Annotated in this window: 181 protein-coding genes, 1 pseudogene and 3 riboswitches (1 of these 185 running past the window's edge); of the genes and pseudogenes, 9 read left to right on the top strand and 173 right to left on the bottom strand. The window is 37.9% G+C overall.

The annotated features are described in order from the left end of the window. Positions 1-151: 151 nt before the first annotated feature. On the bottom strand, positions 152-658 hold the full coding sequence (locus AC1FXP_RS08325; protein WP_480060225.1) for a CcdC family protein: 507 nt from the start codon (positions 656-658) through the stop codon (positions 152-154). Positions 659-872: 214 nt separating this feature from the next. On the opposite strand from AC1FXP_RS08325, the gene AC1FXP_RS08320 reads away from it, so the two are divergent. Next, the gene (locus AC1FXP_RS08320; protein WP_480060223.1) at positions 873-1,043 is read left to right on the top strand and encodes an aspartyl-phosphate phosphatase Spo0E family protein; all 171 of its coding nucleotides are present in this window, start codon (positions 873-875) and stop codon (positions 1,041-1,043) included. A gap of 31 nt (positions 1,044-1,074) precedes the next feature. On the opposite strand, the gene AC1FXP_RS08315 is transcribed toward AC1FXP_RS08320, so the two are convergent. The 8 genes from AC1FXP_RS08315 to AC1FXP_RS08280 form a co-directional block, all read right to left on the bottom strand. After that, positions 1,075-2,886, bottom strand: coding sequence for an ABC transporter ATP-binding protein (locus AC1FXP_RS08315; protein WP_480060221.1), 1,812 nt, complete (start codon positions 2,884-2,886; stop codon positions 1,075-1,077). Further along, positions 2,876-4,639 carry an ABC transporter transmembrane domain-containing protein gene (locus AC1FXP_RS08310; protein WP_480060219.1) on the bottom strand — a complete coding sequence of 588 codons (1,764 nt, stop codon included), beginning with the start codon at positions 4,637-4,639 and terminating at the stop codon, positions 2,876-2,878. Before AC1FXP_RS08310 ends, AC1FXP_RS08315 begins: the two co-directional genes overlap by 11 nt. 200 nt (positions 4,640-4,839) lie before the next feature. Next, positions 4,840-5,055: a YneF family protein gene (locus AC1FXP_RS08305; protein ID WP_250095513.1), complete on the bottom strand. Its 216-nt coding sequence runs from the start codon at positions 5,053-5,055 to the stop codon at positions 4,840-4,842. Positions 5,056-5,178: 123 nt separating this feature from the next. Beyond that, positions 5,179-5,637, bottom strand: a complete 459-nt coding sequence (sirA, locus tag AC1FXP_RS08300; protein ID WP_480060217.1) for a sporulation inhibitor of replication protein SirA — start codon at positions 5,635-5,637, stop codon at positions 5,179-5,181. Positions 5,638-5,810: 173 nt separating this feature from the next. Next, positions 5,811-7,808: a transketolase gene (tkt, locus tag AC1FXP_RS08295; RefSeq protein ID WP_480060215.1), complete on the bottom strand. Its 1,998-nt coding sequence runs from the start codon at positions 7,806-7,808 to the stop codon at positions 5,811-5,813. Between the two features lie 143 nt (positions 7,809-7,951). Further along, positions 7,952-8,191 carry a DUF896 domain-containing protein gene (locus AC1FXP_RS08290; RefSeq protein ID WP_480060213.1) on the bottom strand — a complete coding sequence of 80 codons (240 nt, stop codon included), beginning with the start codon at positions 8,189-8,191 and terminating at the stop codon, positions 7,952-7,954. A gap of 77 nt (positions 8,192-8,268) precedes the next feature. Then, positions 8,269-8,928, bottom strand: coding sequence for a YneB family resolvase-like protein (locus AC1FXP_RS08285; protein ID WP_480060211.1), 660 nt, complete (start codon positions 8,926-8,928; stop codon positions 8,269-8,271). Further along, positions 8,921-9,136, bottom strand: a complete 216-nt coding sequence (locus tag AC1FXP_RS08280; protein WP_480060209.1) for a hypothetical protein — start codon at positions 9,134-9,136, stop codon at positions 8,921-8,923. Before AC1FXP_RS08280 ends, AC1FXP_RS08285 begins: the two co-directional genes overlap by 8 nt. Positions 9,137-9,283: 147 nt before the next feature. On the opposite strand from AC1FXP_RS08280, the gene lexA reads away from it, so the two are divergent. Then, entirely contained in the window at positions 9,284-9,907 is a 624-nt protein-coding gene (gene lexA / locus AC1FXP_RS08275) for a transcriptional repressor LexA (protein ID WP_480060207.1), read from the top strand. Positions 9,908-9,970: 63 nt separating this feature from the next. On the opposite strand, the gene AC1FXP_RS08270 is transcribed toward lexA, so the two are convergent. Together AC1FXP_RS08270 and AC1FXP_RS08265 are read right to left on the bottom strand one after the other, a co-directional pair. Continuing rightward, complete coding sequence (locus tag AC1FXP_RS08270; RefSeq protein ID WP_480060205.1) at positions 9,971-10,180, bottom strand: hypothetical protein; 210 nt, start codon at positions 10,178-10,180, stop codon at positions 9,971-9,973. Between the two features lie 223 nt (positions 10,181-10,403). Beyond that, the gene (locus AC1FXP_RS08265; protein WP_480060203.1) at positions 10,404-10,625 is read right to left on the bottom strand and encodes a phage holin; all 222 of its coding nucleotides are present in this window, start codon (positions 10,623-10,625) and stop codon (positions 10,404-10,406) included. Between the two features lie 233 nt (positions 10,626-10,858). On the opposite strand from AC1FXP_RS08265, the gene AC1FXP_RS08260 reads away from it, so the two are divergent. Further along, positions 10,859-11,008, top strand: coding sequence for a YjcZ family sporulation protein (locus AC1FXP_RS08260; RefSeq protein ID WP_480060201.1), 150 nt, complete (start codon positions 10,859-10,861; stop codon positions 11,006-11,008). An 80-nt stretch (positions 11,009-11,088) separates the two neighbouring features. On the opposite strand, the gene AC1FXP_RS08255 is transcribed toward AC1FXP_RS08260, so the two are convergent. The 5 genes from AC1FXP_RS08255 to spoVK all read right to left on the bottom strand — a co-directional run bounded on the left by AC1FXP_RS08255 (position 11,089) and on the right by spoVK (position 16,759). After that, a complete protein-coding gene (locus AC1FXP_RS08255; RefSeq protein WP_480060199.1) occupies positions 11,089-11,394 on the bottom strand; it encodes a DUF2680 domain-containing protein in 306 nt (101 codons plus the stop codon). Positions 11,395-11,541: 147 nt separating this feature from the next. Next, positions 11,542-12,891 (bottom strand): type I glutamate--ammonia ligase, encoded by a 1,350-nt coding sequence (gene glnA, locus AC1FXP_RS08250; protein WP_250095502.1) that lies wholly within the window; start codon positions 12,889-12,891, stop codon positions 11,542-11,544. Positions 12,892-13,099: 208 nt separating this feature from the next. Then, positions 13,100-14,347, bottom strand: coding sequence for a methionine gamma-lyase family protein (locus tag AC1FXP_RS08245; protein ID WP_480060197.1), 1,248 nt, complete (start codon positions 14,345-14,347; stop codon positions 13,100-13,102). Between the two features lie 2 nt (positions 14,348-14,349). Beyond that, complete coding sequence (gene hflX / locus AC1FXP_RS08240; protein WP_480060196.1) at positions 14,350-15,642, bottom strand: GTPase HflX; 1,293 nt, start codon at positions 15,640-15,642, stop codon at positions 14,350-14,352. 163 nt (positions 15,643-15,805) lie between these two features. Beyond that, positions 15,806-16,759 carry a stage V sporulation protein K gene (spoVK, locus tag AC1FXP_RS08235; RefSeq protein ID WP_480060194.1) on the bottom strand — a complete coding sequence of 318 codons (954 nt, stop codon included), beginning with the start codon at positions 16,757-16,759 and terminating at the stop codon, positions 15,806-15,808. A gap of 415 nt (positions 16,760-17,174) precedes the next feature. Here spoVK and rpsN point away from each other — a divergent pair, with 415 nt between their 5' ends. Together rpsN and AC1FXP_RS08225 are read left to right on the top strand one after the other, a co-directional pair. Further along, positions 17,175-17,444, top strand: coding sequence for a 30S ribosomal protein S14 (gene rpsN / locus AC1FXP_RS08230; protein ID WP_250095498.1), 270 nt, complete (start codon positions 17,175-17,177; stop codon positions 17,442-17,444). A gap of 28 nt (positions 17,445-17,472) precedes the next feature. Further along, positions 17,473-18,507 carry a GTP-binding protein gene (locus AC1FXP_RS08225; RefSeq protein WP_480060192.1) on the top strand — a complete coding sequence of 345 codons (1,035 nt, stop codon included), beginning with the start codon at positions 17,473-17,475 and terminating at the stop codon, positions 18,505-18,507. Here AC1FXP_RS08225 and AC1FXP_RS08220 read toward each other — a convergent pair. The 4 genes from AC1FXP_RS08220 to AC1FXP_RS08205 form a co-directional block, all read right to left on the bottom strand. Further along, positions 18,504-19,283 carry a TIGR03943 family putative permease subunit gene (locus AC1FXP_RS08220; protein WP_480060190.1) on the bottom strand — a complete coding sequence of 260 codons (780 nt, stop codon included), beginning with the start codon at positions 19,281-19,283 and terminating at the stop codon, positions 18,504-18,506. The genes AC1FXP_RS08225 and AC1FXP_RS08220 overlap by 4 nt on opposite strands. A gap of 54 nt (positions 19,284-19,337) precedes the next feature. Then, positions 19,338-20,336 carry a permease gene (locus tag AC1FXP_RS08215; RefSeq protein ID WP_480060188.1) on the bottom strand — a complete coding sequence of 333 codons (999 nt, stop codon included), beginning with the start codon at positions 20,334-20,336 and terminating at the stop codon, positions 19,338-19,340. A gap of 176 nt (positions 20,337-20,512) precedes the next feature. After that, positions 20,513-21,484, bottom strand: coding sequence for a CobW family GTP-binding protein (locus tag AC1FXP_RS08210; protein WP_480060186.1), 972 nt, complete (start codon positions 21,482-21,484; stop codon positions 20,513-20,515). 84 nt (positions 21,485-21,568) lie between these two features. Beyond that, positions 21,569-22,768 (bottom strand): GTP-binding protein, encoded by a 1,200-nt coding sequence (locus AC1FXP_RS08205; protein WP_480060184.1) that lies wholly within the window; start codon positions 22,766-22,768, stop codon positions 21,569-21,571. 162 nt (positions 22,769-22,930) lie between these two features. Here AC1FXP_RS08205 and AC1FXP_RS08200 point away from each other — a divergent pair, with 162 nt between their 5' ends. Continuing rightward, positions 22,931-23,272 carry a hypothetical protein gene (locus AC1FXP_RS08200; protein ID WP_480060182.1) on the top strand — a complete coding sequence of 114 codons (342 nt, stop codon included), beginning with the start codon at positions 22,931-22,933 and terminating at the stop codon, positions 23,270-23,272. Between the two features lie 77 nt (positions 23,273-23,349). Here AC1FXP_RS08200 and AC1FXP_RS08195 read toward each other — a convergent pair whose 3' ends face one another. The 30 genes from AC1FXP_RS08195 to AC1FXP_RS08050 form a co-directional block, all read right to left on the bottom strand. Further along, the gene (locus AC1FXP_RS08195; RefSeq protein WP_480060180.1) at positions 23,350-23,778 is read right to left on the bottom strand and encodes a bifunctional adenosylcobinamide kinase/adenosylcobinamide-phosphate guanylyltransferase; all 429 of its coding nucleotides are present in this window, start codon (positions 23,776-23,778) and stop codon (positions 23,350-23,352) included. Next, positions 23,730-24,368: a histidine phosphatase family protein gene (locus AC1FXP_RS08190; RefSeq protein ID WP_480060178.1), complete on the bottom strand. Its 639-nt coding sequence runs from the start codon at positions 24,366-24,368 to the stop codon at positions 23,730-23,732. Before AC1FXP_RS08190 ends, AC1FXP_RS08195 begins: the two co-directional genes overlap by 49 nt. After that, entirely contained in the window at positions 24,320-25,078 is a 759-nt protein-coding gene (gene cobS, locus AC1FXP_RS08185; protein ID WP_480060176.1) for an adenosylcobinamide-GDP ribazoletransferase, read from the bottom strand. Before cobS ends, AC1FXP_RS08190 begins: the two co-directional genes overlap by 49 nt. After that, positions 25,075-25,626, bottom strand: coding sequence for a bifunctional adenosylcobinamide kinase/adenosylcobinamide-phosphate guanylyltransferase (locus tag AC1FXP_RS08180; RefSeq protein ID WP_480060174.1), 552 nt, complete (start codon positions 25,624-25,626; stop codon positions 25,075-25,077). The genes cobS and AC1FXP_RS08180 overlap by 4 nt, the downstream gene beginning before the upstream one ends. After that, positions 25,623-26,702, bottom strand: a complete 1,080-nt coding sequence (cobD, locus tag AC1FXP_RS08175) for a threonine-phosphate decarboxylase CobD (protein WP_480060172.1) — start codon at positions 26,700-26,702, stop codon at positions 25,623-25,625. Before cobD ends, AC1FXP_RS08180 begins: the two co-directional genes overlap by 4 nt. Before the next feature lie 18 nt (positions 26,703-26,720). Then, complete coding sequence (gene cbiB, locus AC1FXP_RS08170; RefSeq protein WP_480060167.1) at positions 26,721-27,701, bottom strand: adenosylcobinamide-phosphate synthase CbiB; 981 nt, start codon at positions 27,699-27,701, stop codon at positions 26,721-26,723. A gap of 66 nt (positions 27,702-27,767) precedes the next feature. Beyond that, positions 27,768-29,282 (bottom strand): cobyric acid synthase, encoded by a 1,515-nt coding sequence (locus AC1FXP_RS08165; protein WP_480060165.1) that lies wholly within the window; start codon positions 29,280-29,282, stop codon positions 27,768-27,770. 247 nt (positions 29,283-29,529) lie between these two features. Next, positions 29,530-30,081 (bottom strand): cob(I)yrinic acid a,c-diamide adenosyltransferase, encoded by a 552-nt coding sequence (cobO, locus tag AC1FXP_RS08160; protein WP_480060163.1) that lies wholly within the window; start codon positions 30,079-30,081, stop codon positions 29,530-29,532. 33 nt (positions 30,082-30,114) lie between these two features. Continuing rightward, positions 30,115-31,152 (bottom strand): nicotinate-nucleotide--dimethylbenzimidazole phosphoribosyltransferase, encoded by a 1,038-nt coding sequence (cobT, locus tag AC1FXP_RS08155; protein WP_480060161.1) that lies wholly within the window; start codon positions 31,150-31,152, stop codon positions 30,115-30,117. A 12-nt stretch (positions 31,153-31,164) separates the two neighbouring features. Continuing rightward, entirely contained in the window at positions 31,165-32,541 is a 1,377-nt protein-coding gene (locus tag AC1FXP_RS08150; protein ID WP_480060159.1) for a cobyrinic acid a,c-diamide synthase CobB, read from the bottom strand. Positions 32,542-32,589: 48 nt separating this feature from the next. After that, positions 32,590-34,059, bottom strand: coding sequence for an adenosylcobinamide amidohydrolase (locus AC1FXP_RS08145; RefSeq protein ID WP_480060157.1), 1,470 nt, complete (start codon positions 34,057-34,059; stop codon positions 32,590-32,592). Continuing rightward, positions 34,052-35,125 carry a FecCD family ABC transporter permease gene (locus AC1FXP_RS08140; RefSeq protein WP_480060155.1) on the bottom strand — a complete coding sequence of 358 codons (1,074 nt, stop codon included), beginning with the start codon at positions 35,123-35,125 and terminating at the stop codon, positions 34,052-34,054. Before AC1FXP_RS08140 ends, AC1FXP_RS08145 begins: the two co-directional genes overlap by 8 nt. Beyond that, the gene (locus AC1FXP_RS08135; RefSeq protein ID WP_480060153.1) at positions 35,088-36,104 is read right to left on the bottom strand and encodes an ABC transporter substrate-binding protein; all 1,017 of its coding nucleotides are present in this window, start codon (positions 36,102-36,104) and stop codon (positions 35,088-35,090) included. Before AC1FXP_RS08135 ends, AC1FXP_RS08140 begins: the two co-directional genes overlap by 38 nt. Before the next feature lie 163 nt (positions 36,105-36,267). Next, positions 36,268-36,465: riboswitch (cobalamin riboswitch) on the bottom strand. A 78-nt stretch (positions 36,466-36,543) separates the two neighbouring features. After that, a complete protein-coding gene (gene bluB / locus AC1FXP_RS08130; protein WP_480060151.1) occupies positions 36,544-37,200 on the bottom strand; it encodes a 5,6-dimethylbenzimidazole synthase in 657 nt (218 codons plus the stop codon). Between the two features lie 46 nt (positions 37,201-37,246). Further along, positions 37,247-38,029 (bottom strand): ABC transporter ATP-binding protein, encoded by a 783-nt coding sequence (locus tag AC1FXP_RS08125; RefSeq protein WP_480060149.1) that lies wholly within the window; start codon positions 38,027-38,029, stop codon positions 37,247-37,249. 14 nt (positions 38,030-38,043) lie between these two features. Then, positions 38,044-38,745 carry an ATP-binding cassette domain-containing protein gene (locus tag AC1FXP_RS08120; protein WP_480060147.1) on the bottom strand — a complete coding sequence of 234 codons (702 nt, stop codon included), beginning with the start codon at positions 38,743-38,745 and terminating at the stop codon, positions 38,044-38,046. Between the two features lie 13 nt (positions 38,746-38,758). Beyond that, positions 38,759-39,571, bottom strand: coding sequence for a nickel transporter permease (gene nikC, locus AC1FXP_RS08115; RefSeq protein WP_480060145.1), 813 nt, complete (start codon positions 39,569-39,571; stop codon positions 38,759-38,761). An 11-nt stretch (positions 39,572-39,582) separates the two neighbouring features. Then, entirely contained in the window at positions 39,583-40,512 is a 930-nt protein-coding gene (nikB, locus tag AC1FXP_RS08110) for a nickel ABC transporter permease (protein ID WP_480060143.1), read from the bottom strand. A gap of 15 nt (positions 40,513-40,527) precedes the next feature. Next, positions 40,528-42,066 carry an ABC transporter substrate-binding protein gene (locus AC1FXP_RS08105; protein ID WP_480060141.1) on the bottom strand — a complete coding sequence of 513 codons (1,539 nt, stop codon included), beginning with the start codon at positions 42,064-42,066 and terminating at the stop codon, positions 40,528-40,530. A 48-nt stretch (positions 42,067-42,114) separates the two neighbouring features. Continuing rightward, on the bottom strand, positions 42,115-42,681 hold the full coding sequence (locus tag AC1FXP_RS08100; RefSeq protein WP_480060139.1) for a nitroreductase family protein: 567 nt from the start codon (positions 42,679-42,681) through the stop codon (positions 42,115-42,117). Positions 42,682-42,758: 77 nt separating this feature from the next. Then, the gene (locus AC1FXP_RS08095; protein WP_480060137.1) at positions 42,759-43,883 is read right to left on the bottom strand and encodes a cobalt-precorrin 5A hydrolase; all 1,125 of its coding nucleotides are present in this window, start codon (positions 43,881-43,883) and stop codon (positions 42,759-42,761) included. Next, positions 43,883-44,653, bottom strand: coding sequence for a precorrin-4 C(11)-methyltransferase (gene cobM, locus AC1FXP_RS08090; RefSeq protein ID WP_480060135.1), 771 nt, complete (start codon positions 44,651-44,653; stop codon positions 43,883-43,885). The genes AC1FXP_RS08095 and cobM overlap by 1 nt, the downstream gene beginning before the upstream one ends. Next, complete coding sequence (cobI, locus tag AC1FXP_RS08085; protein WP_480060258.1) at positions 44,653-45,354, bottom strand: precorrin-2 C(20)-methyltransferase; 702 nt, start codon at positions 45,352-45,354, stop codon at positions 44,653-44,655. Before cobI ends, cobM begins: the two co-directional genes overlap by 1 nt. After that, positions 45,354-46,565: a precorrin-6y C5,15-methyltransferase (decarboxylating) subunit CbiE gene (gene cbiE, locus AC1FXP_RS08080; protein ID WP_480060256.1), complete on the bottom strand. Its 1,212-nt coding sequence runs from the start codon at positions 46,563-46,565 to the stop codon at positions 45,354-45,356. The genes cobI and cbiE overlap by 1 nt, the downstream gene beginning before the upstream one ends. Next, the gene (locus tag AC1FXP_RS08075) at positions 46,549-47,667 is read right to left on the bottom strand and encodes a cobalt-precorrin-5B (C(1))-methyltransferase (RefSeq protein WP_480060133.1); all 1,119 of its coding nucleotides are present in this window, start codon (positions 47,665-47,667) and stop codon (positions 46,549-46,551) included. Before AC1FXP_RS08075 ends, cbiE begins: the two co-directional genes overlap by 17 nt. Positions 47,668-47,670: 3 nt before the next feature. Then, on the bottom strand, positions 47,671-48,318 hold the full coding sequence (locus AC1FXP_RS08070; protein WP_480060131.1) for a precorrin-8X methylmutase: 648 nt from the start codon (positions 48,316-48,318) through the stop codon (positions 47,671-47,673). Positions 48,319-48,332: 14 nt separating this feature from the next. Further along, complete coding sequence (cobK, locus tag AC1FXP_RS08065; protein ID WP_480060129.1) at positions 48,333-49,118, bottom strand: precorrin-6A reductase; 786 nt, start codon at positions 49,116-49,118, stop codon at positions 48,333-48,335. Beyond that, complete coding sequence (locus tag AC1FXP_RS08060; RefSeq protein WP_480060127.1) at positions 49,115-49,984, bottom strand: sirohydrochlorin chelatase; 870 nt, start codon at positions 49,982-49,984, stop codon at positions 49,115-49,117. The genes cobK and AC1FXP_RS08060 overlap by 4 nt, the downstream gene beginning before the upstream one ends. A 21-nt stretch (positions 49,985-50,005) precedes the next feature. Beyond that, a complete protein-coding gene (cobJ, locus tag AC1FXP_RS08055) occupies positions 50,006-51,643 on the bottom strand; it encodes a precorrin-3B C(17)-methyltransferase (RefSeq protein ID WP_480060125.1) in 1,638 nt (545 codons plus the stop codon). A gap of 53 nt (positions 51,644-51,696) precedes the next feature. Continuing rightward, on the bottom strand, positions 51,697-52,080 hold the full coding sequence (locus tag AC1FXP_RS08050) for a (2Fe-2S) ferredoxin domain-containing protein (RefSeq protein ID WP_480060123.1): 384 nt from the start codon (positions 52,078-52,080) through the stop codon (positions 51,697-51,699). 136 nt (positions 52,081-52,216) lie between these two features. Then, positions 52,217-52,400, bottom strand: a riboswitch (cobalamin riboswitch). Between the two features lie 142 nt (positions 52,401-52,542). Beyond that, positions 52,543-52,726: riboswitch (cobalamin riboswitch) on the bottom strand. A gap of 347 nt (positions 52,727-53,073) precedes the next feature. Between AC1FXP_RS08050 and AC1FXP_RS08045 the strand changes: the two genes are divergently transcribed. Continuing rightward, positions 53,074-54,255, top strand: coding sequence for a GTP-binding protein (locus AC1FXP_RS08045; RefSeq protein WP_480060121.1), 1,182 nt, complete (start codon positions 53,074-53,076; stop codon positions 54,253-54,255). A 193-nt stretch (positions 54,256-54,448) separates the two neighbouring features. On the opposite strand, the gene AC1FXP_RS08040 is transcribed toward AC1FXP_RS08045, so the two are convergent. The 9 genes from AC1FXP_RS08040 to AC1FXP_RS08000 all read right to left on the bottom strand — a co-directional run bounded on the left by AC1FXP_RS08040 (position 54,449) and on the right by AC1FXP_RS08000 (position 62,904). After that, positions 54,449-54,841, bottom strand: a complete 393-nt coding sequence (locus AC1FXP_RS08040; RefSeq protein ID WP_480060119.1) for a (2Fe-2S) ferredoxin domain-containing protein — start codon at positions 54,839-54,841, stop codon at positions 54,449-54,451. 270 nt (positions 54,842-55,111) lie between these two features. Then, entirely contained in the window at positions 55,112-56,284 is a 1,173-nt protein-coding gene (locus AC1FXP_RS08035; protein ID WP_480060117.1) for a nucleoside recognition domain-containing protein, read from the bottom strand. Beyond that, a complete protein-coding gene (locus tag AC1FXP_RS08030; protein WP_480060115.1) occupies positions 56,247-57,365 on the bottom strand; it encodes an NAD(P)/FAD-dependent oxidoreductase in 1,119 nt (372 codons plus the stop codon). The genes AC1FXP_RS08035 and AC1FXP_RS08030 overlap by 38 nt, the downstream gene beginning before the upstream one ends. A 245-nt stretch (positions 57,366-57,610) precedes the next feature. Continuing rightward, the gene (locus AC1FXP_RS08025) at positions 57,611-58,546 is read right to left on the bottom strand and encodes a CobW family GTP-binding protein (protein ID WP_480060113.1); all 936 of its coding nucleotides are present in this window, start codon (positions 58,544-58,546) and stop codon (positions 57,611-57,613) included. Positions 58,547-58,555: 9 nt separating this feature from the next. Continuing rightward, positions 58,556-59,071, bottom strand: a complete 516-nt coding sequence (locus tag AC1FXP_RS08020) for a MogA/MoaB family molybdenum cofactor biosynthesis protein (RefSeq protein WP_480060111.1) — start codon at positions 59,069-59,071, stop codon at positions 58,556-58,558. A gap of 20 nt (positions 59,072-59,091) precedes the next feature. Beyond that, on the bottom strand, positions 59,092-59,541 hold the full coding sequence (sufU, locus tag AC1FXP_RS08015) for a Fe-S cluster assembly sulfur transfer protein SufU (RefSeq protein ID WP_480060109.1): 450 nt from the start codon (positions 59,539-59,541) through the stop codon (positions 59,092-59,094). A gap of 142 nt (positions 59,542-59,683) precedes the next feature. Continuing rightward, positions 59,684-60,856, bottom strand: coding sequence for an FAD/NAD(P)-binding protein (locus AC1FXP_RS08010; protein ID WP_480060107.1), 1,173 nt, complete (start codon positions 60,854-60,856; stop codon positions 59,684-59,686). A 148-nt stretch (positions 60,857-61,004) separates the two neighbouring features. Beyond that, positions 61,005-61,979, bottom strand: coding sequence for a metal ABC transporter substrate-binding protein (locus tag AC1FXP_RS08005; protein ID WP_480060105.1), 975 nt, complete (start codon positions 61,977-61,979; stop codon positions 61,005-61,007). Between the two features lie 211 nt (positions 61,980-62,190). Next, entirely contained in the window at positions 62,191-62,904 is a 714-nt protein-coding gene (locus AC1FXP_RS08000) for an MgtC/SapB family protein (protein WP_480060103.1), read from the bottom strand. 219 nt (positions 62,905-63,123) lie between these two features. Between AC1FXP_RS08000 and AC1FXP_RS07995 the strand changes: the two genes are divergently transcribed. Then, entirely contained in the window at positions 63,124-63,306 is a 183-nt protein-coding gene (locus AC1FXP_RS07995; RefSeq protein WP_480060101.1) for a hypothetical protein, read from the top strand. Between the two features lie 81 nt (positions 63,307-63,387). Further along, on the top strand, positions 63,388-64,380 hold the full coding sequence (locus AC1FXP_RS07990) for a tyrosine-type recombinase/integrase (protein WP_480060099.1): 993 nt from the start codon (positions 63,388-63,390) through the stop codon (positions 64,378-64,380). 150 nt (positions 64,381-64,530) lie between these two features. Here AC1FXP_RS07990 and hfq read toward each other — a convergent pair whose 3' ends face one another. The 114 genes and pseudogenes from hfq to smc form a co-directional block, all read right to left on the bottom strand. Further along, entirely contained in the window at positions 64,531-64,764 is a 234-nt protein-coding gene (gene hfq / locus AC1FXP_RS07985; protein WP_480060097.1) for an RNA chaperone Hfq, read from the bottom strand. A gap of 30 nt (positions 64,765-64,794) precedes the next feature. After that, positions 64,795-65,739, bottom strand: a complete 945-nt coding sequence (gene miaA, locus AC1FXP_RS07980; protein WP_480060254.1) for a tRNA (adenosine(37)-N6)-dimethylallyltransferase MiaA — start codon at positions 65,737-65,739, stop codon at positions 64,795-64,797. Positions 65,740-65,782: 43 nt separating this feature from the next. Beyond that, positions 65,783-66,559 carry a class I SAM-dependent methyltransferase gene (locus AC1FXP_RS07975; protein ID WP_480060095.1) on the bottom strand — a complete coding sequence of 259 codons (777 nt, stop codon included), beginning with the start codon at positions 66,557-66,559 and terminating at the stop codon, positions 65,783-65,785. A gap of 386 nt (positions 66,560-66,945) precedes the next feature. Next, positions 66,946-68,862, bottom strand: coding sequence for a DNA mismatch repair endonuclease MutL (mutL, locus tag AC1FXP_RS07970; RefSeq protein ID WP_480060093.1), 1,917 nt, complete (start codon positions 68,860-68,862; stop codon positions 66,946-66,948). 16 nt (positions 68,863-68,878) lie between these two features. Continuing rightward, on the bottom strand, positions 68,879-71,482 hold the full coding sequence (gene mutS / locus AC1FXP_RS07965; RefSeq protein ID WP_480060091.1) for a DNA mismatch repair protein MutS: 2,604 nt from the start codon (positions 71,480-71,482) through the stop codon (positions 68,879-68,881). A 138-nt stretch (positions 71,483-71,620) separates the two neighbouring features. Beyond that, a complete protein-coding gene (locus tag AC1FXP_RS07960) occupies positions 71,621-72,184 on the bottom strand; it encodes an outer spore coat protein CotE (protein WP_480060089.1) in 564 nt (187 codons plus the stop codon). Positions 72,185-72,594: 410 nt separating this feature from the next. Next, the gene (locus tag AC1FXP_RS07955) at positions 72,595-73,020 is read right to left on the bottom strand and encodes a YlbF/YmcA family competence regulator (RefSeq protein WP_480060087.1); all 426 of its coding nucleotides are present in this window, start codon (positions 73,018-73,020) and stop codon (positions 72,595-72,597) included. Then, positions 73,020-74,630, bottom strand: coding sequence for a tRNA (N6-isopentenyl adenosine(37)-C2)-methylthiotransferase MiaB (gene miaB, locus AC1FXP_RS07950; RefSeq protein WP_480060085.1), 1,611 nt, complete (start codon positions 74,628-74,630; stop codon positions 73,020-73,022). Before miaB ends, AC1FXP_RS07955 begins: the two co-directional genes overlap by 1 nt. Positions 74,631-75,174: 544 nt before the next feature. Next, entirely contained in the window at positions 75,175-76,041 is an 867-nt protein-coding gene (locus tag AC1FXP_RS07945; protein WP_480060083.1) for a 2-oxoacid:ferredoxin oxidoreductase subunit beta, read from the bottom strand. Next, entirely contained in the window at positions 76,042-77,805 is a 1,764-nt protein-coding gene (locus AC1FXP_RS07940) for a 2-oxoacid:acceptor oxidoreductase subunit alpha (protein WP_480060081.1), read from the bottom strand. It abuts the gene before it with no gap. Positions 77,806-78,141: 336 nt separating this feature from the next. Beyond that, on the bottom strand, positions 78,142-78,402 hold the full coding sequence (locus AC1FXP_RS07935) for a stage V sporulation protein S (RefSeq protein ID WP_034632153.1): 261 nt from the start codon (positions 78,400-78,402) through the stop codon (positions 78,142-78,144). Between the two features lie 175 nt (positions 78,403-78,577). Then, on the bottom strand, positions 78,578-79,372 hold the full coding sequence (locus AC1FXP_RS07930; RefSeq protein ID WP_480060079.1) for a TIGR00282 family metallophosphoesterase: 795 nt from the start codon (positions 79,370-79,372) through the stop codon (positions 78,578-78,580). An 86-nt stretch (positions 79,373-79,458) separates the two neighbouring features. After that, a complete protein-coding gene (rny, locus tag AC1FXP_RS07925; protein WP_480060077.1) occupies positions 79,459-81,021 on the bottom strand; it encodes a ribonuclease Y in 1,563 nt (520 codons plus the stop codon). Positions 81,022-81,186: 165 nt separating this feature from the next. Next, a complete protein-coding gene (locus AC1FXP_RS07920; protein WP_480060075.1) occupies positions 81,187-81,852 on the bottom strand; it encodes an OLD family protein in 666 nt (221 codons plus the stop codon). Then, entirely contained in the window at positions 81,845-82,093 is a 249-nt protein-coding gene (locus tag AC1FXP_RS07915; RefSeq protein WP_332630598.1) for a hypothetical protein, read from the bottom strand. The genes AC1FXP_RS07920 and AC1FXP_RS07915 overlap by 8 nt, the downstream gene beginning before the upstream one ends. 23 nt (positions 82,094-82,116) lie before the next feature. After that, positions 82,117-83,538: an AAA family ATPase gene (locus tag AC1FXP_RS07910; RefSeq protein ID WP_480060073.1), complete on the bottom strand. Its 1,422-nt coding sequence runs from the start codon at positions 83,536-83,538 to the stop codon at positions 82,117-82,119. Then, positions 83,531-84,520 carry a metallophosphoesterase gene (locus tag AC1FXP_RS07905; protein WP_480060071.1) on the bottom strand — a complete coding sequence of 330 codons (990 nt, stop codon included), beginning with the start codon at positions 84,518-84,520 and terminating at the stop codon, positions 83,531-83,533. The genes AC1FXP_RS07910 and AC1FXP_RS07905 overlap by 8 nt, the downstream gene beginning before the upstream one ends. 86 nt (positions 84,521-84,606) lie before the next feature. Continuing rightward, entirely contained in the window at positions 84,607-85,656 is a 1,050-nt protein-coding gene (recA, locus tag AC1FXP_RS07900) for a recombinase RecA (protein ID WP_480060069.1), read from the bottom strand. A gap of 273 nt (positions 85,657-85,929) precedes the next feature. After that, entirely contained in the window at positions 85,930-87,540 is a 1,611-nt protein-coding gene (locus tag AC1FXP_RS07895; RefSeq protein ID WP_480060067.1) for a DEAD/DEAH box helicase, read from the bottom strand. Then, complete coding sequence (locus AC1FXP_RS07890) at positions 87,537-88,790, bottom strand: competence/damage-inducible protein A (RefSeq protein ID WP_480060065.1); 1,254 nt, start codon at positions 88,788-88,790, stop codon at positions 87,537-87,539. The genes AC1FXP_RS07895 and AC1FXP_RS07890 overlap by 4 nt, the downstream gene beginning before the upstream one ends. A 16-nt stretch (positions 88,791-88,806) precedes the next feature. Then, the gene (pgsA, locus tag AC1FXP_RS07885; protein WP_250095449.1) at positions 88,807-89,385 is read right to left on the bottom strand and encodes a CDP-diacylglycerol--glycerol-3-phosphate 3-phosphatidyltransferase; all 579 of its coding nucleotides are present in this window, start codon (positions 89,383-89,385) and stop codon (positions 88,807-88,809) included. 209 nt (positions 89,386-89,594) lie between these two features. Further along, on the bottom strand, positions 89,595-90,488 hold the full coding sequence (locus AC1FXP_RS07880) for a helix-turn-helix domain-containing protein (protein ID WP_480060063.1): 894 nt from the start codon (positions 90,486-90,488) through the stop codon (positions 89,595-89,597). Positions 90,489-90,498: 10 nt separating this feature from the next. Next, positions 90,499-91,272: a DUF3388 domain-containing protein gene (locus AC1FXP_RS07875; protein ID WP_480060061.1), complete on the bottom strand. Its 774-nt coding sequence runs from the start codon at positions 91,270-91,272 to the stop codon at positions 90,499-90,501. Positions 91,273-91,530: 258 nt separating this feature from the next. After that, positions 91,531-91,782, bottom strand: coding sequence for a DUF3243 family protein (locus AC1FXP_RS07870; RefSeq protein ID WP_480060059.1), 252 nt, complete (start codon positions 91,780-91,782; stop codon positions 91,531-91,533). A gap of 105 nt (positions 91,783-91,887) precedes the next feature. Next, positions 91,888-92,616, bottom strand: coding sequence for an elongation factor P 5-aminopentanone reductase (ymfI, locus tag AC1FXP_RS07865; RefSeq protein WP_480060057.1), 729 nt, complete (start codon positions 92,614-92,616; stop codon positions 91,888-91,890). Position 92,617: 1 nt separating this feature from the next. After that, positions 92,618-93,913 (bottom strand): EF-P 5-aminopentanol modification-associated protein YfmH, encoded by a 1,296-nt coding sequence (gene yfmH / locus AC1FXP_RS07860; RefSeq protein WP_480060055.1) that lies wholly within the window; start codon positions 93,911-93,913, stop codon positions 92,618-92,620. Then, complete coding sequence (yfmF, locus tag AC1FXP_RS07855; protein ID WP_480060252.1) at positions 93,913-95,163, bottom strand: EF-P 5-aminopentanol modification-associated protein YfmF; 1,251 nt, start codon at positions 95,161-95,163, stop codon at positions 93,913-93,915. Before yfmF ends, yfmH begins: the two co-directional genes overlap by 1 nt. A gap of 533 nt (positions 95,164-95,696) precedes the next feature. Further along, positions 95,697-96,416 (bottom strand): GntR family transcriptional regulator, encoded by a 720-nt coding sequence (locus AC1FXP_RS07850; RefSeq protein WP_480060053.1) that lies wholly within the window; start codon positions 96,414-96,416, stop codon positions 95,697-95,699. A gap of 34 nt (positions 96,417-96,450) precedes the next feature. Continuing rightward, positions 96,451-98,799 (bottom strand): DNA translocase FtsK, encoded by a 2,349-nt coding sequence (locus AC1FXP_RS07845; RefSeq protein WP_480060051.1) that lies wholly within the window; start codon positions 98,797-98,799, stop codon positions 96,451-96,453. A gap of 118 nt (positions 98,800-98,917) precedes the next feature. After that, positions 98,918-99,139, bottom strand: a complete 222-nt coding sequence (locus AC1FXP_RS07840; protein WP_480060049.1) for a YlzJ-like family protein — start codon at positions 99,137-99,139, stop codon at positions 98,918-98,920. Next, on the bottom strand, positions 99,136-99,879 hold the full coding sequence (locus AC1FXP_RS07835) for a ClpP family protease (RefSeq protein WP_480060250.1): 744 nt from the start codon (positions 99,877-99,879) through the stop codon (positions 99,136-99,138). The genes AC1FXP_RS07840 and AC1FXP_RS07835 overlap by 4 nt, the downstream gene beginning before the upstream one ends. A 176-nt stretch (positions 99,880-100,055) precedes the next feature. Continuing rightward, positions 100,056-101,723 (bottom strand): ribonuclease J, encoded by a 1,668-nt coding sequence (locus AC1FXP_RS07830; protein ID WP_480060047.1) that lies wholly within the window; start codon positions 101,721-101,723, stop codon positions 100,056-100,058. A gap of 304 nt (positions 101,724-102,027) precedes the next feature. Next, a complete protein-coding gene (gene dapA, locus AC1FXP_RS07825) occupies positions 102,028-102,900 on the bottom strand; it encodes a 4-hydroxy-tetrahydrodipicolinate synthase (protein ID WP_480060045.1) in 873 nt (290 codons plus the stop codon). A 26-nt stretch (positions 102,901-102,926) separates the two neighbouring features. Beyond that, on the bottom strand, positions 102,927-104,156 hold the full coding sequence (gene dapG / locus AC1FXP_RS07820; RefSeq protein ID WP_480060043.1) for an aspartate kinase: 1,230 nt from the start codon (positions 104,154-104,156) through the stop codon (positions 102,927-102,929). A 16-nt stretch (positions 104,157-104,172) separates the two neighbouring features. Then, on the bottom strand, positions 104,173-105,213 hold the full coding sequence (asd, locus tag AC1FXP_RS07815; protein WP_480060041.1) for an aspartate-semialdehyde dehydrogenase: 1,041 nt from the start codon (positions 105,211-105,213) through the stop codon (positions 104,173-104,175). Positions 105,214-105,365: 152 nt separating this feature from the next. After that, on the bottom strand, positions 105,366-105,959 hold the full coding sequence (locus AC1FXP_RS07810) for a dipicolinate synthase subunit B (RefSeq protein WP_480060039.1): 594 nt from the start codon (positions 105,957-105,959) through the stop codon (positions 105,366-105,368). Positions 105,960-105,973: 14 nt separating this feature from the next. After that, on the bottom strand, positions 105,974-106,858 hold the full coding sequence (dpaA, locus tag AC1FXP_RS07805; RefSeq protein ID WP_480060037.1) for a dipicolinic acid synthetase subunit A: 885 nt from the start codon (positions 106,856-106,858) through the stop codon (positions 105,974-105,976). Between the two features lie 430 nt (positions 106,859-107,288). Further along, positions 107,289-107,534, bottom strand: coding sequence for a YlmC/YmxH family sporulation protein (locus AC1FXP_RS07800; protein ID WP_480060035.1), 246 nt, complete (start codon positions 107,532-107,534; stop codon positions 107,289-107,291). Between the two features lie 92 nt (positions 107,535-107,626). Beyond that, entirely contained in the window at positions 107,627-108,868 is a 1,242-nt protein-coding gene (locus AC1FXP_RS07795) for a M16 family metallopeptidase (RefSeq protein ID WP_480060033.1), read from the bottom strand. 2 nt (positions 108,869-108,870) lie between these two features. Further along, positions 108,871-109,860, bottom strand: coding sequence for a polysaccharide deacetylase family protein (locus tag AC1FXP_RS07790; protein ID WP_480060031.1), 990 nt, complete (start codon positions 109,858-109,860; stop codon positions 108,871-108,873). A 105-nt stretch (positions 109,861-109,965) separates the two neighbouring features. Next, on the bottom strand, positions 109,966-112,080 hold the full coding sequence (gene pnp, locus AC1FXP_RS07785) for a polyribonucleotide nucleotidyltransferase (RefSeq protein WP_480060029.1): 2,115 nt from the start codon (positions 112,078-112,080) through the stop codon (positions 109,966-109,968). A gap of 161 nt (positions 112,081-112,241) precedes the next feature. Continuing rightward, entirely contained in the window at positions 112,242-112,511 is a 270-nt protein-coding gene (gene rpsO / locus AC1FXP_RS07780) for a 30S ribosomal protein S15 (RefSeq protein ID WP_034629550.1), read from the bottom strand. A 134-nt stretch (positions 112,512-112,645) separates the two neighbouring features. Then, a complete protein-coding gene (gene ribF, locus AC1FXP_RS07775; protein ID WP_480060027.1) occupies positions 112,646-113,593 on the bottom strand; it encodes a bifunctional riboflavin kinase/FAD synthetase in 948 nt (315 codons plus the stop codon). Positions 113,594-113,621: 28 nt separating this feature from the next. Continuing rightward, positions 113,622-114,542 carry a tRNA pseudouridine(55) synthase TruB gene (truB, locus tag AC1FXP_RS07770; RefSeq protein WP_480060025.1) on the bottom strand — a complete coding sequence of 307 codons (921 nt, stop codon included), beginning with the start codon at positions 114,540-114,542 and terminating at the stop codon, positions 113,622-113,624. Between the two features lie 106 nt (positions 114,543-114,648). Then, positions 114,649-114,999 (bottom strand): 30S ribosome-binding factor RbfA, encoded by a 351-nt coding sequence (rbfA, locus tag AC1FXP_RS07765; protein WP_480060023.1) that lies wholly within the window; start codon positions 114,997-114,999, stop codon positions 114,649-114,651. A 23-nt stretch (positions 115,000-115,022) separates the two neighbouring features. After that, the gene (locus AC1FXP_RS07760) at positions 115,023-115,304 is read right to left on the bottom strand and encodes a DUF503 domain-containing protein (RefSeq protein WP_250095428.1); all 282 of its coding nucleotides are present in this window, start codon (positions 115,302-115,304) and stop codon (positions 115,023-115,025) included. After that, positions 115,301-117,397 carry a translation initiation factor IF-2 gene (infB, locus tag AC1FXP_RS07755; protein ID WP_480060020.1) on the bottom strand — a complete coding sequence of 699 codons (2,097 nt, stop codon included), beginning with the start codon at positions 117,395-117,397 and terminating at the stop codon, positions 115,301-115,303. Before infB ends, AC1FXP_RS07760 begins: the two co-directional genes overlap by 4 nt. 16 nt (positions 117,398-117,413) lie before the next feature. Next, complete coding sequence (locus AC1FXP_RS07750; RefSeq protein ID WP_480060018.1) at positions 117,414-117,716, bottom strand: YlxQ family RNA-binding protein; 303 nt, start codon at positions 117,714-117,716, stop codon at positions 117,414-117,416. Next, complete coding sequence (gene rnpM / locus AC1FXP_RS07745) at positions 117,713-117,985, bottom strand: RNase P modulator RnpM (protein WP_480060016.1); 273 nt, start codon at positions 117,983-117,985, stop codon at positions 117,713-117,715. Before rnpM ends, AC1FXP_RS07750 begins: the two co-directional genes overlap by 4 nt. 17 nt (positions 117,986-118,002) lie before the next feature. Further along, positions 118,003-119,124 (bottom strand): transcription termination factor NusA, encoded by a 1,122-nt coding sequence (nusA, locus tag AC1FXP_RS07740; protein ID WP_480060014.1) that lies wholly within the window; start codon positions 119,122-119,124, stop codon positions 118,003-118,005. 38 nt (positions 119,125-119,162) lie between these two features. Next, positions 119,163-119,633, bottom strand: coding sequence for a ribosome maturation factor RimP (gene rimP, locus AC1FXP_RS07735; RefSeq protein ID WP_480060012.1), 471 nt, complete (start codon positions 119,631-119,633; stop codon positions 119,163-119,165). Between the two features lie 217 nt (positions 119,634-119,850). Further along, positions 119,851-124,152, bottom strand: coding sequence for a PolC-type DNA polymerase III (locus tag AC1FXP_RS07730; RefSeq protein WP_480060010.1), 4,302 nt, complete (start codon positions 124,150-124,152; stop codon positions 119,851-119,853). Positions 124,153-124,272: 120 nt separating this feature from the next. Then, positions 124,273-125,976 carry a proline--tRNA ligase gene (locus AC1FXP_RS07725; RefSeq protein ID WP_480060008.1) on the bottom strand — a complete coding sequence of 568 codons (1,704 nt, stop codon included), beginning with the start codon at positions 125,974-125,976 and terminating at the stop codon, positions 124,273-124,275. Positions 125,977-126,007: 31 nt separating this feature from the next. Further along, complete coding sequence (rseP, locus tag AC1FXP_RS07720; RefSeq protein WP_480060006.1) at positions 126,008-127,264, bottom strand: RIP metalloprotease RseP; 1,257 nt, start codon at positions 127,262-127,264, stop codon at positions 126,008-126,010. Between the two features lie 20 nt (positions 127,265-127,284). Next, complete coding sequence (locus AC1FXP_RS07715; RefSeq protein WP_480060004.1) at positions 127,285-128,433, bottom strand: 1-deoxy-D-xylulose-5-phosphate reductoisomerase; 1,149 nt, start codon at positions 128,431-128,433, stop codon at positions 127,285-127,287. A 43-nt stretch (positions 128,434-128,476) separates the two neighbouring features. After that, the gene (locus AC1FXP_RS07710; RefSeq protein ID WP_480060002.1) at positions 128,477-129,274 is read right to left on the bottom strand and encodes a phosphatidate cytidylyltransferase; all 798 of its coding nucleotides are present in this window, start codon (positions 129,272-129,274) and stop codon (positions 128,477-128,479) included. 14 nt (positions 129,275-129,288) lie between these two features. Then, positions 129,289-130,056, bottom strand: a complete 768-nt coding sequence (locus tag AC1FXP_RS07705) for an isoprenyl transferase (RefSeq protein ID WP_480060000.1) — start codon at positions 130,054-130,056, stop codon at positions 129,289-129,291. Between the two features lie 147 nt (positions 130,057-130,203). Beyond that, on the bottom strand, positions 130,204-130,761 hold the full coding sequence (gene frr / locus AC1FXP_RS07700) for a ribosome recycling factor (protein ID WP_480059998.1): 558 nt from the start codon (positions 130,759-130,761) through the stop codon (positions 130,204-130,206). Beyond that, positions 130,761-131,480: a UMP kinase gene (pyrH, locus tag AC1FXP_RS07695; RefSeq protein ID WP_034629591.1), complete on the bottom strand. Its 720-nt coding sequence runs from the start codon at positions 131,478-131,480 to the stop codon at positions 130,761-130,763. The genes frr and pyrH overlap by 1 nt, the downstream gene beginning before the upstream one ends. A gap of 78 nt (positions 131,481-131,558) precedes the next feature. Beyond that, positions 131,559-132,440, bottom strand: a complete 882-nt coding sequence (gene tsf, locus AC1FXP_RS07690) for a translation elongation factor Ts (protein ID WP_480059996.1) — start codon at positions 132,438-132,440, stop codon at positions 131,559-131,561. Positions 132,441-132,581: 141 nt separating this feature from the next. Further along, positions 132,582-133,304, bottom strand: a complete 723-nt coding sequence (rpsB, locus tag AC1FXP_RS07685; protein ID WP_480059994.1) for a 30S ribosomal protein S2 — start codon at positions 133,302-133,304, stop codon at positions 132,582-132,584. Between the two features lie 162 nt (positions 133,305-133,466). Next, positions 133,467-133,946, bottom strand: a complete 480-nt coding sequence (locus AC1FXP_RS07680) for a DUF6115 domain-containing protein (protein ID WP_480059992.1) — start codon at positions 133,944-133,946, stop codon at positions 133,467-133,469. Positions 133,947-134,390: 444 nt separating this feature from the next. Further along, positions 134,391-135,155 (bottom strand): FliA/WhiG family RNA polymerase sigma factor, encoded by a 765-nt coding sequence (locus AC1FXP_RS07675; protein ID WP_480059990.1) that lies wholly within the window; start codon positions 135,153-135,155, stop codon positions 134,391-134,393. Between the two features lie 56 nt (positions 135,156-135,211). Then, positions 135,212-135,625 (bottom strand): chemotaxis protein CheD, encoded by a 414-nt coding sequence (locus tag AC1FXP_RS07670; RefSeq protein ID WP_480059988.1) that lies wholly within the window; start codon positions 135,623-135,625, stop codon positions 135,212-135,214. A gap of 31 nt (positions 135,626-135,656) precedes the next feature. Next, positions 135,657-136,523, bottom strand: a complete 867-nt coding sequence (locus tag AC1FXP_RS07665) for a MinD/ParA family protein (protein WP_480059986.1) — start codon at positions 136,521-136,523, stop codon at positions 135,657-135,659. Beyond that, a complete protein-coding gene (gene flhF / locus AC1FXP_RS07660; RefSeq protein WP_480059984.1) occupies positions 136,520-137,671 on the bottom strand; it encodes a flagellar biosynthesis GTPase FlhF in 1,152 nt (383 codons plus the stop codon). Before flhF ends, AC1FXP_RS07665 begins: the two co-directional genes overlap by 4 nt. After that, positions 137,668-139,704 carry a flagellar biosynthesis protein FlhA gene (gene flhA / locus AC1FXP_RS07655; RefSeq protein ID WP_480059982.1) on the bottom strand — a complete coding sequence of 679 codons (2,037 nt, stop codon included), beginning with the start codon at positions 139,702-139,704 and terminating at the stop codon, positions 137,668-137,670. The genes flhF and flhA overlap by 4 nt, the downstream gene beginning before the upstream one ends. 28 nt (positions 139,705-139,732) lie before the next feature. Then, on the bottom strand, positions 139,733-140,827 hold the full coding sequence (gene flhB, locus AC1FXP_RS07650; protein WP_480059980.1) for a flagellar biosynthesis protein FlhB: 1,095 nt from the start codon (positions 140,825-140,827) through the stop codon (positions 139,733-139,735). Between the two features lies 1 nt (position 140,828). Beyond that, on the bottom strand, positions 140,829-141,605 hold the full coding sequence (gene fliR / locus AC1FXP_RS07645; protein ID WP_480059978.1) for a flagellar biosynthetic protein FliR: 777 nt from the start codon (positions 141,603-141,605) through the stop codon (positions 140,829-140,831). Continuing rightward, a complete protein-coding gene (gene fliQ, locus AC1FXP_RS07640) occupies positions 141,605-141,874 on the bottom strand; it encodes a flagellar biosynthesis protein FliQ (RefSeq protein ID WP_480059976.1) in 270 nt (89 codons plus the stop codon). The genes fliR and fliQ overlap by 1 nt, the downstream gene beginning before the upstream one ends. Before the next feature lie 11 nt (positions 141,875-141,885). Next, positions 141,886-142,590 (bottom strand): flagellar type III secretion system pore protein FliP, encoded by a 705-nt coding sequence (gene fliP / locus AC1FXP_RS07635; protein ID WP_480059974.1) that lies wholly within the window; start codon positions 142,588-142,590, stop codon positions 141,886-141,888. Beyond that, positions 142,590-143,300, bottom strand: a complete 711-nt coding sequence (fliO, locus tag AC1FXP_RS07630; protein WP_480059972.1) for a flagellar biosynthetic protein FliO — start codon at positions 143,298-143,300, stop codon at positions 142,590-142,592. Before fliO ends, fliP begins: the two co-directional genes overlap by 1 nt. A 36-nt stretch (positions 143,301-143,336) precedes the next feature. Next, the gene (locus tag AC1FXP_RS07625; RefSeq protein ID WP_480059970.1) at positions 143,337-143,699 is read right to left on the bottom strand and encodes a response regulator; all 363 of its coding nucleotides are present in this window, start codon (positions 143,697-143,699) and stop codon (positions 143,337-143,339) included. Positions 143,700-143,710: 11 nt separating this feature from the next. Next, positions 143,711-144,931 (bottom strand): flagellar motor switch phosphatase FliY, encoded by a 1,221-nt coding sequence (gene fliY, locus AC1FXP_RS07620; protein WP_480059968.1) that lies wholly within the window; start codon positions 144,929-144,931, stop codon positions 143,711-143,713. Then, positions 144,924-145,916 (bottom strand): flagellar motor switch protein FliM, encoded by a 993-nt coding sequence (gene fliM / locus AC1FXP_RS07615; protein ID WP_480059966.1) that lies wholly within the window; start codon positions 145,914-145,916, stop codon positions 144,924-144,926. Before fliM ends, fliY begins: the two co-directional genes overlap by 8 nt. 26 nt (positions 145,917-145,942) lie before the next feature. Further along, positions 145,943-146,374: a flagellar basal body-associated protein FliL gene (fliL, locus tag AC1FXP_RS07610; protein WP_480059964.1), complete on the bottom strand. Its 432-nt coding sequence runs from the start codon at positions 146,372-146,374 to the stop codon at positions 145,943-145,945. Next, positions 146,375-146,587: a flagellar FlbD family protein gene (locus AC1FXP_RS07605; RefSeq protein WP_480060248.1), complete on the bottom strand. Its 213-nt coding sequence runs from the start codon at positions 146,585-146,587 to the stop codon at positions 146,375-146,377. Positions 146,588-146,651: 64 nt separating this feature from the next. Next, on the bottom strand, positions 146,652-147,443 hold the full coding sequence (gene flgG, locus AC1FXP_RS07600) for a flagellar basal body rod protein FlgG (protein WP_480059962.1): 792 nt from the start codon (positions 147,441-147,443) through the stop codon (positions 146,652-146,654). A 90-nt stretch (positions 147,444-147,533) separates the two neighbouring features. After that, on the bottom strand, positions 147,534-147,911 hold the full coding sequence (locus tag AC1FXP_RS07595) for a TIGR02530 family flagellar biosynthesis protein (protein ID WP_480059960.1): 378 nt from the start codon (positions 147,909-147,911) through the stop codon (positions 147,534-147,536). 34 nt (positions 147,912-147,945) lie between these two features. Then, the gene (gene flgD / locus AC1FXP_RS07590; RefSeq protein WP_480059958.1) at positions 147,946-148,407 is read right to left on the bottom strand and encodes a flagellar hook assembly protein FlgD; all 462 of its coding nucleotides are present in this window, start codon (positions 148,405-148,407) and stop codon (positions 147,946-147,948) included. An 8-nt stretch (positions 148,408-148,415) separates the two neighbouring features. Beyond that, positions 148,416-150,572: a flagellar hook-length control protein FliK gene (locus tag AC1FXP_RS07585; protein WP_480059956.1), complete on the bottom strand. Its 2,157-nt coding sequence runs from the start codon at positions 150,570-150,572 to the stop codon at positions 148,416-148,418. Between the two features lie 33 nt (positions 150,573-150,605). Continuing rightward, positions 150,606-151,163 carry a MotE family protein gene (locus AC1FXP_RS07580; protein ID WP_480059955.1) on the bottom strand — a complete coding sequence of 186 codons (558 nt, stop codon included), beginning with the start codon at positions 151,161-151,163 and terminating at the stop codon, positions 150,606-150,608. 10 nt (positions 151,164-151,173) lie between these two features. Further along, a complete protein-coding gene (gene fliJ / locus AC1FXP_RS07575) occupies positions 151,174-151,611 on the bottom strand; it encodes a flagellar export protein FliJ (RefSeq protein ID WP_480059953.1) in 438 nt (145 codons plus the stop codon). Further along, the gene (fliI, locus tag AC1FXP_RS07570) at positions 151,611-152,930 is read right to left on the bottom strand and encodes a flagellar protein export ATPase FliI (protein ID WP_480059951.1); all 1,320 of its coding nucleotides are present in this window, start codon (positions 152,928-152,930) and stop codon (positions 151,611-151,613) included. The genes fliJ and fliI overlap by 1 nt, the downstream gene beginning before the upstream one ends. Beyond that, on the bottom strand, positions 152,908-153,726 hold the full coding sequence (gene fliH / locus AC1FXP_RS07565; protein WP_480059949.1) for a flagellar assembly protein FliH: 819 nt from the start codon (positions 153,724-153,726) through the stop codon (positions 152,908-152,910). Before fliH ends, fliI begins: the two co-directional genes overlap by 23 nt. Next, entirely contained in the window at positions 153,719-154,735 is a 1,017-nt protein-coding gene (gene fliG / locus AC1FXP_RS07560) for a flagellar motor switch protein FliG (protein WP_480059947.1), read from the bottom strand. Before fliG ends, fliH begins: the two co-directional genes overlap by 8 nt. A gap of 12 nt (positions 154,736-154,747) precedes the next feature. Next, positions 154,748-156,322 carry a flagellar basal-body MS-ring/collar protein FliF gene (fliF, locus tag AC1FXP_RS07555; protein ID WP_480059945.1) on the bottom strand — a complete coding sequence of 525 codons (1,575 nt, stop codon included), beginning with the start codon at positions 156,320-156,322 and terminating at the stop codon, positions 154,748-154,750. A 31-nt stretch (positions 156,323-156,353) separates the two neighbouring features. Then, positions 156,354-156,647 (bottom strand): flagellar hook-basal body complex protein FliE, encoded by a 294-nt coding sequence (gene fliE, locus AC1FXP_RS07550; RefSeq protein ID WP_480060246.1) that lies wholly within the window; start codon positions 156,645-156,647, stop codon positions 156,354-156,356. A gap of 17 nt (positions 156,648-156,664) precedes the next feature. Further along, entirely contained in the window at positions 156,665-157,123 is a 459-nt protein-coding gene (gene flgC, locus AC1FXP_RS07545; RefSeq protein ID WP_480059943.1) for a flagellar basal body rod protein FlgC, read from the bottom strand. A 2-nt stretch (positions 157,124-157,125) separates the two neighbouring features. Beyond that, on the bottom strand, positions 157,126-157,524 hold the full coding sequence (gene flgB, locus AC1FXP_RS07540) for a flagellar basal body rod protein FlgB (protein ID WP_480059941.1): 399 nt from the start codon (positions 157,522-157,524) through the stop codon (positions 157,126-157,128). 337 nt (positions 157,525-157,861) lie between these two features. Then, positions 157,862-158,641, bottom strand: a complete 780-nt coding sequence (gene codY, locus AC1FXP_RS07535) for a GTP-sensing pleiotropic transcriptional regulator CodY (RefSeq protein ID WP_480059939.1) — start codon at positions 158,639-158,641, stop codon at positions 157,862-157,864. Positions 158,642-158,659: 18 nt separating this feature from the next. Then, positions 158,660-160,057: an ATP-dependent protease ATPase subunit HslU gene (hslU, locus tag AC1FXP_RS07530; protein ID WP_480060244.1), complete on the bottom strand. Its 1,398-nt coding sequence runs from the start codon at positions 160,055-160,057 to the stop codon at positions 158,660-158,662. A gap of 27 nt (positions 160,058-160,084) precedes the next feature. After that, positions 160,085-160,630, bottom strand: coding sequence for an ATP-dependent protease subunit HslV (gene hslV, locus AC1FXP_RS07525; protein WP_480059937.1), 546 nt, complete (start codon positions 160,628-160,630; stop codon positions 160,085-160,087). A gap of 24 nt (positions 160,631-160,654) precedes the next feature. After that, entirely contained in the window at positions 160,655-161,554 is a 900-nt protein-coding gene (locus tag AC1FXP_RS07520) for a tyrosine recombinase (RefSeq protein ID WP_480059935.1), read from the bottom strand. 71 nt (positions 161,555-161,625) lie between these two features. Continuing rightward, positions 161,626-162,933: an FADH(2)-oxidizing methylenetetrahydrofolate--tRNA-(uracil(54)-C(5))-methyltransferase TrmFO gene (trmFO, locus tag AC1FXP_RS07515; protein ID WP_480059933.1), complete on the bottom strand. Its 1,308-nt coding sequence runs from the start codon at positions 162,931-162,933 to the stop codon at positions 161,626-161,628. 179 nt (positions 162,934-163,112) lie between these two features. Then, on the bottom strand, positions 163,113-165,188 hold the full coding sequence (gene topA / locus AC1FXP_RS07510) for a type I DNA topoisomerase (RefSeq protein WP_480059931.1): 2,076 nt from the start codon (positions 165,186-165,188) through the stop codon (positions 163,113-163,115). A 144-nt stretch (positions 165,189-165,332) separates the two neighbouring features. Then, the gene (gene dprA / locus AC1FXP_RS07505; RefSeq protein WP_480059929.1) at positions 165,333-166,205 is read right to left on the bottom strand and encodes a DNA-processing protein DprA; all 873 of its coding nucleotides are present in this window, start codon (positions 166,203-166,205) and stop codon (positions 165,333-165,335) included. A gap of 72 nt (positions 166,206-166,277) precedes the next feature. Beyond that, the gene (sucD, locus tag AC1FXP_RS07500; protein WP_480059927.1) at positions 166,278-167,192 is read right to left on the bottom strand and encodes a succinate--CoA ligase subunit alpha; all 915 of its coding nucleotides are present in this window, start codon (positions 167,190-167,192) and stop codon (positions 166,278-166,280) included. A 15-nt stretch (positions 167,193-167,207) separates the two neighbouring features. Further along, complete coding sequence (gene sucC, locus AC1FXP_RS07495; protein WP_480059925.1) at positions 167,208-168,368, bottom strand: ADP-forming succinate--CoA ligase subunit beta; 1,161 nt, start codon at positions 168,366-168,368, stop codon at positions 167,208-167,210. 209 nt (positions 168,369-168,577) lie between these two features. Next, the gene (locus AC1FXP_RS07490) at positions 168,578-168,799 is read right to left on the bottom strand and encodes a hypothetical protein (RefSeq protein ID WP_480059923.1); all 222 of its coding nucleotides are present in this window, start codon (positions 168,797-168,799) and stop codon (positions 168,578-168,580) included. An 84-nt stretch (positions 168,800-168,883) separates the two neighbouring features. Then, a pseudogene (locus AC1FXP_RS07485) lies at positions 168,884-169,012 on the bottom strand (EscU/YscU/HrcU family type III secretion system export apparatus switch protein); the annotation flags it as partial. 27 nt (positions 169,013-169,039) lie between these two features. Next, complete coding sequence (locus tag AC1FXP_RS07480; protein ID WP_480059921.1) at positions 169,040-169,804, bottom strand: ribonuclease HII; 765 nt, start codon at positions 169,802-169,804, stop codon at positions 169,040-169,042. Positions 169,805-169,931: 127 nt separating this feature from the next. Next, entirely contained in the window at positions 169,932-170,792 is an 861-nt protein-coding gene (gene ylqF / locus AC1FXP_RS07475) for a ribosome biogenesis GTPase YlqF (protein ID WP_480059919.1), read from the bottom strand. 13 nt (positions 170,793-170,805) lie between these two features. After that, a complete protein-coding gene (gene lepB / locus AC1FXP_RS07470; protein ID WP_480059918.1) occupies positions 170,806-171,339 on the bottom strand; it encodes a signal peptidase I in 534 nt (177 codons plus the stop codon). A 167-nt stretch (positions 171,340-171,506) separates the two neighbouring features. After that, on the bottom strand, positions 171,507-171,851 hold the full coding sequence (gene rplS, locus AC1FXP_RS07465) for a 50S ribosomal protein L19 (RefSeq protein WP_034629686.1): 345 nt from the start codon (positions 171,849-171,851) through the stop codon (positions 171,507-171,509). Positions 171,852-171,974: 123 nt separating this feature from the next. After that, complete coding sequence (gene trmD / locus AC1FXP_RS07460; RefSeq protein WP_480059916.1) at positions 171,975-172,709, bottom strand: tRNA (guanosine(37)-N1)-methyltransferase TrmD; 735 nt, start codon at positions 172,707-172,709, stop codon at positions 171,975-171,977. Continuing rightward, positions 172,706-173,224 (bottom strand): ribosome maturation factor RimM, encoded by a 519-nt coding sequence (gene rimM, locus AC1FXP_RS07455; protein WP_480060242.1) that lies wholly within the window; start codon positions 173,222-173,224, stop codon positions 172,706-172,708. Before rimM ends, trmD begins: the two co-directional genes overlap by 4 nt. Beyond that, complete coding sequence (locus AC1FXP_RS07450; protein WP_480059914.1) at positions 173,217-173,630, bottom strand: YlqD family protein; 414 nt, start codon at positions 173,628-173,630, stop codon at positions 173,217-173,219. The genes rimM and AC1FXP_RS07450 overlap by 8 nt, the downstream gene beginning before the upstream one ends. 148 nt (positions 173,631-173,778) lie before the next feature. Next, positions 173,779-174,003: a KH domain-containing protein gene (locus AC1FXP_RS07445; protein ID WP_480059912.1), complete on the bottom strand. Its 225-nt coding sequence runs from the start codon at positions 174,001-174,003 to the stop codon at positions 173,779-173,781. A 149-nt stretch (positions 174,004-174,152) separates the two neighbouring features. Then, positions 174,153-174,425: a 30S ribosomal protein S16 gene (gene rpsP, locus AC1FXP_RS07440; RefSeq protein ID WP_034629696.1), complete on the bottom strand. Its 273-nt coding sequence runs from the start codon at positions 174,423-174,425 to the stop codon at positions 174,153-174,155. 88 nt (positions 174,426-174,513) lie between these two features. Next, on the bottom strand, positions 174,514-175,869 hold the full coding sequence (gene ffh / locus AC1FXP_RS07435) for a signal recognition particle protein (RefSeq protein ID WP_480059910.1): 1,356 nt from the start codon (positions 175,867-175,869) through the stop codon (positions 174,514-174,516). 11 nt (positions 175,870-175,880) lie between these two features. Continuing rightward, positions 175,881-176,189, bottom strand: a complete 309-nt coding sequence (locus tag AC1FXP_RS07430) for a putative DNA-binding protein (protein ID WP_480060240.1) — start codon at positions 176,187-176,189, stop codon at positions 175,881-175,883. 219 nt (positions 176,190-176,408) lie between these two features. Continuing rightward, on the bottom strand, positions 176,409-177,401 hold the full coding sequence (gene ftsY / locus AC1FXP_RS07425) for a signal recognition particle-docking protein FtsY (RefSeq protein WP_480059908.1): 993 nt from the start codon (positions 177,399-177,401) through the stop codon (positions 176,409-176,411). A gap of 57 nt (positions 177,402-177,458) precedes the next feature. Then, positions 177,459-179,137: the final stretch of a chromosome segregation protein SMC gene (smc, locus tag AC1FXP_RS07420; protein ID WP_480059906.1), read on the bottom strand. 1,891 nt of this gene lie beyond the right edge of the window; the window shows 1,679 of its 3,570 coding nt (coding positions 1,892-3,570); its start codon lies beyond the right edge, outside the window; its stop codon occupies positions 177,459-177,461.

Genomic DNA, 179,137 nt, shown 5'->3' with positions numbered 1-179,137 from the left:
TTGTTTAAATTCCTCAGTAAATGTTCTGCGTTCTCTTTTAGTCATCGTAGATTCTCCTCGATTATATTATCTGTAGTCTACTTGACCTTAATTTTTCTGTCTAGTTCAGTGTAGCCGATTCACATGTCTACTTTTGTTGTTTTATTTATTTTTAAGTTTCCACTGGCATATCGTTGTTTTGAAGTGAATCTTCTAACCCTTTCTCTAATTGACGAAAATTCATGTACATAGATATACGCCAAGGAATAATCATTCCATATGCAAGCAAAAAAAACATGCCTGCTAATTCTTCTACATTTATTGTATCTCCCATTAGCAGCTTAAAAATAATTCGAGCAAACAGCAACCCTATTAATATGAACGCAAATGCTTTTGATCTTTTCATGTAAATTTGTTTATCTCTTATTTCAAACTTTGAAGTTTTAATAAGTAGGATTGAAAAAATCATACCAACTAAAACAGCTTCTATTACTTGCAAAAAGGCTGGTCGAGCTGGTTCATATAAAAACATAAAAAACCCCGTTGACATGAAGATCGGTGGTATAATAATTTTTTTCGCAGATACTGGTCGTTTCGTCGCTTTTAAACGTATAAAGATTGCTAATGATGCCATAATTACAGCTCCAACTGATGTTATCCATATATATATTTCGTCCAAGCTGCTCACCCCTTTCTTATCGGTGAAAGTTGTTCATTACTTAAAGATACAGGAAAGCGCGGCTTGTTTCAATTCAATTCATATAGTTTTTTCTTGAACCATACATAACCTATGAAATAATACCTATTTTCCCCTTCTTTTATTGAGTTAAGGTTGTAAATTTACTAGTTAATTTGTATAATTATTACAAGATTTAGAGAAGAAGGGAATCTCTATGAGCGAAGGATTACTTAGAACGATAGAAAAAAAGCGAAATGAATTAATAGAACTTGCCCTCATGAAGGGACTTTCGTCACATGCTGTATTAACCGTCAGTCAAGAGTTGGATACTTTATTGAACCACTATGAAAATGCTAATAATAAAGAGAACCACCTTCAAAAATGAATGTGGCTCTCTTTTTTTTAAAAATTATAACTCATTTCGTTACTTTAATCTGAGAATTAGCATTTTCTATTTCGGTTGAACCTTTTTGCAGTAAATACATCTTATGATATAGACCTTTTTGTTCTAACAACTCTATATGGTTACCACGTTCAACAATCTCACCTTTATGAAGAACAAGAATTTGATCTGCACCCTTAATCGTCGATAACCGATGGGCAATCGCTATTGTAGTTCTTCCTTTTTGCATCCGTTTCAAGGCATCTTGAATTGCCTCCTCAGTTTCTGTATCAACATTCGCTGTCGCTTCATCTAAAATAAGGATCTTTGGATTTGTGACAATTGTTCGAGCAAAGGATAAAAGCTGCCTCTGACCACTTGATAAGGTCGAACCTCTCTCAGTTACTTTGGCATCGTAAGAAAGTGGAAGTCTCTCAATAAATTCATTTGCCCGTACAAATCTAGCAGCTTCTTTTATATCATGGTCAGTTAAATCGTTACGATATAAGCGAATATTACTCGATATAGTACCTGTATAGAGAAATGGGTCTTGAAGAACGAGTCCGATATTATTTCTTAATTCCTTGTTATCAAAATGTTGGATTGATTGTCCATCAATGACAATATCCCCTCTATCCAGATGGTAAAATCTCATTAATACATTGATGATCGAACTTTTCCCACTTCCTGTATGACCAACGAGAGCTACGGTTTCTCCTTTTTTTACTGAAAACGAAATATTTTTCAGAACATCCGTTTCTCCATCATAAGAAAAAGAAACATTCTTAAATTCAATTCTACCTTCTTCAATTTTAGGTAATCCTCGACCTTGCTTTGATGGTGCATATTCCTCATAGTCCATCAGCTTAAAGACACGCCCTGCTGATACAATAGCTTGTTGAAAAAGGGATAAGCGCATCATCATTTGATTGACTGGCTCGAAGAAACGATCCAAATAGTTAACAAATGCATATAAGACCCCTATTTCAACCGGACTTGTAAAAGACGTAATCCCAAAATAACTTAAAACCAACATAAGGGCCAATATTGAAATTAAGTCAACCATTGGTCTTAGCAAAAGGCCATCCAACCTCATGCTCTTCATACCAGCTTGGAGATGCTCTTCATTCACCTCACCAAACTCTTTTCGAAGACGCCTCTCCTGACGAAACATTTGTACGATGGCCATTCCTTGGATCGTTTCATTCATTTTGGCATTTAGTTGACTTAACTTTTCACTCATATCCGCATAAAATTTAGAGCTAATTTTTCGATATAACTGCATTAATCCAAAAATGATCGGTAATAAGACAAGACAGAAAAGGCCAAGAGTCGGATTTAAATAAAACATTGCTATAAATATTCCAATTAGGAACATGATGTTTTGAACAAAGTTTGCAAGAACTGTCAAATAAAACTCTTTTATGGACTCTGTATCGTTCGTAATTCGAGAGATCAATCCACCAGCAGAGGTACGATCAAAGAATGCAAGGCCTTGTCGTTCGACATTTGAAAAAACATCAACTCGAAGTTGCTGAACAATTTTCAAAGATATTTTTTGAAACATAAATGCTTGAAAGTAATTAATAAAAACAGAAGACAGATGTAGTACAACGTAAATAATTCCTAACCATACTAATGGTTCAAACGGAAAGTTCCGCGGTGTTAAATAATCATCTATAAAAATCTTTATTAAGATGGGTCCGAGAAGCTCAGCACCTGTTGCAAGGAGGAGCAAAGTAAAAGCAATCATAAGTGATTTCATATGTTTCTTCGCATAACGAAGTAAACGCCAAAGAATAGCTCTTTGCTCGTGATTCGTTAAGACTTGATCCTTATGTTTCATCCTGCTGACCTCCTTGTTCCACTAACTCTTCTAATCGTTGATGCTCATACATTCTCCGGTACCAACCATTTTCTTTCATTAACGTAGAATGATCCCCACGTTGGATAATTCGACCTTCGTCTAAAACAATGATCAAATTGGCATGCTTAATGGCACTAAGTCGATGTGCAGTAATAATGGTCGTTTTCCCAGCACGATTTAGCCTTAATGATTCTAGGACCTGTTCCTCTGTCTTCGCATCAACTGCTGATAAAGAATCATCTAAAATCAACACATTCGGATCTGGCAAAATAGCCCTTGAAATCGCAATCCGTTGTTTCTGACCTCCTGATAACGTCACTCCACGTTCACCTACGACCGTTTCATAGCCATCTTTAAAACCAATAATATCTTCATGAATACTTGCGAGTTTACAGCTGTTCATAATTTCTGTTATAGATGCACTAGGTTTTGCAAACGCGACATTGTCAGCAATTGTTGCCGAAAAGAGAAAGTGATCTTGTGGTACATTCCCGAAACTAGCTTTTAAGTCATCTAACCTATACTCTTCAAGCCTATTCCCACCAATGGTAATGACCCCATTTTCTATATCATATTCTCTCTGGAGAAGACGAATTATCGTTGATTTCCCACTCCCCGTTTTCCCAACAATGCCCAACGTTTGTCCTTGTTTTAGTGTAAAATCAATATCCTGCAAAGCGTAATCGTTACTTTCAGGATATGAAAATTCTTCTATGGAGACGTCAATATCTCCAGTTGCTTTGTTATCGCTCTTTGCAATATCATCTGTAATATCTTGTTTTTCTGCTAATAATGAAGAAATTCGATCAAAAGAAGCACGTCCACGTTCAACGATATTAAATAGCCACCCAAACGCTAACATTGGCCAGATCAATAGGCCAAGGTATAAAGTAAAACTCGTTAATTGACCAATTGTCATTTCGTCAGCAATGACAAAACGTGCTCCAAAAACAACTGCTAAAAAATATGATATTCCGACGATCAAAGAAATGGTCGGATCAAATAATGCATCGATTTTAGCAACAGCTACGTTTTTCTCAACAACTTCATTTGATTTACCTTTAAATCGATTGATTTCATCCTTTTCTTGACCAAATGATTTTGCCACACGTACTCCCGTCACACTTTCTTGAACAGTATCATTTAATTCTGAAAAAGCGGACTGTGCTAAGTGAAATCGCTTATGTAAAAGCGTTCCATAGTAACTCGTTAAATAAGCCATAAAAGGCATCGGTATTAAACAGATCAGCGTCAATTTCCAGTTAATGGTCGCTGCCATCGTAATAATAACAAATCCACCCATCGTTAATGAATCAACTAACGTTAACACTCCTTGGCCAGCTGTCATTTGCACAGCTCGAATATCATTAGTTGCATGCGCCATTAAATCGCCTGTTCTGTGACGTTGATAAAAACGATGAGACATATTTGTAAAATGTTCATATAATCTATTTCGAAGCAACCTTGCTAATCGAATCGAAGCTCCAAAGATTAGAATTCTCCAAACAAACCGTAGTCCGTACGTAAGAATGCCAATTAACAACAAAACACCAACCCACATTAGTAAAATATTTGTTGTTAATGTTACATCTACTATGTGGTCCACTATGATCCCAACTATTAATGGAGGTGTTAATGTAAGAAGAGAAACAAGAGCTAACACAATAATGCCTAGCCCATACGATACTTTTTCTTTCTTAAAAAACCACCACAAATCTTTAAACACTTTCACTTTTTACACGACACCTCTCCTACCCAACGTTAGCCTTTCCTGCATTCCACCTTTAGAACAAACTCATTCGATTATACGACATACCTTGTTGTGATTCCTTTTCCCTTCGAAAAATAGTTTGTTGTGATACTATAGGCGACTAAAAGTAAATCGTATAAAAGTAGAAAAACACCCCAAACTTGAGGTGCTTGTCCATACAATTATTTAGATTGTTGTTTCTGCATCGCTTTCATCATTTGATTAATTTTCTTTTGCGATGGATTTTGTCCCATTTGCATCATCATGACACGGAGCATTTGCTCGTTAAATGGTGGGTTCTTTTTCAAATAAGACATCATCGTCTTACGTGCTATAAAGAAGCCAATTGCAATACCTGCTGCAACAGCTAGGGTGTACCCTAAAATATGAATCCACATAAGTCCAACGTCCTCCTTCGTGCTATCTAAACCTGTCGGGAAAATCCCGAATCAACCTTATCTATTATATCTTAATGACAAGAGATTTAAAAGCACTTCAGAAAAATATCGCTTGGCTTCTCATTAAACTTGTGTTGTTCTAAGCAAATCCTCTTGCTTTATAGGCTTTAACCAGCCATAGCGATGCTCTTCAATTGTAAATGCAAAAAAGGTTGGTTCACATTTCCTAAGGATTTCAAAGAACATGGTTTCTACATCAAACGACCCATCGGCTGTTAAGTAGAGTGCATCAGCACCAATTACAAGCTCTGCTTTAGAATCACGGTCAGGAATATCAATCACATGTGTATTTTTCTTTTTTTTATACCCCTCAATTTTCACAAGATCCTGTTTTAGTTTTTGTTGTAATAATAGGGCCGGTATTGGTTTGGTAATAAATTCAATTTGCTTTCTTAAAATTTCCTTTTGGCTCCCTCTCACTTTTTCATGCTCAAGAAAAAGATAAAATAACTTTGCTTCTTGTCCGTAATATTGACGAGCAACATCTTCTTCAAAAATATACAATTCATAATGTCTCATCATGGACACCCTCTCGCATTTTATTTTCTCTAGTATACGAGAACTCTAGTGAAATGATTGTCTGAAAGCGGAGCAGATAACCACTAATTTTGTCGAACAAAAAAACTGACTCAAAATGAGTGGGTTTTAGTACTAGATTTCAACTAAAACCCGACTAATGAGTCAGTTTTCATAAATTATTTTTGTAGTAATGCTTTAACTTTTGCTACAACATTCTCAACAGTGAAGCCATATTCAGCTAAAATCTTCTCAGCTGGAGCTGATGCACCGAATTGGTCGATTGCTAATACATCACCATGGTCCCCAACATATTTATGCCATCCTAATGGTGAACCCATTTCAATACCAAGACGTACTTTTACATCTGGTGAGATCACTTCATTTTTGTAAGACTGCGTTTGTTTCTCAAAACGATCCCAGCTAGGCATACTTACAACATCAGCATGGATGCCATCTTTCTCAAGAACAGCTTGAGCTTCTACTGCCAATGGAACCTCTGATCCAGATGCTAGTAAAAGAACATCGGTTGTACCACTAGATTTCGAAACAATATACGCACCTTTTTTAACACCTTCATACGCAAGCTCTGCTGTATGATCTAGTGTTTTTAAGTTTTGGCGTGTTAACACAAGAGCTGTTGGTGTATCCTTGCTTTCTAAAGCCGCCTTCCATGCTGCCACTGTTTCGTTGCTGTCTCCAGGGCGTATGACAGATAGACCTGGCATTGCACGCAATGCCGCTAGTTGCTCAACAGGTTCGTGTGTTGGTCCGTCTTCACCAACAGCAATACTATCATGAGTAAATACATAAATAACCGGTAACTTCATAAGAGCTGCTAGACGGATAGCTGGACGTAAATAATCAGAGAATACAAAGAATGTTGCTCCAAAGACTTTTACTCCACCATGAAGAGCCATACCATTTACAGCAGCTCCCATTGCAAATTCACGTACACCAAACCAAATGTTACGTCCTTCGTAATGATCACGTGAATAATCACCTAAATCTTTCATGTATGTTTTGTTAGAACCTGCAAGGTCAGCAGATCCACCAAACAATTCAGGAACTTTCTTAGCAAAAGCATTTAATGCTTCACCTGATGATGAACGAGTGGCAATACTTGATCCCGCTTCGTATACTGGTGCTTCTGAATCCCAACCTTCTGGAAGCTCCCCACTATTTGCACGCTCAAATTCAGCTGCTAACTCTGGGTAAGATTCTTTGTACTTGGCAAATAGTTCATTCCACTCTTCTTCTTTCTTCGCACCTTCTGCTTTTACTTCAGCAAACATTTCACTTACTTCAGATGGAATATGAAATTCTTCTTCATGTAGCCATTCATATGTTGACTTCGTTAAAGCTACTTCTTCTTTCCCTAATGGAGCACCGTGTGAAGCAGACTTTCCTGATTTATTAGGTGAACCGTAACCAATTACCGTTTTTACTTCAATTAAAGTTGGACGGTCATCTTGTTTAGCTGCTTCAATCGCTCGATTGATTTCATCTAGATCATTGCCATCCTCCACACGAATTACTTGCCACCCATATGCTTTATAGCGATCCTCTACACTCTCTGAGAAAGAGATATGCAAATCACCATCTAACGAAATATCGTTTGAATCATAAAGGACAATAAGACGGCCCAGCTTAAGATGAGCTGCTAAAGACGCAGCCTCTGCAGAAACACCTTCCATTAAGTCCCCATCTCCACAAATTGAATATGTATAATGGTCAACGATATTGAAATCATCTTTATTATATGTGCTAGCTAAATGACGCTCAGCCATTGCCATCCCCACTGCCATTGCAACTCCTTGTCCAAGTGGGCCTGTCGTTGCTTCTACACCTGGTGTATGACCGAATTCAGGGTGGCCTGGTGTTTTACTTCCCCATTGACGGAATTGTTGTAAATCCTCTAATGATAAATCATATCCTGTTAAATGTAACAAACTATAAAGAAGCATTGAGCCATGCCCTGCAGATAAAACAAAGCGGTCTCTATTAACCCACTCTGGATTTTCTGGGTTATGATTCATAAATTTTGTCCAAATACTATACGCCATAGGCGCTGCTCCCATTGGCATACCAGGGTGTCCCGAGTTTGCTTTTTCGATACTATCAATTGATAGTGTACGAATCGTATTAACTGCAAGTTGATCTACTATTTTCGTCATACTTTCTTTTCCCTACCCTTCCACAATATCTGATTTCTTTCTCTATTCTTTTACATCTTATACTGTATCCTTAAATTTCACAAGCATTCAGACAAATCTTTCATCATGCAAAAAAGTCTCTAAAGACTGAATTTAGAGACTTTTTAATGCATTGGATTATTTTTATTTTTTTTACTTTCTTTTAACGCATCTGGTGTTACATCATTGCCATTATCATCAACAACTGTAACCGAATGTAGGTGATTTTTAAACGATGCACGAAATGTTTGCAGATATTCTTTACGTAAAGACTGTTGCTCCTTTTCTTCTTGTTTCGTTAATCCACTTGTTTTAGCTCGTCTAGATAATTCATTAATTCTAGCTAGTTTTTCTTTTGAAAGCATAATGAGCACCTCTTTCTACCGATTCATCCACTTACTTTACCGTAACCGAATTCGGTTTTCAACTTAAAACAACCGGATTATTGCTCACTGCTTTTAGTTTCCGCTTTCTGATATTCTTGATAACGCCTATGAACTGTTGCTTTTGATATATCGTAGCCGAACCCTCTTAACGTTGCTGCAATATCATGAAAGGTTAGATCCATGTTTCGAAGCCTAACTACTTCTTCGATGGGAACCTCTTTTTTCGAACGACCCGCTCCAACACTATTTTTTATATTTCTCTCTGGCCTGTAACCGTTTTTTATTGCTTCTTTCATTCCACGTTTTATTTTGCTATTATGTAATTTTCTTTGAAACTCTTCTACAATAGACACAATCTCTAGCACCATTTCATCCGCTTCAGAAAGTCTTAATTCGCCATCAGCTTGGATTGTTAATACACGAACACTGAGTTTTCGTATTTGATGAAGAAGAGCTACCTTCGCATGTCCTCTTCCTAATCTTGTATCGTCTTGTATTAAAAGGATGTTTGCTTCACCTGTTTGAAAATAATCTAGTACTTGTAATATTCCCTCTCTATCAACATCATATCCACTAGCCTGTTCTTCAATAATATCAATAACTTGTATACCTTTGCTAACCGCTATCTCTTCTAACTCTCTTGCTTGCCTTTTCAGAGAAGATATTTGTTCCTTATTGTTCGTACTAACACGACAATAAATAACAGCTCTACTCATGGACTGTTCTCTCAAATACTGTAGCAACCATCAAGCTATATTCTTCATTCATTAAATTATTACTTACTTGTTGCTCACTATATACTTCTTTATCTTCTATTGATTCATGTGTAGGCGCAGATAAAATAATGGCCGCATACATAAATAATAATACAGCTACTGCTGCTAATATTATGAAAATTTCTTGTCCCGAAAAACGTCTAATCATTTCCTTCACCTCAATAAGAATGTTTGTTCGCTTATTATGATAATACGAACAATTGTTTGTGTCAATGGATTTTTAGAACAATTGTTTGCATTACATATGTTCGCATGGTACAATTTATCCAATTAGGAAACTTTGTGGGGTGTACATATGTCAAAACTATCAAAGCGCCAACTCGAAATACTAGATTTTATAAAAGTAGAAGTAAAAAAGAAAGGATATCCCCCTTCAGTCAGAGAAATTGGAGAAGCTGTAGGGCTTGCTTCTAGTTCCACTGTTCACGGACATCTGTCACGATTAGAGAAGAAGGGTTTTATAAGAAGAGACCCTACTAAACCAAGAGCGATTGAAGTATTAGACTTAGAAAATGAAACAGTACCAGTCCCAGATAAGAAAACAACATATGTACCAGTGCTTGGAAAGGTAACGGCTGGTCTACCTATTACGGCAATTGAAAATATTGAAGATTATTTGCCTCTTCCTGAACACCTTGTATCAGGTGACAATACGTATGTCCTTGTTATTCAAGGTGACAGCATGATTGAAGCTGGTATTTTTGATGGAGATATGGTCATTGTTCGCCAACAACAGACGGCAAATAACGGGGATATTATTGTAGCGATGACAGAGGAAGATGAAGCAACGGTAAAGCGTTTCTTCCGAGAAAAAGATTATATTCGACTGCAGCCGGAGAATTCTACAATGGCTCCTATCCTTCTTAAAGAGTGTACAGTGTTAGGTAAAGTCATTGGTGTATTCCGTACCATTCACTAAAAAAACCAAGCATGCCCCATAAGGGACATGCTTGGTTTTTACTTCAATTAGAAAAACAGAATCCTATTTGGACAGTTCCTCTGCTTCTTGTTGTTCCTTTTCTTTTCTTCTCTCTTTTAAATAAGTAAGAAGTACAAATGTCATGACTAACGCACTGACAATGACCATTCCATAACCACCTGTACCTTCGTTAAAGAGTATGCGAAACACGCTTCTTAGGAAAAACATTACTGATAATACATACATGATTAACAACACAGTCTTTTTACTCATTATAAACACCCCTATACTTAATTATTAGTGATAACCCAGAAGAAAACAATATAGAATTCCTGTTTTTACAAGCCTTCAATAACCATTTTTTGGTTAAATTTTAAATGATTGTCATATTACAGCTAAATTGGGTCATTATATAATTAACATGGTTCTGTATATCACTCCACGAAAAACATCTAAACCATGTAAGCCCCTGCAAATGCAGGGGCTGTTTAAAATTTTAATGAAGTTTATGTTTTTCTAATACCTCTTTTTGCTGAATACCTTTTTTACTAATATAATTATTTTTCCATCCTGCCCAAATAAAATAAGCCCCTGAAATAACAGCAACAACATCATTTATAAATTGTTCTGAAATAGTTTGATACCCAAGTAAATTTAAAACAGTATTAATAACTGCAAATATTAAAATTGTAAAGCGACTTATTGATGCTTTATCCATTTGAACTCCTCCCTTACATGACTGGTACATGTTCATTTAGAGCTAGTCTATGTCTGGAAAAAGATGAAAATGACCTTTTGTTGTAGTTGAAGTTTAGGGTCAAGCTATTTTTTTTGGATTTCTTTGTCACTTTTTATAGTCTTGCATAGGCTAACGTATACATTTTTTTTAGAGGTATATTTCCTCACTACTCTATGATTTTGTGAATATTCCTAGAGAAAGGTGGCTATTACATGTATTATTATGGTTATGATTCAGGATATGGATATGGGAGTCCCGTTATTACTACGAATGAGGTGGCTGGCGGCAGTACATTTGATTTAATATTAATTCTTGTTTTGTTTATTTTATTAATTATTGTGGGAGCTTATTTTGTTCTGTGATGATTAAGCAACAAAATTATTAAAGGGTTATCCAATAAGGTCAAAAAAACGACCTTTTGTGATAACCCTTTTAATAAGATTTATTCTTGATGATTATGATGTTTTTTATCCCATTTAGGAACGAAGCCATTTTCCTTTAACTTGTCATAATGCTTGTCTATATGAGAAATGATTTTCTGACCTTTTTCTTCTGTAAATACACCATATTCAACATATTTAGTAACGATCTCTTTCTTCTGATCAAACAAGTCCTTATGTAATCCAGCCATTTCAGTCTTTTGCTCTTCTGTTAATTTTACATCAGCAGGCCCTTCCGCACCAACTGCCGGCATCACCCCTGCAGACAATACGACCGAAACAAACAAACCTAACATAACTTTTCTCAACAAAACCATCTCCTTTTTACTATTTAAATTTAGCGTTTGTAAGAGAACCATATTTATCCTTTTAAGGTTCGATTTACATACTTTTTCACAAATTTCTTTTCCCCAAAAAAAACCCTCAACACCAATAGTGTCAAGGGTTTGATCATCTTAATAGTTTTGCATATATTGGTCACGTTCCCATGGATGTACTTGAGTTCTAAACATATCCCACTCAATTTCTTTTGCTTCTACAAAGTTTTCAACTGCATGCTCTCCAAGAGCTTTTACAAGAACATCGTCCTTCACAAGAGCATCAATTGCTTGTTTTAATGTAGCTGGAAGATCATCAATGCCTTCTTCCTCACGCTCTTCTTTGCTCATGATGTAGATGTTCCGGTCTGTTGCTGGTGGCGGAGTTAATTTCTTCTTAATTCCGTCTAAACCTGAAGCTAACATAACTGCCATAGCTAAATATGGGTTTGCAGCTGGATCTGGACTACGAACTTCAACACGAGTACTTACGCCTCTTGAAGAAGGAATACGAATTAATGGGCTACGATTACGCATTGACCATGCAACATAAACTGGAGCTTCGTATCCAGGTACAAGACGCTTGTATGAGTTAACAATCGGGTTAGTAATTGCCGTAAATGCTTCGGCATGTTCAAGGATTCCTGCTAAGAACTGCATAGCTGTATCACTTAATTGTGATTCTGTTCCTTCGTCATAGAATACATTTCCTTCTTTTGTGAACAATGACATGTTCAAGTGCATACCTGAACCATTCACTCCGAATAATGGCTTTGGCATAAATGTCGCATGAAGGCCATGTTTACGTGCAATCGTTTTTACAACTAACTTAAATGTTTGAATATTGTCGCATGCTGTAACAGCATCTGCATATTTAAAGTCAATTTCATGTTGACCAGGAGCCACTTCATGGTGTGATGCTTCGATCTCAAAGCCCATATCTTCAAGCTCTAATACGATATCACGACGGCAGTTTTCCCCTAAGTCTGTTGGAGCTAAGTCAAAATAGCCACCTTTATCATTTAACTCTAATGTCGGCTCGCCATTTTCATCATTCTTAAATAAGAAAAACTCTGGCTCAGGTCCGATATTAAATGCTGTATAACCCATTTTTTCAGCTTCTTTTAACACTCTTTTTAAGATTCCACGTGGGTCTCCAGCAAATGGTGTTGGTTCTTCTCCTGGTTTTCCTGGAAGATATACATCACAAATTAGACGTGCAACCTTCCCTTTTTCAGGTGTCCAAGGGAAAATAACCCATGTATCTAAATCAGGGTATAAATACATGTCCGACTCTTCAATACGAACGAAGCCTTCAATTGAAGAACCGTCAAACATCATCTTATTATCTAGTGCCTTTGTTAATTGAGTTACCGGGATTTCTACATTCTTAATTGTGCCAAGTAAATCCGAAAATTGAAGACGAATATAGCGAACATTCGATTCTTCAGCAATCCTTAAAATATCTTCTTTTGTGAACTTTGCCATTTTATGTACTCCCCTTTCAAAACTTAAATATATTAGAAAAACAAGTCGCAAAGGCCTTGTTTCTTCTTCCAATAAAAAGCTAGTCAACTATTATGCACAGTGAATCTATTTCAAGTTTAATGTTACTAGATGCACTGTATACTGTCAACTTTATGTAACGGTGCCAAACTTTGTGTTCTAAGTACTACGAACACTTTTGTCACTCGCTTTAAACCATAATTGAATCAATCGCTTGTAATACAGCAATTTTGACATGTTCATAGGTTAGACCACCTTGAACATAGGCAACATATGGTGGCCTAATCGGTCCATCTGCCGTTAATTCAATACTGGCTCCTTGAATAAACGTACCAGCAGCCATAATGACGGGATCATTGTAGCCCGGCATAGCACTTGGTTGTGGGGAAACATGTGCATTTACTGGTGATGCAGCTTGAATTGCTTGACAAAAAGCAATCATTTTCTCAGCTGAGGGAAATTTAACGGATTGTATTAAGTCCGTTCTTTTTTCATGCCATTTAGGCGACGTGTTCATACCTATCTTCTCCAAAATTGCAGCTGAAAATACAGCACCCTTTAAAGCTTGCGAAACAATATGAGGGGCTAAGAAAAAACCTTGATACATTTCCAGTAAACTGTATAGACTTGCCCCTCCTTCAGCACCAATTCCTGGAGCTGCTAATCGATATGAAGCAAGTTCAACAAGATCACTTCTCCCAACTAAGTATCCACCTGTTTTTACAATACCACCACCTGGGTTTTTAATTAAAGAACCGGCCATGATATCTGCACCTACTTCACAGGGCTCAATTGTTTCTACGAACTCCCCATAACAATTATCTACAAACACAATGACATTTTCTTTAATCGATCGAACAAACTGAATCATTTCTTGGATTTGTCCAATTGTAAAGGAAGGCCGTTCCCCATACCCTTTCGAACGTTGAATTCCAATCACTTTCGTTTTGTCGGTTATTAAATTACGGATTTTCTCTTCATCAATCCAGCCTGATTCCATTAATGGAACTGCATCATAACCAATTTGGAATTCCTTTAACGATCCATTTCCATTACCACGAATTCCTACAATTTCTTCTAACGTATCATACGGCTTCCCTGTTATGTATAGGAGATCATCTCCAGGTCTAAGTACACCAAATAAGGCAGTTGCAATCGCATGTGTCCCCGAAATAATTTGAGGGCGGACCAAAGCCGCCTCTCCACCAAAAACTTCTGCATAAATCGATTCTAACGTATCTCGCCCTACATCATCATACCCGTATCCAGTAGATGGTGTGAAATGAAAATCAGCTACTTGATGGTTACGGAAAGCTTTCATGACCTTTGCCTGATTATGAAGAGTAACCTCTTCTATTTCTTGGTGATGCTCCCTTATTTGCTGCTCTACTTCTTGTGTGATTTGATCAAGCTTTTTCTGGTGCTTTAACTTCAACATACTTAGTCCTCAACTTTCACTTTCTTTGGTTCAATAATTGAACGAATGGCCAGTTCATGTCCTAATGCAGTAGTTGGAATAACATAGCCTTGAATATCATAATGCTCTGTTTCTTCATTCCACTCTTGCTTCTTAATAATCGTTGATTCACGACATCTAGAAAGTAAACTTCCCTCCTCTGCCTTTAATAAAACATGGTATTCTGTCATTTGCTCCATTAATTTTTCTTCAATGGCTTGTTTTAAGCTGTCGAGATCATCTTTATCGAATGCACTAATCTCAATGGAATCTTCATCATGTGTTGGAAAGAAGTTCGCATCTTTTTGTTCACTTTTATTATAAACAATTAATTGTGGAATGTTTTCTGAATCTAATTCCTGAATTAATTCTTTCACCGTTCGCTCATGTTGCTCGTAATCAGGGTTTGAGCTGTCCACTACATGTAAAAGTAAATTAGCTTCCTGCAGCTCTTCCAACGTAGAACGAAACGCTGCAACAAGAGTCGTAGGTAAATCTTGAATAAATCCAACGGTATCTGACAAAAGAATTTTCATACCACTTGGTAAATTAAATTGTCTTGTTGTTGGATCAAGTGTAGCAAACAATTGATTTTCTTCTAATGTATCCACTTCTGCTAAGCGATTTAAGATCGTTGATTTACCAGCATTTGTGTAACCGACGATCGCAACTTGAAATGCTTCATTTTGTTTTCTACGCTCCCTGTAACGCTGACGATGTCCAACAACCGCTTCTAGTTGATGTTTAATTTCATCCATTCTTCGGCGAATGTGACGGCGGTCGCTTTCGAGCTGTGTCTCCCCAGGCCCTTTTGAACCAATTCCTCCCCCTTGTCTTGACAAGGCTAAACCTTGTCCTGCAAGTCGTGGAAGTAAATAGGAAAGCTGCGCTAGTTCTACTTGAAGCTTCCCTTCTCTCGATCGCGCGCGTGAGGCAAATATATCTAAGATTAATTGAGTTCGATCAATAACCGTTTTCTTCGTTCTGGTATGAACATTTCGTATTTGACTCGGAGAAAGTTCATCATTAAAAACAATCGTATCTACGTCCTTCTCATCTAAGAGGACTTGTAATTCATCAACTTTTCCTCTTCCAATATAAGTAGAAGGTTCAGGCTTTTGACGCTTTTGTGTAATCGTTCCAACAACGGTCCCTTTTGCTGTTTCGACTAAACTTTTCAATTCTTCCATTGAATTATCAAAAGCGATGTCATCTGTTTCAAATTGACACCCGACTAGGACAACGTTCTCCGTTTCTTTATGATTAATCTCCTGCAAGAATATCCACTTCCTTTGTTTTTCGATCTTACCTTTATTTTGTCCATCGAAGACGTTCATACGCATCATACCATGAACTAGAAGAAAATAGAAAAGACAAATCAAAGTCTGGCATTTGACAAGAAAAAGCCAATCAACCAAGTTTCGGTCGATTGGCTTTTCGTTAGTTCAATTTCACATGGGAAGAATGAAATTTAAAATCCTCGCGTTTCATCGTAAGGAGAGATTCTCGATCATACGCATTCTCCTTTAGCAATCTTACTGCCTGCATTCTGATCGCTTCCTCAATAATATTTCTAATGTATCTCCCATTGCTAAATGTCCGCTCTTGTTCATACCTAATTCTCCTTATATGTTCACGTATATGAATTTCTCCATCTGTCGTTAACTCATACTCGCGTTCAGCTAACATTCTCCTTACCATTTCCATTAATTGATCCGTCGTATAGTTAGGAAAATCAATCGCAATCGGAAATCGTGACGGCAAACCAGGATTGAGCGATAAGAAATACTCCATTTCTTTAGAGTAACCTGCCAAAATTAAGACAAAGTCATGTTGATGATCTTCCATCGCTTTAACTAACGTATCTATAGCCTCTTTCCCAAAATCTTTTTCGCCCCCTCTAGCTAATGAGTAGGCCTCATCAACAAAAAGCACACCACCGCTAGCCTTTTTTAGGACCTCTCTCGTTTTTTGGGCTGTATGACCAATATATTCTCCAACTAAATCTGCTCTTTCCACTTCCAAAAAATGTCCTTTTGCAAGCACTCCCATTTGGTGAAGAAAATCTGCAATAATTCTTGCAACTGTTGTTTTTCCTGTTCCAGGATTCCCCTTAAAAATCATATGAAGCACTTGTTTACTTGCTTTTAAACCGAGCTCTTCACGTCGTTGGTTAATATAAATCCAAGCATAAATTTCATTCACAAGACGCTTCACTTCTTCTAATCCAACATATTCTTCAAGTTTTTCTTCAAAGCGGGTTAAAATATCATGTTCTTCTTTTTCTAAATCTGTTTGAAAAAGAGATTCATTTTTGCCCATCTTTTCAATTGGTTTATGATTTAATACGACATTAATACGTCCTCTTTTTTTGGAGTTAACCGGGTTACTCATGATGCACACCCCTTTGTTGTTCCGTTTAAGCACCAATTTGTCTTTTTTTATACTATACGCAAAAATAGGCGAACATGTGACAATCGCCTAGTGAAGTTGTTCAATAAATAGCTAAATTACATGCCCCTCCTTTTTGTCTATCTTTACCATCTTACGCATGACGAAAAGGAAGGATTCCAAATTATTAATTGTACCGCCATTTCAATCAATACTTATAAACACTATATGTCATATGTATTGCAAAGGTATTTTCGCTTTCATCCGCACATAAAATGAACTAAATTCGTCTGTACCCTTTCCTAGCTTCTTCTAACAAAAGGCTACAGATTTATTTCCAGGTAGACTTTACTTCACCAACCTTTTTCTATATTATATAAAACGTAATGATTACTATTATCAAAGGAGGTTAATTGTAATGGCTAAGAAATCAAAAGTGGCAAAAGAACTTAAGAGACAAGAACTTGTTGCTCGCTATGCTGAAAGAAGAAGAGAGTTAAAAGAAAAAGGTGACTATATTGGTCTCAGTAAACTCCCAAGGGACTCTGCACCTAGTCGCTTAACAAGACGATGCGAGATGACAGGTAGGCCACGTGGTGTTCTTCGTAAATTTAAACTCTCTAGGATTGCATTTAGAGAGCTTGCTCATAAAGGGCAAGTTCCTGGTGTGAAAAAATCTAGCTGGTAAGGCAAATGAGCAAAAGGATGTGGAAGGTGTGGAAAGGAAAAGATCTCTTACAATTATTACAGGCTTCTCCTTAAAAGAAAAAGCTGAGCTTATAAAGAAGATAAAAGGTGACACTCAAAACAATGTGAGGGTCATTCTCTTTCGTCCAACAGACATTGAGTTTGTCAGAAATCTAGATGATACCTTTTTACTTACACAGTTCATTAGCGAAGTTGTTCATGATGTTGAGATCAATACATTTTTCAATCTACTAGAAACACTAAAAAAGGAAGCTCAAAATAAGAATACAACTAATATTATTGTGGATGTTTATCCCGTCTCTGATATTCACTCTTTTTTTGAGGGCTTAACTATGGGAATTAAAAAATGGTTCCTTACGTCTCACATTCACGTTATTGATACAAGGGAGTTTTGGTTTTCATATTTCTCAGAACACGAAATCATTATTAATACCGATTCCGCCCTGGCCACTTCTTATACGATAGGAGAAACTCTCATTAATCAGTTGGAATTAGCTGACTCAATTGTTTTGATGAATGGAGAACAGCTTTCACATGAACGAATGGGTGAATTATTGATGTTCATACGAAGCTTACAACCTAAAGCGTTAATAAATTTAGTTGAAGAGTTTGACTGGCATATGAATAATAGGAAGACTGCTTTTGATACAAAAGCAGCCTCTTCCCTATATACACATCAAATTGAATTATTTTCATCAAGAAATCAACTGAAAGTCATCGGACAACATGGGATTGATACATTTATTTATCAGAGCTTTTCGCCAATCGATTTTACTCGCTTAGAGTCGAGTTTTTCTAAGTTCCCAAATGAGGTCTTTCGAATGAAAGGAAGGTGCTATAACCCCATTGCACAAGAATTTTATTCTATTTCACAAGTAGGTTCTTCGATCCAAGTTGACACAACTGAAATAGATTCTTCAACATCATTAGGGATATTAACAGAGTTTCTATTCATTGGAACCGATATCGATCAGTCTGCCATTCGAACTTTATTAGATCGTTGTCTTTACAATTCAAATAATTATTGTAGCTTATTAGTTTAAGGGTACACATATGGATCTATTGGGGGTTGAATTTCTTGCCAATTGCTAACATTAATAATAGCAATTAGGTTCCGATCATCTTTTCTTACATTCAATTCCCCTTTTACACGGATCCATGTATTTTCTTGGATTCCTAATGAATCTCCGCTTTCGATAACAAGTCCGGTTGCATGAGCGTCCGCAACACAATGGGTTACTAGAAACCTTGTAATGACTGTGTGATTTTTTGAATGAAAATCATCCTCTAATATAAAACCTTCCAATTCAATTGGCTTTCCTACAAAATTTTCGGGATAAGTTGTGACAACACTTATATAGCTTGCAAAATTATGATTATCAAAATAGAGTACAGGCTGATTTAACATTTCTTGTACTCTATGATCCACTTTTGCTTCTATTAGCTTATGGTCTACCAAATGACCATGATCATGGGTTGAATAGCTAACCCCACGCTTGAGTGCTTCCTCTGCACCAAAATCTTTGTAAGGAAGAAGAAACCCATTTAGAAGAGGAATGGTGATTAGACCGTAAGCAAATAAAGCTCTAAGCGAAAACCCTCCTTCACCCGAGTCATGATTACATCCCCAAGGTCCACACTCGCTATGGTCATGTTCATTTTGTGATGTAGTAAAAATACGAGGTACTTGTACAAAAAATAAAAACAAAAAAATTACGGAAGCTATTTGACTGAAATAGAGATAATCAGGATTAATAAAGCGAGTAATCTCCCCACTCTCATGTAATATGAAAATAAACACAGCAAAGAGCAATAACACGAAAGCCTTTATCACTTGCCTTACTTGTATATGTATAATCGTCTCTCCCTCCTTCTAAATCCATGGATGAACGAAAAGTAAAACCCCTAATACTGCACCTGTTATAACCACCATAAGAACAAGAACAAAACGAATATTAAATACTGCCATCATCATGATTGTATTTTTCAAATCAAGCATCGGTCCATAAATTAAGAAGCCGAGCAATGAGGTTTGTGGAAAGAGATGTCGGAATGAGGCGGCAATAAAAGCATCAGCTTCTGAACATAAAGAAAGTAAATAAGCCAGACCCATCATAATAATTGTTGAAGCAAGAATCCCCTCCCCTAAACCAAGAATGGATTTAGTCGATACATAGGTCTGAACAAATGCAGCTAAAATAGCGCCCATTATTAAGAACTTGCTCATATCAAAAAATTCATCAATCGCATGTTCGAACATCGCCTTTATTCTCTTCCCAATTGGTTGCTTGGAAACCGTCTGTGCTTGCATAGCAACAGATACCTTGTTTCGTTTTAATTGATTTGACCTGAAAAGAATACAAATAACTCCAGCAATAAGGATCGCAATGACCAACCCTAATCCCATTCTTAGAAGAGCCATCTTGAGATCCTCACCAAAAGCCATATAGGTGGAGAAGACCACAATTGGATTAATCAATGGACCCGTTAAAAGAAACCCTACTCCAGCGAAAAGAGGAACGCCTTTAGCAATTAAACGGCGCACGATAGGGACAATCCCACATTCACAAGCTGGGAACAAAGCACCAATGAAACAACTTGCAATGACAGCTAATAATTTATTTTTGGGAATGAGCCTTTGAAGGTGCTCTTCTGTCACAAAAACTTGAATGATTCCGGCAATAAAAACACCTATTAAAACAAATGGGATGGCTTCTATTAATATAGATAGAAAAATCATATTAAAGGTTAGCAATGACTCTGGAAGAAACAAATTACTTATTGTTAATCGGTCATTAAAAACTATTATCAAAACCGCGATTCCAAGAAGAATAAAACCAATTACTTCTGTAAGATTATGTTGAGTCCGCATTTATATAAAAGTCCTCCATCTTTTGTTTATTCAAATATATGCGGACAAGATGTAAACATGTACACAAATCATAATAGTTACGTTTTAATAGCAGTGTAAAAAATACATCTATTTTCTTTTTTGTTTGATGAATAAAAAAACGTCAGGATGAATAAAAAATCCTAACGTCTTAGCTATTATGATGACGCACCTGCTTTTTGAACGATCCGTCCCCATTCCTTCTTAATTTCTTCCTCATTCAACTCGATGCCAATAAGAACTAAGTAGGGATCTCCAGTGTAAGACGAGCGCTCCCAATTTACTCGTTTCATAACATGCTGCATAAGGTATGTACCATCCCAAAGAGATAAATATCCTTTTGCACGTAGAAGGTTCGACTTCCACTTTTTGAGAAATGTTTCAATTTCAGCTGTATTGGTTGGGGAGGCTAGTTTCAGTGTAATGCTATTGATACGAGAAAAAGAGTGATGGTGAGAATGATTGTGATGATCGTGAGGTTCCCCCTTAATTCGCACTTTTATGGTATGCTTTGGAGACTTTAGTTGATTCAATAATGGATTTAAATCGATATTACTATAAGTTGAGAAGAAAACTCTCGACGTTGAATTTTGTTTTATTAAGACCTTGTATATTTTTTGCTTTTTTGATTCTGACACTAAATCGGTCTTATTTACAATGAGTAAGTCAGCCACTTCTATTTGTCTCCTAGTTGTCTTCACTAATTCACGATCCGACTCAAACAAACTATTGTAAGATAGAATATGTTCAGCATCAATTAACGTAATTACTTTTTCTAAATACACAGTATTAATTAATGCTGGTTCTGTTAAAGAATCAGCAACTTCTTCTGGATTTGCAACACCCGTTAATTCAATAAAAATAACATCAGGCTTCAATGCGATGAGCTTTTCCATACTATGAGCGACTTCACTTTTTTTACTACAGCAAATGCATCCATCTAACAACTTTTCTATTATTTTACTTTTACCAGAAAGACTCACACCATCTGTATCTGTTTTGCCGATTTCATTCATCAAAACAGCAGCCGATAGATTTCTCACATCACACTCTTGAAGTAATCGCTCTAACAGTGATGTCTTTCCACTTCCTAAAAACCCACTCAATACAAATACTGGTATCTTAGACATCTTTTCAACCTCCTATTTGCTTACGATCTACTTATACTTACAATCAACAAATCGTAATTATTACCATTTATGTTCCCTACCACCTTACGACTTCTGTAAGATCCATTTGAATGGATCTTCTAACCCTTTCCAATCTGTTGTAAATTCAGTATCTGTTAATAGGCAATCATCTAGTTCTTTCGTTATTTCACCGATGTCAAGGTCTGTTCCTATAAACACAAGTTTTGTATGTCTGTCACCATATTCAACATCCCAATCGTTTAATACATGAGGATTTTCCTTTAGTATTTGTTTTTGCTCTGCTTCAGGAAGGCTGGCCACCCAGTAGGAAACTGGCTCAATGGTTACAGACGTTCCGGCTTGAGACATTAATAAGGCTAGATTATTTCTAGTTGCACACCAAGCTATTCCTTTGGCTCTTACAATGTTAGTTGGCATATTGTTGATCCAGTTATGAAAGCGTACCGAGTGAAATGGTTCCCTCCTCATATAAACAAAAGAGGAAATCCCATACTCTTCTGTTTCTGGAGTATGTTGCTCGTGCCCCGCTGTCAATTCACGAATCCATCCAGCTGAATTGCTAGCTTCTTCAAAATCAAACAAATGTGTATTTAGGATCTCGCTAGGCTCAACCTCAGCTTTAACAGAGCGAATGATCTTTGCTTTTGGTTGCAATGTTCTTAGTACGGTTTCAAGTTTTTCTAACTCTTGCTCTGATATGAGGTCACACTTATTCAAAATAAGAACATCACAAAACTCTATTTGATCGATTAGTAAATCAGCAATCTCTCTTGTATCATCCTCACCTATTGATTCTTTCCGGTCGAGTAAGCTATCTCCTGAACGAAAATCATGCCAGAAACGATTCGCATCAACGACAGTCACCATCGTATCTAAACGGCAGAATTTTGTTAAATCAATATTTAATTCTTCATCTATATATGAAAACGTTTGTGCAACCGGAGTTGGTTCACTAATTCCAGTTGATTCAATGACGATATAGTCAATATTTCCTGCCAGAGCCAATTTCTTTACTTCAATTAACAAATCTTCTCTCAATGTACAGCAAATGCACCCATTAGACATCTCAACCAACTTTTCTTCTGTTCTAGATAATTCGCCACCTTGCTTCACTAGTTCCGCATCAATGTTAATCTCACTCATGTCGTTTACGATGACCGCAACTTTTAATTCTTCACGATTTTTCAAGATATGATTTAATAAAGTTGTTTTCCCAGACCCAAGGTAGCCACTTAATACTGTGACTGGAATGATTTTATTCATAAATACCTCCTACACACGAACAAATCGTAATGATTACTATTATCACATTCTAAACCGTGTCTCACATATTGTCAAAAGATTTTCTTAAATATGTTTGAACTTCCTTTTCTACGGACAAGATAAAAAAATCAATTTTATATTAACAAGAAAGGATGATCGAAAATGGAACAAGAGCATCATATTCATGAAAAACATCCCCACAAGCACAGCGTGGCATGTGGTCATACAAAGATTAAGCATGATGATCATATTGATTACGTACACAATGGTCACCTTCATCATGAACACAATGGTCATTGGGATGAGTGCAAAATCCCTGTATCAGAAACAAACCCTAATGAGTGTATGCCTATGAATTGTGGTTGTACTCATGATGAAGATTGCGGTCATGAGCTAGTCCCTCATGGAGATCATATGGATTATTTAGTTAATGGACGCTTGCATCATGTACATGGTGATCACTGTGACGATCATGGACCTGTAGAATTGGTAAGCGTTCAATAAAATACAAATTAATTATGAAGCTAATTATTACCCCTAACGAACAACAAACAAGGGGATCACCCCTTGTTTGTTGTTCGTTATTTAATTTTTTTTGATAATCCGTTCCATACATAATGGACCTCTTCTGCAACCTCAGCAGCATCTTGCGCAACCCATCCAGTAAGATCCCTTACCATTCTCTCATCTTTTTGCAAAGGGACAATTCCTCTGCCAATTTCTAACATAATAAGAACGATTTCACTCGCTCTTTTCCGTTCTTCTTCTTTTAATAACCTAAGAAAAGATTGCATGTTCCTACGGATATCATTACTATTTTTTTTATTGTTCAACTCTTCAGCTAACCAGTTTTCCCACCCTTCCATTACTAACGTTGAATCTTTTTCCCACTTTAAGTCCCATTTCGATACTGAATCACCATCGTATGCAGACAACCAACTGCATTTTGTCATCATTCCTCTTACAATTTTTCTTTTCCCTGAAAAGGCACCTCCGATAATGAGTTGCATACCCATTCTCCTTTCACCCAAACTAACGACAACTTAATCCCTTGCCCATGTTTTACTGTAATATTCCAAAAGGGATGAGCCGGTACCATTTTAGACACAAAATAACGAATGACCCCTCCATGAGTCATAATGAGAATTTGCTTTTTAAAATTTGTCTTATTTTCTAGTAATCTCTGAAATAATTCATCAAAGAAAGAGTTGATTCTAGCTTTAAAACTTTCACCTGACTCTCCTCTTGGTGTACTATACTGTTCCCAATTATCGAGCCAATTTTGATAGCTAGATTTATGTTTTAACTCTTCGTAGGTTTTCCCTTCCCAATCGCCAAAGTTCATTTCCCTTAACCTTGTATCAACATAAGCGTGCGAAGACAGGTTTAAACACGTCAATGTTTCTTGGCAACGACGTAGATCACTTGTAAATACATGGTCAAATTTTATATTCTTTAACTCATCTTTTAGCTCTGTTAACTGATCTAGTTCGCTCTTGATTACTTCTCGGTCAGTATGCCCTAAATACCTTTTCTGTTGATTCCAATCCGTTACGCCATGGCGAACGAAAAATAAATCCAGGTGATGACAAGTCCCCATAGTTCTCCTCCTTCAATAGCTGTGCCTAGTAAGTCCCCATTTGTTCCTTTAAATCGATGCTTGATCCACAGGCCAAACACAACGATAAATAAAAAATATGCGGGAATGAAAAAGAGAAAATCTTGGAAGAAAAATAAGATCAGTGCAATAGGAACAGCAGCATACAAACTATCTAGCCAATTTAAGCTTTTCTTCCACTCCCATGCTAACCCCTGTTGTTTTGCCGTTGGGAGAAAAATCATTAATATTACAGCACCTAAACGAGAAAAAGCTAAAATAAAAAGGAAAGCATAAATAGCCACCTTCGATTCGAGCAAAACGTAAATGATCAGCATTTTCCATGCCAGTAAAAATATAAGCGCAATAATACCAAAGCTTCCTACATGGGGGTCTTTCATAATCTCCCACTTCTTCTCAAGCGGAGCATTTGAACCTACTGCATCAGCGACATCCATCCAACCATCTAAGTGCAATCCACCTGTGAGCCAGACCCATACAGTAAGAACAAGTAAAGTCATCATACTTATAGGAAGATATGATTCAAATGACCATATCAAGACGAGTATCAGCTGGCCTAATACAATACCAACAAGAGGATAACATCGAATTGCCCATTTACTTGTTTGTTTGTTCCAAGGACACTGAAAAGGCACGGGTAATCGTGTAAGAAATTGAATCGCAAGCATAAACCCATACATCATGTGTTTCATCGTTCTTCTCCCTTCCAGTAAGTTGGAAGTCCTGCAATGACTTGAATAGCCTGGTCTGCTTGTTCAACAATGATCTTATGTATTTGTTGCAAAGCATATATATATGTCAGTACTTCTTTGGAAGAATGAGGGAGCCCTTCATTTACTTCATTGGAAACAAAAACAAGATGAAGTTGCTTTTCTTTTGCAATGGCTAACCAGACGTTAACCATATCATTCGTTTTTTTCATACTATATTCTAAGTCGAACATAACATTACTTAACCATATCGTTAAACAATCAATTAGTATAACATCTTCTTTATTACAATGTATAAGAAACGATGTGAAGTCATAAGGCTCTTCAATCGTCTCCCACTCTTTTACTCTTTCTTTTTGATGAATTTGGATACGTTCTTCCATTTCAGCATCACTTTTCTTAGAAGTTGCTATGTAATATAAGCGTCCTTTTTTGTTTTCTTTTTGTCCCTTTATAAAAGTTGAAACAGCTAAATGCTCAGCCAATTGACTTTTACCAGAACGAGCACCGCCAGAAATAAAAATAATCACGATTCATTTCTCCACTTCTTAAGAACATAGACTAGCTTTTCATTTTCTTCCTTTGACCTAATCGCAATTCGTATGTACTCTCCATTAAGTCCTTTAAAATTATGAGTGTGCCTCGTTAATATTCCATAGCGTAATAAAAATTGAAAGAGCTCATTTGTATTTTTCTTCTTATCCTGCAAGATATAAAAGTTTACTCTTGATGGATAAATATGAAAATCCAAATCCGTTAAACTCTTAAACACATATTGAGATTGTTCCTTTAGCCATCCTTTTGTCTTCTCAACAAACGAAGTATCTTCTAGTAGTTTTGGAACAATAGCATCCGCTAACGAGTTAATACTCCATGGAATTTGCTCTTCCTTTAATGCGTTAACTAATTTAGAATTCGCCATAATATATCCAATTCTAAGTCCAGGAATCGTATACATTTTCGTTAAGGAACGTAATAAAATTAAATTGGAGTACTTAGACAACCAACTAGAAAGAGAAGGAATAGAGGATGGCAGGAAATCTACAAATGCCTCGTCGACTACTATGGTCGTCCCCGTTTTTTTCCCTTCTTCTAAAAGAAGGTGTAAATCTTCCTCTTTCACAACCGTCCCTGTTGGATTATTAGGGCGACATAAAAAGATAACATCTGTTTTTGTAAGCTTTTCAAGAATAGATTTTAACGGTAACTGAAATTGATTTTCCGACTCATAAAAGACATCATTCACATCAATATGATAATGGTGACACGCTCGCTCGTACTCCATAAAGGTTGGATGAACAATTAAGGCTTTCCCTTTTTCAAAATATTTAGCTACTAAAAAAATCGCTTCCGCTCCACCGTTCGTTAATAGAAGCTGACTTTCTTCCACTCCTTCATGATAAGCTAAAGAACTGCTGCTACTAAAGTACGTGGGTTCTGGGTAGCGAGTAATTGTATCGTAATGTTTATTTAATACTTCTTTTAACCAAGGTGGAGGTCCAAGGGGATTTAAATTGGCACTGAAATCTAGTAACTTCATATCCTTCTTCATGTTAAAGAGTTGTTTGATCGTTTCTGGCTGTCCGCCATGATTGGGCCACTTCATTCTTTCACCTCATTTAATTTATCTAATCAAATATAGAATGCACACGCCGATCAAGAAAAATATGATCCACCCTCCATGCATATATAAAATCGATTTTCCTATATCGTTCCGGACTAACTCTCTTAACGATTCTCCCATTGGCGCTCTTACAGATTTGACTCCGCTATAATAATTGATTCCACCTAATTGAACTCCTAGTAACCCAGCAACCATTGCTTCAGACCAGCCACTGTTTGGACTCGGGTGTTTTCTTGCATCTCTCCATGTTATTTTCCAACCATGAATTTTTTTTGATCCTTTGACAAAAAAGGAAGAAAGCCACATAGTAAGGGCTGTTACTCTCGCAGGTATCCAGTTTACCACGTCATCTAGCTTGGCTGATGCCCATCCAAATTGCTGATACCTATCATTTTTGTATCCAACCATTGAATCTAACGTATTAATCGCTCGATACACCATTGCCAAAGGTGCACCTCCAATAATAGCCCAGAATAATGGAGCAGTGATGCCATCGACTGTATTTTCTGCCACAGTCTCAACCGTTCCTCTGACTACTTCACTCTCGGACAAATTTTTCGTATCACGTCCAACAATCATACCAAGGTTTCTTCTTGCTTCCTCTAAATTCCCATCAACTAAAGGTGTTAAAACATTTAACGCAGCTGAACGAAGACCTTTTATAGCAATTGTTGTTGAAATGAAGTATACTTCGACTATAACACCAACAAACGGATGTATTTTATATGCAAAGAAGACGATTAAAAAGGTAATAACAAATACAATAGAAATAACTATTGCTGTAAAGAGGCTCCCCCTCCTTACTCGATTTTCTCCTTTATTTAACCTCGTCTCTAATCCAGAAATTATTTTCCCCATTTGTACAACAGGGTGTGGCATCCAACGAGGATCACCAATTAGCAAATCTAATAAAACAGCGCCCATTAAAATTAAACATAATATAATAATGGGATCGTTAAATGTAGTGAGATTACTTAACATTTGGTTCGATTCCTTTTTTGTTAGTTTCTTTTTTCATCCTGTTTATCCTAAATTAATCAATAGGGATTACATGTCCTTCTTCTCCTGAAAATCGGTCATCATTTTATAAATTCGATTTAACTGGATATTTTCCCTTACAACCTTGGCTAATAAATCAAAACCTTCTTCTTTTTTCTTAGCGAAAGAAGCTCTATTATGAATTGGCTCTAAGCCTTTTGTATGCCTTACCTCATTAAGTAAGACTTCCCGGAATAAATCATTATGAAAAATCCCATGAAAATAAGTTCCGATTATTTTATTATCACAACCAATTACTCCTTCTCTTCTTTCTGATAATTGAACAAAATGGCGACAATCCTTGTCATATTGAGATACACCCATATGGATCTCATACCCAGAGACTGGTATTTCTCTCTGTGCAAAACTAACAACTCCTTTAGACTGAACCGTTGTTTTTTTGGGTGTCATAGAAGTTTTCATAGGGATGAGTCCTAATCCTGTAGCCTCAACATGTGAAGATTCCACTTCATGCTTATCCTCAATCACATTCCCAAGCATTTGATAACCCCCACAAATGCCGATTATCATCGTATCTTTATGTGCTAACTCTAAAATCCGATTAGATAAGCCTGAATCATGTAAATACAACATGTCTTCAATTGTATTTTTGCTGCCTGGTAATATAAGTAAGTCAGGTTCCCCTAATTCTTCAGCTTTTTTTACAAAACGAACATGACAATCAGACTCTTCAAAAAAAGGATCGACGTCCGTAAAATTTGAAATCATTGGGTAACGGATGACAGCAACATCAAGCTCTTTGGAAGAATCTACTTTAGTCGAATATTGACTTAAAACAACTGAATCTTCAGCCTCAATCATCAAGTCATCTATGTATGGAATAACACCTAGAACGGGAAGTCCCGTATACTCTTCAAACCAAGATAGTCCCGGCTGTAATAACGATATGTCCCCTCTGAATTTATTAATCATCACACCTATGACTCTTTTTCGATCTTCAGGTTCAAGAAGTTGTAATGTTCCGACTAAACTTGCAAAAACTCCCCCCTTCTCAATATCCCCTACTAAAATCACTGGTGCATTAGCAATCTTGGCAACACGCATATTCACAAGTTCCCGATCATTTAAATTAACTTCGGCGGGACTCCCTGCTCCTTCAATCACAATTCGTTCATACTGATTAGACAAACTACGGTAAGATTCTTTGATCAACTTTAAACCTTGTTGAAAAAAATCTTGCCGATATGCACCAGCTTTCATATTTTTATAAGGCTTCCCGTGAACAACAATTTGTGATTGGTATACTCCACTTGGCTTAATCAAAATTGGATTCATATCCGTTGTCGCATTAACACCTGCTGCTTCGGCCTGTACACCTTGTGCGCGGCCAATTTCTTTTCCGCAGACAGTAATGTAAGAATTTAAAGCCATGTTTTGTGATTTAAAAGGGGCTGTTTTAAAGCCATCCTGAGCAAATATTCGGCATAAAGCGGTAACAAGAGCACTTTTTCCAGCATCTGAATGAGTACCTTGAATCATTAACGGGATAGCTTTTTTATTCATGAGATTTCACTCCTGACTTGTTCCTTATCTAGAGGGAAGGTCCCTCTTAGCTTAAATGTGCGCTCGGTTTATCAACAAGCAAAGCTACCTGTTTTTTTCATAATCGTGCGAACATGGTTGCGATGGCTACACTCGCCGTGCGCCTTTTATGAGAAGAGCGCTCCTAAATGGCTTAAAACATTACGGCGGCTTCGCTCATCGCTTCGAGTTTAAACAAAAAGGGAAGATCGCCCTTTTTGTTTAAACTCTAAAATTCTATTCCTTTTACTGCTGGGATGCCTTCGTTGTAGTAGTGTTTTTCGGGTTCAATAACGGAGACGAGGTCCGCCAGCTCTTTAATTTCTTGCTTGGCACTTCTTCCTGTTATAACAAGATGAACATGTGAAGGTTTGTTTTCGATCAATTCAATCACTTCTCTAAAGGGTAAAACATCATCGATTGGAAATTTGTCAATGGCTAAAGCATTGTTTAATTCATCTAAAATAACTAAGTCATACTCTCCACTCATAACAGCTTCTTTTGCTTGGGGCCATGCTTTTCTTAAGGCTTCTCTATGTTCCTCTGGAGTTTTTGTCCATGTAAATCCTATCCCAAGTTGAACCATCTCAACACCCAACCTTTTAAGGGCAATTTGTTCCCCATATGTCCTCTCTGGTGACTTAATAAATTGAAAGATCTTCACCTTAAACCCTCTACCAATTCCTCTTAAAGCTAATCCTAAAGCCGAAGTTGTTTTCCCTTTCCCATTCCCAGTATATACAAGAGTTAAGCCTTGTCGTTTTTGTGATTCTTTACTCATGTTAACCTCCTATTATTATAAAAGTTAGAAAGATTACTCTTTTTCTGAAATACCAGCAGAACTAAAAGTAGCCATTTCTTTTAGCATTAATGTGGCTGATTGAACAATGGGAAAGGCAATGGCTGCCCCAGTGCCTTCTCCTAATCTCAGTCCTAAATTTAAAATTGGTTTCTTCCCTAATAATGAAATGGCTACCTCATGCCCTGGCTCTACTGATTGATGGGTAATGATCATATAATCAACCACTTGTTTTGAGATTGCTTTAGCAATTAATGCGGCAGTTGTACAAATAAACCCATCTACAAGAACCGGTATTCGATTTTCAGCTGCAGCAAGCATGGCCCCTGTCATTCCAGCAATTTCAAGCCCTCCTACTTTGGCTAAAACATCTATAGGATCATCTGGATTTGGATCGCGCTGTTGTAATGCTTGTTTAATAACTTGAACTTTATGTATGTATTGTTCCGATGAGATACCCGTCCCATTACCAACTATTGAATCTACATCTTTGTTACTAAGTACAGCTAACACCGCGCTACTTGCCGTGGTGTTTCCTATACCCATCTCACCAAGAATAAGACACTGTACACCTCTTTTGACCATCTCTAACGCTTGAAAATAGCCTGCTTCGATTGCCGCTTCCGCTTCTTCTCGACTCATGGCATCTTCCTTTGAAAAATTAGCGGTTCCGTAACGAATTTTTTTGTTTACAAGATTATTATGTTCAATGTCTGTAGTAACCCCTATGTCAATAATTTCAAGCATTGCGTCTATTTGTCTACTAAAGACATTGATAGCCGCACCACCACTTAGAAAGTTTCGAACCATCTGCTCTGTAACAGACTGCGGGTAAGCGGACACACCTTCAGCTGTAATCCCATGATCTCCAGCAAAAACGAGAACTCCTGGCTTAGTCACACTTGGAAAATCCTCATTCTTCATTTCTGCAAGTTGTATAACTAATTCTTCCAACCTACCAAGACTTCCAACCGGTTTCGTTAAAGTGTTGATATATTCATAAACCCGTTTTCCCATATCTTTGTTTAGCTCTGGAATCCGATATTGCTTCATACTCTTTTACTCCTAATTAGCTTTATTTTCTAAACATTTTTCAATCCACTTCTCAACCATATCTAGACACGATGCGAAATGAAAATGGGTGTAACCCGCCACTAGATTATGTGTTACATAGCCTTCTTTTTTTGAACCACGCATGCCTTTTGTTTCATAAGCATATGGGATATCTTCTATAGCACTCTGAAAGGACGAATAATGGAATTCATGTCCTTTGGCTATCTGCTTTCCGAGTAAGTAATTATTGTTTTGTCCAGTGATCTCCCTGTACCCGAGTGCAGCTAATTTAGATTGCATCTGTACATGTCCTGGGATGACGCCTACCATTTCATGCTTCGTCTTTTCAGTCGTTTCAATGGCTTCTGTTAAAAACATGAACCCCCCGCATTCAGCGAGTGTAGGCAAGCCATTTTCAATGGCAACTTTTATTGAACTTTTTGATTTAGTGCTTTTTGCTAGGTCACGTGCAAATTCTTCAGGAAACCCTCCGCCAATATATAGCCCATCTACTTGTTCCGGTAGCGGTTCGTCGGCTAATGGAGAAAAATAAACAATTTCCACCCCATGTGCTTCCAAGATTTCTAGATTCTCAGGGTAATAAAAATTGAACGCTGCATCTTTTGCTACCGCAATCGTAACGAATGGATCTTTCCTTCGTTCGAAAAGAGAAGAACTTTCTTTTCGTATTATTGGCTCCGCTTTAGATAATTCAAGAAGTTTGTCCATATCAATCGTTTCAAGAACCAGCTCTCCTAATTTATCAAAAAAAGGATCAAGTTCTCCTCTTTCAATAGAAGGAATGAGTCCTAGGTGACGCTCTGGGATTTCAATATCAAGTTCTCGTTTCAAGTAACCGATGACAGGAACGTGACATTCTTGCTCTATTGCTGTCTTTACTAACTGAAAGTGACCTTCGCTACCTACTTTATTGGCGATAACCCCGACAATATTAGGCCCTTCTGCTAATAATTGAAACCCTTTTACAATAGCCGCTGCACTTCTGGCCATACTTGCACAATTTACTACTAGCAAGACAGGACTTTTTGTTATCATACTAATCTCAGCCGTACTACCTTCGTTTGTTTTTGGATTTTTCCCATCAAAAAAGCCCATAACGCCTTCCATGATGGAAATGTCAGCCCCTTGACTGCCATGAGTAAAAATGTCCAACACACTATCTTGCGTGAGCATCCAACTATCTAAGTTACGGGACGGGCGGTTCGTCACAGCTGTGTGGTAGGAAGGATCAATGTAATCTGGACCACACTTAAATCCCTGAACCGTTAACCCGCGCTTTTTTAAAGCTGACATTAAGCCAATTGTCAATGTTGTTTTACCAACCCCACTTCCGGTCCCCGCAATCACAATTCTTCTGTTTAATGACAAAGTCAACTCCTCCTTCTAAATTTCTTCAATTTGCAAAAATCGTCTAAATTAATTTTGAACTCTTTCTAAATACTTTCGTATTGCTTTATGTGTTGCATCATATACCATTTGCCCAATACCTTTTCCAACATCCGTACCAGACCCAGCATATGGCGTCTGTTCTCCATTCTGTGTTAGTGCTAACAGTAGAGCATCGGTTGATGTTCCTGTAGCAATAGTATGAGAGTCAGGGTCTTTTATTTGAAGTTCCTGCAAGGCTTTTACTTTTGCTTCTGTTGCAGACATATACCCATTCACAAGAGCACCGTCTGAGAAATTTGCATCGACAAAAACCATTGTATTAATTGTTCCGACTTGTGTCTTTCGTCTTTTCTTTGCTTCTGTCGTAATATCAACGGCATTACCTACTCCAGCTGTAACGATCACTAGCATAGAGATTCCTTCTATTACTTTTTCTATCACAACCATATCCTCTAGGTTTACAGCTGTCATCATCCCAACAGCTTGTTCGTAAGGAATATCATGAATCTCCATCCACATCCGTATATCCTGTTTAGGATTAGAGCAATCATAATTTTTCTTAACATGGAAATTACAAAAGTGATTTACCCATTGTATTCCTTCTCCTATCACCCCATTTGATATCGTCCGTAGCGGCTTATCAAATTGAACATGAATGTACTGATCATTTTGCTCTATTATATATATATCTTTAAATAAGAAAGGTTCTTCTTGTAATGAGTGATTGGGTGTCATTAGCAGTTGGGGTTTTGGGACTGCTGGGTGGGACTGCGTGTTCACCTCGACTTCATAAACTTTTTTTAATTGACCTTCTTTACGCAATGTGTCGACACCACCAACATCTAGAAAAGCTCCATTGTGAAGCAAAGCAATTCGGTCGGCGTAAAGAGAAGCTACATTTAAATCATGTAAAATAGCAAAGATTGTTAATCCCATTGATTGTTGACGCTCTTTTAATAAGTCGAGCATTTGAAATGTGTGTTTAATATCTAAATGATTTGTAGGCTCATCTAAAAGTAACAGTTCTGGTTCTTGTGCTAACGCTTTTGCTAACAAAACCCTTTGTTTTTCACCACCACTTATCATTCGAAATTGAGTTTTTCGATAATGGCTGACTTTTGTTATCTCCATTACTTCCTCAATGACTTGCCAATCCTTTTTTGATAATTGCTTTAATACCCCCTTCTGGTGGGGATAACGTCCAAGACTGATAATCTCTTCAACTGTGAAATCAAAAGAGACTTGTACTTCTTGGGATAAAACAGCTACTTTTTTCGCTTTTTCAAGCTTAGAGAGTGAGGAAATAGGTTTCCCGGATAATAGAACATCTCCTTTTTTAATTGGTAGTTGTCCAGTTATTAATTTAAATAAGGTTGTTTTCCCACTACCATTTGGGCCCAGTAAAGCGAAAAATTCTCCCTTTTCAATCTCTAAATGTAATCCATTAATAATAGCGGTATTTGTGTAGCCTCCTACTAAACTTTCAACCTTAATCACTTCTATCTCCCCTCCCAATTCTCTCCCTAATCAACAATGTTGCAAATACTGGTGCCCCTATTAGAGCTGTAATTACCCCAATTGGTAATTCTTTTGGGGCAATTATCGTTCTAGCCACTAAGTCTGCGAGTATAAGAAATGATCCTCCTGCTAGAATCGACAATGGAAGTACATGCCTGTGATTAGGACCCGTTAAAAGACGAACTAAATGAGGGATGACAAGACCAACAAATCCTATGGACCCAGAAACGGCAACAGCTGCTCCTGTTAATAATGAAGCTCCAATTAAGATATAGGTCTTTCCTTTTTTCACATCCACTCCAATGTGATCTGCGGCGTTTTCTCCTAAAGCCAGCGCATTCAACTCTCGGTAATGAATAAGCAGGATAATTGAGCCAATAAACATAAAAGGAACAATCAGTTGTACGTGGCTCCAGCCCCTCATTCCAACACTTCCATACAACCAATAAATGATCTGTGTCATAGCATCTCTGTCACCTAATGAAATAATTAAAGAAGTAACAGCCCCAATAAAGGCACTAATAATAATTCCAGCAAGGATGATGGTTTCAATCGCCAAGCTTCGACTACTTAACCGAACAAGGCCAAATACAACAAGCAATGTAACAAACCCACTAATTATCGCAACAACCGGCAATGTGAAATTCCCTAACCCTACGATCGTCACTTGAAAGAACAAAACTGATACAGCTCCTAAAGCTGCTCCGGATGAGACACCAATCGTGTAAGGATCAGCAAGTGGATTACGCAAGAGCCCTTGAAAAGCCGCACCAGCTAGTCCGAGTGAAGCTCCAACGAAAAACGCAAGAAGAACCCGTGGAAGGCGAATATTCCAAATAATCATTTCTTCATTTCTTGGAACGTCTGTAAGCCATCCAAGATTCAAACTATAATCTAACACAATATGTAAAATTGTAGGAATAGGAATGGTCACACTGCTTACCAATAAGCCAAGGAGGGTTGTACCTAGTACAAACCCTCCGCTTACTATATATAACCAAACAATTTTATTTTTTAAATACTTCTGGGTAGATGAGTTCTGCAAGTGTCTCCACTCCTTCGATTAAACGAGGACCAGGTCTGGTTACTGTATCATTATCTACATCAAATACTTGTTCATTTTGAATAGCAGGTACCTCAGCCCATCCATCACGTGCAAGAACGTCACCACTAGGATTATCAACATAATAACCGTACGTAGTAATAATGACATCCGGATTTAACAGAACAATTTCTTCTTCCGTTAAACTTACCCAGCCTTCATGATCCCCCGCTGCATTCACTGCTTGGATGGATTCAAGCATCTCGTGCATAAATGTATTTTGTCCTGTTGTAAAAATATCAGGAGCTGGTGAAACTTCAACCCAAACTTTTTTCTTATCAGTAATAGATTCTTCTGCTTGTTCTTTAATTGCTTCAAGACGCTCTTTCATATCAGAAATGATTTCTTCTGCTACAGTCTGACTTCCAGTTGCTGTAGCGATCATATCAATCTTGTTATAAACATCCTCAAAAGATGAAGCACTTCCAACGACTACGACATTAATACCAGCTTCTTCAAATTGCTCAAGAGTTTCTAGATGCGTGTTGTAATGATAATCAGTTACGAGAGCAATATCTGGCAAAAGAGTCAGAATAAGTTCTGCATTCATATCTTGAGCGCCAACTTTTTCAATTTCTAGAGCTTCCGCTGGATAGTTACAATAATCAGATACTCCAATTACTTTATCTCCTAATCCTAGTGCAAATGATACCTCTGTATTGCTAGCTTGAATCGAAACGATCGTTTCAGGCTCTGATTCAATTGTTACTTCGCGATCTGCATCATCAACAATCGTTACAGGAAAGAGTTCTTCTCTCTCTGCTTCTGATTCAACTTGATTTTCAGCAGCAATTTCTTCCTCATCTGCGTTCACGTCATCTTGAGTATTTTGCTCTGTTGTTCCACAGCCTGTAATAATAGCCATCGTAAACAATAGTACAAGACCTACAAGCCCCCATTTTTTCAAAAATTCACTATTCATTTCTCTTTCCCCCTTTAATTTGAGCACAAAAAAACGCTATTCCAAAGGAAAGCGTGAATGTAAAAGGCACGTATGTAGTAGTCTTACAAAAACATAATACTATCTACTCAATACTCAAGTATGTAAAATACGTGTGCTCTTAAACATTCCTTTCCTCGAGGAAGCTTAATATTACAGATAGGCAGGTCTCCTGACTTACGAATCTTCGTAGGTTATCCTTCCCATGTGATTACACACAGTGGATTTTAGCTAACCATCCTCATCGCTTACAGTGGCGGGACCGTGTTGGATTTACACCAACTTCCCTCTTAGTCTTGAATGTCAGAAAACCTGAACATTCAAGAAACCTATTTGTCTAATATTCATTTTTTGCTCTAGAAGCTATTATAATAAAGTTCTCATGCCTTGTAAATTAATTATTTATTTTGTCGAAATTACTTCAAAGATTTTCATTCTCTCCCCATTTATTTTTAAAAATGAGAGGATCCAAATTTTTTCTTTCTTCCCATTTTGACGTTTCAAGAATTGGTTTATCTGGATATTCATTGGTATAACCAATTGTTAAAAGTGCTACAGGATCAATATGTGGCGGAATTTCTAGTATATCACGCACATCTTGTTTTTTATAAAAACTAACCCAACCTAGTGCCAACCCTTCTACACACGCTGCTAACCACATATTTTGAATGGCACAAGCAGTAGACAGTTGATCTGTTTCAGGAATAGAGTTGCGTCCTAAGACATGAGACCCTCCTCTAGTCGGGTCACACGTTACACAAATTGTTAAGGGGGATTCTTTTATCCCTTCAATTTTCAAATTTAAAAAATGAGATTGTTTCGCTTCTTGTTCTTCATAATGAATTGCAAGAGCTCTTCTTTCTTTATCTGCTGCCCAGGCAAGACGCTCTTTCACTGTTTGAGACGTAATCATAATAAAATTCCATGGTTGCATAAATCCAACTGATGGGGCATGATGAGCCGCATTAAGGAGGTTATATATTGATTCTTCAGGAATAGGCGTTGGTAGAAAAGTTCGAATATCTCGTCTTTTATATATGACTTTATACAATGCTTTCTTTTCTTCTTCAGTAAACATTTAGTTCCTCCAGGTCGTCTATTTCGTTAAAGCGCTCCTGCCTTTCTCAAACTTCAACAAAATTATGTACCAATAAACGTGTATAAGGGTGTTTTAACTGTCGCAGGTTCCAATTTCTAAAAATTTCTATAATTTCACCTTGATACATAACAGCCACTCGATCACATAATTTTTTTGTCGATTCAAGATCATGAGTAATGAATAAATACGATATCTGTTCTTTTTTTTGGATGTTCTTTAACATATTTATTATAGATGCTTGAGACTCTCTATCTAAACTAGCAATCGACTCATCAAATATAATAAGGTCAGGTTGTACTGCTAAAGCCTTTGCAATACACACGCGCTGTTTTTGTCCTCCACTTAATTGAGCGGGGTACCGTGATAAGTAAGAATCGTCAAGACCTACTAGGTTCAACAATTTTAAAACTAATCTTTTCCACTCTGCTTTTTGTTCTTGGAAATAATTATGAATAGGTTCTTTCAGAATTTCTTCTACACGCATTTTTGGATGTAAGGAAGTAGATGAGTCTTGTAATACTAGTTGGATACGTTTATAAATCGCTAAATCTGTCATCTGTTTCCCATATATACATTGACCGTCTAGTAGAATTTGTCCTGATGATACTGTTTCCAACTTCATAATTAATTTAGCTAATGTACTTTTTCCACTACCGCTTTCTCCAACAAGTGCCAGACTTTCTCCTTTATTTAAACTCAGATTAACTTCTTTAACAGCTTTATAGTTGGGATTAACTCTAAGCCACGTTTTTTTATTTATTCTAGATGGATATTCCTTTGTTACATAGCATAACTCAAGTAGACTCATGTCACAACTACTCCTTAACACATTTGTACGACTCGATCTGCGAATCTATTTACACTTTTGTTATCATGTGAAATAAGTAAAATTGTTAGCCCAAACTCATGCTGAATCTTCTTAAGTAAGGATAAAACTTTGTCTCTATTTATTACATCAAGAGCTGTTGTTGGCTCATCAGCAATTAAGATTTTTGGACGTAAGCTTAACATCATGGCTAATAAAATCCTTTGACGCATCCCCCCGCTTAATTCAAATGGATAAGAGGTTAGAATATATTTGGGATCTGTAAATCCAACTTGACTTAAAAGACTATGTAAATATGATTCTATATCTTTTTTTAGCCATTCCTTCTTTTGCTTTATTGTTTCTATCATCTGTCTTTTTACAGTACGGATTGGATCTAAACCATTTAATGAATGTTGAATTAATAAAGCTATTTCGTCACGACGAAGCTTTTGCCAGGCTTTATTATCATAATGGAGGATATCTTCACCTTTGTAGATAATATGACCATTAGTTACTTTGAAATTTGTTTCCAACAAACCAACAATTGCTTGAGAAGTCAGACTTTTGCCACACCCACTTGGCCCCGTTAACGCAACCATTTCAGCTGGATACAATTGAAACGATACATCATAAATTACCGGACTACACTCACTAGCTTCATAATAGGATATTTCTAATTTTTCAACGTTTAATAAAGGGGCTTTGTATGTAATCATCTTACACCTCTTTTCAGATTGAGTCTTCCAATTTTTTATACCGATCACTGATTAGTTGACACGATAATACGAAGAACATAATGGCGAGACCTGGAAAGATCATAACATGTGGGGCAATTTGAAAATAAGAGGTTGCATCATGCAGCATCACACCCCATTCCGGTATTGGTGGCTGAGTTCCCAAACCTAAAAAAGAAAGTCCCGCAATTAGCAGAACAATCCTCCCCATATCCAAAGCTCCAAAAACAAAGACTGGTGAAAGAATTTGAGGAAGGATGTAGCGCTTCATAATTTGCAGATGAGAATTCCCAGACATTCGGGCTGATACTATATAATCTTCCTTACTTATTTTTAAAACAAGACTACGAATGAGACGAACATAGTTAGCCCATCGCACCATAATGATCGCCACAACCATATTAAAAAACCCCGGTCCTAATATACCAACAATAGCGATAATTAGTACAATTTCTGGGAACGCAAGAGTCCCATCAATCATCCTCATGAAAATATGGTCCGTACGACCGCGCACATAACCAGTTAAAAGTCCTATAGGCAGACTAATCACCCCAGTGAAAATCATTATGAAAAACGATGCTGATACGGTTATTCTAATTCCATAAATAATCCGTGTTAATATACAACGTCCTAAATGATCTGTTCCAAACGGGTAATTCCAACTCGGAGGTGATAGTCTACTAGAAAGATTAATAGCCAGTGGATCGTGAGGAGCAATCCACGGTGCAAAAAGACCGATTAAGATAATACTTGAAAGGAATCCAATTCCAATAAATAAGTGTAAATTTGTTTGCACGGCCTCTTTCATTGGTTTTCCTCCTAACCGGCTCTTAAACGTGGGTCTAAGATTACATAAATGATATCGACAAGAATATGGATGGAAACAAATAAGAATGAAGCAAAAATCACATACCCTTGAATGACTGGATAATCACGAAGGGAAATAGCATCAATAATATATTTACCTAAACCGGGCCAGGAGAAGATGGATTCTATAATAATGCTACCACCTAACATAAATGCCAAGCTCGTGCCTAGCATCGTTACAATAGGCAAGAAAGCATGTTTTAAAACTTGAAATACGAGAATGCGAGCCTGGGATAACCCCCTGGCCTTTGCTGCTTTTACAAAGTTTTGATTCATTAACTCCAACATATTTGCACGTAATACACGGGCATAGATGGTACCCATACCAAGGCCAAGTGTAACAGCTGGTAAGACAAGATTCTGCCAATTTCCCCTCCCCATAGAAGGGAACCAGCCAAATTGTACAGAAAAAATATAAATGAATATAAAGGCTAACCAAAAGGAGGGAATGGCTGATCCTAATAAGGCCATAAATTGACCAATTCGATCCAAATATCCATTAGAAAAAATCGCAGTACCAATACCCATAATAAATGTGATAGATACCATAACAAGCAAACCAGCAATCGCTAATTCTAAGGTAGCAGGCAACCTTCTTAACAATTCATCAACCACAGGTTCTTTAGAAACATATGAGGTCCCCCACTGTCCAGTAAAAACATCCATTAACCATTGTATATATTGAGTCCATAATGACTCCGTTAACCCTAGTTCTATTCGTAAGTCTGTCAATGCTTCTTCAGACACGGGTACATCATTCATTGAAAGTAAAATAGAAGCTGGATCCCCTGGCGACAACCTTAATAGAATAAAAGTAAAAGTAGATACACAAAACATGACTAATAATAATTGAAAGATCCGTTCAAAACAAAAGCGAATCATCTCAGCTTTCACCCATTATTCATTCACATCAATTTGTGAATGTATATAGTAATACTCAATAGGGTGAGGGATAAACCCTTGTACTTCATTCTTCACACCAAAAATCGTCTTTGGGTGAACGATAAATGATTGCGGAAGATCTGCATTAATCGTTTCTTGTGCTTGTACAGCCAATTGGTTTCGGCTTTCTGTCTCCGTTGTCTCGTTTAATTGATCGAGCATACTATCCAAAGAATTTGAAACATATTGACTAACATTTGATTGACTATCAGAACGATAGAAAACATTTAAAAAATATTGTGGGTCACCAGTATGTGCTGTTAACATACTATACATTGATAAATCCCAATCTTCCTTCCCTAAAGCATCATCAATATTTTCAACTTGACGAATGTTAACCTTAATTCCTTCATTTGCTAATCTACTTTGGATAATTTCAGCCATTACAGAAAGTTCTGGTCGTTGCGGAAAAGATAACATCGTAACTTCAAACGGTTTTTTTTCTTTTTCCCACGTACTATTGCTATTTTTCTTCCAACCGTCTTGCGTCATTAATTGTTCAATCGATTTCTTGTCTTCATTTCGTTCCACTTTACCAAAAGGAAGAATATCTGAAAATGGGCTGTTTGCTACTGTACCATGTCCTATCATGACTGAATTAACAATCTCTTCACGTGGAATAGCTTTATCAATCACTTTTCGATAAGTTTCTTCCTTAAACAAAGGAGAATTCATATTATAAAGAAGCATATGCGTTCGTAGCGATGGAGCTGTTAACACTTCAATATTGTCATCGTTATCTAATAAGGAAATACTATCAATTGGAATATCTGTTGCAGCGTCTATCTCCCCAGATTGCAACGCCATTAATCGCGTATTTCCATCAGATATATATTTGATTTTCACTTCTGATAATAGCGCTTGCTCTCCCCAGTAGTTGTCATAGCTCTCTACAAGAAGTGATTCACCTTTGTTAAATTGTTTTATTTTAAAGGCCCCTGTGAGAGCAGGAAAGACATTCTCATCTTCCACCGATGTTACATCAACAATCATAGTAGAAGGATCAGCTAAATGAGCAATCAACGCTGAATTAGGATTGCTAGTTACAACTTTTAATTCATCTGCTGCCAATACTTCTATTTCTTCTATTTGCAATAAATCATTCGCTCTTTGATTTTTCTCTAAAGACCTTAACAATGACTCTTTAACACTATTTGCGTCCATCATATTGCCATTATGAAATTTCACTTGTTCCTCAAGCATAAATATCCATGTTGTTTCATTTTCTTGTTTCCATTCTTTTGCCAACCAAGATGTTGGCTCCAATTGGTCGTTAAGTTGGATCAATGTTTCCCCCGTGCCTGAGCGCATTACTTCCCAACTATTGCTCCCATGTGGATCAAGACTTGCCGGGCTCCATGGGAAAGCAACTGTCAGCGTTTTACTAGCAGTTGTATCTGTAGATACATTTGATGCAGCACATCCAGACAATCCGAAAATAAATAAAAAAAGAGCTGCTATAGATAATGCAATATGATTTTTACTACCTTTCATCCTAAATCCTCCATGAAGTTAAAAATACCTTACCTGATCACTATTTCGTTACAGCCATACTGTTTTTTCTTTAAAAGGTGTACGTTTTTTATCCTTTTCTTCTTCTAACCCTTTCTGATCCGGGTAACCTATAAAGACCATTCCAATCAATTTCTTATTTTCAGGTGCACCAATAAACTCATGCAAACGGCTATCATGAACGAGACCAACTCCTCTCGTTCTCCAGACAAAACCAAGATTTAATTCTTGTGAAGCTAGCCACATTGAATGAATGGCACAACATACCGCATATTCATTATCTTTTGAATCTGCTTCTTTCGGAAGGATGTCAGAGGTTACAGCTATTATAACGGGTGTTTGTTTCACAACTTTAATTGAACTTTCTACTAAATGAGGTTTCGTTGGAAAGCGCTCCTGTAAATATTCATATGCTAGTTGTTCATATCTATTTTTCGCCTCACCTTGGATAACAAAGAAGCTCCATGGTTCGCGCATTCGGTCATTTGGTGCTAATGTAGCCACTTCAAGTAATTTCTCTATTTTCTCTCGCTCTACTTCTTTATTTTCATAGTTACGAATAGCTCGCCTTGATCGTAGTAAATCAAATGCGTTCATTTCTTACACCTCTTTCAGTATTGAACCATTTTTATTTAAAAAAACTATTTCAATTTTCTCTAACTAACTCCAACTTTCTAATAAGGAATAACAGCAATTGATATCGTTACATTCCCTGATTTCTTCTTAGTGAGAGCCAGTGACTGTGTACCACTATATAAACGAGCAGCGGGTTCACTCACACCATAAGCTCCAGTAAATTTATACACCGTCTCTGATGGATCTTCGATTTGCACACGATTTAGTTCTTCCGCTGAATAACATGTAAAGTCCCAATTGTATTTTTGTGAAACTGCAAGTAACCCTTCTTCATCCTTTTTTAAGTCAATCGAACAAATGGCTTTTACGCTTTTCAATGAAAAATTCATTTCATCTAGCGTTTCTTGAATAACCTGATCAATCTCCTCCATTGACGTTCCTCTGTTACACCCCATCCCGATAACGATGACCTTTGGACGATAAAGTACCCCATTAGCTAATATTTTTTTTTCATTATTATCCAAGATTCTATGGGTCACAACTAGAGCTGCGTTTGGTTTCGCACGTAATGCTTCTTCAATTGTTTCATAAACTTTGATCGTTTCCGGGAGAGGTCGATCGTAATTCCACCAATCTTTTTCCCCAGACTCCTGAACAACAGCCACTTGTTCTTCATTAACGACTGATGCACTGACCGGAGTCAACTTTTCTCCCGATTCCCAAACCCAACCAAATCGACTTCCAAATAAATCAACAGCGATCGTTTTTTGAACATCCGAAGCGGTTGTTATTACTGGTGTGGCACCAAGTAACTCAGCTACTTCCTTTGTTAATTCATTCGCTCCACCTAAATGTCCAGATAACACGCTAATTACGTGCTCTCCTTTATCATCAATAACAACAACAGCAGGATCGGTTTTTTTGTCTTTTAAAAGAGGGGCAATCATTCGAACCACCGCACCTAATGAAACGATCATAATAATGCCTTTGTATGCCTGAAAAAGGGATGGCAAAAGAAGTCGCACATTCCCTTCAAAAAGGGAAATACTGCGGTGCTTCTCATCTCCTCTTTCGAATTTATTCATATAAAATAAATCCGCTTGCTGAAAATTAGCATGTAAAGTTCGAGCAAGCTCCACACCATGCTTCGTAATTGCTACGATCGCATATGTTCCATTTTGCTTAAGGGTAACTTGTTTTCCTTCAGATAAAACGAGTGTCATTATTTCACTCCTTTTCTATATCCGTGTGTAAATTCTTTGTCATACAGCTTGGACTTAAATTCTTTATGATGAATATCTTTATCTAGTGCCCAACCTGCTAGAATCATCGCTTGCTTTCGAATTCCATTTGCTCGCATATCTTCATCCAAGTTCTCAAGTGTCGAACGTACGACTTTTTGATCTGGCCACGTGGCCTTATACACAACCCCGACTGGAGTGTCCTTGCTCCAGCCTGCAGCCAAAAATTCTTTCACAATTTTCTTCGTTAAAGTTGCACTTAAAAATAAAGCGACGGTACAATGATGTTTTGCTAAATCTCTTAATTTCTCTCTTTCAGGTACAGGTGTACGCCCTTCAGCACGAGTTAAGATCACCGTTTGAGTTAAATCAGGGATGGTCAACTCAGCACCTAATGCAGCGGCAGAAGCAAACACCGAACTAACACCTGGGATAATATCTACACACACATCTTTTTTATTTAATAGGGCAATTTGTTCCATAATCGCTCCGTAAACAGCGGGATCACCCGTATGAACTCGAACAACCTTCTTGCCAGCACTTGCACGCTCCACCATTACTTGAACCATTTCTTCAAGGTGCATTCCAGCCGTTTTAATAATCTCAGCATCAGACTTTGCTCGTTCCATTAATTCCTCACTAACTAGTGAATCGGCATATAGGACAACATCTGCTTCTTGTAATAATTTCAAGCCTTTTACTGTTATAAGGTCTGGATCTCCAGGCCCCGCGCCAATAATTGTAATATTCATTATTTTCTCACCACCATTAACGTTAAGTATTCAAGCTCTGCTCTTTCTAATTCATCCATATCCCAAACAACTTCTTCATCAGACGTCACTTTTGTTACGACCGAAGCTTTATCGAGTAGATCCAGTTCACGTAACACCTCAAGCATCAAATCCATCACTTTTGCTACTTTAATAAAGACGACACATTCATTATCAACAATTGCTTTTTTCATAGCTTCATAATCATCTCTCGCTGGGATGATTGCAATATGCTCATCCCCTTCTGCAAGTGGAATGCCAAGTCGTGAAGCAGCACCATTTATCGACGAGATACCAGGGACTGTGCTGATTTGCACACCTGGATGTCGTTCTTTCATGAGATTCATCAAATGAATAAAAGTACTATAGATAAGCGGATCACCTTCAGTCACAAATGCAACATCTTTCCCCAATTTCAAATACTCCCAAAGTTGCTCAACGGTATTAGACCATTCACGCTCTAAAATAACTGGATCTTTTGTCATCGGGAACACAAGTCCTAACATCTTTTTTTCCCCTGGTGTTATGTATACATCAATAATACGATGAGCATAGCTTTTGCTGCCTTTTCGTTTTTTCGGGTAGGCGATCACATCCGCTTCTTTCAGCTTTCGAAAAGCTTTTATTGTCAAAAGCTCTGGATCTCCAGGTCCTACTCCTAAACCAAATAATGTACCGACCATCATGATTCCCCTTCCTTATGCTTTGCTGTAATGATATAGATAGGATTTAAGGCATCAAACCGCGTAAGATTTAAAATTGGTTTGCTTCTTGAAATTTGAGCAAGGGTAATCGTTGTATCAAACCCATTGTATTTAAACCCTTCAACTGCTTGCATTAAATTTTCAATGGTCACAGCATTTAAAACGATTCTTCCACCCTTTTTCAAACGCGAACAACACGTTGCTAAAATATCGTCCATACTCCCAGCCGTTCCTCCAATAAAGATTGCATCAGGGTCTGGGAACGTCTCTAATTTCTCAGGAGCTTTTCCTTGGACCACTTCAAAATCCGTTCGGAATTTCACCTGATTTCGTTGACAATTTTCTAAATCTTGCTCATTTTTTTCAATCGCAAACACTTGACCTTCTTTTGCAATTAAACAGGCTTCAATCGCTACAGAGCCTGTGCACGTACCAATGTCCCAAACCGTATCAGTTTCGCTGATGTTTAAAGCCATTAAGCTTAACGTCCTGATTTCTTTTTTTGTCAGTAGTCCTTTTTCTGGTTTTCTTTGATAAAATTCGTTATCATCAATTCCCATGTTCCACGTTTTTACTTCTGCTTTCTTTTGAAGAATGACAACGTTCAGTGATGAAAACTCCTTTGTCTCCATTTCCTCCAGCTCATAAAAACCGCAACGTTCTGTTTCACTCCCAAGATTTTCAGCAACAAATGCTCGGTATTCAGTCATACCAAATGAACGTAAATAACGAGCAATTGTAGCAGGATGATTCTTTTCATCCGTTAAAAGCGCTACTTTTTCACGACCATTAATTCGTTGAGCAAGTCCGTTCATGCTTCTTCCATGAACGCTTGTCACATAAGCATCCTGCCAGCGTTCATTCATTCTACTAAAAGCGAGTTGAATCGAACTAAGATAAGGATAAATTTCAACATTTAACTTCTTAGCCATATAGCTTCCAATTCCATAGAACAAAGGGTCACCCGAGGCTAAGACCACGACTTTTTTTGTTTCTTCCTTTAAGAAGGTAACAAGGTCAGATAAACGACCTTTAATGACTTTTTTCTCACCTAAATAATCCGGGAAGAAAGATAATTGCCTTTCTCCCCCTACTAATACTTCACTTTCATAAATCCATTGTTCATAAATAGGAAGAAGGCTTTTCTTCCCCTCATCACCTATACCAATTACCTTAATCTTTTCTGTCATCTCTACCTGCCTTTCCAAGAAACACACCCTTCATTGAGTACAGACTTGTTTCAATCAAGATTCCTCCGCCAACTTCTTTTAATCCAGCTGTACAGCAATAATCACATAGAATCGCAAAAAACTCTTTATAACCATGCTCAAGTATTAGATCGCCTACTTGCGAAGCTGTGTTGGCATTAATGACCTTTTCTAGCAATTGTGGATCCGTTACACCTGCATCACGTGCCACATCGGCTAAGAAATTGAAATCAACTGGAGCACTTTTCGAATGAACCATCATCACACCTTGTGCTACTTTCGAAAACTTCCCCATCATACCAACTAAAGATACTTTTTCCACACCTTGTTTCTTGCATTGCTTTAACGTAAACCCAACAAAATCGCCCATCTCAATAAATGCCTCTTCAGGAAGTTCAGGGTATTGCTGAATTCCGTATTTTTCACTTCGTCCACCTGTTGAGATGACGACGTGATCACAACCGCTGGACCTTGCAACACTAATCGCTTGAACAATACTCGCCATGTAAGCAGAACTAGAAAAAGGGATTACAGTTCCCCTTGTCCCAAGAATGGAGATTCCACCAATAATTCCAAGCCGCTTATTAAGTGTTTTTTCTGCTAGCTTTTCTCCCTCAGGAACAGAAATCATAATGGTAATGCCTTGTTGAACCCCATATGCAAGAAGTACTTCTTTAGCCGTCTCATGAATCATTTTTCTGGGTACTGGATTGATGGCCGCTTCCCCAACTGGTACCGGAAGCCCCTCCTTTGTTACACGACCAACGCCAACTCCGCCATCCAGTGTGATTCCAGGTTTTTCAGACCAGCTTACCCTGGCTTTAATTAATGCACCGTGAGTGGCATCCGGATCGTCTCCACCATCTTTTATTGTTCCAGCTTCTGCAAAACCAGACCCTACAATACAACTATCCATTTCAAACGTGGCAAATTTCCCAACCGGTAAGAAAATCGTTGCACCTACTTGCTCTTCACCAGTAATCAGCGCGACAAGTGCTGCTTTCGTTGTTGCCGTTGCACATGCGCCCGTTGTATAGCCTGAGCGCATCTCTTTTTTGTCTTTCTTTTTTGCTTTCGTGTTCATCTTTTATGCCTTTTCAGCCAAGAGTGAAATTGCATTTAGTGCTGCAACTGTAATCGTACTACCGCCTTTTCTTCCGACATTTGTGATGAATGGCACATCTAACTTGGCTAATTCTTCCTTTGATTCAGGAGCGGATACAAATCCAACCGGAAGCCCAATAACTAAACTTGGCTTCGCTAACCCTTCTTTAATTAAACGAATCAATTCTAGTAAAGCTGTAGGTGCATTCCCAATTGCAAATATCCCACCTTCAAATTGTTGAATGGCTTTCCTTACTGAAATAATTGCTCGAGTCGTGTTTAAACGTTTCGCCTCTTCCATCACATCGGGATCAGAGATATAGACATTGACACTTCCACCATGATTCTCAATTCTTCCTTTGCTAACTCCACTTAAGATCATTTGTACGTCAGCATAAACTTGTTCGCCGTTACGAATCGCTTCAATCCCTGCTTGTATTGCTTTATCATGAAACAACATACTATGACCTAATTCAAAATCAGCCGATGCATGAACCACTCGTTGCACTACTTTGTATTGTTCTTGTGTAAAGTCATGGTCACCAAACTCTTCATCAATCATGTTAAAACTTTTCCCCTCAATTTCCTGAGGTTGTACCGTTAAAGGTTTAAAATCTGTGCGAAAATCCATCCTAACGCCTCCATCTATCTATTATTAGTTTGACTTGTAATAACAACTTCATTTATATGTGCCAATATATCCGAAAAGCTTGAATACTGATTTTCATAGTTTATTTTCGGCCTCTTAATCATAATCGTCTCAATGCCAAGCTCTATTGCCGCTTCTACCTTTTCATCAACAGACCCTACTTTTCCACTTTCCTTCGTAATCATCGTTGTCACACCGTATTGATTGTAAAGGGCCTTGTTAAACTCCTTTGTAAAAGGACCTTGTATGGCTACGATGTCTCTTTGCGGAAAGCCTAACTGCTCGCATTTTTCCATGTTGTCTTTCCTCGGAAGCATCCGCGCAATGACCCTGATATCTGGCTGATCGAGTAGTTTCTCAGTAAAGACCTGAAGTGTTTTGCTTCCGGTCGTAAGCATGATCACGCCTTTTTTTTCAAATGCCTTATCTGCTGCGAGAGCGTAACTATCAACGAACGTGATTCCTTTTCCTACATGAGTCTGTGATTCACGTTCGTATCGAATATATGAGATACCAACTTCCTTTGCTGCTGTTAATGCATTTTTACTAGCCTCTTCTGCAAATGGATGACTCGCGTCAACAATCGACTGAAAACGCTGTTCTTTAATGACTCGGACAAAGTCTTCACTTGTTAACCGTCCTACATATACATCAAGTCCCGCCTTACGCAATTCATTCGCAGCATTTTCCGTGACAACAGTTGTCAGCAGTCTGTATCCCTCTATCTTCAATGTAATAGCTAAATCTCTAGCATCACTTGTTCCTGCTAAAAATAGAATCATAGCTTTTGAACCTCATGGTGGTGATGTTCGTGATCGTGGTCATGGTGATGATGATGGTCAATATGTTCCATTGCCGCAATACGGTATTGACATACATCACAATTCATCTTTACGTCACCTTGTAAAGCTTCCTCAATTCGATCCTTAATAATCGTTTGTAACCTGGTATGGAATCCAAAGTAACCTGCTAGCTTGAATTCAATTCCGGGATTCTCTAGTTCAAAATCACCAATCATTGTTTCAAGGCGCTTAATTAAGATACCCGTAAATAAAAAGTACGGTAAAATGACAATCTTCTTTGCACCAAGTTTAATACAGCGTTCTACCCCTTTTTTAATTAATGGATCCGTTACCCCCATAAAAGCTGGTTCCACTAGCTGATAATTTAGCTTTTCCCACAATAAACGCGTAATTTTATAAAGATCACTATTTGCATCAGGGTCACTACCGCCACGACCTAACAAAAGAACAGCTGTATCATAGCCTGGCTCAATTAAATTTTCTCCCACATCTTCTAAACGACTTTTGCAAATTTCCATCGTTTCCTCATGGATTCCAAATGGCCTCCCATATGTAAATTGAACATGAGGGTATTTCTTTTTCGCTTCGTCAATCGCTGCTGGGATATGAATTTTTGAATGGCCAGCAGCTAGCAGCATAAGAGGAATAACATAAACGCTTGCCGCCCCCTTTTCTACACATGTTTGAATCCCCTGTTCAATCGTTGGCTTCTCAAATTCCAAAAAACAAGTTTCAACCAACAGGGAAGAATCTAACTGGGAAGATAATTCTTTAATCATATGTCTTACTTGCTCATTTCCTTCATGGTCTCTACTTCCGTGCCCTACTAATAAAACAGCTTTCATATAACTCTCCCTTATCGTCGTTTAGTCTCCACAAGGAGCGGGTTCGATTTCAATCTTTGGTGTCATATCTTTGTATGTATAACCTTGAATATTTCCTACTCGTTTAAAGTACTTAAAAAATCGTTCATTTGGATGGCCTTTCTCTTTATATTCATGGACAATTTTTTCAACGAGCTCAACAATTTGATCTGGCTCAATGCCCTCTGCGACTGGCTGACCAGCATGGGCTGTTCTTCCAACTGTTTTAGCTCCTAAAAACAAATCAAATTTCCCTTTCCGAAACACAATACCAATATCTTCCTTTACCGCACCATAACAAGCCATTCCGCAACCATTAAATCCAACTTTTAACTCTTTCGGTAGTTCAAGACCACTTAACTTTTGATGCAACTCTTCTGCATAAGGAATGGAATCTTTTTTCTCGCCTTCACAAAAATCACATGCTTTTACCTGTGAGACATCACCAAGAGGTTCAAGAATAAATCCAGAGCTTTTTAACTTTTCAGTAATGTTTTCTGGACTAGTTGTTGGAATTCGAAGGTGAATTTGATGGTGCGTCGTATACTCCATCGTTCCATCTCCAACCACTTCCGCAAGAGTCAACATTTGTTTTGCGGTAAATTGCTTATTCACAACACCCGGACTCACTGCTAATTCAAAAATAGAAACAACAGGATTATCTACAGTCTTCGTTCCTTTTATTTCAGTAGGCCCATCTTTCACAATACTAAGAGCCTCTAAAGCAAGTTCTAATGAGGAAGCCTTAGGAATAACTTCTTCCTCTGCAGTAGCACTTGCTTCCACCTTCGCAATTTCCATATCGTTTTTGCCTTGGTGCAGTGCCCAAGGTTCATTTTCATGTCGTAAACGCTCATGTGGCCTCAGCCGTTGTTCCGTTGTATTCAACGTATACTTTCGTTGATATCCCCTTGGTGTAATCATTTTGTTGTCATAAAGAAAAGTGGAGGAATTTCCAATAACAACTGTTGTAAGCATTCCGATATCGTAGTTCAACATATTTTCAAGGTTCGTAATAACAATATCTTCTCTATCACGATAAGCACTTTTCACAAGACCAACTGGAGTTTTCGGTGATCGATATTCAAGCATTATTCTTTGAGCCTCCACAATCTGCCTCGTCCTTCGACCACTTTTTGGATTATATAAACTAATTACAAAATCAGCCTGCGCAGCTGCTTCAATTCGCTTCTCAATCAGCTCCCATGGGGTTAAGTGATCACTTAAACTTATCGTACAGGCATCATGCATAACAGGTGCCCCAAGTAGTGAAGCACATGAATTAATTGCTGATATACCTGGAATAACCTCCACACCGACTCCCGAATCTTCCGTCCAACCTTTTTCTATTAATACTTCATAAACAAGTCCAGCCATACCATATACTCCTGCATCCCCACTTGAAATGACTGCAACCTTTTTTCCTTCTTCAGCAAGTCGAACCGCTGCTTGAGCTCGACTTACTTCTTCTGACATTCCTGTACTAATGATCTCTTGATCTGTTAATAGTTGCTGAATTAATTCAACATACGTTTTATAACCAATAATACAATCGCTCTCTTGGATCGCCTCTTGTGCTCTTTTCGTCATATGTTCAAAACTTCCAGGTCCAAAACCAATGACAAGTAATTTTCCAAGCATTTTTACATACCTCCTTGATAAAGTCCCCTTAGAAACTCGTTGACAAGAATAACCTATACGTTTGTTTTTTCCACTTTAGAAACGCCCTTAATTCTTGCTGATGTATTCGCTCGTATCATTTCATCATTTTCAAAGCCATAGATTAACGAGTCTTCTAGATCAACTGCTGGGTCAAGATGATTTCTTATAATCGAACGCCCGATATCCGTTGACTTAGCGGAGTACCAGTTTCCATCAGGGTAAACAATGACCACACACGCATCCTTACAGCGACCATTGCACCGAGTCCGCGATGTATGAATTTGTTGATCTAATTCCAGATTCTTTATCTCATCACGAATGGCTAAAGTAATTTCTTCCCCTTCCTTTCTCATGCAGCTAGATCCATTGCAAATCAAAACATGCTTTTTTGTACCCGTTAAATTCCAAGTAGTCATTAATCGATTCCTCCTACAGTCATTTTAAGAAAATTAAAAATGCACCCCTACCAATAGATAGAGGTGCAGAGATAAATGACATACATAATAAGTAGCCTTTATTCTACACTTCTCTACCTATAACCCGTAGGTATTGAAGCCATTCGAAACAAAGGCAGGTCTCCTGACTTAGGTTCATTATTTCATTGCGTCTTCCCGATTCACTCAGTGACTTTATACAATGAAACTCCCCATTACAGTGGCGGGACCGTGACGGATTTACACCGTTCTTCCCTTTTAAGCATAACTAGTAGTTATACACCTTTGTTTACAGTTGAATTTTAATATGAATCTAGTTAAGTCCTCCTTTTAAACAAATAAAAATGCACCTCTATCAATAATCAATAGAGGTGCAGAAAAAAATAGCATACAAAATAAGTAGCATCTATTCCACACTTCTCTACCCATGACCCGTAGGTATTGAAGCCACTTCAAACAAAGGCAGGTATCCTGACTTAGGTTCTTCATTTCATTGCGCCTTCCCGATTGATTCAGTGACTCTATACAATGAAATTCCCCATTACAGTGGCGGGACCGTGACGGATTTACACCGTTCTTCCCTTTTAAGCATAACTAGTAGTTATACACCTTTGTTTTTTTAAAGTAAATTGTAAACTTTTCGTATTTATTGTCTATTAAACTACTTCTTATAATTTTTAGCAAGTATATTCTTTTACGATTTTTAAAATTCTGTCTTTCAAACTAGTTTAATCCTAATAAACTTTGTTATTTTATTTTACACACAAACGCATAGATGTCTCTTAATAACAAACAAATGCAAATACTTTAATCCTAAAAAACTAACACAAAAATTATTCGACAAAAATTAAGTCTTCTATTTACAAAGCAACAAAAGAACGATAAAATACAAATCGTAATAATTACTATTTAATCCAAATAATTAATCTGTTTAACCATAACTAACAATAAATGTTTAAAAGGAGAATTTATATAATGAAAAAGGTTCCAGTTACTGTATTAAGTGGATATTTAGGTTCGGGAAAAACCACACTATTAAACCACATCCTAACCAATCGCGAAGGGCTAAAAGTTGCTGTTATTGTCAATGACATGAGCGAAGTGAATATTGATGCTAAGCTTGTGAAAAATAATGGGTTTTCCAGAACAGAAGAAAAACTAGTAGAACTTCAAAACGGCTGTATTTGCTGTACTCTACGCGAAGACCTTATGCAAGAGGTAGAACGAATTGTTGACGCGGGCGATATAGATTATATCGTTATCGAATCTTCTGGAATTAGTGAGCCTGTCCCTGTTGCTCAAACATTTACGTACATTGATGAAGAACTAGGGATTGATTTAACGAAAAAATGCGAGCTTGATACAATGGTGACGGTTGTAGATGCGAACCGCTTTTGGGATGATTATGCATCAGGTGAATCGCTGCTTGACCGTAAAGAAGGGACAGATGAAAATGACACTCGCGAAATTTCAGACCTTCTAGTTGATCAGATTGAGTTTGCCGATGTAATCATTCTTAATAAAGTTGAAATGTTAAAAGAAGTAGATAAAAATGAGTTACTAGGGCTCTTGCGGAAATTAAATGCAGATGCTGATATTATTCCAACTTCATACTCTAAGGTAGAATTATCTTCTATTTTAAATACAGGTAAATTTGACTTTGATACAGTGAGTCAATCTGCTGGATGGATTAAGGAATTAAATGAAGAACATACACCAGAAACAGAGGAGTATGGTGTCTCCTCATTCGTTTATCGAAGTAGAAAACCATTCCATCCAGAGCGCTTAATGAACTGGCTGGAAAATTGGCCTGTTGATATTGTTCGTGCAAAAGGGTTCATTTGGGTTGCTTCACGTAACTCCATGGCTGGATTGATATCACAGTCAGGATCTTTAGTTACCATTCAAGGTGCTGGAGAGTGGGTGGCAGCTTATCCTGAAGAAGAGAGAGAGCAAGCCCTCCTTGAAGAACCTGAGCTGCAAGAAAAATGGGATCCAAAATTCGGGGATAGAATGACCGAACTAGTCCTAATTGGTATTGATATGAACCATGAAGAAATTCGCGATTCCCTTGATCATTGTTTATTAACAGATGTTGAGATGGCTTCCGATTGGACTAAGCTTCACGATCCGCTTCCTCAATATGTAGAAGCATAAAATATCGTATTACTTGATGGGGGGTGTCTCAAAAGGTCTGTTTTTGACCTTTTGAGACACCCCCTCTTTTTTAAATTAGCGAAATAACTAGCAATGAAAAAAATTTTAAGTTCTCAATAATTTCAAGCATAATCATCATCTTGTCAAATCCTTTGACAGTAAATAACTGCAACAAATGATGATTTGTTTTCTTCTATAATTTTTTCGAAACCTTTTTAACTAGGTCCCCATTTTTTTCCACACCTAGCACTGTTCCTTTAGTTCGTTCAAACCCTCTCCCATCAAATACATGACTAACCTTGTCTTCTAGCAAACTCCCTGTCAATAATGATTCAATAAATCGCGGAGCATCCTTACTAGACATTTCCTTATACCACTTCCCATCAGGATAAGTAATCAGAACACACTTATCTTGACATCGTCCATTACAAAGCGTTCTTGATGTATGAATCATAGAATCTAAGCCTTTAGAACTTATCTCGTTTCTAATAGACTGCGTTAATTGTTCTGCTCCTTCTTTATTGCAGCTACTTCCATTGCAAATAAGAATGTGATGTTGTGTCTCCATCAAATTCCATGTAGCCATTTCTTCAGCTCCTTTTTTATTAGAGGATATCATTAATAATAGTTATCATTACGATTTATTTTATATAACCTAGTACTCTTCTATCTGTGTAACCTCTGTGCAACTATACCACTCTTCTATCTTATGATCTTCCCATAATATTATTAAAACACCATTGCATTCATCAATAATTACACCATCTTTCCCCTCAGGATTTATTACTTTCATGCTTGAATAGTTTTCCATATCAAACCTCTGTTAACTTTCTCCGATTTTAAATTTCTCTCATTCTCAAAAAAACACTTTCCAAATCACCACTAGAAGTAACGATGAGACTAGGGATGTTATGGCCTGCTTTATAGCAATTTGAATAGCAATAGACTTTCCTGCATCCCTACCAATAGCAAGGAGCGTCACAAGACAACAAGACAATGTCGATGCCAAATATACAAGAATAAACAATTCCATTCCAGTTAAATTTAAAAGCAATTGTCCATTCCCTTCATTAAAAAGTAATATACCATCCTTTCTAATAATAGAAAAAAGAATACCTAGACTTGCTTCTTGAGGTAAAGAGAACAAAGCGAATATAGGACCGATCTTTTGAGAGAGAAAATCAAGTATTTTATAACTATGAAGAATAGTAGCTACCACACAAATTACTAAAAAAATAGGCATAGCTTGAAAAAAGAATTGTTTGATCGTTTCATGTACAGTTATTAAAACAGCAACAGGACTAACCTTGTGAAACGATTTGTTTTTTATTGAGTAGTCACTTTGAAGCTTATGCTTGTTGGGGTACCAAACCCTCGTATGAATCATTCCTATAACAGCTAAAGCAATAACATATGGAAAAAACATCCACGGCTTTCCTGCCACACTGAATAAAGATAAAGCAGCGCCGACTTGATAACTGCATGCGGAACTAAAGGAGATCATTGACAGGCACTGTTTCCTTGAACAAACTGAACATCCTTTACTTTGATAAACAGCTACAACATTGCATCCATATCCAGTTAGAACTGGAATGATATCTTTACCGGCAAGACCAATCTTTCTAAGCCAAGGATCTACTGCAACTGTGACTTGGTTTTTCAGACCGATATCATTTGTTATCCCGATAGAAATACTAATAAGGACAACAACAGGGAAAGCCCAAACAAATGAATACGTTCCTAACGTTAATAAACCAAATGGGCCAACTACGATTTCTGCAAGTAAAGATGGAGCTTGACTAAACCATCCTTCTACTCGTTGAATAAAGTATGTCTCAATAATTGGTTCAACAAAAGTGGCAATGGCATAGGCTCCATACACAGGCAAGCCATAAATCGCAAGAATAATTAATAGGCAACCGAACATACTCCAAACACCTAAAATAGATAGTTCTTGATTTAACTCTTCTTTGTTTGACTGTATCATCGTTTTAACAAATGCACTCATTTCCGCAGCACGATAAGTCATCTAAGTACATATTTGAACTCCTGTAGAACTCAATCAACTCTTCACTTACCTTAATTCCAAGCCGGTCACATAGCTCTTTTGCTACAACTGCAAATCGCTGTCTAAACTTATAAATAAAACAAAAGATAATTGGTTCATGACGAACCTGTGGCCCAACTAAAAACAAACCTTCTGAGACCGTTGACTCGTCTATTTCATTCAACTCAATTTCGTTTTCCTCATTCCAATAAAAGTGTTCTAGAATTAATGAGAGACTATTTTTAAAACCTGTTGCCAAAATAGGCTGAGTAGAGCTTTCAATGATTTCTCCATTAGAAAGATAAATTTGATAGTCCCCTTCTTCTTCTTCAACCTTGATCACTTCTGCATTTCCTCTTAAGACAAGTTGATCGGAATCATAAATATCTTTTAAACGATCAAACGTAAAAGGAGATAATGAAATGCTTGGGTCGGGACTATAATTTCCCCATGTTTCTTCTCTAGCCAATACTGTTACATCTTTGCCTAAATGGGTAAGGTGTATAGCAGAATCGATTCCACTTTCATAACCACCAATAATGAAAAACTCATCTCCTTTTAAATCCTCCCAAGAGTGAACTTTACTATTATGAAGACATAGTTCACCGCCTTCAAATGGTTGTAAATTAGGATACTGGAATTCTCCACCTGCCCAAACAATATATGTACAATTGATGCCCCCTTTGTTTGTGTATAAACGATAACCGTTTGAAGTTTTCTTCACTTCTTTTACATCAATACCTAATTCGATAGGTAATTCAAAGTGATTAGCAACCGCTTTAAGATACTCTGCATATTCTGCTCCGCTTAAATGCTCTGATTGAAACGTAAATCCCGGAGAAGTCTCTGGGACAATGGCATTTAAATCAAGTAGGCCAAACCCATGACCAGGGAAAGAAGGAGTAAGTAGTCGCATTTCTTTTGGCCATTTAGTAAAAGTACTACCGACAGAATTCTTTTCAACTATGACATAATTAGATAACCCCATCTGTTTTAAAACCGTTGCAACACCTATTCCTGCCGGTCCTGCACCAACGATGACAACATCATATTCTTTTTTCATTGCTTTATTGCACCTCTTTCAAGATAAACGATATAATAGTAATGATTACGATTATCACCAATTTTATCCGCTTCCTTCCAGTTTGTCAAAGGTTTATATTCATAACAAGTTCCTTTTACGGTCTACCTTTATGTCTTTATATACTCCGAAAAAAAGAACCCTATAAAGTAGTCCTTTTTTCAAAGTGTCTACTCTACAGGGTACATTTTATAAAGAGTCGTCTTTTTTAGATCAATCTATTTTTCTTATAACTTTCTTAACGCCTGTTCAATTTCGGCTTGATCTAAGTCTTCTCCAATAAAAACAAGTACAGGATGATAAGTCTTATCCATTTTATATCGCTCAAAAACAGGATCACCGTAAGCATAGTTAAATAAAAATAGACCAGGACTTTCCTTTAAATAAATAAATCCTTTTGCTCTAATCAGTTGTCCCTTCATTCTTTCTAACCAATGCAAAAATTGAATTCGATCAATGGTTTGATTAACAGGAAATGATATCGTTCTTAAATGTAAATGATTATGAACATGTGAGTTATGAGTGCCGTCAAGCGTTTGACTGAATACTCCTAGATGTGAATCCTTTTTATACAAAAATAGAGGATCCCATTTTCCAAACGTAACAGTCGATATAATAGCTTGATTATTGATTTCCTCAATATTCTTTCTTATTAAAGAAAGCATACGCTCATCTACTTGGTTCTTTTTATTTATAAGGACGGCATCCGCATACTTAACTTGTTCTACCAAAAGCTTTTTGAGCTTAATACTCATTTTCTTTTCATACCATTGTTTTGCATTCACAACGGTTATTACTGCTTTCACATTTACTTTGCTAGCTAAAATAGGATGTGTGCATGCATCGATTATCTCTAAGGGGTGGGCAGCTCCTGTTGCTTCAATGTAAATAGCATCTAACTCATGGTCTTGAATAAGAACATTCAATTGTAAACTCAACTCTCCCTGAATCGTACAACAAATGCATCCATTAAGCATTTCCTTTAGAGGAGTATCACTTGGAATGATAGCCGAATCAATACTAATGTCACCTAACTCATTCATTATTACTCCAATGCGTCTTCCTTTCTTTTTTTCTAATTGAATCAGTTCTTTCAACAACGTGCTTTTTCCACTACCTAAGAAGCCACTTAAAATAAAAATATCTACTGTTTTTTTGTCCATTATTCGTTACTACTTCAAATCCTTTCTAATTTCTCTAATTACATGTGGTAGTTCTGAACTGATTAATTTATTCATGGCTAGCTTTACAGCACCGCTTGATCCTGGCATGGCAAATACTGCCGTATGATTACTCACACCAGCAATTGCCCGGCTCAACATTGCTGCTGCTCCAATATCTTCTGTATAACTTAACATTCTAAATAACTCTCCAAAACCAACAATCTCTTTATCAAGCAATTCTTTTACCGTCTCAATTGTCACGTCACGATCCGCTATACCCGTTCCACCATTCAATAGAATGGCATCAACCTCTGAGGCTTGAATTCCTTTTTGAAGAGCGTCATTAATCTCTTGTTTTTCATCTCTTACAATCTCATAATCTTCTATTACATGTCCTTGTTTTAGTAAAAATTCCTGAATCAAAATTCCACTTTTATCTGTGTCTTTCGTACGAGTATCGCTTACAGTTATAATCTTACACCTGACTTGTTTAGGTGCTTCTTTTTTATGTTCCATTACACTCATTACTACATTCTCCTTTTAACTTACTTCTTTATTCCTCTATAAGAATCAACATCATGCAAGATTTTATCTAGCGCCTGCCAAGCCATCAAAGCACAATTATGACGGGCCTTTAGCTTATGTACCCCCTGCAATGATAAGGCATCACCTAAGTCAATTTGATCATCAGATTGTTCACCTTGACGGATTAACTGTTCAAACTCACTCCTTATTGAGGAGACGGTTTTAATATCCTTATTTTGAATTAACTCTGTCATCATCGATGAAGACGCCATACTAATGCTGCAGCCCTCCCCTTCAAATGAAACATTTGTTAGTAACTCGTCTTGAATATGTAAATAAAGAGTTATAACATCTCCGCAGGTTGGGTTCTTATAATGAACTTTACGCACTCCTTCCCCTTCTAGTTTTCCGAAATTTCGTTTATACTTTGCATGATCGATAACGAGTTTACGATATAATTGACCTAGCATTCGTCCCCTCCTTTGGTTTTATAAAAATATCAACATAGATGGAGGTATAATAATACTTTCTAAGAACCTCCTTTATACTAACTGTTGTTTGTACTATATTTAATTGGCATTTCACATACAAAAATTTGATTTCATTTCTTAACTATGATTGAAACTGTACAATTCTCTCTGCCCCTCTTCTCGCTCCTGAAATATTTCGCGAAACGGGTCCAATTACGAGTTCTGCAAGTGCTCCTATGACGTATAGGTTATCTCCCCACTGCAATGAGTCTTCAGAAACGATTGGATACCCACAATTTGCACAAAGCAGGTTTTCCTTTTCTATCGTATGGTTTAACCACTCTATACCTGGAGGAGTGGCATGAAAGCCTGTTGCTAATAATACTTGATTCGTATTGATGGATGTCTGCTTTAAATCTAATATCATTTCATCATTTTCAAATGATGCTGTAGACACTTCATCAATAATCAATTCAAGACGTTCTTCTCTTTCCTCCCGTAATATCTTCATTTTTAATTCTTTGGGAATGGATCCTCTAAATCTTGCACTTGTAATGATTTTTCTTCTCTTTTCAAGACATGTAACCTTTTCGAACGATTTCATCTTTTTTGGGCCAAGCCACCCTGGATCGGAATCAAATTGATGTGTTCGAAGGGGATGTCTTGTAAGCAGCTTTACCTTCCCAGGTCGTCTTTTACTCCATTTTAATGCGGTATGGATTGCACTAATTCCTCCACCTACAATTACCATTTCTCCTGTCGACTTCATATCATTACTTCCACTACTATTATAAATATGGTCAATATTTGCCCCCTGTTCTTGCAACTTTTTTGCCCAATTAGGTATGAACGGATGTTCACTTAATCCCATTGCTAAGACAACATTTTTACTTTCTAATTGTCTTCCGTCCTTTAATGTAATTTTCCAATATTGTTTCCCTCTTTCTAGCTTCGTTACCCTTCCTTGTATCCAACTTTTTTGTAACTGGATATCATTAAAAAGTGAATCACAATGCTTGTTAAACAGCTCGAGTGATGGCCGATCATATGGCCCATAAAAGTGAGAAGACCAATTCCGCCCTTCAGATTTTGCAAATTTCTCAAGGGAAAATGGGTTAACATCTAGGTGATGGATAGACGGTGATCTTAAAAAAGGCATTTCAACTGTTTTCGTACACCTTTTCCAAGTAAAAAGTGGTTCAGCATGTGGATCAACGATTGCAAGATTAGAAATCGTTGTACATTTTCTTTTAATTAAATAAGTGGCAAGTGTACATCCTTGAATACCTCCACCAATTATCGTCCACTCAAACATACTATTCTCCTCATTTCTAACTAGAAAATCAAATTTCAAATCGTAATTATTACGGTTTAATTCATTTTAATCGATTTTTAAATGAGAATCAAACATAAAAAAAGAAAGTAACCCAGATCAATCTGAGCTACTTTCTTCAAGAAACCAATTACTTCAAACCATTTACAAACGTTTCAACATTATGTTTCATCATTAAAATGTAAGTCTCCGCACCACTGCCGTCTTGACCAACAGCATCCGTATACACTTCACCTGCTATTTCTACTCCAGTATCACCTGATACCGACTCCATGTAACGGCGATCTACTGTTGTTTCAACGAAAATAGCTGGAATCCCTTGATCATTTACGACATCGATCACACGTGAAATTTGTCCAGGGGTACCTTCTTCATGAGAGTTAATTTCCCATACTCCTTCTGTCTGGAAACCATATGCTTCACCAAAATATTTAAAAGCATCTTCACTAACAACGATCACTCGGTTTTCTTCAGGAATCGCTTCTACTTCCGTTTTAATAAAAGTATCTAATTCCTCTAACTCTGCTAAATATGCATCTGCATTTTCACGATACGTACTTTCGCCTTCAGAATCACGTTCAATTAAATCGGCTACTACGTTTTCAACGTAAAGTTTTACATTTTCTACACTCATCCATGCATGAGGATCTTCTTCCTCACCACCTTCAAGCATAATTGGTGTGACTCCTTCGCTCACTGATACAATTGAAATATCGCCACCAACACTTTCAACCAACTTCTCAATCCACTCTTCTAAACCAAGTCCATTGACATAAAAGACATCTGAATCACTTACTTTTTGAAAATCACTTGGTACTGGCTCATATTCGTGTGGCTCTTCACCAATTGGAACAATGTAGTCAACCGTTCCTCTATCTCCAACAATCGTACCGATAATGTCTCCTAGGATTGAAAAACTCGTAGTAATAACAAGGCCATCTTCTTCTTCATTCGTTGCCTCTTCAGTTGAATCCTCAGACTCTGTTGTTTCCTTCTGCTGCTCATTAACCAATTCTTCTTGTTGTGTCTCTTCTGCACTACAGCCTATTAATACGAAAAACGATAGGCTCAGCGCAAACAATAAAAACCCCAATTTCTTTAGCATGATTCCCTCTCCTTTTTAAAAATATCAGTTGTCCACTTCTAATTATTTTGTACAAGGTAAACTTTTTAAACAAAAAAATAATTGTTTCCCCAATGCAACAATTATATTTTTTCATACTTTTCATTTTTTGTCTAGTTATTTTCAATAAATAAATTAAGTTTTATAGCAAAAAAAATAAATACCTAAGGCAGGTAGCTTCCTCAGGCTAATTCTATACATGGTCAAGGTCTACTGTTAAGACATGATCAATCTTTTTGAACATGTAATATAGGTCTGTTGTATATATATATTCTGGAGCTGAGATTGTAATCTTGATTTGTTGATTGCCATTGTCCAAATCGCGTATTTTTATATTGCGTATTTTAATATTCCCTTTTTGTCTTCCATAAAAATCATGTTCTTTCATTTCGATTGCTTGGAGTAAATCTGTCATTTTATAGTTTGGTTCCATTACTATTTTTGCAAAAACATCCCTTTCCCTTAATGCGCTCGGTCCAATTAATTTGATAATGGCAGGAAGTACATTAACAGCAACAATAAAGAGTATAACTGCAACTAAAGACGCAAAATAAAGCCCTACCCCTACGGCTATACCGAGTCCAGATGCTGACCAAATCATGGCAGCACTTGTTAAACCTGAGATGACATCATTGCTTCTCCTAAGAATAACACCCGCTCCCAAAAAGCCAACACCACTAACAATCTGGGCTGTTAAACGCATCGGATCCATTGCACTAAATGTGGGAGTTGCAAATATATGAAATGCTTCAATCGATACAATTGTAACAAGACAGCTTGCTACGCTAATCACCATACAAGTTTTTAGTCCTAGAGGCTTATGTTTTAATTGCCGGTCAATTCCAATTAACATTCCTAAAAACAATGCTAAGCTTAATTTTCCAACAATAACGAAATCAAAAAACATTCCTCTTCCCCTTTCTTACATGTTCTGACCACTTTGTAAATACCACTAGCAAAGTTTTAGGTATTTCATGCAATTGTCCTTCCTTGTTTCTTTATAATTCCAATAATCATCACGATTTATTTGTTGTAGATAATTTATATAAAAAGGTGATTTTTCACTTGTTCTGAAACGCGTTTCACGCTTTACGATAATTTTAGATCGTAAAGGAGGGACAATTTTATGGAACTGTTAACTGGAATCGTTAGTTTATTGGGGTTATGTTTTATCGTTATATTATTTGCTACGGTTACCTCTTCTCCGAACCACGAAAAGAAAAGATCAATAAAAACAGAACCTTACAGTTACATTTTTCACGACCATGTATTCGAAAATAGAGAGAAGTCCAAACACCCTTCAAAATAATGCCGTTGCTCAAACTAGTAAGTTCATGCAGGAAATGTTGTAAATACATCAAATAGTATTAATAAGGAAGGGGTGTATACAATGGAATATTTGTTTCCTTCATTTATTGATAACTACATTAACGAATTAGCGGCGAAAGGGCGAAAAGACTCGACTATAAAACGCTATATTTACGATTTGAATGATTTTTCATATTGGCTGCATAAGGCACGTTCGACAACAGAAGAAATTAACTGGAAGTCCATCACAAAGGAAGAGCTCGAACTTTTCTTTCAGGATTTGATGGAAGTGAGAAAGTATAATGTACGAACGATTAGACGCATTCACAGTGTTTTACGACAAGTGCATCAGTACCGTAAATCGTTGGGACAAAGTGAACTAAGTCCTATGGCAGAAATTGAGCCTCCTGAACTTTCTTCAGAACCACTAGTAGAATCAGATTGGTTACAGCGGAAAGAACAAGCTCAATTTCTCACTTCGTTATCATCAACAAATGGCCTATCCAACCAACAGCTTGAAGTATTTCATTTCTATAAAGAACGGAATGAATTTATTGTTCGATTATTTTTAAATTATGGTCTAACACTACATGAGGTCCAGCAGCTTTCGATGAGAGATATAAAATTTGAACGCAACGAATTACGCATTCAAGAGGACAACAGAGTAATTGTTATGGCGGAAGATCACAAACAATTGGCCTACACATACTTTAAGAGCATCCCAGAGCCCGTAAGACCTCGGTTTTATAGTGAAGATCCCTTGATTGTTTCTTTTGACTTTAAGCGTAAAACGTTTCACTGGTCATATGACGATGACCAACCAAAACGGATGTCTATGATCGCCATTCAGAAAATGGTTCGTATGGAAGTAAAGCGCGCACAATTGCGTAAAGGAATTAGTGCTCAAACACTTCGAAACACTTTTATATTATCTACACTTTTAAACGGAAAGACTCCCGAAGAGTTAGTTCAGTGGATTGGCTATACGACACCATTGTCAATGAACCGTTATCTAAATACGATTCAATCAATCACAAAGGAACAGAAACAACGTTTACTAGCGGGGACAGCCTAACTCCGCATTTTTTCATGCTTCAATAAGACAACTTTTTCATAAAACTGTTGACACTAGAAAGACGATCCATTTCTAAATCAAAAAAAAAGATACTACCGCTCCAAAAAACACTTAAAAAATGTAAAAAAGCGCCCTTCTAGGCGCTTTTTCTTATTCTTGCTCTTCTGACTTCAGTTGGATGTTACGCTGCGGAGCAAATGTAGAAATAGCATGCTTATAAACAAGCTGCTGCTTCCCTTCTGTTTCTAAAATGACCGTAAAGTTGTCAAAGCCTTTGATTAAGCCACGAATTTGAAATCCGTTTGTTAAAAAGACAGTAACAGAAATATTGTCTTTACGTAATTGGTTTAAAAATTGATCTTGAATATTAATCGGTTGCTTCATCGGGGTGTCCTCCTCTAATTGACTCTCTCTTTATTTCGATATAAATGACAATTTTCCTTCAATAAAAGAACAAATTTCCTGGAATGTTTGGTCTGTTAATCCATCGGACATGTCAAACCATGTCGCGTCCGTTTTATTTCGAAACCATGTTAACTGTCTTTTGGCGTATCGCCTTGAGTTTTGCTTTAACATTTTAACAGCATCTTCTAATGACAAGTGACCGTTAAAATAATCATAGAGCTCTTTATAACCAATCGCTTGCACCGATTGACAATCTCTTATACCAAGGTCATATAAAGACTTTGCTTCTTCTAATAATCCTTGTTCCATCATAATGTCAACACGTTTATTAATTCGTTCGTAAAGCATTTCACGTTCCATCGTTAAACCGATAAAAGCTAATGAATATGGAGATTCCTCTTTTTGCTCTTCCGTTTGTTGGTCGGAGAAAGGAAGCCCAGTAGCTCGTGTTACTTCAAGTGCTCGAATGACACGTCGTACATTATTAGGGTGAATGAGTTGTGCAGCTTTTCGATCTACCTGTTTGAGACGATTATGTAATTGTTCATTTCCTATTTTACTTACTAGTTGTTCTAGTTCTTCACGATAACGTTCATCCGTCGGCAGTGATTCAAAGTGATATTGCTTTGTGATCGCATTTACATATAGCCCTGTACCACCTACTAAAAGCGGGACATGATTTTCGTTATTAATCTGAGAAATTAGAGGTATGCATCTTTCTTGAAATTCAGCAACTGAAAATGACTCTTTCGGATGTAATATATCAATTAAATGATGGCGAATCCCTCCCTGTTCTTCAGCGGTCACCTTCGCCGTACCAATATCCATCCCTTTATATACTTGCATCGAATCTCCACTAATAACTTCACCTTCGTATTTCTTTGCTAATTTAATACTCAATGCTGTTTTTCCAACTGCAGTTGGACCGACAATTACAATTAACTGTTCTTTCATCATCTTCTCCCTATTCCTTTAAATTCAAACGTCCGTGCATGGATTATTTTGAAATAATAAACCCATAATGAAACGCAGCGTGTTGCCTTTTCATTACATGAAATCCATAACGATTAAAACGTTCACTCTCATAATGATCTTTTAAAACAACACGGGATCTACTTACTCGTATTGCCTCGTCTATTACTTGTTTTGATAAGTCATCATGACACGCAAACTGTTTTAATGCCTTAATACCCGTTGAATTAGATAAATGCTGTTCGAACATAGGATCAAAATAAACAACATCAAACGAATTATCAGCTAGATTTCGAAGGTAGTCTTTATGATGTGCATGAACCACTTCGATCCTTCTCATTGCATCAATCATTAAAGCACCACCATCCTGCCAAGATCCAAGACCATGGCGGACAATACTAGCAAGCGTTTGATTGGCCTCTAAGCCTGTTACACGACCACTTTCTCCTACAGCAATTTTTGCAACTAGACTATCTGAGGCTAAACCTAACGTGCAATCAAGAAACGACATTCCTATTGAAAGATCAGCTGCAGCTACTAACGGATCATAATTTGTTTTTTGAAATTGCTTTACCCGAAACATAGCAGAGTTCGGATGATAAAAAAAGGGCTCTCCACCATCCTTTGAATAAAGAGTTACTTTGCCCTTTCCTATTACGAGAACATCCGCTTCATACAGTTGTATTAGGTCTTGAACAGAAGCCTCACTTCGGCGAATAAATGGAGCAGCTAATTCTAAGCTAAAGCGCAGTGCTTTCTCCTCCAATACGTCTGCTCCTTTCCTTGCTGTTGTAATGATCATGGTTTTATCCCCTATGTATTGTAAATGAATTGTTAGTATAGGTTGTTTTCGTTCTCACTTAATTATTAAAAGGCGGTATTTGTTTTTTGCCTCAATAGTGCGAACATGGTTGCGTTGGCTACGCACGCTGCGCGCCTTTTAGGAGAAACCCACTCCTAAAAGGCTTAAAAGATAGCAGCGGCTTCGCTCAACGCTTCGAGTTCATAGAAAAAGGTAAAGAGCGACCTTTTTCTTATATGTGCCGTAAATCGTGTGCGTTGGCTTCACTCGCCGTGCGCCTTTTAGGAGAAGGTCACTCCTAAAAGGCTTAAAACATTACGGCGGCTCCGCTCAACGCTCCGAGTTCATAGAAAAAGGTAAAAAGCGACCTTTTTCTATGAACTCTCTTACATCACTCGTTTAAACATTTTTTCTAATGCGTAGGTTGAGAAGTGCACGAGGATTGGGCGGCCGTGTGGGCAGGTGAATGGGTCGCTGCTTTTTCTGAGGGACTCGAGCAGTGCAAACATCTCGTCTTGACGGAGATGACGATTTGCTTTAATCGCTGCCTTGCAGGACATTAAGATCGCAGCCTCTTCCCTCAGTTTGGCAAGATTCACTTTACGATGCTCTAGTAAATAATCGATAATTTCACGGATCGTTTCTTCCTCATTTCCCTTAGGTAGCCATGTTGGGTGTGAACGAATGACAAACGCTTGCGTCCCAAACCGCTCTGGAAAAACTCCAACAGCGTGAAGATCATCGATATGTTCGTTTATCGTTGCAAACTCCTGAGCCGTACATTCTAGTGTAATCGGAACAAGCAATTCTTGAACGTGTGGACTCACTTCCACGACTTTATCCCTAAAAAACTCATACTTCACGCGTTCTTGGGCTGCATGTTGATCAATTAGATACATTCCTGTCTCATTTTGTGCAATTATATACGTCCCATGCATTTGACCGACAGGATAAAGGGCCGGTACCCGCTCACTCACCTTCTCTTGTTCGACTTCCGTTCCTTCCATTACCTCAACTGACTCTTCTTCTTGCTCAATAGCTGTTGCAATGCTCTCGTACGCACTTGCGACAGGCTGCTCATGGTCTTGAGGTCTTTGTTCATCCATTTTTCTAACATACTCTCTATCTTGTTTCACATCATCATCTACTTCAATATAGGTCGATGTTTTATCTTGCCACGTTTCATTTTCTTTTACTTGTAGTCCTACATTTACGGATGATTCAATTTCTGCTGGCTTTTCAAAATCAAAAGAAACTTGTTCACTTTTTAAGCTTGAGAAATTCGTTCGCTTTCTCGTATCTGCTTCTGGAATTAATGTTTCGGATTCAAATATTTGTTTGATTGATTGAGTAATTAATTGACCTAATTCCTCTTCTTTACTTAAACGTACTTCCAGTTTCGATGGATGAACATTGACATCGATTAATTTTGGATCCATTTTTATAGAAAGTACGACAAGAGGATAGCGTCCAATAGGTAGTAATGTATGATAACCGTTTTGTATCGCTCTAGCAAGTGCATAATTACGAATATACCTGCCATTAACAAAAATAGACATATACTGTCTTGACGCTCTTGTTAATTCAGGCAAAGCTACAAAACCACTTATTTCATAATCTAGCGACTCACCTTCAATAGGTTTTACCTTTTTTGCTACGTTTCTTCCATAAATTGAAGCAATTACTTGCCGAATGTCACCATTACCTGATGTTTTTAATACTTCTTTATCATGATGAGAATACTCAAATGCTACATGAGGATGCGCTAGTGCAAGTCGATTAATAATATCACTTACATTCCCTGCTTCTGTATGAACCGTTTTTAAATATTTTAATCTTGCTGGCGTATTATAAAAGAGATTCGTCACCGTAATCTCGGTCCCTTTTCGCGCCTTTGCAACCTTCTTATGCTTGATCACGCCGCCTTCTAACACAATTTCAGTACCTGGCCCTACTCCAATGCTTGTAGTTAGAGACACACGGGCTACAGAAGCTATACTCGGCAAAGCCTCTCCTCGAAACCCTAACGTTCCTATTTGAAACAAATCACGATCAGTCCGAATCTTGCTAGTCGCATGACGATAGAAGGCAGTTTCAACATCATCTTCGGCGATCCCATCCCCATTATCAACGATACGGATTGACGATAGTCCACCTTCTTCAATCTCAACAACAATGTGAGTACTATTTGCATCAAGAGCATTTTCCACTAACTCTTTTACAATTGACGCAGGACGTTCGACAACTTCACCTGCAGCAATTTTATTAGATAACGCATCATCAAGCTTTATAATTTTTGTCATCGAACCCCTCCTACTTTTATTTTAATAATCGTTGCAGTTCATTTATGAATTGAATCGCTTCAATTGGTGTCATATGAAGCACGTCTTTTTTAACAAGCTTCTTCAATACTTTTTCTTCTTGGCCAGAAAGTGCGACGGAAGCATTCTTTTCTTGCTGAGCCCCATCTTCATCACCAAATAAAGATAATTGTTGCTCTGGAGAGGAAGAAGGAAGTGTTGATTGATTGTTTGTTTTAGGTGCCGCTTTACCATCTTCAAACTGCTTTAACAAAGTTTCAGCACGCTCTGTTACCTCAGATGGTAACTCTGCTAACTCTGCTACATAAATACCATAACTACGATCCGCTTGCCCATCGACAACTTTATGCAAGAATACAACCGTTCCGTTTTCTTCCACTGCTGATACATGAACATTTTGCAAATCTACTAGTTCCTTATCTAATTGTGTTAATTCATGATAATGAGTCGAGAAAAGAGTTTTTGCGCGAACGATATCATGAATATATTCAATAATGGCTTGTGCCAATGCCATTCCATCATAAGTAGACGTACCTCTTCCTATTTCATCAAGCAAAATCAAACTATTTTGCGTTGCCTTTGTAAGAGCATAACGTGTTTCGAGCATTTCAACCATAAATGTGCTCTGCCCACTTGCAAGATCATCCGCAGCACCAATTCTTGTAAATACTTGATCAAATATTGGTAGTTCACACGAAGTCGCCGGAACATAACAACCAATTTGTGCCATGACGGCAAGCAAGGCTAACTGACGCATATAAGTACTTTTTCCTGCCATGTTCGGTCCAGTAATTAATAACATCTCACGCCCTTTTGTCATGTGTACATCATTCGCAACATACTGACCTCTTTCAATCACTGTTTCAACAACAGGATGGCGACCATCGACAATTACAATGTCTCTCTTTTTCGAGAAGCTTGGTTTTACATAATGGCGCTGCTCACTTACTGTCGCAAATCCTGCTAATACATCAATTTCACTAATAGAATGAGCCAATGTTTGAATAAATTGTAAATATTGTTTTGCCTCTTCTCTTACAGTTACAAACAAATCATATTCAAGTTGTTCCATTTTTTCTTCTGCTTCTAAAATTAACGCTTCTTTTTCTTTAAGTTCAGGTGTAATATAGCGTTCTGCATTCGTTAATGTTTGTTTGCGCTCATAACGACCTTCAGGTAATAAATGAGTATTCGCTCTTGTCACTTCAATATAATAACCAAACACTTTATTAAAGCCGATCTTCAACGAACGAATCCCTGTTTCTTGACGCTCTTTTTGTTCAAGTTCAGCAATCCACTGCTTTCCATTTTTACTCGCATCACGATACGTATCTAATTCTTCATGAAAACCAGGTCGAATCATTCCACCTTCTGTAACAGAGATAGGGGGATCCTCTACTAAGCTGCGATCAAGAAGTTCTATTAATTCAACAACTTGATCTTCATCGTGAAACCAGCGGCTAAGAGAAGATGGTGCCATTTTTCCAACTAGTTCTTTTATTATTGGTACCTTTTCTAAGGAACGCTTTAATTGAACGAGTTCACGAGCATTAACGCTACCATAGGCAATTCTTCCTGCTAGTCTTTCAAGATCATACACATGCCTTAACTCATCACGCAATTCTTCTCGTTCGAAATAGGAGTCTAAAAAAGATGTAACTAACCCAAGTCGTTCCTCGATGCCAGATTGATCTATTAAAGGTCGCTCCAACCAATTCTTTACACGCCTACCACCCATTGCTGTCACAGTCTGATCGACAATCGAAAGTAAAGATCCAGCCTTCTTCTTCTCTCTAAGTGATTCCGTCAACTCAAGATTTCTTTTCGTATGAGTATCCATTTTCATAAAAGAATCAAAATGATAATAAGTAACTTTTTGTAAATGATTTAATGAACGTTTTTGTGTTCTAATTAAATATTGTAAAAGTCTTGCGAAAGTAATTATCAGTTTTTCAGACTGTAAATCAGCACAAAGCTTAATATAGTTTTGATCAAGCTCTACCTTATCTTCATAGGAAACCGTAACCGAACACTTCTCTATAATTCGTTTTAAGATTCTCTCATCAAGATCTGAAGCAACTACTAACTCCTTTGTGCCTGAACTTGCAATATCATGAATAACATCTTCAAGTGCATCACCAATTAGCGTTACAGCACATTCACCAGTTGTTAGATCCGTTCTAGCAAGTCCAAAAGTTTGATCTTCAAATGCCGTCATTGCCACTAAGTAATTGTTTTCTTTTTCCTTTATGACATTTCCGTTCATCATCGTCCCTGGTGTAAGCATCTTAACTACTTCACGTTTCACTACGCCTTTTGCAACTTTCGGATCCTCTACTTGCTCACACAAGGCAACTTTGTAGCCTTTCTCAATTAATCGTGACATGTATTGATCAGCTGAATGATAAGGTACACCACACATTGGTATGCGATCTTCACCTTGTCCTCTACCCGTTAACGTAATTTCTAATTCTTGGGCTGCAAGTTTTGCATCCTCGTAGAATAATTCATAAAAGTCTCCGAGACGAAAAAATAAAAAGGCATCTTGATGCTGTGCCTTTATTTCTAAGTATTGTTTCATCATAGGGGTAATTTGTGCCATAATATCCTCCACCGTACATAATTAATACGATTTATTATATCATAGCCACTATGAATCTCGCATTAGGGAGTCTTTTACTGTATGGGATTTACTTTATGAAAAAAATGAGAGCAAACCTTGGCGGCTTGCTCTCTCGTCTTATTTATCAAATTCACTGTGTAAGAAATTTGGATCAAGACGCTCATACTCCTCATCGCTCACATCATCTGCCGCTTGTGCACTAGGAAAATCCTCTAAAAGACCATCAGAATTTACGGCTACAGCAACCTTTGTCTCACCGATACACTCTACTAGAAACTCCCGCTCTACCTGTACATCAACATTCGCTCCGTTTTCAGAGATTGTTGCTTCCAATGTATTTGGCTGCTGAACTGCTCTTGCAATAACGTCCATTTCATCAGATAGGATATTTTCATCCTGCATGGAAAGTGGAATTACATCAGAGTAAGTAACGGTTTGCGTTGCAACATCTGTCTTCGTATTTTTATTATACGAAAACCAAACGTTGATATCATAGCTCCCTTGCACCACTACAGAGTCGCCCTTCTTATCTGCTGAATACTTATGATTAATAATCCAGCAGCCTAGAATGCTTGACGGTCTGTGTGAAGGGCTAATCGTATGTGTTGCTTCTGAAAACTTACGACCTTTTCCACATACCGCTTTTGTAATAATTTCACGATAGTTAAATTTTTGAGACATGAAACAAAACCCTCCTCTTTCTCATATCATATCGAGTTGTCGGTCGCTCGTGTCGGCTCAACGTGCCAAATTCGCTCCGCCAAATGCTTCACTGTCATCCTATGCAGGGCGAATAACCAATGTGCGAAAAAAGAATGTAAGATGATAGCAAAGCGTTATCTATATCACGATATGTTGAGTTTTCAAAGTTTAGTACATCAATCGAGAAAAGTTCTTAAAAATATCCAGTTTCTTTGCATTGACAGGTTACAACCAAATTTTTTTCAACACCAATTAGTCAAAAAGTAGAAAAAAGGGCTATTAATTATTTATAGAGAAAGTAACTTATTTATGACCACTTTTTCTTTTAATAGTAAAAAAAAACAGATCTATTCATCTTATCGAATAGATCTGTTTACCAAACCTCTTAATTATTGACAACCACCATCAAAATAAGGGTTTTTCGTCGTTGTTCCTTTTACTAAATCTCCACCCATTGAAGTAATAATCTCTTCAGTCACTGCTTTAGAAATTGTATTTGAAACCATCTGCAATAATTCATTTACTTCAATTTGGCTCGATTTGAATTCTTGTACTAATGGAATCGAATCAATTTCTTCGTGCAATGCATCAATTTTAGCTTCCACTTCTTTTAGCGCTTCAGCCTTTCCATAATGCTGGAGATTTACCGCTTCTTTTTGAAGCTTTTTAATTTGCGCGATCAGCTCTTGTACTTTTAGATGCTCATTTATTTGTTTTTCAGCTCGTTTAAAGAAGTCCACTTCTTCTGTTTCTGCCATCATCTTTGCTAATTCTCTAGCTTTATTACGAATATCTTCTCTTGTATATGTTGTCATTATTGTTTTACCTCCGCCATCTCAACCATTTCACCATTTAACGACCATGTCTTTGCTTCTGTCACTTTAACATAAACAATCTTACCAATTACCGATTTAGGAGCTACAAAGTTCACTAAACGATTCGTTCTTGTTCGGCCTGCTAACACGTCAGGATTTTTCTTACTTTCTCCCTCAACAAGAACTTCAACAATCTGATCTTGGTAATCAAGGTTTTTCTTTGCTGAAATTTCATTTACAAGTGCATTTAAACGCCCTAGACGCTCACGTTTAACTTCCATTGGTACATTATCTTTCATTTTTGCAGCTGGAGTTCCTTCACGAGGTGAGTATATATATGTGTAGGCACTATCAAACTCAATCTCGCGTACAAGAGAAAGGGTCTCTTCAAATTGCTCCTCTGTCTCATTCGGGAATCCAACAATTAAGTCTGTTGTAAACGATGCGTTTGGAATCGCCATTTTTATTTTATAAGCAAGCTCTACATATTGCTCACGTGTATATTTTCTAGCCATTAATTTCAAAATCTCAGAGTTACCATGCTGAACTGGCAAATGAATATGCTCAACTAGGTTTCCACCTTTAGAGAGTACAGATATTAGGTGATCATCAAAGTCTCTCGGATGACTTGTTGTAAAACGAACACGCGGAATATCAATTTTATGAATTTCATCCATCAAATACCCTAGGCCGTAATTTTTTCCTTCTAAATCTTTCCCATAAGCATTTACATTTTGGCCAAGTAAAGTAATTTCCTTGTAGCCTTGTCTAGCTAAATCGCGGACTTCGGCAATGATATCTTCAGGAAGACGACTTCGCTCTTTTCCACGTGTGTAAGGAACGATACAATACGTACAAAACTTATCACAGCCATACATGATATTTACCCATGCTTGTGTTTTTCCTTGACGAGCACGAGGCATGTTTTCAACAATATCGCCCTCTTTAGACCAAACTTCAACAACCATTTCTTTCCCATAGATAGCATTTCTTAAAAGCTCTGGCAAACGATGAATGTTATGGGTACCGAAAATTAAATCAATGTGCTGATGTTTTTGCATGATACGGTTTACAACTGATTCTTCCTGTGACATACAGCCACAAACACCAACTATCAATTCTGGTCGTTCAACTTTTAATGCTTTTAAATGACCAATTTCACCAAACACTTTGTTTTCAGCATTTTCACGAATCGCACAAGTATTTAATAAAATGACATCCGCTTCCATTGTTTCCTCTGTTGATTCAAAGCCCATTTCCAGTAGGAGACCTGCCATATTTTCTGAATCATGTGTATTCATCTGACAGCCATAAGTACGAATAAGGAACTTCTTACCATTCCCTATTCCCTTCATCTCTTCAGGAATTAGACTGTCTGGACGTATGACTTGTACATCCTCTTTTCCTCGGCGCTTTCCCTGCTTATAATCTGGTTGATCATAAATAGAAATGTCTCGCCCTTCGATCCGGATTACCTTTTTATTATCTTCCTCTGATATCACTTTAGCATTTGAGAAATCAAAATATTTACTATAGTCTTTTTTCTTGTTTTCTTTATCTATAGGTTCATTTGTATTTCCTAAACGTCCTAAACGTTGATCTTCATTCATTGATAAAAACTCCTTTCATCAAGCTTCTAAAAGCAAACAAATAGAAAGCTCACTGTACGTGAGCGAAATTTTGCATAGTTTCCTTCATACATTATACGTGGAACTTTCAAGAAACTCAATGAATCTTGTTTGTCTATCTTTTAACAAGTCGGTAGGTAATTGAAAAAAAAAAGACGCAGAACTCTTTTATTTGAGTAGTGACTTTTAATAGCTTTAATTAGTTTTTTTTAAACAGAAACATTTGTTTCATACATAATAGTGCGAACATGTTTGCGATGGCTTCACTCGCCGTGCGCCTTTTAGGAGAAGACCGCTCCTAAAAGGCTTAAAACCTAGCAGCGGCTTCGCTCATCTTCCTCTGTTTTTTCAAGAAGAAAGGTACCTGTTTGTACGTAATAGTGCGAACATGTTTGCGATGGCTTCACTCGCCGTGCGCCTTTTAGGAAAAACCCACTCCTAAAAGGCTTAAAACATTTACGGCGGCTTCGCTCATCGCTTCGCAAAAAGACCAAAAGGGAAGATCGTCCTTTTGGTCTTTTTGCTCTTACATAAATTCTGCCATTAGTTTGTTGAACTTTTCTTCTGTTAGCTCTAAATTTTGGTGTGCTAATGGTTTTTCGTCGTATGAGTCGATTAACTCTTGGTATGACTTTTGTTCTGTGTTTTGGTAAATGAGACCTGTTACAAGACCGTTATGTTCCATTAATGTTTGCATAGCAGTCATGCGGTTGGACGGATCGTAATTTTCAACATCTGCAAGCTTCGTAATATTTTCCTTAAACCAATCATACGTGTTCACTTTATTAAATGTAACACAAGGACTAAATACGTTAATGAGAGAGAAGCCTTTATGGTTAATCCCTTGTTCAATTAATGAAGTTAATTCCTTCAAGTCACTTGAGAAACTTTGTGCGACAAACGTTGCCCCAGCAGTTAATGACATTTCCATTACATTTAGAGCTGATTCAATGGAGCCGCCCGGTGTACTCTTTGTTTTAAAGCCCATGTCGCTACGTGGTGATGTTTGCCCTTTCGTCAAGCCATAAATTTGGTTATCCATGACGATATACGTTACATCTATGTTACGGCGAATAGCGTGAATCGTATGTCCCATTCCAATAGCAAAGCCATCCCCATCTCCACCAGACGCAATAACTGTTAAATCACGGTTAGCCATTTTGACCCCTTGTGCGATTGGTAGAGCGCGCCCGTGTACGCCGTGAAAACCATATGAATTAATATAACCTGAAATACGACCTGAACAACCAATACCAGAGATTACAGCAAGGTCATCTGGCTCTAAACCAACATTTCCTGCAGCACGCTGAATTGCTGCTTGAACAGAGAAGTCCCCACAGCCAGGGCACCAGTTTGGCTTTACTTTGTTTCTAAAATCTTTAAATGTTGCCATCTAAACCAACTCCTTGCTTACATCATGTAGTTCCTTACAAGTTTCATGTAATTCACCAGGTAAAAATGGGTTTCCGTCATATTTCAATACATTTTCAATTTTCACATTGCCAACATTCATTTTAATAATGTTGGCTAATTGAGCTGTCGCATTGTTTTCTACTACGACTACTTTTTTAGCACGATCAATTAATGGCTTTAATTCATCCGTTGGGAAAGGGTGTAACAAACGAATCTGCGCATGGTTCACTTTAATGCCATCTACTTCGAGTCTTGGCATTGCCTCTGCAATTGTTCCACGTGTAGAGTTGACCCCAATGACCAATAAATCCGCTTCAGCATGCTTTGCATCTACAAAAATAGGGTCTTTAAACTGTTTTGGTAAATTCGCTACTTTTCGCATCCGCTTATCCATTTGATTCTTACGATTTTCAGGACTTTCAGACGGTTTTCCTGTTTCATCGTGCTCAACACCTGTCACGTGATGAATTCCGTTCTTCATGCCTGGAATCACTCGATTCGAAACACCTGATTCTGTTAATTCATAGCGTTTATAATACGCTTTGTCTTCTCGTTCTGGAATCTCTTCCCCTAACTGCAGCGCACCACGACGAATTTCTACTCTACTATAATCAAGCGGTTCTACAGTTTGTTTCCCTAACGACAAGGCAAGGTCTGTCACTAAAATAACTGGGCACTGGTATTCTTCTGCTAGATTAAAAGCTTCAACAGTATCGTAGAAAGCTTCCTCTACAGTACTCGGTGTGATAACAATTTTTGGAATGTCTCCATGTGTACTAAAAATCATGGCCATTAAATCTGATTGTTCTTGTTTCGTAGGTAATCCCGTACTTGGCCCCCCGCGTTGCGTATCCATAATAACAAGCGGTTGTTCCGTCATACCCGATAAGCCAATCGCCTCAGCCATTAAAGATAAGCCAGGACCAGCTGAAGCCGTAAACGAACGTACTCCGGCATAATTCGCACCAATGGCCATTGTACATGCAGCGATTTCGTCTTCTGTTTGAATAACTGTACCACCAAATTCAGGCAATTTTTCAATCATATATTCCATAATTTCAGATGCAGGTGTAATTGGATACGCTGCCATGAAACGACTTCCCGCTGCAACAGCTCCCATTCCAATTGCATCATTTCCGATCATAAACATTCGCTTTTTGCCATCAGCCGGAGCCAGTTGCAATTCAGGCATGTCTGTCCCTGCTTCTTTGCGGAAGTAAGCAGCTCCTGCGCGGATCGCCTCCATGTTCTTCTCAACAACACTTGTTCCTTTTTTCAAGAAAAGATCTTCAACAACATCTTTATACGTATCAGGCGCTAAACCTAGAATCGCACTTGAAGCCCCGACAGCAACCATATTCTTCATTAAAGATGTACCTAGCTCTGTCGCTATCTCCGTAAAAGGTACAACAAAAAGGCGTACATCATAACCTTCCGTTACGACAGGATTAAATTTAGCATCAGCAATAATAATGCCATCTTCACGTAATTCATGAATATTAACATCAATTGTTTCTTGATCAAACGCCACTAAAATATTTAAATCATCTGAAATTGAATTTAAAGGGGTCGTACTTACACGAATCTTATTGTTCGTATGTCCACCTTTGATACGTGAAGAAAAATGACGATACCCAAATAAATAATAACCATGACGATTCAATGCAGAAGCAAAAATTTCACCTGTACTTTCAATTCCTTCCCCTTGCTGACCGCCAACTTTCCATGATAACTGCTCTCTCACACTCTCCACCCCTTGCTTGTCTATTAGACTAAAAACACGAAATATCAAATTATTGTCATAATATCACATTTCCGAGTAAATTAATAGACTTACTCGCCTATTACAATAAATATATATCTTAAACGTTCTTATATTAGTCCCAAACTTGCTAAAAAGCAAGACTTTTCAAAGATAAGTAAATTTAATTTAAAGTTTTCATATGTAAACTAGAGTGTATTTCTATATATACAGAAATCAATCTATTCTAAAGATTATTTATTATTATTGATAAAACTAAAACACGGAAAAATGCCTACTTACAAATATGTAAGTAGGCATTTGGCAGAGCACCATTTTTTATCTGGGCTCAACGATAATTTTCATAGCTGTTCGCTCTTCTCCCTCAATTTGAATATCAGTAAAGGCCGGGATACAAACAAGGTCAATACCACTTGGGGCAACAAATCCCCTCGCAATCGCAATCGCTTTTATTGATTGATTAAGCGCTCCTGCTCCTATTGCTTGGATTTCTGCCGCTCCCCGTTCACGTATGACCCCAGCTAACGCGCCAGCAACAGAGTTGGGAGTAGATTTTGCTGAAACTTTTAAGACTTCCATTTCTTGTACCTCCTCTTTATGTGAAAAGTGGGCTGTCCATGATTACGATCGTTTTCATGCGTTCAACAGTGCAATTAGCAAGCAAACATTTGCTAATCGTACAAGATGTGAATCTAATTCATCTTATTTCAGAAAACCTATCCTTATTCCTAAATCTAAAAAATTTCTTACTCGATTACGTATAAAAAGGGTGATCATCATTAATGAGGATTCGTTTCACTGACTTAGAAAGCCCTGTTTTGGGGTCAAGGTCAATTAAGACTCCACTTAACTGTGTACGCCCCTCTGCTACTTCAAAACGTACCGGTAAATTCGTTAAAAATTTATGAAGCACTGGTTCTTTTTCAACACCAAGAATGCCGTCATAAGGGCCAGTCATACCAACATCCGTTAAATAAGCCGTTCCTTTCGGTAATACACGTTCGTCTGCTGTTTGGACGTGAGTGTGAGTACCAACGACTGCAGAGACTCGACCGTCTAAATACCATCCCATTGCTTGTTTCTCACTAGTCGCTTCAGCATGAAAATCAACGAAAATATATGGAGTTCGACCTTTTATTTCTTCTAATATTTCATCCATTTTTGTAAATGGACAATCAATCGGTGGTAAAAATGCTCGACCCATAATATTAATTACAGCAATTTCAATATTGTTGATTTTGACAAGTGTATAACCTTTTCCCGGTACACCCACCGGATAATTAGCTGGTCGTACTAATGCTTTTGCACGATCAATAAATTCGAAAATTTCTCGATTATCCCATGAGTGATTTCCAAGTGTCACCACCTGTGCTCCTGCATCTAAAAACCCTTTGTAGATTTTTTCTGTAATGCCCTTTCCAGAAGCCGCATTTTCACCATTAATGACTGTAATTGTTGGCTTGTACGTTTGTTTTAATTTCATTGTATATTCCTTTATCATCTTTCGGCCGGGTGCCCCAACTACATCCCCAATAAATAAAATTCTCATAATTGCTCCTTCACTTATGTACTTTATCTATATTATTAGCTACATTTCCTTTATTAAAAACAAATAAAGTGGCGAAAATCGCCACTTTATTTTGCATACTCAACGGCACGTGTTTCACGGATAACCGTTACACGAATATGCCCTGGATAATCTAGTTCTTCTTCAATTCTCTTCGTAATATCACGAGCTAGTTTATGTGCAAGTGCATCATCAACAACATCTGGTCTAACCATAATTCGTACTTCACGTCCAGCTTGGATCGCATACGTCTTTTCAACGCCTTCAAACGATTCAGAGATTTCCTCTAACTTTTCAAGACGACGAATGTAGGTTTCCAGTGTTTCTCTTCGCGCACCTGGTCTTGCAGCCGAAAGGGCATCAGCTGCTGCAACAAGTGTTGCGATAATGGAAGTTGATTCCGTGTCCCCATGATGAGATGCAATAGCATTAATGACAACTGGGTGTTCTTTATACTTCGTCGCCAGTTCTACCCCAATCTCCACATGGCTACCTTCTACTTCATGATCAATTGCCTTACCGATATCGTGAAGCAACCCTGCTCGTTTTGCTAGCTTAACATCTTCGCCTAATTCAGACGCCATTAATCCAGCTAAATGAGCCACTTCCATAGAGTGTTTCAATACATTTTGGCCATAACTTGTTCTAAATTTCAAACGACCGAGAATTTTAATTAAATCCGGGTGTAACCCATGAATTCCCATCTCAAACGTTGTTTGTTCCCCGTACTCTCTTATCGCTTCATCAACCTCGCGACGAGACTTATCGACCATTTCTTCGATACGAGCAGGATGGATACGACCATCTTGAACAAGCTTCTCAAGTGCAGTACGAGCAATTTCACGACGAATTGGATCGAAACCAGATAGAATAACTGCTTCAGGCGTATCGTCAATAATTAGATCGATTCCTGTCAACGTTTCTAACGCTCGGATATTACGCCCTTCACGACCAATGATTCTTCCTTTCATCTCATCGTTTGGCAGCGCGACTACCGAAACCGTCGTTTCTGCTACGTGGTCTGCAGAACAACGTTGGATCGCAAGTGACAATACTTCTTTCGCCTTTTTATCAGCCTCTTCTTTCGCTTGTGCCATTCGCTCTTTAACAATAAGAGCTGTTTCATGAGCAATTTCTTGTTCAACCTCACTACGAATGGTTTCACGAGCTTCTTCGCGGGAAAATCCAGAAATACGTTCAAGCTCAGCTTGCTGCTTGCTCAAGATTTCCTCCACTTTGCTATCCATCTCTTCAATTTGTCGTTGTTTTTTGGTGAGAGATTCCTCCCTTTTATCCAAAGACTCTTCCTTCTTATCTAAGGTTTCACTCTTTCGGTCAAGAATCTCTTCTTTCTGTACCAAACGATTCTCTTGTTTTTGAATCTCATTTCTTCGTTCACGAACCTCACGCTCTGCTTCTGTGCGAATTTTATGTGCCTCATCCTTCATCTCAAGGATAGCTTCTTTCTTACCCGCTTCTGCTTCACGCTTCGCATCTTCAACAATTTGTTTCGCTGCATGTTCCGCACTGGAAATTTTCGCTTCTGCAATGGATTTTCGAACAAGATATCCAACAACTGCACCAATACCTGCAGAGACAACAAGCAAAATGGAGATGATCAATATTTCCATACTCTTTCACCTCCTCTTGCTATCTAATTGTTGGTTTCAAAAATTTGTCATACGTTTCATCATTATAAAAAACAAACGCATATTACATTTGATCGCGGAAAAAATAAATAACACATAAAAACTTAACCGCATTCTACTTAATTTTATAGCTCGTTTTAGTCAATGTCAAGTGTTGTCAATTTTCGCAACTTCACTTATTCCATCTTTTATGGAAACCTCATAAGATAGATCTCCAGATTGGGCTAAATGATAATTATGAGTAATCATAATAATTTGTCGATTAAACATTGTACTAAGTGATTTTAAGAACTCATATAAATAAAGAACATAATCACCCGAGACGTGTTTTCCAGGCTCATCTAGCAACAGAGGTCCTTCTCTTCTTGGCTGAACCGTTTCAATTAATGCAACTCGAAGGGCTAAAGTAACAATATCAACAACTCCTCCCCCACGTGAGTCTTGGGGTCTCGTTTTTACTTTGACCCCTTCATATTCTGAAACCACATAGAATTCTGCGACCGCTTTGTTTCCATGCTCTTCTAGTTCAATTTGAAACGAAAAAAGTGGGCCAAACACATACTGCAATGCATTTGTTACTAACGTCTCGATCTGTTGCTTTGCTTGTTCTCTTGCATACTCTGCCGATTGTTGAAGTAAAACTCGAGCTTTCTCATACGTATCAATTGTTTCAAAATACGAATCAAGCTCTTTAATTTTTTCAGCTAACTGCTCTTCTAATAAGGTTTTTTTTGCATCCAGTCTCGTCCATTTATCTTGAGCTCTTTTAAAGCGATCCTCTAATTGTTTTAATTGATTTGATGAATTATTCATCCTCAATCAGTTCCTTTGGAATCAACTCCCACGTTTCTCTCAAAGATACCTCAATTTCTTTCTCAAGCTTTTCAATTTCTTGATCAAGCTCTTCGGGTTTCACCCCAAGCTCTTCTAGCTCAACTAAGAGTCTATTTTTCTGGTTTTCTAGTTCTTCAAGCTTTGCTTCAGCTCGATAACGCATATCCCTTGCTTTATCAATTGCTTGTTTAATTTGTCCTAATTGCTTTTCTACTGACATACTACCATTCACCCTCTTATTAGTTATTCATCATGTTTGCAAATAGCTTGACCACAAGTTGGGCATGTTCCTTCAGCTAAAAGACGTTCTTGTAGAGCTGCTTCAGCTATTTCTTGCTCAACCTTCTGTGCTTGAATATATCGTCTGCCTTCTTCTGATCTCCGTTGATAACCTTTTAATTCTGTTTGTATCGCTTTTAACTTATTACAAGTATCTGTCTTCTCGGCAATCATTTCTTGCTTGTTTTTCAGTTCAGTAACATTAGGTAATCTGTCATATATAAGTTGAATCTTTTTAGATTGATTGATGTTTCCTTGTAATAGTTCTTGGATTTGGTGTAGCTTTTTCTGCTTCAATTGGCTTGCAGAAATACGCTCCAATGTTTCTACACTAACGGAATCGATAAACCTTGTTTTCTTTGTTCTTTGCTTTTCTTCCCTCTCAGATCTCTCAACCATGTTAAAGTGCTGTAACTTGTTATTTAATTGTTTTAGAAGCTTCAATTGATGATTTAACTTTTCATATCGGCGATTTGCTAGTTCTGTCTGCTCCGTCTTTTCCAACCATTTTTGACATATAGCAATTGTTTTGTTAACTTCTTGCCGTTGTTTTCTCTTTTGCTCATATACTGTAAATCTATGGATCATCTCCTGCAATTGTTCTTTTTTGCCTTCCCAACGATTTACATTTTTAACAATATTTAATCTCCGTATTGTTATACTTTCTTCAGTTCTTACTTGATGTAGCATTTCTCTTAGCTTCTGAAGCTTGTCTTTTTTCTCAAGCAACTTTTTAACATGCTGAATATTGGAATCTGCTTGAATCAATTGTGATTTTAATTCATCTAAATGAGAAAAAGGTTCAATATCTTCTCTCAGTCTATCAATCACTTGCTGTTCTTGTTTCATTCTTACATTTAACTGTGAAACATCTTTCGTCGTATCACGAATAGCCATATCTAGAAAATGAGCACCGCTAATTCTCCCAAGTGCTTTTGCACGTATGGAGCTTGTGTTCTCTAATAAAAATGGTCCATCTAATTGCTGCGATAAATGAATCATTAACTCATTGTCATGATCAATTCGCAAGTGATCCATCCCATGTGCTTTCATTACTTCCTCGGGCACATGAATGCCAAATCCCTCTAACACAAGCTCTTGTTCACCTTCTTTTTTAATGATATAGCGATTTTTTGATCCTGTACGCTCACGAGTAATAACCGTTTCATTTTCAAACGTTACGGTAACTCTAACAAAGTCACCAGAAACACGAATGAAATCCGTTCCTCTTGGCTGATTATACAAGGCCCAGCGAATTCCCCTTAAGATTGCTGTCTTTCCACTATCTGATTGGCCAACAATTACATTTAAGCCATTACTAAACTCGACGAAAGTATCTAAGTGAGATTGGAAATTTTCTAACCGAACCGCTCGAATATTATTCATACTCTCCGTCCTTCCATACCTCTTCAATGACTGTCATCCTACGCAGTGCCTCTTGTTTAACTTTTTCTTCGACATTTTTCAAAGAAGCGATTTCAAGGATAATATCACTCATATTCAAAGTTTGAAATTGCGATGTTTCTTTTACTTGTTGAACAAAACTATGTAATTTTTCTTCTTGATGGACAGCTTTTTCTAAAAACGAACGATCTAAAACATCGTCCCCTTTTTGCGCTCTCTTTATAGCAATTTCCCGCAACGAAATTTCCCTATCAATGATTGAACCAATAATAACTTTAGGCATTCTGCTTATTTCTGACCAATGGTTATTAACACGAGCTAGGGCTCCTGGGTTACAAATAAATTTGCCATTTCGTTCCTTGATTCCAAAACCGCCGTGAAAATGGCCCGTTAAAATAATATCTGCCGTTGTTCCCCATATATGATCAATGATCGTATGGGGCACTCCTTCAGGTAAGGCTTTCTCGACAAGCATACTATGAACAATGTGGATAAGAACATCCGAGTTTGTTTCATTGGTTGGATAATAGTCTAATTTCGGATCACGTTGGTCTAAATCATAGTGATAAGGTTGCCCACTAATTTGTACTCGTTGCCCATTTTTTTCTATTACTATAGGGTTACTAGGATCAATGACTGTCATCACACCAAATGAATCCATTAACCCTAGCATCGTTCGTGAAATCGTTTCTGGATTGTGCCCAAATGTATCGTGATTACCAGCAACCACATAAATGGGCATGTTAGCCTTCATGAAAATTTTCGCGAATTGTCCGACAACATTTGGAGATAGATCTGGACGATCAAACACATCCCCTCCGTGCAAAAGTGCATCGACCTCTTCTTTATTTGCTAGTTCAATAACTTCCTCTAACTTTTCTTTTAGTGTATCAACGTAAACGTCCAATCGATTTTTTGGAGTCGTTCCACGTATATGTGTGTCTGTTACATACAAAAATTTCATCACTTGACACCTCCTTTTAAAAATCTTAAAAGAAGGAGGTGTCCCAAAGGTACATTTCACCTTTAGAACACCCCTTCATCCAAATATTATTTTAAATCAAAAGGAACTTCATCAAACTCTTCTTCTGTCGCTGCCGCTACTTCTATTTCACCATTTAAACCATGATGCTCACGAATCAGAGTTTCAATTTTTTCTGCAATGTGTGAATTTTCTTTTAAGAACTGTTTAGAATTTTCACGTCCTTGACCGAGACGCTCCTCGTTAAATGAGTACCATGCTCCACTTTTTTGAACGATATCTAGATCTGATCCAATATCTAAAATCGATCCTTCACGAGAAATACCTTCTCCGTACATGATATCAACTTCTGCTACTTTAAATGGAGGGGCTACTTTATTTTTCACAACTTTAATCTTAGTTTTGTTCCCTACCATATCATTGCCTTGCTTTAATGTTTCCGCACGCCGAACTTCTAAACGAACCGAAGAATAGAACTTCAAAGCTCGACCACCAGGAGTCGTCTCTGGGTTCCCGAACATTACGCCCACTTTTTCCCGAATTTGGTTAATAAAAATCGCTATCGTCTTCGATTTGTTTATTGCTCCAGATAGCTTACGTAATGCCTGTGACATTAGACGAGCTTGCAAGCCAACATGACTATCTCCCATGTCTCCTTCAATCTCAGCTTTTGGTACAAGGGCAGCAACACTATCAATAACAATCATATCAACCGCGCCACTACGCACTAAAGCTTCAGCAATTTCTAAGGCTTGTTCTCCTGTATCCGGCTGTGAAAGCAATAACTCATCAATGTTAACTCCTAATTTTTGAGCATAAACTGGATCTAGCGCATGCTCTGCATCGATGAAGGCTGCTTGACCACCTTGTCTCTGAACTTCTGCAATCGCATGTAACGATACAGTTGTCTTACCTGAAGATTCTGGACCGTAAACTTCAATGACACGCCCCTTAGGATAGCCACCTACTCCAAGTGCAATATCAAGCGCAAGTGCGCCACTTGAGACGGTTGATACACGTTGCTCTGCTTGTTCACCAAGCTTCATAATTGACCCTTTACCAAATTGTTTTTCGATTTGACGTAGTGCCATATCAAGGGCAGCCTTACGATCACTCATTATGAATCTCTCCTCTATTATCAATAATAATGTATTTAAAATCGGAAAAGCGAATCTATGTTTCATTCTTTACTATCATACATTTTTTTTTCGCTTTTGCCAATAGTTTTACGAACATTTATTCGCGTCAGTGGTAGTAGGAAAAACATGTCAGAGGAAAACAAGCAGTAAGAAGAAAAAAGTGAAAGAGTCCATTAAAGAAGGTTACAAAAAGGACATCTTTCGCCTTTTTCAATTCCCTTCTTTAACAGAGCTCTCTTTCATTTTCTGTGGTTAACTACGGGTTGGAGTGCGGCGTGGTTCGCGCTTAGGACGTGGTTTAGCTGGTTCTAAATTCACTCGTGCACCACTAATTCGCGAATAACGAAGAGCTTCATATACAAATGGAGCCGCTTCTTCAGGAACTTCAACAAAAGTGAAGTTTTCAAATATATCAATCTTCCCAACGGATTTTCCAGGGATACCAACAAGCTCTGAAATCGCTTCAATTAACACCTTAGGCGTCATATTTACATTTCTACCTACATTAATGAAGAAGCGAACCATGCCTTTGGCAGCACCAGTATCTCCAAAACTATAACCTGTTTCATCGGTGGATGAAGCAGGAGAAAAATTCATTTTTAATAGTGCCGACACGACGTCACGTGCTGAAAATTCTGCTAAGATTTCATCTACGAGTGGATCAAACAATTCAGCTTCTTTTCCACTAGTGTTGATCGTATCGGAAATTAACTTTTTCCAAGAACCTTGTTGCTTTACAACTACTTCTTCAATAGTTGGGACATCTTGCGAAGGAATACTCATTTTAATCTCTTGTTCAATCGAACGCAAGTGTTTCATCTCACGCGGTGTAACAAGAGTCAGTGCTAATCCCTTTCGACCAGCACGGCCCGTTCGACCAATGCGATGCACATAGCTCTCAGGGTCTTGAGGAATATCGTAGTTAATAACATGGGTAACATTATCAACGTCAATTCCACGAGCCGCTACATCTGTTGCAATAAGAAATTCAATCGCAGAGTCACGAAACTTCTTCATAACTGCATCGCGTTGTGATTGAGTTAAATCACCATGTAAACCATCGGCTAAATACCCACGAGCTTGAAGGGCTTCAGCTAATTCAGCAACACCTTTTTTTGTTCGGCAAAACAATATTCCTAATTCAATCTCTTCACTGTCAATAATGCGGCAAAGAGATTCAATTTTACTTCGTTCTAACACTTTATAATACATTTGGTCAATTAATGGTGCCGTCACTTCACCTTTGTTAATCGTAACGGTTTTTGGTGCCGTCATATACTTACGAGATAGTTTTTTAATAGCCGGCGGCATCGTCGCAGAGAAAAGAAGTGTTTGTCGATCTGTATTCACTTGGCGGAGAATCGATTCAATATCATCAACAAATCCCATATCTAGCATTTCATCTGCTTCATCAAGAACAATTGTATGAACTTGATCTAGCTTTAATGTTTGTCTACGCAAGTGATCGAGTATTCGACCTGGAGTTCCAATGACTACTTGAACACCTTGCTTTAAAGCTCGAATTTGATGACCGATTGACTGACCTCCATAAATTGGCAAAGTACGAATAGATTTATGGACAGATAGCTTTTGAAGTTCGCCTGAAACTTGAATAGCTAATTCTCGCGTCGGTGTCAAAATTAATGCTTGAACATAACGGTCAGATGTTACCTTGTCAACAACAGGGATCCCAAACGCCGCCGTCTTACCCGTTCCTGTTTGCGCCTGACCAACTACGTCTCCACCTTCCAAAATGACAGGAATAGCTTTTTCTTGAATAGGAGAAGGTTCTTCAAAGCCCATGTCTTTAATTGCTCGTTTTATCGGTTCTGAAATCTGAAAATCATTAAAGTACGTTGTCATTCTTTCATATTCCACCTTTTCATTTCTTTCAATAAATAAAAACAGCCATATTTAATAGCTCGATCTGTAACAGCCTTACGATTTCCGGCTAAATTCAACTCATAGTACAATGGCTCTGGGGTAAGTCCAGCCACGCCAATAAAAATCGTACCAGGTTCCTTCCCTTCTTGCTTAGACGGACCTGCTACACCAGTGAAACTAATTGCTATATCAGATACGCACCGTTCCTTCGCGCGCTTAGCCATTTCAATAGCACATTGAGGACTGATCACACCATATTTTCTTATGACTTCATTCGACACCCCTAAAACCTTTTCCTTCACTTCTGTCGCATAGGAAACGATTCCACCTCGGTAAATAGCCGAAGACCCCGAAAACGAAGTCAACATGCCGGAAAATTTACCGCCTGTAAAACTTTCTGCTGTAGCTATCGTACAGTGTTTCTCTCGTAATTGCAAAAAGAGCTGCTCCATAAGCGACGTATCACCATAGCCGTATAAAAATTGACCGACACGCTTTGTAATCTGATCTTCAGTTTCATCTAGAAGCCTTTTTTGCTCAGTAGGGTCAGCATACTTAACAGTCAGTCGTAACGTCACTTCTCCTTCATTAGCTAATGGAGCAATAGTCGGATTTGTTTGAGCTTCTATTAAATCTAATAAATCTGTTTCTAATTGAGATTCACCAATACCGAAGAACCGAAGTACTCGTGATGTAATAGAAGTTTGTTCGCCCATCATTTTTGCCAATTGCGGTACAAATTCATTAGTAAACATTGGCTTCATTTCTTGCGGAGGACCCGGGAGCAGGACAATTTTCGTGTCATTAAAAGTAACAATCATCCCTGGAGCCATTCCATGGTAGTTATGCAGTACGTGACTTCCTTCAATTACAAGAGCTTGCTTACGATTATTTTCTGACATAGGGCGATTTCTCTTCAGAAAATAAGACTCAATATTATGTAATGATTCCTCATGATGCACGAGCTTTCTACTCACGAATGATGCGACCGTTTCTTTTGTTAAATCGTCCTTGGTTGGACCGAGGCCACCTGTAATAATAACCAAATCTGAACGGGAATTGGCTAACTCTAAAGCGGATGTAAGTCTTTTCCCATTATCGCCTACTGTTGATTGATAAAAAACATTTACCCCAAGAAGAGCTAATTCTTGAGATAGAAAGGCCGCATTAGTATTAACAATTTGTCCAAGTAATAACTCTGATCCTACAGAAATTAATTCAGCATTCATTGCATCTACCCGCCTACTATTTTGATTTTAGGAGAATGTGTTGATTCTTTTGAAAATATTCAATTCCTGACACAATCGTTAAGAAAGTAGCTATATAAATCGCGATCATATCAAAAGGTAATGAAATTGCTTGGAATGGCCAGTTGTGCAACATAAGTGCAGAGATTGCAACAATTTGGGACACGGTTTTCAACTTTCCAAGTTGGCTCGCTGCAATGACATCCCCATCAGCAGCAGCAACTAACCGAATACCTGTCACTGCAAATTCTCGGCTAATAATGACTATAGCGATCCAAGCTGGCAAAAGCTGAAGTTCAACCAACGCAATTAAAGCCGCTGTGATTAATAGCTTATCAGCAAGCGGATCTAGAAATTTCCCTAAGTTTGTCACAAGTTGATACTTTCTAGCATAGTACCCGTCCAGCCAATCCGTTGCAGCAGCAATAATAAAAATGATCGCTCCGATAAAATGGGCAAGAGGTATGGTCGTGCCAAGAAGATGAATGTCACCAATTGAAAAAGGGACTAAGAAAAAAATCATAAATAATGGAATAAGAAATATCCGAGAGATCGTTATTTTATTTGGTAAATTCACAAAATTCCCTTCCTTCATAAAAGGTGATTGCTAATGTAGTAAAGTCCATTAATCATTGTACCATAATTTCTATAAATTAATAAATGTAACCAACTTATTCCTCAATATAAAAAAGACCTTCTCTACACGAGGGCACTGAAAGTGATTCCTTTTCAGTGCCCTCTACACCTACTCCTTTTGAAAAGGGATGAGTGTAGAGAAAGATCCTCTTATTCTGATTCTTCAGCTATAACAGTTATATCAATCTTTTGATGAGTTATATCTAAAGGAAACTCCAATTGTTGATCATTAATAAACAATTCAACAAACTGAGACGCACCGAAATTAAAGATAACCCGTTCTTCCCCATCTAACTCAGGAGTAATAACTTCTCCTTCTGTTGGTATCCCAGTGTAAACAGTCTTCCCTAAAGCATTCTTCACATCAATATATGATCGCTCTCCAGTAATTTCAATACGAACATCGGATAGCTGACCATTTTCCAACTCAAAAAACGAAGTATTTCCAGAGCTTTCAATAAAATTAATAGACAATTCTGGTTCAGGCTCTATCTCTTCTTCTTCAGGTTCTTCCTCTGGAATTTCTTCAACTTCAGGTTCCTCCTCTTCTTCTTCAGGAGCAGTACCTACCTCTTCGGAAAAATCAGCTTCAAGATTTTCACTGTCATCTGGGGCAATCGCACCACCATTGCCAGTACCTCCACCTTGAGCCATTAACCAAATTCCAACTACAATAATTCCAATGAACACCATCGCAATCAAAGCGGATAAAAACGACCCTTTTTTAGCTCGTTTCTTAGGACCGGCCGATGGCTTACTCCGTTCTGTACGTGACGGAAGCGTAACAGCTTCACGTTGCGGATTAGGAAGCTCATGACGATACTGATCAAACAATGGATCAGGATCTAGTCCGATTGCCTCGGCGTATGTCTTAACAAATGCTCTAGCATAAAAAATCCCAGGTAATGTATCAAACCGACCTTCTTCAATGGCAATCAAATACCGTTTTTGAATTTTTGTCGTACGTTGAAGGTCATCTAATGAAATTTGTTTCTCTTCACGCGCTTCCTTTAAATACTGACCTAATTCTGACAATCCTAACACCTACCTACCTCTAACTTATATCAAAAGAGGAAAAGCCTGATTCTACTACTTCGTATGTAATCTCTTCTCCCTCATCATTCCTAAGCTCAATTATACAATCAAAGTCTTCCAATTCATATTCAGTTTCGCGAACAAAAATATCCGGATGTTCCACCACTTTAACTGCAGGCAATCTCATGATATCACTAACAAGCGTACGATGCTTCTCCGTCGATCTCATTGTTGTCACAATTCCATCAATAATAAAAATATGGTCTTCACTCATTTCATCATCTGCCAATTGACTACGAACGGTTTGTCTTAATAGTGTAGATGAAATAAAAGACCATCTTTTATTAGCACACACACTTGCTGCAACAATGGATTCTGTTTTGCCAACACGCGGCATTCCACGAATTCCAACTAAAAAATGCCCTTCACGCTTAAATTGTTCAGCCATAAAATCAACAAGGAGACCAAGCTCATTGCGAATAAAACGAAATGTTTTCTTATCATCAGCATCACGCTCAATGTAACGGCCATGACGAATCGCAAGCCGATCACGCAGCCTAGGTTCTCTTACTTTGATAACTGAGATGTCTTCGATCGTTTCTAATATAGCTTTAAACCTGGCTACTTGATCGTCTGATGAGCTACGAATTAACATACCGCGTCTCATGTTGTCTACTCCATTTATCGTTACGATATTAATTTCTAACATCCCAAGCAGAGAAGAAATATCACCAAGAAGTCCCGGTCTGTTTTTATGTATTTGATATTCTAAGTACCATTCTTTTATAACCATTTGCTTCACCCTTTTGTACTAATTGAGACATATGTGAGGCTGTTTTGAGATCTCATCTATCATGATAATTGATTTTAATAATAATTGAAAGAACTTTGTCGGAAATAATTGTCGGTTGACAAATGGTCTATGGATAAAGTTTCTATTCTCAGTTTGCATCAAATGCTTATTCATTATGTACCAACAGTTCGAAATCAGCAATCAGATGGATGAAAAAACGCCGCAAAATGCGGCGTCTGTAAAGTGTCCTATTATTAACTAGCCTTCATTTTGAACAAGTTTTACCATCATATTTGCAATGGCATGCTGCTCTTGCTCATCTGCTACTTTCCAAAGTTCAGCTAGAACACGCTCTTGTTCGTTTTTAGGCTCAACTTGCTGCGCCAAATACTCACCAACTTGATAAGCAACATCAGACACAACATTTTGACTCATTCCTTCAGTTTCTGCTTGGTTTAAACGGTTACCTAAAAAATCTTTCCATTGTTCCCAATTGTCAAGTACAGACATATTAAGACCCTCCTTGAAAAATGTACTTCGTTAGTATTTTTTCTCATTCTTATTAGAATATTCATCGCTTCGAATTGTTTTTATAGGGGTTCATTTTTAAAGTTTTTAACAATACCACGCACCATTAATGGAAATAATTTGTCCGTTTATATAATTTGACTTGTTGGAACTTAAAAAAGAAACTGCATATGCAATATCAGCTGCATTTCCAAAAGCATGAGCAGGGATATCTTCTTTTAGCTCATCCAAATGTTCGGCCCCATTCTTTTTAAGCATCTCTGTTTCTATTGCCCCAGGCGCAATCGCATTCACTTGAATTTTACTAGGCGCCACTTCTTTTGCCAATCCTTTTACAAAGCTATTTATACCTCCTTTTGCTGCGGAATATACCACTTCACAAGATGCACCTGTTAGCCCCCAAATTGAGGAGATCACAATAATTTTCCCTTGTCGAGCTTGAATCATTTTTGGTAGCAAACTTCTTGTAATTTTCATCGGATTGACTAAATGAACATTCATCAGTTCACTTATATCAGCATTCGTTACATCAGTAAACAACCCAAAATGACTCATACCTGCATTATGAACAATAGTATGGAACGTAATGTCTTTAGGTACATTTGCAAGTAATTGCTCGTCTCCGTCATCTTTCGATAAATCAGACTGAATAAGTTGTACCGTTGCACCTAGATCCACGCATTCAGAAGCTGTTTTTTGAACCGATTTTTCGTTTTCATTGTAGTGCAAAAAAAGAGAGCAATCAGGAGATGCCAGCTCTTTTGCAATTTGAGCGCCAATTCCTCCTGATGCTCCGGTAATTAAAATAGCTTTCATGTTATTCGTTAAACCCCTCTGCTTTTACCTGACAAACCGTAAAACGGTCAAATTGAAAATGATCTTGTAAAACTTGAGTTAGTTCGTTAGGTGTAATACTTTCAAGCATTGGGACAACTTCAAATAAATTCATATCATTAAATTGATAACGTGTAAATTGGTTGGCAATATACTCAGGGGAATTGAGCGACCGTAAAAATGATCCAATTTTCTTTTTAATTGCTCGATTAACTTGAACTTCAGTTAAGCTGGATTGTTTAAATGTTTCAACCATATGTTTAATACGGTCAGCCAATTTATCTGGATATTTTGTATCTCCGCCAATAATTGTGAATCCAAAGCCCTCTTCAGCTGAATGATCAAATGAAAAAGAATCATCAATCAACCCTTCATCAAAGAGCGTTTGGTAATTATCGGAGCTTTGACCAAACATCAAATCAAGTAATATATTTATCGACAGTTCACGCTTTAATAAGTCGTCTCCCTGCCGTGTGGCACCAGTTTCCTTAAAGCCCACTAAGCATTTCGGAGTTTGTACTGGCATCGTAATAATGTTTTTCTCTTTTACTACAGATTCTGGTTCTTCTTCAAAGAAACGCTTGATCCCTTCAGGTGCAGCAAAATCCTTTTGTGATTGATTCTCTCTCACTTGCTCCATGATCTTCTCAGGGTCAACGGGTCCAATGACAAATAAGAGCATATTAGCCGGATGATAAAAGGTTTCATAGCAATTGTATAATAAATCTTTTGTAATATTAGAAATTGATTCGATCGTCCCAGCAATATCAATTTTTACAGGGTGATGGTGAAACATATTTTCAATAACACCAAAATAAGCTCTCCAATCAGGATTATCATCATACATGGTAATTTCTTGGTTTATGATCCCTTTTTCCTTTTCAACACTTTCTTCTGTAAAATAAGGATGTTGAACAAAATTTAGTAACGTATCAAGATTCTTTTCTACATTATTTGTACTTGAAAAAAGGTAAGCTGTACGTGTAAAACTCGTGAAAGCATTAGCAGACGCACCTTGCTTACTAAAGTCTTGAAAAACATCTCCTTCTTCATCCTCAAACATTTTATGTTCAAGAAAATGCGCGATTCCATCTGGAACTGTAATGGCATCCTCTTTCCTTAGCGGGGTGAATTTTTGGTCGATAGATCCATATTTTGTTGTGAATGTCGCAAACGTTTTATTAAAACCTTTTTTCGGCAAGACATAGACGTCTAATCCGTTATCTAGTTTTTCATGATAAAGAGTTTCGTCTACTTGTTGGAATTGAACTGGCTTCATTAATTTTCCTCCTTGCCTTTTAAGAAATAGATCGTATCAAGCTTTACTTTTTGTGCAACACGAACAATATCTTCTTTCGTCACTTCATCTATCTGCTGCATCCATTCATCAATAGAACGTTTTTTGCCACTCACAACTTGGTGATAAGACAATTCTACAAGCCCTCTAGCCACATCCGCCGTTTCAAGAAGTTGATTTTTCAACATCGCTTTCGTTTGTTCTACTTCAGCCTCTGTAAACTCACCTTGTTTCATCGCTTCAAATTGTTCTTTAATAATTTCAACTGCTCGTTCATATTTAGCGAACTCAATCCCCGACATAACCATCATAATCCCTTTGTGACTCTCAAATCTCGATGCTGCGTAATAAGCCAAACTTTCTTTTTCACGTACATTAATAAAAAGTTTCGAATGAGAAAAGGCACCATAGAGACCATTACATACTTGCATAGCCACATAGTCATCATCAGCATACGTTGTATATGTTCGAAAGCCCATATGCAACTTCCCTTGTTTAACATCTTGTTCATCATTAACGACATTAATCTCTTTTACTTCAGGACTAGCTATTGTCTCAAATGTCCTTTTGTCACGTTCTACCAAAGCACTAAACTTTTCAGCGACACTGCTCATAGCTTGTTCTTCTTCAATAGCTCCAACCATATAAAGATCAAACTGATTGTTTTTTAGAACATCTTGATAATACTTATAAATAGATTCAGCTGTAATCGCATCTACGTCTTCCTCTGTTCCAAAAGCTGTAAGAGCAAATGGTTCACCTTTACACATTTCTTCCGTTACTCGAACATTTGCATAACGCATTTTATCATCGTAAACCGATTGTATTCTTTGTTTAAGCGAACGTTTTTCGCTTTCGACAACCGAAGAAACAAACTTCCCATCTTCTAATTGTGGTTGAAAGATTACCTCTGCTAGTAATGAAATCGCGTTGTCAAATAATGGGGTTGTATCAGATAGATAGCGTTCGTTCGCAACGTCTAGACGAATAGAAATGACATGCTCTTCACCTTTCTTTTGAACATCCGTTGCAAGCATTGCCCCGTACATATCGTCTAACCGTTCACGCAATTGTTTCCTTGATGGACTATTTGCCGTACCATTTTGCAAAATATGCGGCAATAATGCCCGCATTGCTACTGTTTCCTTCATTAATGGTGCTTTCATCATGAGAATAAGTGAATTGGTCTTATATTTATTCGTGTTCATAGAATGAACGGTCAAGCCTTTCATTTCTTGAATACGCTCCTCTATTTGAGTCAAATCGATCATCTCCTTTTTGCCAATCACGCTTAGGTTATGCTTAGAGTCTTCTTCTTACTACACAGATTATTTATAAAAGCTAAGTACCTATCATCACTTTTTCCAATTCATTCATTAGATATAACTGCACTTTCATTATACTTAACTCTTTACCAAATTAAACATTTCGACTAACGATTCAAACGAACGGATCCGGTGACTAAAATTATGTGTAATCATAATTATCATAACCTCATCCGTTCGTTAGCGACTCCATCAGCTATAGGTGATTGGTCCAAAATACTTAGTCTTAACAAAATGCATCCCTCCCCGAAAAAAATCTTCTTTATGTAAATGTTGTCATTTAAAATTATCTTCTTCTTTTCTTCTTCTGTCTACTAACTCAACCTTTTTTTGAAAAAGCTATCATTTTATTTATTTCTTTAAGTAATTTAACTATTGTAATCGTCTATTTAAAAAATCGGAGCTGCCTTTTTCTACTGGCAGCTCCGACTATGTTTTTTTTAACTTCTTTTTCTCACTACATGAAACTTAAACTTATCTGCTCTAAAATAATTTAGTGAATATAACAAAGGTTGTTCTGATTGATCATAATGCATTTGCTTTAATAACAATAGCGAAGAACCTGGTTCACACTCTAATATTTCAGACACATGCTCGTGATATCCAATTGGCTCAATATACGTTATCGCATATGAAATCGTTTTTCCTAGGTCTTCCAAATAACGAAAAATTGATTTCGTTTCATGAATTGAATGGTTTTTCAAAAGTTCATTTGGGATTCTGTCTAAACAATAAACAACTGGTGAATCATCAGCTGTCCGCACTCGCTCTATTTCCATCATTTCAGTTAAATCATCATTTAAGAATTTTCTCCGATCATCATCGGTTGCTTCTTGAACAGCTGAAGACAAAAAGATCGTCCCAGGTTTCATCTTCGCTTTTATAATCATATCTGTAACGCTAGCTAATTCCTCGATTCCTGCTGAAAACAGAGGTTTTGAATGAACGAACGTACCCACACCATGTCTGCGAATAACTACCCCTTCTTCTTCTAATAATCGTAACGCTTCACGTAGCGTAGCACGACTTACTCCCAACAATTTAGAGAGTTCAAACTCTGAGGGTAACTTCTCGCCTTCATCGTATACATTCTTCTCTATATCTTCTTTTAAGCGATCAATCACTTGTAAATATAATGGTCTGTGGTCTGCTCTAATCACATTCTCAACCCCTTCTTCGGATCCCCTTTTCATTTTATGACGATGCCTCGTCTTCTCTAGGTTTCTCTATTAACACTTCTCGTGGTTTGCTTCCTTCATATGGACCAACAATCCCTCGAACTTCCATCTCATCTATTAGTCTTGCCGCCCTTGTATAACCAATGCGGAACCTTCTTTGGAGCATGGACACCGATGCTGTATTCATTTCAGTTACGAGATCAACTGCTGCAGCATAAAGCTCATCAGCTACTTCACCTGTTACTACTTGTTCTTCAGTTGGTGTCATTTCTTCTTGATATTGGGCTTTCTGTTGGGAGATGACGAAATCAACAATTTCCTCTACCTCACCATCTGATAGAAAGGCACCTTGTATTCTTTTTGGCTTCGTTGCTCCTACTGGCATATATAGCATATCACCACGACCGAGAAGCTTCTCTGCTCCTCCTGAATCCAAGATTGTTCTTGAATCGGTTTGAGACGATACACCAAATGCGATTCGTGACGGTATATTTGCTTTGATTACCCCTGTTATGACATCAACGGAAGGACGTTGAGTTGCAATGATCATATGAATTCCTGCGGCACGAGCCATTTGAGCAAGTCTGGCAATAGAATCCTCGACATCTCCAGAAGCGACCATCATTAAATCAGCAAGCTCGTCCACAATGACAACAATGTACGGCAAAGTTGGCTGCTTCGCCTCTCCTTCATCATTTTGACGATTTACGAGATCATTATACCCCTCAATATTTCTTGTGCCACTATGTGAGAATAAATCATAGCGTCTTTCCATTTCAGCAACAACCTTCTTCAAGGCTTGAGATGCTTTTTTCGGTTCAGTTACAACCGGAGTTAACAAATGAGGAATCCCATTATAAACAGTCAACTCCACCATTTTTGGATCGATCATCATTAGCTTTACTTCATGTGGCTTCGCTTTAATTAAAACACTTGTAATAATACCATTAATACAAACACTCTTTCCACTCCCCGTTGCCCCTGCAACAAGGAGGTGAGGCATCTTATTTAAATGAGCCAGAACAGGTTCCCCAGAGATATCTCTTCCCAGTCCCACAGCTAGAACATTCTTCTCAGTACTTGACTCTGGTGAATCAAGTACTTCTCTTAATGTAACAATAGCTACTTCATGATTTGGGACTTCAATCCCAATTGCCGACTTACCTGGAATGGGCGCTTCTATTCTAATATCTTTGGCAGCAAGTGCTAATGCTAAATCATCTGCCAAATTAACGATTTTGCTAACTTTAACCCCTACATTAGGATTCACTTCATATTTCGTCACAGCAGGACCTAAATGTACCTTTGATACGCGTGCTTTCACTCCGAAACTTTCAAGTGTCTGTTCCAATTTCCTAGCATTGGCTGTTAATTGTTTCTTTTCATTTGTTTGACTTGGGTTTTTCGGGAGTTTCAACATGTCTACATCAGGCAATTTATATGCTTCATTTGTTTCTTCCGCTGTCACAAGTGAAACTTGAACTTCTTCTTCTGCAACTCCATCTGGCTGCTTTGATTTAGCTGGTACAGCATTCCCTTTCTGTTTCTCTTGAGTCGGTGCACGGTAAGCTTTTTGCGTAAAGTCGACAATCTCAGGCTCTAGTTCTTCCTCTTCTTGAACTGCGGCCTGATTTGACTCTTTAGTAGCTACTTTCTCGTTTTTCTCATCCTCAAGTGCCTTCTTCTTTCTTTCTCGCTTAGCTTCTCTTTCTTCTTGAATTCGTTCCGTTGCTTTTTCACGTAACTGCCTTAACTCAGTAAAGAGGCTGCTAAATGTGTCAGCAACAAATAAGTAGAAACTTCTAAAAACTTTACCTAGTAACTCGGAAAGGGATTTTCCTGTCATTAAAATAAATCCGATAATAAAGAGAACGAAACAAAGAAAATATGTACCCATCTCTGCGAATAAAAAGTGACTTACAGCAAATGCTAGTGATCCAATCATTCCACCACCTAAATCAGACGGAGGAGTTTCTCCTTGCATTTCCATCCAGAATAACTTCCATGTATTACGAATAACCGATTGATCTTCGAATCCTTCTCTCCCACTTAACTGGTGAAAAAGACCTACATGACTAAACAAGACAAATGAAAGAATAATGACATAAATACCTGATAATCTTCTCGACCATATTTTAGGTTTTTGACGCTTGATCATAATATAGAGGGAAACGACTAAAAGTCCAATTGCTAACACGACAAACCATTCACCTAGGAAAAAACGAAAAAGTCTTACAAACGTTTCTCCAACGGTTCCTAATCGTGCAAATGTAACGACGGCAATGACTAATAGTCCGAGACCGATTAATTCAAACGAAAGCTGTGATTTCCACTCGGTTTTTCTTTTTTTCTTACGCCTTGCCATACATTTCACCCTTTACTGCTATAAATAGCCAACAATATTAAGAAGCAGCCAATATTGGCTGCTTCGACCATGCTTGGATGAAATTAATTATAGCATAATACAAACACTCTCTACAGAGCTAAAGTTGAGGTTTTGCTTGAATGATCGAACCAGGTGCATATTTATCATCCAAATAGTTCATAACATCTCCACTTATTAGGCGAACTACCCTGTATTGACCGTGATTGACTTGTTCAACAACTAAATGACCAGCTTCACACGAGATCACTTGCTGCGACATATAACTCTGATCGTCTTCAGGAAATATCATCTCTTGAGGCATCATTGTATAGAGAATCATTGAACGACATCTCCTTCTGGGCTTGGTTTATTTTGCTCTATTAGTTCATTTAACTTTTTCAATGCTTGCCCAATTCCTCCAACTTCATTAATTAACCCGTATTGAACTGCATCTGTTCCGACAACATTGGTACCAATATCACGGGTTAGGTTGCCTTTTGAAAGCATTAATTCTTTAAATTTCTCTTCGCTGATTGAAGAATTTTTTGTAACAAAACTAATCACGCGCTCTTGCATCTTATCAAGGTATTCAAACGTTTGAGGAACGCCGATGACAAGACCTGTTAGGCGAACAGGGTGAATGGTCATCGTAGCAGTCTCCGCAATGAAAGAGTAATTAGCTGCAACAGCAATTGGGACCCCTATCGAGTGTCCTCCACCTAACACAAGAGTCACGGACGGCTTTGACATTGATGCTACCATTTCTGAAATGGCTAAACCAGCTTCAACATCTCCACCTACTGTATTCAGGATTAAAAGCAATCCTTCAATCTTTGGGTTTTGTTCAATTGCTACAAGCTGTGGAATAATGTGTTCATATTTGGTCGTTTTGTTTTGAGGAGGTAATTGCATATGCCCCTCTATCTGCCCAACTACTGTCATACAATGAATATTTGATAGTCCCATGTCAGGTACATTCGTCTGTCCTAACTCTTGAATCTTTTCAATAATTCCTGAGCTTTTTGGATCTTTCTTGGGTGTATCAGGTGCTGGCTGCTGTTCAAGATTTGGATTTTCCATCGTCATCAACAAAGCCCTCCTTTTATCATTACTAGGAGTAGTATGATCCTGTTCTGGCTTTATCATCCAAAATTATTGGGCTTTTTACAACGCGTACGATTTCAAACGAAAACAGAGAGCAAATGTAACTAAAAAAAGATGAAACATCACGCTTCATCTTTTTTACATATATTCGATTAAACTTCCATTATAATCGGCAAAATCATTGGACGTCTTTTTGTTTTTTCGAATAAGAAACGACTTAAACCTTCTCTCACATTGCTCTTAAGGGAAGACCACTCATTAACATTCTCACTAACACATTTCTTCAGAATAACGCCTACTAATTCATTAGCATCCTCAAGTAACTTTTCGGACTCGCGCACATACACAAACCCTCGAGAAATGATGTTTGGTCCTGAAACAAACTCACCTGTTTTTTTGTTAAGAGTAACTACCACAACTAAAATTCCATCTTTTGAAAGGAGGCGACGATCTCGAAGTACAATATTCCCTACGTCTCCTACACCTAGACCATCGATTAAAACATTTCCAGAAGGAACTTTCCCTGTCTTTCTCGCTTGGCCATTCGTAAATTCGACTACCTCTCCTTTATCAACTAAGAAAATATTTTCTGCTCTCATTCCGGTTTTCAACGCTAAATCTCGATGTGCATGCTGCATCCGAAATTCACCATGAATGGGTACAAAATACTTCGGCTTCATTAAATTGAGCATAAGCATTAATTCTTCTTGACTACCATGGCCTGAAGCATGAACCTTAGCTTGTCCATATACCACCTCAGCACCAATACGATAAAGCTTATCAATAATCGCTGAGACGGACTTTTCATTACCTGGAATAGCAGATGCGGCAATTATCACTGTGTCTTCTTCTGTAATCGTAATTTGTCTGTGTGCACCTTTTGCCATTCTTGTTAACGCTGACATCGGTTCACCTTGACTACCTGTGGTTAAAATTACAAGCTGCTCATCACGGTATTTGCCAATTTCGTCTATATCGATAAAGATATCTTTAGGTGCATCAATATACCCTAATTTTGTTGCTATGGTAATAACTCGAACCATACTTTTTCCAACAACAACAAGCTTTCTATTTGCCCTAATTGAAGCTTGAATAACTTGTTGAATTCGATGAACGTTTGAAGCAAAAGTCGTAACAATAATGCGCCCTTCCGTTTTTTCAAAAACTTCAGCGATTCCTTGTCCAACTTCTATTTCTGATTTCGTTGTTCCTGGTCGCTCTGCATTCGTACTGTCAGACAAAAGACAAAGCACGCCTCGTTCACCAATTGCTGCCATCTTACCAATTTCAGCCTGCTTGCCGTCAACAGGAGTTTGATCAAATTTAAAATCTCCTGTATGAACAACTGCACCTTGAGATGTTTCAAAACAAATACCAACTGAATCAGGAATACTATGATTTGTACGGAAAAACGACACTGATGTAGATCCAATTGTTAAACGAGAATTTGCATCAATTAAATGTAATGTACTATGACGGAAGATTCCTGCTTCTTTTAACTTTTCTTCAACTAGGCCAAGGGTTAACTTTGTTCCATATACAGGAACATTAATTTTCTTTAAAACGTAAGATAAACCACCAATATGATCTTCATGACCATGTGTTAAAAAGATCCCTTGCACTCGCTCGGCATTTTCAACAAGGTATGACACATCTGGAATAACAATATCAACACCTAACATATCGTCATCCGGAAACATTAATCCCGCATCAACGACCAAGATGTCTTCATCTACTTCAACAACGTACATATTTTTGCCTATTTCACCGACTCCACCTAAGGCAAAAACACGTACTTTTTCTCTATACTCTTTTGACAATGGACTTCCTCCTACTATATATGCTCTAAAAACCGAAATGTTTTTCGTTTTATACCGTTCTCTCATCCTTGGCGTAGATGATGTGACTCGCTAAAATAACAGATGATCGTAACAACGATCTAATCCAACCCGAACAAATCAATTACATTTAGTATACCTTAATAAGGAAATGAAAAACAAGACTGAACTTCCTATGTTGGAATGACATAACACTTTCTTGAAAAATTAGAAAACAATAAATTTTCATACAAATATTAATTATCTTTCATCATTTTCAACTAACAAAAAAAGCTAACCCGGTGGATTAGCTTTTTTTCTTTAATAATTTATTAACTTCTCTCATTTGTCCATGATTTAAAGGAATCAACGGAAGTCTTACGTCTCCAACCTCTAACCCTTGCAACGACAAAGCGTATTTTACACATGTTGGATTAGGCGCTAGAAACATCGCTTTCATTACCGGCAACAATAAGCGATGACTTTTCGCTGCTTTTTTAATGTTTCCTGCTTTAAAGTTGGTAATCATCTCTTTCATCTCACTGCCGATTACATGTGCTGCTACAGAAACGACACCATGAGCTCCGATAGCAAGAGCCGGAAGCGTATTCGCATCATCACCTGTATAAAGAGTAAAATTCTCATCAATAGCTGAGAGAATTGCTGCCATTTGTTCCAGATCCCCACTTGCTTCCTTTACAGAAACAATATTAGGAATCTTAGATAGGGCAATGGTCGTCTCTGCTTCAATCTGTACACCTGTTCTCCCAGGAACATTATAGAGCATGATAGGGAGATCGGTTGATTCAGCTATTTTTTTAAAATGTACATACATGCCTTCTTGTGACGGTTTATTATAATATGGAGCAACAAGCATAATAGCATCGACACCTAAGTCTTGTGCCTTTTTTGTTAAATCAATCGATGCTTGCGTGTTATTACTTCCTGTTCCTGCGATAATAGGAATTCTTTTATTTACATGTTTAACGCATACGTTAAAAAGCTCTAACTTTTCATCCGTTGAAAGTGTTGGAGACTCACCTGTTGTGCCAGCTATAACAAGAGCATCGCTACCATTAGCAATCAGATAATCAATTAACTCCTTTGTTCTTTCAACATCTATCAAACCTTTTTGGGTAAAAGGGGTTACCATAGCAGTAACAATATGGCCAAAGTGCATAACCTTCAGCTCCTTGTTTCATATTTCTAAGAGTGTTCTTCTAGTTGTCCTGTCTGTTCAAGTTGAAACATGTGATGGAGTGCGTTAACTGCTTTAACCATATCTTTTTCTTTAACTAGTACCCAAATTGTTGTATGAGAATCAGCTGATTGTAGTATTTGAATGTTTTGTTTTGACAATGCACTTACAATCTTGGCAGTAACACCTGGGACACCGGTCATTCCGGCTCCTACAGCTGACACTTTTGCACAATTTCTTGTCACCTCAGGTTCATAACCCATTTGATGCAATACTTCAATTGCTTTGTCAGCTACATTCTCCATAACCGTATAGCAGACACCGCGAAGGTTGATATTGATAAAATCAACACTGATTTCTGCGGTCGCCATTGCTTTAAATACTTTCTCTTGTAAATCATACTCTCCTTGTTTTGCGAATACCTTAATTTGAGCTACATTGGCTAAATTCGCAATTCCGGTAATCACCCGGTCTTTCACTTCTGTTGTAGGTTTGGCAATTTTGGCTGTGACAAGTGTTCCTATGCCATTTGAATAGGTTGAGCGAATTCGAATAGGAATCCTTGCTTGCATTGCTACCTCTACAGCTCTTGGATGTATAACTTTCGCACCTTGGTATGCCATGTTACAAATTTCTTCATAAGACATAGCATCAAGCGCCCTAGCATCTTCTACTATTCTAGGATCTGCTGTCATGACTCCTTCAACATCTGTAAAAATATCAACCCATTCAGCTTGAACTGCTGCACCTAACGCTGTTGCTGAAGTATCACTACCCCCTCTTCCAAGCGTCGTCGTCTGACCATCGAACGTCTGACCTTGGAAGCCGGCAACAACAACAACATCACTTGATTCCAATTGTTTTTTCAAACCGTCACAATTCATATCCACAATCTTTGCATTTGAAAATTCATTATTTGTTCTGAAGCCAGCTTGAGCACCAGTAAGTGCAGTAGCTGTAACCCCCATACTCTGCAAAAGATCCGTGAAAACAACGGAAGAAATTACCTCTCCGCAAGAAACAAGTAGATCTTGCTCACGTTTCGGTAATTGTCTTTGATTGACAAGACCGAGTAATGTGTCCGTGGCGTAAGGTTCTCCCTCACGCCCCATTGCTGATACCACGACAATGACTTTATATCCATCTTCAACAGCTTTTTTCACATGGTTCGCTGCCATAGACCGACTTTTGTCATCTCGTACAGACGTACCACCAAATTTCTGAACAATTATTTTCATACGACACCTACTTTTATTACGATAAAAGATCTAATTTTACGAGACTTTCAGCAATTTGGACTGAATTCCACGCTGCACCTTTCAGTAGGTTATCTGAAACAATCCACATATGATACCCATTATCACGATCAAGATCATGACGAATCCGTCCTACAAACACATCATTCTTACCTACACATTCCGAAGCAAGAGGGTATACTTGATTTGTAGGATCATCTTGCAGTGTTACTCCAGGAGCTGAAGCAAGAAGATCTTTTAATTCAGTAGCCGTTGCTCCTCCTTTTTCTGTCTCAATATAAACAGATTCAGAGTGACCAGTTTCTACTGGAAGACGTACACAAGTAGCTGCTACTTCAAGTTCTGCCATTTCCATGATTTTCTTTGTTTCATTAATCATTTTCATTTCTTCAAACGTATACCCGTTTTCTTGGAAAAGATCAATCTGTGGAATGGCATTGAATGCGATCTGATAATGCTTTTTGTCTCCACCTACTGGCAGGATTTCAGGTGTGAATTCTTTTCCTTCTAGAATATCTTTTGTTTGTTGTTTCATTTCTTCGATCGCTTCAAGACCTGCACCAGATACAGCTTGGTATGTTGAAACAACAACTTTTTTCAGGCCATACTTTTCACGAATTGGTTCAAGAGCAACAACCATTTGAATCGTTGAACAATTTGGATTAGCAATGATTCCATTATGGCTCTTTAAAGCTTCCTCATTTACTTCTGGAACAACCAGAGGAACGGTTGGATCCATTCTAAATGCACTTGTATTATCAACGACAATGGCTCCACGTTTGACTGCTTCTGGTGCTAGTGCTTTTGAAACTGATCCTCCTGCTGAAAATAAGGCAATTTGAACCCCTTCAAAGGCTTCAGGTGTTGCTTCTTCTACTGTATATTCTTTCCCCTTAAAAGAGATAACTTTCCCTGCTGAACGTTTTGAAGATAATAGTTTCAAGCTAGCAATCGGAAAATCTCTTTCCTCCAACGTTTTTAACATTTGTTGACCAACTGCGCCTGTTGCGCCCACTACAGCTACATGATAATTTGACATTTGTGTTCGTCTCCCCTCATCTGCTTACAACGTTTAATAGATTTCTTCACTAAGATGGAATGATTATAGCATATCCAGCTTAGTTTGTATCTGTTGCTTTTCTCTATTAAACTTTAAGGGAAATATTTCATTTGTGCAACCACGCGATTCGCTTAATCTCTGAATTTTTCTACTAGTACAGGCTGATATTGCTTACCAGCTAGGGCAGACTCAACCGTATCCACTAATGCTTCCATTCTAGCCACTAACGAGTTTGGCTTCTTAACAGGATCATCCTGACCAAACGGAATAAAATAAATGTTTTTTGTAGCCATTAGTTTCATAATATTTACACCATTAAGTCCTAACGCGTCATTTGTTGAGATCCCAAGAACAACTGGATTTCCGCTACGTAAGGTTGCTTTTGCTCCCATTAAGACAGGACCATCTGTCATAGCATTAGCAAGTTTACTCGTTGAGTTCCCAGTAATAGGGGCAAGCACCATACAATCTAACGGTGTTTTCGGCCCAAAGGGTTCAGCTTTTACAATCGTATCGACAATTTCTTCCTCTGTAATCTCTTCAATGCGTTTTAACCAGTATGCACTAGTCCCGAACTTTGTATCTGTGCTTTTTACATTACCAGAGACAAAAGGAGTCACCTTCGCACCATGTTTAATTAATTTTTCAATTTGAGGCATAACCTCTTCATACGTACAATGAGATGCAGATATACCAAATCCAATGTGCTTCCCTTTTAATGACATGATTCATCCCCCTCTTACTTTTTCGTCTCGCTAGTTAACAACACCGCTAGGACATCAGCTAAGATTTGACCAGCTGTTTTAGGTGCTACAATACCTGGTAAACCAGGAGCTAGTAGCGCCTTCATCCCCCGCTTCTCTGCATAACGAAAATCAGTACCACCTGGCTTCGAGGCTAAATCAATAATAAGCGTGTGGAGAGGCATTTCGGCTAAAACATTTGCTGTAATGACACGGGTTGGTATTGTATTAATACACAAGTCAATATCTCTCAATTCTTCCTTCATGTGGTCTGTATGAAATGGTGTTAACCCCATTTCTGTAATTCGAGCTAACTGTTGTGATTCGTTTGCACCAACTTTGACATTTGCTCCTAAGGCGCTAAATGTCCTGGCCACAGACATCCCGACTCTGCCTAGACCTAACACAGCCACTTTCGCACGATGGATGGTAATGTCAGTATGCTGAATCGCCATCATCACAGTTCCTTCTGCCGTAGGAATTGAATTGTAGATTGCAACATCATCACGTTCCATTAGCTTTACTAATGAACGTTTTGAGTTCTCAACACAGTTGTCAAGATACTCATTACTAATGCCGGAATAAATGACGCAATGTTCTGGTGTTTGTTGTAGGTGATCGACTTTCAATACAAGAGATTCATTTGAAAAGACCGTTTCAATTTTTCCATCTGAACTCGTGCCGCTTACCGGTAGTAAAATGGCATCTGCAGTCGACCATTCAATATCTTTCAACGTGTGTTTCGATGCACCAATAAAACCATCATTCAACTGATCAAACCCTACCATCGAAATTTTAGCATCAAGGGTGGATAGTTTCCTGATGATTTCCAATTGTCGTGCATCCCCTCCAATAACGACAACATGTTTATCTGTTAACATCTGCTCTTGTTCTCCTTTCATTCATGCGAATCTCATCATCGCAGGTCGCTTAAGAAAGAGAGCTTTACTTACAAAGTGCGAATACCTCCATGCAGAAGCGACACCAAATGCACCTGTTCCTGTTGGCAAAGGATGAACAGCAACGATTCACCATAGCATATGTACTGTATATTCAATAGGTGAATACCATTTTTATATAGACAATCCATCCTAATGAAAGACACCAAACCACTGATTTTATAGGACAATTTCCAAAAAAGAGCAGCCTTTCATAATTAATGAAAAGGCTGCTTTCCTTTGGGGAAATGAAAAAGTTTCTTTTAGCAAATTCGATGAAGCAGCAATGGCTCTACACGTTGCGCTCATTGTTTAAAGACCACTGAAAGAAGGTGAAAACCGTACCTTTTTCAGAGTCCTCCTTTCCTAAATTTTAGGTCTCGTATTGATCTAGATTAATAATGATCATATCTTCACCAATTTTTTTTACTTGATTCCAATACACTGTTACTTCTCGGTCCTTCTTTCCAAATCCAAACCATTTCATTGTAGGGATGATAAATGCTTCAATCTCACCAGTTTCTTCATTTACTAACAAATCTGTTTGCCCTAAAATGCCTAGACGTTCCCCTTTTTGATAATCGATAATCTCTTTGCTGCTAATTTCACTTAGTCTCATCAGATTACCTCCTCGTCCCTCATTAGTAGTAAGCTATGAACAAAAAACAAAAAAAAGACCAGACTATCGAAAAATCTGATCTAAGAAAAAAATTATTGAATTAGTGATTGTGGCAATTTACCCATTGAATTAATCAAGGATACAGAAGGCTTCTCTTTTAAAATGGTTGCTGCTAATTGATTCACCTGAGTGAGAGTTACGCTATCGATCTCATCTACAATATCATCAAGCGACCGATGTTTTTTGAGGAGCAATTCATTTTTTCCATTACGACTCATTCGACTATTTGTACTTTCTAAACTTAACATTAAACTCCCTTTTAACTGTTCTTTGCCATTTTTAAGTTCTTTTTCTGTCATCCCTACATCAGCAAGTGTAAAGGCTGTTTCTTGTAAAGCCTTCGTTAAATCATCTAATTGGCTATGTGCCGTAGCAGCATAAATAGTTAGCATTCCGCTGTCTTGGTAGGAAGAGTGATATGAAAATACAGAGTAGCATAACCCTCTTTTTTCACGAATCTCTTGAAACAATCTACTGCTCATGCTTCCGCCAAGTAAATTATTCAGCAAAACAAGAGCATATACATTTTTTTCCCCGATCGCTAAACCTGGATACCCGAGACAAAGATGTGCTTGTTCGGTTTCTTTTTTGCGAACAATGGAGTTAGGAAAAAATACAGGTTTCTCATCTTGATGTTGATACGTTGTAGGGTTTACATTTGAAAACGTTTCTTTCAATTGATCAATTACTTCATCGGTAATATTCCCTGCAACAGAAATAACGACATGGTCACCGGTATAAAATCTGGACATATACTCTCTTAATGAGTCGCCATTAAACGCCTCTAATGTATCCACTGTTCCTAAAATGGGATAGCCAAGAGAATGACTTTTATAACTTGCCTCGCTTAGTAAATCATGAACAATATCATCTGGTGTGTCATCTACCATTTTAATTTCTTCGAATACAACATTCTTTTCTTTTTGAAGCTCCGTCTCGTCGAAAACAGAATTGAAAAACATGTCTGCCAAAACCTCAACAGCATATGCAGCATGATCATCTAACACTTTTGCGTAGTAACATGTATATTCTTTTGAAGTAAAAGCATTCACTTGCCCGCCAATGCTATCAAATGATTCAGCAATCTCAGCAGCTGTACGTGTTTTGGTCCCTTTAAAAAACATATGCTCTAAAAAATGTGAGATGCCGTTTTCTTCTTTTTTTTCAAATCGCGACCCTGTACCGATCCACACTCCAATTGAAACCGAACGTACAGATGAAATATGTTCAGCTAAAATTCGAACACCGTTGTCTAGTTCTATTCTATTAACCACTCTTAATCCCCCTTATTGTCATCAAGGGTTACACCTAACATAACTCGTTGTTCAGAGAGAACCTCAGAAACTGTACCAATCTTATACCCTTTTTCTTGTATTCCGATAATTAAATCTTCTAACCCCTTAGCTGTCGGTTCAGTTGGATGCATTAAGATCATAGCTCCATTGTGTACCTTTGATAGCACGCGATTCACCATTTCAGTTGGGCTAGGTTTTCTCCAATCTACTGTATCAACTGACCATAAGACCGTTTTCATTCCATGTTTGTGAGCCTGGTCAACCACCGTTTGATTGTAGCTTCCACTTGGCGGGGCAAACCAATTAGGTGTAACTTCAATTGTTGCTTCTATAACTGAATTTGTCTTTTGTAGTTCCTCGTCAATCCGCCCGACTGTTAATGTATTCATATCAGGATGTGAGTAAGCATGATTTCCTATCTCATGGCCTTCTTCAACAAGCATCTTTGCAAGATTTGGATTATTTTTAACCCATGAACCATCTAAGAAAAACGTTGTATGTAGTTCATGTTTTTTTAATGTCTTCAACATTTCAGGCAGATATTCATTTCCCCATGCCACATTGACTAAAAACGTGACAACAGGTTTCTTTTCATTGCCTTTATAAATGGGGGAAGGGGGCAGATCGTCAAGATGAACATTTGGACTTGTTTCTTTAAAAACGAGTCTGTTTTCATCAAATTCATTGAACTTCTTCATCTTATCATATGAAGCTTCTACGTCAACCTCTAACCCATTATACCCTGGTACTGCTTTCCACACTCTATCTACTCTTGCATCAATCGCAGGTTCTAAATATGAATCAGTCCGTGCTACTATTTCCTCGTATAGAGAATCCTGTTCCTTTAATACCACTTGACTATCATGCTTTAATTCACTGATATAGTTCATAGCAAATGGATTTTGTACAGCTCCAATCGATAGGATGACAATGATACAGAACACGCCTACGTGAATAATCTTTTTCTTCATCACCAATCCCTCCTCCTCTAGTGCGATTGTATGCTAGAGTTGGACAGGTTAGAACGCAAAAGGAGACTAGGCTTACTCCCCCAGTCCCCTTTTCAACATAATTGATTACTTCTGTGCTTGTTGTTTACGTTCTTTCTCTTCTTTAAGGATAACTTTACGTGAAAGATTAACTCTTCCTTGGTTATCGATCTCTGTTACACGAACAAGGATTTCATCTCCAAGCTTCACAACATCCTCTACTTTTTCAACACGTTCTTCTGCTAGCTGAGAAATATGAACCAAACCATCTTTACCTTTAAACAGTTCAACAAACGCACCAAACTTCTCAATTCGTTTTACTTTTCCAAGATAGGTTTGCCCTACTTCTACTTCGCGTACGATATCTTCAATGATTGAACGTGCTTTTTCATTCATCGACATCTCTACAGAAGAGATATATACTGTTCCATCCTGCTCAATATCAATTTTAACCCCTGTTTCTTCAATGATCTTATTGATCATTTTACCGCTTGGTCCGATCACATCACGGATTTTATCTGGGTTAATCTTCATAGTCATAATTTTTGGAGCATAAGTAGATAGCTCGGTACGGAATTCACCAATCGCAGATAGCATGTTGTCCAAGATGACCATACGACCTCTTTTGGCTTGTGCTAACGCCTCTTCTAAAATTTCACGGTTAATACCAGAAATTTTAATATCCATCTGTAGAGCCGTAATACCTTCGCGTGTACCAGCTACTTTAAAGTCCATATCTCCTAATGCATCTTCCATACCTTGAATGTCTGTTAGTACAGACACATGCTCTTCTTGTTTCACAAGCCCCATCGCAATACCTGCTACAGGTGCTTTAATTGGTACTCCTGCATCCATCATTGCAAGCGTACTTGCACAAATACTGGCTTGAGACGTTGAACCATTAGATTCAAGTACTTCAGAAACTAGTCGAATCGTATATGGAAATTCATTCTCATTAGGTATGACTGGCTCAAGCGCTCTCTCACCTAATGCACCATGTCCAATTTCGCGACGACCAGGTCCGCGAATTGGTCCAGTTTCCCCAACACTAAATTGTGGGAAATTATAATGATGCATGAATCTCTTAGATTCTTCAATTCCAAGCCCATCTAAAATCTGCACATCACCTAACGCACCAAGTGTACAAATACTTAATGCTTGAGTTTGTCCTCGTGTAAAGAGACCTGATCCGTGAGTACGTGGTAGAAGATCTACTTGAGAAGCAAGTGGACGAATTTCATCAACCTTACGTCCATCAGGGCGCACTTTATCAACTGTAATTAGACGACGCACTTCTTCTTTTACAATCTTATGTAGAACTTCTTTGACATCACCTAAATCTATGTCTTCTCGCTCTTCGAAAGTTGCAACCGTTTTTTCTTTAACTGCATCAATTGCTTCTGCTCTTGCATGCTTCTCTTGTACTTGGACAGCTTCTTTCATCTCAACTTCAGAAAGCTGACGTACTTCTCGCTCTAGTTCTGTGTCCACTTTCTTTAATTGAATTTCTGATTTTTCTTTTCCAACAGCTTGGGCAATCTCTTCCTGAAAAGCAATTAATTTCTTAATTTCTTCATGACCAAACATAATCGCTTCTAACATCGCTTCCTCTGTTACTTCAGACGCGCCTGCTTCCACCATGTTAATAGCTTCCTTCGTCCCGGCTACAACAAGATCAATATCACTTTGCTCTAACTGCTCTGTTGTTGGGTTAATGACGAATTTCCCATCCAGTCTACCCACAGTGACACCAGCAATAGGGCCATCAAATGGAATATCAGATACACATAGAGCCAGGGATGAGCCAACCATAGCCGCCATTTCAGATGAGGCATTTGGATCTGAACTCATAACAATACTAATTACTTGAACTTCATTTCTGAACCCATCTGGGAATAATGGTCTAATCGGACGGTCAATTAAACGACTTGTTAAAATCGCTCTCTCACTTGGGCGCCCCTCTCTTTTAATGAACCCTCCAGGGATTTTTCCTGCAGCATAGAGACGCTCCTCATAATTCACTGTCAGAGGGAAAAAGTTTAAATCTTTTGGTTCCTTTGAAGCAGTAGCTGTTGAAAGTACGGCTGTGTCGCCATATCTGACGAGCACTGCACCATTAGCTTGTTTAGCTAATTGACCAGTTTCTACAGTAAGCTCTCGACCAGCCCACTCCATTTTAAACACTTGTTTCGTTTGTTCCATTACGCGTACTCCTCTCGTACACCATTTATTAATCCAGCTTCATTTATTATTGCCAATTCTGTTAAAAACTAAAAGAATATATAAGATTGGTTATTTTTAGTCAAATTACCAATGTTATTAAATCAAGAAAAAAGCGGGAACTTATCCCGCTTTCATCACGATTATCGGCGTAAACCAAGCTTATCAACTAGGTTACGGTAACGTGTAACATCCTTGTTACGTAGGTACGTTAACAAGTTACGACGTTGCCCTACCATTTTAAGAAGACCACGACGTGAATGGTGATCCTTCTTATGAGTACGTAAGTGCTCATTTAATGTGTTGATTTGCTCTGTTAGGATAGCAACTTGAACCTCTGGAGAACCAGTGTCCGTGTCATGCGTTTTGAATTCAGAGATTAACTCATTCTTACGCTCTTGTGTTAAAGCCATCCTATTCACCTCCCTTTTTTTAAATCTCCTATTCCCTAGCAAACGTCGGTGACTCGATCTGCCAAGAAACGGATTCGTACCGTAGTACAAACAATACTATACCTTTTTTTTGAATGAATTGCAAGTTTTCCTGCTTATTCATAGACTTTTGATTTAAGCAATGATTGTGCCGCCTCTTTATCAAGGGTAATTTGTTCAATAAGCTGATCAATCCCATTAAACTTCTTCTCCGACCTAATACGAGAATACCAATGTATCTCTACCTCTACCCCATAAATGTCTTCATGGAAGGAAAAGAGATGTACTTCAATAGTCGGGACAACGTCCTTTTCTTGATGAAAGGTTGGTTTAAATCCAATGTTACAAACACCATCATATTGGACTTCATTTATCGTTAATTTAACGGCATAGACTCCCGTTTTTGGAATAATGTATCGTTCTTTAGGTTCAATATTTGCTGTTGGAAATCCAATGGTTCTTCCCCTTTTTTCCCCATCAACAACTGTCCCTTTAATGGCGTATTCTTCCCCTAAAAGAGTTGCTACACTATTCACATCCCCTTGTTCTAGCAGGTCGCGGATTTTAGTCGAACTTACCTTCTCATTGTTATTTTCATACTTATCAACAATCGTTGCTTCTAATCGATTGCGAGCATGAAATGGAAGAGTTTCCATTGTTCCTTTCCCGAGTGCACCATAAGTAAAGTCAAAACCTGCTACAGCATGTACAACATGTAACCCGATTAAATAGTCATCAACAAATTCTTGAGGTGTAAGACTAGCAAATAATGGGGTAAATCTCACTACATAAAGTGTATCAATGCCCAATCTTTCAATCTTATCAATCTTATCTGCTAATGGCGTTATGTAATTCATTTCCGTTTTCCTCAACACTTCTTTTGGATGAGGATGAAACGTCATTACTGATGCTGTTGTATCAAGCTTATTTGCAATCTCTTTTGCCTTTTTCATGACTGCTTGGTGACCCGTGTGTACTCCATCAAAATAGCCCAAAGCCATCACTGTCTTTTCTGGCTTGAATTTATTTCTATCTATAGGATGTTCTAAATAAATGGTATCCATTAAGAATCCCCTTTTCACTCCTAAAATATTAAGATGGCTCGCCTGTCCAGAACATCTTTTCTGGTTTAACACAGCCTTCTTTCGTAGGGTGGCGCTTATAAACAGCTAAACACTCCCCCTTCTCATTATATACGGTAAATCGCATTTGTTCTAACCCTTTCTTTACAGGTAGAACAGCCCCATTTTTTATCTGTTGCTCCGTTACTTGATCTACTATGCTCTTTGGTAAATAATCAACAGCGGTCTCAAAAGGGATGAGCAGAGAGAACAATTGACCATTTTCTTTGACTTCCTCTAATTGCTCAAACGTTATACTATTCTCAAGTGAATACGGACCTGACGATGTGCGAACGAGATCAGACATATGTGCTGGATATCCAAGCTTATGTCCTATATCAACGGCCAATGTTCGAACGTATGTCCCTTTGCTACAAAAGACACGAAACCGAAATGATGCCGTATCTTCCTTATAAATAATATCAGATAATCGGTCCAAAGAGTGAATCGTCACAGTTCTTTGAGGTCGTTCTACTTCCTTACCAGCACGAGCATACTCATACAGTTTTTTACCATTCACTTTGACTGCCGAATACATTGGGGGAACTTGAATAATTTCACCTTTAAAGTGATTAAGTACTTTGTCAAGTTCCACTTCTGTCCATTTATCCATAACAGACTTTTTGTTAACAACGTCACCACTTTTATCTTCTGTTGTTGTCGAAAATCCTATCGTTACTTCACCCTCATACTCCTTTGAGTATCCTGACATGTATTCCACTACTTTTGTTGCTTTCCCGATACATATAGGCAGAACTCCATTCACATCTGGGTCTAGTGTACCTGTATGTCCAACCTTTTTCGTTTGAAATAGACGTCTAACCTTCATCACGCAATCGTGAGAAGTCATCCCTCTAGGTTTATGTAAAATTAAGATTCCATTTGGGTTCATTGGTTCCTCCCGTTTTTGCTAATTGTTTGCATATATTTTTATACATTCTTTTATTATTTTATTGCAAAAGGGTAGAAGAGCATTTGCCCTCCTACCCTCTTATTATCTATCGTTCATTTTTATTTATATCTTGAAGAAGCGTGTCAATACGATTACCATATTCAATCGACTCATCAAACTCAAAGAAAATATCTGGTGTTTTACGAAGACGAATTCGTTTCCCAATTTCAGAACGAATAAATCCTTTCGCTTTAGATAATGCTTGAAGAGTTGCTTCTTTTTGTTCGTCACTTCCAAGAACTGTAATAAATACTTTTGCCTGCTGAAGGTCCCCTGTAACATCTACTCCTGTAACTGTTACAAAACTAACACGCGGATCTTTAAGCTCTCGCATAATAATATCACTTAGCTCTTTTTTCATTTGTTCACCGACACGGTGTGCACGAACATTACTCATACTATTCACCTCTGTTCTTTACATTAGAGCCATTCATAATCAGTAACTGTTCTTTCTGCTTTGGGCTCGCCATCAATTAAGGAAAGTGCCTTTTGCAGTTCACGCTCACAAACAGTGCGATCATTCGAAACCGTTACTAACGCTAATTCAGCTCGCTGCCAAACATCATGATGATCTGTTTCTGCAACAGAAACGTTAAACCGTTGCTTCAATCTTGTTTGAATACTTTTTAAAACAGAGCGTTTTTCTTTCAGTGATTGAGCATCATAAATGAGGAGTTCAAGACGTACGAACCCTATAATCATTTACGCTCAATTTCCTCCATAACATACGCTTCAATGATGTCGCCTTCTTTAATATCGTTATATTTTTCAAGTGTGATTCCACACTCGTATCCAGCAGCCACTTCTTTGGCATCGTCCTTAAATCGTTTCAATGCATTGATTGATCCCTCATAAATAACAATTCCATCACGAATGAGGCGTACTGTTGAATCTCTTGTTACTTTTCCATCCGTAACATAAGCTCCAGCAATCGTACCTACTTTTGAAACTTTAAATGTTGTACGAACCTCTACTTGACCAATGACTTTTTCCTCAAATTCAGGATCAAGCATCCCTTTCATTGCTGCCTCAATTTCATCAATGGCATTATAGATGACACGATGAAGACGAATATCAACTTTCTCAGCTTCCGCTGTACGTTTTGCATTCACATCCGGACGTACATTGAAACCAATAATAATCGCATTAGAAGCTGAAGCAAGCATTACATCATACTCGGTAATGGCTCCAACACCTGTATGAATAATTTTCACTTTAACACCTTCAACGTCAATCTTTTCTAAAGACCCACGCATAGCTTCAACTGAACCTTGAACGTCCGCTTTAATGATAATGTTAATATCTTTAACTTCACCTTGCTGGATTTGATTGAACAGGTCATCCAAGCTTACTTTTGAACTTTCAGCAAGATTTTCTTCACGATGACGAGACATTCTAGCTTCCCCAATTTGACGAGCTTTCTTCTCATCTGCGAACGCTTGGAATTGGTCTCCTGCTAATGGAACTTCGTTAAGCCCAGTAATTTCAACTGGTGTAGAAGGTCCAACTTCTTTCACACGACGACCAAGATCATTCACCATCGCACGAACACGTCCGAACGCAGATCCTACAACAATTGGATCCCCAACTTTTAACGTTCCACTTTGTACAAGCAGAGTAGCTACAGCTCCACGGCCTTTATCAAGTTCAGCTTCAATAACTGTTCCTTTCGCTAATTTATCTGGATTCGCTTTTAATTCCTCTACTTCTGAAACAAGAAGAATCATTTCTAATAACTCATCAATTCCTGTTCCTGCAAGAGCTGATACATTAACAAAAATCGTATCTCCTCCCCACGCTTCAGGGACGAGTTCAAATTCTGTTAACTCTTGCATGACACGATCAGGGTTCGCAGCTTCTTTATCAATTTTATTTACAGCAACAATAATTGGTACACCTGCTGCTTTTGCATGGCTGATAGCTTCTTTCGTTTGAGGCATTACACCATCATCTGCTGCGACAACAAGAATTGTAATATCAGTGACTTGAGCACCACGCGCACGCATTGTCGTAAAAGCTGCGTGACCTGGTGTATCAAGGAATGTTACCTTCTTTCCACCTGACTCAATTTGGTATGCACCAATGTGTTGTGTAATTCCACCAGCTTCACCTTCTGTTACTTTCGTATGACGAATGGAGTCAAGTAACGTCGTTTTACCGTGGTCTACGTGACCCATAATGGTTACAACAGGTGGTCTCTCTTGTAAGTCTTCCTCGGAATCATCATCTACATAACTTTCAAAGTCCATTTCATCAATAACAATTTCTTCCTCAACAAGGACGCCATAATCACCTGCGATGAGTTCAATTGTGTCAGTATCTAATTCTTGGTTAATAGTTGCCATTACACCAAGACCCATTAATTTCTTAATGATTTCAGAAGGTTCTTTATGTAGCTCTTTCGCTATTTCTCCAACTGTTAGCGAACCAACATACGTAATTTTTTCTGGTAATGGCTTTGGTTTTGGTGGCTCTTGTTTGTGGCCGCCGCCTCCACGCTTATTTTGCTGTTTGTTCCCGCGGTTTTGCTGATTTTTGTTATTTGAAGGCTTAGATTGATTACGTTTGCCATCGTTTTTTTGTTGCTTAGGCTGATGGTTACTTTTCTCTTTGTTCTTTGTAGCTGTTGTGGTTGTAGAATTGCTATTTCCACCCGTTAATGTTTCCATCATCTTCTCATCTAAGACCGACATATGATTTGTAACAGAAAAGCCTGATTCATTTAATTTATCAATGATGACTTTGCTTGCTACATCCTTCTCTTTTGCATATTCATATATTCGCATTTTTTTCATATACTTACCTCCAAAATCATTGGTCGAGTAATGCGGTCATCTTTTTTGCAAATCCATCATCCATTACTCCAATGACGACTCTCTCCGCTTTTCCGATAGCTTGCCCAAGCGTAGCACGATTAGACGTTATCCGTACCGGAATGTTGTAATGGCCGCATTTGTCCAATACCTTTTTCTTTGTTTGTTCTGCAGCATCGGAAGATAAGATGACTAACTTTACAGTTTTTCTTCTCACTTCTTTTATTACAAGCTCTTCCCCAGTTACAAGCTTCCTTGCTCGTGCTGCTAATCCTAGTAATGATATCCATTTCTCCATCATTTACGATTCCGTTTACTTGCTTCATGGAGTTCATCATAAATTTCAGGATCAACCTTAACTTGTAAATGCCTTGATAATACATCTTTTTTCTTAGCCAATTCAAAGCTTTCATCGTTGTTACTAATATAAGCTCCGCGTCCGTTCTTTTTCCCTGATACATCGACGGATACGTCACCTTCTGGAGATCGAACAATACGAATTAACTCTTGCTTTGGCTTCATTTCATTTGTCACAATGCATTTTCGAAGAGGAACTTTACGTTGTTTCACTGGCTCCATCTCCTTCTTTATTCTTGTTCGTCCATTTCTGGAACAAATACATCTTCTTCATTGCCTACAGGAACAAGTTCTTCCTCATCATCTAATAGACCAAGATCCCTAGCATCAGACTCACTTTTAATGTCAATTTTCCACCCTGTAAGTTTTGCTGCTAGCCTTGCATTTTGTCCTCGTTTACCAATCGCAAGAGAAAGCTGATAATCAGGTACGATGACTTGAGTCATTTTCTCTTCTTCATTCACGTTTACTTTTAAGACTTTTGATGGGCTAAGAGCGTTTGCTACGTACTCCACTGGGTCTTCTGACCAACGTACGATATCAATTTTTTCACCTTTTAACTCATTAACTATTGTTTGAACTCTTTGCCCTCTAGGACCTACACATGCTCCCACAGGATCAACTTCAGGATTGTCGACATGAACCGCAATTTTCGAACGGTCACCAGCTTCTCGAGATACTGATTTAATTTCAACTGTACCATCATAAATTTCAGGTACTTCGAGTTCAAATAATCTCTTTAAAAGACCAGGATGAGTACGTGAAATTAAAATTTGTGGGCCCTTTGTTGTTTTTTCAACTTTAGTAATGTACGCTTTAATACGATCATTATGTTTGTAGCTTTCATTTGGCATTTGTTCACTCAAAGGTAGAAGGGCTTCCACTTTTCCAAGGTCAACATAAATAAAGCGGTGATCTTGTCTTTGTACAATCCCTGTCATTATATCCTCTTCACGATCGATAAAATCGGAATAAATAATGCCTCTTTCAGCTTCGCGAACACGTTGTGTCACAACTTGTTTCGCCGTTTGTGCAGCGATACGCCCAAAATCTTTTGGTGTGACCTCAATTTCCACTACATCATCCACTTCATAGCTTGGATTTAGTTTTTGAGCTTCATCAAGGGAAATTTCAAGACGTGCATCAAATACTTCTTCAACAACTGTCTTCCTTGCAAAAACTCGAATTCTTCCATTATCTCGGTTGACATCAACTCGCACATTTTGAACTTGGTTAAAGTTACGTTTGTACCCTGAGATAAGTGCAGCTTCAATTGCCTCAATTATTACTTCTTTTTTAATTCCTTTTTCTCTTTCTAATGTTGCCAATGCATCCATAAAATCACTGTTCATGGATTCTATTTCCCCCTTTCAAAGGTCAAGATAAGCTATTAGAAAATAATGGCTAATCTTGCGTTTGCTACTTTCGCGTATGGGATTATATACACATTTTTACGAGTTTTTATTTTCACTTCAACTTCTAAATTTTCACCATCAAAATTAACAAGTTTGCCTTCGAAAGTCTTTTCCCCGTCAACTGGTTCATATGTTGTGACGTGGACATTTTTTCCAATGGCTTTCGTTATATCTTTTTCCTTTTTTAGTGGCCTTTCTGCTCCTGGTGATGATACTTCAAGAAAATAAGCTTGTTGAATTGGATCCAGCTCATCAAGTTTTTCACTTAGTTTTTCACTTACAACACCACAGTCTTCAAGGTCTACCCCTGTATCTGAGTCAATAAAGATTCGTAAAAACCAATTCGGTCCTTCTTTTTTAAATTCTACCTCTACAAGTTCTAGGTTAAGCTCATCTAAAATGGGCGTTACTAATTCACTTGTGATTTCAGTGACTTTCTTACTCATCTGTACCCTCCTCGCTGTTCTACTATTTCATGTATGGATAGCGAACCGAATAATGATTATTGATAGTATCTTCAGTTACGCCGCTTGTTTTACTAGAAAAAAGTAGATCGAACAACGAAAGAGTGGGTTTCCCCACTCTTTTGCGTAACATATTCTAAGTATTACCATATAACACAATACCATACTATACTACGCATTGCAACAGAACTAGAGCCGACTAGAACAGTGAAAGCTGATTGGAATCAGGCATTCCCTCTAAACATCCATGCTCATCTAAATGTTCTAATACGGTCTTTGTTAACTTACTTCGTTGCTGCAGATCTTCTTTTGAGAGGAATTCTCCATTCCCTCTTGCTTTTACAATATTAAGTGCCGCATTTGTCCCTACACCAGTCATTGCATTAAATGGAGGCAAGAGAGAATTTTCCTCTACAATAAACTCCGTTGCACTTGAACGATACAAATCAACTTTTTGGAATGAAAATCCTCTTTCACACATTTCTAACGCAATTTCAAGAACGGTGAGTACAGATTTCTCTTTAGGAGATGCATCCAACCCTTTTGCGTTAATTTCTTGTACTTTTGCTTTTATAGCAGCTGGTCCTTTGATCATTGTATCTAAATCAAAATCATCTGCACGCACAGTAAAATAAGAAGCATAATACAAAATAGGGTGATGAACTTTAAAATATGCAATTCGAACAGCCATTAAAACGTAAGCTGCCGCATGGGCTTTCGGGAACATATATTTTATTTTTAAACATGATCCGATGTACCAATCCGGAACATCATGCTTTTTCATTTCATCAATCCACTCAGGTTGAAGGCCTTTCCCTTTTCGAACAAACTCCATTATTTTAAAAGCTAAAGAAGGATCAAGTCCTTTGTATATCAAATAAACCATTATATCGTCACGACAGCCAATCACGTCTTTTAGTTCACAAGTGCCGTTATAAATAAGCTCATTCGCATTATTCAACCAAACATCCGTACCATGAGATAAACCTGAAATCTGAACTAATTCAGAGAACGTGCTTGGTTTTGTTTCTTCAAGCATTTGACGAACAAATCTTGTACCAAATTCCGGAATACCAAGCGTTCCTGTCTTACACATAATTTGTTCTTCTGTTACTCCTAAAACATCTGGACCGCTAAAGATCTTCATCACTTCTGGATCATCAGTTGGAATTGTCTTTGGATCAATTCCACTTAAATCTTGAAGCATGCGAATAACCGTCGGATCATCGTGCCCAAGAATATCTAATTTCAGTAAATTATCATGAATTGAATGGAAATCAAAATGCGTTGTTCGCCATTCTGAATTTTTATCATCAGCAGGAAACTGGATAGGGGAAAAATCATGTATGTCCATATAATCTGGAACAACGATGATCCCACCAGGATGTTGTCCTGTCGTCCGCTTTACTCCAGTACATCCCGAGACGAGACGATCAATTTCTGCCCCTCTCATATGAAGGTCATGATCACCTTGATACCCTTTCACATATCCATAGGCAGTTTTCTCAGCTACAGTACCAATTGTACCTGCACGATATACATACTCTTCACCGAATAATTCCTTCGTATAATGGTGAGCACGTGGCTGATACTCTCCAGAGAAGTTCAAATCGATATCGGGAACTTTATCTCCTTTAAAGCCTAGAAATGTTTCAAACGGGATATCTTGTCCATCTTTAATATATACTGATCCACATTCAGGACAATCTTGATCTGGCAAATCAAATCCTGAACCGACTGAACCATCATCAAAAAAATGAGAATGGTGGCAGTTAGGACAAACGTAATGCGGTGGGAGTGGGTTAACCTCAGTAATTTCTGTTAATGTAGCGACTAATGAAGACCCTACTGAACCCCGAGAACCTACTAAATAACCATCAATTAATGACTTTTTAACAAGCTTGTGTGAAATTAAATAAATAACAGCAAAGCCATGACCAATAATACTCTTAAGCTCTTTCTCAATTCGAGCTTCTACAATTTCTGGTAAATCTTCTCCATAAATACTTTTGGCCATGCTATAACTCATTTCCCTAATCTCATCGTCCGCCCCTTCAATTTTAGGCGTATATAATTCATCTGGAATCGGATGAATTTCTTCAATTAAATTAGCAACCTTCTGCGTATTTGTGACGACGACTTCTTTCGCCTTCTCGTCACCTAAAAAAGAAAAAGCTTCTAACATTTCATCTGTCGTACGGAAATGTACCTCAGGCAATGTTTGTTTATTAAGCGGATTAGCTCCACCTTGTGACGCAATTAGTATTTTGCGGTAAATATAATCTTCTTTGTGTAAATAATGGGCATTGCCTGTTGCAACAACCGGCTTGTCTAACTTTTCTCCAAGCTTAACAATATTCGAGACTATTTCCTCTAACGCCGCATCATTTTTCACTAATTCTTTCTCTATTAAATGTTGATACGTTGCCAGTGGCTGAATTTCAATATAATCATAGAATTTAGCAATTTCTTCAACCTCATCCGCTGACTTTTGCATCATTCCTTCAAAAACCTCACCTTTATCACAGGCTGAACCAATTAACAAACCATTACGGTGCTTTTGTAGTTGAGATCTCGGGATTCTAGGTGTCCGGAAGAAGTAATCTAGGTGCGACATTGACACAAGTTGATAAAGATTTTTTAACCCCTCTTGTGTTTGCGCTAAAATTGTACAATGCGCAGGACGTTGACGATGGAAATTCCCTTGACCCATATGTTCGTTTAATTGATCATGATACGTTATCTCACGGTCATTGGCATCTTTCACCATTTTCCATAACAAATATCCCGTTGCTTCAGCATCATAAATGGCTCGGTGATGGCTGACGAGTTCGATATCAAACTTTTTACAGAGCGAATTAAGTCGATGATTTTTCAACTCTGGATATAGGAATCGCCCTAATTCTAACGTATCAATGACTGGGTTCATCGCTTCGCCTAGACCGATTTTCTGATAACCGACGTTTAGAAAGCCCATATCAAAACTAGCGTTATGAGCAACTAAAATTCCATCACCGACAAATTCTTTAAAATCACGAAGAACATCAGCAACTTCTGGCTGACCTTTAACCATATCATCTGTGATTCCAGTTAGTTCGATAATTGTATTCGTTAACGGTTCGTGTGGATCTGCAAAAGATTCAAACCGGTCAATGATTTCACCGCCTTTGATTTTGACAGCAGCAAGTTCAATAATCGTGTTATAAACAGCTGATAAGCCTGTCGTTTCAACATCAAATACAATATACTCGTCTTCCATTAATAAACGGTGAGCTTCGTTATATGCAATTGGCACACCATCATCTACCAAATTCGCTTCGATGCCATACAATACTTTAATTCCGTGCTTTTTCCCCGATGAATAAGCTTCTGGAAATGATTGTACAACCCCATGATCCGTAATTGCGACGGCCGGGTGACCCCATTTAGCCGCTTGTTCTACATATCTCCCTGCAGAAACAATGCCGTCCATTTGACTCATCGTTGTATGCAAATGAAGTTCAACTCGTTTCTCTTCCTCTGCTGCAGAGTCGATACGTTCAACAGGATTTAGTTGGTTGACATCATTTCCAATCATCACTAAATCACGTACAAATGTATCATTTTGAATGCCACCACGTACTTTTACCCACATGCCTTTTTTAATAGCTTGTAGAAGCGGGACATCTTCCTTGTCTCTTGAAAACATTTTAACTAGAATCGAATCTGTGTAATCAGTAATTTTAAAGGTTAATAACGTTCGTCCACTTCTTAGCTCCCTAGTTTCTGCATCAAATACGTAACCCTGTACAGTGACTCGTCGTTCCTCATCTACGATCGCCTCTAGCGGCATAGGCTCGTCTTTAATAGGGTAACCAATGACTAAAGGCTTGCCACTAAGCTCTTTTTCAGCTTGCTGTTCGTTTTTCTTCTTCTCTAAAATTGCTTCGACCACTTTCGAATGATCTTCTTGCTCTCGCTGCTCAACAAACTTCTCAAACTCTTGTTTTGATTCATGAATATGCGTATCAATATTGACAGATGGTAAACTAAGTTGAACAAGTGTTGTCTGAAAGGGATCGGATAGTTTCCTTTTTAATGCAACAGCCTCTGTCTCATTCCGCACTTGAATAACAAGCCTTTTCCCATCATACTTTGGTGTTTGCTTTTTCAATAATTCACGAATCCCGTCCGAGATTTGTGATAATTTTGAAATGATTAGCGGCCAATAATCAATCCACTCGGACTCCTCCAATTGAAGGCGCTGATAATGAAATGTAAAAGTAGCAGTGGCTATGTGTTCAAACGTTACTTTTAATCTCTCGGCAAACAATTCATAAACTTGAGCTGGTACAACAACAGGTACTTCAATATGAAAATGCCACGCTCTTTTTTCCTTCGAGATAACTAACTTTCTAATTAGTGCATCTTGAAAATGTGTATTAACAAATTGATCGGGCATTTGTAATTGTTGGAGAAGCAACTGAAGTCGTTCCTTACGTATTTGTTCATCTTGTGACATCCAAACAACCTCCCCGCTCTTTAAATCTAATCTCTATTTTAATTAGATTTTTTTCACATGAAAAGAGATGGTACCTCATTGACATGAGATACCATTTTAACATAAATATAAAACTGTAGGTTACTTACTTAGCAGCTTTTTTAACGTTTCAAGTAAGTCAGAAACATGGACTTCAATCATTTCCCCGCTCTTTCTTATTTTCAACTCAACAATTCCTTCAGAAGCTTTCTTACCAACACCTACTCGGATTGGTAAACCTAGTAAATCTGAATCCTTAAATTTCACCCCTGCTCGTTCAGGGCGATCATCAAATAATACATCATACCGTTCCTGTTTTAATGTTTGATAAAGCTCTTCCCCAAGATTCCTCTGATCTTCATCTTTCACATTTATAGTAACTAGATGTAGATCAAATGGAGCAACAGAGGTTGGCCATACAATTCCATTCTCATCATGATGTTGCTCAACAATGGCAGCCACTGTTCTAGATACACCGATACCGTAACAACCCATAATCATTGTTTGTGTCTTGCCATTTTCATCTAAGTACGTTGCGCCAAGAGCCTCGCTATATTTTGTACCGAGTTTAAACACATGTCCCACTTCGATACCCTTTGCAAATTGAATTGTACCTTTTCCATCAGGTGATGGATCCCCTTCTTGAATGAGGCGTAGATCTTCATATTGTGTAACCTGAAAATCTCGTCCTGGATTCACATGTTTGAAATGCTTATCCTTCTCATTAGCACCGCATACACCGTTTGTTACAAATTCAATAGCGTGATCAGCAATAATCTTTACTGAACTAGGTACTCCAATTGGTCCAACATATCCTGTTTCGCATCCTAAAATACTAACTGTTTGTTCTGGAGTAGCCAGTTCTACTATTGCTTTTCCAAGGACATTGCCTACTTTGATCTCATTTACTTCATGATCTCCACGTACAAGAACAAGCACTGGTTCTTCATTCACAATAAAGAGAAGTGATTTTATTGTTTCACTTGAATTTACATTTAAAAACGATGTAAGTTCGATAATCGTCTTCGTATTTGGTGTGTGAATCTTTTCAAGATCTAACGGATCAGCAGATGATTTCTCATACAACACATGCACAGGAGCGATTTCAATGTTCGCAGCGAAATCTGATTGATCGGAATAAGCAATCGTATCTTCTCCAATATCACTAAGAACCATAAACTCATGAGTATCCGTACCACCAATTGCTCCTGAATCAGCCTCAACCGCACGAAAATCAAGCTCGCAACGTGAGAAGATATTTCGATAAGCAGAATACATATCTTGATAGCTTTTATCAAGCCCTTCTTGTGATGTATCAAAAGAATATGCATCCTTCATAATAAATTCACGTGAACGAAGAATACCAAATCTAGGTCTTCTTTCATCACGATACTTCGTTTGAATTTGATATAAGTTCATCGGAAGCTTTTTGTAAGACTTTACATCATCACGAACGAGAGTTGTAATAACTTCTTCATGGGTTGCACCAAGAACGAAGTCACGCTCATGTCGGTCTTTCAACCTCATAAGCTCTGGACCATAATCACCTAAACGACCAGATTCTTCCCACAGTTCAGCAGGCTGAATAGCTGGCATAAGCACTTCTTGTCCCCCAGCTTCGTCCATTTCACTTCGAATGATTTCTTCAACTTTCCTAAGTACTTTTTTCCCTAAAGGCAAGTATGAATATATTCCAGAAGCCGTTTGGCGAATAAGTCCTGATCTAAGCATAAGCTGATGGCTTTTTATTTCTGCATCAGCCGGTACATCCCGTAATGTAGGTGTTAAATAATTCCTTTGTCTCATTGTTTAAGTCCTTTCCAACTTGTCATTTCACTTACATGAAAAATTTATTAATATCGTTCCATGTTACAACAATCATTAATAGCATGAGTAAAGCAAATCCAATAAAGTGAACTAGTCCTTCTTTTTGTGGATCCATCGGCTTTCCTCTTAATGCTTCAAGTCCAATAAAGATTAGACGTCCACCATCCATTGCAGGAATAGGAAGCAAATTAATAATTCCTAAATTAACACTTAGTGCAGCTGCCCATTGCATTAAAACAAAGATCCCCATCGCTGCGGCTTCCCCTGTGTAATTGTAAATGCCAACAGGGCCGGCTACATAATCTAATGAAAAGTTCCCGGTTACAATCATACCAAGTACTTCAAAAATCATCGTCATAAACATATACGTTTGCGTAAATCCGAAAACAATCGAACCCATTAACGAAAATTCGGTTGGCCTTGCAATCCCAACAAATCCTTCTGGATCACCAAATTGTCCCACTCTTTCATCAGGCGTTATGGGAATCGTTAGCGTATGACCATTACGTTCTACTTCAAAAACAATGGCCTCATTTGGATGTTGCTGAATAATCGCTGTCATTTCTTCCCAATTATCAATCGGTTGACCATCTATCGAAAAAACCTGATCTCCTTCTTGTAAGCCTGCCTCAAGGGCTGCACTATCTGGTGTAACGTCACCAATACGTGCTTCATCTACAGGCATTCCTTGGAACAATGCAAAGGCAATCAAAATGACAACAGCTAAAATGAAATTCATCATTGGCCCTGCGAAAATAGCTAGTGCACGTTGACCTACTGTCTTAGATCCAAATTGACGATGCCAAGGAGCGATTTGTGTTTCTAGCTCATCTTGTACAAGTGCTGCTTGTTCATCAACTTGATATTGAATTCTTTCTCCTTCGTCGTTATACGCTTCAATAATAAGCTTGTGCTCTAAATCTATTTTTTCTACCTGTACAACAAGTGCTTCAGGATGCTTTGACTTGTTATTAACTATTATTTTACTTACTTTTCTTGCAGCATTAAAAACAAGACCTATTTCATAACCTGGCTTAATATCAATCATTTCAGGATCTTCGCCAGCCATTCGAACAAATCCACCTATCGGAAGCAGACGAATGGTATACACTGTTTCATTACGTTTAAAAGAAAAAATCTTAGGTCCAAACCCAATAGCAAACTCCCGACATAAGATACCTGCCCGTTTGGCAAAGTATAAATGCCCCCATTCGTGAATGAAAACAAGTAGTCCAAAAATAATTATGACTGATATTAACGTATTCATCAGTTAATCGTCCACCTTTCTTATTTGATGGTAGAGTGGATAAACGCCCTCGTCTCGGCATCAACTTTTATTATCTCTTCTAATGTCGGTTGCTTAAGTACGGTATGTTCTTCAAGAGCTTTCTCAATTACATGCTCAATTTCTAAGAAAGATATGCGTCCCTCTAAGAAGTATGCAACAGCTATCTCATTTGCAGCGTTTAAGACCGTTGGCATCGTTCCCCCAGCCTTCCCTGCTTCATATGCAAACCTCATACAGCGAAATCTATCCATATCTAATTTTTTAAAATTTAAAGAACCGACTTCCCATAAATGTAGCCGTTCATTTGATATAGAATCAAACCGTTCTGGGTATGTTAACGCATATTGAATAGGTACACGCATATCAGGAGTTCCTAGTTGGGCAATCACACTTCCGTCTACGTACTCAACCATTGAATGAATAATACTTTCTTTATGTAAGACAACATCAATCTTCTCATATGGAATATTAAATAACCAATGAGCTTCAATGACTTCCAACCCTTTATTCATCATCGTTGCTGAATCAATCGTAATTTTTGCTCCCATTGACCAATTAGGGTGATTTAGAGCTTCTACAACAGTAACACCTTCTAATTCATCACGAGATCTATCTCGGAAACTCCCACCAGAAGCTGTTAAAATTAAGCGATCTACTTCATTAATATTTTCTCCATTTAATGCTTGAAAAATAGCTGAATGCTCACTATCCACTGGAATCAGTGAGACATTATGACGGCTCGCAGCATCTGTAACAATGTGCCCTGCTGTAACCAATGTTTCTTTATTAGCTATAGCTATCGTCTTTCCCGCCTGAATCGCAGCAAGTGTCGGCGCCAAGCCCACACTGCCAAGAACGGCATTAACGAGTATATCTGAGTCTGGTGTAGTTGCAATTTCCACTAACCCGTCTGTTCCATAAACAACCTTCGTCTCATTAGGAACATTATGAATTAGTTTATCATAATCCTCCTTCGATTGTACTGACAAAAGCGCTGGAGTAAATTCATGAACTTGTTGTAACGCAAGATCTATATTTCTTCCCACTGACATCGACTCTAATGTAAAATGTTCTGGATGTTTACGAATCACATCTAATGTTTGTGTTCCGATTGAACCCGTAGCCCCTAACAAACTTATACGCTTCACATTTTCACCTACTATTATAAAATCAATTTCCCTTTTTTCTATCTTAGATTAGTTGAAGCAAATGTAAGATTGGCATAACATATATCAAACTGTCAAACCGATCTAAAATTCCTCCATGTCCTGGCAGAACATTCCCTGAATCCTTTACAGAATAATGCCTTTTCAACGCAGATTCAACTAAATCCCCCAATTGGCCGAATACTGAAGCAACAATAATTACGAAAAGTGCCGTAATATAACTAGGAAAGATAGGAAAATAAAAATAAAAGGCAGACCCTACAATAACAGCAGCTATAATGCCGCCTATCGAACCTTCAATTGTTTTCTTTGGACTGATATCTGGCCAAAGCTTATTTCTCCCCAACTTACGCCCAACAAAATAAGCACCTGAATCGGTTGTCCAAATTAAAAGCAAAACAAAAAACACAAGATACAATCCATAATCCGGTATTTCTCTTGTCATAATTAAGTAATGAAAGCCAAAACCAACATATACAGATGAAAGTATAACAAAACCAACTTGATCAAATGTAAACGTATTTTTAGTTATCACTGTAAACATAAGTAAAACTAAAATAACAAATATAAAAATTTCTACTTTTGTAAAATGTGACGGAACAACTTGTTCAAACCAGTTTGTCGGAACTAATAGTAACCACATCGATAAAAGACTTATGATCCCCATGATCGAAATAGGTGCGATTCTTTTCATTTTCAGCAATTCAATCATAGCCACTGATGCTAAAATTGAAATAAACAGGGAGAAAATCCATCCCCCAAGCAAAACCATCGTAACGAAAACAGCTCCACCTATTATTCCCGTAACAATTCTTTGTTTCATATTACTTCGCCCCTTTAAACGCCACCGTATCTCCGCGCTCTTTTTTGATAGACGGCAATGGCTTCTACTAGGTGCTGCTCGTTAAAATCTGGCCATAGAACATCTGTAAACCAAAACTCACTATACGCCACTTGCCAAAGCATAAAATTACTAAGTCGGAGTTCTCCACTAGTCCGAATTAGAAGATCTGGGTCACGCAACTCAGCAGTCATGAGGTGCTCTGTTAGAACAGACTCATCAATTTCAGCGGCTTGCAATGCTCCGCTTTCAACTTGCTGTGCAATCTCTTTAACAGCATTCATAAGTTCATAACGACTTCCATAATTAAGAGCAAAATTTAAAACCAGTCCCGTGTTGTTTTCAGTGTCTTTTACTGCTTTTGAAACAGCCTTCTTTGTATGTTCTGGTAATTTATCAATACTCCCCATTAAACGCACTTTCACATTTTTTTCTATCAACGTTGGTAATTCTTTATTAAGAAAACGTTCAGGCAACTTTAATAAATAGTCAACTTCCGTCTTGGGACGTTTCCAGTTTTCTGTTGAAAATGCGTATAATGTTAAGATTTCAATACCAAGATCGTCAGCTTTGCGAACGATTTTGTTAATGACTTTCATACCTTCTCGATGTCCAGCTATACGTGGCAAGCCTTTTTGTTTTGCCCATCTTCCATTTCCATCCATTATAATAGCTATGTGTTTAGGGACATTTATATCAACTATATCCTTGCTTTTTTCTTGCGATGATATAGTTGATTTCCATTTTGATAACTTTTCAAGCATGTTTGCGCCCTCCATCTATGTAAGCAGCAGGTTCATCTTCATTTAGCTTTGCCTTTTTTTCGAAGACTCATAACCACTAAGAAAGTGTAAAAAACCCCCTAGAATAAAAGAGGGTCTTTTACTATGTCTATTTTACATGGAACTTGCTTACACTTCCATGATTTCTTTTTCTTTCTTTTCTGCTACCTCATCCACTTGCGCAATACTTTTGTCTGTTAATTTTTGAACATCATCCGTACTGCGACGAAGTTCATCTTCCGTCATTTCGCCATCTTTTTGACGTTTCTTCAAGTCGTCATTTGCATCACGACGAACATTACGTACAGCTACCTTTGCCTCTTCAGCTGCTTTTTTAACTAACTTAACAAGATCCTTACGGCGCTCTTCTGTTAATGGCGGGATCTGAATACGGATTACTGTTCCATCATTTGAAGGAGTTAACCCAAGATCAGCCATTTGAATTGCACGTTCAATATTTGCAATCGATGATTTATCAAATGGTTGAATAGTAAGTAATCTAGCTTCAGGTACTGAAATCGTTGCTAGTTGATTAAGTGGTGTATCAGCACCATAATATTCTACTGTAACACGATCAAGTAACGCTGGATTCGCTCGCCCTGCTCTTAATTTAGCTAACTCGCGGTTTAAAGCTTCAATTGCTTTTGCCATGCGTTGTTCGGCATCTTTTTTTACTTCAGCTGACATTATGAATTCCCCCTTACTAATGTACCAATTTCTTCACCAAGTACTGCTCGCTTAATATTTCCTTCTTCCATAATAGAGAAGACAATTAATGGTATGTCATTATCCATACATAATGAAGAAGCTGTTGAATCCATTACTGCTAAACCTTCTTTTAGGACGTCCATGTAAGAAATTTTCGTGTATTTCTTCGCATTTGCATCAACTGATGGATCTGCACTATACACACCGTCCACTTTGTTTTTCGCCATTAAGATAACTTCAGCTTCAATCTCAGCAGCTCTTAACGCAGCTGTAGTATCTGTTGAGAAATACGGATTGCCGGTTCCGGCAGCAAAGATCACAACACGCTTCTTTTCAAGGTGGCGGATCGCCTTACGACGAATATATGGTTCAGCTACTTGTCGCATCTCAATCGATGTTTGTACACGTGTCTCACAACCGATATCCTCTAAGCTATCTTGCAAAGCTAACGAATTCATCACCGTTGCTAGCATCCCCATATAATCGGCTGTTGCTCGGTCCATGCCCTTTGCACTTCCAGCCATTCCACGCCAAATGTTACCACCGCCGACAACAACAGCCACTTCTACTTGCAGTTCAACAATTTCTTTAATTTGTTTCGCTACAGATTGAATAACAATTGGGTCAATTCCATACCCTTGTTCTCCCGCTAATGCTTCACCACTTAGCTTTAATATTACTCGTTTATATGTTTGCATGAAAACCCTCCGCCATGAGTTGAAGTTATTGAATTCTCTCTGAAAAAAGGGACACACTGTGCCCCTACTCGCAAAAATTTACTTCTTAACTTGAGACATTACTTCTTCAGCAAAGTTATCTTCGCGTTTTTCCATGCCTTCCCCAACTTCATAACGGATAAAGCTTTTCACAGAAGCGCCTTTGTTTTGAACGTATTTACCAACTTTTTGATCACCATCTTTAACAAAAGGTTGATCTAGTAGACATACTTGCTCAAAATATTTTGAAAGACGACCTTCTACCATTTTCTCAACGATATTAGCTGGTTTGCCTTCGTTTAAAGCTTGTTGCGTTAACACTTCACGCTCACGTTCAACTTCCTCTTTTGACACTTCATCACGAGAAACGTATGTTGGGTTAATTGCAGCTACATGCATTGCAACATCTTTTGCAAGTTCAACATCAGTTGACCCAGCTACTACTGAAAGGACACCAATACGTCCACCCATATGTAGGTACTCACCAAATACGTCACCATCTTCTTTTTCTACAACTTCAAAGCGACGTAAAGAAATTTTCTCTCCAATTTTTGCAATAGAAGCATTGATATATTCTTGAACAGTTTGTCCATCTGCAAATGGTTGCTCTAGAACTTCTTCAACAGATGCAGGAGTGTTAGAAATAAGGTGTGAAGCTAGATCTCCAACTAGCTTTTGAAAGTTCTCGTTTTTAGCTACGAAGTCTGTTTCAGAGTTAACTTCAACGATAACTGCTTTGTTTCCTTCAGACTTTACAAGAGCAAGACCTTCAGCCGCTACTCGATCAGCTTTTTTAGCAGCACTTGCAATTCCTTTTTCACGAAGGAAATCTACCGCTTTCTCCATATCACCATTAGTTTCAGTTAATGCCTTCTTACAATCCATCATTCCTGCGCCTGTTTTTTCACGCAATTCTTTTACCATACTTGCTGTTACAGCCATTCAAAACGCCTCCTTAATAGTGTCAGTATGTACACGTACATGAACGTATAAACAATAATTTCTTGCGAAAAGTAATCAAATTTACAAAAAAAGATGGCAAAAGGGTAATCCCCCTTTACCACCCTTTTTTAGTAAATGAAATTAAGCTGTTGTTGTTTCTTCAACTTCAGTTGCTTCTTCTTCACCAGAAGTAGCTTCGATTACTGCATCTGCCATTTTACCTGTTAAAAGTTTAACAGCACGAATTGCATCATCGTTTCCTGGAATTACATAATCAATTTCATCAGGGTCACAGTTTGTATCTACAATCGCAACGATTGGAATGTTCAATTTGTGAGCTTCCGCAATTGCAATGCGTTCTTTACGAGGATCAATAACAAAAAGTGCATCAGGAATCCCTGGCATATCTTTGATACCACCTAAGAACTTTTCTAAACGCTCCATTTCCTTTTTAAGAAGGATAACTTCTTTCTTAGGAAGAACATCGAATGTACCGTCTTCTTGCATCTTTTCAAGATTCTTAAGACGAGTAATACGCTTTTGGATTGTTTCAAAGTTCGTTAACGTACCACCTAACCAACGCTGGTTAATGAAGTACATACCACAACGCTCAGCTTCCTCTTTAACAGAGTCTTGAGCTTGCTTTTTCGTACCAACGAAAAGGATTTTTCCTCCGTCAGCTGCTAAGTCACGTACAAAATTGTACGCTTCCTCAACCTTTTTAACTGTCTTTTGTAAATCAATAATGTAAATACCGTTACGTTCTGTGAAGATGTAGCGATCCATCTTAGGGTTCCAACGACGAGTTTGGTGACCGAAGTGTACCCCAGCTTCTAGTAATTGCTTCATGGAGATTACTGCCACATCAAACACCTCCTTTAAAATTGGTTTTTTTTATCCTCCGCTCTCATCATCTCTATGTGACACTGAAAAGTCAGCACCATCACATAAATTAGAGGGCGTGTGTGATTAACACCGTTGATTAATATATCATATCAAAAGCCTAGTTGCAAGCAGAATTAGACATTAACGATGAAATTTCAACATTAATTCTACTTCTCCTTTTCCTAAGCCTAATTTTTTAGCAATTTGTCCTGTATCTAAGCCCTGTTTCGATAGAGTGATCACTTTTGCTATATCTGACTGTTGATATATATCTGCATCCTCTTCTTCTTTAACAATTGGAGGTGTGTAGTCTTTGTATTTTTTCGTATTGTCATCTATTATTTGTTTATTAGTTTCATGATTTTGTGTTGTTACATGTGAGGGGGTCTTTAGATTAGCTTCTATTATAGCTTTTTCTTTATGTTCATTTAATTGCTTTACTAGTTGCTCATTCTCTTCTTTCATTTCTGCTGTATAGGAAACAAGCAAATCTTCTATTTCGTTTTTCAATTGCTCATAGTTTTCTTTCGAATTATGCGGCTGCTGCCTCATAAGAGTTAGAATCCATAGAAATGTAAACGCGTGAAGGAGCAAGCTAAAGGTAACGAGTAATGTCGTCATAGAATAATCCTTTCTCAACCAGAAAAGTCGATAAATCTTCCTTTAAAATGATGTTTCTATTGTTCCTCACAACTCTCATCCTCATGATGTTGACTGCGCTTATCGTGTTGTTATTGGTTGCACTTTGTACGCTCGAGTAACAATGTTTTTTATCGCTTGATACAATGACTCATAATTTTGATTATGCTCATGTCCTTATCATTTTTATTTAATAATGTGTTTTCGAAAGATTGTTGCTGTGAAGAAACGTCTTTTCTCGTAGTGAAATGGAGTGGAAGTCACTCGACTCCTGCGGGATGAAGAGGAAGGATCGAGACCCCACAGTACAAACAGCCGAGGAGGCCAGGTACCTCCTTGCGGGTGCGAGTGGCTGGAGCGTAATGGAACGAACATGTGGAGAACACGTACCCCCATAAAAACAACAAAGTATTCGAAAACAGCTATTTAATAAGATTTCTTCATCGCTTGTTGAAGTTTGAACAATGATTTTGAGTGTATTTGTGAAATTCGAGACGTTGAAAGCTTGAGAATTTGTCCGATTTCTGTCAATGTCAATTCTTCATAATAAAACAAGCTAATAACCAAACGTTCTTTTTCAGGCAGTTCATCAATGGCTTTAGCTAATTCTTTCTTTGTTTCTACATCGGTTGAATATTGTTCAGGTGTTTTAGCATCCTTGTCCTCTATTTGCGAGCCATATGTTTCATTCTTTGAAAACTCTTGTGCTTGTTCATCAATTGAAAGGATATTTGAAGTAAAATATTCCGCCATGACTTGTTCGACTTCCTCATATCCCATATTTAGTTCATTGGCTATCTCACCACTAGTAACAAAACGCCCTTTCTGTTGCTCTAACTTCTCTGTTGTCGATTCAATTTTTTTAATTTTATCCCTAGTAGACCTAGGGAGCCAATCTTCTTTTCTAAGACCATCTATAATAGCACCCCTAACCCGAAATGAAGCATATGTATCAAATTTTAGTTCTCTCTTTGGATCAAATTTTTCTAATGCATCGTACAATCCGATGAGACCATGACTTTTCAAATCTTCTGACCGAACACTCTTTGGAAGACCTGCAGAAATTCGCTGTACATGATAATTAACAAGGGGCATGTAACGACGAATTAGCTCATCGCATGCAGTATGGCTTCTCTCTAAAATCCATTTATCCCAGAGTAATTGATCTTCTACTGTTGTTACATGTCCCATAAAGTACCTCCATTAACGCAGATTGATTAAGAAAAAGAAATATGTATCTTCTTAAATTAAATTTCCTTCGTCCCTTGATTAACAGTACGTATTTGTAAGCGTTTTGAATGTGGGTTAAACTCAATTGTTCTCCCACTTTCCCCACCAACATCTTCTGAGAGAAGAGGTATTCGTAAATCTTTTAGCTTCTCTTTAACAGCTTCTACATTACGCGGTCCAATTCTCATTAAACTACTACTGCCTGTAGAAAAGGAAAACATCTGTGCTCCTCCGGCAATTTTTGCCTTTAATGAATACCTCAATGCACCCATTTTCTCTAACTCAACGAGTAAAGTAGGAATCGCTGTATTAGCATATTTCGCAACATTAGTCTTTTCCTGCCTACTAAGAGAAGAATTGAACATTTCTGAAAGTACTTTCCTCATAAAAGCTGAATCATCCACAACAAGAACCTTTATGTTATCTATCAAACCTATCCCCAATTTTCTGTAATGGGAATTATTACTGTTCATACTTTATCATTCTTTTCATTTTAAAAAGAAACTGGTCAAACTTAGTTGGACTTTGCTTCGCCACACCTAAATAGCAAGAGGCTAGTCCATTTACAGCCACACTCGCTTTTGCCTGTTTATTCCATATCAAAAATGGCACTTGAGCTTTCACTGCTTTAGAAACATTGGTATCATCAGGAATAAATCCAAGAATGGAAATTTCTTTTTGGAGGAACTGTAAGGCCACATGCTTAAAGTTATTCAACGTCCGATTTCCTTCTGAATTAGAATCAGCACGATTAACTATTAAAAACAGAGGTTTCTCCTTCTCCTGTAAGTAAATATATTTAAGCATAGAGTAAGCATCCGTGATCGCTGGTGGCTCGGGAGTCGTGACAATAAAGACTTCATGAGCAGATAGAACAATTTCTAAACTTTCTTTTGTTGCACCCGCACCCATATCTAAGAAGATATAATCAAAGGCTTGACCAAGTTGTTCAATTTGTGAAAAGAAGCGTTGCCTCTTTTCCTCATTTAAGTTAGCAAATTTAGAAAACCCCGATCCTCCTGCAATATACGAAATACCAACTTTTGATTCCTCAATAATATCCCAAATTGATAGTTGGTTTTCAAGCATATCAAGAAGGTGGTAGCGAGGTGTAAGTCCCATTAAAATATCCAAATTTCCCATTCCAATATCTAAATCAATTATAGCTACTTTTTTATTAAGGTTTGATAAAGATATGGCAAAGTTCAAACACACATTTGACTTCCCGACTCCGCCTTTCCCACTTACAACAGCAATAACCTTTGCTTCTTTGTTGTTATCATTCATTTCAATTAGTCTTCTTAAACTTTCTGCTTGATCATTCATCATTTTTTGTTCACCTCAAGCACACAATCAAGTAAATACTGCCTCGTGGCTATAACAATATCATCAGGAACGTTTTGCCCCGTAGTCACATAGGCAACACCTTTTCCAAGGTCTATAGGAATATTTAACATAGCACCATACGTACTTGTTTCATCATGCTTTGTTAATATCACTTGTTCTATAGGGATCAGATGAAATTGTCCTATAATTTTTTTCATATCTTCATACTTTGATGTTAATGACAATACAAGGTACGTATCAGCATCCTGGTTGAAATCAATAATCTTTGATAATTCCTCTATATACAGTTCGTTACGAAAATTACGACCAGCAGAATCCACTAAAATAAGATCGTAATGCTTAAATAGCTCAATTGCTTTTTTAAAATCTTCAATCGAATAAGCAACTTCCAGTGGGATATTTAAAATTCTTGCATATGTTTTTAATTGCTCAACCGCAGCAATTCGGTACGTATCGGTCGTAATTAACGCTACTTTCTTTTGTTTTTTCAATACGGAATGAGCAGCAAGCTTAGCAATTGTTGTTGTTTTTCCTACTCCGGTAGGCCCAACTAAATTCAATATCTTCTTATTAAATGATATCCCTCCAATTGGAACATTTGCTAAGAGCGACTGTAAGTAATTAGAAAGTTCAATTTTTATTTCTTGTTGATTTTGTTTTGAAGTCGAATGATCATACCATTGTTTCAGTAGATGTTTCATAATCGATAATCGAATCGTCTCTGTTACACCTTGCACTCGTAATTGATCATCTATTTGTTGGAATGGCTCAGGATATTCTTTGTTACCTGATCTGTTATTATCATTCAATCCTTGAACGAGTTCCTTTAACTGATTAATCTCTTCTATTAACTTCTCTTGTGTTGGCTCTTCTCTTTGAGGAGGTACTGGAGAAACAACATCAGCTTGTCTACTTCTAGCCACATTATGATTAGTTTTTTGAATCGGTGCTCTAGAGGCTGTAGGATCAATGGCCGCAATAACTTCCATCTTTTTCGTTGTAAAAAATCCAAGAAAACCGCCTGTATCAATCTCTTTTGAATTTAAGATAACTGCATCATCCCCGAGCTCCGAACGTATGACCTTCATAGCTTCATGCATTGAATTTGCAGTATACTTTTTTACCTTCATTCTATGTTCACCACTCCTACACTTTGCACTTCAACGTTTGCTTCAAGTTCATTGTAAGATAGAATCGGAATATGAGGCAAATACCTCTCAAGCAGTTGTCTTACATACATCCTTACCGCAGGAGAACATAAAATTACTGCTTGTTGCCCCATTTGACTAAGGCGATCTGTTTCAGATGCGGCAGCTTCCAATATAGCTTGAGAAACGTTAGGATCCATCGAAATAAAATTACCATGCTCTGTTTGCTGTACAGAGTCTGCTACTTTTTTCTCAACTTGACCACTTAACGTTATGACATATAAAGGCTCACCAGGAGTTGTCACTTGCTTTGATATTTGACGCGAAAGCGATTGACGAACATACTCTGTAACTAAATCCATATCTTTTGTCATATGCCCATAATCGGCAAGCGTCTCAAATATAATTGGCAAATTCCTGATCGAAACATTTTCTTTCAAAAGGTTTGTTAACACCTTTTGGATTTCTCCAGTAGATAATGAATTTGGGGTCACTTCTTCAACAAGCGCCGGATACGTTTCTTTTAAGTGATCGACAAGTTGCTTTGTTTCTTGACGTCCTAGTAATTCATGAGCGTGGCGTTTAATCACCTCAGTTAAGTGTGTAGAAACAACAGATGGTGGATCGACAACTGTATAACCTGAGAGCTCCGCCTGCTCCTTCATTTCTTCTCCAATCCAAAGTGCAGGTAATCCAAAAGCTGGTTCAAACGTCTCAATTCCAATAATACTTTCATCATCAAACCCCGGGCTCATCGCCATATAGTGATCAAGTAATAGATCACCTTTTGCGACTTCATTGCCTTTAATCTTAATTGTATATTCATTTGGTTGAAGTTGAATATTATCACGAATTCTAATTACTGGTACAATCATTCCCAGTTCCAATGCCATTTGACGTCGTATCATGACAACTCGGTCTAATAAATCACCACCTTGACTAGCATCTGCAAGTGGAATCAAACCATAGCCAAACTCAAATTCGATCGGATCAATTTGCAACAAATTGACGACACTCTCAGGTGACTTCATTTCATCGGGTTCAATCTCATCCTCAACTTGCTCTTCTTCCATTTGTGCCATTTTTTCATTTTTGGAAAGAAAGTATCCACCAAGCACTAGCAATAAGGCAACTGGGAAAGTGAAAATAAGGCTAATAGGAGTAATAGCTCCTAACAAAAAGATTGTCCCCCCCGCAATATAAAGCATTTTTGGATATGCAAATATTTGCTTCGTAATATCATGACCTAAATTCCCTTCCGAAGCAGCTCGAGTAACAACTATGCCTGTAGCTGTTGAAATTAACAAGGCAGGAATTTGACTTACAAGTCCGTCTCCTACAGTTAATAACGTGTAAGTTCCCGCTGAAGTCGATAAATCCATCCCCATTTGAGTCATCCCAATGATAAGACCGAATAATAAGTTGATCATAACTATAACAATTCCAGCAATAGCATCTCCCTTAACAAATTTACTCGCACCATCCATGGATCCGTAAAAATCTGCTTCACGTTCAATTTTTTCACGGCGCTGTTTCGCTTCAATATCGGAAATCATCCCTGCATTTAAATCCGCGTCAATACTCATTTGTTTTCCTGGCATCGCATCTAATGTAAAACGAGCACCTACTTCCGATACACGTTCTGCACCTTTTGTAATGACTAGAAACTGAATCACAATTAAGATTAAGAAAACAACAAATCCTACTAGTGCATTACCACCAACTACAAAGTTCCCAAATGTATCTATTACATTTCCAGCATTAGCTTCTCCAAGAATGGAACGCGTTGTTGAAACATTTAAGCCCAATCGAAATAATGTAACGAGTAAAAGCAATGTAGGAAAAATAGAAAATTGTAACGGCTCTCGAGTATTCATTGCTACGAGAATGATAATAAGGGCAAGAGATATATTAATTATGATTAAAAAGTCCAACATCGCCGTAGGTAACGGAATGATGAGCATGATGACAATTAGAATAACACCAAGTAAAACTGAAAGATCTCTTGCTGCCACTAAACTTCTCCCCTAACGTGTACTATAACTAATTTATTTGTTTATCTTTCAAACGATAAACATATGCGAGCACTTCCGCTACTGCCTTGAACAAATCTTCTGGGACTTGATCCCCAATTTCAGCCTGATGATACAAAGCTCTAGCAAGTGGTCTATTTTCAACGGTTACGACTTCATGTTCAGCCGCAACACCTTTTATTTTCTGAGCCATAAAATCAACACCTTTTGCAACTACAAATGGTGCATCCGCTTTTTCTTCGTCATAACGTAGTGCGACGGCAAAATGCGTTGGATTCGTAATAACGACATCTGCTTTTGGTACTTCTTGCATCATCCTTTGCATTGCCATTTCCATTTGTTTCTGCTTGCGTTTTGATTTAATTCTAGGATCTCCCTCCATGTTTTTGTGCTCATCTTTTATATCTTTTTTCGACATTTTGATTTGTTTTTCATGATCATACTTTTGGTAGAGATAATCTGGAATGGAAAGGACGAGAAGGAGAAACGCTACTGATATACCTAATATTGCCGTTAATTGTGCAATGAAAGCATATCCATCCCCCACACTTTTTTGTGAAAGGACCATTACATTTTCCAAATTTACCCAAATAATGATAAATACGACCACACCGGCTAATGAAATCTTTAACAGGGATTTCATTAATTCGACAAGTGCACGAATAGAGAAAATTCGTTTCGCTCCTTTAATAGGATCGAGTTTCGACAGCTTCATCTTGATTGCTTCTGGGGCAAATAATACCCCAACTTGGATATAGCTCGCTGCCACTCCAGCAATTAATGCGATCATCATGATAGGGAGTAACACAATTGCAGACTCCATTACCAACTCCAAAAATAAAGCAGCAATGGTTGCTTCCGTCAATTCCAGAAGAAGATAAGTTTGAAAGGTGTGTTTCAATAAATTAAATAAGGTTTCACCAAGTAGCCCTCCAAACAACCATAAAAATAAAAAAACCAATAACAATATTATCGCTGTATTTACATCGGTGCTTTTTGCCACCTGACCTTTTTTACGAGTATCTTGTCTTTTTTTCGGGGTTGCTTTTTCCGTCTTCTCCTCAGCAAAATACTGAAGGTTTAGACGTATTTTAAAGTTATCCATTTCAAGCCCCCCCGAGTAATTGTAGCAGTGTACGCATTGCAATAAATGTTTGATCAAACAAACGCTGTAAAACCATAAAAAAAACACCCATAAATACAGTTAACAATAAAAGACCAACAATAATTTTTAACGGCATTCCGACTACAAAAACATTCATCTGTGGTACTGCTCTTGAGACCATTCCAAGTCCAACATCAACTAAAAAAAGCGACCCTACAATTGGAAAAGCCATTTGAAAGGCAATAATGAACATGGCATTAAAGGTTGTTGCCATATACTGAATGATATTTTCTTGCCCGAAAGGTAATGTCACCTGATCCATTGGTACAAATTGATAACTATAATAAATCCCATCTAACAACAAGTGATGACCATTAACAAGCAGTAAAAAAAGCAGGGCAAAAGTATATAAATAGCTCCCGGTAAGTGGTGTTTGTGCTCCTGTCTGCGGATCGACTACGTTAGCGATCATAAACCCCATACTATAATCGATGAATCCTCCTGCCACTTGAATGGCATATAAAAGAATTGCCGCTATTAACCCAACAAATAGTCCTACTAACACTTCTTTTATTAAAATTAAATAATACATTGCATCAATCACAATAATCGGTGATTCAAGTGTAAATACCATTATCCAAGCCAAAAATAGTGACGACCCTATCTTCATCGTATTTGGAATTGATCTATGAGAATAAATTGGCAACACAGCAAAAAAAGCAAGAACTCTCATAAAGACAAGCAAGAAGGCAGGTAGTACATTTATAAATTCAATCATTATCCAATGAACCTATGGAGATTGTTAAAAATTTGGTATGTGAAATTAGTAACATTAGATAACATCCATGGACCAAATAAGATTAATGCAGCAAAAACACCAACTATTTTGGGGATAAAGGCAAGTGTTTGCTCTTGGATTTGTGTCGTAGCCTGAAAAATACTTACTAGTAGTCCAATTCCAAGTGCAACAAGTAAGAGCGGTCCAGCAACAAGAAGAACTGTCCACACTCCATTTTCAGCCATACTTATAACGAATTCTGGACTCATAATCCACCACCTTAATTAAAGCTAAGAAGCAATGATTGGACTATTAAATACCAACCATCAACTAAGACAAACAATAAAATTTTAAATGGCAAAGCAATCATAACTGGTGGCAACATCATCATTCCCATAGACATCAACACACTCGCAACAATCATATCAATAACTAAAAACGGGATGAAAATTAGAAAACCAATTTGAAACGCAGTTTTCAGCTCACTAATAGCAAAAGCTGGTACTAATGCAGTAAGAGGGATATCATCAAGTGTTTCAGGCCTATCAAGACCTGCATAGCCCATAAATAGAGCTAGATCTTTTTCCCGCGTATGATTAGCCATGAATTCTTTCATAGGAAGTGATGCTAAATAAAGAGCTTCCTCTTGATCAATTTCTCCTTCAAAAAAAGGAGTCATTGCTGTTTCATTTACTTCAGCAAACACAGGAGCCATAATGAAAAAAGTAAGAAAAAGGGCAATTCCTATTAAAACTTGGTTCGGCGGCATTGATTGTGTCGCTAACCCTTGCCTGACAAACGATAATACAATCACAATTCTTGTAAAACTTGTCATTAAAATAAGAATAGAAGGCGCTAATGACAGAACCGTTAACAATAGTAATAGTTGAATAGTTGTGGCAACATTAGCCGGTTCATCCGTAATAAAATCTAAATCTAGTCCTGGGACTGTCGTGACAGCGGAAATAATTAAGGGCTCTAGCATTATTTGTCACGCTCCCTTACTGCATCATGTATTTTCTTCTGTGAGTTAGACACGTCTTTTAACTGGTTCTCCAATAAACTTTTAAAAGCATCGTGATTTGATTTAGATGTCTTGGTCGGTTGGTTATGTGTGTTTTTCTTAGGACTAATTTTAGAATTAACCCAATTAAATAGTTTTTGAATTGGCTGGTCGAAGTGCTCTAATTGTTCTTGTTGATGGTTTATAATCGATTCTACTTCGTTAACGTCCTCAATTTCTTTCAAAAGTTGAATAGAGTCACCTACACCCACTACTAAAACACGGTCTCCAATTTTAACTAATTGAACAGATTTGTTGGCACCAAGTGGAACGCCACCTATATTTTCAAGCATTCTGGACGAACGAAACGACTGTGACCGTTTGCTAAGAAACCTCAAAAGTACATAAATGAGAACAACAACAAGTACCAATGCGCTAATCATTTGCGCAAAAATTAAAACCGTATTTTGTTCGGGGATCATTTCCTGGTCCGGCTCTGTAGCAGGTTCGCTAACTGGTGTTTGAGGAGGAGCATTTTCTTCCCCGACTGGTTCCTCTGATGATCGATTTCCATTTAACGTTTCTGAAACTCTACGATTCTCATCAGTCGTCGTATTTGCTTCCACTTGATAGTGCGGGCCAAAAACAGAAAGAATCATAATTAGAGCTATAACTACTAACTTAATGCTCATATATATTGCAGCTCTCCCATCTCCTTTAACTCATTTTTAACCTAGTGTTTTGTTAATTGCCTCGATTACTCGATCAGCTTGAAAAGGCTTAACGATAAAATCTTTTGCTCCAGCTTGAATCGCATCGATTACCATTGCTTGCTGACCCATCGCTGAACACATAATAATTTTAGCACTTGGGTCAATGGTTCTGATTTTCTTTAATGCCGTTATTCCATCCATTTCCGGCATTGTGATATCCATTGTGACAAGATCTGGCGATAATTCCTTAAACTTTTCAATCGCTTGAAGTCCATCGTTTGCTTCACCGCCTACTTCAAACCCATTTTTTGACAATATATCTTTAATCATCATTCGCATAAATGCCGCATCATCGACAATTAATACTTTTGCTAACATTGAACATTCCCCTATGTTAAATTTCGAATTCGATCTTCTTGGCTTACAATATCAGTAACTCTCACTCCAAAATTTTCATCAATTACAACGACTTCACCTTTAGCAATCAATTTCTGATTAACAAGAATATCTACTGGTTCCCCTGCTAATTTGTCAAGTTCGATAATGGATCCTTGTGTAAACTCTAGAATTTCCTTGATTGAGCGTTTCGTTCTACCTAGCTCAACTGTTACCTGAAGTGGAATATCTAACAACATATTTAGATTATTTGATTCACTTGGTGACAGTTGCGGGGGTTCAAATGTTGAAAATGCTGCTTGTTGAACATCGACTTCACGCTCATGATAACCACCAAGGTGCTGTTGACCTCTTTGTTCATAAGGAGCTTGTTTAGTTTTGTGGCTTTGAGTCTCTTGCTCCCTTTCCACTTCCTGCCTAGATACTGACTGCTGCTTTTCTTCTATCAGGTCTTCTTGTTCTACTGGATTCTCAGGAATAATTGGCTCTGCAACAGGAATCCCCGTGTCATCCGTTACAGGACCGCCTGGATTCATTAATTCATCCACTAAGCTTTTAGCAAATGGAATAGTAACCAATTGCATAATATTTGAATCAATAAGATCTCCTACTTTTAATCGAAAAGAAGTTTTCACAAGAATTTCTTCTTTCGGGACAATTGAAGTTCCCTTGTCCTCTTTTACATCGAGTAAATCGATCCCAGGAGGAGAAATATCTACTCTTTTATTAAAGATCGTTGACATGGAAGTAGAAGCAGATCCCATCATCTGATTCATTGCTTCTTGAACGGCACTGACATGCATATCTGCTAATTCTAATGATGGTTCAGTCCCATCACCACCAAGCATTAAATCAGCAATAATGGCTGCATCTCGTGTTTTAATTACTAATAAGTTGAACCCTTGAAATCCTTCCGTATATTCAACATGGACAGCAACATGAGGTTGAGGGAATTCTTCCTCTAACTGTACTCTTGAAATAATAGAAAGCTTTGGTGTTGTAATATCAACCTTTTGATTTAACAATGTTGATAAAGCTGTTGCTGAGCTTCCGAAAGATATATTTCCAATTTCCCCCAGGGCATCCTTTTCAATTTCCGATAAGTAGTCAGATAAATTTAATTGATCTTTTTCTTTAGGCTTTTCTTCGAAATCACTAGTCACTCCTTTAAGGAGTTCATTAATCTCATCTTGGGAAAGCATATCATCATTCATTTACTTCTGCCTCCTCAATTAATTCTGTCACTTGGACAGCAATTTGGTTCTTTGTTTTCCCAGGTTGTGCTAAATATTTTCTTTCCCCACCTACTGTTACAGATAGCGGCTGACTGATTAATTGGTCCAATTCAATGACATCTCCAACTCCAAGATGTAAAAATTCTTGTATCGATATCTCGGAACGTCCAAGCTCCACTTGAATGAGCAATGGAGCCTTTTGAATATTTCTCTCAATCCTTTGGATTTCACCAGGTTGCCTTTGCTTCTTCTTCTCTTGCATCCAATAATGAACCGAAAGCTTTGGTAATATTTCCTCTAGTACGACATGTGGCAAACAAATATTTATCATCCCCGACGTTTCTGCAATTGTTGTTGACAGTGAAATGACAACAACTGTTTCATTTGGAGAAACCATTTGTAGAAACTGAGGGTTGACTTCAATATCTTCCATAACTGGGTCGAGTTCAAGAACAGAACTCCATGCTTCTTGAAAACTATCTAACGTTCGTTGAAAAAGCTGAGACATAATTCTCGTCTCAATTTCAGTAAGGTTATCTATTTTATTAACACTAACGCCTTTTCCTCCCAATAGACGATCTAGCATGGCATAAGCGATATTTGGATTAATTTCCATTAGAAGTCTTCCATCTAACGGATAAGGCTCAAACACATTTAAAATGGTCATCTTTGGAATAGATCTAATAAATTCTTCATACGGAAGTTGATCTACTGATGCAACCGAAATCTGGACATACGTCCGTAATTGTGCAGAAAAATAAGTGGTTAAAAGCCGAGCAAAATTCTCATGTATTCGTGATAAACTCCGAATTTGATCCTTCGAGAAGCGCAGTGCTCGTTTAAAATCATATACTTTAACTTTTGATTCATTTTCTTCTTTTTTTAGTTCGTCAGCATTCATTTCTCCAGTAGAAAGTGCTGATAACAGGGCATCTATTTCACCCTGTGATAAAACGTCAGCCAAGACCCTCACCTCTTAATCTAAAACCTCTATTGGATTACCCAAGTTGTGGTGTAAACTTGAATAACCTCTCCTTCTTGCATTAACTCATTTATCTGTACTCTTATGTCATCTTCAAACGTTTCGATGCCTTGGGGACCAGCTAAATCAGATGCTTTTTTCCCTGAAAGAGCCCGTAAAATAATATTATTCACTTGAAAATCTCGTTTTTGTACTTCTGTTAATGCAGACCTGCTATCAACGTGTATTCGAAAAGATGCCCGAACATAATCATTGGATAGGAGGTTTGTTGTAATATCCTTCGTTTCAAATGACTGAGCAATGATTTCATCAATCGTTGGTTCAGCGTTTGGGTCTGGTTCATGTAAATAATGATTAACAAGCACAAATGCCACCACGCCTACTAATGTAAAAGCTGTTAATATGATAAGCATGATGTTTACAAGCTTACTTTTAAACAATCAAGACCCCTCCGTACCTTTATAAATTCCTATTAGTCCTATTTGAGTAAACCTTGCGTTTATTAATTTTTGAACCTCTTCCATGCTATTGCGTATGACAATTTTCTTCCCGCTTAGCAAAGTAATTGTTGTATCCGGAAAAGCTTCAATTTGTTCAATTAACAAGGCATTAAGTAAAAACGGTTGACCATTTAAACGAATAAGTTCAATCATAGACAAATGAATGGGCTAGATTCGGCCTAGCCCAATCCTCCTAAGAATAATTATAGTTAATAGATTATCGTTTTAAGTTTACAAGCTCTTGCAAGATTTCATCAGAAGTTGTAATTATACGAGTATTTGCTTGGAATGCACGTTGTCCGACAATCATTTCAGTGAATTCTTCTGAAAGGTCAACGTTTGACATTTCAAGAGTTCCTGCAATTAACGTACCGGTTCCGTCTAATCCCGGTGTCGTTACTAAAGGGACTCCAGAGTTGGCAGACACTTGATACAGGTTACTCCCTTCCTTTTGTAACCCTTCTGGATTGGTAAAAAAGCCAAGAGAGATCGTAGCTACTGTGTTTAATACGCCTTGATCATCAATAACATTTACGTTACCAGTTTGACTGATACTAAAACTTTGAGAGTTAGCAGGAATATTAATTATCCCGTCCCCATCATCAAGTAAATAAAGTCCATCAGAATTCACAATGTTTCCTTGCTCATCTAAATAAAAGTTCCCAGCTCTGCTGTAAAACGTGTTCGCACCTTCACCTAATCTAAAATATCCATCGCCAGATATACCTAAGTCTAGTTCACGGTTTGTATTTTGCAAACTTCCTTGCGTGTGGATCGTATCAATAGTAGCTAGCTGTGAACCTAATCCAACTTGTCTTGGGTTCGTACCACCAAGACCAGCTCCTGGGCCTGAAGCACCGGCAATTTGTTGACTAACCATATCTTTAAATGTCGTACGCCCCTTTTTAAAACCAAACGTATTGACATTGGCAATGTTATTCCCGATTGTATCTAGCTTCGTTTGCATATTTCTCATTCCAGAAATCCCTGAGTACATTGAACGTAACATATTAATTTCCTCCTCTTAATGACTGCTTCTATCAGTCCACAGTCATAAGACCTCCCTGCACGGGTCCAGTCTTTTTATATAGTAGTATTTTTAATCAATAATGATTGTCCCATTAATATTTGTAAATATTTGAGACTGTGCTTCATCCCGATTCATAACTGTAATCACAGTATCATTTTTTGCACTAACAACAAGTGCCGCATGATCAGTAATAACAAGTGAATCAGTTACTCCCTTTTGTTTCGCTTCCATGACCTTTTCTTGGATAGTCAACCATTTGTCTTGTGAGAATTCGATTCCTCGCACATCCATACGCTGTTGGGCGTGCTTACTTACCTTTAGATCATTTGGTCTAATCAGCTCATGTTTTAATAACTTATGAAATTGGTTTGTTTGTGGTTGGTTGACCTTCTTACGAGTAGGCTTTGGAAGTGTATGCAACGAGTGAGTATAAATCCTAGGATCCATTACGTCACACTCCTAAATAACCAATTATTTATTATTACTTTTGCTCCTCCAATACACTTACTTGAACAAGTTGCTCATTGCTAATCCAACGACCATCGTCAAGTTGTACTCGGAGCTTTCCGTCGCTTTCAAGCTTGACCGATTTTACGATGTTATCTGCATATTCGGTTCTTGAACGGTATTGATCTAAATCCGCTTCACGTTTCCATTGAACTTTTTTACCAATTAGCTCACTATGTTGGACTAAGTTTTGACTTGTTTGCATCGTGACAAACTTCTGCATCGCTTGGTTCATATTTGTCATTTGCTCTAACGAAGAAAATTGAGCCATTTGCGCAATAAACTCACGATCATCCATCGGATTAGACGGATCCTGATTTTGAAGCTGTGTAATCAGAATCTTCAAGAAATCATCTTTCCCTAAAATACCTTGACCTGTTTGTTGTATTTGTTTCGTTTGATTGTTTAACATTAATCCTTCATGGATACTTGTCATATGATCACCTATATCTGTTCATTAATAGTAACTTCATTAAGGATGGTTTGGAATGAACCAAGTTCTCCTTCCTCGCGTTCATCGCTCCGTTCTTCCTCGGCATCATGATCTTTAGAAGAATCTCCTTCATGGTGTTGTCCAATAGGTTCTTCGCTTACTTCAACCCGATCAACTTGTATCTGTTGTTGAACAAATGCTTGACGTAATTGCGATAATTGACTTTCAACTAGATCTCTTGTTATAGAAGATCCAGTAATAATACGTGCTGTAATGATCCCCTCTTGCTGAGTAAGTTGAATATTTAACCGCCCTAAATGTTCAGGATATATTTTAATCGATAACGTATGAATTCCTTGCGGTGTTTGGGTAAACGTTCCACGTTTTATAATAGACTGAAGTTGTCTTAAAAATTGTTGTTGCTGCAATTCTTTTGGAAGTCGATCCCCGATATAAATTTGTAATGGTTCAGACTTTGACGGACGCTCTGCAACAGCCTGATTGTAAATTGTTTCTAATCCTGTTATTGAAGGATCTTTTACAATAGATTCCTTTGATTCAACAGTTTGACCTATATTCATCCGATTAAGGTTCATCGCGTTTTCATTTAATAAACCATTACTTTGAGTAGAAGCTTTAAAATTATTTCCCTCTAGCTTTTGATGTTCATCTTGGATTACTGTAAACAACGTTAAGAAGGTTGCTATTTTTGATTGCGTATCACTTGTTTTTTCAAAAGCTAAACTCATGATTTGATCAATACCTTCATTTGAGATCAGATGTGTTGGAAACGTTCGTCTAATAGCATCCTGCACTGTTTCAATGCCTTCAAAATACACCGAGGCAAGAAACATCAGTTGTTTTTCAGCAGGCCAGCTCGCAACTAAGGAAAGGTCACTTTCCGTAGGTTGTAACCATAAAGTTTTAAACTCCTCTTTCCATTCAAATGGTAAATGCTCCATTTTAGTTAAGCTCGTTTTTAGCTCATGTTCAGTGTTGGAATCATCTGATTTAGCTATAGAGATCACTTCGTTAATTAGCGAAAAGAATAGACTATTTTCTTTTGTAACAGTTTTCAAACCATCCTTTTGCTTGGAAAGCTGCTGTGAAGACTCTACTTGCTTATTCGTTTCATTGATTACCAATGTATCTGTTGCACCTTGATTTATAGCTTCAATTGTTAATGCAAGAAATACTAGTTGTTGCGCTTCAGGCCAATTCCCTGCTAAATGAGAAGCGCTTTTCTTAGGCTCTGACCAAGCAGCGAGAAAATCATCACGCCATCCCATAGGAAGTTGCTCTATCTTCTCTTGAAAATGAGCTGCCACGGTCACCTTACTAGAGCTATCGATTACAGTCAGTTCAGATATTGCTTTATCAATCCGAGATAAAAGAGTATCTGCTTCAACCAGCTGACTTCCTAAATGCTTGAATGTACTTTGAGAAAAATTCAGGCGTGAGAAAGAACTAGTTTCACGAAAAAAAACTTTGTTATTCATTTTGTTTTGAAACACATCACTTTTTTCCTCATTTCTTTTACTTTCTAGAAATGCGTTAACGATCGCTTGCTCTACATGCTGCTCAATCACTTCAAAAGTACATTCTAAATCAAACTCTTGTTCAATAATTGATAAGAGTTTGGAGTGATACATTTGATTATATGAGCTATAACTCTCAGAACTTTTTTCTTCATTCAAAAATAGCAAAGATGCTTGTAAATCTAATTCTCGGTTTATATTTTCAATGACATGCAAAGGAACCTTTTTAGAAATTTCTTCCTTAGTGTGTGTATCAACTGAAGTATGAGAAATCGCTAAAAATGCCAACTTTTTCCCTTTAGGCCAATCGTCAATAAACAACATTGGATCAGCTACCGTTTGATCCCAAGCTGAAATGAAATCTTCTTGCCACCCTTTTGGCAAATGGCCTACTTTAGCCTCGATCACTGTATCTTTCTTCACAACTACATCTAGCACGTCTGTCAAAAAATCAAAAGTTCTCGGATCCTCTTTGTCCTCTTTCGGTTGATCATTGGATTTCGTTAATTCTCCTAACAAGTGAGAAAACATCAACTTTCCATCTTTATCCAACAATTCTTTTTTTTCAGAAACATGACAAGTAAAAGGCGCTGAAGTCATTAAATGCGTATTTACTAGCATGGCGTTCATTTTATTTCACCTCCTTTCAAAGGTATGGAACCATTACTCGTTCGCAAATCTACTCATTAATTCTGCTGCGAATTCACTTTCCATTTTAGAAAGAATTCCAGCTCTTGCATCAACCGATACTTGTGATAAATGCAAAAGTGCTTCCTCAGCTGGTAGTTCCGAAATAATGGAGGCTGCATTTTTTGAAGACATTGATTCATATATTTTTGCTATATCTTTTAAATCTTGCTTTACTTCATACTGTAATTCCGCTTCTAGTTCATTTTGTTCCTCTAATTGTTTCATTTCATTTTCTAATACTTTAATTGTTTCTTCACTTTGCTCAATGATTTGCTGTAAACGGACAATTTCAGCGTCCTGCTCGGTGATGCGTTGCTCTAACAAACTAACATCCTCTTGTTCTAGCTCTTCTCCCTCTTCAACCATTGAAGAAAGTACAGGAACATTAGCTGCTATTTGCTTCGTTTTATCTACAACATCAACTCCTAGAAAGGAGAGAATGACAATAAATAAAATGATTGCAAACAGAGCAGGTATACAAATCAGAAAAAACCACTGAAATTTGCTATATGATTTTTCGTTTGCACTCATGGTTTCACCTTTAACGTTTTGCAAATAATTGAACCGATAACTCGTCCATTTGCATGAGATCTTTACGTTTCTCTTCTTGTTTATACTGTTCTTGTTTCAATTGTTTCATTTTTTCATACTTTTTCATTTCTATTGTTTTCGCAACTAGATCCTTCTCTTTGACAACCATTTTTTCCCTAGCTAATTGGGTATCATGCTGCTTAACCATAATTTCTTGCTGTAAACGCATAATTTGATTTTGATTTTGCTGCAATTCATAAATAGACGTTCCAGTTGAGATCTGATTTCTCACCCGCTCCTCCAAACCTTCCTTGCTTTTAAGTAACTCATACAATTGTGTTGCAACCTTCTCAAAATGATCAATCGCTTCTTGGTATTCAGCTTGTACTTTGTTTTTCTCTCTTTCCCTAACTTGCATTACTTTTTGAAGGGTGAATTGGAATGACATTAGTAATGCCCGCCTTTCGCAAATTCTTCAATTAATCGTTCGACTGTTTGGTCAATACCTGTTATTTCCGTGGTAGACTGCTTTAAAAAATTTATAATTTTTGGATACATCGTAATGGCTTGATCAATGTCTTTAGATGCCCCCCGTTTATAAGCTCCTATATTGATTAAGTCTTCATTATCATCATAAGTAGATAAATAGGAACGGACTTGATCTGCAGTTGTTTTATGAAGGTCATCTACAACATCAGACATGACACGACTTACACTTTTTAAGACGTTAATCGCAGGAAACTGTCCTTTATTTGCTAATTTTCGATCAAGAACTAAATGTCCATCTAATATTCCTCTTACCGCATCAGCTATTGGTTCGTTCATATCATCGCCATCAACTAAAACAGTATAAAACGCTGTAATACTTCCCCTTACGTCCGTTCCCGAGCGCTCTAATAATTTGGGAAGCATCGCAAAAACAGATGGGGTATATCCTTTTGAAGTAGGAGGCTCACCGATAGCTAAGCCGATTTCACGTTGAGCCATCGCAAATCTGGTAACAGAATCCATCATAAGATTAACGTGAAGACCTTGATTTCTAAAATACTCAGCCACAGCTGTAGCTGTCATCGCACCTTTTATTCGCATTAATGCAGGCTGATCAGATGTAGCTACGACTATTACAGATTTGTGCAACCCTTCTTCTCCAAGATCTCGCTCAATAAAATCTTTTACTTCCCTTCCACGTTCCCCAATTAATGCAATAACATTGACGTCTGCTGCCGAATTTTTGGCAAGCATTGATAATAGGGTACTTTTCCCAACACCACTTCCTGCAAATATACCAATTCTTTGCCCTTTTCCGACTGTAAATAAAGAATCGATAGCACGGATACCAAGAGACATCTTTTCATGAATCCTTGGTCGAGATAAGGGATTAGGAGGTTCATTATCAGTGGGGAACGAAGTAAGTCCTTTTGGCAGACTAGCTTTTGACATTAACTCTCCGCACCCATCGATGACACTTCCAATTAACCCTGCTCCAACTTTAATTTCTAATGGCTTTCCTGTAGCCTCCACCAAGCTGCCTGGAGAAATATCCATCGTGCCGTTTAACGGCATTAGCAAAACGTTTTCATCTCGAAAACCTACAACCTCTGCCTTCACTTTTGTCTGTAATTTACCTACAATAATGTAACAAAGATCTCCAATAGAAGCTTGCGGACCTTTCGATTCAATCGTTAATCCAACAACTCTTGTAACTTTCCCGTACCATTTATACGGAGTGAGGGAAGGGACAATGTTAATCAGTTCCTCTGCGTTCATCGTCGCCCTCCTTAAGTTTTTCTAATAATTGGAGTTTCAGTTCGCTAAGTTGCTTGTCCACCGTTGCATCAATCCGACCATATTTCGATTCAATAACACAGCCATTTTTCATTAACCCTGCATCAGGATAAATAAACAATCTTTCAGTATGGCTAAGCAATTGTTCGAGTTCTTCTTTTTGTTGGTTCGTCCTCTCAAACCAATTTGGATGAACATAAATTCTAACGTTTTCGTGTTCTCTTACCTCTGTCATTACTTGAGTAAGTAAATCAGCCCACATGTCCGGATCCTCAGTTAACTTTTGATTAACCATTCGCTGAGTTAATGCTGTAGCAAGTTCAACAATCACAGGTTGAGCTGATTCAATCGTTCTCTCATACTCATGTTCGGAATGATTGATTACATTATGGGCTTGTTCAATTAAATTTGAATATGAGGATAATCCTTCTGCTTGCCCTTTTGCATAACCGTCTTGGTAGCCTTGCTCTTGGGCAGCTTGTTTTAGCTGCTCTATTTCAATAACTGCTTGTTCTTGCTCCATCTTAATACTCTCTTGAATCTTTTTTGCTTGATTTTCAGCTTCTAACACGACCTGACGAGCTTTTTCTTCCGCCTTTTGTATATCTAAATGCACTTGCTTAAGAGCTTCTTCCGCTTCTTCAATCTTGTTTACAGGCTCTGAGCTGTTTACTGTGTCATATTTTTGAAACTGGCCTTCTTCAAAAAGGTTACGTATCATTATCTTTTTCGATTCAATGTAAGTAGAGTTATTTTGTGACTTAATAATTTTAGACAATAATATCGTCTCCTCCGCCACGAGCAATCACAATCTCACCAGCTTCTTCTAAACGACGGATAATCGCGACAATTCGAGATTGTGCTTCTTCCACATCACGTAATCGGACAGGTCCCATAAATTCCATCTCATCTTTAAAAGTGTCTGCCATCCGTTGAGACATATTACTAAAGACAATATCTTTTACTTCCTCACTTGCTACTTTTAATGACAATTGTAAATCTTCATTTTCAACATCTCGAATAACACGTTGAATCGAACGGTTATCAAGTGTAACGATGTCCTCAAAGACAAACATTCGTTTCTTAATTTCTTCAGCTAGTTCTGGATCTTGAATTTCTAGAGCCTCAAGGATCGTACGCTCCGTACTTCGATCAACACTATTTAGTACTTCAACAACAGCCTCTATTCCACCAGCATCTGTATAATCTTGTGTAACAGTAGATGATAATTTTTGTTCAAGAATCGACTCTACTTCATTAACTATTTCAGGGGAAGTACTATCCATTAAAGCAATTCGTTTAGCAACATCAGCTTGAACCTCTTGTGGTAATTCTGACAATATTTGTCCAGCTTGTACCGATTCTAAGTAAGACAAAATTAAAGCAATTGTCTGAGGATGTTCATTTTGGATAAAATTTAAAATTTGTGACGGGTCTGCTTTCCGGGCGAAATCAAATGGACGTACTTGCAACGTTGATGTTAACCGATTAATAACATCCATTGCATTCTCTTCTCCTAACGCTTTTTCTAAAATGCTTTTAGCATACCCGATTCCACCTTGAGCAATATAATCCTGTGCCAAAACTAATGAATGAAATTGCTCAAGAATTTCTTCTTTCATTCCACTGTCTACTTTTCGAACATTGGCAATTTCGAGTGTTAGTTGTTCTATTTCTTCTTCTGATAAATGCTTATACACTTGTGCAGATACATCGGGTCCCAGAGATATAAGGAGGATTGCTGCCTTTTGTTTACCTGTTAACCCTTTATTTGTTGAACCGACCACCAATTATCCCTCCTAATCTTCTGATAACCAAGTACGTAATAATTTTGAGAATTCTTCAGGCTTTTCTTTTGCCATCTTTTCTAACTGTTTTCGTTTAGTTGCACTTAAGCTCTGATCTTCGTTAGGGAGATCAGGAATCTCATATCGAACCTCTTCTTCCGCAACAAACTCTTCTTCTTCTACCTTTCTCTTTCTAACTAGCAAGAATAATAGAAGTAAAATCACCACTACGAGAATACCACCGACAACATACATCCACATTGGAATTGCCTGAATTGCTTGTTGTTCAAATTCAACTTTCCCATCAAACGGTTGAGAAGAAACAAAAATCTTTTCATTGATCGCTTCTGGAGTCAGCTCCTCAGCATATACTCCAGAAATACTTGTTCGTACAATAGTGCCTAATATTTGTTTAATATCATCCATTCGCTCTTGAGGAAGAACATCTAAGCCATCAGGAGGTTCAACCATCACTTGAATACCTAGATCTCGGATTTTATAAGGACTTTCAACAATATCACGATTAATGCGATTTACTTCATTGTTTATACGGTCTTCAGTACGTTCCCATTCTGATGGCCCTTGCCCTACAGATCCAACGTAAGCTGGTATTTCTTCCCCAGTACCGTTAATCCCACCTTCAAGCATCCCTTCACCACTGTACGTTTCAGTAATTCGTTCAATGCTAACTGCAATTCCTTCCATGTTTTCAGGGTCAACTGGTTCAACTAATGCTTCTGTACGATTTTCTTGGGTGAAATCAATGTCCGTTGAAACAGAAACGAGGACTTTATCTCTGCCAACAACCGTCCCTAGCATTTGTTGAAGGTTACGAGTTAAATCTCGTTCAATTTCACGTTGAATTGATCGTTGCTGTTCGTAAGCTGATAATGTAGAAGTAGCATGATTTGCATTATCATATAAATAATCATTAAACATTTGATCAGAAATGACGATATTCTCAATAGGAAGGTTAGGTACACTCTTTGATACTAAATGATAAAGAGCTTGCACTTGAGCAGACTCAAGCTGATAGCCTGGTGCCAAATCGAGGACAACAGCTGCTGTCGATGACTCATTTGATGAGTTTAGCCAAACGCTTTCTTCTGGTAGTGTAATCATGACATTAGCATAGTTTACACCATTAATATTTCTAATTAAGCTACCAAGTTCCGTTTGCATGGCAGCACGCTCCATAACAGAAAATTCATTATCTGTCATTCCAAATCCCATTTGATCTTGAAAGAAGCTATAATCAATACTGCCGCTTCTTGGGAGTCCCTCTGCAGCTAATTCTACTTTTAATGAATCAACTAGTGGCTCAGGCACCATAATTGTTGTTCCGTTATCAGTAATAGTTGATGAGATCCCCCGCGCATCAAGAGTTTCTTTGATCTGGCCCGTTTCCTGTAATGTTAAATTGCTATAAAGAGCAACATAGTTAGATCTAGTTGAAAAAAACAATAAAAGCGCGAGCAATACAATAATTGCAATCACAGAACCAAGGAGAATCTTCTTTTGTTTCTTTGTTTGACCGCTCCAATATTCTGTTATCCGCCCTTTGTACATAAGTAATTTCTCGTTCATGCGGTCTCTCCTTCGAAACAAACTTACATATTTACACTTGCATTCTCATAATCTCTTGATAGGCTTCAACCACTTTATTACGTACTTCCACCGTTGCTTGGAGTGAAATACTTGCTTTTTGCCCTGTAATCATTACATCATGAAGGTTATCCATCTCACCTTTAGCTAATAATTCTGTTTTCTTAGCCGATTCACTTTGTAATTCATTTACATTTTTAATCGCTTGGCTTAAAGCATTTTTAAATGTAGCTTGAGCTTCTGCCGGTGTATGTTTTGGTTTAGACAAAGCCGCATTTGTTTGTATAAAGGGCGATTGTATCCTCATATCCATTATTTACTTCCCTACCTTCCAATCTCTAATGCTTTTAATAACATGTTTTTTGAGGCATTTAAGGTCGTTACATTCGCCTCATAGGAACGAGTGGCACTCATTAAATCGACCATCTCTCTTAAAGGGTCGACATTCGGCATCTGAACATAGCCCTGTTCATTAGCATCAGGATGATCAGGGTTATATACCTGTTTAAATGGAGTTTGATCGTTAATGATCCCTGAAACTCTTACCCCATTACCAATGTCTGAGTTGTTACTTGTTTTAGCTTGACGTAAAAAGTGTGAAAACGAAGACTTTTCATTCGGCTGAGTTACAACCATCTTCCGTCGATACGGCTGCCACTCACCATCAATCAATCTCGCTCTAGTCGTATCTGCATTTGCCATATTAGAAGAAACAACATCCATACGTAACCTTTGTGCTGTTAATGCTGAAGCACTTGTGTTTAATCCATGGAAAATAGTCATAATTAATTTCCTCCACGTATCACGGTTTGTAAACTAGTAAAGCGGCCATTTAGACGATCTATAAGGGCATTATAATAAATTTGATTTTTGGCCAATTCTGCCATTTCTAAATCAATATCTACATTGTTACCATTATGGTTATACATTGTTGAACGATTTGTCTCAATGACGACCGGGTTTTTAGCTCTACTAAATTCATAATGCTGCTCATTGGTCCTGTTTGCTTTTAATGCAGACTGATTAATAGCATCGTCCAATGTATGTTTAAAACTAACTTGTTTAGCCTTATAGTTAGGTGTATCTACATTAGCAATATTTTGAGAAGTAGCATTCTGTCTTACTTGCGCGCCTGCTAACCCTCTTTCTAACGTTTTAAAAGTTGAACTTCCAAAAAGATCCAAAATACCTCACCTTCCGACATAAAATAACAATTCGACTTTTGTGGTTTTTCCCTCAACTTCACATTTTCTTACACAATCTCTATGAAAATTGTATTAAATCCTGCCAAGAAAGTCTAACACCGATATTATCCAGCTTACGAATCAAGATAAAAGAACTAAGAAAAAATAGCGACTTTTGTCGCATATACCTATAATCACGCTGTTAACCCAATAAATTTATACAGTATTCGACATGAATTATATAAAATTCTATCATACTTCCTGAAAAAACAGTAAAACTTTCCAAAAAAATAAGAAAAGAACGTACATAACATACGCTCTTCTCCCTTAATAAAACCTATTTAGCTTTTAACTTATCTAGTTCAACGAGGAACTTATCATTGAGAACTTTAATATATGTCCCCTTCATTCCTAATGAACGAGATTCAATGACACCCGCACTTTCAAGTTTACGGAGAGCATTAACAATTACAGAACGAGTAATTCCAACTCGATCAGCGATTTTACTTGCCACAAGAAGCCCTTCTTTCCCATCTAACTCGTGGAAAATATGCTCAACAGCTTCTAGCTCACTATAAGAAAGTGAACTAATAGCCATTTGAACCACTGCTTTACTTCTAGCTTCCTCTTCAATTTCCTGTGTTTTTTCATGAAGAATTTCCATTCCAACTACAGTAGCCCCGTACTCAGCTAGAATTAAGTCATCGTCATTAAATGAATCATTTAAGCGAGCTAGAATCAATGTACCAAGGCGTTGACCTCCACCTTGTATTGGTACAATAGTAGTAAGGCCGCTACTAAATAAATCTTTATTCTCTACTGGGAAGGCAGTGTACTCACTTTCAATATCTAGGTTAGCTGATGTTTCTTCGATCTTAAATAGTCCATCAGTATACTCTTCTGGAAAGCGACGATCCCCTAACATTTTCTTCATTCGTTCATTTTCAATCTCTTGCTTAATAGCATACCCTAACAATTTCCCACGACGACTAACTACAAAGATATTCGCACTGATCGTATCACGAAGTGTTTCAGCCATATCTTTGAAATTGACATGTTGCACCCCTGTTTTTTGTAACATTTCATTAATTTTTCTCGTTCTAGTTAATAAATCCATAACTTCTCCTCCTGCAACTTACAATATAAATTGGCTAAGATCTCGATTTTTTGCAATAGAAGCTAATTTTTCTTCTACATACTCTGGTGTAATAACTATTTCCTCTAAATTTATATCTGGCGCTTCAAACGAAAGGTCCTCTAATAAACGCTCAAGAATCGTATGTAATCGTCTTGCACCAATGTTTTCCGTGTCTTGATTGACTTCTGTTGCAATTGTCGCAATCTTATGAACAGCTTCGTCCGAAAACTTCACTTTTATACCTTCTGTTTCAAGAAGTGCTACATATTGCTTAATTAGAGCATTGTTTGGTTCGACTAATATCCGAACAAAGTCTTCTACTGTTAAATTATTAAGCTCAACTCGAATTGGAAAACGTCCCTGCAATTCTGGTATAAGATCTGACGGTTTTGCCATGTGAAACGCCCCTGCACCGATAAATAAAATATGATCGGTTTTTACTGAACCATGTTTCGTAACAACTGTAGACCCTTCTACAATTGGCAAAATATCACGTTGAACCCCTTCACGCGAGACATCAGCCGACTGTTGTCCTTTACTCGCAACTTTATCGATCTCATCAATAAAGATGATTCCAATTTGTTCGGCTCTTGAAACGGCTTCTTGAGTGACTTCATCCATATCAATTAATTTCTGTGCCTCTTCTTCTATAAGTACTTTTCTCGCATCAGATACTGGTAACCGTCTTTTTTTCTTCTTCTTTGGAAGCATACCACCTAGCATCTCTTGCATATTCATTCCCATTTGCTCCATGCCTTGACCTTGGAACATATCCATAAAGCCTTGTGACTGTTCATCGACTTCCACTGTGACCATGTGGTCTTCTAACTCGCCTAATGCTAGCTTATGCGCCATTTGCTTACGACGCTCTGCTATATTTGTTTCTTCCATTTCGTCTGGCTCAACTTCTTGTGTCCCTTGTTGCCCGCCAAAAATCATTTCAAATGGATTTTTGTATGACGATTGTTTTTTCGCATTAGGAACAAGTAACTCAACAATGCGCTCGTTCGCATTCGTTTCTGCCTGACCTCGTACTTGATTGGTTTTTTCTTCTTTAACGATTCTAACGCTTGTTTCTACTAGGTCCCTAATCATTGATTCGACATCACGTCCAACATAACCAACTTCTGTAAACTTTGTTGCCTCTACTTTTACAAAAGGGGCCCCAACTAGCTTTGCTAACCTTCTAGCTATTTCTGTCTTACCTACACCCGTAGGTCCGATCATTAAGATGTTCTTTGGCGTGATCTCGTCTTTCATCTTATTATCAAGTAAAGTTCGACGGTAGCGATTACGTAATGCAATAGCCACTGACTTTTTTGCTTCTTCCTGACCTACAATAAACTGATTCAAACGATTAACAATCTCTCTAGGGGTTAAGTTCGATTTCACAATACCACTCTCCAATCCCGTATCGGTTCACTATTTAAGTTCTTCAACGATAATATTCAAGTTCGTGTAAACGCAAATTTCACCAGCTGTTTCTAAGGAAGCTCGTGCGATGTCTTTTGCAGATAAATCTGGAGCATGCTTTTTTAATGCCCTCCCAGCAGACAACGCATAATTTCCACCAGAGCCAATAGCTAATATTCCGTCATCTGGTTCTATTACTTCACCAGTTCCTGACACAAGTAATAGATGCTCTTTATTCATGACAATCAGCATAGCTTCAAGTCTTCTAAGCACCTTATCACTTCTCCATTCTTTTGCAAGCTCTACTGCTGCACGTTGGAGGTTACCATTGTACTCCTCTAAACGCCCTTCAAATTTCTCAAATAGCGTAAAGGCGTCTGCAACTGATCCGGCAAAACCAGCGATTACCTTACCTTGGTAAATTTTTCGAACTTTTTTTGCCGTATGCTTCATCACGACAGCATTTCCGAATGTTACTTGGCCATCACCTGCCATTGCACATTCACCATTATGTTGAACAGCAAAAATGGTCGTCGCGTGAAAAGATTGATCCATCTCTATATCCTCCTTACACCCCAATTATGCTCTAGGATGAGAATGTTTGTATACATCTTTCAACCGGTTCTTTGTAACATGTGCATAAAGCTGAGTCATTGAAAAATGTTCGTGTCCTAATAATTCTTGAACAACCCGTAAATCAGCTCCATTATTTAATAAATGAGCAGCAAAAGAATACCTAATATCTTGAGGACTAAGCTCTTTATTACTAGTTATATGCTTCATCCGTTTTTGAATAATGCTTCGAATGCTTCTATCTGAAAGCACCCCACCACGGAAATTAAGAAACAATGATGAATGGTGTTGTTTCGCTTTTTGCATAAGTACCTTACGTCCATCCTTAACATACTTTTGCAATGCAAATATTGCAAATGAACTAATCGGTGAATATCGTTCTTTTCGCCTTTTCCCTTGGATCAAAACGGTGCCTATAGAAAAGTCAATATCTTCAATTTGGACCTTGCTACACTCACTTACCTTCATTCCAGTAGCGTAAAGCAATTCCAAAATCGCACGGTCTCGCTGATCAAGCGGCTTGTTTCCCGTCATTTCATGAAAAAGCTTACTCATTTCATCTTCATTTAGAAATGTAGGTATTCGCTCAGAATTTTTTGGTAAATCCACTGCAGCGAATCCATTCTCTCTTACCCGTCCTTCATTCATATGAAACTTATAAAAGCTTCTTAGTGCAGATATCTTTCTAGCAATGGTCTTCTCCGAATATTTCAGTTCGTACAATATCGACATATATTTGTGAATATCGTTAACGGTTACATTAGAAAAGGAAGAAAGCTGGGCGTTCTTCATAAACCTTTGAAAGTCTTCTATATCATTCGTATAATTTCTCACCGTATGAACAGAACTATTCTTTTCCAGTTGCAAGTATGTAATAAATAAATCTAGCCAGGACTGTTCTGACAAATACGGGACACCACCTAATACTCACAGAGCTACTAAATTCTATCATGATTTAGTAGCTCTGACAACGATATTTACACTTTTTTCACAAAATTCTGAATTGCGCCGAGTGCGCGGTTAGCTAACTGTTCATACCTTGCTTTTTTATCACGAATGCGTTCCTCTAATGGCGGAAGAAGTCCGAAGTTTGCATTCATAGGCTGAAAGTTCTTTTTATTTGCTGTCGTAATGTAGTTAGCCATACTACCAATTACGGTTGTTTCAGGGAAAATAATCATTTCTTTCTCTTGAACATAATTTGCAGCATTAATGCCAGCTACCAGTCCAGCTGCAGCAGATTCAACATATCCTTCTACACCTGTAATTTGACCGGCAAAAAACAAATCATCTCGATCTTTATATTGATAAGTTGGTTTAAGAAGGTTTGGCGAATTAATAAAAGTATTTCGATGCATGACTCCATAGCGTACAATTTCTGCATTTTCTAAGCCAGGTATTAACTGCAGGACTTCTTTTTGCGGACCCCATTTAAGATGCGTTTGGAACCCAACTATATTATATAGTGTACCCGACGTATTATCTTGCCTTAATTGAACAACAGCAAATGGTCTTTTACCCGTTTCAGGATGTTCAAGACCAACCGGCTTCATTGGTCCAAAGAGCATCGTTTTACGACCCCGTTTAGCCATTACTTCAATTGGCATACAGCCTTCAAAGAAGATTTCTTTTTCAAACTCTTTTAAAGGCACTGTTTCAGCTGCGACAAGGGCCTCATAAAAACGATCGAACTCTTCTTCCGTCATCGGACAATTTAAATATGCAGCTTCTCCCTTATCATATCTTGATTTTTTATAAACTTTATTCATATCAATTGATTCAGTTTCGATGATTGGTGCAGCTGCATCATAAAAGTATAAATATTCTTCACTAGTTAACTCTCTCAATTGTTTTGATAGATGCTCAGATGTTAAAGGGCCCGTTGCTATAATTGTTGGACCTTCTGGTATTGAAGTAATTTCCTTATTGAAGACGGTCACATTTGGATGGTTTTTGACACGTTCTGTAACAGCACCTGCAAATTCGTGGCGATCTACTGCCAATGCTCCCCCTGCAGGTACAGAAGCGTCATCAGCTGAACGAATAATAACTGAGTCTAAATTTCTCATTTCTTCTTTTAAAACACCAACAGCATTTGTTAAACTATTACCCCTAAGCGAGTTGCTGCAAACTAATTCAGCAAATTTATCAGTATGATGAGCCGGTGTTTGTTTTACCGGACGCATTTCATATAAATGGACAGTAACGCCTCTCTTTGCAAGCTGCCATGCAGCTTCACTGCCAGCAAGTCCTGCACCGATTACGTTAACATGTTGTTCTGACAAAATAATCCCTCCATCTTACAGTAGAAACGAGGGTGGCTCACAAAGATCCATCCGTCTAGTAAGCACAATTTGTGTACTAGAGGTAAGACGTTTGATCCGAGCCACCCTCTCTCCTTTATCATTAAACTATATTATCATAATACAGGAAACAACTTCAAGATTTTCAACTTTCCCACGAGTTAATTGGAATCTTCCTTGTAATCACATGCAGAGCATTCTACATGCACACCTTTTTTCGTTTTCTTCTCAACCAACATTTTTTCACACTTTGGACAAGGACGTGCAATCGGCTTATCCCAAGAAATAAATTCACATTCAGGATATCGATCACAACCGTAGAAAATCCGACGTTTCTTACTCTTTCTCTCAACAATGTTTCCTTCTTTACACGATGGACACTTCACACCTATGTCTTTTACAATTGCTTTTGTGTTACGACACTCTGGGAAGTTTGAGCACGCCATAAATTTTCCGTACCTTCCCATTTTATAAACCATCTCGTGACCACATTTTTCACAGTCTTCACCAGCTGGTTCATCTTTGATTTCGACTTCTTTCATTTCTTCTTCAGCGACTGTTAGACGCTTTTCAAACCCGTGATAAAATTCATCGATAATTCGAATCCATTCTTGCTGCCCATCTTCAATAGAATCAAGGTCATTTTCCATTTTTGCTGTAAATTCAACATCAAGAATTTCTGGGAAGAATTCAACGATAAGCTCTAATACGATTTGTCCTAATTCCGTTGGAATAAAACGTTTGTCCTCAAGGGCAACATACCCACGTCTTTGAATCGTGTCTAACGTTGGTGCATATGTTGACGGGCGACCTATCCCGAGCTCTTCCATTGTCTTAACGAGTCTAGCTTCTGTATATCTCGGAGGAGGCTGTGTGAAATGTTGATTTGGTTCGATGTCTACCTTTTCAACCGTTTGACCTTCCTCTAAATTTGGCAAGAGACGATCTTCTTCTTTTTTTCCGTCATCGTTACCTTCTATATACACTTTCATAAAACCTGCAAATTTGACTTTTGATCCTGTTGCTCTAAATTGTACCCCGTTTTGCTCAATATCAACCGTCATCGTATCCATAACCGCAGGAGCCATTTCACTAGCAACCATTCGCTCCCAAATTAATTTGTATAGTCTTAATTGATCTCTAGACAAATAAGTTTTGACCGTTTTTGGATCTTTGAAAACAGACGTTGGTCGAATTGCTTCATGGGCATCTTGTGCTTTTTTATCTTTTTTAACTGCACGTTGTTCTTTCCGTGTGAACTCTTCCCCATAGCTTTCTACAATATACTGTTTCGCCTCTGCTTGAGCCGTTTCCGAAATTCGAGTAGAATCGGTACGCATATAAGTAATTAAACCAACTGCCCCTTCTTTTTTATCTAGCTCAATACCTTCATATAATTGTTGGGCAATCATCATTGTCTTCTTAGCTCGGAAATTTAATTTTCGAGCCGCCTCTTGTTGCAGTGATGACGTAGTGAAAGGAGACACTGGATTTCGCTTTCTTTCTCTCTTTTTAACGGAGGTAACATCAAATTTATTGTTACTAAGCTTTGAAAGAACAGCTTTTACTTCCTCTTCAGATTTCAACTCTTGTTTCTTTCCTTCAATCCCGTAGAATTTAGCATCAAACGTTTCACCTTCTAGTGAGAACTGTGCAGGTATACTCCAATATTCCTCGGGAACAAAGCTCTGAATTTCTTTTTCTCTTTCAATAATCATCTTTACTGCTACTGATTGTACTCGACCAGCACTTAACCCTTTTTTTACTTTCTTCCATAGTAATGGGCTAATGTTATAACCAACTAAACGATCGAGAATTCTTCTTGCTTGCTGCGCATCCACCAAATCCATATTAATTGGTCGTGGTGTTTTGAAAGCGTCCTTAATTGCTTGTTTCGTAATTTCATTAAATACGACTCTACATTCTGAATTTTCATCAATGTTGAGACTGTGAGCAAGATGCCAAGCAATCGCTTCACCTTCTCTATCGGGGTCAGCCGCGAGATAGATTCTTTTAACTTTTTTTGCAGCTGTTTTTAATTCTTTTAAAACGGGACCTTTTCCACGTATTGTAATGTACTTGGGCTCATAACTTTTTTCAACATTTACTCCCATTTGACTTTTTGGTAAGTCTCTAACATGTCCCATTGAAGCTTTTACAATAAATTTTTTTCCTAAATATTTTCCAATGGTCTTTGCTTTGGCGGGAGATTCAACGATTACTAAATAATCGGCCATGTAAGTAACTCCCTCTCTCGAAGATATAATTAAAATCTTCCCTATTATTAAACAGACTTTTGCTATTTGTCAAACAGGAGTTGGAAATTATTGAAATAAGCCGAGGTTGATTTTTGTCGTTTTTTGTAGAAAAGGCGTATTTCTTCATTGTAATTCCTGCAAAATGTCATCTGCATTCATTACAAGTTTCGCCCCTTGTTGAATTAGAAAGTTTGTACCTTTCGATTGTGGGGAAAGAATTGAACCAGGAATAGCAAATACATCTCGACCTTGTTCTAACGCTTGATCTGCCGTAATTAACGAGCCACTTTTTTCTTTCGCTTCAATAACTAGCACAGCTTTAGATAAGCCGCTGATAATTCGGTTTCGAGCAGGGAAATGCCATTTTTGTGGTGGGGTATTAGGAGGATACTCAGAAACAATTAATTGTTTTTTCGACATTTGTGAAAATAATTGAAAATTTTCTTTTGGATAGATATATGAATGACCTGAACCTAAAACTGCGATCGTTTGACCTGTTGAATGTAGCGCTTGCCAATGAGCTAAAGAATCGATTCCTCTAGCAAAACCACTAACAATGGTCCATCCTTTTTCTGAAATGGGGGGAATAATAGTGGAAACGGTTTTGCTCCCTATTGATGTAGGTGTTCTAGTCCCAATGACCGCGAGGCGTTTTTCTGAAGAAATAATGTCTTTTACCCCCATTCCATACAAAACAAGGGGTGGATCATAAATCTGTTTTAATAAAGCAGGGTATTCTGAGTCTAAAATCGTATAAATAAATATATTTTTAGCTTGAAGATAAGATAAGTATTGATCAGGAGAAGAACGTTTTAAATAAGCATGGATTGTTTGTGCCTTTTCAGTCGAGAACTTGAAATGCGTCTGTAAGAGGGCAACGGAGGAATCATAGATTTTCAGTAATTGAGGATCTATATTAAGCATAGCACGTATCATATTTCTAGAAACACTCGAACAACTGTGAATATGAATGAGCCGTTTTCGAAACTCAGACATTAAGAGACCAGCCCCTTTTTTTCAATAGGAAGAAAGCCCTCCTCACAAGTTGGAGGACTTTCTTCTATTTAATTAGTTCGTTACTTTATGTGTTGTACATTTTTCTAGTAATCCCTTTTCTTTAAGGGCTGAGATTAACGTTTCACCCATAACAGAAGGTGTCTCAGCTACTTTAATACCGCAGCTTTCCATTGTTTTGATCTTCTCAGCAGCTGTACCTTTCCCGCCAGAAATGATCGCACCAGCATGACCCATACGCTTTCCAGGAGGGGCTGTTTGACCACCGATGAAGCCAACAACAGGTTTCGTCATATTCGCTTTTACCCATTCAGCTGCTTCCTCTTCTGCCGTTCCGCCAATTTCACCAATCATAATCACAGCATACGTATCTGGATCTTCATTGAATAAATTTAAAACATCGATGAAGTCTGTTCCATTAACTGGATCTCCTCCAATACCAACAGCTGATGATTGGCCAATACCATTTGTTGATAATTGATGCACAGCTTCATAAGTAAGAGTACCAGAGCGAGAGACAACCCCTACATGACCTTTTTTATGAATGTATCCTGGCATAATTCCAATTTTACATTCTTCAGGTGTAATAACACCAGGGCAGTTTGGTCCTACTAGGCGTGTTTTCTTTCCTTCCATATAACGCTTCACACTAACCATATCCATTACCGGAATTCCTTCGGTAATACAAATTGCTAAATCTAGTTCAGCATCTGTTGCTTCCATAATTGCATCAGCCGCAAAAGCAGGTGGTACGTAAATAACGGATGCATTAGCACCAGTTGCTTTTACTGCTTCACTAACTGTATTAAATACTGGAATACCTTCTACCTCTGTTCCACCTTTACCAGGAGTAACACCACCAACAATATTCGTGCCGTACTCGACAGCTTGTTGTGTATGGAATAACCCTGTAGCACCTGTAATCCCTTGTACAATAACTTTTGTATCTTTGTTAATAAGGATACTCATCTTCGTCCCGCCTTTCTATTTCACTAATGAAACGATTTTTTGTGCGCCATCAGCCATTGAATCTGCAGCTGTAATATTTAAACCTGATTCTTTAAGAATGTTCTTACCTAGGTCAACGTTCGTACCTTCTAAACGAACAACTAGAGGTATTTCAAGCCCAACTTGCTTCGTTGCTTCAACTACCCCTTCAGCAATAATGTCACACTTCATAATACCACCAAAGATGTTGACAAAAATTCCTTTAACGCTTTCATCTGAAAGGATGATCTTGAACGCTTCAGTTACCTTTTCTGCAGTTGCACCGCCGCCTACATCAAGGAAGTTAGCCGGGTCACCATTGTAATGTTTAATGATGTCCATTGTTGCCATAGCAAGACCTGCACCATTAACCATACAACCAATATTCCCATCTAAAGAGATGTAACTTAAGTCATATTTTGATGCTTCAATTTCTTTTACATCTTCTTCTTCAAGATCACGGTATGCTAAAATATCTTTTTGACGGTACAAAGCATTAGAATCAAAGTTTAGCTTCGCATCCAACGCTATAACTTTCCCATCGCCAGTTGTAACAAGTGGGTTAATTTCAGCAATTGAACAATCCTTTTCAACAAACACTTTATAAAGACCTAACATGAATTTCACTGCCTGCCCTACTAACTCCTTAGGCATGTTGATGTTAAAAGCAAGACGGCGAGCTTGGAAGCCTTGCAAACCGACTGCTGGGTCTATTATCTCCTTAAAAATTTTCTCAGGAGTCGCTTCCGCTACTTCTTCAATTTCTGTTCCACCTTCTTCAGAAGCCATCATGACAACTTTAGAAGTGGCACGATCTAATACTAAACCGATGTAATACTCTTTTTGAATATCACATCCTTCTTCAATAAGTAAGCGCTTTACTTCTTTGCCTTCCGGTCCAGTCTGATGAGTTACTAGTGTCTTACCTAAAATCTCATCTGCATATGTACGAACTTCATCTAAATCTTTAGCAACTTTTACTCCGCCGGCTTTCCCGCGTCCACCTGCATGGATTTGTGCTTTAACAACATTAATCTTTGAACCTAATTCCTTTGCTGCTTCTACTGCTTCTTCAACCGAGAACGCTACCTTGCCATTCGGAACAGCAACACCGTACTGGCGAAGCAACTCTTTTCCTTGATACTCGTGGATATTCATTCTCTCTCCATCCTCCTATCAATTGCATGTATTTTCATGCCATTCTAATACTTCGAGGTTGAATGGCTGAATCCTTCTTTATTCTACCATTGTTTTCTTAAAATGGGGAGGGGGAAATCCCTCCCTAATTCAAATTAGTTAAAAAAATGCGACATTTCAATCCTTTCTCTAAGAAAAAGGTAGTGAAAATTATATTATGATACCACTTCCTAATCACTTGGACTAGAATGGTCTTTAGAATTGGTTCGTTGCATCTTATCGACCGTTTTCTCTTGTTTCTTATTTTTCTTTCGTTTTATAAATTTTTTTGTCATATTACTCATCGCATCTGACTCTTGAACTGAATGATGAATGCCAAACTCGTGTGCATACTCTTCCTTATGTTCCATTAAAGATTCTGACTTTCCATCAGATATATTTTTATTCTTCATTGCTATCCTCCTTGTTTAGTACAATATAAAAAAGCTAGCATTGGTAGTATGTCCAAGATTGTTCATACTACCAATGCTAGCTTTTTATCCATTCCGATCAATTTTATAAATAAAAGCAAAGATCTCTGCAACTATTTCATATAGTTCCATAGGAATTGATTGTTTTACTTCAAGTTCAGCTAACAATTCGACTAAAGAAGTATCCTCTTGTATCGATTGTTATACTCCCACCTATGGCAATTAAACGACTTCTGCTATTGGCTTAAATGATTTACGGTGTTCCCTTGTAACTCCTAATTTAGATATGGCATCTAGGTGCTGTTTGGTCCCGTATCCTACATGATTACTAAATCCATAACCAGGAAATTCACGAGCTACTTCGTCCATGTAACGATCTCGTGTTACTTTGGCCAAAACAGAGCTAGCTGCGATTGTCAGACTCTTTTGATCCCCTTTAATAATCGACGTTTGTCCGATAGGTAGATCCAGTTTCATCGCATCAACTAATAAATGATCCGGTTGACAGTTCATTTCTTTTACTGCTCTTGACATGGCTAGTTTGGTAGATTCATAAATGTTGATCTCATCTATTTCAGCTGCATGTACCATTTGTATTGAATAAGCAACTGCTTCACTTGTGATTACGTCAAAGAACATGTCACGCTTTTCCTTTGATAATTTCTTCGAGTCCGTTAAGCCAAGTAATTTAAAATCTGGAGGTAAAATCACAGCAGCCGCTACGACTGGACCAGCTAACGGACCGCGTCCTACCTCGTCTAGCCCTGCAATATATACAAATCCTTCTTTTCGTAAACTGGATTCATATTCAATCATTTGTAGATGCATTTGTTCTAACGTCCATTCTTTCTGTTTCATTGTTTCATAGCGTTTTAGCAGCCTTTGAACTCCTTTACGCTCATCCTTTTTTAACATTGCAATCATTGCATCATCTATTTCTCTTCTATGTAATAATTTCTCTTCTAATTCTTTTATGGAAATGTTCATTGCATTCACCTCTAATAATTATATCGGATCAATTCATAAACCTATACAGATAATTATCTATTCTTCTTTTCTTTTTTCATCCGTATAGACAAATAAAAAAGCCGATCATAAAGCCCAAATGGCTCGATCACCGGCTCACCATTATTTCTGGTTGTTCTAGCGAGATTCTCCCTAACGTACCGGAACGCATCTCTCTTAAGATGATTTCAGCAGCCTTATCATAGTCTACATAACCGCCACCTAACAAGCACCCTCGCTTCTTTCCGATTTCGTCAAAAAGAGCCAAACCATCACCTGGTACATGATCTAATTTATAACGTTCTCGAACGGATGTCGGATAATGGTCCTTTAAATAATTTAATATAAATAAAGCAATATCCTGAAAATCTAATAATTCATCTTTGATCGCCCCAGTTGCTGCTAATCGATAGCCAATGATTTGATCTTCAAATTTTGGCCACAAAATTCCTGGCGTATCAAGTAGTTCTAATTCTTTCCCCACTTTTATCCATTGTTGTTTCTTTGTCACACCAGGACGATCCCCGACTTGCGCAGTTCGTTTGGAAGCTAATCGATTAATAAGTGTCGATTTCCCAACATTCGGGATCCCTAAAATCATTGCTCGAACCGCTCTAGGTTTCATTCCTTTTGAAATCATTTTATCAATGATTGGCTTTGCTAACTGCTTACACGCATTAGGTATCTTTTCCGTTCCTTTCCCTGTTTGCGCATTAACAGCAAGAACCAAAGCACCTTTTTCCTCAAAGTGAGCTTTCCACTTTTCCGTCACCGATTGGTCTGCTAAGTCCGCTTTGTTAAGTAAAATTAACCTTGGCTTATGTGAAACAATCTCATCAATCATCGGATTACGCGAAGCTAATGGGACTCTCGCATCAAGAAGTTCAATTACTACATCAATAAATTTTAACTTTTCGGTGACTTCTCTTCTTGCTTTGGCCATATGGCCAGGAAACCATTGAATCGTCACAACTTTCACCTTCCTATTTGGCAATGCGAATATTAGAAACAGGCCAGAATACTACATTAGCTTTCCCAATTACTTCATCAATATGAATCGTTCCAATATCGCGGCTATCTTTACTTCGACCACGGTTATCCCCAAGAACAAATAGCTCGTTTTCAGGAACCGTAATTGCTTGAAAATCTCTTGTAACTCGTTCCCCACTTGATGCTAGCTTCAATCCATCTAAATGAGGCTCATCTATTGCTTCTCCATTTACATAGAGAGTATCATTCCTATATTCAATTACATCTCCAGGTAAGCCTATGACGCGTTTTATATAGTCTTTTCCAGCGGGTGCATGGAATACGATAATATCAAAACGTTCTGGAGAACCAAAAGTGTAACTTATTTTATTAACAATCATTCTATCTGTATGTTCAAGAGTCGGCATCATGGATTCTCCATCAACAATAACTGGAGCAAATAAAAAATGGCGAATAACAAATGCAAGGACAAGTGCTATAACGACCGCTTTCAGCCACTCCCATGATTCTTTCTTCTCCTTACTCATGCTAACGCCCCCATATGTAACAAATCACAATCATAAGCATTAGTTTACCACATCTATGTTTAGATGTCGTTTTATCTATCATATTCGGAGTGAATAAGATGTCCTATTTGGAAAAGCTTGTTTCATTTAAAAAAGAGCTTAGTTTCCTAAGCTCTTTTCCTCGCTCTTTATCGAATTTCTTTAATACGAGCTTTTTTACCACGTAGACTGCGTAGGTAGTAAAGTTTAGCACGACGTACTTTACCGCGACGCTTCACTTCGATCTTAGCGATCTTTGGTGAATGTAATGGGAATGTACGCTCAACTCCTACACCGTATGAAATCTTACGCGCTGTGAAAGTTTCGCTGATTCCAGTACCACGACGCTTAATAACAACGCCTTCGAATAACTGAATACGTTCACGAGTTCCCTCAACAACTTTAACGTGGATAACTAAAGTGTCACCAGGACGAAACGCTGGAAGATCACTACGTAGTTGCTCACTAGTAATTTCACGGATAATGTTGTTCATATAATTCCACTCCTTCCATACAGATGCTCTTGAAAGCTTTATACTACAGCGGAACATCGTAATAACAGGCCTTAAGCCACAAGATCTATATTAGCACAAAAGATCTATGTTCACAAGTTTTATTTAATCTTTTCTAGTAAATTCATCTAACCACTTTTGCTCCTTCTCATTCAAGGCTTTTCCTTCTAGTAGATCAGGTCGTCTTTCCCATGTTCGTTTGAGAGATTTACGAGAACGCCAATCCTCGATATTCTTATGATGTCCTGACAAAAGGATCTCAGGAACTTTCATTCCACGAAAATCTGCCGGTCTAGTATAATGTGGATGCTCAAGTAAACCGGTTGAAAATGAATCAGTAATCGCTGATTGATCATTTCCAAGCACACCCGGTAATAGCCTTGTGACACTATCTGCTATAACCATTGCACCAAGCTCCCCACCAGTTAATACATAATCACCAATTGACACTTCATCAGTGACGAGATACTTCCTAACCCTTTCGTCATAACCTTCATAATGCCCACAAAGAAGAATGAGATGATCCTCCTTGCTAAATTCTTCGGCCCTCTTTTGAGAATATCGTTCCCCCTGCGGGCAGAGCATAACGACCCTTGGTCTCTTCTGCTCATCTTTTATTAAGTCGTCAACAGCATCAAAAAATGGTTGGGCTCGTAAGACCATTCCCGCTCCGCCACCATACGGATAATCGTCCACTTTACGGTGCTTGTTATCAGCATAATCCCTAAAATCAACAGCCCGATATTGAACAATACCTGACTCTTGTGCATGCTTTAATATGGAGGAACCAAAGACATTCGTAAACATTTCTGGAAACAGTGTTAAAACATCTATTCTCATTCTAGTAATCCTTCTAGCACATGAACATGGATTACTTTTTTATCTACATCTATGTCTTTTACAACGTCTTCAATATACGGAAGCAATATATCTTTCCCTCCACCTAAGCGTTGTATTACCCAAACATCATTTGCCCCAGTTGCAAAAATTTCTTTTACCTTCCCAAGCTCATCCCCTGATTCTGTTATGACGGTACAACCAATAATCTCATGATAGTAAAATTCGTTTTCTTCAAGTTCCTCTAAATATTCTTCAGAAACGTATAGTGCCGAACCCTTGAAACGTTCTACTTCATTAATGGAATGGTATCCTTCAAATTGAAGCAAATCAAAATTTTTATGAGGGCGATGATGACGAACAACAACCATTTCCTGATTCCCATTTTCGTCTTTAATCATTAACTCCCTTCCAACCGTATATCGCTCCTCGGCAAAGTCCGTTGAAGAAATGACACGAACTTCTCCTCTTACACCGTGCGTATTGACAATTTTCCCAACTTTAAACCATTCAGTCATCATTATTCCTACTTTCTCGAATTTCTTGAACTACACCATCTTTTACGATAATCTCAGGAGTTTGCTCTAAATTGGGCCAAGAGTCACCTTCGCTTATTTCAATAATACCTTCTACTGTTCCATCAGGAATTTCTGTTCCAATTTCTAGTTTATCCAACTGCTCGATTTTAAAAGAGATACTATGAGCAGCTTCTTCTCGTTTCTCTATTTCTTTTATATATCGTGCACGTATTTCTTGTTGTTCATTCTTGCTTGTTGATTCTCTCATTGCTTTATGTAAAAGAAATTTCATCTGTTCGACTTCACGTTTGCATTGTATTAATTCTTCTTCAAATTTATTGACCATCACTGCCTTTTTTGTTTCTGTTAACACTTGTTTTATAACAATTTTACGTAATAGTTTCATCTAGCACCCCTGAAATAACGTATGATATATTGCAGGTGACTTAATATATTCGTCTAGAATTACTCTAGACCACAAGAAATACTGACTATTTCAATCTCTTTATATTAGAAAAAGGGAGAGGTTAATCCCTCACCCTTTCACTGCGTTACTAATCCACGATGTCTAATCGTACCCGTTGCGATGGTACTGCGGCGTATAACACCGAACGAATCGCTTTAACGGTTCGACCTTGCTTCCCTATGACCTTCCCCATATCGTCAGGATGAACGGTTAATCGTAAGTTAAGGGTTTGTCCCTCTTCTACTTCTTCAACTTGAACAAAATCTGGCTGATCGACAAGTGCTTTTACAATGTGCTCAACTAACGCTTTCATCTGATTCTCCTTTTAATACGTCATCAAAAAGGGAGAGGCAATGGCTCTACTCACTGCAAACTTATTCGAAGCTAAGAACTTGGCAGCCGCTTGCTCATTGCTTACAATAAGAACCCAAAAGCAAAACAGACTTTTGGGTTCTTATTTTATTACTTCTGGTTCTTTGCGTTGTGTAACTTTTCCATTAATCCTTCTTTAGAGAAAAGGTTACGAACTGTATCAGAAGGCTTTGCACCTTTTAACATCCAGTCAAGTGCTTTCTCTTCAGCAATGTCAACCTTAGCTGGTTGAGTTAATGGGTTGTACGTTCCGATCTCCTCGATGAAACGACCATCACGCGGTGCGCGAGAATCTGCTACTACTACACGATAAAATGGGGCCTTCTTAGAACCCATACGCTTTAAACGAATTTTTACTGCCATTCGTGGGACACCTCCAAAAATATTCAACACAATAGTTTATAATATCATCAATTCTTCTAGCTTTCAACTAGAAAAATGGATTTCCAATCTAAAATGGAAGTTTAAAACCTCCAAGACCTTTCCCTCTTTTCTTCCCTTTACCAGAGGTCATACCGGTCATTTGTTTCATCATTTTTTTCATATCCTCAAATTGCTTCAAAAGTCGGTTAACATCTTGAATCGTTGTCCCGCTCCCTTTCGCAATTCGACGACGTCTGCTCGCGTTCATAATACTTGGGTCTTGTTTTTCTTTCTTAGTCATTGAACGAACAATCGCTTCGACCTTGCCAATTTGCTTGTCGTCAACTTTTAAATCTTTCATGCCTTTCTTGTTCATACCTGGCATCATATTTAGTAAGTCATCAAGTGGACCCATATTACGAACTTGATCTAGCTGCTCTAAAAAATCGTCAAAGGTAAAATCCATTGTACGCATTTTCTTCTCAAGTTCACGAGCTTTTTCTTCATCTACATTCGTTTGTGCTTTTTCAATAAGTGAAAGTACATCACCCATTCCAAGGATCCTTGACGCCATGCGATCTGGGTGGAATGGCTCAAGTTGGTCAATTTTCTCTCCCATACCTGCAAATTTAATTGGTGTATTCGTAACTGCTTTAACTGAAATAGCAGCACCACCACGAGTATCACCATCAAGCTTTGTTAGTACTACACCCGTCACATCAAGCTGTTCGTTAAAACTTTCTGCGACATTTACAGCATCTTGACCAGTCATTGCATCAACAACAAGTAAAATCTCATCAGGTTTAGCAATCTCTTTTACTTGCTTTAACTCATCCATAAGAGTTTCATCAATATGCAAACGACCAGCTGTATCAATTAAAACATAATCATGATGATCTTCTTTTGCCTTTTCAATTGCTTGCTTTGCAATCTCTACAGGACTTACTTGATCACCAAGTGAAAAGACAGGCATATTTAGTTGCTTTCCTAACGTCTCTAGCTGCTTAATTGCAGCAGGTCTGTATATATCAGCAGCAACGAGCATCGGTTGTCTGTTATGCTTCTTACGTAAGTGATTAGCAAGTTTCGCTGTAGTCGTTGTCTTACCAGCACCTTGAAGACCGACCATCATAACGACCGTTGGCGACTTCGATGCAACAGCAATTTTGCTTTGCTCTCCTCCCATTAATGCTGTTAACTCTTCGTTAACAACTTTAATGACTTGTTGTCCAGGCGTTAAGCTTTTCATCACATCTTGCCCAAGTGCTTTTTCTTTCACACTTGCAATGAATTGTTTGACAACTTTAAAGTTAACATCCGCTTCTAGTAAAGCGAGTCGAACTTCACGCATCATTTCTTTCACGTCAGTCTCGCTAACTTTCCCTTTTCCACGAATTTTGGTTAACGTCCCTTGCAATCGTTCCGCTAAACCTTCAAATGCCATGTTGTCGCCTCCTAGTCTAATTTCTCAAGAGAGTCAAGCAGTGACATGATCTCTTCAGGAGTCGCGTTTTCTTCAACTGCCGATTTCATTTGAGTTAAAAGCTTTGTACGCTTCTCGAATTTCGATAAAAGCATCAACTTCTTTTCGTAATCTTCTAACATTACTTCTGTACGCTTAATGTTATCATATACGGCTTGGCGACTAACTTCAAACTCCTCAGCAATCTCACCTAACGATAAATCATCAAGATAATACAATGACATATATTTTCGTTGTTTCTGTGTTAGCAACGACTGATAGAAATCAAAAAGATAATTCATCCTAAACGTCTTATCTAACACACAATCAACCCCTTGTTAAGTGATTTCCCTTTACGAGATATCATGTTACAACATCTAGGTTTAAGTGTCAAGTTTTTTTCTTAACATTAAACAACCACTTCAATTACACGTCTCCTAGATCCCTTAAAAAATCACATATCAATTATTATTTAAACGAGAAACTGTACGATGTCTGTACGGCTCCTACTCTATACCTAATTATTCTTCTACTTCTTCTGCTTCGACTAATTCACGGAATAACCCATAAACAAATTGTTCTGCATCAAACGCTTGAAGATCATCCATCTGTTCACCTAAACCAACAAATTTTACAGGGATATCTAGTTCATGACGAATCGCTAGTACAATCCCCCCCTTAGCTGTTCCGTCAAGCTTTGTCAACACAATCCCTGAGACGTCCGTAGCTTTACCGAATGTCTTTGCTTGTGACATTGCATTTTGCCCTGTTGTTGCATCTAGAACGAGCAACACTTCATGCGGTGCTCCTGGGACCTCACGTTCAATGACGCGTTTTACCTTTTCTAATTCGTTCATCAAATTCACTTTATTCTGAAGGCGCCCAGCTGTATCACATAATAGAACATCGATGTTACGTGATTTCGCGGCTTGCAAGGCATCATACATAACAGCAGCTGGATCCGATCCCTCTTGCTGCTTAATAACATCAACCCCTACACGCTCTCCCCATACTTCAAGCTGTTCAATAGCTCCTGCACGAAACGTATCACCTGCTGCCATCATAACAGATTTACCCTCCTGCTTAAGGTGATGAGCTAATTTACCTATTGATGTTGTTTTCCCTACTCCATTTACACCTACAACCAAAATAACCGTCATCCCATTTTCTTGAATGTTTAAACTAGTATCATCGCCCTCTTTTTCTAATAGCTCAGCAAGTTTCTCTGAAATGACAGGCTGAATTTCTTTTGTATCTTTAATATTTCGTAAGCGAACTTCATCTTTTAATTGATCAATTAATTCCATAACTGTCGTCACACCAACGTCAGAACTAATTAATAACTCTTCTAATTCCTCAAAAAAGTCTTCATCGACTTTACGATATTTATAAACAAGTTCATTCATGCGTCCAACAAATGAATCACGAGTTTTCTCGAGTCCTTCTTTAAACTTGTCTGTAACTTCAGTCGTTTGACTAGTGATTTTCTCTTTTAATTTTTTTAAAAAACTCATATCTTCACCTTACCTTTTAGAATTTAATTTATTGTTCTTTCCAATAAAGCTAAGTTCTCATTCTTGTGTTAACAATTCTTTTGTTTCTTCTAATCTGACCGAAACTAGGCGTGATACACCTGATTCTTGCATCGTAACACCATACAATACGTCTGCTTCTTCCATCGTTCCTTTTCGATGAGTAATCACGATGAACTGCGTAGCTTCACTGAAGTCTTTTAAGAAATTAGCAAATCGACTAACGTTTGCCTCATCAAGAGCAGCTTCCACCTCATCCAACACACAAAACGGAACAGGACGGACTTTTAATATAGCAAAAAGCAAACCAATTGCCGTAAGTGAACGCTCCCCACCAGATAAGAGTGCTAAATTTTGCATTTTTTTCCCCGGTGGTTTTGCCAGAATTTCGACTCCTGTTTCCAATAGGTTATCTGGGTCCGTTAATACTAAATCAGCTTGTCCTCCACCGAACAATTCCCTAAAAACAGTTTGGAAATGAGCTCGAATTTGAACATAAGAATCATGGAACCTTTTAGTCATTTCTTCATCCATCTCTGCAATAACATCATGTAAAGTCGTTTTAGCAGTGAGTAAATCCTTCTGTTGTTCTGTTAAAAATTCAAATCTCTCTCGAACTCGCTCATACTCCTCGATAGCACCTAGATTGACAGTTCCTAGTTCTTCGATTGCTAATTTAACTAGCTTCACTTTTGTTCGCGCTTCTTCAGGAGGCATCGTAAGCTCATGTTTTTCTTTTGCCGCTTGAAAAGAAAGCTCATACTCTTCACGAAGATGTGTTAACCGATTATCTAGTTCAACATCCATTCGGTTCACTTTCACTTCAATTTTACGACACTCGTCAGCGAGAGTTACATGATCGGCTTGCTGAACTTTCAACGTATACTCAAGGTCAGCGTAAGACAATTCTACTTCCTCACGCTCACTCTTCATTTTGGTAATGGCATTCGTTAATTTTTCTTTTTGTTTACGTCCTTCTTCAATTCGGGCATCAAGGCTAGTTTCTCCATTTGAACGGTCGGACATTTCACCAACTAGTAATTCAAAATGATCCTTAAGTTCGTTAAGTTCTTCTTCTAATCTAGATTTTGTTAACGTCAGTTGTTTTGAACGTACTTCGACTGAATGAAACCTTTCTTTCGCGGTAGCTAAATCAATCTTCTCTTGAATTAATTCTTCTTGAAGGTTTTCTCTTGACTTTCGCTGTTCTAACTGTTGCTGTTCAAGGTTTTTTACTTGACTTTCTAATTCCGCACCTTGTTTCGATGCCAGTTCAGATGATTCCTCAAGCTCTGACAACCGACTTTTCAGACGCTTAATTTCCTCTGAATACCCTACTTTATCTCGATCAAAACGCGTGAATTGATCTTGGGATCTTTCTACCTCTCGTTCTAGTTCACGAACCGTTGATTTCGCTTCTTGAACGGCATGTCTAGCATTTTCACCCTCCGTTCGAAGCTTTTCTAATGCTTGCTCTTTTTGAGCTCGCATTTGTTTTAAGCCCCTTACTTCACCCTCAAGCTTTATCGTCGCACTGCTAAGTTTTTGTAACTTTTCTTTTAAATCTTCAAGCTCTCTTTTACGACCTAGTAGCGGCGTCTGTTTTTGCTTTACTGAACCACCAGTCATTGATCCACCAGGATTAACGACATCTCCTTCAAGGGTAACAATTCGTAACCTGTGTCCGGAGATCTTGGCCAATTCATTTGCTCCTTGAA

The sequence above is a fragment of the Halalkalibacter sp. HAAS-P013 genome (assembly GCF_056619925.1).
The sequence above is the reverse complement of the archived record's forward strand: the minus strand, read 5'-3'. Positions and strand labels throughout refer to the sequence as shown.

Excerpts from the sequence above, each read along its gene's own strand:
- flgC (WP_480059943.1), bottom strand. The coding sequence starts at position 157,123 with ATGACTATTTTCCATGGATTAAACACAAGTGCTTCAGCATTAACAGCA.
- AC1FXP_RS08045 (WP_480060121.1), top strand. The coding sequence starts at position 53,074 with ATGAAAAAGGTTCCAGTTACTGTATTAAGTGGATATTTAGGTTCGGGA.
- glnA (WP_250095502.1), bottom strand. The coding sequence starts at position 12,891 with ATGGCAAAGTTCACAAAAGAAGATATTTTAAGGATTGCTGAAGAATCG.
- AC1FXP_RS07675 (WP_480059990.1), bottom strand. The coding sequence starts at position 135,155 with ATGGGACATGTAACAACAGTAGAAGATCAATTACTCTGGGATAAATGG.
- fliY (WP_480059968.1), bottom strand. The coding sequence starts at position 144,931 with ATGAATGATGATATGCTTTCCCAAGATGAGATTAATGAACTCCTTAAA.
- AC1FXP_RS07955 (WP_480060087.1), bottom strand. The coding sequence starts at position 73,020 with ATGACAACATATACAAGAGAAGATATTCGTAATAAAGCTAGAGAATTA.
- nikC (WP_480060145.1), bottom strand. The coding sequence starts at position 39,571 with ATGAAAGAGGCCGTGCAAACAAATTTACACTTATTTATTGGAATTGGA.
- pnp (WP_480060029.1), bottom strand. The coding sequence starts at position 112,080 with ATGGAACAAACGAAACAAGTGTTTAAAATGGAGTGGGCTGGTCGAGAG.
- AC1FXP_RS08205 (WP_480060184.1), bottom strand. The coding sequence starts at position 22,768 with ATGAATAAAATCATTCCAGTCACAGTATTAAGTGGCTACCTTGGGTCT.
- hfq (WP_480060097.1), bottom strand. The coding sequence starts at position 64,764 with ATGAAGCAACCGATTAATATTCAAGATCAATTTTTAAACCAATTACGT.
- AC1FXP_RS07580 (WP_480059955.1), bottom strand. The coding sequence starts at position 151,163 with ATGAGTGCAAACGAAAAATCATATAGCAAATTTCAGTGGTTTTTTCTG.
- dpaA (WP_480060037.1), bottom strand. The coding sequence starts at position 106,858 with ATGTTAACAGATAAACATGTTGTCGTTATTGGAGGGGATGCACGACAA.
- AC1FXP_RS07835 (WP_480060250.1), bottom strand. The coding sequence starts at position 99,879 with ATGGAAAATCCAAATCTTGAACAGCAGCCAGCACCTGATACACCCAAG.
- hslV (WP_480059937.1), bottom strand. The coding sequence starts at position 160,630 with ATGGATCAATCTTTTCACGCGACGACCATTTTTGCTGTTCAACATAAT.
- sucD (WP_480059927.1), bottom strand. The coding sequence starts at position 167,192 with ATGAGTATCCTTATTAACAAAGATACAAAAGTTATTGTACAAGGGATT.
- cbiE (WP_480060256.1), bottom strand. The coding sequence starts at position 46,565 with ATGACAGAAAAGATTAAGGTAATTGGTATAGGTGATGAGGGGAAGAAA.
- cobD (WP_480060172.1), bottom strand. The coding sequence starts at position 26,702 with ATGAAGTGGCCCAATCATGGCGGACAGCCAGAAACGATCAAACAACTC.
- pyrH (WP_034629591.1), bottom strand. The coding sequence starts at position 131,480 with ATGCAAACATATAAACGAGTAATATTAAAGCTAAGTGGTGAAGCATTA.
- tkt (WP_480060215.1), bottom strand. The coding sequence starts at position 7,808 with ATGACGAAAATAGTAGATCAACTTGCAGTTAATACGATTCGTACACTA.
- AC1FXP_RS08320 (WP_480060223.1), top strand. The coding sequence starts at position 873 with ATGAGCGAAGGATTACTTAGAACGATAGAAAAAAAGCGAAATGAATTA.
- fliO (WP_480059972.1), bottom strand. The coding sequence starts at position 143,300 with ATGAGCATTAAGTTAGTAGTTATAGCTCTAATTATGATTCTTTCTGTT.
- AC1FXP_RS07915 (WP_332630598.1), bottom strand. The coding sequence starts at position 82,093 with ATGTCAGTAGAAAAGCAATTAGGACAAATTAAACAAGCAATTGATAAA.
- AC1FXP_RS07875 (WP_480060061.1), bottom strand. The coding sequence starts at position 91,272 with ATGGTTATAAAAGAATGGTACTTAGAATATCAAATACATAAAAACAGA.
- AC1FXP_RS07750 (WP_480060018.1), bottom strand. The coding sequence starts at position 117,716 with ATGATGGAGAAATGGATATCATTACTAGGATTAGCAGCACGAGCAAGG.
- AC1FXP_RS07810 (WP_480060039.1), bottom strand. The coding sequence starts at position 105,959 with ATGTCATTAAAAGGGAAGCACATTGGATTTGGTATATCTGCATCTCAT.
- AC1FXP_RS08040 (WP_480060119.1), bottom strand. The coding sequence starts at position 54,841 with ATGGCTACATGGAATTTGATGGAGACACAACATCACATTCTTATTTGC.
- AC1FXP_RS08025 (WP_480060113.1), bottom strand. The coding sequence starts at position 58,546 with ATGGACAAAAAAACAGTAGATATTTTTATTTTAAGTGGCTTCTTAGGT.
- nikB (WP_480060143.1), bottom strand. The coding sequence starts at position 40,512 with ATGATTCGCTTTTGTTTTGAACGGATCTTTCAATTATTATTAGTCATG.
- AC1FXP_RS08100 (WP_480060139.1), bottom strand. The coding sequence starts at position 42,681 with ATGAACGCATTTGATTTACTACGATCAAGGCGAGCTATTCGTAACTAT.
- AC1FXP_RS08315 (WP_480060221.1), bottom strand. The coding sequence starts at position 2,886 with ATGAAACATAAGGATCAAGTCTTAACGAATCACGAGCAAAGAGCTATT.
- lepB (WP_480059918.1), bottom strand. The coding sequence starts at position 171,339 with ATGAGTAAGGAGAAGAAAGAATCATGGGAGTGGCTGAAAGCGGTCGTT.
- AC1FXP_RS07730 (WP_480060010.1), bottom strand. The coding sequence starts at position 124,152 with ATGTCACAAGATGAACAAATACGTAAGGAACGACTTCAGTTGCTTCTC.
- dapA (WP_480060045.1), bottom strand. The coding sequence starts at position 102,900 with ATGCACTTTGGCCATATTGTTACTGCTATGGTAACCCCTTTTACCCAA.
- fliJ (WP_480059953.1), bottom strand. The coding sequence starts at position 151,611 with ATGTCATTCCAATTCACCCTTCAAAAAGTAATGCAAGTTAGGGAAAGA.
- AC1FXP_RS07710 (WP_480060002.1), bottom strand. The coding sequence starts at position 129,274 with ATGAAACAAAGAATTGTTACGGGAATAATAGGTGGAGCTGTTTTCGTT.
- AC1FXP_RS07995 (WP_480060101.1), top strand. The coding sequence starts at position 63,124 with ATGGAACTGTTAACTGGAATCGTTAGTTTATTGGGGTTATGTTTTATC.
- AC1FXP_RS08060 (WP_480060127.1), bottom strand. The coding sequence starts at position 49,984 with ATGAAAGCTGTTTTATTAGTAGGGCACGGAAGTAGAGACCATGAAGGA.
- tsf (WP_480059996.1), bottom strand. The coding sequence starts at position 132,440 with ATGGCTGTAACAGCAAGTATGGTAAAAGAATTGCGTGAAAAAACAGGC.
- AC1FXP_RS07790 (WP_480060031.1), bottom strand. The coding sequence starts at position 109,860 with ATGAAGAAAAAGATTATTCACGTAGGCGTGTTCTGTATCATTGTCATC.
- AC1FXP_RS08290 (WP_480060213.1), bottom strand. The coding sequence starts at position 8,191 with ATGCTTTCAAAAGAAAAACTAGCTAGAATTAATGAATTATCTAGACGA.
- AC1FXP_RS08270 (WP_480060205.1), bottom strand. The coding sequence starts at position 10,180 with ATGAGTAAAAAGACTGTGTTGTTAATCATGTATGTATTATCAGTAATG.
- miaA (WP_480060254.1), bottom strand. The coding sequence starts at position 65,739 with ATGAAAGAACAGTTAATTGTAATTGTCGGTCCAACTGCAGTTGGAAAA.
- AC1FXP_RS08035 (WP_480060117.1), bottom strand. The coding sequence starts at position 56,284 with ATGACTTATCGTGCTGCGGAAATGAGTGCATTTGTTAAAACGATGATA.
- rplS (WP_034629686.1), bottom strand. The coding sequence starts at position 171,851 with ATGAACAACATTATCCGTGAAATTACTAGTGAGCAACTACGTAGTGAT.
- AC1FXP_RS07490 (WP_480059923.1), bottom strand. The coding sequence starts at position 168,799 with ATGAAGAATAAAAATATATCTGATGGAAAGTCAGAATCTTTAATGGAA.
- spoVK (WP_480060194.1), bottom strand. The coding sequence starts at position 16,759 with ATGAGTAACCCGGTTAACTCCAAAAAAAGAGGACGTATTAATGTCGTA.
- AC1FXP_RS07595 (WP_480059960.1), bottom strand. The coding sequence starts at position 147,911 with ATGGATCCTAGGATTTATACTCACTCGTTGCATACACTTCCAAAGCCT.
- AC1FXP_RS08020 (WP_480060111.1), bottom strand. The coding sequence starts at position 59,071 with ATGAGTGTAATGGAACATAAAAAAGAAGCACCTAAACAAGTCAGGTGT.
- AC1FXP_RS07705 (WP_480060000.1), bottom strand. The coding sequence starts at position 130,056 with ATGCTTGAAAAGTTATCAAAATGGAAATCAACTATATCATCGCAAGAA.
- rimP (WP_480060012.1), bottom strand. The coding sequence starts at position 119,633 with ATGAGTAAGAAAGTCACTGAAATCACAAGTGAATTAGTAACGCCCATT.
- fliI (WP_480059951.1), bottom strand. The coding sequence starts at position 152,930 with ATGAACGCAGAGGAACTGATTAACATTGTCCCTTCCCTCACTCCGTAT.
- fliQ (WP_480059976.1), bottom strand. The coding sequence starts at position 141,874 with ATGAGTCCAGAATTCGTTATAAGTATGGCTGAAAATGGAGTGTGGACA.
- rny (WP_480060077.1), bottom strand. The coding sequence starts at position 81,021 with ATGGAAATATTGATCATCTCCATTTTGCTTGTTGTCTCTGCAGGTATT.
- AC1FXP_RS07920 (WP_480060075.1), bottom strand. The coding sequence starts at position 81,852 with ATGAATAATTCATCAAATCAATTAAAACAATTAGAGGATCGCTTTAAA.
- AC1FXP_RS08285 (WP_480060211.1), bottom strand. The coding sequence starts at position 8,928 with ATGAGTAGAGCTGTTATTTATTGTCGTGTTAGTACGAACAATAAGGAA.
- codY (WP_480059939.1), bottom strand. The coding sequence starts at position 158,641 with ATGGATTTATTAACTAGAACGAGAAAAATTAATGAAATGTTACAAAAA.
- AC1FXP_RS08260 (WP_480060201.1), top strand. The coding sequence starts at position 10,859 with ATGTATTATTATGGTTATGATTCAGGATATGGATATGGGAGTCCCGTT.
- AC1FXP_RS07870 (WP_480060059.1), bottom strand. The coding sequence starts at position 91,782 with ATGTCTGTACTTGACAATTGGGAACAATGGAAAGATTTTTTAGGTAAC.
- sufU (WP_480060109.1), bottom strand. The coding sequence starts at position 59,541 with ATGCTAGGTCAATTATATCGTAAACTCGTTATCGATCATGCAAAGTAT.
- AC1FXP_RS08030 (WP_480060115.1), bottom strand. The coding sequence starts at position 57,365 with ATGAAAAAAGAATATGATGTTGTCATCGTTGGTGCAGGACCGGCAGGA.
- rpsN (WP_250095498.1), top strand. The coding sequence starts at position 17,175 with ATGGCTAAGAAATCAAAAGTGGCAAAAGAACTTAAGAGACAAGAACTT.
- AC1FXP_RS07800 (WP_480060035.1), bottom strand. The coding sequence starts at position 107,534 with ATGAGACTAAGTGAAATTAGCAGCAAAGAGATTATCGATTATCAAAAA.
- AC1FXP_RS07585 (WP_480059956.1), bottom strand. The coding sequence starts at position 150,572 with ATGAACGCCATGCTAGTAAATACGCATTTAATGACTTCAGCGCCTTTT.
- flgG (WP_480059962.1), bottom strand. The coding sequence starts at position 147,443 with ATGTTACGTTCAATGTACTCAGGGATTTCTGGAATGAGAAATATGCAA.
- AC1FXP_RS08075 (WP_480060133.1), bottom strand. The coding sequence starts at position 47,667 with ATGAACACGAAAGCAAAAAAGAAAGACAAAAAAGAGATGCGCTCAGGC.
- flgD (WP_480059958.1), bottom strand. The coding sequence starts at position 148,407 with ATGACAAGTATCCATGAAGGATTAATGTTAAACAATCAAACGAAACAA.
- flhF (WP_480059984.1), bottom strand. The coding sequence starts at position 137,671 with ATGAAGGTAAAAAAGTATACTGCAAATTCAATGCATGAAGCTATGAAG.
- AC1FXP_RS07665 (WP_480059986.1), bottom strand. The coding sequence starts at position 136,523 with ATGATGAATGATCAAGCAGAAAGTTTAAGAAGACTAATTGAAATGAAT.
- rpsO (WP_034629550.1), bottom strand. The coding sequence starts at position 112,511 with ATGGCTTTAACACAAGAGCGTAAGAATGAGTTAATCTCTGAATTCAAA.
- AC1FXP_RS07960 (WP_480060089.1), bottom strand. The coding sequence starts at position 72,184 with ATGTCTCAAAAATTTAACTATCGTGAAATTATTACAAAAGCGGTATGT.
- AC1FXP_RS08195 (WP_480060180.1), bottom strand. The coding sequence starts at position 23,778 with ATGCAACTCATTATCGGAGGTGCCTTTTCAGGGAAAAGAAAAATTGTA.
- fliF (WP_480059945.1), bottom strand. The coding sequence starts at position 156,322 with ATGAACGAGAAATTACTTATGTACAAAGGGCGGATAACAGAATATTGG.
- mutL (WP_480060093.1), bottom strand. The coding sequence starts at position 68,862 with ATGACAAAAATTATAAAGCTTGATGATGCGTTATCTAATAAAATTGCT.
- rseP (WP_480060006.1), bottom strand. The coding sequence starts at position 127,264 with ATGAATACGTTAATATCAGTCATAATTATTTTTGGACTACTTGTTTTC.
- AC1FXP_RS07910 (WP_480060073.1), bottom strand. The coding sequence starts at position 83,538 with ATGAATAATATTCGAGCGGTTCGGTTAGAAAATTTCCAATCTCACTTA.
- yfmH (WP_480060055.1), bottom strand. The coding sequence starts at position 93,913 with ATGAAGCCAGTTCAATTCCAACAAGTAGACGAAACTCTTTATCATGAA.
- rimM (WP_480060242.1), bottom strand. The coding sequence starts at position 173,224 with ATGACTGAATGGTTTAAAGTTGGGAAAATTGTCAATACGCACGGTGTA.
- AC1FXP_RS08190 (WP_480060178.1), bottom strand. The coding sequence starts at position 24,368 with ATGGGGACTTGTCATCACCTGGATTTATTTTTCGTTCGCCATGGCGTA.
- AC1FXP_RS08265 (WP_480060203.1), bottom strand. The coding sequence starts at position 10,625 with ATGGATAAAGCATCAATAAGTCGCTTTACAATTTTAATATTTGCAGTT.
- ribF (WP_480060027.1), bottom strand. The coding sequence starts at position 113,593 with ATGGATACCATTTATTTAGAACATCCTATAGATAGAAATAAATTCAAG.
- AC1FXP_RS08070 (WP_480060131.1), bottom strand. The coding sequence starts at position 48,318 with ATGGATTTTCGCACAGATTTTAAACCTTTAACGGTACAACCTCAGGAA.
- sirA (WP_480060217.1), bottom strand. The coding sequence starts at position 5,637 with ATGATGAGACATTATGAATTGTATATTTTTGAAGAAGATGTTGCTCGT.
- AC1FXP_RS07905 (WP_480060071.1), bottom strand. The coding sequence starts at position 84,520 with ATGAAATTTTTGTATGTAACAGACACACATATACGTGGAACGACTCCA.
- AC1FXP_RS08120 (WP_480060147.1), bottom strand. The coding sequence starts at position 38,745 with ATGATTACATACAAAGCCCCTTTATTAAACGTTGAAAAATTAGAAATA.
- lexA (WP_480060207.1), top strand. The coding sequence starts at position 9,284 with ATGTCAAAACTATCAAAGCGCCAACTCGAAATACTAGATTTTATAAAA.
- AC1FXP_RS07625 (WP_480059970.1), bottom strand. The coding sequence starts at position 143,699 with ATGTTAGCAAAAGTATTAATTGTCGATGATGCGGCATTTATGCGAATG.
- AC1FXP_RS08050 (WP_480060123.1), bottom strand. The coding sequence starts at position 52,080 with ATGACTACTTGGAATTTAACGGGTACAAAAAAGCATGTTTTGATTTGC.
- AC1FXP_RS08095 (WP_480060137.1), bottom strand. The coding sequence starts at position 43,883 with ATGACACTCGTTTTATCTGAAGGAAAACAAGTTACCCTTAAGCAAAAT.
- AC1FXP_RS08005 (WP_480060105.1), bottom strand. The coding sequence starts at position 61,979 with ATGCTAAAGAAATTGGGGTTTTTATTGTTTGCGCTGAGCCTATCGTTT.
- AC1FXP_RS07935 (WP_034632153.1), bottom strand. The coding sequence starts at position 78,402 with ATGGAAGTCTTAAAAGTTTCAGCAAAATCTACTCCCAACTCTGTTGCT.
- AC1FXP_RS07895 (WP_480060067.1), bottom strand. The coding sequence starts at position 87,540 with ATGACAACGTACTTTAATGATTTTCAGATTTCAGAACCGATAAAACGA.
- AC1FXP_RS08000 (WP_480060103.1), bottom strand. The coding sequence starts at position 62,904 with ATGTTTTTTGATTTCGTTATTGTTGGAAAATTAAGCTTAGCATTGTTT.
- infB (WP_480060020.1), bottom strand. The coding sequence starts at position 117,397 with ATGAAAAAAATGCGAATATATGAATATGCAAAAGAGAAGGATGTAGCA.
- ffh (WP_480059910.1), bottom strand. The coding sequence starts at position 175,869 with ATGGCATTTGAAGGTTTAGCGGAACGATTGCAAGGGACGTTAACCAAA.
- AC1FXP_RS07840 (WP_480060049.1), bottom strand. The coding sequence starts at position 99,139 with ATGATTCTCTATACAATGATGCCTCAAGAGATGATATTTCCTGAAGAC.
- AC1FXP_RS07725 (WP_480060008.1), bottom strand. The coding sequence starts at position 125,976 with ATGAGACAAAGGAATTATTTAACACCTACATTACGGGATGTACCGGCT.
- AC1FXP_RS07680 (WP_480059992.1), bottom strand. The coding sequence starts at position 133,946 with ATGACGACATTACTCGTTACCTTTAGCTTGCTCCTTCACGCGTTTACA.
- AC1FXP_RS08125 (WP_480060149.1), bottom strand. The coding sequence starts at position 38,029 with ATGAGTCTACTTGAGTTATGCTATGTAACAAAGGAATATCCATCTAGA.
- truB (WP_480060025.1), bottom strand. The coding sequence starts at position 114,542 with ATGAACCCAAATGGAATCTTAATTTTACATAAACCTAGAGGGATGACT.
- mutS (WP_480060091.1), bottom strand. The coding sequence starts at position 71,482 with ATGGCACAAATTACCCCTATGATGAAACAATACTTAGAAATAAAGGCA.
- cobK (WP_480060129.1), bottom strand. The coding sequence starts at position 49,118 with ATGATTCTATTTTTAGCAGGAACAAGTGATGCTAGAGATTTAGCTATT.
- cobJ (WP_480060125.1), bottom strand. The coding sequence starts at position 51,643 with ATGCTTGGAAAATTACTTGTCATTGGTTTTGGACCTGGAAGTTTTGAA.
- AC1FXP_RS08215 (WP_480060188.1), bottom strand. The coding sequence starts at position 20,336 with ATGCGGACTCAACATAATCTTACAGAAGTAATTGGTTTTATTCTTCTT.
- frr (WP_480059998.1), bottom strand. The coding sequence starts at position 130,761 with ATGTCAGCTGAAGTAAAAAAAGATGCCGAACAACGCATGGCAAAAGCA.
- AC1FXP_RS08280 (WP_480060209.1), bottom strand. The coding sequence starts at position 9,136 with ATGATTAGACGTTTTTCGGGACAAGAAATTTTCATAATATTAGCAGCA.
- AC1FXP_RS08305 (WP_250095513.1), bottom strand. The coding sequence starts at position 5,055 with ATGTGGATTCATATTTTAGGGTACACCCTAGCTGTTGCAGCAGGTATT.
- cobM (WP_480060135.1), bottom strand. The coding sequence starts at position 44,653 with ATGAATATTACAATTATTGGCGCGGGGCCTGGAGATCCAGACCTTATA.
- nusA (WP_480060014.1), bottom strand. The coding sequence starts at position 119,124 with ATGAACAGTGATTTTATGGATGCATTGGCAACATTAGAAAGAGAAAAA.
- AC1FXP_RS07605 (WP_480060248.1), bottom strand. The coding sequence starts at position 146,587 with ATGATTGAACTTATTCGTTTAAATGGTCAACCGTTTTTACTTAATGCC.
- fliP (WP_480059974.1), bottom strand. The coding sequence starts at position 142,590 with ATGCTAGAGCCCTTAATTATTTCCGCTGTCACGACAGTCCCAGGACTA.
- rbfA (WP_480060023.1), bottom strand. The coding sequence starts at position 114,999 with ATGAGTAATGTTCGTGCACACCGTGTCGGTGAACAAATGAAAAAAGAG.
- trmD (WP_480059916.1), bottom strand. The coding sequence starts at position 172,709 with ATGAGAATAGATGTTTTAACACTGTTTCCAGAAATGTTTACGAATGTC.
- bluB (WP_480060151.1), bottom strand. The coding sequence starts at position 37,200 with ATGTTTACTGAAGAAGAAAAGAAAGCATTGTATAAAGTCATATATAAA.
- AC1FXP_RS07760 (WP_250095428.1), bottom strand. The coding sequence starts at position 115,304 with ATGATTATAGGGTTCGTACGTCTTGAACTCCTCATTTATGATGCTCAA.
- miaB (WP_480060085.1), bottom strand. The coding sequence starts at position 74,630 with ATGAATGAAGATCAACGTTTAGGACGTTTAGGAAATACAAATGAACCT.
- ymfI (WP_480060057.1), bottom strand. The coding sequence starts at position 92,616 with ATGAAAGCTATTTTAATTACCGGAGCATCAGGAGGAATTGGCGCTCAA.
- AC1FXP_RS07445 (WP_480059912.1), bottom strand. The coding sequence starts at position 174,003 with ATGAAAGCGTTAGTTGAGCACATTGTAAAAGCACTTGTCGATCAGCCA.
- AC1FXP_RS07930 (WP_480060079.1), bottom strand. The coding sequence starts at position 79,372 with ATGAGAATTTTATTTATTGGGGATGTAGTTGGGGCACCCGGCCGAAAG.
- dapG (WP_480060043.1), bottom strand. The coding sequence starts at position 104,156 with ATGAAAATAATTGTTCAGAAATTTGGTGGTACGTCTGTACGAGATGAC.
- flhB (WP_480059980.1), bottom strand. The coding sequence starts at position 140,827 with ATGGATAACTTTAAAATACGTCTAAACCTTCAGTATTTTGCTGAGGAG.
- cbiB (WP_480060167.1), bottom strand. The coding sequence starts at position 27,701 with ATGTTAAGTAATCTCACTACATTTAACGATCCCATTATTATATTATGT.
- cobS (WP_480060176.1), bottom strand. The coding sequence starts at position 25,078 with ATGAAACACATGATGTATGGGTTTATGCTTGCGATTCAATTTCTTACA.
- cobT (WP_480060161.1), bottom strand. The coding sequence starts at position 31,152 with ATGAAGCAATATCGGATTCCAGAGCTAAACAAAGATATGGGAAAACGG.
- AC1FXP_RS07480 (WP_480059921.1), bottom strand. The coding sequence starts at position 169,804 with ATGAACATTTCCATAAAAGAATTAGAAGAGAAATTATTACATAGAAGA.
- AC1FXP_RS07990 (WP_480060099.1), top strand. The coding sequence starts at position 63,388 with ATGGAATATTTGTTTCCTTCATTTATTGATAACTACATTAACGAATTA.
- asd (WP_480060041.1), bottom strand. The coding sequence starts at position 105,213 with ATGTCAAATTATCATGTAGCTGTAGTGGGCGCAACAGGCGCAGTTGGT.
- topA (WP_480059931.1), bottom strand. The coding sequence starts at position 165,188 with ATGGCCGATTATTTAGTAATCGTTGAATCTCCCGCCAAAGCAAAGACC.
- AC1FXP_RS08165 (WP_480060165.1), bottom strand. The coding sequence starts at position 29,282 with ATGAATAAAAAAGCTATCCCGTTAATGATTCAAGGTACTCATTCAGAT.
- AC1FXP_RS07450 (WP_480059914.1), bottom strand. The coding sequence starts at position 173,630 with ATGAAACTATTACGTAAAATTGTTATAAAACAAGTGTTAACAGAAACA.
- fliR (WP_480059978.1), bottom strand. The coding sequence starts at position 141,605 with ATGATTGAATTTATAAATGTACTACCTGCCTTCTTGCTTGTCTTTATG.
- AC1FXP_RS08200 (WP_480060182.1), top strand. The coding sequence starts at position 22,931 with ATGGAACAAGAGCATCATATTCATGAAAAACATCCCCACAAGCACAGC.
- sucC (WP_480059925.1), bottom strand. The coding sequence starts at position 168,368 with ATGAATATCCACGAGTATCAAGGAAAAGAGTTGCTTCGCCAGTACGGT.
- AC1FXP_RS07975 (WP_480060095.1), bottom strand. The coding sequence starts at position 66,559 with ATGATCATTACAACAGCAAGGAAAGGAGCAGACGTATTGGAGGAGAAA.
- cobO (WP_480060163.1), bottom strand. The coding sequence starts at position 30,081 with ATGAGTAAAGAATCACAAAAACGACAAGGCTTAACTCTTGTATATACT.
- yfmF (WP_480060252.1), bottom strand. The coding sequence starts at position 95,163 with ATGAAAGGCTTGACCGTTCATTCTATGAACACGAATAAATATAAGACC.
- AC1FXP_RS08010 (WP_480060107.1), bottom strand. The coding sequence starts at position 60,856 with ATGTTTGAGTGGACGATAATTGGTGGAGGTATTCAAGGATGTACACTT.
- rpsP (WP_034629696.1), bottom strand. The coding sequence starts at position 174,425 with ATGGCAGTAAAAATTCGTTTAAAGCGTATGGGTTCTAAGAAGGCCCCA.
- AC1FXP_RS07845 (WP_480060051.1), bottom strand. The coding sequence starts at position 98,799 with ATGGCAAGGCGTAAGAAAAAAAGAAAAACCGAGTGGAAATCACAGCTT.
- AC1FXP_RS07945 (WP_480060083.1), bottom strand. The coding sequence starts at position 76,041 with ATGGCAACATTTAAAGATTTTAGAAACAAAGTAAAGCCAAACTGGTGC.
- recA (WP_480060069.1), bottom strand. The coding sequence starts at position 85,656 with ATGAGTGATCGTAAGGCTGCCCTTGATATGGCACTACGTCAAATCGAA.
- AC1FXP_RS08210 (WP_480060186.1), bottom strand. The coding sequence starts at position 21,484 with ATGTCTAAGATACCAGTATTTGTATTGAGTGGGTTTTTAGGAAGTGGA.
- fliE (WP_480060246.1), bottom strand. The coding sequence starts at position 156,647 with ATGAGGATACAATCGCCCTTTATACAAACAAATGCGGCTTTGTCTAAA.
- cobI (WP_480060258.1), bottom strand. The coding sequence starts at position 45,354 with ATGGTCGGTACATTATTTGGTTTAGGAGTAGGACCTGGAGATCCAGAG.
- AC1FXP_RS07430 (WP_480060240.1), bottom strand. The coding sequence starts at position 176,189 with ATGAATTATCTTTTTGATTTCTATCAGTCGTTGCTAACACAGAAACAA.
- AC1FXP_RS08135 (WP_480060153.1), bottom strand. The coding sequence starts at position 36,104 with ATGAATAGTGAATTTTTGAAAAAATGGGGGCTTGTAGGTCTTGTACTA.
- AC1FXP_RS08105 (WP_480060141.1), bottom strand. The coding sequence starts at position 42,066 with ATGAAAGGTAGTAAAAATCATATTGCATTATCTATAGCAGCTCTTTTT.
- AC1FXP_RS07890 (WP_480060065.1), bottom strand. The coding sequence starts at position 88,790 with ATGAATGCTGAATTAATTTCTGTAGGATCAGAGTTATTACTTGGACAA.
- ftsY (WP_480059908.1), bottom strand. The coding sequence starts at position 177,401 with ATGAGTTTTTTAAAAAAATTAAAAGAGAAAATCACTAGTCAAACGACT.
- dprA (WP_480059929.1), bottom strand. The coding sequence starts at position 166,205 with ATGTCTGAGTTTCGAAAACGGCTCATTCATATTCACAGTTGTTCGAGT.
- AC1FXP_RS08245 (WP_480060197.1), bottom strand. The coding sequence starts at position 14,347 with ATGTTGAAGTTAAAGCACCAGAAAAAGCTTGATCAAATCACACAAGAA.